This window comes from Streptomyces sp. NPDC027672 (assembly GCF_055566335.1).
On sequence record NZ_JBVHSO010000006.1, the window covers coordinates 1 to 226,560 of the forward strand.

At 72.5% G+C, this 226,560-nt stretch carries 194 protein-coding genes, 3 tRNA genes, 1 pseudogene and 1 riboswitch (1 of these 199 only partly in view); of the genes and pseudogenes, 103 read left to right on the plus strand and 95 right to left on the minus strand.

Annotation, left to right across the window (positions count from 1 at the left end; genetic code table 11):
* The first annotated feature begins 161 nt into the window (after nt 1-161).
* Nucleotides 162-1,661, plus strand: a complete 1,500-nt coding sequence (locus ACZ4SV_RS15845; RefSeq protein WP_468005336.1) for a YibE/F family protein — start codon at nt 162-164, stop codon at nt 1,659-1,661.
* A 151-nt stretch (nt 1,662-1,812) separates the two neighbouring features.
* On the opposite strand, the gene ACZ4SV_RS15850 is transcribed toward ACZ4SV_RS15845, so the two are convergent.
* The 4 genes from ACZ4SV_RS15850 to ACZ4SV_RS15865 all read right to left on the minus strand — a co-directional run bounded on the left by ACZ4SV_RS15850 (nt 1,813) and on the right by ACZ4SV_RS15865 (nt 4,168).
* Entirely contained in the window at nt 1,813-2,250 is a 438-nt protein-coding gene (locus ACZ4SV_RS15850) for an SsgA family sporulation/cell division regulator (protein ID WP_365872927.1), read from the minus strand.
* A gap of 99 nt (nt 2,251-2,349) precedes the next feature.
* Nucleotides 2,350-3,141 (minus strand): IclR family transcriptional regulator, encoded by a 792-nt coding sequence (locus ACZ4SV_RS15855; protein ID WP_468005338.1) that lies wholly within the window; start codon nt 3,139-3,141, stop codon nt 2,350-2,352.
* Between the two features lie 365 nt (nt 3,142-3,506).
* Nucleotides 3,507-3,719, minus strand: a complete 213-nt coding sequence (locus tag ACZ4SV_RS15860) for a DUF5326 family protein (RefSeq protein WP_365872929.1) — start codon at nt 3,717-3,719, stop codon at nt 3,507-3,509.
* A gap of 131 nt (nt 3,720-3,850) precedes the next feature.
* On the minus strand, nt 3,851-4,168 hold the full coding sequence (locus ACZ4SV_RS15865) for a cupin domain-containing protein (RefSeq protein ID WP_397936596.1): 318 nt from the start codon (nt 4,166-4,168) through the stop codon (nt 3,851-3,853).
* A gap of 104 nt (nt 4,169-4,272) precedes the next feature.
* Here ACZ4SV_RS15865 and ACZ4SV_RS15870 point away from each other — a divergent pair, with 104 nt between their 5' ends.
* The 5 genes from ACZ4SV_RS15870 (at nt 4,273) to ACZ4SV_RS15890 (ending at nt 8,029) form a co-directional block, all read left to right on the plus strand.
* Entirely contained in the window at nt 4,273-4,650 is a 378-nt protein-coding gene (locus ACZ4SV_RS15870) for a phage holin family protein (RefSeq protein WP_365872933.1), read from the plus strand.
* 6 nt (nt 4,651-4,656) lie between these two features.
* Nucleotides 4,657-5,148, plus strand: coding sequence for a low molecular weight protein-tyrosine-phosphatase (locus ACZ4SV_RS15875; protein WP_468004824.1), 492 nt, complete (start codon nt 4,657-4,659; stop codon nt 5,146-5,148).
* On the plus strand, nt 5,145-6,293 hold the full coding sequence (locus tag ACZ4SV_RS15880; RefSeq protein ID WP_365872937.1) for a cystathionine gamma-lyase: 1,149 nt from the start codon (nt 5,145-5,147) through the stop codon (nt 6,291-6,293). The genes ACZ4SV_RS15875 and ACZ4SV_RS15880 overlap by 4 nt, the downstream gene beginning before the upstream one ends.
* A 195-nt stretch (nt 6,294-6,488) precedes the next feature.
* A complete protein-coding gene (locus ACZ4SV_RS15885) occupies nt 6,489-6,971 on the plus strand; it encodes an NUDIX hydrolase (RefSeq protein WP_365872939.1) in 483 nt (160 codons plus the stop codon).
* Between the two features lie 191 nt (nt 6,972-7,162).
* Nucleotides 7,163-8,029 carry a GNAT family N-acetyltransferase gene (locus ACZ4SV_RS15890; RefSeq protein WP_468004827.1) on the plus strand — a complete coding sequence of 289 codons (867 nt, stop codon included), beginning with the start codon at nt 7,163-7,165 and terminating at the stop codon, nt 8,027-8,029.
* A 67-nt stretch (nt 8,030-8,096) separates the two neighbouring features.
* On the opposite strand, the gene ACZ4SV_RS15895 is transcribed toward ACZ4SV_RS15890, so the two are convergent.
* Nucleotides 8,097-8,516, minus strand: a complete 420-nt coding sequence (locus ACZ4SV_RS15895) for a GlcG/HbpS family heme-binding protein (protein ID WP_365872943.1) — start codon at nt 8,514-8,516, stop codon at nt 8,097-8,099.
* 105 nt (nt 8,517-8,621) lie between these two features.
* Nucleotides 8,622-9,830, minus strand: a complete 1,209-nt coding sequence (locus ACZ4SV_RS15900) for an MFS transporter (protein ID WP_468004830.1) — start codon at nt 9,828-9,830, stop codon at nt 8,622-8,624.
* A 139-nt stretch (nt 9,831-9,969) separates the two neighbouring features.
* On the opposite strand from ACZ4SV_RS15900, the gene ACZ4SV_RS15905 reads away from it, so the two are divergent.
* Together ACZ4SV_RS15905 and ACZ4SV_RS15910 are read left to right on the plus strand one after the other, a co-directional pair.
* On the plus strand, nt 9,970-10,428 hold the full coding sequence (locus ACZ4SV_RS15905; protein WP_365872947.1) for a MarR family winged helix-turn-helix transcriptional regulator: 459 nt from the start codon (nt 9,970-9,972) through the stop codon (nt 10,426-10,428).
* Nucleotides 10,429-10,493: 65 nt separating this feature from the next.
* The gene (locus ACZ4SV_RS15910; protein ID WP_365877389.1) at nt 10,494-10,946 is read left to right on the plus strand and encodes a GNAT family N-acetyltransferase; all 453 of its coding nucleotides are present in this window, start codon (nt 10,494-10,496) and stop codon (nt 10,944-10,946) included.
* A gap of 59 nt (nt 10,947-11,005) precedes the next feature.
* Here ACZ4SV_RS15910 and ACZ4SV_RS15915 read toward each other — a convergent pair whose 3' ends face one another.
* Nucleotides 11,006-12,391 carry a serine hydrolase domain-containing protein gene (locus ACZ4SV_RS15915; RefSeq protein WP_468004832.1) on the minus strand — a complete coding sequence of 462 codons (1,386 nt, stop codon included), beginning with the start codon at nt 12,389-12,391 and terminating at the stop codon, nt 11,006-11,008.
* Nucleotides 12,392-12,531: 140 nt separating this feature from the next.
* On the minus strand, nt 12,532-13,212 hold the full coding sequence (locus ACZ4SV_RS15920; RefSeq protein WP_468004834.1) for a TetR/AcrR family transcriptional regulator: 681 nt from the start codon (nt 13,210-13,212) through the stop codon (nt 12,532-12,534).
* A gap of 70 nt (nt 13,213-13,282) precedes the next feature.
* Between ACZ4SV_RS15920 and ACZ4SV_RS15925 the strand changes: the two genes are divergently transcribed.
* A complete protein-coding gene (locus ACZ4SV_RS15925) occupies nt 13,283-14,392 on the plus strand; it encodes an FAD-dependent oxidoreductase (RefSeq protein ID WP_468004836.1) in 1,110 nt (369 codons plus the stop codon).
* Nucleotides 14,393-14,441: 49 nt separating this feature from the next.
* On the opposite strand, the gene dnaB is transcribed toward ACZ4SV_RS15925, so the two are convergent.
* On the minus strand, nt 14,442-15,920 hold the full coding sequence (dnaB, locus tag ACZ4SV_RS15930; RefSeq protein WP_365877397.1) for a replicative DNA helicase: 1,479 nt from the start codon (nt 15,918-15,920) through the stop codon (nt 14,442-14,444).
* 481 nt (nt 15,921-16,401) lie between these two features.
* Between dnaB and ACZ4SV_RS15935 the strand changes: the two genes are divergently transcribed.
* Nucleotides 16,402-17,739 (plus strand): MATE family efflux transporter, encoded by a 1,338-nt coding sequence (locus ACZ4SV_RS15935; RefSeq protein WP_468004839.1) that lies wholly within the window; start codon nt 16,402-16,404, stop codon nt 17,737-17,739.
* A gap of 138 nt (nt 17,740-17,877) precedes the next feature.
* Here ACZ4SV_RS15935 and rplI read toward each other — a convergent pair whose 3' ends face one another.
* The 4 genes from rplI to rpsF form a co-directional block, all read right to left on the minus strand.
* Nucleotides 17,878-18,324, minus strand: a complete 447-nt coding sequence (gene rplI / locus ACZ4SV_RS15940; RefSeq protein WP_365877401.1) for a 50S ribosomal protein L9 — start codon at nt 18,322-18,324, stop codon at nt 17,878-17,880.
* Between the two features lie 18 nt (nt 18,325-18,342).
* Complete coding sequence (gene rpsR, locus ACZ4SV_RS15945; RefSeq protein WP_003949403.1) at nt 18,343-18,579, minus strand: 30S ribosomal protein S18; 237 nt, start codon at nt 18,577-18,579, stop codon at nt 18,343-18,345.
* An 81-nt stretch (nt 18,580-18,660) separates the two neighbouring features.
* Nucleotides 18,661-19,245 (minus strand): single-stranded DNA-binding protein, encoded by a 585-nt coding sequence (locus tag ACZ4SV_RS15950; protein WP_365877403.1) that lies wholly within the window; start codon nt 19,243-19,245, stop codon nt 18,661-18,663.
* A gap of 81 nt (nt 19,246-19,326) precedes the next feature.
* Nucleotides 19,327-19,617, minus strand: coding sequence for a 30S ribosomal protein S6 (gene rpsF / locus ACZ4SV_RS15955; RefSeq protein WP_365877405.1), 291 nt, complete (start codon nt 19,615-19,617; stop codon nt 19,327-19,329).
* A 275-nt stretch (nt 19,618-19,892) separates the two neighbouring features.
* On the opposite strand from rpsF, the gene ACZ4SV_RS15960 reads away from it, so the two are divergent.
* The 3 genes from ACZ4SV_RS15960 (at nt 19,893) to ACZ4SV_RS15970 (ending at nt 22,563) form a co-directional block, all read left to right on the plus strand.
* Nucleotides 19,893-20,207, plus strand: a complete 315-nt coding sequence (locus ACZ4SV_RS15960; RefSeq protein WP_365877407.1) for a hypothetical protein — start codon at nt 19,893-19,895, stop codon at nt 20,205-20,207.
* A gap of 120 nt (nt 20,208-20,327) precedes the next feature.
* Nucleotides 20,328-21,446: a lipid II:glycine glycyltransferase FemX gene (locus ACZ4SV_RS15965; protein ID WP_365877409.1), complete on the plus strand. Its 1,119-nt coding sequence runs from the start codon at nt 20,328-20,330 to the stop codon at nt 21,444-21,446.
* Between the two features lie 85 nt (nt 21,447-21,531).
* Nucleotides 21,532-22,563 (plus strand): alanine racemase, encoded by a 1,032-nt coding sequence (locus ACZ4SV_RS15970; RefSeq protein WP_365877411.1) that lies wholly within the window; start codon nt 21,532-21,534, stop codon nt 22,561-22,563.
* 100 nt (nt 22,564-22,663) lie between these two features.
* Here the strand turns inward: ACZ4SV_RS15970 and ACZ4SV_RS15975 are convergent, their stop codons facing one another.
* On the minus strand, nt 22,664-24,220 hold the full coding sequence (locus tag ACZ4SV_RS15975) for a glycosyltransferase family 87 protein (RefSeq protein ID WP_468004843.1): 1,557 nt from the start codon (nt 24,218-24,220) through the stop codon (nt 22,664-22,666).
* Between the two features lie 154 nt (nt 24,221-24,374).
* A complete protein-coding gene (locus tag ACZ4SV_RS15980) occupies nt 24,375-27,092 on the minus strand; it encodes a transglycosylase domain-containing protein (RefSeq protein ID WP_468004845.1) in 2,718 nt (905 codons plus the stop codon).
* 396 nt (nt 27,093-27,488) lie between these two features.
* On the opposite strand from ACZ4SV_RS15980, the gene ACZ4SV_RS15985 reads away from it, so the two are divergent.
* From ACZ4SV_RS15985 to ACZ4SV_RS15995, 3 genes are all read left to right on the plus strand, one after another.
* On the plus strand, nt 27,489-28,172 hold the full coding sequence (locus ACZ4SV_RS15985) for a PadR family transcriptional regulator (protein WP_365877417.1): 684 nt from the start codon (nt 27,489-27,491) through the stop codon (nt 28,170-28,172).
* Between the two features lie 44 nt (nt 28,173-28,216).
* Entirely contained in the window at nt 28,217-29,299 is a 1,083-nt protein-coding gene (locus ACZ4SV_RS15990; RefSeq protein WP_468004848.1) for an inositol-3-phosphate synthase, read from the plus strand.
* Nucleotides 29,300-29,398: 99 nt separating this feature from the next.
* Nucleotides 29,399-30,682, plus strand: coding sequence for an MFS transporter (locus tag ACZ4SV_RS15995; RefSeq protein WP_468004850.1), 1,284 nt, complete (start codon nt 29,399-29,401; stop codon nt 30,680-30,682).
* Nucleotides 30,683-30,750: 68 nt separating this feature from the next.
* Here ACZ4SV_RS15995 and ACZ4SV_RS16000 read toward each other — a convergent pair whose 3' ends face one another.
* Nucleotides 30,751-32,193 (minus strand): CCA tRNA nucleotidyltransferase, encoded by a 1,443-nt coding sequence (locus ACZ4SV_RS16000; protein ID WP_365941514.1) that lies wholly within the window; start codon nt 32,191-32,193, stop codon nt 30,751-30,753.
* 253 nt (nt 32,194-32,446) lie between these two features.
* Here ACZ4SV_RS16000 and ACZ4SV_RS16005 point away from each other — a divergent pair, with 253 nt between their 5' ends.
* From ACZ4SV_RS16005 to trxA, 7 genes are all read left to right on the plus strand, one after another.
* Nucleotides 32,447-34,819: a DUF6049 family protein gene (locus ACZ4SV_RS16005; protein ID WP_468004853.1), complete on the plus strand. Its 2,373-nt coding sequence runs from the start codon at nt 32,447-32,449 to the stop codon at nt 34,817-34,819.
* A gap of 45 nt (nt 34,820-34,864) precedes the next feature.
* Nucleotides 34,865-37,279, plus strand: a complete 2,415-nt coding sequence (gene murJ, locus ACZ4SV_RS16010; protein ID WP_468004855.1) for a murein biosynthesis integral membrane protein MurJ — start codon at nt 34,865-34,867, stop codon at nt 37,277-37,279.
* A 118-nt stretch (nt 37,280-37,397) separates the two neighbouring features.
* Entirely contained in the window at nt 37,398-39,113 is a 1,716-nt protein-coding gene (locus ACZ4SV_RS16015; protein ID WP_468004857.1) for a protein kinase family protein, read from the plus strand.
* A 25-nt stretch (nt 39,114-39,138) separates the two neighbouring features.
* Nucleotides 39,139-39,891: an RNA polymerase sigma factor SigM gene (sigM, locus tag ACZ4SV_RS16020; protein ID WP_468004859.1), complete on the plus strand. Its 753-nt coding sequence runs from the start codon at nt 39,139-39,141 to the stop codon at nt 39,889-39,891.
* Entirely contained in the window at nt 39,888-40,817 is a 930-nt protein-coding gene (locus tag ACZ4SV_RS16025) for an anti-sigma factor family protein (protein ID WP_468004861.1), read from the plus strand. The genes sigM and ACZ4SV_RS16025 overlap by 4 nt, the downstream gene beginning before the upstream one ends.
* Nucleotides 40,818-40,971: 154 nt before the next feature.
* Nucleotides 40,972-41,940, plus strand: a complete 969-nt coding sequence (gene trxB, locus ACZ4SV_RS16030; protein WP_365880079.1) for a thioredoxin-disulfide reductase — start codon at nt 40,972-40,974, stop codon at nt 41,938-41,940.
* Between the two features lie 46 nt (nt 41,941-41,986).
* Entirely contained in the window at nt 41,987-42,319 is a 333-nt protein-coding gene (trxA, locus tag ACZ4SV_RS16035) for a thioredoxin (RefSeq protein ID WP_365880081.1), read from the plus strand.
* 75 nt (nt 42,320-42,394) lie between these two features.
* On the opposite strand, the gene ACZ4SV_RS16040 is transcribed toward trxA, so the two are convergent.
* The 9 genes from ACZ4SV_RS16040 to rpmH all read right to left on the minus strand — a co-directional run bounded on the left by ACZ4SV_RS16040 (nt 42,395) and on the right by rpmH (nt 49,242).
* Nucleotides 42,395-43,012, minus strand: coding sequence for a GNAT family N-acetyltransferase (locus ACZ4SV_RS16040; protein ID WP_365880083.1), 618 nt, complete (start codon nt 43,010-43,012; stop codon nt 42,395-42,397).
* A 198-nt stretch (nt 43,013-43,210) separates the two neighbouring features.
* Entirely contained in the window at nt 43,211-44,311 is a 1,101-nt protein-coding gene (locus ACZ4SV_RS16045; protein ID WP_468004864.1) for a ParB/RepB/Spo0J family partition protein, read from the minus strand.
* Nucleotides 44,308-45,381, minus strand: coding sequence for a ParA family protein (locus ACZ4SV_RS16050; RefSeq protein WP_365941516.1), 1,074 nt, complete (start codon nt 45,379-45,381; stop codon nt 44,308-44,310). The genes ACZ4SV_RS16045 and ACZ4SV_RS16050 overlap by 4 nt, the downstream gene beginning before the upstream one ends.
* A gap of 327 nt (nt 45,382-45,708) precedes the next feature.
* Nucleotides 45,709-46,425 carry a 16S rRNA (guanine(527)-N(7))-methyltransferase RsmG gene (gene rsmG, locus ACZ4SV_RS16055; protein WP_365871600.1) on the minus strand — a complete coding sequence of 239 codons (717 nt, stop codon included), beginning with the start codon at nt 46,423-46,425 and terminating at the stop codon, nt 45,709-45,711.
* A 115-nt stretch (nt 46,426-46,540) separates the two neighbouring features.
* On the minus strand, nt 46,541-47,053 hold the full coding sequence (locus ACZ4SV_RS16060; protein ID WP_365871602.1) for a Jag family protein: 513 nt from the start codon (nt 47,051-47,053) through the stop codon (nt 46,541-46,543).
* 15 nt (nt 47,054-47,068) lie between these two features.
* Nucleotides 47,069-48,346, minus strand: a complete 1,278-nt coding sequence (yidC, locus tag ACZ4SV_RS16065) for a membrane protein insertase YidC (RefSeq protein ID WP_365871604.1) — start codon at nt 48,344-48,346, stop codon at nt 47,069-47,071.
* A gap of 3 nt (nt 48,347-48,349) precedes the next feature.
* On the minus strand, nt 48,350-48,715 hold the full coding sequence (gene yidD, locus ACZ4SV_RS16070) for a membrane protein insertion efficiency factor YidD (RefSeq protein ID WP_365871606.1): 366 nt from the start codon (nt 48,713-48,715) through the stop codon (nt 48,350-48,352).
* Nucleotides 48,712-49,083, minus strand: a complete 372-nt coding sequence (rnpA, locus tag ACZ4SV_RS16075; RefSeq protein ID WP_365871608.1) for a ribonuclease P protein component — start codon at nt 49,081-49,083, stop codon at nt 48,712-48,714. Before rnpA ends, yidD begins: the two co-directional genes overlap by 4 nt.
* Nucleotides 49,084-49,104: 21 nt before the next feature.
* The gene (rpmH, locus tag ACZ4SV_RS16080) at nt 49,105-49,242 is read right to left on the minus strand and encodes a 50S ribosomal protein L34 (RefSeq protein WP_003956500.1); all 138 of its coding nucleotides are present in this window, start codon (nt 49,240-49,242) and stop codon (nt 49,105-49,107) included.
* A 372-nt stretch (nt 49,243-49,614) separates the two neighbouring features.
* On the opposite strand from rpmH, the gene dnaA reads away from it, so the two are divergent.
* The 9 genes from dnaA (at nt 49,615) to ACZ4SV_RS16125 (ending at nt 62,754) form a co-directional block, all read left to right on the plus strand.
* Complete coding sequence (dnaA, locus tag ACZ4SV_RS16085; RefSeq protein WP_468004868.1) at nt 49,615-51,507, plus strand: chromosomal replication initiator protein DnaA; 1,893 nt, start codon at nt 49,615-49,617, stop codon at nt 51,505-51,507.
* A gap of 1,307 nt (nt 51,508-52,814) precedes the next feature.
* Entirely contained in the window at nt 52,815-53,945 is a 1,131-nt protein-coding gene (gene dnaN / locus ACZ4SV_RS16090; protein WP_365871612.1) for a DNA polymerase III subunit beta, read from the plus strand.
* A gap of 183 nt (nt 53,946-54,128) precedes the next feature.
* Nucleotides 54,129-55,004 carry a phosphogluconate dehydrogenase (NAD(+)-dependent, decarboxylating) gene (gene gnd, locus ACZ4SV_RS16095; protein ID WP_365871614.1) on the plus strand — a complete coding sequence of 292 codons (876 nt, stop codon included), beginning with the start codon at nt 54,129-54,131 and terminating at the stop codon, nt 55,002-55,004.
* Between the two features lie 35 nt (nt 55,005-55,039).
* On the plus strand, nt 55,040-56,161 hold the full coding sequence (recF, locus tag ACZ4SV_RS16100) for a DNA replication/repair protein RecF (RefSeq protein ID WP_365871616.1): 1,122 nt from the start codon (nt 55,040-55,042) through the stop codon (nt 56,159-56,161).
* Nucleotides 56,158-56,745, plus strand: a complete 588-nt coding sequence (locus ACZ4SV_RS16105) for a DciA family protein (protein ID WP_365871618.1) — start codon at nt 56,158-56,160, stop codon at nt 56,743-56,745. The genes recF and ACZ4SV_RS16105 overlap by 4 nt, the downstream gene beginning before the upstream one ends.
* Nucleotides 56,746-57,120: 375 nt before the next feature.
* On the plus strand, nt 57,121-59,202 hold the full coding sequence (gene gyrB / locus ACZ4SV_RS16110; protein WP_468004871.1) for a DNA topoisomerase (ATP-hydrolyzing) subunit B: 2,082 nt from the start codon (nt 57,121-57,123) through the stop codon (nt 59,200-59,202).
* A gap of 42 nt (nt 59,203-59,244) precedes the next feature.
* Nucleotides 59,245-61,839, plus strand: coding sequence for a DNA gyrase subunit A (gene gyrA / locus ACZ4SV_RS16115; RefSeq protein ID WP_468004873.1), 2,595 nt, complete (start codon nt 59,245-59,247; stop codon nt 61,837-61,839).
* Between the two features lie 18 nt (nt 61,840-61,857).
* Nucleotides 61,858-62,589 carry a DUF3566 domain-containing protein gene (locus ACZ4SV_RS16120; protein WP_365871624.1) on the plus strand — a complete coding sequence of 244 codons (732 nt, stop codon included), beginning with the start codon at nt 61,858-61,860 and terminating at the stop codon, nt 62,587-62,589.
* Between the two features lie 88 nt (nt 62,590-62,677).
* A tRNA-Ile gene (locus ACZ4SV_RS16125) sits at nt 62,678-62,754 on the plus strand.
* A 216-nt stretch (nt 62,755-62,970) separates the two neighbouring features.
* Here ACZ4SV_RS16125 and ACZ4SV_RS16130 read toward each other — a convergent pair.
* The 3 genes from ACZ4SV_RS16130 to ACZ4SV_RS16140 form a co-directional block, all read right to left on the minus strand.
* Nucleotides 62,971-67,383 carry an nSTAND1 domain-containing NTPase gene (locus tag ACZ4SV_RS16130; RefSeq protein WP_468004875.1) on the minus strand — a complete coding sequence of 1,471 codons (4,413 nt, stop codon included), beginning with the start codon at nt 67,381-67,383 and terminating at the stop codon, nt 62,971-62,973.
* 555 nt (nt 67,384-67,938) lie between these two features.
* Complete coding sequence (locus ACZ4SV_RS16135; protein WP_468004877.1) at nt 67,939-68,724, minus strand: glycosyltransferase family 2 protein; 786 nt, start codon at nt 68,722-68,724, stop codon at nt 67,939-67,941.
* Between the two features lie 165 nt (nt 68,725-68,889).
* The gene (locus tag ACZ4SV_RS16140) at nt 68,890-69,276 is read right to left on the minus strand and encodes a DUF6344 domain-containing protein (RefSeq protein ID WP_365871664.1); all 387 of its coding nucleotides are present in this window, start codon (nt 69,274-69,276) and stop codon (nt 68,890-68,892) included.
* 350 nt (nt 69,277-69,626) lie between these two features.
* Here ACZ4SV_RS16140 and ACZ4SV_RS16145 point away from each other — a divergent pair, with 350 nt between their 5' ends.
* Nucleotides 69,627-69,755, plus strand: coding sequence for a DLW-39 family protein (locus tag ACZ4SV_RS16145; RefSeq protein ID WP_003999697.1), 129 nt, complete (start codon nt 69,627-69,629; stop codon nt 69,753-69,755).
* Between the two features lie 529 nt (nt 69,756-70,284).
* Entirely contained in the window at nt 70,285-71,550 is a 1,266-nt protein-coding gene (locus ACZ4SV_RS16150) for a hypothetical protein (protein WP_468004879.1), read from the plus strand.
* A gap of 123 nt (nt 71,551-71,673) precedes the next feature.
* Here the strand turns inward: ACZ4SV_RS16150 and ACZ4SV_RS16155 are convergent, their stop codons facing one another.
* Together ACZ4SV_RS16155 and ACZ4SV_RS16160 are read right to left on the minus strand one after the other, a co-directional pair.
* The gene (locus ACZ4SV_RS16155) at nt 71,674-73,302 is read right to left on the minus strand and encodes a serine/threonine-protein kinase (protein WP_468004881.1); all 1,629 of its coding nucleotides are present in this window, start codon (nt 73,300-73,302) and stop codon (nt 71,674-71,676) included.
* Between the two features lie 118 nt (nt 73,303-73,420).
* Entirely contained in the window at nt 73,421-73,969 is a 549-nt protein-coding gene (locus ACZ4SV_RS16160) for a helix-turn-helix domain-containing protein (protein ID WP_397936525.1), read from the minus strand.
* Nucleotides 73,970-74,152: 183 nt separating this feature from the next.
* Here ACZ4SV_RS16160 and ACZ4SV_RS16165 point away from each other — a divergent pair.
* Nucleotides 74,153-74,225, plus strand: a tRNA-Ala gene (locus ACZ4SV_RS16165).
* Between the two features lie 223 nt (nt 74,226-74,448).
* Nucleotides 74,449-74,589: pseudogene (locus ACZ4SV_RS16170) on the plus strand (helix-turn-helix domain-containing protein); the annotation flags it as partial.
* 169 nt (nt 74,590-74,758) lie between these two features.
* Here the strand turns inward: ACZ4SV_RS16170 and ACZ4SV_RS16175 are convergent.
* The 9 genes from ACZ4SV_RS16175 to ACZ4SV_RS16215 all read right to left on the minus strand — a co-directional run bounded on the left by ACZ4SV_RS16175 (nt 74,759) and on the right by ACZ4SV_RS16215 (nt 80,009).
* Nucleotides 74,759-74,884 (minus strand): hypothetical protein, encoded by a 126-nt coding sequence (locus ACZ4SV_RS16175; RefSeq protein ID WP_468004884.1) that lies wholly within the window; start codon nt 74,882-74,884, stop codon nt 74,759-74,761.
* 23 nt (nt 74,885-74,907) lie between these two features.
* Nucleotides 74,908-75,441 carry a glycine-rich domain-containing protein gene (locus ACZ4SV_RS16180; RefSeq protein WP_468004886.1) on the minus strand — a complete coding sequence of 178 codons (534 nt, stop codon included), beginning with the start codon at nt 75,439-75,441 and terminating at the stop codon, nt 74,908-74,910.
* A 207-nt stretch (nt 75,442-75,648) separates the two neighbouring features.
* Nucleotides 75,649-75,846, minus strand: a complete 198-nt coding sequence (locus ACZ4SV_RS16185) for a hypothetical protein (RefSeq protein ID WP_468004888.1) — start codon at nt 75,844-75,846, stop codon at nt 75,649-75,651.
* The gene (locus ACZ4SV_RS16190) at nt 75,843-76,319 is read right to left on the minus strand and encodes a hypothetical protein (RefSeq protein ID WP_468004890.1); all 477 of its coding nucleotides are present in this window, start codon (nt 76,317-76,319) and stop codon (nt 75,843-75,845) included. Before ACZ4SV_RS16190 ends, ACZ4SV_RS16185 begins: the two co-directional genes overlap by 4 nt.
* Nucleotides 76,316-76,657: a hypothetical protein gene (locus tag ACZ4SV_RS16195; RefSeq protein ID WP_468004892.1), complete on the minus strand. Its 342-nt coding sequence runs from the start codon at nt 76,655-76,657 to the stop codon at nt 76,316-76,318. Before ACZ4SV_RS16195 ends, ACZ4SV_RS16190 begins: the two co-directional genes overlap by 4 nt.
* Nucleotides 76,654-77,115, minus strand: a complete 462-nt coding sequence (locus ACZ4SV_RS16200; RefSeq protein ID WP_468004894.1) for a hypothetical protein — start codon at nt 77,113-77,115, stop codon at nt 76,654-76,656. The genes ACZ4SV_RS16195 and ACZ4SV_RS16200 overlap by 4 nt, the downstream gene beginning before the upstream one ends.
* Before the next feature lie 86 nt (nt 77,116-77,201).
* Nucleotides 77,202-78,050 (minus strand): helix-turn-helix domain-containing protein, encoded by an 849-nt coding sequence (locus ACZ4SV_RS16205; protein WP_468004896.1) that lies wholly within the window; start codon nt 78,048-78,050, stop codon nt 77,202-77,204.
* Nucleotides 78,047-78,784 (minus strand): DUF6879 family protein, encoded by a 738-nt coding sequence (locus ACZ4SV_RS16210; protein ID WP_468004898.1) that lies wholly within the window; start codon nt 78,782-78,784, stop codon nt 78,047-78,049. The genes ACZ4SV_RS16205 and ACZ4SV_RS16210 overlap by 4 nt, the downstream gene beginning before the upstream one ends.
* 319 nt (nt 78,785-79,103) lie before the next feature.
* Nucleotides 79,104-80,009, minus strand: coding sequence for a helix-turn-helix transcriptional regulator (locus ACZ4SV_RS16215; RefSeq protein ID WP_365871680.1), 906 nt, complete (start codon nt 80,007-80,009; stop codon nt 79,104-79,106).
* 251 nt (nt 80,010-80,260) lie between these two features.
* Here ACZ4SV_RS16215 and ACZ4SV_RS16220 point away from each other — a divergent pair, with 251 nt between their 5' ends.
* Complete coding sequence (locus ACZ4SV_RS16220; protein WP_468004901.1) at nt 80,261-81,709, plus strand: MFS transporter; 1,449 nt, start codon at nt 80,261-80,263, stop codon at nt 81,707-81,709.
* Nucleotides 81,710-82,408: 699 nt separating this feature from the next.
* On the opposite strand, the gene ACZ4SV_RS16225 is transcribed toward ACZ4SV_RS16220, so the two are convergent.
* The 4 genes from ACZ4SV_RS16225 to ACZ4SV_RS16240 all read right to left on the minus strand — a co-directional run bounded on the left by ACZ4SV_RS16225 (nt 82,409) and on the right by ACZ4SV_RS16240 (nt 89,515).
* Complete coding sequence (locus ACZ4SV_RS16225; RefSeq protein WP_468004903.1) at nt 82,409-83,899, minus strand: hypothetical protein; 1,491 nt, start codon at nt 83,897-83,899, stop codon at nt 82,409-82,411.
* Nucleotides 83,900-84,050: 151 nt separating this feature from the next.
* Complete coding sequence (locus tag ACZ4SV_RS16230; RefSeq protein WP_468004905.1) at nt 84,051-87,788, minus strand: ACP S-malonyltransferase; 3,738 nt, start codon at nt 87,786-87,788, stop codon at nt 84,051-84,053.
* 307 nt (nt 87,789-88,095) lie between these two features.
* The gene (locus tag ACZ4SV_RS16235) at nt 88,096-88,758 is read right to left on the minus strand and encodes a ScbR family autoregulator-binding transcription factor (protein ID WP_365872807.1); all 663 of its coding nucleotides are present in this window, start codon (nt 88,756-88,758) and stop codon (nt 88,096-88,098) included.
* Nucleotides 88,759-88,855: 97 nt separating this feature from the next.
* Nucleotides 88,856-89,515, minus strand: a complete 660-nt coding sequence (locus ACZ4SV_RS16240; protein WP_468004907.1) for a response regulator transcription factor — start codon at nt 89,513-89,515, stop codon at nt 88,856-88,858.
* Nucleotides 89,516-89,975: 460 nt separating this feature from the next.
* On the opposite strand from ACZ4SV_RS16240, the gene ACZ4SV_RS16245 reads away from it, so the two are divergent.
* Together ACZ4SV_RS16245 and ACZ4SV_RS16250 are read left to right on the plus strand one after the other, a co-directional pair.
* The gene (locus tag ACZ4SV_RS16245; protein ID WP_468004909.1) at nt 89,976-90,935 is read left to right on the plus strand and encodes a ScbA/BarX family gamma-butyrolactone biosynthesis protein; all 960 of its coding nucleotides are present in this window, start codon (nt 89,976-89,978) and stop codon (nt 90,933-90,935) included.
* 28 nt (nt 90,936-90,963) lie between these two features.
* Nucleotides 90,964-91,890 carry an NAD-dependent epimerase/dehydratase family protein gene (locus ACZ4SV_RS16250; protein ID WP_468004911.1) on the plus strand — a complete coding sequence of 309 codons (927 nt, stop codon included), beginning with the start codon at nt 90,964-90,966 and terminating at the stop codon, nt 91,888-91,890.
* A 131-nt stretch (nt 91,891-92,021) separates the two neighbouring features.
* Here ACZ4SV_RS16250 and ACZ4SV_RS16255 read toward each other — a convergent pair whose 3' ends face one another.
* Nucleotides 92,022-93,479 (minus strand): glycosyltransferase family 39 protein, encoded by a 1,458-nt coding sequence (locus ACZ4SV_RS16255; protein ID WP_468004913.1) that lies wholly within the window; start codon nt 93,477-93,479, stop codon nt 92,022-92,024.
* 138 nt (nt 93,480-93,617) lie between these two features.
* Nucleotides 93,618-94,871: an MFS transporter gene (locus ACZ4SV_RS16260; protein WP_468004915.1), complete on the minus strand. Its 1,254-nt coding sequence runs from the start codon at nt 94,869-94,871 to the stop codon at nt 93,618-93,620.
* A gap of 123 nt (nt 94,872-94,994) precedes the next feature.
* Here ACZ4SV_RS16260 and ACZ4SV_RS16265 point away from each other — a divergent pair, with 123 nt between their 5' ends.
* Nucleotides 94,995-95,378: an ArsR/SmtB family transcription factor gene (locus ACZ4SV_RS16265; protein ID WP_468004917.1), complete on the plus strand. Its 384-nt coding sequence runs from the start codon at nt 94,995-94,997 to the stop codon at nt 95,376-95,378.
* Between the two features lie 72 nt (nt 95,379-95,450).
* Nucleotides 95,451-96,086 carry a pyridoxamine 5'-phosphate oxidase family protein gene (locus ACZ4SV_RS16270; protein ID WP_365872819.1) on the plus strand — a complete coding sequence of 212 codons (636 nt, stop codon included), beginning with the start codon at nt 95,451-95,453 and terminating at the stop codon, nt 96,084-96,086.
* A 24-nt stretch (nt 96,087-96,110) separates the two neighbouring features.
* Here the strand turns inward: ACZ4SV_RS16270 and ACZ4SV_RS16275 are convergent, their stop codons facing one another.
* Nucleotides 96,111-99,536 carry a BTAD domain-containing putative transcriptional regulator gene (locus tag ACZ4SV_RS16275; RefSeq protein ID WP_468004920.1) on the minus strand — a complete coding sequence of 1,142 codons (3,426 nt, stop codon included), beginning with the start codon at nt 99,534-99,536 and terminating at the stop codon, nt 96,111-96,113.
* A 221-nt stretch (nt 99,537-99,757) separates the two neighbouring features.
* On the opposite strand from ACZ4SV_RS16275, the gene ACZ4SV_RS16280 reads away from it, so the two are divergent.
* From ACZ4SV_RS16280 to ACZ4SV_RS16295, 4 genes are all read left to right on the plus strand, one after another.
* Nucleotides 99,758-100,300, plus strand: coding sequence for an SDR family oxidoreductase (locus ACZ4SV_RS16280; protein ID WP_468004922.1), 543 nt, complete (start codon nt 99,758-99,760; stop codon nt 100,298-100,300).
* A gap of 206 nt (nt 100,301-100,506) precedes the next feature.
* On the plus strand, nt 100,507-101,751 hold the full coding sequence (locus tag ACZ4SV_RS16285) for an MFS transporter (protein ID WP_468004924.1): 1,245 nt from the start codon (nt 100,507-100,509) through the stop codon (nt 101,749-101,751).
* 202 nt (nt 101,752-101,953) lie between these two features.
* Nucleotides 101,954-103,360: an NtaA/DmoA family FMN-dependent monooxygenase gene (locus tag ACZ4SV_RS16290; protein WP_468004926.1), complete on the plus strand. Its 1,407-nt coding sequence runs from the start codon at nt 101,954-101,956 to the stop codon at nt 103,358-103,360.
* Nucleotides 103,357-104,583, plus strand: coding sequence for an LLM class flavin-dependent oxidoreductase (locus tag ACZ4SV_RS16295; RefSeq protein WP_468004928.1), 1,227 nt, complete (start codon nt 103,357-103,359; stop codon nt 104,581-104,583). Before ACZ4SV_RS16290 ends, ACZ4SV_RS16295 begins: the two co-directional genes overlap by 4 nt.
* Before the next feature lie 90 nt (nt 104,584-104,673).
* Here ACZ4SV_RS16295 and ACZ4SV_RS16300 read toward each other — a convergent pair whose 3' ends face one another.
* Nucleotides 104,674-105,363 carry a DUF5324 family protein gene (locus ACZ4SV_RS16300; protein ID WP_468004930.1) on the minus strand — a complete coding sequence of 230 codons (690 nt, stop codon included), beginning with the start codon at nt 105,361-105,363 and terminating at the stop codon, nt 104,674-104,676.
* Nucleotides 105,364-105,579: 216 nt separating this feature from the next.
* On the opposite strand from ACZ4SV_RS16300, the gene ACZ4SV_RS16305 reads away from it, so the two are divergent.
* Complete coding sequence (locus tag ACZ4SV_RS16305) at nt 105,580-106,110, plus strand: peptidylprolyl isomerase (protein WP_365872833.1); 531 nt, start codon at nt 105,580-105,582, stop codon at nt 106,108-106,110.
* A 122-nt stretch (nt 106,111-106,232) separates the two neighbouring features.
* Entirely contained in the window at nt 106,233-107,120 is an 888-nt protein-coding gene (locus ACZ4SV_RS16310; protein ID WP_365872835.1) for a rhomboid family intramembrane serine protease, read from the plus strand.
* A gap of 272 nt (nt 107,121-107,392) precedes the next feature.
* Here the strand turns inward: ACZ4SV_RS16310 and crgA are convergent, their stop codons facing one another.
* Nucleotides 107,393-107,647, minus strand: coding sequence for a cell division protein CrgA (crgA, locus tag ACZ4SV_RS16315; RefSeq protein ID WP_365872837.1), 255 nt, complete (start codon nt 107,645-107,647; stop codon nt 107,393-107,395).
* 152 nt (nt 107,648-107,799) lie between these two features.
* Here crgA and ACZ4SV_RS16320 point away from each other — a divergent pair, with 152 nt between their 5' ends.
* The 5 genes from ACZ4SV_RS16320 to ACZ4SV_RS16340 all read left to right on the plus strand — a co-directional run bounded on the left by ACZ4SV_RS16320 (nt 107,800) and on the right by ACZ4SV_RS16340 (nt 112,000).
* Nucleotides 107,800-108,588, plus strand: coding sequence for a DUF881 domain-containing protein (locus ACZ4SV_RS16320; RefSeq protein WP_365872839.1), 789 nt, complete (start codon nt 107,800-107,802; stop codon nt 108,586-108,588).
* A gap of 125 nt (nt 108,589-108,713) precedes the next feature.
* A complete protein-coding gene (locus ACZ4SV_RS16325) occupies nt 108,714-108,875 on the plus strand; it encodes a hypothetical protein (RefSeq protein ID WP_365872841.1) in 162 nt (53 codons plus the stop codon).
* Entirely contained in the window at nt 108,872-109,510 is a 639-nt protein-coding gene (locus tag ACZ4SV_RS16330; protein ID WP_468004934.1) for an aminodeoxychorismate/anthranilate synthase component II, read from the plus strand. Before ACZ4SV_RS16325 ends, ACZ4SV_RS16330 begins: the two co-directional genes overlap by 4 nt.
* A gap of 686 nt (nt 109,511-110,196) precedes the next feature.
* Nucleotides 110,197-111,213 carry a class E sortase gene (locus tag ACZ4SV_RS16335; RefSeq protein WP_468005340.1) on the plus strand — a complete coding sequence of 339 codons (1,017 nt, stop codon included), beginning with the start codon at nt 110,197-110,199 and terminating at the stop codon, nt 111,211-111,213.
* A gap of 37 nt (nt 111,214-111,250) precedes the next feature.
* Nucleotides 111,251-112,000: a class E sortase gene (locus tag ACZ4SV_RS16340; protein WP_365872845.1), complete on the plus strand. Its 750-nt coding sequence runs from the start codon at nt 111,251-111,253 to the stop codon at nt 111,998-112,000.
* A gap of 71 nt (nt 112,001-112,071) precedes the next feature.
* On the opposite strand, the gene pknB is transcribed toward ACZ4SV_RS16340, so the two are convergent.
* The 6 genes from pknB to ACZ4SV_RS16370 form a co-directional block, all read right to left on the minus strand.
* On the minus strand, nt 112,072-114,087 hold the full coding sequence (gene pknB, locus ACZ4SV_RS16345; RefSeq protein ID WP_468004936.1) for a Stk1 family PASTA domain-containing Ser/Thr kinase: 2,016 nt from the start codon (nt 114,085-114,087) through the stop codon (nt 112,072-112,074).
* Between the two features lie 196 nt (nt 114,088-114,283).
* On the minus strand, nt 114,284-115,768 hold the full coding sequence (locus ACZ4SV_RS16350) for a peptidoglycan D,D-transpeptidase FtsI family protein (RefSeq protein WP_365872850.1): 1,485 nt from the start codon (nt 115,766-115,768) through the stop codon (nt 114,284-114,286).
* Nucleotides 115,765-117,216, minus strand: coding sequence for an FtsW/RodA/SpoVE family cell cycle protein (locus ACZ4SV_RS16355; protein WP_397945949.1), 1,452 nt, complete (start codon nt 117,214-117,216; stop codon nt 115,765-115,767). Before ACZ4SV_RS16355 ends, ACZ4SV_RS16350 begins: the two co-directional genes overlap by 4 nt.
* Nucleotides 117,217-117,243: 27 nt before the next feature.
* Nucleotides 117,244-118,920: a Stp1/IreP family PP2C-type Ser/Thr phosphatase gene (locus ACZ4SV_RS16360; protein ID WP_468004939.1), complete on the minus strand. Its 1,677-nt coding sequence runs from the start codon at nt 118,918-118,920 to the stop codon at nt 117,244-117,246.
* 140 nt (nt 118,921-119,060) lie between these two features.
* A complete protein-coding gene (locus ACZ4SV_RS16365) occupies nt 119,061-119,591 on the minus strand; it encodes an FHA domain-containing protein FhaB/FipA (protein ID WP_365872856.1) in 531 nt (176 codons plus the stop codon).
* 10 nt (nt 119,592-119,601) lie between these two features.
* A complete protein-coding gene (locus ACZ4SV_RS16370; RefSeq protein WP_468004941.1) occupies nt 119,602-120,462 on the minus strand; it encodes an FhaA domain-containing protein in 861 nt (286 codons plus the stop codon).
* Between the two features lie 465 nt (nt 120,463-120,927).
* Between ACZ4SV_RS16370 and ACZ4SV_RS16375 the strand changes: the two genes are divergently transcribed.
* The 4 genes from ACZ4SV_RS16375 (at nt 120,928) to ACZ4SV_RS16390 (ending at nt 124,203) form a co-directional block, all read left to right on the plus strand.
* Nucleotides 120,928-121,011: transfer RNA gene (locus ACZ4SV_RS16375), tRNA-Leu, on the plus strand.
* 288 nt (nt 121,012-121,299) lie between these two features.
* Nucleotides 121,300-122,847, plus strand: coding sequence for a DUF2252 domain-containing protein (locus ACZ4SV_RS16380; protein WP_468004943.1), 1,548 nt, complete (start codon nt 121,300-121,302; stop codon nt 122,845-122,847).
* A gap of 165 nt (nt 122,848-123,012) precedes the next feature.
* The gene (locus ACZ4SV_RS16385) at nt 123,013-123,825 is read left to right on the plus strand and encodes a hypothetical protein (RefSeq protein WP_365872862.1); all 813 of its coding nucleotides are present in this window, start codon (nt 123,013-123,015) and stop codon (nt 123,823-123,825) included.
* A 48-nt stretch (nt 123,826-123,873) separates the two neighbouring features.
* Nucleotides 123,874-124,203, plus strand: a complete 330-nt coding sequence (locus ACZ4SV_RS16390) for a rhodanese-like domain-containing protein (RefSeq protein ID WP_365872880.1) — start codon at nt 123,874-123,876, stop codon at nt 124,201-124,203.
* A gap of 162 nt (nt 124,204-124,365) precedes the next feature.
* Here the strand turns inward: ACZ4SV_RS16390 and ACZ4SV_RS16395 are convergent, their stop codons facing one another.
* Genes ACZ4SV_RS16395 through paaA form a run of 5 tightly spaced genes read right to left on the minus strand, consistent with a single transcriptional unit; the run spans nt 124,366 to nt 128,015 of the window.
* Complete coding sequence (locus tag ACZ4SV_RS16395; protein WP_468004946.1) at nt 124,366-125,430, minus strand: 2Fe-2S iron-sulfur cluster-binding protein; 1,065 nt, start codon at nt 125,428-125,430, stop codon at nt 124,366-124,368.
* The gene (gene paaD, locus ACZ4SV_RS16400) at nt 125,430-125,993 is read right to left on the minus strand and encodes a 1,2-phenylacetyl-CoA epoxidase subunit PaaD (protein WP_397968134.1); all 564 of its coding nucleotides are present in this window, start codon (nt 125,991-125,993) and stop codon (nt 125,430-125,432) included. The genes ACZ4SV_RS16395 and paaD overlap by 1 nt, the downstream gene beginning before the upstream one ends.
* Nucleotides 125,987-126,718 (minus strand): 1,2-phenylacetyl-CoA epoxidase subunit PaaC, encoded by a 732-nt coding sequence (gene paaC, locus ACZ4SV_RS16405; protein ID WP_468004947.1) that lies wholly within the window; start codon nt 126,716-126,718, stop codon nt 125,987-125,989. Before paaC ends, paaD begins: the two co-directional genes overlap by 7 nt.
* Nucleotides 126,715-127,002 carry a 1,2-phenylacetyl-CoA epoxidase subunit PaaB gene (gene paaB / locus ACZ4SV_RS16410; protein WP_365872870.1) on the minus strand — a complete coding sequence of 96 codons (288 nt, stop codon included), beginning with the start codon at nt 127,000-127,002 and terminating at the stop codon, nt 126,715-126,717. The genes paaC and paaB overlap by 4 nt, the downstream gene beginning before the upstream one ends.
* The gene (paaA, locus tag ACZ4SV_RS16415) at nt 126,999-128,015 is read right to left on the minus strand and encodes a 1,2-phenylacetyl-CoA epoxidase subunit PaaA (RefSeq protein ID WP_468004949.1); all 1,017 of its coding nucleotides are present in this window, start codon (nt 128,013-128,015) and stop codon (nt 126,999-127,001) included. Before paaA ends, paaB begins: the two co-directional genes overlap by 4 nt.
* Nucleotides 128,016-128,394: 379 nt before the next feature.
* On the opposite strand from paaA, the gene ACZ4SV_RS16420 reads away from it, so the two are divergent.
* Genes ACZ4SV_RS16420 through ACZ4SV_RS16430 form a run of 3 tightly spaced genes read left to right on the plus strand, consistent with a single transcriptional unit; the run spans nt 128,395 to nt 131,356 of the window.
* Nucleotides 128,395-129,384, plus strand: coding sequence for a DUF5819 family protein (locus ACZ4SV_RS16420; protein ID WP_468004951.1), 990 nt, complete (start codon nt 128,395-128,397; stop codon nt 129,382-129,384).
* Nucleotides 129,381-130,595 carry an HTTM domain-containing protein gene (locus ACZ4SV_RS16425; protein ID WP_468004953.1) on the plus strand — a complete coding sequence of 405 codons (1,215 nt, stop codon included), beginning with the start codon at nt 129,381-129,383 and terminating at the stop codon, nt 130,593-130,595. Before ACZ4SV_RS16420 ends, ACZ4SV_RS16425 begins: the two co-directional genes overlap by 4 nt.
* Nucleotides 130,592-131,356 carry a TrmH family RNA methyltransferase gene (locus tag ACZ4SV_RS16430; RefSeq protein ID WP_365884069.1) on the plus strand — a complete coding sequence of 255 codons (765 nt, stop codon included), beginning with the start codon at nt 130,592-130,594 and terminating at the stop codon, nt 131,354-131,356. Before ACZ4SV_RS16425 ends, ACZ4SV_RS16430 begins: the two co-directional genes overlap by 4 nt.
* A 39-nt stretch (nt 131,357-131,395) precedes the next feature.
* Here ACZ4SV_RS16430 and paaN read toward each other — a convergent pair whose 3' ends face one another.
* Nucleotides 131,396-133,087: a phenylacetic acid degradation protein PaaN gene (gene paaN / locus ACZ4SV_RS16435; protein ID WP_468004955.1), complete on the minus strand. Its 1,692-nt coding sequence runs from the start codon at nt 133,085-133,087 to the stop codon at nt 131,396-131,398.
* Between the two features lie 148 nt (nt 133,088-133,235).
* Here paaN and ACZ4SV_RS16440 point away from each other — a divergent pair, with 148 nt between their 5' ends.
* Together ACZ4SV_RS16440 and ACZ4SV_RS16445 are read left to right on the plus strand one after the other, a co-directional pair.
* The gene (locus ACZ4SV_RS16440; protein WP_468004957.1) at nt 133,236-134,750 is read left to right on the plus strand and encodes a 3-hydroxyacyl-CoA dehydrogenase; all 1,515 of its coding nucleotides are present in this window, start codon (nt 133,236-133,238) and stop codon (nt 134,748-134,750) included.
* Nucleotides 134,747-135,334 (plus strand): TetR/AcrR family transcriptional regulator, encoded by a 588-nt coding sequence (locus ACZ4SV_RS16445; RefSeq protein WP_365883410.1) that lies wholly within the window; start codon nt 134,747-134,749, stop codon nt 135,332-135,334. Before ACZ4SV_RS16440 ends, ACZ4SV_RS16445 begins: the two co-directional genes overlap by 4 nt.
* A gap of 110 nt (nt 135,335-135,444) precedes the next feature.
* Here ACZ4SV_RS16445 and ACZ4SV_RS16450 read toward each other — a convergent pair whose 3' ends face one another.
* Complete coding sequence (locus ACZ4SV_RS16450) at nt 135,445-135,942, minus strand: Lrp/AsnC family transcriptional regulator (protein WP_468004960.1); 498 nt, start codon at nt 135,940-135,942, stop codon at nt 135,445-135,447.
* A gap of 174 nt (nt 135,943-136,116) precedes the next feature.
* Between ACZ4SV_RS16450 and pdhA (ACZ4SV_RS16455) the strand changes: the two genes are divergently transcribed.
* The 7 genes from pdhA (ACZ4SV_RS16455) (at nt 136,117) to ACZ4SV_RS16485 (ending at nt 144,222) form a co-directional block, all read left to right on the plus strand.
* Entirely contained in the window at nt 136,117-137,283 is a 1,167-nt protein-coding gene (gene pdhA / locus ACZ4SV_RS16455; RefSeq protein ID WP_365883412.1) for a pyruvate dehydrogenase (acetyl-transferring) E1 component subunit alpha, read from the plus strand.
* Nucleotides 137,280-138,284 (plus strand): alpha-ketoacid dehydrogenase subunit beta, encoded by a 1,005-nt coding sequence (locus tag ACZ4SV_RS16460; RefSeq protein WP_365883413.1) that lies wholly within the window; start codon nt 137,280-137,282, stop codon nt 138,282-138,284. Before pdhA (ACZ4SV_RS16455) ends, ACZ4SV_RS16460 begins: the two co-directional genes overlap by 4 nt.
* Nucleotides 138,284-139,729, plus strand: a complete 1,446-nt coding sequence (locus tag ACZ4SV_RS16465) for a dihydrolipoamide acetyltransferase family protein (RefSeq protein WP_468004963.1) — start codon at nt 138,284-138,286, stop codon at nt 139,727-139,729. Before ACZ4SV_RS16460 ends, ACZ4SV_RS16465 begins: the two co-directional genes overlap by 1 nt.
* Before the next feature lie 71 nt (nt 139,730-139,800).
* Entirely contained in the window at nt 139,801-140,715 is a 915-nt protein-coding gene (locus tag ACZ4SV_RS16470) for an NTP transferase domain-containing protein (protein WP_468004965.1), read from the plus strand.
* Nucleotides 140,712-142,118, plus strand: coding sequence for a molybdopterin molybdotransferase MoeA (locus ACZ4SV_RS16475; RefSeq protein WP_468004967.1), 1,407 nt, complete (start codon nt 140,712-140,714; stop codon nt 142,116-142,118). Before ACZ4SV_RS16470 ends, ACZ4SV_RS16475 begins: the two co-directional genes overlap by 4 nt.
* Nucleotides 142,115-143,212 carry a potassium channel family protein gene (locus ACZ4SV_RS16480; protein WP_397936444.1) on the plus strand — a complete coding sequence of 366 codons (1,098 nt, stop codon included), beginning with the start codon at nt 142,115-142,117 and terminating at the stop codon, nt 143,210-143,212. The genes ACZ4SV_RS16475 and ACZ4SV_RS16480 overlap by 4 nt, the downstream gene beginning before the upstream one ends.
* Before the next feature lie 29 nt (nt 143,213-143,241).
* Nucleotides 143,242-144,222: an NAD(P)H-quinone oxidoreductase gene (locus ACZ4SV_RS16485; protein WP_468004970.1), complete on the plus strand. Its 981-nt coding sequence runs from the start codon at nt 143,242-143,244 to the stop codon at nt 144,220-144,222.
* A 98-nt stretch (nt 144,223-144,320) separates the two neighbouring features.
* Here ACZ4SV_RS16485 and ACZ4SV_RS16490 read toward each other — a convergent pair whose 3' ends face one another.
* Nucleotides 144,321-145,160, minus strand: a complete 840-nt coding sequence (locus ACZ4SV_RS16490) for a hypothetical protein (protein WP_468004972.1) — start codon at nt 145,158-145,160, stop codon at nt 144,321-144,323.
* A gap of 174 nt (nt 145,161-145,334) precedes the next feature.
* Here ACZ4SV_RS16490 and ACZ4SV_RS16495 point away from each other — a divergent pair, with 174 nt between their 5' ends.
* Nucleotides 145,335-145,877, plus strand: coding sequence for a bacterial proteasome activator family protein (locus tag ACZ4SV_RS16495; protein ID WP_365871288.1), 543 nt, complete (start codon nt 145,335-145,337; stop codon nt 145,875-145,877).
* 304 nt (nt 145,878-146,181) lie between these two features.
* Here the strand turns inward: ACZ4SV_RS16495 and ACZ4SV_RS16500 are convergent, their stop codons facing one another.
* The gene (locus ACZ4SV_RS16500; protein ID WP_468004974.1) at nt 146,182-147,813 is read right to left on the minus strand and encodes a Stk1 family PASTA domain-containing Ser/Thr kinase; all 1,632 of its coding nucleotides are present in this window, start codon (nt 147,811-147,813) and stop codon (nt 146,182-146,184) included.
* A 343-nt stretch (nt 147,814-148,156) separates the two neighbouring features.
* Here ACZ4SV_RS16500 and ACZ4SV_RS16505 point away from each other — a divergent pair, with 343 nt between their 5' ends.
* Nucleotides 148,157-149,806, plus strand: a complete 1,650-nt coding sequence (locus tag ACZ4SV_RS16505; RefSeq protein ID WP_468004976.1) for a protein kinase domain-containing protein — start codon at nt 148,157-148,159, stop codon at nt 149,804-149,806.
* A gap of 96 nt (nt 149,807-149,902) precedes the next feature.
* On the opposite strand, the gene ACZ4SV_RS16510 is transcribed toward ACZ4SV_RS16505, so the two are convergent.
* On the minus strand, nt 149,903-150,919 hold the full coding sequence (locus tag ACZ4SV_RS16510) for a phosphotransferase (RefSeq protein WP_468004978.1): 1,017 nt from the start codon (nt 150,917-150,919) through the stop codon (nt 149,903-149,905).
* A 517-nt stretch (nt 150,920-151,436) separates the two neighbouring features.
* Between ACZ4SV_RS16510 and pdhA (ACZ4SV_RS16515) the strand changes: the two genes are divergently transcribed.
* Genes pdhA (ACZ4SV_RS16515) through ACZ4SV_RS16525 form a run of 3 tightly spaced genes read left to right on the plus strand, consistent with a single transcriptional unit; the run spans nt 151,437 to nt 155,053 of the window.
* Nucleotides 151,437-152,654: a pyruvate dehydrogenase (acetyl-transferring) E1 component subunit alpha gene (pdhA, locus tag ACZ4SV_RS16515; RefSeq protein WP_365871296.1), complete on the plus strand. Its 1,218-nt coding sequence runs from the start codon at nt 151,437-151,439 to the stop codon at nt 152,652-152,654.
* Nucleotide 152,655: 1 nt separating this feature from the next.
* On the plus strand, nt 152,656-153,633 hold the full coding sequence (locus ACZ4SV_RS16520; protein ID WP_365871298.1) for an alpha-ketoacid dehydrogenase subunit beta: 978 nt from the start codon (nt 152,656-152,658) through the stop codon (nt 153,631-153,633).
* A 10-nt stretch (nt 153,634-153,643) separates the two neighbouring features.
* Nucleotides 153,644-155,053: a dihydrolipoamide acetyltransferase family protein gene (locus tag ACZ4SV_RS16525; protein ID WP_468004981.1), complete on the plus strand. Its 1,410-nt coding sequence runs from the start codon at nt 153,644-153,646 to the stop codon at nt 155,051-155,053.
* A gap of 81 nt (nt 155,054-155,134) precedes the next feature.
* On the opposite strand, the gene ACZ4SV_RS16530 is transcribed toward ACZ4SV_RS16525, so the two are convergent.
* Entirely contained in the window at nt 155,135-156,070 is a 936-nt protein-coding gene (locus ACZ4SV_RS16530) for a BRO-N domain-containing protein (RefSeq protein ID WP_468004983.1), read from the minus strand.
* Between the two features lie 227 nt (nt 156,071-156,297).
* Nucleotides 156,298-157,200 carry a D-alanyl-D-alanine carboxypeptidase family protein gene (locus ACZ4SV_RS16535; protein WP_468004985.1) on the minus strand — a complete coding sequence of 301 codons (903 nt, stop codon included), beginning with the start codon at nt 157,198-157,200 and terminating at the stop codon, nt 156,298-156,300.
* 211 nt (nt 157,201-157,411) lie between these two features.
* Between ACZ4SV_RS16535 and ACZ4SV_RS16540 the strand changes: the two genes are divergently transcribed.
* Both ACZ4SV_RS16540 and ACZ4SV_RS16545 read left to right on the plus strand, forming a co-directional pair.
* Nucleotides 157,412-158,086, plus strand: coding sequence for a GntR family transcriptional regulator (locus ACZ4SV_RS16540; protein ID WP_468004987.1), 675 nt, complete (start codon nt 157,412-157,414; stop codon nt 158,084-158,086).
* Complete coding sequence (locus tag ACZ4SV_RS16545) at nt 158,083-159,390, plus strand: MFS transporter (protein WP_468004989.1); 1,308 nt, start codon at nt 158,083-158,085, stop codon at nt 159,388-159,390. Before ACZ4SV_RS16540 ends, ACZ4SV_RS16545 begins: the two co-directional genes overlap by 4 nt.
* 48 nt (nt 159,391-159,438) lie before the next feature.
* On the opposite strand, the gene ACZ4SV_RS16550 is transcribed toward ACZ4SV_RS16545, so the two are convergent.
* On the minus strand, nt 159,439-160,263 hold the full coding sequence (locus ACZ4SV_RS16550) for a maleylpyruvate isomerase family mycothiol-dependent enzyme (RefSeq protein ID WP_398214836.1): 825 nt from the start codon (nt 160,261-160,263) through the stop codon (nt 159,439-159,441).
* A gap of 189 nt (nt 160,264-160,452) precedes the next feature.
* On the opposite strand from ACZ4SV_RS16550, the gene ACZ4SV_RS16555 reads away from it, so the two are divergent.
* A complete protein-coding gene (locus tag ACZ4SV_RS16555) occupies nt 160,453-161,253 on the plus strand; it encodes a carbon-nitrogen family hydrolase (RefSeq protein WP_468004991.1) in 801 nt (266 codons plus the stop codon).
* A gap of 109 nt (nt 161,254-161,362) precedes the next feature.
* Here the strand turns inward: ACZ4SV_RS16555 and ACZ4SV_RS16560 are convergent, their stop codons facing one another.
* Nucleotides 161,363-161,857: an LURP-one-related/scramblase family protein gene (locus ACZ4SV_RS16560; protein ID WP_365941515.1), complete on the minus strand. Its 495-nt coding sequence runs from the start codon at nt 161,855-161,857 to the stop codon at nt 161,363-161,365.
* Between the two features lie 76 nt (nt 161,858-161,933).
* Complete coding sequence (locus ACZ4SV_RS16565; RefSeq protein ID WP_365880935.1) at nt 161,934-162,917, minus strand: GlxA family transcriptional regulator; 984 nt, start codon at nt 162,915-162,917, stop codon at nt 161,934-161,936.
* Nucleotides 162,918-162,969: 52 nt separating this feature from the next.
* On the opposite strand from ACZ4SV_RS16565, the gene ACZ4SV_RS16570 reads away from it, so the two are divergent.
* The 3 genes from ACZ4SV_RS16570 to ACZ4SV_RS16580 all read left to right on the plus strand — a co-directional run bounded on the left by ACZ4SV_RS16570 (nt 162,970) and on the right by ACZ4SV_RS16580 (nt 166,276).
* The gene (locus ACZ4SV_RS16570) at nt 162,970-163,374 is read left to right on the plus strand and encodes a cupin domain-containing protein (RefSeq protein WP_397936422.1); all 405 of its coding nucleotides are present in this window, start codon (nt 162,970-162,972) and stop codon (nt 163,372-163,374) included.
* 145 nt (nt 163,375-163,519) lie between these two features.
* The gene (locus tag ACZ4SV_RS16575; protein WP_468004994.1) at nt 163,520-164,380 is read left to right on the plus strand and encodes a calcium-binding protein; all 861 of its coding nucleotides are present in this window, start codon (nt 163,520-163,522) and stop codon (nt 164,378-164,380) included.
* A gap of 75 nt (nt 164,381-164,455) precedes the next feature.
* Nucleotides 164,456-166,276 carry a thioredoxin-like domain-containing protein gene (locus tag ACZ4SV_RS16580; RefSeq protein ID WP_468004996.1) on the plus strand — a complete coding sequence of 607 codons (1,821 nt, stop codon included), beginning with the start codon at nt 164,456-164,458 and terminating at the stop codon, nt 166,274-166,276.
* Between the two features lie 12 nt (nt 166,277-166,288).
* Here ACZ4SV_RS16580 and ACZ4SV_RS16585 read toward each other — a convergent pair whose 3' ends face one another.
* From ACZ4SV_RS16585 to ACZ4SV_RS16595, 3 genes are all read right to left on the minus strand, one after another.
* Nucleotides 166,289-166,546, minus strand: coding sequence for a hypothetical protein (locus tag ACZ4SV_RS16585; RefSeq protein ID WP_365880927.1), 258 nt, complete (start codon nt 166,544-166,546; stop codon nt 166,289-166,291).
* Between the two features lie 66 nt (nt 166,547-166,612).
* A complete protein-coding gene (locus ACZ4SV_RS16590; RefSeq protein WP_397936419.1) occupies nt 166,613-167,920 on the minus strand; it encodes a M18 family aminopeptidase in 1,308 nt (435 codons plus the stop codon).
* A gap of 111 nt (nt 167,921-168,031) precedes the next feature.
* Complete coding sequence (locus ACZ4SV_RS16595; protein WP_397936418.1) at nt 168,032-169,858, minus strand: acyl-CoA dehydrogenase; 1,827 nt, start codon at nt 169,856-169,858, stop codon at nt 168,032-168,034.
* Nucleotides 169,859-170,066: 208 nt separating this feature from the next.
* Between ACZ4SV_RS16595 and ACZ4SV_RS16600 the strand changes: the two genes are divergently transcribed.
* Together ACZ4SV_RS16600 and ACZ4SV_RS16605 are read left to right on the plus strand one after the other, a co-directional pair.
* A complete protein-coding gene (locus tag ACZ4SV_RS16600; RefSeq protein ID WP_468004999.1) occupies nt 170,067-170,546 on the plus strand; it encodes an SseB family protein in 480 nt (159 codons plus the stop codon).
* A gap of 113 nt (nt 170,547-170,659) precedes the next feature.
* Entirely contained in the window at nt 170,660-171,631 is a 972-nt protein-coding gene (locus tag ACZ4SV_RS16605) for a pirin family protein (protein ID WP_397936417.1), read from the plus strand.
* 73 nt (nt 171,632-171,704) lie between these two features.
* Here ACZ4SV_RS16605 and ACZ4SV_RS16610 read toward each other — a convergent pair whose 3' ends face one another.
* From ACZ4SV_RS16610 to ACZ4SV_RS16630, 5 genes are read right to left on the minus strand one after another with little or no spacing between them, the layout of a single operon-like run.
* Nucleotides 171,705-172,313 (minus strand): alkaline shock response membrane anchor protein AmaP, encoded by a 609-nt coding sequence (locus tag ACZ4SV_RS16610; RefSeq protein ID WP_468005002.1) that lies wholly within the window; start codon nt 172,311-172,313, stop codon nt 171,705-171,707.
* 22 nt (nt 172,314-172,335) lie between these two features.
* Entirely contained in the window at nt 172,336-173,154 is an 819-nt protein-coding gene (locus tag ACZ4SV_RS16615) for a DUF6286 domain-containing protein (protein ID WP_468005004.1), read from the minus strand.
* A gap of 52 nt (nt 173,155-173,206) precedes the next feature.
* A complete protein-coding gene (locus ACZ4SV_RS16620) occupies nt 173,207-173,605 on the minus strand; it encodes an Asp23/Gls24 family envelope stress response protein (RefSeq protein ID WP_468005006.1) in 399 nt (132 codons plus the stop codon).
* Complete coding sequence (locus ACZ4SV_RS16625; protein WP_397936411.1) at nt 173,602-173,769, minus strand: hypothetical protein; 168 nt, start codon at nt 173,767-173,769, stop codon at nt 173,602-173,604. The genes ACZ4SV_RS16620 and ACZ4SV_RS16625 overlap by 4 nt, the downstream gene beginning before the upstream one ends.
* Nucleotides 173,770-173,817: 48 nt before the next feature.
* Nucleotides 173,818-174,306: an Asp23/Gls24 family envelope stress response protein gene (locus tag ACZ4SV_RS16630; protein ID WP_365883651.1), complete on the minus strand. Its 489-nt coding sequence runs from the start codon at nt 174,304-174,306 to the stop codon at nt 173,818-173,820.
* Nucleotides 174,307-174,460: 154 nt separating this feature from the next.
* Between ACZ4SV_RS16630 and ACZ4SV_RS16635 the strand changes: the two genes are divergently transcribed.
* The 4 genes from ACZ4SV_RS16635 to ACZ4SV_RS16650 all read left to right on the plus strand — a co-directional run bounded on the left by ACZ4SV_RS16635 (nt 174,461) and on the right by ACZ4SV_RS16650 (nt 177,260).
* Complete coding sequence (locus tag ACZ4SV_RS16635) at nt 174,461-175,036, plus strand: RNA polymerase sigma factor (RefSeq protein ID WP_468005009.1); 576 nt, start codon at nt 174,461-174,463, stop codon at nt 175,034-175,036.
* Nucleotides 175,027-175,737 carry a hypothetical protein gene (locus tag ACZ4SV_RS16640; RefSeq protein WP_468005011.1) on the plus strand — a complete coding sequence of 237 codons (711 nt, stop codon included), beginning with the start codon at nt 175,027-175,029 and terminating at the stop codon, nt 175,735-175,737. The genes ACZ4SV_RS16635 and ACZ4SV_RS16640 overlap by 10 nt, the downstream gene beginning before the upstream one ends.
* A complete protein-coding gene (locus ACZ4SV_RS16645; RefSeq protein ID WP_365883648.1) occupies nt 175,734-176,120 on the plus strand; it encodes an Asp23/Gls24 family envelope stress response protein in 387 nt (128 codons plus the stop codon). Before ACZ4SV_RS16640 ends, ACZ4SV_RS16645 begins: the two co-directional genes overlap by 4 nt.
* 63 nt (nt 176,121-176,183) lie before the next feature.
* Nucleotides 176,184-177,260 carry an AI-2E family transporter gene (locus ACZ4SV_RS16650; RefSeq protein ID WP_365883647.1) on the plus strand — a complete coding sequence of 359 codons (1,077 nt, stop codon included), beginning with the start codon at nt 176,184-176,186 and terminating at the stop codon, nt 177,258-177,260.
* Nucleotides 177,261-177,290: 30 nt separating this feature from the next.
* Here the strand turns inward: ACZ4SV_RS16650 and ACZ4SV_RS16655 are convergent, their stop codons facing one another.
* On the minus strand, nt 177,291-179,423 hold the full coding sequence (locus ACZ4SV_RS16655) for a SpoIIE family protein phosphatase (RefSeq protein WP_468005013.1): 2,133 nt from the start codon (nt 179,421-179,423) through the stop codon (nt 177,291-177,293).
* A 154-nt stretch (nt 179,424-179,577) separates the two neighbouring features.
* On the opposite strand from ACZ4SV_RS16655, the gene aspS reads away from it, so the two are divergent.
* Nucleotides 179,578-181,341, plus strand: a complete 1,764-nt coding sequence (gene aspS, locus ACZ4SV_RS16660; protein ID WP_397968086.1) for an aspartate--tRNA ligase — start codon at nt 179,578-179,580, stop codon at nt 181,339-181,341.
* Nucleotides 181,342-181,366: 25 nt separating this feature from the next.
* Here the strand turns inward: aspS and ACZ4SV_RS16665 are convergent, their stop codons facing one another.
* Nucleotides 181,367-182,059 carry a hypothetical protein gene (locus ACZ4SV_RS16665; RefSeq protein WP_365882726.1) on the minus strand — a complete coding sequence of 231 codons (693 nt, stop codon included), beginning with the start codon at nt 182,057-182,059 and terminating at the stop codon, nt 181,367-181,369.
* A 97-nt stretch (nt 182,060-182,156) separates the two neighbouring features.
* Between ACZ4SV_RS16665 and ACZ4SV_RS16670 the strand changes: the two genes are divergently transcribed.
* Complete coding sequence (locus tag ACZ4SV_RS16670) at nt 182,157-183,500, plus strand: pectate lyase family protein (protein WP_468005016.1); 1,344 nt, start codon at nt 182,157-182,159, stop codon at nt 183,498-183,500.
* Nucleotides 183,501-183,540: 40 nt separating this feature from the next.
* Here ACZ4SV_RS16670 and metG read toward each other — a convergent pair whose 3' ends face one another.
* The 4 genes from metG to ACZ4SV_RS16690 all read right to left on the minus strand — a co-directional run bounded on the left by metG (nt 183,541) and on the right by ACZ4SV_RS16690 (nt 190,303).
* A complete protein-coding gene (metG, locus tag ACZ4SV_RS16675) occupies nt 183,541-185,256 on the minus strand; it encodes a methionine--tRNA ligase (protein WP_468005018.1) in 1,716 nt (571 codons plus the stop codon).
* Between the two features lie 148 nt (nt 185,257-185,404).
* Nucleotides 185,405-187,384 carry a VWA domain-containing protein gene (locus ACZ4SV_RS16680; protein ID WP_468005020.1) on the minus strand — a complete coding sequence of 660 codons (1,980 nt, stop codon included), beginning with the start codon at nt 187,382-187,384 and terminating at the stop codon, nt 185,405-185,407.
* 86 nt (nt 187,385-187,470) lie between these two features.
* Nucleotides 187,471-189,414 (minus strand): FUSC family protein, encoded by a 1,944-nt coding sequence (locus ACZ4SV_RS16685; RefSeq protein ID WP_468005022.1) that lies wholly within the window; start codon nt 189,412-189,414, stop codon nt 187,471-187,473.
* 100 nt (nt 189,415-189,514) lie between these two features.
* The gene (locus tag ACZ4SV_RS16690; protein ID WP_468005024.1) at nt 189,515-190,303 is read right to left on the minus strand and encodes an alpha/beta fold hydrolase; all 789 of its coding nucleotides are present in this window, start codon (nt 190,301-190,303) and stop codon (nt 189,515-189,517) included.
* Between the two features lie 88 nt (nt 190,304-190,391).
* On the opposite strand from ACZ4SV_RS16690, the gene ACZ4SV_RS16695 reads away from it, so the two are divergent.
* Nucleotides 190,392-191,741: an aminotransferase-like domain-containing protein gene (locus ACZ4SV_RS16695; protein ID WP_468005026.1), complete on the plus strand. Its 1,350-nt coding sequence runs from the start codon at nt 190,392-190,394 to the stop codon at nt 191,739-191,741.
* Here the strand turns inward: ACZ4SV_RS16695 and ACZ4SV_RS16700 are convergent.
* Nucleotides 191,641-192,567, minus strand: coding sequence for a hypothetical protein (locus ACZ4SV_RS16700; RefSeq protein ID WP_397936394.1), 927 nt, complete (start codon nt 192,565-192,567; stop codon nt 191,641-191,643). The two genes, ACZ4SV_RS16695 and ACZ4SV_RS16700, sit on opposite strands and share 101 nt — an antisense overlap.
* A gap of 265 nt (nt 192,568-192,832) precedes the next feature.
* Nucleotides 192,833-193,315, minus strand: coding sequence for a hypothetical protein (locus ACZ4SV_RS16705; protein ID WP_365883955.1), 483 nt, complete (start codon nt 193,313-193,315; stop codon nt 192,833-192,835).
* A 192-nt stretch (nt 193,316-193,507) separates the two neighbouring features.
* On the opposite strand from ACZ4SV_RS16705, the gene ACZ4SV_RS16710 reads away from it, so the two are divergent.
* Both ACZ4SV_RS16710 and ACZ4SV_RS16715 read left to right on the plus strand, forming a co-directional pair.
* The gene (locus ACZ4SV_RS16710; RefSeq protein WP_468005343.1) at nt 193,508-194,668 is read left to right on the plus strand and encodes a PP2C family protein-serine/threonine phosphatase; all 1,161 of its coding nucleotides are present in this window, start codon (nt 193,508-193,510) and stop codon (nt 194,666-194,668) included.
* 108 nt (nt 194,669-194,776) lie between these two features.
* The gene (locus tag ACZ4SV_RS16715; RefSeq protein WP_468005028.1) at nt 194,777-196,114 is read left to right on the plus strand and encodes a hypothetical protein; all 1,338 of its coding nucleotides are present in this window, start codon (nt 194,777-194,779) and stop codon (nt 196,112-196,114) included.
* Nucleotides 196,115-196,119: 5 nt separating this feature from the next.
* Here ACZ4SV_RS16715 and ACZ4SV_RS16720 read toward each other — a convergent pair whose 3' ends face one another.
* Nucleotides 196,120-198,075 carry a YncE family protein gene (locus ACZ4SV_RS16720; protein WP_468005030.1) on the minus strand — a complete coding sequence of 652 codons (1,956 nt, stop codon included), beginning with the start codon at nt 198,073-198,075 and terminating at the stop codon, nt 196,120-196,122.
* A 112-nt stretch (nt 198,076-198,187) separates the two neighbouring features.
* Nucleotides 198,188-198,436, minus strand: a complete 249-nt coding sequence (locus tag ACZ4SV_RS16725) for a hypothetical protein (protein WP_468005032.1) — start codon at nt 198,434-198,436, stop codon at nt 198,188-198,190.
* 65 nt (nt 198,437-198,501) lie between these two features.
* Between ACZ4SV_RS16725 and ACZ4SV_RS16730 the strand changes: the two genes are divergently transcribed.
* The gene (locus ACZ4SV_RS16730; protein WP_365881614.1) at nt 198,502-199,845 is read left to right on the plus strand and encodes a helix-turn-helix domain-containing protein; all 1,344 of its coding nucleotides are present in this window, start codon (nt 198,502-198,504) and stop codon (nt 199,843-199,845) included.
* A gap of 3 nt (nt 199,846-199,848) precedes the next feature.
* On the opposite strand, the gene ACZ4SV_RS16735 is transcribed toward ACZ4SV_RS16730, so the two are convergent.
* Entirely contained in the window at nt 199,849-200,640 is a 792-nt protein-coding gene (locus ACZ4SV_RS16735) for a hypothetical protein (protein WP_468005034.1), read from the minus strand.
* A gap of 242 nt (nt 200,641-200,882) precedes the next feature.
* Between ACZ4SV_RS16735 and ACZ4SV_RS16740 the strand changes: the two genes are divergently transcribed.
* Nucleotides 200,883-201,848 (plus strand): nucleoside hydrolase, encoded by a 966-nt coding sequence (locus ACZ4SV_RS16740; protein ID WP_365881610.1) that lies wholly within the window; start codon nt 200,883-200,885, stop codon nt 201,846-201,848.
* A gap of 15 nt (nt 201,849-201,863) precedes the next feature.
* Here ACZ4SV_RS16740 and nicT read toward each other — a convergent pair whose 3' ends face one another.
* On the minus strand, nt 201,864-202,946 hold the full coding sequence (nicT, locus tag ACZ4SV_RS16745; protein ID WP_468005036.1) for a Nickel transporter NicT: 1,083 nt from the start codon (nt 202,944-202,946) through the stop codon (nt 201,864-201,866).
* 27 nt (nt 202,947-202,973) lie between these two features.
* Nucleotides 202,974-203,157, minus strand: a riboswitch (cobalamin riboswitch).
* 78 nt (nt 203,158-203,235) lie between these two features.
* Between nicT and ACZ4SV_RS16750 the strand changes: the two genes are divergently transcribed.
* Entirely contained in the window at nt 203,236-203,586 is a 351-nt protein-coding gene (locus tag ACZ4SV_RS16750; RefSeq protein WP_365881606.1) for an ArsR/SmtB family transcription factor, read from the plus strand.
* Nucleotides 203,587-203,666: 80 nt separating this feature from the next.
* Nucleotides 203,667-205,325 carry a glycoside hydrolase family 13 protein gene (locus ACZ4SV_RS16755; RefSeq protein ID WP_468005038.1) on the plus strand — a complete coding sequence of 553 codons (1,659 nt, stop codon included), beginning with the start codon at nt 203,667-203,669 and terminating at the stop codon, nt 205,323-205,325.
* On the opposite strand, the gene ACZ4SV_RS16760 is transcribed toward ACZ4SV_RS16755, so the two are convergent.
* The gene (locus tag ACZ4SV_RS16760) at nt 205,322-206,059 is read right to left on the minus strand and encodes a DUF4142 domain-containing protein (protein ID WP_365941502.1); all 738 of its coding nucleotides are present in this window, start codon (nt 206,057-206,059) and stop codon (nt 205,322-205,324) included. The two genes, ACZ4SV_RS16755 and ACZ4SV_RS16760, sit on opposite strands and share 4 nt — an antisense overlap.
* Nucleotides 206,060-206,358: 299 nt before the next feature.
* Here ACZ4SV_RS16760 and ACZ4SV_RS16765 point away from each other — a divergent pair, with 299 nt between their 5' ends.
* Nucleotides 206,359-207,306 carry an MIP/aquaporin family protein gene (locus ACZ4SV_RS16765; protein ID WP_397968063.1) on the plus strand — a complete coding sequence of 316 codons (948 nt, stop codon included), beginning with the start codon at nt 206,359-206,361 and terminating at the stop codon, nt 207,304-207,306.
* 84 nt (nt 207,307-207,390) lie between these two features.
* Here ACZ4SV_RS16765 and ACZ4SV_RS16770 read toward each other — a convergent pair whose 3' ends face one another.
* The 3 genes from ACZ4SV_RS16770 to ACZ4SV_RS16780 all read right to left on the minus strand — a co-directional run bounded on the left by ACZ4SV_RS16770 (nt 207,391) and on the right by ACZ4SV_RS16780 (nt 210,744).
* The gene (locus tag ACZ4SV_RS16770) at nt 207,391-207,741 is read right to left on the minus strand and encodes a cytochrome C oxidase subunit I (RefSeq protein WP_365883874.1); all 351 of its coding nucleotides are present in this window, start codon (nt 207,739-207,741) and stop codon (nt 207,391-207,393) included.
* On the minus strand, nt 207,738-209,459 hold the full coding sequence (ctaD, locus tag ACZ4SV_RS16775; RefSeq protein WP_468005041.1) for an aa3-type cytochrome oxidase subunit I: 1,722 nt from the start codon (nt 209,457-209,459) through the stop codon (nt 207,738-207,740). Before ctaD ends, ACZ4SV_RS16770 begins: the two co-directional genes overlap by 4 nt.
* Nucleotides 209,460-209,805: 346 nt before the next feature.
* Nucleotides 209,806-210,744, minus strand: a complete 939-nt coding sequence (locus ACZ4SV_RS16780) for a LysR family transcriptional regulator (RefSeq protein ID WP_468005043.1) — start codon at nt 210,742-210,744, stop codon at nt 209,806-209,808.
* A 149-nt stretch (nt 210,745-210,893) separates the two neighbouring features.
* On the opposite strand from ACZ4SV_RS16780, the gene ACZ4SV_RS16785 reads away from it, so the two are divergent.
* The 3 genes from ACZ4SV_RS16785 to ACZ4SV_RS16795 all read left to right on the plus strand — a co-directional run bounded on the left by ACZ4SV_RS16785 (nt 210,894) and on the right by ACZ4SV_RS16795 (nt 214,429).
* The gene (locus ACZ4SV_RS16785) at nt 210,894-212,315 is read left to right on the plus strand and encodes an MFS transporter (protein ID WP_468005045.1); all 1,422 of its coding nucleotides are present in this window, start codon (nt 210,894-210,896) and stop codon (nt 212,313-212,315) included.
* A gap of 293 nt (nt 212,316-212,608) precedes the next feature.
* A complete protein-coding gene (locus ACZ4SV_RS16790; RefSeq protein ID WP_468005047.1) occupies nt 212,609-213,109 on the plus strand; it encodes a SigE family RNA polymerase sigma factor in 501 nt (166 codons plus the stop codon).
* 57 nt (nt 213,110-213,166) lie between these two features.
* Nucleotides 213,167-214,429, plus strand: coding sequence for a hypothetical protein (locus tag ACZ4SV_RS16795; RefSeq protein ID WP_468005049.1), 1,263 nt, complete (start codon nt 213,167-213,169; stop codon nt 214,427-214,429).
* A 224-nt stretch (nt 214,430-214,653) separates the two neighbouring features.
* Here ACZ4SV_RS16795 and ACZ4SV_RS16800 read toward each other — a convergent pair whose 3' ends face one another.
* Entirely contained in the window at nt 214,654-215,973 is a 1,320-nt protein-coding gene (locus tag ACZ4SV_RS16800) for a COG1470 family protein (protein WP_468005345.1), read from the minus strand.
* Between the two features lie 228 nt (nt 215,974-216,201).
* On the opposite strand from ACZ4SV_RS16800, the gene ACZ4SV_RS16805 reads away from it, so the two are divergent.
* The 4 genes from ACZ4SV_RS16805 to ACZ4SV_RS16820 all read left to right on the plus strand — a co-directional run bounded on the left by ACZ4SV_RS16805 (nt 216,202) and on the right by ACZ4SV_RS16820 (nt 223,210).
* Nucleotides 216,202-216,924, plus strand: a complete 723-nt coding sequence (locus ACZ4SV_RS16805) for a helix-turn-helix transcriptional regulator (protein WP_468005051.1) — start codon at nt 216,202-216,204, stop codon at nt 216,922-216,924.
* Between the two features lie 186 nt (nt 216,925-217,110).
* Nucleotides 217,111-220,308, plus strand: a complete 3,198-nt coding sequence (locus ACZ4SV_RS16810; RefSeq protein ID WP_468005053.1) for a hypothetical protein — start codon at nt 217,111-217,113, stop codon at nt 220,306-220,308.
* Nucleotides 220,305-221,012 (plus strand): Pvc16 family protein, encoded by a 708-nt coding sequence (locus tag ACZ4SV_RS16815; protein WP_397936368.1) that lies wholly within the window; start codon nt 220,305-220,307, stop codon nt 221,010-221,012. The genes ACZ4SV_RS16810 and ACZ4SV_RS16815 overlap by 4 nt, the downstream gene beginning before the upstream one ends.
* A 47-nt stretch (nt 221,013-221,059) precedes the next feature.
* Complete coding sequence (locus tag ACZ4SV_RS16820) at nt 221,060-223,210, plus strand: ATP-binding protein (protein WP_468005347.1); 2,151 nt, start codon at nt 221,060-221,062, stop codon at nt 223,208-223,210.
* A 36-nt stretch (nt 223,211-223,246) separates the two neighbouring features.
* Here the strand turns inward: ACZ4SV_RS16820 and ACZ4SV_RS16825 are convergent, their stop codons facing one another.
* Nucleotides 223,247-225,199: an actin cross-linking domain-containing toxin gene (locus ACZ4SV_RS16825; RefSeq protein WP_468005056.1), complete on the minus strand. Its 1,953-nt coding sequence runs from the start codon at nt 225,197-225,199 to the stop codon at nt 223,247-223,249.
* Between the two features lie 247 nt (nt 225,200-225,446).
* Here ACZ4SV_RS16825 and ACZ4SV_RS16830 point away from each other — a divergent pair, with 247 nt between their 5' ends.
* On the plus strand, nt 225,447-226,560 hold the 5' portion of the coding sequence (locus ACZ4SV_RS16830; protein ID WP_365879726.1) for a phage tail sheath family protein. Its footprint extends 446 nt past the window's final position; only the first 1,114 of its 1,560 coding nucleotides appear in the window; its start codon is at nt 225,447-225,449; its stop codon lies off the right edge, out of view.

The following is a 226,560-nucleotide window of genomic DNA, read 5'->3' on the forward strand; positions in this document are numbered from 1 at the left end:
GCTCGTTCCACGTGAAACATCGCGTCTACGGAGGTCAGCGCCCTCTCAGCCCGGTGCTCCGAGCTCCCGCGTGTGCAAAGGTGCCTCCACGCTAGTGTCATGTGTGGCGCGCTGAACAGTGGGCCCCCACTCGTTCTTGGGATGATCTGGCGGTGACCAGGATGGAGCAGTACCCGCACCAGCCGCCCGGGCCGCGCCGTCAAGACGGCTCGGAAGGGGGCGCCGGCCCCGGCCACGGAACCCCGGAGGGCGGCCGTGCAGCCGGGGAAGGCGGCGGTGAAGCCTTTGGCGAGGGCCGTGACGTCTTCGCCGGGGGCCATGGAGCCCCCAGCGACGGCCGTGAAGCCGGCCGTGCGCACGGTCACTCGCACGGGCACAGCCACGGTCCTGCGGCCCCGGTCTCCCATCACCTGCGCAAGGTGATCGCGGCGATCCTGGTTCCCTTCACCGCGGCGGTGCTGGTCGGACTCGTGGTGCTCTGGCCCGGAGACGCCCCGTCCCACAAGCGCACCGGCGTCGGCTTCGACCGGCAGACCCAGCAGGCCACGGTCACCCGGGTCACCGAACTGAGCTGCACGGCGGCGAACGCCTCCGGTGTCCCACCGACCGGCGACACGTCCACCGCCGAGGGCAGTTCGGCGCAGCAGCAGGCCGACGGGACCTGCAAGAAGGCGACCATCCGGGTGGACACCGGCAAGGACAAGGGCCGTACGTTCACCGAGATCGTGCAGCCGGACCAGCCGCGCCAGCTCCACCAGGGCGAGAAGGTCGTGGTCGCCTACGAGCCTTCGGCCCCGAAGAACCTGCAGTACGCGGTGACCGATGTGAACCGGACGTTCCCCATGGCCCTGCTCGCGGGTGTCTTCGCGGTGGCCGTGGTCGTGGTGGGCCGGCTGCGCGGTGTCATGGCCCTGGTCGCGCTGGCCGTCAGCTTCCTGGTGCTGACGCTGTTCATCCTGCCGGCGATCCTCCAGGGCGGGGACCCGCTGCTCGTGGCCGTGGTCGGGTCGAGCGCCATCATGCTGATCGCCCTGTACATGTGCCATGGCCTGTCGGCCCGTACGTCGGTGGCGGTGCTCGGCACGCTGATCTCGCTGTCGCTGATCGGCGGGCTCGGCTCGCTCTTCATCGGCTGGGCGGCGCTGACCGGCAACACGGACGACAGCACCGGTCTGATCCACGGGCTGTATCCGTCGATCGACATGAGCGGCCTGCTGCTGGCCGGTGTCATCATCGGTTCGCTCGGCGTCCTGGACGATGTGACGGTCACCCAGACCTCGGCCGTCTGGGAACTGCACGAGGCGAACCCGTCGATGGGCTGGCGCGGGCTGTACCGGGCGGGCATCCGGATCGGCCGTGACCACATCGCGTCCGTGGTCAACACCCTGGTGCTCGCCTACGCCGGTGCCGCGCTGCCGTTGCTGCTGCTGTTCTCGATCGCGCAGAGCAGCGTCGGGACCGTGGCCAACAGCGAGCTGGTGGCCGAGGAGATCGTGCGCACGCTGGTGGGCTCGATCGGCCTGGTGGCCTCGGTCCCGGTCACCACGGCACTGGCCGCCCTGGTCGTCTCGGCCGACCGGTCCCGCCCGGACGCCACGGCCCCTGCCGGGGCACGGCCCGCACCGGCACGCGGCGGCCGGGGCCGACGCCGGAAGCGGTGAACGCGGGCCGGCGCCCGAAGCCGTGAGCGCGCGTGAGCCCGTCCGCAACGGAAGCGACGCGGGTGCATGCGGGCCGCGGGCCTACCGCAGAAGCGTTCCTGCAGCACGTCCCACGGGACGGCGGAGCGCCCGCGCTCCGAGCCGTAAGGCTTCAGCCGGCGCTCTGCTCCTCGGCCAGGATGCGGTCCAGGGCCTCGTCGAGATGCGCGTCGAAATCGGCCAGCGCGGCCTCCTGACCCAGCGGCACCAGCTTGTCCGTGCGGTCGAGGAAGGCCACGAGCGGAGGCGCCGACGAGCGGAACAGGGCGTGGTCGCCGCCGACCTGAAGCCGGATCAGCACCTCGCCCAGCACCTCGGAATCGGCGGGAGCGATCCGCACGTCCCCCTCCCCGCACGGACGGCCGACGCCGTCGATCAGCAGTTCGCGCCCGAACGCCCAGGTCACCGGAGCGTCGCCGGGCAGATGGAAGGTGAGGCGGATGGCATAGGGATCACTGGTCTCGTAGCGCAACTCCACCGGGATGCGGAAGGAGAGCTCCTCCGACACGAGAAAGCTCATCATGACTTCTGCCTGTACGGACTCGCGCATCGCCTACCCCGTCGTAAGACGTCGACTGGCCGGGATTAACCCCTCTGACCGTGTTCAAATCTTGCTGAAAGTACACAGTGAATCACAAGGAGTAAGTTTTCAGATACTGATAGCGAGAGTGAGCGATTCCAGATGCCGCCCGATCTCCGTATGCAGCCGGTGGGCCGCGGGCAGCAGCCGGTCGGCCTGGTGGGCGGGGAGCGAGATGGCCACCATGGCCGCGGTGGCGCCGGCCGTGATGGGGACCGCCGCGCAGACCGTGCCGACCGCGTACTCCTGGCGCTCCACCACCGGTTCCATCCGGCGCATCCGGGCCAGCCGGCGCAGCAGCGTGTCGTTGTCCCGCACCGTGTACGGCGTGAGGGCGCGCACGGGGTACCGCGCGAGATGGTCGCGCCGGGCGTCCTCGTCCAGTTGGGAGAGCAGGCACTGCCCGACGGCGTGCGCGTGGCCGGTCTCGCGGAAGTCCGCCCACTCCTCGACCGCCGGTGCCTGGCGGGACTCGGAGACGCACAGGACCTCGATCTCGCCGTCCCGGTACATCGCGTAGTACACCGGCGCGCCAAGAAGGTCGCGCCAGTGCGCGAGGGTGTCCGCCATCATGCTGCGACGTTTCTGCTGCGCTCCGCCGCGGGCCAGCCGCTCGGCGGCGTCCCCGAGGAAGAACAGCCCCTTCTCCCGGCGCAGATAGCCCTCGTGCACCAGGGTGCGCAGCAGGTGGTACGCCGTGGGCAGCGCGAGACCGGTCTCGCGGGCGAGTTGTTTCGCGGGGGCGCCGTAGGGGTGCGTGGCGACGGTCTCCAGCAGGCGCATGGCGCGCTGGACGGATCCGATCAGCGTGACGGCGGGCGGAGCGGCGGACGGGGGTCCCGGCGGGCCGGCGGAGCGCACCGGTCCGGAGACCTCGACGGTGCCGGCGGAGCCGGAGATGTCCACCGTGTGCACGGAGAGCTGGGCGGGGACGGTGAGGGGGGCGGGTCGCGGGAAAGGCGGTGCGCAGGAGCGCGGTGCGACGGCACGGGCTTGGGGATCGGCGAGGGCGGTGTCAACCGTGGGCAAGGGGTCACTCCCGAAGCGCGAGGGGGGAGCCCGTGCGGCGGGAAGGGCACGGGGGGATCTGCGCCACCCACGGAGCCGGGGCCCCGCGGGGAGTTCCGGACTCTAACCGTCCACCGCCGTGCCCGGACGGCTCGCGGTCAAACTTCCCTCCCCCGAGGGACGGGGCTCACGTCACCGCTGACCGGTGCCCGGGCGCCTCACCAGTCGCTACGCGACGAGGAGCTCCCCATGAACTTGCGCACGACGTAAATCAGTCCAGCGACCAGGGCGACGAAGACCAGCGCCTTGAACAGCAGCCCGATCACGAATCCGACCACGGTCGCTATCAGGCCGCCGAACACGACCAGGGCGATGACCGGCACCGCGACCCACTTCACCCACCACGGCAGTCCCGCGAATATCTCTCGCATCGCCCTCGTCCTCTGTCTCGTGCGTTGTTGATGTTCCGCACTCGATGCTAGGGCCGCGAGGGCTCTCGACGGGGGTTCCGCACCCCTTGTCCTCCCCTGATCCGTCCCCTAGGGAACCCCGAGAAGCGGGCTCACGCCTCGGGCGGAGAGAACACGACGAGCACCCTGAGGTCCTCGCTGACGTGGTGGAACCTGTGGGTGACCCCGGCGGGCACGTAGACGACGCTGCCCCGCGCCACCTCGGTCGTCTCCGCACCGACGGTGAGGGAGGCCCGCCCGCTGACCACGAAGTACACCTCGTCCTGGCGGTGCGGCTGCTGCGGGTCCCGCTCGCCGGCGTCGAGGGCGTACAGGCCCACCGACATGTTCCGCTCCCGCAGGAACTGCAGGTAAGCACCCTCGTTGGCGACGCGTTCCGCCTCCAGTTCGTCCAGCCGGAATGCCTTCATCGCCCCTGCCGTCCTCGCCTCACCGCTCACGGTTCCCCTGCTCTCCATCGCCCCGCCGGTCGCACGTCCGGCCGGGACCGGCCCGGTCTGCCACGATCAGACACATGAGGAATTTCCTAGTCAAGACGATCGCCAACGCCGGCGCCCTGGCGGTCGCGGTCTGGCTGCTCGACAAGATCACTCTCACCGGTGACGGCACCGCCAAGAAGGCCGGCACGCTGATCGTCGTCGCGCTGATCTTCGGCTTGGTGAACTGGCTGGTCAAGCCGATCGTGAAGGTGCTCACCTTTCCGCTGTTCATCCTGACCCTGGGTCTGATCACCCTGGTGGTGAACGCGCTGATGCTGCTGCTGACCTCCTGGGTGTGCGGCAAGCTGGACCTGAGCTTCCATGTGCAGGGCTTCTGGACGGCCGTCCTCGGCGGTCTGATCATCTCCATCGTCTCCTGGGCGCTGCACATGGTCCTGCCCGACGAGGACTGAGCGCACATGACCTACCGCGTCTGTTTCGTGTGCACCGGCAACATCTGCCGCTCGCCGATGGCCGAATCCGTCTTCCGCGCGCGCGTGGCGGAGACCGGTCTGGAGGACCTGGTGGCGGCGGACAGCGCCGGCACCGGCGGCTGGCACGAGGGGGAGCCGGCCGACCCGCGCACCGTCTCCGTCCTGGAGGAGCACGGCTATGGCGCCGAGCACACGGCCCGCCAGTTCCTGCCGTCGTGGTTCGCCCGGCTCGACCTCGTGATCGCCCTCGACGCCGGCCATCTCCGGGCCCTGCGCCGTCTCGCGCCCACCGAGGAGGACGCGCGCAAGGTCCGCCTGCTGCGCTCCTACGACCCCGCCGCCGGTGACGACCTCGACGTACCGGACCCTTACTACGGAGGCCGGGAGGGCTTCGAGGAGTGCCTTGAGATGGTGGAGTCGGCGAGCGTCGGTCTGCTCGCCGCCGTACAGGAGGAACTGGAGGGACGGGCCGCATGAGCGATGGCACGAAGGACGAGGGCCGCACCGGTGACGGCACGCGCGCGGTACGGGCCGGGCTGCCCGAGCCGGTCAAGCACGAGCCGACGCTGCCCGGGCCGGTGTTCGCCGCCCACTTCCACCTGCCCGGCGAGGTGACGGGACCGTACTCGTACGGCCGTGACGACAACCCGACCTGGACGCTGCTGGAGCGGGCCATCGGCGAGCTGGAGGCGCCCGGGCGGGAGGACGTGGAGACGCTGGTGTTCGCCTCCGGCATGGCGGCGATCTCCTCCGTGCTGTTCTCCCAGCTGCGCGCCGGGGACGCGGTCGTGCTGCCCTCGGACGGCTATCAGGTGCTGCCGCTGGTCAGTGCCCAGCTGGAGGCCTACGGCATCGAGGTGCGCACCGCGCCGACCGGCGGTGACGCCCAGCTGGAGGTGCTCGACGGGGCGCGGCTGCTGTGGATCGAGTCCCCGTCCAACCCCGGGCTCGACGTGTGCGACATCCGGCGGCTGACGGAGGCGGCGCACGCGCGTGGCGCGTTGGTCGCCGTCGACAACACGCTGGCCACGCCGCTCGGGCAGCGGCCGCTGGAGCTGGGCGCCGACTTCTCCGTGGCCAGCGGCACCAAGCAGCTCACCGGACACGGTGACGTCCTGCTGGGCTACGTCGCCGGCCGCGACGCCGAGGCGATGGCCGCCGTGCGTCGCTGGCGCAAGATCGTCGGTGCGATCTCCGGGCCCATGGAGTCCTGGCTCGCGCACCGCTCCATCGCGACCCTCCAGATGCGGGTGGACCGGCAGAACGCCACCGCTCTGGTGGTCGCGGAGGCGCTGCGGCAGCGGTCTGAAGTCTCCGGTCTGCGCTACCCGGGTCTGCCCGAGGACCCCTCGCACAAGATCGCGGCGCAGCAGATGCACCGCTACGGCTGTGTCGTCTCGTTCACCCTGCCCACGCGGGCGCGTGCCGAGCGTTTCCTCGCGGCTCTGCGTCTGGTGGAGGACGCGACCAGCTTCGGCGGGGTGCGCTCCACGGCCGAGCGCCGCCGCCGCTGGGGCGGGGACGACGTTCCGGAGGGCTTCATCCGGATGTCCGTGGGCGCGGAGGACCCGGAGGACCTGGTCGCCGACATCCTGCGTGCCCTGGACGAGTCCGCCGAGTAGTTCCGCAGGTGCCGGCCGCCGTCGGCGTCAGGACGGTCCGGGCCTCCCTTGCCCGGCTCGGACCGCTTGCGGCTGACGGCTCCGCCCGGCCGCCGCGCCTGGCGGAGCCGTCACCGGAGCGGTGAGCAGGCAACACTGTCGGGTCGTGATGCTTTGCCATGTTTCACGTGGAACCAGCGGGGCCACATTTCTCCCATGACCGTCCGACCCGTGGTCAAGCGCACCGCCCGTGCCGTTCTCCTGGACGGTGACGACCTGATCCTGATCAAGCGCACCAAGCCCGGTGTCGACCCCTACTGGGTCACTCCCGGTGGTGGCGTCGAGCCCGGCGACTCGACCGTCGTGGACGCCCTGCACCGGGAGGTGCACGAGGAACTCGGCGCCAAGATCATCGATGTGGTGCCGTGCTTCGTGGACACGGTCGAGCACATCGGCGAGGACGGCGGCGCGACCGGCGTCAAGGTGCAGCACTTCTTCGTGTGCCGGCTGGAATCCATGGACCCGGCCCAGCGCCATGGCCCCGAAGTGGACGAGCCGGCCGGTGAGTACGAGATCGTCCGCATCCCGTTCACCCGCGTCGGCATCGCCTCCGTCCACCTCGTCCCGCTGTCCCTGCGTCACTACCTGGACGGCAACATCGAGGGAGTGCGCGCCATGCACGCCCCCGACCTCGGCTGACCGGCGGCTGACGGCCGGGTGCGGCCCTGTTTCGCCACGCCGCAGAAGGCCGGGAGCATGGCTCGATGTTTCACGTGAAACACCGGGCAGTTGTCCGTGGGTTGTGTACAGAGCCACGAGATGGCCAAAAGCGCGTGCGCCACATCGAAACGGGTGGACGGCGGGGGCGTCATTCGGACAGCCTGACCTGCGTGCCAACTCCTTCCCTCGCCGCTCTGCCCATCCGTCGTCTGACGCTCCGCGATCTCAGCGCCTGCGCCGACCTGTCCGAAGACCGGGGGTGGCCACGTGAGGAACACAAGTGGGGCTTCCTCCTCACCGCCGGCAAGGGATTCGGCATCGACGACCCCCAGGGCGGTCTCGTCGCCGCCTGTGTGGTCACCGAGTACGGCGCGTGGGGGCAGCCGGATCTCGGAGCCATCGGCATGGTTCTGGTGGCCGGACGCCACGCCCGTCAGGGTGTCGGACGCCGCTTGATGCGGCACGTCGTATCGAGCATGGGGACCACTCCGCTGACCCTGCACGCCACGCCGAACGGCCGGCCTCTCTACGAGGAGCTGGGCTTCAAGGTGACCGGCCGGGCCGAGATGCTGAGGGGCCGCTTCTCTCCCGGTGGACTGGAGCCGGCGGTCTTCACACGCGCTGCCACCGCGGAAGACCTGCCGGCGATCGTGCGCCTCGACGAGGAGGTGTTCGGCACCGATCGCACGCCCCTGATCACCCGGTTGCCCGCGTTCGCCGATCAGCTGCGGGTCGCCGAAGAGGACGGCCGGCTCATCGGTTACACGGCCGCCTGGCCCAACATGGACACCCATGTCGTCGGCCCGCTGATCGCGCGGGACACGGAGACCGCCAAGGCACTCATCACCTCGCTGGCGGCCCGTACGGAACGTCCTCTGCGTACCGACATCGACGTGCGCCACGAGGAACTGCTGGACTGGGTGAAGGAGCGGGGGCTGACCTCCGTGGCCTGTCACTCGGTGATGACCTACGGCATGCCGGACCTGCCGGGGGACTGGAGCCGGAGGTTCGCCCCGCTGACGGTCGCCGCGGGCTGACCGTCCACGCGCGTCGGCCCCGCCGCTCGGGGCGGCGGGGCCGAGGTCACGCGGTCCGGCTACGGGCTCAGGCGAGTGCCTGTACGGCCGCGGCGGCGAAGCCGTGGTCCTGCTCCGGCGTACCGCCGCCGACACCGATCGCACCGATCAGCCGGCCGTCCCGGTGGACGGGGACGCCGCCCGCGATGAACAGCAGGGGCCGGTCGAGGGCCGTGGGCAGGGTGTGGAAGAGACCGCCGGGCTGGACGGCGTCGACGAGACCGGCGGTGGGCGCGTCGAGCTGGAGGGCCGTGTAAGCCTTGCGGGTGCTGGTCTCACCGGAGATCAGCACGGCCCGGTCGTCCCGGCGGAAGGCGAGCAGGTGACCGCCGGCGTCCAGGACGGTGACGCTGACGGTGGCTCCGGCGTCCTCGGCCGCCCGGCGGGCCGTGGCGACGAGCAGCTCGGCGTCCTCGGTGGTGAGCGGGGTGACGGCGGTGGTGCTCATGGAACTGTCTCCTTGGGTGGTGCCGTGGTGGGTGCTTGCCGTGCCGGGTGAGCCCCGCACGGACGTCTGATGGGGAAGTGGCGAGTCGCGCAGGGTGCGGGCGGCTCAGTGGTGGACGGGCGTCCGCCGGTCCGCCGGGTCCCCGGAGGCCACCGCGCTGCCGTGCGCACCTTCCCGGCGCTCCAGGGCGGCGGAGAGGAGGGCGAGGAGCAGGGCGGCGGCGGCGAGGGCGGCGCCGACCCAGTTGGGGGCCGTGTAGCCGAGGCCGGCCGCGATCACCATGCCGCCGAGCCAGGCGGAGAGGGCGTTGCCCAGGTTGAAGGCGCCGATGTTCACGGCGGACGCGAGCGTCGGGGCGCCGTGCGCCTGGTCCAGGACGCGCTTCTGCAGCGGCGGTACGGTGGCGAAGCCCAGGGCGCCGATCAGGGCGATGGTCACCGCGGCCGCGACCTTGTTGTGGGCGGTGAGCGTGAAGAGCGCCAGGACGACGGCCAGGGCGCCCAGGGACACGTACAGCATCGGCATCAGGGCGCGGTCGGCGAACTTGCCCCCGAGCAGGTTGCCGCCGACCATGCCGAGACCGAACAGGACCAGCAGCCAGGTGACCGAGCCGTCGGCGAATCCGGCGACGTGGGTCATCATCGGCGCGATGTAGGTGATGGCCGCGAAGACTCCGCCGAAGCCGAGGACGGTCATCGCCATGGCCAGCAGGACCTGGGCGTTCTTGAAGGCGGCCAGTTCGTGCCGGAGGTGGACGCCCTCCGGGCGGGGCAGCTCGGGCACCAGCTTGGCGATGCCCGCGAGCCCGACGACGCCGAGGCCGGCGACGATGCCGAAGGTGACGCGCCAGCCGACGTGCTGGCCGATGAGCGTGCCCAGCGGGACGCCGACGACGTTGGCGACGGTCAGCCCGGTGAACATCATGGCGATGGCGCCGGCCTTCTTGTGCGGGGCGACCAGTTCGGCGGCGACGACCGAGCCGATGCCGAAGAAGGCACCGTGAGCGAGGGACGCGACCACTCGTCCGACGAGCATGACCGCGAAGGCCGGGGCCACGGCGGAGAGCAGGTTGCCGGCGATGAACAGGCCCATCAGCAGCATCAGCATGCGCTTGCGCGGGACCTTGGTGCCGAGCACGGTCATGAGCGGGGCACCGATGACCACGCCGAGCGCGTAGCCGGTCACGAGCAGGCCCGCGGTGGGGATGGAGACCCCGAAGTCGCCCGCCACCTCCGGCAGCAAGCCCATGATCACGAACTCGGTCGTTCCGATTCCGAAGGCCCCGATCGCGAGGGCCAGAAGCGCGAGAGGCATGAGGGGAGTACCTTCCCAAAAGATTGCAGGGGCGCTTTACCTTCGCCCACAATAGTTGCATACGCGGGCTAGTGGCAAACGCTGACTATTGCGCACGTGCTCTACGCTGGTGTGCAGCCCCGGGACGGAGGAAACGCCCATGACAGCGACGGACCCCGCGCTCACCGCCCTCGCCCAAGGCTGGTGCGCCCTTTCTGCACTGCACGGAAGGATCGAGGCGCACATCGAGCGCGCCTTGCAGGCCAAGCACGACCTGAGCGTGCGCGAGTACTCACTGCTGGACGTGCTCAGCAGGCAGCACGCCGGCGAGGGCGGACACCTGCAGATGAAGCAGGTCGCCGACGCGGTCGTACTGAGCCAGAGCGCCACCACACGGCTGGTGAGCCGGCTGGAGGCGCGCGGTCTGCTGGAGCGCTATCTGTGCCCCACCGACCGGCGCGGGATCTACACCGACGTCACCGCGGCCGGCCTGCGCCTGCTGGACGAGGCGCGGCCCACCAATGACGCCGCGCTGCGCGAGGCCCTGGACGACGCCGCGAAGAACCCCGAACTCGCGCCGCTGGTCCGGGTGGTGGAGTCGCTCAGCGCACCCGCCTAGGGGCTTTCGTTGGGATCACCCCGCGAGCCCGGCGTGATCCCAACGAGAGGCCCTAGGCTGCGCGCATGAACGATCTTGAGATACGCGCGGCAACCGCCGACGATCTGCCGGCGATCGTCGCGATGCTCGCCGACGATCCGCTCGGCGCCCAGCGTGAGTCACCCGGCGACCTGTCGCCGTACCGGACCGCGCTGGAGCGCCTCGACGCCGATCCGAACCAGCATCTCGTCGTCGCCGTACGCGAGGGCCGGGTGATCGGAACCCTGCAGCTCACGGTCATTCCCGGGCTCTCGCACCAGGGAGCCTCCCGGGCGCTCATCGAGGCGGTGCGCATCCATGCCGACGAGCGGGGCAGCGGACTCGGCAGCCGGATGATCGGGTGGGCGGTCGACACCGCCCGGGGACTGGGCTGCCGGATGGTGCAGCTCACGTCCGACAAGACGCGCACCGACGCCCACCGCTTCTACGAGAGGCTGGGTTTCACGGCCTCGCACGAGGGCTTCAAGCTGCGGCTCTGACTGCCCTCCGCAGCGCCTTGGGGGGTGTTTCACGTGAAACACCCCCGGGACGGCTCCGACTAGCCGATGCCGCGCCACCCCTCCGGGTGCACACCGCCGGGCACCGCGGCCTGAGGGTCGTACGGCTGACGGGTGAACACGAACGAGCCGAGATCGAGATGGCTCACAGAACCGTCCGGCCGCCGGACGGGCCGGAGCCGCTCACCGGCGTAATAGCCCTCCAGTCCGGTCCAGGTGCCGTCGCCGTTCGCCTGGAAGCGGGCCCTGCGGCCACCGCCGGCCAGCGGCGCGAGGGAGAGAAGGCCGTCCGCCGTCGCGCGCAGTCCGAAGGCCTGGGTGCCCCAGTACCACTGACCCACCAGTTCCAGCACCGCCGGGTCGACCTGGCGCAGCGGCCGCCAGGGTTCCGGGATGCGGGGCTCCGCCTCGGCGACGATCCGGACGAGGTCCGCTCCCACGGCACCCAGCAGCGGCCCGCTGGTGCAGTTGGCGAGCACCACCGCGGCGACATCGTCCTCCACGCTGAGGGTGAGGTTCGCCAGGAAACCCGGCAGGGAACCGGAGTGGCCGACGAGCAGCCGGCCGTCCCGGTGCTGGATCTGCAGACCCAGGCCGTACGTGACCCCGTCCACCACGTCCGCTGCCTCGGCGGGTGCCGCCGGCGTCCGCATCTCCCCCACCGACCGCGCGCTCAGCACCCGTTCGTCTCCCCGGGCGAGGAACACGGCGAACCGTGCCAGGTCCCCGGTGGTCGACCAGAGCTGGCCGGCCGGCGCCATCCGGCCCAGGTCCTCCACCGGCTCGGGCAGCATCGCGTCGGCCCACGGGTGCACGGCCCAGCCACCCGCGTGCGGCGGGTCGGGCCGGGTGCTCGTCCGGTGCAGTCCGAGCGGCTCCAGGATCTCGCGGCGCAGCACCTCCTCCCAGGGAGCACCACGCAACTCCTCCACCAGGGCGCCGAGCACCGTGTAGCCGGGGTTGGAGTAGTGGTGCCGCCGGCCGACGGGGTGCAGCAGCGGCTGCTCGCCCAGCACATCGCTCAGTTCGGGCCGCAGCGAGCCGGGCGTCCGCTCCCACCAGGGCGCGGGCGACTCCGCCGCGAGCCCCGCGGTGTGGGCGAGCAGTTCCGCGATCGTCGCCTCGCCCGCGCCGGTGCCCGGCAGATGCTTCTCCAGCGGGTCACCGAGGTCGAGCAGCCCTTCGTCGCGCAGCCGCAGCACCAGCACGGCGGTGAAGGTCTTGGTGATGGACCCGATCCGGTACTGCACGGTCTCATCGGGGGCGTGCCCGTCCACCGAGGTGCGTCCCCCGTGCCACACGGCCCGCCCGTCCCGTACGACGGCGGCGACCAGTGAAGGAGCCCGTCCCTCGCTCTGGGCGACGGCGATCCGGTGCAGCAGGGCACGCTCGGTGCCCGGGAGCAGCGTTTGCTGAGTTGTCGTCATGGGCCCAGTCCACCGGTTGTGCCGGCCGGCGTCGAATGCATTTGCCACGGCCGTGACCTCGGGGGTCTCCCGCCCGGCCGTCGCCTTCGCCACGCCGAGCCTCCCGCTGTCCAGCGGATCTCCGGGCCCTTCTCCGCGTGTCACCTGGAGAGGCGGGCCTCGATGCCGTCGAGCAGGAAGTCGAGGCCGGTCCGGAAGGTGTGGTCGGCGTCCAGGTGAGCGGCATCGCGCACCACCGTGGCCAGCACGGGGAATCGGCCGGTGGCGAAGGTGCGCTCCAGATAGGGCCCGAGCGCGGCCTGCCAGTGCTTCTCATCCATCCCGGTGGCCCGCTCGGCACGCCGTTCGGCGATCTCCCGGCGCACCGCGCCGATCACGTACGCGTTGACCGCGGCGACCACCGGCATGACGGCGTCCAGTTCCACGCCGCCCAGGGCGGCCACCACGGTCTCCCCACAGGCCAGCGCGTGCGGCCCGAGCTGGGGCCGGCCACCCAGGAGGTCGGCGAGCCATTCGTGCTCATGAGCGGCGTGCCGAGTGGCCTCGGCAAGAGACCGGAGCACCTCCCGCCAGCCGTCCCCGGCCGGCCGGATCTCCGCGTAGGCGGCGTCGACCATCAGGTCGAGCAACTCCTCCTTGCCAGCGATGTAGCCGTACAGCCGCATCGGACGGACGTCCAGCACGGTGGCGACCTTGCGCAGCGACACCGCCTCCAGGCCGTCCGCGTCGGCCAGCCGGATCGCCGCCCGTACGATCCGCTCCCGGCTCAACGGCGCCGGCACAGGGCGATTCGGCGGCTCCGGCCTCTCCCACACCAACATGCGGCCAACGCTACCTCGCATTGAGCGATACGGTGTATCGGTCCATACGGTGTATCGAGGAGAGGCAACCATGGCCATCGCCATCATCGGAGCCGGCCTCGGCGGTCTGGCCCTCGCCCGCGTGCTGCACGTGCACGGCATCGACGCCGTCGTGTACGAACGCGAACCGTCACGCGGTGCGCGCGCCCAGGGCGGCATGCTCGACATCCACTCCGGCCAACGGGCGCTGCGCGAGGCCGGTCTGCTCGACCGGTTCCACGCGATGGCCCGTGGCGCGGGCCAGGACATGCGTCTTCTCGAGCCCGACGGCACCCTGCTGCTCCAGGAGGACACGCCCGACGACGCCCCGCTGGACCGGCCCGAGGTGGACCGCGCCGATCTGCGCGACCTGCTGCTGGACTCCCTCCCCGACGGCGTGGTGCGCTGGGGGCGCGCGTTCGTATCCGCCGACGACGGCCTGCTGCACTTCGCCGACGGCGGCAGTGCGACATATGACCTGCTGGTCGGCGCGGACGGCGCGAACTCCCGGGTCCGCACCCTGCTCACCGACGCCCGCCCGGCGCATACCGGCCAGAACGTCATCGAAGTCAGCATTTCCGACATCGACCGCACACACCCCGAACTCGCCGCGATGGTCGGGCGCGGCAACTACTGGGTGCTCGGCAACGGGGTGTCCTTGGCGGCGCAGCGCAACGGCGACGGCCGCGTGCGCATCGGCCTCAGCTTCTACAACACCGCCGATGACTGGTTCGCGGCCAGCGGGATACCGTTCGACGACCCGGCCGCCGCCCGGGCGCGGCTGATCGACCTGCTCCCCGGCTGGGACCCGCGCTTCACCGCGCTGATCGCGGCCTGCGACGACACCATCGCGCCGCGGGCGATCAGCGCCCTCCCAGTCGGCCTGACCTGGCCGTCGACGCCAGGCGTCACGCTGCTCGGCGATGCCGCGCACCTGATGCCGCCGGTGGGGCAGGGCGCCAACATGGCGCTGCTGGACGGCGCCCTGCTCGGCCTCGCCCTGGCCGCGCACCCGGACGACTTCGCCGCCGCCGTCCACGACTACGAAGACGAGATGTTCGCACGCGCCGGCGCGGCCGCCCGGATGTCCGCGGACATGCAGCAATCGCTGGCGTCCCCGGACGCCGCCCGGAACATGCTCGCCTTCTTCCGGCCTGACTGAAGGTGACGCGCGGCCGAGGCGCCTGCCGCTGTACCGCTCAGGGGCCGGATCAGGTCTGGGCCATGTCCACGAAACGGGAGTAGTGGCCCTGGAAGGCGACGGTGATGGTGGCCGTGGGGCCGTTTCGGTGCTTGGCGACGATCAGGTCGGCCTCGCCCGCGCGCGGGGACTCCTTCTCGTAGGCGTCCTCGCGGTGCAGCAGGATGACCATGTCGGCGTCCTGCTCGATGGAGCCGGACTCACGCAGGTCGGAGACCATCGGCTTCTTGTCGGTGCGCTGCTCGGGGCCACGGTTGAGCTGGGAGAGCGCGATGACCGGAATCTCCAGCTCCTTCGCCAGCAGCTTGAGGTTTCGGGACATGTCCGAGACCTCCTGCTGACGGCTCTCGGCACGCTTGGAGCCGCCGGACTGCATCAGCTGGAGGTAGTCGATGACGACCAGCTTCAGGTCGTTGCGCTGCTTCAGGCGCCGGCACTTGGCCCGGATCTCCATCATGGACAGATTCGGGGAGTCGTCGATGTAGAGCGGCGCGGCGGACACGTCCGGCATGCGGCGGGCGAGCCGCGTCCAGTCCTCGTCGGTCATCGTGCCGGAGCGCATGTGGTGGAGGGCGACCCGGGCCTCGGCGGACAGCAGTCGCATCGCGATCTCGTTGCGGCCCATCTCGAGCGAGAAGATGACGCTCGGCAGGTTGTGCTTGATGGAGGCGGCCCGCGCGAAGTCCAGCGCGAGGGTCGACTTACCCATGGCGGGACGGGCCGCGATGACGATCATCTGCCCGGGGTGGAGGCCGTTCGTCAGCGAGTCGAAGTCGGTGAAACCGGTGGGCACGCCCGTCATCTCGCCGCTGCGCGAACCGATCGCCTCGATCTCGTCGAGAGCGCCCTCCATGATGTCGCCGAGCGGGAGGTAGTCCTCGCTGGTGCGCTGCTCGGTGACGGCGTAGATCTCCGCCTGGGCGCTGTTGACGATCTCGTCCACGTCGCCGTCGGCCGCGTATCCCATCTGCGTGATGCGCGTGCCGGCCTCGACCAGGCGGCGCAGGACGGCCCGCTCGTGGACGATCTCCGCGTAGTACTCGGCGTTGGCCGCCGTGGGGACGGTCTGGACCAGGCTGTGCAGATACGCGGCGCCGCCGACCTTGTTGATCTCACCGCGCTTGGTGAGTTCCGCGGCGATGGTGATCGGGTCGGCCGGCTCGCCCTTGGCGTAGACGTCCAGGATGGCCTGGTAGATCGTCTCGTGCGCCGGTTTGTAGAAGTCGTGGCCCTTGAGGATCTCCACGACGTCGGCGATGGCGTCCTTGGACAGCAGCATGCCGCCCAGCACGGACTGCTCGGCGTCCAGATCCTGCGGCGGCACCCGCTCGAAGGAGGAACCGCCGCCGTCCCAGGCGCCGGACTCCCGGCCCCGGTCGTGCTGCTCGTCGCGCCCCCGGCCGCCGTCACCGCGCCGCCGGGAGGACGGCAGGCGATCGCTGGGTCCGCTGTCGGCCCACGGATCGTCCAAGGGCTCGGAAATGCTCACCGAGCCACCTCCTCCCGTCCGCAGGGCGGACCTCGCCGTGGCCTCTTTTGTACGGCACGACACTGACAAATGAGAGGCCCAACTCCGGTTCAGACGCGTCGGGTTTATGACGGTTCCCGGCCCGGACGAAGGACGCGTGCCGGGCCGCGAAAAGGAGCGGGCGCCGGACCACGGTAGGCCCGTCGGCACCGTCAGCCAATCTGGTTATCCACAGGCCATGTGGACGACGGCCCGGATGCTGTGGAGAACTCGCCGAAACCTGTGCACGAGCCGGTGGACAGCCCTGTGAACAAGCCCTCGATCTTCTCGGCGCCAAGCCCCTGACCTGCTGCTTTGTGATCCACCGGCTGTGCAGAAGAAAAACTTCCCCGGTCGGGCCAAGATCGCTTCGAACGGTGCCCGAAAGGACACGGCCCGAGATCAAAAGTAAGGACCACTAGCCGATTGCATCTGTTACCTGTGGACGATTACATTGATGCTCATGACACAGGCTCCAGAGATCCCCCAGGCCACCCGTCGGCGGCACGACCGAGAAATCGTCGCGCTGGCCGTTCCGGCCTTCGGTGCCCTCGTCGCCGAGCCTCTCTTCGTCATGGCGGACAGTGCGATCGTCGGCCATCTCGGGACCGCGCAGCTCGCCGGTCTCGGCGTTGCCTCGGCGCTGCTCACCAGCGCCGTGAGCGTGTTCGTCTTCCTCGCCTACGCCACCACGGCCGCCGTCGCCCGCCGTGTCGGCGCCGGTGATCTCCCGGCGGCGATCCGGCAGGGCATGGACGGCATCTGGCTGGCCCTGCTGCTCGGTGCCGCCGTCATCGCCGCCGTCCTGCCCCTCGCCCCCGGGATCGTGGACCTCTTCGGTGCCTCGCCGACCGCTGCCCCGTACGCCACCACCTATCTGCGCGTCTCCGCGCTCGGCATCCCCGCGATGCTCATCGTGCTCGCCGCGACCGGAGTGCTCCGCGGCCTGCAGAACACCAGGACCCCGCTCTACGTCGCCGTCGCCGGCTTCATCGCCAACGCCGTCCTCAACGCCGTACTCGTCTACGGCGCCGGGCTCGGCATCGCCGGCTCGGCCTGGGGAACGGTCATCGCACAGTGCGGCATGGCGGCCGTCTATCTGACGGTGGTCGTCCGCGGAGCCCGCCGGCACGGCGCGCCCCTCCGGCCCGACGCCGCCGGTATCCGGGCCTCGGCCCAGGCCGGTGTGCCCCTGCTGGTGCGTACGCTCTCCCTGCGGGCGATGATCATGCTTGCGACGGCGGTCGCGGCGCGGCTCGGTGACGCCGACATCGCCGCACACCAGATCATCCTGTCCCTGTGGAACCTGCTGGCCTTCGCACTCGACGCGATCGCGATCGCGGGGCAGGCCATCATCGGCCGCTATCTCGGCGCGGACGACTCCCAGGGAGCGCGTCAGGCCTGCCGTCGCATGGTCCAGTGGGGCATCGCGACCGGCGTCGTCCTGGGCGTGCTCGTCGTGCTGGCACGCCCGCTCTTCCTGCCCCTGTTCACCAGTGATTCCGCGGTCAAGGACACCGCGCTGCCCGCCCTGCTGCTGGTGGCGCTGGCGCAGCCCGTCTGCGGGATCGTCTTCGTTCTGGACGGAGTCCTGATGGGTGCGGGCGACGGGCCGTATCTGGCGTGGGCCATGGTCATCACGCTGGCCGTGTGCTCGCCGGTGGCCCTGCTGGTCCCCACGCTCGGCGGCGGTCTCACGGCGGTCTGGGCGGTGATGGCCTTGATGATGACCGTCCGCATGCTCACCCTGTGGCTGCGGACCCGCTCGGGCCGCTGGATCGTGACGGGCGCGACCCGCTGACGGTTTCACGTGAAACATGCCCCGGCGGCCGCGCCCGTCACGGGGCGCCCGTCATACGCCCGGCCATACGAAAGGGGCCGCACCTTGCGGGTGCGGCCCCTCTCAGCAGCTCAGTCGAGCGCTGCGATCACGCGGCGGTCAGGCCGCGACGACCTCGACGTTGACCTTGGCGGCAACCTCGGGGTGCAGACGCACGGACGTCTCGTGGGCGCCCAGGGTCTTGATCGGAGCGGACAGCTCGATACGGCGCTTGTCGACCTCGGGGCCACCGGAAGCCTTGATCGCGGACGCGACGTCAGCCGGGGTGACGGAACCGAAGAGGCGGCCGGCGTCGCCGGAGCGGACGGCCAGGCGGACCTTGACGCCCTCGAGCTGGGCCTTGATCTGGTTGGCCTGCTCGATGGTCTGGATCTCGTGGATCTTGCGAGCGCGACGGATCTGCTCGACGTCCTTCTCGCCGCCCTTGGTCCAGCGGATAGCGAAGTTCCGCGGGATCAGGTAGTTGCGAGCGTAACCGTCCTTGACGTCGACGACGTCGCCCGCGGCACCGAGGCCGGAGACCTCGTGGGTGAGGATGATCTTCATGAGTCGGTCACCCTTCCCTTATCGCGCGGTGGACGTGTAGGGCAGCAGCGCCATCTCACGGCTGTTCTTGACGGCCGTGGCGACGTCACGCTGGTGCTGCGTGCAGTTGCCGGTCACGCGGCGGGCACGGATCTTGCCGCGGTCGGAAATGAACTTCCGCAGCATGTTCGTGTCCTTGTAGTCCACGTACGTGACCTTGTCCTTGCAGAAAGCGCAGACCTTCTTCTTAGGCTTGCGCACAGGCGGCTTCGCCATGGGGTTTCTCCTGTGTGATCAAGAAGTTGGGGTACGACCCACCCTCGCCACGGACCGGCCCGGAAGGGCTGGCCCGACGGTTTAGAAGGGGGGCTCGTCCGAGTAGCCGCCACCGCCGCCGGAGCTGCCGCCCCAGCCGCCGCCGCCCTGGTTGCCACCGGCGGGAGCACCGCCGGCCGCCCACGGGTCGTCGGCCGGAGCACTGCCCTGGCCGCCACCCTGGCCGCCGCCGGGGCCACCGCCCCAGCCGCCGCCCTGGCCGCCACCGCCGCTGTAACCACCCTGGCCACCGCGAGCGCCACCGGCGGTCTTGGTGACCTTGGCCGTGGCGTTGCGCAGGCTGGGGCCGACCTCGTCGACGTCCAGCTCGTAGACCGTGCGCTTGACGCCCTCGCGGTCCTCGTACGACCGCTGCTTCAGCCGGCCCTGCACGATGACGCGCATGCCTCGCTGGAGCGACTCGGCGACGTTCTCCGCCGCCTGGCGCCAGACCGAGCAGGTCAGGAAGAGGCTTTCGCCGTCCTTCCACTCGTTCGTCTGGCGGTCGAAGGTACGGGGAGTGGACGCGATGCGGAACTTCGCGACCGCCGCACCGGACGGGGTGAAGCGCAGCTCGGGGTCGTCGACAAGATTGCCGATGACCGTGATGACGGTCTCGCCTGCCATGGGGGAACCTCTCGGCGGGTTTGCTGCTCTGGCTGCTTGGTTGCTGCTACTCGGATCCCGGGATCAACCGAGCCGGACGGCTCAGCGGGTCTCGGGGCGGAGGACCTTGGTCCGGAGGATCGACTCGTTCAGGTTCATCTGGCGGTCGAGCTCCTTGACGACCGCAGGCTCGGCCTGCAGGTCGATGACCGAGTAGATGCCCTCGGGCTTCTTCTTGATCTCGTAGGCGAGACGACGACGGCCCCAGGTGTCGACCTTCTCGACCTTGCCACCGCCGTCACGGACGACGGACAGGAAGTTCTCGATCAGCGGGGAGACAGCGCGCTCCTCAAGATCGGGGTCGAGGATGACCATCACCTCGTAGTGACGCATGTGGAACCCACCTCCTCTGGACTCAGCGGCCACGGTCGTTCCGTGGCAGGAGGGTTGTTATGCGTACGCAACGGTATCGGCCGCCACTGACCATCAGGGTTCCCTCAGGGGAGCCGGGCAGTGTGACCTGAGCAGGTCTCGGGCAGACACCAGTGCAGACGGTACAGACTACCCGCACACCCGCTTCCGGTTGAAATCCGGCCGCAGGTACGGACAATCTGTACACATCGGGTGTGCGCGGCGCTACGATGCGCCGCCTTCCGCAGGAGGTGCCCATGGCACAGGCAATGCAGTCCAACACCGCCGGCTCGCTCTTCGCCACGGACGGCAAGGCCCATCCGCTGCAGGACGCCCTGATGGCGGTGACGCTCGCCCTGGGGCTGCTGTCCTTCATCACGGCCTTCTTCCACAGCCTCCACCTGCTCACGTCGTGGGCGGGCCTGGTGGCACTGTGCACCGGTGTGTACGGGCAGTGGGTCTCGGTGACCACGCGGGAGCGGTTCGGCCTGATCCTGGGTCTCGGTGCCGCGGGAGTCGGTTTCCTGATCGGCATGGCCCACGGCGGTCTGTTCGGCGGAGTCATCGGCTGACCTCGCCGGGGGCCGAGGCCCGTATGCCCAGTCGGGGCGCTCTCCGGGCGCAGTAGGCTTCGGCGCGAGAGCCGGAGCCCCTGAACCCATGGGGACACACCAGCCCGAGGAGCGCCCCGAATGACCCTGACCCTGAGGACCATCAGTCGCGAGCAGCATCTGGCCTTTATCCAGAGCCTGCCGTCGGCGAGCCACATGCAGGTCCCGGCCTGGGCCGATGTGAAGGCGGAATGGCGCTCGGAGAGTCTCGGCTGGTTCGACAGGAACGGCCATCTGGTCGGCGCGGGTCTGGTCCTCTACCGGCAGCTGCCCAAGATCAAGCGCTACCTCGCCTACCTGCCCGAGGGCCCGGTCATCAACTGGTACGCGCCGAACCTGGACGACTGGATCCAGCCGATGCTCGCGCACCTCAAGCAGCAGGGCGCGTTCTCCGTGAAGATGGGCCCGCCGGTGATCATCCGCCGCTGGAACGCGGACACGATCAAGAGGGGCATCCAGGACCCGGACGTCAAGCGCCTGCGCGACCTGGAGGCGGACTTCATCGAGCCGCGCGCCTTCGAGGTGGCCGACAAGCTGCGCCGCATGGGCTGGCAGCAGGGCGAGGACGGCGGCGCCGGCTTCGGCGACGTGCAGCCGCGCTACGTCTACCAGGTGCCGCTGGCCAACCGCTCCCTGGAAGAGGTCCACAGGAACTTCAACCAGCTGTGGCGCCGTAACATCAAGAAGGCCGAGAAGGCCGGCGTCGAGGTCGTCCAGGGCGGCTACCAGGACCTGCCCGAGTGGCAGCGGCTGTACGAGATCACGGCCGTCCGCGACCACTTCCGGCCGCGCCCGCTGTCGTACTTCCAGCGCATGTGGACCGCCCTCAACACCGAGGACCCCAACCGCATGCGGCTGTACTTCGCGCGGCACAACGGCGTGAACCTCTCCGCGGCGACGATGCTGATCGTCGGCGGGCACGTCTGGTACTCCTACGGCGCCTCCGACAACATCGGCCGCGAGGTCCGGCCGTCGAACGCGATGCAGTGGCGGATGCTGCGCGACGCCTACGCGCTCGGCGCGACCGTCTACGACCTGCGCGGCATCTCCGACTCGCTGGACGAGACCGACCACCTCTTCGGCCTGATCCAGTTCAAGGTCGGCACCGGTGGCCAGGCCGCCGAGTACCTCGGCGAATGGGACTTCCCGCTGAACAAGCTGCTCCACAAGGCGCTCGACATCTACATGTCGCGCCGCTGAGCCGCGCGGACGTTTGATTCCATAGCCTTCACAGCTCTCACCCTTCTGATTCACCGCAGCCCCGAGAAAGGTTCCAGGTCCGGCCATGGCGCTCACGCTCTACGTCGACACCGCGCGCTGGCGGGCGCACCACAAGCACGTGCAGGAGCAGTTCCCGGGGCTCGTCCCGGTCTGCAAGGGCAACGGCTACGGCTTCGGACACGAACGGCTCTCCGAGGAGGCCACCCGGCTCGGGTCCGACCTGCTCGCCGTGGGCACGACCTACGAGGCCGCGCGCATCAAGGACTTCTTCGGCGGTGACCTGCTGGTGCTGACGCCGTACCGGCGCGGCGAGGAGCCCGTACCGCTGCCCGACCGGGTCGTCCGCTCGGTGTCGTCCGTCGACGGCGTGTACGGCCTCGTGGGCGCCCGTGTCGTCATCGAGGTGATGTCCTCGATGAAGCGGCACGGCGTCAGCGAGCAGGACCTGCCGCAGCTGCACCAGGCCATAGAGAACGTCCGGCTGGAGGGCTTCGCCATCCACCTGCCGCTGGACCGCACCGACGGCTCCGACGCCGTCGAGGAGGTCATCGGCTGGATGGACCGGCTGCGCGCGGCACGGCTGCCGCTGCACACGATGTTCGTCAGCCACCTGAAGGCGGACGAACTGGCCCGGCTTCAGCAGCAGTTCCCGCAGACCCGGTTCCGTGCCCGCATCGGCACGCGGCTGTGGCTGGGGGACCACGAGGCCACCGAGTACCACGGAGCCGTCCTGGACGTCACGCGCGTGGCGAAGGGCGACCGGTTCGGCTACCGGCAGCAGAAGGCCGCCTCGGACGGCTATCTGGTGGTCGTGGCGGGCGGTACGTCGCACGGCGTGGGCCTGGAGGCCCCGAAGGCCCTGCACGGCGTCATGCCGCGCGCCAAGGGCGTCGCCCGGGCCGGCCTCGCCACGGTCAACCGGAACCTCTCCCCGTTCGTCTGGGGCGGCAAGCAGCGCTGGTTCGCCGAGCCGCCGCACATGCAGGTGTCGATCCTGTTCGTGCCCTCGGACGCCCCCGAGCCGAAGGTCGGCGACGAGCTGGTGGCCCACCTGCGGCACACCACGACCCAGTTCGACCGCCTCGTGGACCGCTGAGGCCCTTCACCGCGACGAGAAGGCCGTATCCGGAGGACCCGGATACGGCCTTCTGCGTGTCCGTCGGCGGGCGACGGCGACGAGGCGGAGGGGTGTTCGCTCAGAGCGAACGGCCGTCGTGGGAGAGCGTTTCTGGGCGCCCCCAGTCCACCGGCGGGGCCTCGGTCTCGACGATGTGCCGGTGTGGACCGGTTACGGTGGCGCCGAGCGTGAACGCGTCCGCCGCGCCGTCGAGCACGCCGCCGGAGGGGTCGTCGTCGCCGGACCGGCGCACCACGTCCCGCTCCGGCATGAGGATGTCCCGTACGACGACGGCGCACAGGTACAGCGTGCCCAGCAGATGCACCGCGATCGCCCAGTGGTAGCCCTGCGTCGGCAGGCCCTTGTGGGCATCTCCGCTGGTCGTATAGGCGAGGTACAGCCAGATGCCCAGGAAGTACGCCACCTCGCACGCCTGCCACACCAGGAAGTCCCGCCACTTGGGCCGGGCGAGCACCGCCAGCGGCACCAGCCACAGGACGTACTGCGGCGAGTAGACCTTGTTGGTGAGGATGAAGGCGGCGACCATCAGGAAGGCCAGCTGGGCGAAGCGCGGCCGGCGCGGCGCGGTGAAGGTCAGCGCCGCGATGCCGAGGAAGCACAGCACCACCAGGACGGTGGCCGCGTTGTTGACGAAGCCGGTGGTGGGCGGGCTGCTGGAGTTCTGCGCCCAGATCAGCCAGAAGGAGCCGAAGTCGACGCCGCGCTCCTTGCTGAAGGTGTAGAACTTCGCCCAGCCCTCGCGGATGTGGAAGCCCGACGCGTCGTGCGCGATCATCACGGGCAGGTTCACCACGAGCCAGGCGGCCACCGCGCCGGCCACGGCCTGGAAGAACGCGCGCCACTTGCCGGCCCGCCAGCACAGCACCAGCAACGGGCCGAGCAGCAGGACGGGATACAGCTTGGCGGCCGTGGCGAGCCCCAGGAGAACACCGAAGGCGAGGGCCCGGCCCCGCGACCACATCAGCATCGCGGCGGCCGTCAGCGCCACCGCCAGCAGGTCCCAGTTGATGGTCGCGGTCAGGGCGAAGGCGGGCGCCAGGGCCACCAGCAGGCCGTCCCAGGGCCGCCGGCGATGAGTGCGGGCCACGCACGCGGCGATGACCGCGGCACAGACCATCAGCATCCCGGCGTTGACGAACCAGTACCACCGCTCCTGGTGCTGGATGGAGCCGCTGTGCGGGGTCAGCCAGGATGCCACCTCCATGAACAGCCCGGTCAGCACCGGATATTCGAGGTAGTCCATGTCGCCGGGGAGCTTGTCGAAGTACGGCACGAGATGGTCGGCGAAACCACGGCCCTGGTACAGGTGCGGGATGTCCGAGTAGCAGGCGTGCGTGTACTGGCTGCTCGCGCCGAAGAACCAGGCGCTGTGGTAGCAGGGCGCCTTCTGGACCAGACCGAGGGCGAACATGCCGATCGCCACGAGCGCCACCACCCGCACGGGGGTCCACCAGGTGGTCCCGGTCAGGGCCCGCCGTCCCAGGGGCCCACCGATCAGCTCACTGCCGGCGGCGGCGACCTCGTCCTCCCGGGTCGGCCACACCGGTTCTGCCGCGGCGGGCCGCACGGGCTCGGGCTCGTGCTGGCTCGCGGGCGTCGTCTCTGCACTGGGCATGGGGCACATCCTGCCGTACCTGTCTGGGAAGCCGTACCTGTCCAGGAATACGCCGAGGGCCGCCGCACCCCGTGGGTGCGGCGGCCCATGTTTCACGTGAAACGCCCCTGGCGGGCTATATGCCGCCAATCGGTCGGCTCAGGGGGCCGTCCGGCTAGCCTTGCTGACCACCGAAGAAGGTGCCGCCGTTGCCGCTGCCGTTGCCGGTGCCGTTGCCATTGCCCCGGGTGTTCCCGGGATCGGTCGGCTCCGTGCCCGTGGGCGTCGGAGTGGTGCCTCCGTCGGTACCGCCTCCCGTGTCCGTGCCTCCGATGCCGTCTCCGTTGCCGGTGCTGTCACCGTCGCAGGTCTGGCCCCAGCCGAGGTCGCAGGACTCGCTCGGCGTGGGCGACGGCGAGGTCGTCGTCTTGGTGGGCGTCGGGCTCGGCGTGTCGCTCGGCGTGGGAGTCGGCGAGGTCGTCGTCGCGCTGGGCGTCGGAGTGGGGGCCCCCACCTCGTCCTGGACGGTGCCGATCTCGGTGGGCTTCGGGAAGCCGGGGTCGTTCTTGCCCTTGAGCGCGGCCTTCATGTACTCGGTCCACACCAGCGTCGGGATGTCACCACCGTGGATGGAGTCGGTGTTCGCCGTGCCGTTCATGGACAGCAGCTTGTGGTCCTTGGGGTTCTCGCGGAACATCGCCACCGAGGTCGACAGCTGCTGGGTGTAGCCGACGAACCAGGCCGACTTGTTCTCGTCGGTGGTGCCGGTCTTGCCCGCCGCCGTCCGGCCGAGGGCCAGGGCCTTGGTGCCCGTACCGTTCTGGATGACGTTCTCCAGGACGTCCGTGACGTTGTTGGCGATGTTCGGGTCCATCACCTCCCGGGGCGCCGGCTTCGGCTTGACGAAGCTGGGCGCGTCCGCGCCGTTGAACTTGACGCCGGTCACCGAGTACGGATCCGCCTGCTTGCCGGACGCGGCGAAGGTCGCGTAGGCATCGGCCATGCGGATCGCGCTGGGCGTGGACGTGCCGATGGCGAAGGACGGGTTGAGGTCCTGCGACATGCTCTGGGGGAGGATGCCGGCCTCCTTGGCGACCTCCCGGACCTTGGTCATCCCGACGTCGACGCCGAGCTGCACGAACGGTGTGTTGACGGACTGCTCCATCGCCTTGCGCAGGCTGATGTAGCCCCAGGGATGGTCGCTCTCGTTGTTCTGGTAGAAGTAGGAGTTGTCCTTGTTGAGGTAGTACGTCCCATCCGGCTTCTGGACCTTGAGATGGTCGTTGCCGTTGTACTTGCTCAGCGGGGACAGGCCCTGCCCCTCGGACTTGTACGTGCCGTGTTCCATGGCGGCGGCGAGCACGAACGGCTTCCAGGTCGAACCCACGGGGACGCCGGAGGTGTCCGCGTTGTTGGTGAAGTGCCCGTTCTCGTAGCCGTCACCGCCGTACAGGGCGACGATCGCCCCGTCCTCCGGCTTCACCGAGGCCGCACCGAACTGGACGTACTTGTCCAGATCTCGGTGCTTCGGGTCGAGACGGTCCTTCTCCACGTTCTTCACGGCCTTGGCCAGCGCGCCGACCTTGTCCTTCTCGAAGGTCGTGTAGATCTGGTAGCCGCCCTTGTCGAACTGCGCCTCCGTGATGTCGGAATGCGCGAGGACGTACTTCTTCGCGGTGTCGACCAGGTAGCTGATCTGGCCGGTCATGCCCTTGGTCGCCTTGCGGCCGTCGGGCTTGGGGTACTGCGCGATGGCCTCCCGGTACTGGGCGTCGGTGAGGTGCTTGTCCTTGTGCATCTCGCCGAGGATCCAGGCCCAGCGGTCCTTGGAACGCTTCTCGTTGGCCTGCGGGCTCGCCGACTTGTCGAGGTCCTGGTTGCCCGCGGGGTCGTAGTACGTCGGGCCCTTGAGCAGCGCGGCCAGGACGGCGCACTCGCTCGGCTTGAGGTCGACCGCGTTCTTGCCGTAGTAGGTCTGGGCCGCGGCCTGGATGCCGTACGCGCCCCGCCCGAAGTACGAGGTGTTCAGGTAGCCCTGAAGGATCTTGTCCTTCTTCAGCTTGGCGCCCACCTTGATGGAGATGAACATCTCCTTGAACTTGCGGGTGACCGTCTGCTCCTGGCTCAGGTACGTGTTCTTCACGTACTGCTGGGTGATCGTCGAGCCACCCTGCGTCTGGCCGCCGCGCGCCATGTTGACCACGGCGCGCGCGATGCCCATGGGGTCGACGCCCGAGTCCTGGTAGAACGACTTGTTCTCGGCGGAGATCACCGCGAACCGCATCGCCTCGGGGATCTGGTCGATGCTGACGTTCTGCCGGTTGACGCCGGTGCCCGTGGCCACCATCTGGGTGTTGTCGGCCCAGTAGTAGACGTTGTTCTGCGACTTGGCCGCGTCGTTCTCGTTCGGGATGGAGACCATCGCGTAGCCGATGCCGACCATCACCACCAGGCTGCCGACGAAGCCGATGAACAGCCCGCTGACCAGCTTCCAGGACGGCACCCACCGCCGCCAGCCGCCCATGCCGGCCCGGGGGTAGTCGATGAACCGCTTCTTGCCGGGTGCCGTCGTCGCACGGCCCCTGCCGCGCCCGGGGCCGGGCCCGCCCGGACCGCCGCGCCGGCCGCCGGGGCCGGCGGTGTCGGGCGTTCGGCGCCGGCCGCCTTTCTGCGCCGCGCGGCGGGCCTCGGCACGGCCGCCGTAGGGACGCTCCTCGGCTCCCGGTCCGGTGGACTCCGGCCCATGGGACGGGGACCCATAGGAGTCGGCAGGGGACCCGGTGGCGCCTCGCGGTGCCGCACGGCGGCCGGAGGACGAGCCGGACGGGCCGCGTCGGGCCGCGGCACGTCCGCCTCCCTGCGGCTGCGGCGGTTTGCGACGGTGCTCGCTCATCGAACGATTACTCCTCGGGCAGGCGCACCCGTGCGCGCCTGGAACGGCGGCTGGTTTCCGGTCCCCCCGAAGTACGGATGTGGTCGGTTCCGCATTCACCCGTACTGCACCGGGGACGTGGACGCTCCCCAGGCGTCACGCGGTTCCCGGTGGCGTCCACGCCGCACAGACTACGCACCACCAAAACCCGCCGAGCCCCGAAGTTCACCCCAAAACAGGCAACTTGCCTCGTACGAATCGGTGATGTGATCCCGTTCACCGCCGTTCCCCTTGTCGCGTACGACGGGCTGTTCTATCGTCACGATGTATCGAACCGATACATCAGCGCGAGATAAAGACGCTGACAGGCACTGCGAGACCTGCGGGATCGAACCGCGGGGCCGGGAGGAGGCGACGATGAGCCGGCGCTCCGGCATCCTCGAGTTCGCCGTCCTCGGCCTGCTGCGGGAATCCCCGATGCACGGCTATGAGCTGCGCAAACGGCTGAACACATCGCTGGGTGTGTTCCGTGCGTTCAGCTACGGGACGCTGTATCCCTGCCTCAAGACGCTGCTTGCCAACGGCTGGCTGGTCGAGGAGCCCGGGAACACCCACGAGGACGCGCTCGCCGCTCCGCTCGCCGGACGCCGCGCCAAGATCGTTTACCGGCTGACGGCGGAAGGCAAGGAACACTTCGAGGAACTGCTCTCGCAGACCGGCCCCGACGCTTACGAGGACGAGCACTTCGCCGCCCGGTTCGCCTTCTTCGGGCAGACCTCGCGCGATGTGCGCATGCGCGTCCTGGAGGGCCGGCGCAGTCGCCTGGAGGAGCGCCTGGAGAAGATGCGCGCCTCGCTGGCGCGCACCCGGGAGCGCCTCGACGACTACACGCTTGAGCTCCAGCGCCACGGGATGGAGTCCGTGGAGCGCGAAGTGCGCTGGCTGAACGAGCTCATCGAGAGCGAGCGGGCCGGGCGGGACGTGAAGGGTTCCGCGACCGGGGGGCCCGCTCAGCAGGACACCACCACTGGATCGACGGGCGGCCTGCCCCGTCGCGGGGACACTCCCGCCACGGATACGCCCGACGACACCGCCACGTGAGAGCCCAGTCAGGGCCTCACTCGTACACACAGGGAGCAACCGGAATGGGTTCGGTTCGCGTAGCCATCGTCGGCGTGGGCAACTGCGCCGCGTCGCTGGTGCAGGGCGTCGAGTACTACAAGGACGCCGACCCGGCGGCCAAGGTCCCCGGCCTGATGCACGTGCAGTTCGGTGACTACCACGTGCGCGACGTCGAGTTCGTCGCGGCGTTCGACGTCGACGCCAAGAAGGTCGGTCTGGACCTGGCGGACGCCATCGGCGCCTCCGAGAACAACACCATCAAGATCTGCGACGTGCCCAGCACCGGTGTCACCGTCCAGCGCGGCCACACCCTCGACGGCCTCGGCAAGTACTACCGCGCCACCATCGAGGAGTCCGAGGAGGAGCCGGTCGACATCGTCCGGATCCTCAAGGACAAGCAGGTCGACGTCCTGGTCTGCTACCTGCCCGTGGGTTCCGAGGACGCGGCGAAGTTCTACGCCCAGTGCGCCATCGACGCCAAGGTCGCCTTCGTCAACGCCCTCCCGGTCTTCATCGCCGGCACCAAGGAGTGGGCGGACAAGTTCACCGAGGCGGGCGTCCCGATCGTCGGTGACGACATCAAGTCCCAGGTCGGCGCCACCATCACGCACCGCGTCATGGCGAAGCTGTTCGAGGACCGCGGTGTCATCCTGGACCGCACGATGCAGCTGAACGTCGGCGGCAACATGGACTTCAAGAACATGCTCGAGCGTGAGCGCCTGGAGTCCAAGAAGATCTCCAAGACGCAGGCCGTCACCTCCCAGATCCCCGACCGGGACCTCGGCGAGAAGAACGTCCACATCGGCCCGTCCGACTACGTGGCCTGGCTGGACGACCGCAAGTGGGCCTACGTCCGCCTGGAAGGCCGCGCCTTCGGTGACGTCCCGCTGAACCTGGAGTACAAGCTGGAGGTCTGGGACTCCCCGAACTCCGCGGGTGTCATCATCGACGCCGTGCGCGCCGCGAAGATCGCCAAGGACCGCGGCATCGGCGGCCCGATCCTCTCGGCCTCCTCGTACTTCATGAAGTCCCCGCCGGTCCAGTACTTCGACGACGAGGCCCGCGAGAACGTCGAGAAGTTCATCAGCGGCGAGGTCGAGCGCTGAGGCGCTGAGAACCGCTCGCACGAGACGCTCCTGCCAGGGCGGTGAAGGTCCCCGGGTCGGCCGACCCGGGGACCTTCCGCATGTGTGAGGCTGTCACCCATGCCCGTCGTCCGTGACCTGCGTCTGCTGTTGCGCCTACGCCACTTCAGGCGCCTGCTGTGCGTCCGTCTGCTGTCCCAGGGTGCCGACGGCGTCTACCAGGTCGCGCTGGCCGCGTACGTCGTCTTCTCCCCGGAGAAGCAGACCTCGGCCACCGCCATCGCCTCGGCCATGGCGGTCCTGCTGCTGCCCTACTCCCTGGTCGGCCCCTTCGCCGGTGTCCTGCTGGACCGCTGGCGGCGCCGGCAGGTCTTCGTGTACGGCAACCTGCTGCGGGCCCTGCTGGCCGGTGTCACCGCCGTGCTGATGACCGGCGGCGCACCCGACTGGCTCTTCTACGCCTCCGCGCTGTGCGTCACGGCCGTCAACCGGTTCGTGCTCGCCGGGCTGTCCGCCGCGCTGCCCCGGGTCGTCGACGCCGAGCGTCTGGTGCTGGCCAACGCGCTCTCGCCGACGGCCGGCACACTCGCGGCGACCATCGGAGGCGGCCTGGCCTTCGGGGTGCGGGTGGTGTCGTCCGGTTCCGACGCGGCGGTGGTGCTCTGTGGCGCCTTCCTCTATCTGTGCGCGAGCCTCACCGCGCTGTCGCTGGCCCCCGGCCTCCTCGGGCCGGACCGGCATCCGGCGCGTCCCGGCCTCGGTACGGCGCTCGCCGCGACCGCGCGTGAGCTGCCGGCGGCCCTCCGGCACCTGACCGCGCCCCGGCGCGACGAGGCGGCCTGGGCCCTGGCCGCGATGACGCTGATGCGCTTCTGCTACGGAGCGCTTCTCGTGCTGGTGCTCATGCTCTGCCGCTACACCCTCGCCGACACCCCCGAAGAGGGACTGCGGCTGCTCGGGCCGGCGCTGGCGCTGTCCGGCGCGGGATTCTTCGCGGCGGCCGTGGTGACGCCCTGGGCGGCACGACGGCTCGGCCCGGGCCGCTGGATCGTGGTGTGCTCCGCCACGGCCATGGTGCTGGAGCCCACCCTGGGTCTTCCGTTCGCCACCGGACCCCTCATGGCCGCCGCCTTCGTCCTGGGCCTGATCACCCAGGGAGCCAAGATCGCCACTGACACGATCGTCCAGGCGTGCGTGGAGGACGGCTTCCGCGGCCGGATCTTCTCCCTGTACGACGTCCTCTTCAACGTCGCCTTCGTCGGTGCGGCGGGAGTGGCGGCCCTGATACTTCCGCCGGACGGACGCTCGACGGTCCTGGTGGTTCTCGTCGCCGTCGTCTACGGCGTGGCCGCCCTGACCATGGCCCGCTTCGGGCAACGCGCCGAGGGGCGGTGTTTCACGTGAAACACCGCCCCTCGGCGCCACTGTTCCGGGAGGGATGTTTCACGTGAAACATCGCGTCCGGGCCCGGCTCAGCCCTGCGTGGCCCACCACTCCTTGAGCGCCGCCACCGCTGCGTCGTGCCCCATCGGGCCGTTCTCCAGGCGCAGCTCCAGCATGTGCTTGTACGCCTTGCCGATGGCGGGACCTGGCCCGACTCCCAGGATCTCCATGATCTGGTTGCCGTCGAGGTCGGGACGGATGGCGTCCAGCTCCTCCTGCTCCTTCAGCTGAGCGATGCGCTCCTCCAGGCCGTCGTAGGCCCGGGACAGTGCCACCGCCTTGCGCTTGTTGCGCGTGGTGCAGTCGGAACGGGTCAGCTTGTGCAGGCGGTCCAGCAGCGGGCCCGCGTCCCGTACGTAGCGCCGGACCGCCGAGTCCGTCCACTCCCCGGTGCCGTAGCCGTGGAACCGCAGATGAAGCTCGACCAGCCGTGAGACGTCCTTCACCAGCTCGTTGGAGTACTTCAAGGCCGTCATGCGCTTCTTCGTCATCTTGGCGCCGACCACCTCGTGGTGGTGGAAGGAGACCCGTCCGTCCTTCTCGAAGCGGCGGGTGCGCGGCTTGCCGATGTCGTGCAGCAGCGCGGCCAGCCGGAGGGCGAGGTCCGGGCCGTCCTGCTCCAGTGCGATGGCCTGCTCCAGGACGATCAGCGTGTGCTCGTAGACGTCCTTGTGCCGGTGGTGCTCGTCGCTCTCCAGGCGCAGTGCCGGCAGCTCGGGCAGGACGTGGTCGGCGAGCCCGGTGTCCACGAGCAGCGTCAGGCCCTTGCGCGGGTGGGCGGAGAGGACCAGCTTGTTCAGCTCGTCCCGGACCCGCTCCGCCGAGACGATCTCGATGCGCCCGGCCATCTCCGTCATGGCGGTGACGACCTCGGGGGCCACCGTGAAGTCCAGCTGGGCGGCGAACCGGGCAGCCCGCATCATGCGCAGAGGATCGTCCGAGAAGGACTCCTCGGGCGTGCCCGGCGTCTTCAGCACCCGCGCGGCGAGGTCCTCCAGGCCACCGTGCGGATCGACGAACTCCTTCGCCGGCAGGGCCACGGCCATCGCGTTGACCGTGAAGTCGCGCCGGACCAAGTCCTCCTCGATCGAGTCGCCGTACGACACCTCCGGCTTGCGCGAGGTGCGGTCGTACGCCTCCGACCGGTAGGTGGTGATCTCGATCTGGTAGCCGTCCTTGTGCGCACCGACCGTGCCGAAGGCGATACCCACCTCCCAGACCGCGTCCGCCCAGGGCCGGACGATCTTCAGCACGTCCTCGGGGCGGGCGTCCGTCGTGAAGTCCAGGTCGTTGCCGAGCCGGCCGAGCAACGCGTCACGGACCGATCCGCCGACCAGGGCGAGCGAGAACCCGGCTTCCTGGAATCGGCGGGCGAGATCGTCGGCGACGGGGGCCACCCGCAGCAGCTCGGCGACCGCGCGCTGCTGCGCCTGGCTCAGGGCGGAGGGAGTGTCTTCGTTGGGGTTCGGCACAACAGAAGAGGGTACGTGCCCCGCGCGCCCGGGGCGCCCTCGGGAAGCGGGGGGACAGCTCCCGGCATACCCCACGCAAGCGCTGCTCTTGCGGCGTACGGCCGCTCTCCCCTCGATACTGGATATAGGGGACAGGCAGGCGGCTGTTCTTCGATCTTGTGAAGGAGACCGCGGCACTTCCCTTCGGCGCGCATCGTTACCATGCGTGGACGCACAATCCGACGACCACTGATGACGAGGGACGGGCGAGCGCGTGGCCGAGGCGGCTGACTTCCAGGGGACCAGTGCCTCACCTGCCCGCCGGTGGCTGCGGCGCGCCGGAGCACTGCTCACCGGAGCGCCACTGCTGGCCGGTCTGCTCCAGTTGCCCGCCGCCGCGCCCGCGCAGGCCGCCTCCTCCGACCCGGTGTCCGTCTCCCTGGACTCGCTGAGCCCGAGCGCGCCCACGGACGGCGACACCCTGACCGTGTCCGGCACGGTGACCAACACCGGCAAGCAGCCCGTCACCCACGCCCATGTGGGCCTCCGGGTGGGCCCCTCGCTCACCAGCCGCTCCGCGATCGACTCCGTGGCCAGGAATTCCGACGACGTACAGAGCGCCGCCGGCACCGATGCCGGCGACAAGTACGAGGAGAAGTTCGACAAGCTGGCCCCGGGCGTCGCCGAGCACTTCAGCATCTCGGTCCCCGTGGACAAGCTGGACCTCGGCGAGGACGGGGTCTACGAACTCGGGGTCGCGCTCTCCGGGCAGACACCGGCCCAGGGCTGGGACCAGGTTCTCGGCATCCGGCGGACGTTCCTGCCGTGGCAGCCGTCGGACGCCGGCACCAAGACGAAGACGACGTTCCTGTGGCCGCTGCTCTCCACGGTCCACATGACGGCCAAGACGGGCGCGGGCGACCTGCAGACGCCGGAGTTCCTCGACGACGAGCTGGCCGACGAGCTGGCCCCCGGCGGCCGGCTGGGCCAGATGGTCGAGCTGGGCAAGGATCTCGACGTCACCTGGGTGATCGACCCGGATCTGCTGGCCTCGGTGGACGCGATGGCCGGGGGCACCTACCGGATCCAGGGCGCCGACGGCACCAGCACCCCCGGTTCGCGGGAGCACCAGGCGGCCGCCAAACAGTGGTTGGCCGCCCTGCAGAAGGCGGTGGCCGGCAAGGAGGTCGTCGCACTGCCCTTCGCCGACCCGGACCTGGCCTCCCTGGCGCACAACGGCACCAGCGTCACCGGCTCGCTCAGCCACCTCAAGGACGCCACCGACGTCGCCGCGACCACCGTCAAGACCGTGCTCCACGTCACGCCGAGCACCGACTTCGCCTGGCCGGTGAACGGCGCGGTGGACCGGTCCATCATGAAGGTCGCGACCTCCGCCGGGGCCGACCGGGTGATAGCCCGCAGCGACAGCCTCCAGGAGACCGCCGGACTGCCGTACACGCCGTCCGCCGCCCGCCCGGTTGGCGGCGGCACCACGGTGGTGGTCGCCGACACCCGGCTGTCCACGGCCTTCCAGGGCGACCTGACGAAGGCGGGCTCGGCCACCCTCGCCGTACAGCGGTTCCTGGCCCAGAGCCTGGCGCTGAACGCGCAGACGGACACCCAGCGCAGCATCGTCGTCGCCCCGCAGCGCCTGCCCACGGCGAGCCAGGCGCAGGCCATGGCCGCAGCGGTGAAGGCGCTCGAGGGCGGCACCTGGTCCCAGGCCCAGGACCTCACCGCGACCTCCAAGGACAAGCCCGACCCGGGCGCCACCACCCGGGTCCCGTCCGCGTCGGCCTACCCCTCCTCGCTGCGCCGACAGGAACTGCCGAGGACGGCCTTCGAGCAGATCGCCCGCACCCAGGACAAGCTGGACAACTTCCAGGTGATCCTCACCGACCAGTCCCGCGTGGTCACCCCGTTCGGCCGGGCCATAGACCGGGAGATGTCCACGTCCTGGCGCGGCCATGCCCGTGCGGCGGAGAGCTACCGCGGCGGCGTGGAGGCGTGGCTCGACGAGCTGGCCGACCAGGTCAAGCTGATCGACAAGTCCGAGACCAAGCTCTCGGGCCGCAGCGCCACGATCCCGGTGACCGTGCAGAACAACCTCGTCCAGCCCGTGGGCCACCTGGTGCTGCGCCTGGAGTCGACCATGCCGACGCGTCTGGAGATCGGCGGCAAGGCCTACTCCGAGCAGCGCGTGGAGGTCTCCGGCGGACACAGCCAGTCGGTGAAGTTCACCACCTCGGCCAACGCCAACGGCCGGGTCACGGTCATCGCCCGGCTGTACACCGAGGACGGCCGGCCCTACGGTCAAGCCGTCACCTTCGACGTGAAGGTCACCGAGGTCACCCCCACCGTCATGCTGGTCATCGGCGGCGGCGTACTGCTCCTCGTCCTCGCCGGCTTCCGGATGTACACGCAGCGCAAGCGCGCCGCCGCCCGGCAGCCCGAGGACGACGGCCCCGGCACGGCGGCCGGGAGCCCGGACGAACCCGGGAACCCCGGGGCGCCCGGGGACCGTCTCCCCCAAGAATCCGACTCCGCCCCCGGGGCAGAGGACCCGGAGCAGCCGAGTGACCCTGCGCCGGACACCGCACCGGAAAGCACCGACCCGTCCGGGACGGGTGAGAGAGTGGACCGTTGAGCGATGTCGTGGCCGGTGGGCCCGGGACGATGAGGTGGGGTAAGCATGAACGCGCCGTACGACGGTGACCGCGGCCAGGGCGCGGCCGGCTCGGGCTACCCCGAGCCACCGCCCGAGCCGGGCCAGGTGCCGCCGCAGCACGCGGCGGACATGTACCTCCAGGACGCCTACGAACAGGACCCCTACCGGGCGCAGGACCTGGCCGCCCAGGACCCGGTCGTGGAGGCGCTGTACGACCGCGCCGCGCATCCGCCGCCTCCGGGCTCGTACGACCCGCAGCAGCCGCTGTACGCACCGCCCGCCCCGTCGCCCTACGCCCCCGATCCGCGCGTGTGGGCGCAGCCCCCGGCGCCGGAGCCGGACGGCGCCGCCCCGTACCTGCCGTACGGCGACGACCCGCGCACGACCCAGTTCGTGGGGGTGGACGACCTGGTCACGCACTCCGGTGAGGAGCACCACGAGCCGGACGCCTTCGCGCATCTCTTCAAGGACCAGCAGCACAGCGGCGGGCACACGCCCATGGACCCGCAGGCCGGCCCCGGGCCGGCCGCCGCGCCGGGCGGGACGTACGACTCCGCCACTCCGTACCAGCAGCAGCCGGGGCCGTATCCGCAGCAGCACGGGCAGCACCCGCAGGGCCACGCGTACGCCGGTGCCGGGTACCCGGCCGGTCCCGCCGCCGGCTACCCGGCGCAGTCCCCGGTGCCCGCCCCGGCCGCCGCTCCGGGTGCCGCCGGACCGTTCGGGGCGGGCGGGCCGGACGTCCTCGCGGCCGGTGACGCCCCCGCCGTCCCGGGCGCCGCCGCTCCCGCCGCTCCCGCCAAGAAGGGCGGACGGGCGACCGGGCTGCTGAAGTCCAGCGCCGTGATGGCGGCGGGCACCATGGTCTCCCGCCTGACCGGCTTCGTCCGCTCCGCGCTGATCGCCGCCGCACTCGGTCTCGGCTTCCTCGCCGACTCCTTCCAGGTGGCCTACCAGCTACCGACGATGATCTACATCCTCACCGTCGGCGGCGGCCTGAACTCCGTCTTCGTGCCCCAGCTCGTGCGCTCCATGAAGGAGGACGAGGACGGCGGCGAGGCCTTCGCCAACCGGCTGCTGACCCTGGTGATGGTGGCGCTGGCCGCGCTGACCGGGCTCGCGATGTTCGCGGCGCCGCTGCTGGTTCGGCTGCTGGCCAACCCCGTCGCCAGCGACCCCGCCGCCAACGAGGTCGCGGTCACCTTCACCCGCTACTTCCTGCCCTCGATCTTCTTCATGGGCATCCACGTGGTGATGGGACAGATCCTCAACGCGCGCGGCAGGTTCGGCGCGATGATGTGGACCCCGGTCCTGAACAACATCGTCATCATCGTGACCCTCGGCATGTTCATCTGGGTCTACGGCACCGCCGCCAACTCCCACATGGACGTCACCAGCATCCCGCCGGAGGGGCAGCGGCTGCTCGGCGTGGGTGTGCTGCTCGGCCTGGTCGTCCAGGCCCTGGCGATGATCCCGTACCTGCGCGAGACCGGCTTCCGGATCAGGCTGCGCTTCGACTGGAAGGGCCACGGCCTGGGCCGGGCGGCGATGCTCGCCAAGTGGACGGTGCTGTTCGTCCTCGCCAACCAGGCGGGCGCCATGGTCGTCACCCAGCTGTCGATCGCCGCCGGCGCGGACTCCCACGTCAAGGGGACCAGCTTCGCCGCCTACGCCAACGCCCAGCTGATCTGGGGCCTGCCGCAGGCCATCATCACCGTCTCCCTGATGGCCGCCCTGCTGCCGCGTCTGGCGCGCTCCGCCGCCGAGGGCGACGCGGGCGCCGTCCGCGACGACATCTCCCACGGCCTGCGCACCACCGCGGTCGCCATCGTGCCCATCGCCTTCGGGTTCGTCTCGCTCGGCGTCCCGATGTGCACGCTGATCTTCGGCTCCGCCGGCACCGGCGCCGCCACCAACATGGGGTACATGCTGATGGCCTTCGGCCTCGGCCTGATCCCCTACTCCGTGCAGTACGTCGTCCTGCGCGCCTTCTACGCCTACGAGGACACCCGCACCCCGTTCTACAACACGGTCATCGTGGCCGCGGTCAACGCCGGCGCCTCGGCGCTCTGCTACTTCCTGCTGCCGCCGCGCTGGGCCGTCGCGGGCATGGCCGCCGCCTACGGGCTCGCCTACGCCATCGGAGTGGGCGTCGCCTGGCGCCGGCTGCGCAAGCGGCTGGGCGGGGACCTGGACGGCACCCGGGTGCTGCGCACGTACGCGCGGCTGGCCATCGCCTCGCTGCCGGCCGTCCTGCTCAGCGGCGCGGCCTGCTACGGCGTCGGGCACACCCTGGGCCTGGGCGTCGTCGGCTCCTTCGCCGCGCTGATCGCCGGCGGTGCCGTCCTGTTCGGCGTCTTCTTCCTCGCCGCCCGCCGGATGCGCATCGAGGAACTCAACTCGCTCGTCGGCATGGTGCGCGGGCGTCTGGGGCGTTGAGGCGGGGGTAGGCGCACAACCATCGTTCGCTGCCGCGTGTCGTGCATAGCGGCGGACTGTGGGCACAATTGGTTTCGGCGTCGGACAGCGCGCAACGGATGGGGAGGCAGGGACGACGGTGGCGGAACGGAGCACGGCTGCCGTCGACGTGGCAGACAACAGCGGTGAGCAGCCGCTGACCGCCAAGGCGGACCAGGCCACGGCCGACGGGGTGGCCACGAACCCGGAGCGGGACACGGACAGCGACGAGGCACAGGCGAGCGACGACACCGAGGGTCCCGGACGGAAGGCCTCCCCTCCCGAACTGCACAGCGGTCACAAGCTGGCCAGACGTTACCGGCTGGAGGAGTGCGTCACCCGTCTGGACGGGTTCAGCAGTTGGCGTGCGGTAGACGAGAAACTCCGCCGGGCCGTCGGCGTCCACATCCTGCCCGCGGACCACGCCCGTTCCCGCGCCGTCCTCGCCGCGGCCCGTTCCTCCGCGCTGCTCGGCGATCCCCGCTTCGTCCAGGTCCTCGACGCCGTCGAGCAGAACGACCTCGTCTACGTCGTCCACGAGTGGCTGCCCGACGCCACCGAGCTGTCCACGCTTCTCGCCGGCGGCCCGCTGGAGCCGCACGACGCCTACCAGATGGTCAGTCAGGTCGCCGCGGCGATGGCCGCCGCGCACCGGGAGGGCCTCGCCCATCTGCGGCTGAACCCGAACGCTGTCCTGCGCACCTCCACCGGTCAGTGGCGTATCCGCGGTCTCGCCGTGAACGCGGCGCTGCGCGGCGTCGGCACCGACACTCCGCAGCGCACCGACACCGAGGCGATCGGCGCCCTGCTGTACGCGGCGCTGACCCAGCGCTGGCCGTACGAGAACGACGCCTACGGCCTGTCCGGTCTGCCCAAGGACATCGGCCTCATCGCGCCGGACCAGGTGCGGGCCGGGGTGCACCGCGGCCTGTCCGAGCTGGCCATGCGCGCCCTGGTCAACGACGGGGCCACCGCCTCCCGGCACGAGGCTCCGTGCACCACGCCGGAGGAACTGGTGCGGGCGGTCGGCGAGATGCCGCGCATCCGTCCGCCCGAGCCCGCCTTCACGGCTCCGCCCGAGTACCAGCGCACGACCTACCAGCAGGGCACCTACGGCCGTCAGACGCCGCACCCCGGTGCCACACAGCCGATCGCGCCCCCGCCGCCCCCGCTCCAGACCCGCACCGGCAAGGCCCTGAAGTGGGCGGTGTCGGCGCTGCTCATCGCCGCGCTGGGACTGGGCAGCTGGCAGCTGGCGGACGCCCTGATGGACCGGGACACGTCGGACGACACGCACAAGAGCCGGACGACGGACGGCGACAAGAACGCCACGAAGCCGAAGCCGGTGCCGATAGCGATCCAGGGCGGCCAGGAGTTCGTCGCCAAGGGCGACGCCCAGCACCCCGGTGACGTCCCCAAGACCTACGACAACGACACGTCGTCGTACTGGAGGACCAGGGCCTTCAACGAGGGCCCAACGATCGCCCCGTACAAACCGGGTGTCGGCATCGTGTACGACCTCGGCTCGGCCAGGAAGGTCGACACGGCCACCCTGGATCTGCGCTACGACGGCGACCACACGACCGTCGAGCTGTACGCGGCGGACTCGCTGACGCCGGCGTCGCTGGACTCCATGACCAGGATCGGCAGTGCCACGACGACGGGGAACACCGTGACGGCGAAGGTCTCCAAGCCGGACAAGACGCGGTACGTCCTGGTCTGGCTGACGGCCGTGCCGTATTCGGGCTACGACTCGACGCTGTTCAGCAGCGAGGGCTACAAGCAGGCCATCGGCGAAGTGAAGTTCACGGGCTGACGTCTCACCCGGACCGGAGGGGCAGATGGCGGAGGGCGCCGGATACGACGGAGTGGGCGACCGGGACCTGCTCGCCCGTCATGTGGACGGCGACCCCGAGGCGTTCGGCGAGATCGTACGGCGGCACCGCGACCGCCTCTGGGCGGTCGCCCTGCGCACCCTGGGGGACCGCGAGGAAGCCGCCGACGCGGTGCAGGACGCCCTGGTGTCGGCCTACCGGGCCGCCCACACCTTCCGGGGCCAGTCGGCGGTCACGACCTGGCTGCACCGGATCACGGTGAACGCCTGCCTGGACCGCGCGCGCAAGGCCGCCTCCCGCAAGACGGCCCCGGTGGACGACACCGAGCGGCTGGAGCAGTTGCTGGAGCCGCAGGAGTCCGCCGCCGCGCCGGCCGAGCGGAAGGACCTGCACCGCCAGCTCCTCGAAGCGCTCGGCACCCTCCCGCCGGAACAGCGGGCCGCGCTGGTGCTGGTGGACATGCAGGGCTACCCCGTGGCGGAGGCCGCGCGGATCCTGGAGGTGCCGACGGGGACGGTGAAGAGCCGGTGTGCCCGCGGCCGGGCCAGGCTGCTGCCTCTGCTCACCCATCTGCGGCCCGGGGACGCCGCACACCGCGGTACCGGCAACGGCAAGGAAGACGCCCCGGAAAACGGTCCGGTACGGAACCAGGGGCAGGGTCCATCCGTCCCACCGGCGACGGGGCCACCGAGCGGACACCGCGGGGCCGCGGAACCGAGTGATGCAGCCGTAGTGAAGGGCGGAGGTGGGCGAGCGTGACGACCACGGCGGACACGGCCGGACACCCGGACGTCGCGGAGATCTCCGACCTCACCGAGGGCCTGCTGCCGCCGGACCGGGACAGGCGGGTCCGGAGCCACCTGGCCACGTGTGCCGCGTGCGCGGACGTGTGTGCCTCGCTGGAGGAGATCCGGGACCTGCTCGGATCCGTTCCGGAGCCGGAGCGGATGCCGGACGATGTGGCCGCGCGCCTCGACGCCGCCCTGGCCGCCGAGGCCGCGCCGGCCGCCGGCGCGGAAGGCTCGGCGGTCACCCGCGCCGAGACCGCGGAGGCCGTCGGCACGGAGGATCCGGCGGCTCCTGTTTCACGTGAAACATCGTCTCTCCCTGACCGCCCGGCAGGGCGCTCCCGCGCGGCCACCGGACCAGGGCGCAAGGATTCCCGGCAGGGGCGGCGCCGCGGGCGGTTCGTGTTCGGTGCCGTCCTCACGGCCGCCGTACTGGGCGCCGGCGGCCTGGTCGTGAGCTCGCTCCACGACGACTCCGGCCATCCCTCGTCCCAGGGCACTCCGACCGCCTCCGCGGGCACCTTCTCCGGTGACAGCGTGCAGAACCAGGTCCGCTCCCTCCTCACCACCGGCAAGACGCTGCCGCAGGGCAGTGACCGGCCCGGGCAGCGTGCCGAGGGCGGGACGGACTCGCCGGGCTCCACCGAGGGCCCCAGCACCCTGGTGCAGACCGCTGTCCCGGTCCCCGACTGTGTCCGGCAGGCGCTCCACCAGAGCACCGACGTCCTCGGTGCCAAGACGGGCACCTACGCCGGCAAGGCCGCCTATCTCGTCGTCGTGGCCGACACCCAGGACAGCAGGCGGATCACGGCCTATGTGGTCGACGCGGCCTGCGTGCGGCGGCAGACTCCGCCAGCCGGAACGGTCCTGCTGAAGCAGTCCCTCGCACGCCCCTGAGTTTCCGCGCGAACACTCCTGCGGCCGTCCCCGGCCGCGTGTGCCCAGACACACCGGGAATGCGGGCCCCGTAGGATCCGTTGGGTGGGGTGAGAGTCCCGAAAGGGGCTCTCACCCGGTCGACTGACGCAGACCAGAGACGAGGAATTTAGCCGTGAGCGACGTCCGTAACGTGATCATCATCGGCTCCGGGCCCGCAGGCTACACGGCGGCGCTCTACACCGCCCGTGCGTCGCTGAAGCCCCTGGTGTTCGAAGGCGCCGTCACCGCGGGTGGCGCGCTGATGAACACCACCGAGGTGGAGAACTTCCCGGGCTTCCGCGACGGCATCATGGGTCCGGACCTCATGGACAACATGCGGGCCCAGGCCGAGCGCTTCGGTGCCGAGCTGGTGCCGGACGACATCGTCTCCGTCGACCTGACCGGTGAGATCAAGACCGTCACCGACACCGCGGGCACCGTCCACCGGGCGAAGGCCGTCATCGTCACCACCGGCTCCCAGCACCGCAAGCTGGGCCTGCCGAACGAGGACGCGCTCTCCGGCCGGGGCGTCTCCTGGTGTGCCACCTGTGACGGGTTCTTCTTCAAGGACCAGGACATCGCCGTGATCGGCGGCGGCGACACCGCGATGGAGGAGGCCACCTTCCTCTCGCGGTTCGCCAAGTCGGTGACCATCGTCCACCGCCGGGACACCCTGCGCGCCTCCAAGGCGATGCAGGAGCGCGCCTTCGGCGACCCGAAGATCAAGTTCGTTTGGGACAGCGAGGTCGCCGAGATCCAGGGCGACCCGAAGCTCTCCGGTCTGAAGCTGCGCAACCTCAAGACCGGCGAGCTGTCCGAGCTGCCCGTGACGGGTCTGTTCATCGCGATCGGTCACGACCCGCGCACGGAGCTGTTCAAGGGCCAGCTGGACCTGGACGAGGAGGGCTACCTGAAGGTCGCCGCCCCGTCCACCCGCACCAACCTGACCGGTGTCTTCGCCGCTGGTGACGTGGTCGACCACACCTACCGTCAGGCGATCACCGCGGCCGGCACCGGCTGCTCCGCCGCCCTGGACGCCGAGCGGTTCCTCGCCGCCCTCGCGGACGAGGACCAGGCGGAGCCCGAGAAGACCGCTGTCTGACCCTCCCCTTTCCCCACCCCACCGCACGCACGGTAAGGAGCCCTCCGTGGCCGGCAATCTGAAGACTGTGACCGACGACTCCTTCGACCAGGACGTCCTCAAGAGCGACAAGCCCGTTCTGGTGGACTTCTGGGCAGCCTGGTGCGGCCCGTGCCGCCAGATCGCCCCCTCCCTGGAGGCGATCGCCGCCGAGTACGGCGACAAGATCGAGATCGTCAAGCTGAACATCGACGAGAACCCGGGCACGGCCGCCAAGTACGGCGTCATGTCCATCCCGACTCTGAACGTCTACCAGGGCGGTGAGGTCGCCAAGACCATCGTCGGCGCCAAGCCCAAGGCGGCGCTCATCCGCGACCTCGAAGAGTTCATCACCAAGTGATGTTCCACGTGGAACACGAAGGGGCCAACCCGCTCGGGTTGGCCCCTTCGCTGTGGCGGCCTCCGCGTGGGCGTCTCACAACGGCCGTAGCGCGGGCTCCTTCTGGACCGCTCCCAGGAGCCGGTCGAGCGCCATCTCCACGTCTTCCTTCCACGAGAGCGTGGACCGCAGCTCCAGCCGGAGCCGGGGGTGCACGGGGTGCTGACGGACCGTCTTGAAGCCCACGGCCAGCAGATGATCGGCGGGCAGCAGACAGGCGGGCTGCTCCCAGCGGGCGTCGCCGAACGCCTCGATCGCCTTGAAGCCCCGGCGCAGCAGATCCTTGGCGACCGTCTGCACCAGCACCCGGCCCAGTCCCTGCCCCTGGTAGCCGGGCAGGACCAGCCCGGTCATCAGTTGGACGGCGTCCGGGGAGACCGGGCTCGTGGGAAAGGCCGTGGAGCGCGGCACATACGCCGGCGGGGCATAGAGCACGAAGCCCGCCGGCACGTCGTCGACGTACACCACCCGGCCGCACGATCCCCAGTCCAGCAGGACGGCGGAGATCCAGGCTTCCTTCTCCAGCGCGGTGGTGCCCGCCTTCAGCGCCGCTTCGCCGCTGACGGGATCCAGTTCCCAGAAGACACAGGAGCGACAGCGGTGGGGAAGATCCTCAAGGTTGTCCAGAGTGAGCGGCACGAGCCGACGCCCCATGAAGGCTGATCCTCGCTTCCTTCGCCCGCCGCATCACCTGCGGCTGCCGGCTGCTGTCCGATGGATGGGCCCTACTGATCGCATCGTATCCACGATCGGATTCACTCGATACCGTCTCAAAGCAAAGAGCGGGCCGTGTCCGGTACCCATCGGACACGGCCCGCTCCACTGGCTCACCAGGCGCGACGGCGTCGGGGATCAGTCCTGCGTCTCCTCGCCGTCACCGTCGTGAAGGCTGTGCTGGAGGGCCAGCTTCTCGCCGGGGGCGAAGGCGCCGAGGATCCTCTCCAGGTCGTCCGCGGAGGCGAACTCGACGGTGATCTTGCCCTTCTTCTGACCCAGCTCGACCTTCACCCGGGTCTCGAAACGGTCCGACAGCCGGGTGGCCAGCTCGTTCAGTGCCGGAGAGGGCACGGAGCCGGCCCGCGGCCCCCGGGCGCGCGAAGCCTTCTGCGGCCGCGAGCCCATCAGCGTCACGATCTCTTCCACGGACCGCACCGACAGGCCCTCGGCCACGATCCGGTGGGCCAGCCGGTCCTGCTCCTCCGAGTCGTCCACGGCCAGCAGCGCCCGGGCATGGCCGGCCGAGAGCACCCCGGCGGCCACCCGCTTCTGCACGGTCGGGGACAGCTTCAGCAGACGCAGCGTGTTGGACACCTGCGGGCGGGACCGCCCGATCCGGTCGGCCAGCTGGTCATGCGTGCAGTTGAAGTCCTTCAGCAACTGGTCGTACGCGGCCGCTTCCTCGATCGGGTTGAGCTGCGCCCGGTGCAGGTTCTCCAGCAGCGCGTCCAGGAGGAGCTTCTCGTCCTCCGTGGCCCGCACGATGGCCGGGATGGCCTCCAGACCGGCCTTGCGGCACGCACGCCAGCGCCGCTCGCCCATGATCAGCTCATAGCTGCCGGGACCCAGCTGCCGCACCACGACGGGCTGGAGCAGACCGACCTCCTTGATGGAGGTGACCAGTTCCTGTAGCGCGTCCTCGTCGAAGATCTCACGCGGCTGGCGCGGGTTCGGCGTGATGGCGTCCAGCGGGATCTCGGCGAAGTGGGCTCCCACCGGAGGCGCGGGCACCTCGGCGGCCGGGCTCGCCGGAACCGGCTCGGCCTCCTGGGCGACCGACGGCAGCGTGGCCACCTTCGCCGCGGCCACTCCGCGGTCGCTCGTCAGCACCGGGACGGCCGCGGGAGAGCGGGACGCTCCGCCTCCGATCGTCGCCGGGGCCGACGCCATCTCCGTCGGGGCCGGGGGAATCAGTGCGCCGAGACCACGACCCAGCCCCCTCCGTCGCTCACTCACTGGATCCCCTCCACCATGCTCGGGTCGTTCTGTGCGCCGATATGGGCCTGGCTCGCGTCATAGCTGATGCCGACACCCCTCAGCGCGATTTCTCGGGCCGCCTCGAGATACGAGAGGGCACCGCTAGATCCTGGATCGTAAGTCAGCACCGTCTGCCCATAACTCGGCGCCTCCGAGATACGGACCGAGCGGGGAATGCTCGTCCGCAGCACCTCGTCGCCGAAGTGGCTGCGCACCTCTTCCGCGACCTGGGACGCGAGGCGCGTCCGGCCGTCGTACATGGTGAGCAGGATGGTCGACACATGCAGGGTGGGATTCAGGTGCCCGCGCACCAGGTCCACATTGCGCAGTAGCTGACCGAGGCCCTCCAGCGCGTAGTACTCGCACTGGATTGGGATGAGCACTTCGGCGCCGGCGACGAGCGCGTTGACCGTCAGCAGGCCGAGCGAGGGCGGGCAGTCGATGAGGATGTAGTCCAACGGCTGCTCATACGCCTGGATGGCCCGCTGCAGCCGGCTCTCCCGGGCCACCAGCGACACCAGCTCGATCTCCGCACCGGCGAGATCGATGGTGGCCGGGGCACAGAAGAGGCCCTCCACATCCGCGACGGGCTGGACGACCCCGGCGAGAGGCTTGCTCTCCACCAGGACGTCATAGATGGAGGGGACCTCGGCGTGGTGATCGATCCCGAGGGCCGTGGACGCGTTGCCCTGCGGGTCGAGGTCGATCACCAGGACGCGGCCGCCGTGCAGAGCCAGCGAGGCGGCAAGGTTGACGGTCGTCGTCGTCTTGCCCACCCCGCCCTTCTGGTTGGCGACCACGATGATTCTGGTCTGTTCGGGTCGCGGCAGCCCTTCGCCGGCGCGGCCGATAGCCTCCACCGCCAGCTGGGCCGCACGACCGATGGGAGTGTCGTCCATCGGGGGCGGTGTTTCACGTGAAACATCCACCCCCATCGACTCGGTACGGGGACCGGGGACCGGATCGGTCATCGGTCCCGCGATGTTGGCGTCGGACCGCAAGGATTCACTCTCCTCGACTTCAGGCTCGCGATGAACAGAGCCTCCCATGTCTTCAGGGTCGTGAACCAGTGAGGCCTGGTGTTCTGTGGAGAAATCCACCTCTGTGGACAACTCCGTCCCCCCGGAGCGGGACGGAGCCGACGTAGGAACTGGATCATCCTCCCGGAGTCCACCGAGAGGCTTCCGGTCGCGAGGTTCGGCCGCGGCGCGGCCGCGACTGATGATGCCGTGCAGCAGTGAGCGACGTTTCACGTGAAACACGATGCACAGCGTCGGCAACGGGACCCCCGCGACACTCCGCCCGACATACGTGGCGCAGCTTGGGTGGAGTACGTCCCGTCGTCAGGATGGGTCAGTGCCGCCCGTCCCCCAGGGTCAGCGACGGCGACGGACGCGACCAGTACGAGCCGCCTTGGCGCGCTTCGCGGCGAAGCGCACTCCACCCGGGCTCTCTCCGACCTCGACCCGCACCACGGTCGACAGGGGATCCACCACGCCCTCACCCACGTGGAGGATGGACGTCTCGACCGCGCCCAGCTTGCTCAGCGCGGACGCAGCGGCCTTCAGCTCCTCCTCGGCGGTGTCGCCCTTGAGCGCGAGCATCTCGCCGTACGGACGCAGCAGCGGGATGCCCCAGGCAGCCAGGCGGTCCAGCGGGGCCACGGCCCGTGCCGTCACCACATGCACCGGCGGCAGCTTGCCCAGGACTTCCTCGGCACGGCCGCGGACCACGGTGACATGGTCCAGGCCGAGCAGTTCGACGACCTCGGTGAGGAAGTTGGTGCGCCGCAGCAGCGGCTCCAGCAGGGTGATGTTCAGATCGTCGCGGACCAGGGCCAGCGGGATGCCGGGCAGTCCGGCACCGGAGCCGACATCGCAGACCGTCACTCCCTCCGGAACGGCCTCGGAGAGCACCGCGCAGTTCAGCAGGTGCCGCTCCCACAGGCGGGGCACTTCCCGCGGGCCGATCAGGCCACGCTGCACGCCCGCCTCGGCGAGAAGTTCCGCATAGCGGACCGCATCGGCGAAGCGATCACCAAACACTTCCCGCGCCTGCTCGGGCGCGGGGGGAAGCTCCGCTGCCTCCGTCACGGGGACCGTCCTTCCGTACCGCGCCGGTGCTTCGCGCACCGGCCATCAGAACTACCAGGCTGACAAAGTTCGGCCCCGCCTGCTCAACAGACGGGGCCGGTGGAATCGAGGCCGATCAGGCGGGCAGCACGACGACGAAGCGCTCCGGCTCCTCGCCCTCGGACTCGCTGCGCAGTCCAGCGGCCTTGACCGCGTCGTGCACGACCTTGCGCTCGAACGGGGTCATCGGCTTGAGCTTCACGGGCTCACCGGTGCTCTTCACGTCGGCGGCGGCCTTGGCACCCAGCTCGGACAGCTCGGACCGCTTGTTGGCACGGTATTCCGCGATGTCGAGCATCAGCCGGCTGCGGTCACCGGTCTCCCGGTGCACGGCCAGACGCGTCAGCTCCTGCAGCGCCTCCAGCACCTCGCCGTCCCGGCCGACCAGCTTCTGCAGGTCACGGCTGCCGGTGTCGCTGACGATCGACACGGAGGCGCGGTCGGCTTCGACGTCCATGTCGATATCGCCGTCGAGATCGGCGATGTCCAGCAGACCTTCCAGGTAGTCCGCCGCGATCTCGCCCTCCTGCTCCAGGCGGGTGAGGGTGTCTGCGCCCTCGGCAGCGGCAGAGGTGGTGCCTTCCGTCACGGGATGGGCTCCTTCTTACTTCTTGGACGGGGACTTGGGCCGCTGCGGGCCACCCTTGCGCTGGCCGGACTGGGCCTTGCTGCGGGTGCCGGAGCCGGGCTTCTGGGGCTGCTTGGCAGCCGCGGGCTTGGCGTCCCGCGGCTCGTCGGTCTTCTCCAGCGACAGGGAGTCGTCCGTCCGGGTCACCCCGGACTGCCGCTGGGACTTGGACTGACGCTTGGGCTGCTGGCGCCGGGGAGCGGCGACGGCGGCCGTGTCGGTGCCGGTGACCTCACCGTCCTCGGTCTGCGCCGCGGCCTGGACCACGCTCTTGGTCACGGAGCCGTCGGGCTGGGCGGCGAGGCCGGCCTTGTTCAGCGCGTTGATGAACTTGCGCTCGAACTCGTTGCGGTCGCGGCCCTTGGCGACGATCGCCTTGACGATGGTCTTCTCGCTGCGCCGGCGGATCTTGCCGTGCTGCGTGACGTGCTTCGTCAGCCGGTCCAGGTAGGCGGCCTGGGCCTTGGAACCCGGGGTCGGGTTGTTGTGGATGACGTACATCTGCTGGCCCATGGTCCACACGTTGGTGGTCAGCCAGTAGACGAGGACACCGACCGGGAAGTTGATGCCGAAGAAGGCGAACATCAGCGGGAAGACGTACATCAGCATCTTCTGCTGCTGCATGAACGGCGTCTTCACCGTGGTGTCGACGTTCTTCGTCATCAGCTGGCGCTGCGTGTAGAACTGCGACGCCGACATCATGACGATCATGATCACGGTCACGACGCGGACGTCGGTGACCGAGGCGCCCAGCGCGTGGATCGTGCTGGAGCCGTCCTTGAACTTGGCGGCGAGCGGGGCCCCGAAGATGTGGGCGTTACGGGCACTGGACAGCAGCGACTCGTTGATGACACCGATGGTGTCGCCCGAGGCGATGCCGTTGAGCACGTGGTACAGGGCGAAGAAGAACGGGGACTGCGCCAGGATGGGAAGGCACGAGGAGAGCGGGTTGGTGCCCGACTCCTTGTACAGCTTCATCATCTCTTCGGACTGACGCTGCTTGTCGTTCTTGTAGCGCTCCTGGATCTTCTTCATCTCGGGCTGGAGCGTCTGCATGGCCCGGGTCGCCTTGATCTGCTTCACGAAGAGCGGGATCAGGCAGATGCGGATCAGGACCACCAGGGACACGATGGACAGGCCCCAGGCCCACCCGGTGTCAGGCCCGAAGATCGCTCCGTACACCCTGTGGAACTGGACGATGACCCAGGAGACGGGCCAGGTGATGAAACTGAAGAGGCTGGCAATCGTGTCCACTAATCATGCTCCTTGGGCATGGGACGAGGTCTCTGCGGCCGGGCTCGAAGGAGACTCGCGATGAAGCTCCGTCTCGGTGGCCGGTTCGGCGGCGGAGGGCCCCGCCTTGCGTGCGCGCCACGCGTTGCGCAGCATTTCGTGCCACCGCGGGCGCTTGCGCGGCGGAACATGGTCCACACCGCCCAGCGACCACGGATTACACCGGAGGATGCGCCAGGCGGTGAGTGCCGTTCCCTTGATCGCACCGTGCCGGTCGATGGCCGTGTAGCCGTAGTGAGAACACGACGGGTAGTACTTGCACACCGGCCCCAGCAGCGGACTGATCGTCCACTGGTACAGCTTGATCAGAGCCAGCAGCGGGTACTTCATCGCGTGCCCCCTCCCAGCAGCCGCTGGAGAGCGGCGTCCAGGTCTCGGGCCAGCTGTGCGTGGTCTGCGTCGCCCGCTCCGGGCAGCGCTCGTACGACTACCAGGCTACCGGGGGGGAACAGGGCGACTCGGTCACGCATCAGATGACGCAGTCTGCGCTTCACCGTGTTGCGCACGACCGCGCCACCCACGGCCTTGCTGACGACGAAACCCGCACGCGTCGGGGGAGCGCTCTCCCCTGGCGCGTGCGGGTCCGTGGCACCGCTACGAAGGTGGACGACGAGCGTCGGGCGACCGGCCCGGCGCCCTCGTCGTACCGCGGTCGCGAAGTCCTCGCGCCGCCTCAGCCGGTTCTCGGTGGGCAGCACGATGTCATGACCTGACCGGGATCAGGCGGACAGACGGGCGCGACCCTTGCTACGGCGGGACGCGAGGATCGCGCGGCCGGCACGGGTGCGCATACGCAGCCGGAAGCCGTGGGTCTTCGCGCGACGACGGTTGTTCGGCTGGAAGGTGCGCTTGCTCACTCGGGGGCTCCAGAAGAATCAGTAGTGGCGGGGTGCCGTCCTGGCTGTCACCGTGCGCCCACGAGTAGCTCGCTTCACGCCCGAGTGCACCGCTTCCCGATCACCTGACGTGATCTGTGCCCATCGGAGGCAGGCGGCAGCAGCCATCGACAACTCGACCTGGTTACGGTACGCGGGACTGCGCCATTCGGTCAAACCGGGGGTCGACGAGAGACACTATCCACAGGCTGGGGACAACGACTTGAACCCTACCCGCCGCGCTGACTACCGTGGCTGGACTCCGATTCGTTCCCTTATCCCCGCCCGATCCGATTTTGATCCCGACCCGTCCCTGAACCACACGTTCGTGGGACCTGTGAGAGAGCGTGCCCTGTGGCTGACGTACCTGCCGATCTTGCCGCAGTGTGGCCACGAGTGCTGGAACAGCTCCTCGGCGAGGGCCGCGGACAGGGCGTGGAGTCCAAGGACGAGCACTGGATCCGGCGCTGCCAGCCGCTCGCGCTGGTCGCGGACACCGCCCTCCTCGCGGTGCCGAACGAATTCGCGAAGGGCGTACTGGAGGGCCGGCTCGCGCCGGTCGTCAGCGAGACCCTGAGCCGTGAGTGCGGCCGTCCCATCCGGATCGCGATCACCGTGGACGACTCGGCGGGCGAACCGCCGGCGCCCCCCGCCCAGCAGCCGCAGCCGCGCTACGAGGAACCGGAGCTGCCCTCGGGGCCGTACGAGGGCTACGGCCGCCACCGCGGCGACCAGCACCCGGGGCCCGACCCGCGGTCCGAGCAGCATCCGTCCGGCCGCCCGGACCAGCTTCCCACCGTGCGCCCCGTCTACCCGTCCGAGTACCAGCGCCCCGAGCCCGGCGCCTGGCCGCGCCACGGGCACGAGGAGTACGGCTGGCAGCAGCCCCGGCTCGGCTTCCCCGAGCGGGACCCGTACGCCTCGCCGTCCTCCCAGGACGGCTACGGCTCCGGCGAGGACGCCTACGGCTCGCCCCGGGACTACCGCCCGAAGGGCGCGGACCGGCCGCCGTACGAGCAGCAGCGCGGGGACTACGAGCCGTCCCGCCAGGACTACGACTCCGGGCGCGGCGAGTACGACCAGCGCGAGCCGGTCCGCCGTGAGCTGCCCGACCCGGCGGCGCACCGCGGCACCGGCCGCCCGGACGTGTCCGCCGGCGGCGCCCCCGGTCCGCCGGCCGCACAGCCGGCGCAAGCGCCGGGCGCTGGGGAGCCGACCGCGCGGCTGAACCCCAAGTACCTGTTCGACACGTTCGTCATCGGCGCCTCCAACCGGTTCGCGCACGCGGCGGCGGTCGCGGTCGCCGAGGCGCCGGCCAAGGCGTACAACCCGCTGTTCATCTACGGGGAGTCCGGGCTCGGCAAGACCCACCTGCTGCACGCCATCGGGCACTACGCGCGCAGCCTCTACCCGGGCACGCGGGTGCGGTACGTCAGCTCGGAGGAGTTCACCAACGAGTTCATCAACTCCATCCGCGACGGCAAGGGCGACAGCTTCCGCAAGCGCTACCGGGAGATGGACATCCTGCTCGTCGACGACATCCAGTTCCTCGCGGACAAGGAGTCGACGCAGGAGGAGTTCTTCCACACCTTCAACACGCTGCACAACGCCAACAAGCAGATCGTGCTCTCCAGCGACCGGCCGCCCAAGCAGCTCGTCACCCTGGAGGACCGGCTGCGGAACCGGTTCGAGTGGGGGCTGATCACCGACGTCCAGCCGCCCGAGCTGGAGACGCGGATCGCGATCCTGCGCAAGAAGGCGGTCCAGGAGCAGCTGAACGCCCCGCCGGAGGTGCTGGAGTTCATCGCCTCGCGGATCTCGCGGAACATCCGTGAGCTGGAGGGCGCGCTGATCCGGGTGACGGCGTTCGCCTCGCTCAACCGGCAGCCGGTGGACCTGGGCCTGACCGAGATCGTCCTGAAGGACCTGATCCCCGGCGGCGAGGACAGCGCGCCGGAGATCACGGCCACGGCGATCATGGGCGCCACGGCGGACTACTTCGGGCTGACGGTGGAGGACCTGTGCGGCACCTCGCGCGGGCGCGCGCTGGTGACCGCGCGGCAGATCGCGATGTACCTGTGCCGCGAGCTGACGGATCTGTCGCTGCCGAAGATCGGCGCGCAGTTCGGCGGCCGTGACCACACCACCGTGATGCACGCCGACCGCAAGATCCGCGCGCTGATGGCCGAGCGGCGCTCGATCTACAACCAGGTCACCGAGCTGACCAACCGCATCAAGAACGGCTGAGACCGGCCGCAGGCCGGTACGGAGGGCGTCCTCGGGATCCACGCGGTCCCGCGGGCGCCTTCTCGTGTCAGGGAGGCCCCGCACGCACGCGCCACCGTCGCGGGCGGCCACTTACCCGCTCGGTGCCGCCGTCGCGGTCGTCCACTGCCCTGCCTCGGTACCCGGTGCCGCCGTCGCGGACGGCCGCTTACCCGCTCGGTACCCTGCCCCGCTTGGTGCCCCTGACCCGCCAGGTCCCCCTGGCCGGCGTTCCCGCCGTCGCACCCGCCGCCACGCACGCCGTCGCCGCCTGGGTGTCCTGCGCCGGACCGGCCGGGCCCCGCTCGACCGCCGCAGGCCCTGCCGCGCCCCCAGCCGACGCCCGCCCCGCCCTCGCCCGGCTGGACCGGCCCCGGCCCGCCCAGCCTCCCCCCGCCCGGCCGCGTCCCACCCCGCTCAAGCCCCATCCGGCCCCCCTCCACCCCCGCGCAAGCCCGTTCCGGGCCGTCCGGGCCGGCTTCCGGTGGCTTCGGGCGGGCCGGGGACCGTTCCTGGGTCGTCACCTGGTGTTCGATTACCTGCCGGGTTACGGCCTTCCTCCACAGATTCGGTGACTTTCTTCCGTCCACACCCTGGGGACTGCCGAGTTGTCCAGAACGCTGTCCACAGGAAGGCTGGGGCCAGGACGTCCGCCCAGCTCAGCACCCTGTGGAATCGTGGACAAACGATCTCCACAGGGTGTGGATAACCTACGGACCCGCGAACGAGGGCCGAGGTTGTCCACGGCTACCCCACAGGCTGGGGACGGTTGTCCCCAGCAGAACCGGGCTTCTCCACATCGCTGTCCACTGTTCGGCAACCCGACGCACCCGCTCACCGCGTCGAGTGAAAGGCGTCACAGGAAGCTGCCGGATTGGGCTGTGGGAAACCTGGGTATTCCTGGGGACACAGCTGGGGAGAACTGCCCTCAGCCTGTGGGCGCTGTGTGCAGAACTTTCTGTTCTCCACAGAAGGGCCTGGTTGTCCACCGCCTCCGTACACAGGGTCGGTGGATAAAATTCCTGCGCTGAGCTGGGCAAACGTGGTTATCCACGGTATCCACAGGCCCTACTACTACTCCCGACTAGAGAGAGTTCGGCGACCGTTTCGAAGCGGGGGCTGTGCACAACTCGCTGTCTCGGGCCCGGCTGCCCCTCGGCCCGACTTGACCCCGACGGGCGCCTACTGTCAGTGCCGTGCGTCAGACTGGTCCCCGGTGTCCTGCCCGTCGCAGTGGGCGGTGACACCGAGTCGGAGGACTCAGTAGCAACAGCAGGAGGCGGCTTACGGTGAAGATCCGGGTGGAACGCGACGTACTCGCGGAGGCAGTGGCCTGGGCGGCACGCAGCCTCCCGGCCCGTCCGCCGGCGCCTGTCCTCGCCGGCCTGCTGCTGAAGGCCGAGGACGGCCAGCTGAGCCTGTCCAGCTTCGACTACGAGGTCTCCGCCCGGGTGAGCGTCGAGGCGGAGGTCGAGGAGGAGGGCACCGTCCTGGTGTCCGGCCGGCTGCTCGCCGACATCTCCCGTGCCCTGCCCAACCGGCCGGTGGAGATTTCCACAGACGGTGTACGGGCGACCGTGGTCTGCGGCTCCTCGCGCTTCACCCTCCACACCCTGCCGGTGGAGGAGTACCCGGCGCTGCCGCAGATGCCGAACGCGACCGGCACCGTGCCCGGCGAGGTCTTCGCCGCGGCCGTCGCCCAGGTGGCCATCGCCGCCGGCCGGGACGACACCCTGCCGGTGCTCACCGGTGTGCGGATCGAGATCGAGGGCGACACCGTCACCCTGGCCTCCACCGACCGCTACCGCTTCGCGGTCCGCGAGTTCCTGTGGAAGCCGGAGAACCCGGACGCCTCCGCCGTCGCCCTGGTGCCGGCCAAGACGCTGCTGGACACCGCCAAGGCGCTGGGCGCCGGGGACACCGTCACGCTGGCGCTGGCCGGGGCCGGTGCCGGTGAGGGCCTGATCGGCTTCGAGGGCGCCGGGCGGCGGACGACCACCCGCCTGCTCGAAGGCGACCTGCCGAAGTACCGCACGCTGTTCCCGACCGAGTTCAACTCCGTCGCCGTGATCGAGACCGCGCCGTTCGTGGAGGCGGTCAAGCGTGTGGCCCTGGTCGCCGAGCGGAACACCCCGGTGCGGCTGAGCTTCGAGCAGGGCGTGCTGATCCTGGAGGCCGGCTCCAGCGACGACGCACAGGCTGTGGAAAGGGTCGACGCGCAGCTCGATGGCGACGACATCTCGATCGCCTTCAACCCGACGTTCCTGCTGGACGGCCTGAGCGCGATCGACTCGCCGGTGGCGCAGTTGTCGTTCACCACGTCCACGAAGCCGGCGCTGCTGAGCGGCAGGCCCGCGGTGGACGCGGAGGCCGACGACGCGTACAAGTACCTGATCATGCCGGTGCGGCTCAGCGGCTGACCGTCGTCCACAGGGTGTGCACGGGCCGGGCGTCCGGTGTGGATGCCCGGCGCCGGGCCGGGAGCACGTGGGTCTCCGCAGGTGAGCGGCTATGCCCACAGCTGTGCATGAGCGTCCGGGTTTAGGCTCGGCTCGGCACCTCGGTGCCTTCCACGCCACACAGCGACCTAAGGAACACAACTGATGGAGCTCGGTCTCGTCGGCCTCGGCAAGATGGGCGGCAACATGCGCGAGCGGATCCGCCGCGCGGGCCACACCGTCATCGGATACGACCGCAACGCGGACCTCGCGGACGTCGACAGCCTGGAAGAGCTGGTCGGCAAGCTCAGCGGCCCGCGGGTGGTCTGGGTGATGGTCCCGGCCGGCGAGGCCACCCAGTCGACCGTGGACCGGCTGGCCGAGCTGCTGGAGCCCGGCGACGTGGTCGTGGACGGCGGCAACTCCCGCTGGACCGACGACGAGCGGCACGCCGAGGAGCTGGCCGCCAAGGGCATAGGCTTCGTCGACTGCGGTGTCTCCGGTGGCGTCTGGGGCCTGGAGAACGGGTACGCGCTGATGTACGGCGGCGACGCCGAGCACGTCGCCAAGGTGCAGCCGGTGTTCGACGCGCTGAAGCCGGAGGGCGACTTCGGCGCGGTGCACGCGGGCAAGGTCGGTGCGGGCCACTTCGCCAAGATGGTCCACAACGGCATCGAGTACGCGATGATGCAGGCCTACGCCGAGGGCTGGGAGCTGCTGGAGAAGGTCGACTCCGTCACGGACGTCCGTGAGGTCTTCCGCTCCTGGCAGGAGGGCACGGTCATCCGCTCCTGGCTGCTGGACCTCGCGGTCAACGCGCTGGACGAGGACGAGCACCTGGACGGTCTGCGCGGTTACGCGCAGGACTCCGGTGAGGGACGCTGGACCGTGGAGGCCGCCATCGACAACGCGGTGCCGCTGCCGGCGATCACCGCGTCGCTGTTCGCGCGGTTCGCCTCCCGCCAGGAGGACTCGCCGCAGATGAAGATGATCGCCGCGCTGCGCAACCAGTTCGGCGGCCACGCCGTAGAGAAGAAGTAAGCCGCAGCAGGAGCAGGGAGGTCGGCGGGACGACCATGCACGTCACGCATCTTTCGCTGGCCGACTTCCGCTCGTACGCCCGGGCCGAGGTCCCGCTCGACCCGGGCGTCACCGCCTTCGTCGGCCCCAACGGGCAGGGCAAGACCAACCTCGTGGAGGCGGTCGGCTATCTGGCGACGCTCGGCAGCCACCGGGTCGCCACGGACGCGCCCCTGGTCCGCATGGGCGCCGAGCGGGCGATCGTCCGGGCGCAGGTCCGCCAGGGCGACCGGCAGCAGCTGATCGAGCTGGAGCTGAACCCGGGCAAGGCCAACCGGGCCCGGATCAACCGCTCCTCGCAGGCCAAACCACGCGATGTGCTGGGCATCGTACGGACCGTGCTGTTCGCGCCCGAGGACCTCGCCCTGGTGAAGGGGGATCCCGGGGAGCGGCGGCGGTTCCTGGACGAGCTGGTCACCGCGCGCTCGCCGCGCATGGCGGGCGTGCGCTCCGACTACGAGCGGGTGCTCAAGCAGCGCAACACCCTGCTGAAGACCGCCGCCCTCGCGCGCCGGCACGGCGGGCGGTCCATGGACCTGTCCACGCTCGACGTGTGGGACCAGCATCTGGCGCGCGCGGGCGCCGAACTGCTCGTCCAGCGGCTGGATCTCATCGCCGCGCTGGGTCCGCTGGCCGACAAGGCGTACGAGCAGCTCGCTCCCGGCGGCGGTCCGGTGGCGCTGGAGTACCGGTCGTCGGCGCCGGGCGAGGCCCACACGCGCGAGGAGCTGTACGAGCAGCTGAGGGCGGCGCTCGCCCAGGTGCGCAAGCAGGAGATCGAGCGGGGCGTCACGCTGGCCGGCCCGCACCGGGACGACCTGGTCCTCAAACTCGGTGAGCTGCCCGCGAAGGGCTACGCCTCGCACGGCGAGTCCTGGTCCTACGCCCTCGCCCTGCGGCTGGCCTCGTACGACCTGCTGCGCGCCGAGGGCAACGAGCCGGTGCTGATCCTGGACGACGTCTTCGCCGAGCTGGACGCCCGCCGCCGGGAGCGGCTGGCGGAGCTGGTCGCGCCCGGCGAGCAGGTGCTGGTCACCGCCGCCGTGGACGACGACGTGCCCCAGGTGCTGGCCGGCGCCCGGTACGCGGTGGCCGGCGGGACGGTGGAGCGCGTATGAGCACCGGCGAACCCGCACCCGACGCCCCGGACGTCCGCGGCACCCCGGCGGCGCCCAAGGCGCCGGCCGCCCGGGGCGCGAAGGAGCCCTCCGGTGTCGACCTCGCGCGCGTGGCGTTGCGCGCCGCGAAGGAGCAGGCACGCGCGCGCGGGGACGCGGCGCGCCAGCGCAAGCAGGTGCGGCGCGGTGCCGGGCTGCGGTCCGGGGCGCGCGCCGACGGCCGCGATCCGATGGCGCTGGGCTCGGCGATCAACCGGCTGATCACCGAGCGCGGCTGGGAGACGCCGGCCGCGGTGGGCGGTGTGATGGGCCGCTGGCCGCAGATCGTCGGCGAGGATCTGGCCAAGCACTGCGTGCCGCAGCGGTACGACGAGGACGAGCGCGTGCTGACCGTCGGCTGCGACTCGACGGCCTGGGCGACCCAGCTCCGGGTGCTCGCCCCGGCGCTGGTGGCCCGGCTCAACGAGGACCTCGGGCACGGCAGCGTACGGGTGATCAAGGTGCTCAACCCGGGCGGTCCGCCCCGGCGCTACGGCCCGCTGCGGGCCCCGGGGAGCACCGGCCCCGGCGATACGTACGGGTGACGTACCTCACGTCCTGCCAGGTGCGCCGGAGGGCCGTCGTAGCCGCGTGCCACCGGTGTGGACCAGGGCCGGACGGGCCCGGGACGGCCTTCTGACCCGCCGGTAGCCAGGGGTTGACGGCCCGAAGCGCTGAGTGCCGCTGTGAGCCCCTTGGGGGCCCCTTCCGTATATCGGGACCCGGCGGAGACCGGTTGAGGGCGGCACATGGGAGCCCAGGTGCCCGCAAACCCCCATCGATGTCAGTGCTACCGGTAGACTGGAAGACAATCCCGCCCCAATGTGGGGACCGCCCGGGAAAAGCTGAGCAACGCTGATCAAGGCTTACCAACGCAACATGCCGCAGCCGCTCCGGCAACCTGCCGACGAGCCCGGCTCGTGCTGTGCCAGAAAGGGCGCTTCGTGGCCGATTCCGGCAACCCCAACGAGAACATCCCGTCCACCGACGCCGGCGTGAGCGGCGAGGCCGCCGGGACCCCCGCGGCCTCCGCCTCCTACGACGCCAGCGCCATCACCGTGCTCGAAGGGCTGGACGCGGTCCGCAAGCGGCCCGGCATGTACATCGGCTCCACGGGCGAGCGCGGTCTGCACCACCTGGTGTACGAGGTCGTCGACAACTCGGTCGACGAGGCGCTGGCCGGTTACGCCGACACCATCGACGTGACGATCCTCGCCGACGGCGGCGTGCGCGTCGTCGACAACGGCCGTGGCATCCCGGTGGGCATCGTGCCCTCCGAGGGGAAGCCGGCCCTCGAGGTCGTGCTGACCGTGCTGCACGCGGGTGGCAAGTTCGGCGGCGGCGGGTACGCGGTCTCCGGTGGTCTGCACGGTGTCGGTGTGTCCGTGGTGAACGCGCTGTCCATGAAGGTCGCCGTCGAGGTGAAGACCGACGGGCACCGCTGGACGCAGGACTACAAGATGGGCGTGCCGACGGCGCCGCTGGTCCAGCACGAGGCGACCGAGGAGACCGGCACGTCGGTCACCTTCTGGGCCGACCCGGAGATCTTCGAGACCACCGAGTACTCCTTCGAGACGCTGTCCCGGCGTTTCCAGGAGATGGCGTTCCTCAACAAGGGCCTGACGATCCGGCTCACCGACGAGCGCGAGTCGGCGAAGGCCACCAGCGGCGCGGACGAGGCGGGCGCCGACGAGAAGGCCGAGGTCAAGGCCGTCACGTACCACTACGAGGGCGGCATCGTCGACTTCGTGAAGTACCTCAACTCCCGCAAGGGAGAGGCGGTGCACCCGACGGTCGTCTCGCTGGAGGCCGAGGACAGGGACAAGAGCCTGTCCCTCGAAGTCGCCATGCAGTGGAACAGCGGCTACAGCGAGGGCGTGTACTCCTTCGCGAACATCATCCACACCCACGAGGGCGGCACCCACGAAGAGGGCTTCCGCGCGGCTCTCACCAGCCTGATCAACAAGTACGCGCGCGACAAGAAGCTGCTGCGCGAGAAGGACGACAACCTCACCGGCGACGACATCCGTGAGGGTCTGACCGCGATCATCTCGGTGAAGCTCAGCGAGCCGCAGTTCGAGGGCCAGACGAAGACGAAGCTGGGCAACACGGAGGCCAAGACCTTCGTGCAGCGGGCGGTCTACGAACACCTCAACGACTGGCTGGACCGCAACCCGGTGGAGGCCGCGGACATCGTCCGCAAGGGCATCCAGGCGGCGACCGCGCGCGTGGCGGCCCGCAAGGCGCGCGACCTGACGCGCCGCAAGGGCCTGCTGGAGTCGGCCTCCCTGCCGGGCAAGCTGTCCGACTGCCAGTCGAACGACCCCACCAAGTGCGAGATCTTCATCGTCGAGGGCGACTCCGCCGGCGGCTCGGCCAAGTCCGGCCGCAACCCGCAGTACCAGGCGATCCTCCCGATCCGCGGCAAGATCCTGAACGTGGAGAAGGCGCGGATCGACAAGATCCTGCAGAACCAGGAGATCCAGGCGCTGATCTCGGCCTTCGGCACGGGTGTGCACGAGGACTTCGACATCGAGAAGCTCCGGTACCACAAGATCATCCTGATGGCGGACGCCGACGTCGACGGCCAGCACATCAGCACCCTGCTGCTGACCTTCCTGTTCCGCTTCATGCGGCCGCTGGTCGAGGCCGGGCACGTGTACCTGTCCCGCCCTCCGCTGTACAAGATCAAGTGGGGCCGGGACGATGTGGAGTACGCCTACTCGGACCGGGAGCGCGACGCGCTGATCGAGCTGGGCCGCCAGCGCGGCAAGCGGGTCCGCGAGGACTCCATCCAGCGCTTCAAGGGCCTCGGCGAGATGAACGCCGAGGAGCTGCGCGTGACCACCATGGACCAGGAGCACCGGGTCCTCGGCCAGGTCACCCTCGACGACGCCGCCCAGGCCGACGACCTGTTCTCGGTCCTCATGGGCGAGGACGTGGAGGCGCGCCGCCAGTTCATCCAGCGCAACGCCAAGGACGTCCGCTTCCTCGACATCTGAGTCGGTCTCAGCTGACCGCACCAGGAAGGATTCCCACCAGCAATGGCCGACGAGAACACCCCCGTCACCCCGGAAGAGGGCGGCGAAATCGTGATGCGTGTCGAGCCCGTCGGGCTCGAGACGGAGATGCAGCGCTCGTACCTCGACTACGCGATGTCCGTCATCGTCTCCCGCGCGCTGCCCGACGTCCGTGACGGTCTCAAGCCCGTCCACCGGCGGGTGCTGTACGCGATGTACGACGGCGGCTACCGCCCCGAGCGCGGCTTCTACAAGTGCGCCCGCGTGGTCGGCGACGTCATGGGCAACTACCACCCGCACGGCGACTCCTCCATCTACGACGCCCTGGTGCGCCTCGCCCAGTCGTGGTCGATGCGGATGCCGCTGGTGGACTCCAACGGCAACTTCGGCTCCCCGGGCAACGACCCGGCGGCGGCCATGCGCTACACCGAGTGCAAGATGGCGCCGCTGTCGATGGAGATGGTCCGCGACATCGACGAGGAGACCGTCGACTTCACGGACAACTACGACGGCCGCTCCCAGGAGCCGACCGTCCTGCCGGCCCGCTTCCCGAACCTGCTGATCAACGGCTCGGCCGGCATCGCGGTCGGCATGGCCACCAACATCCCGCCGCACAACCTGCGCGAGGTGGCGGCCGGCGCCCAGTGGTACCTGGAGAACCCCGAGGCCTCCCACGAGGAGCTGCTGGACGCGCTCCTGGAGCGCATCAAGGGCCCGGACTTCCCGACCGGCGCGCTGGTGGTCGGCCGCAAGGGCATCGAGGAGGCGTACCGCACCGGGCGCGGCTCCATCACGATGCGCGCGGTGGTCGAGGTCGAGGAGATCCAGAACCGCCAGTGCCTGGTGGTCACCGAGCTGCCGTACCAGGTGAACCCGGACAACCTCGCGCAGAAGATCGCCGACCTGGTGAAGGACGGCAAGATCGGCGGCATCGCGGACGTCCGGGACGAGACCTCGTCGCGTACCGGCCAGCGCCTGGTGATCGTCCTCAAGCGGGACGCGGTCGCCAAGGTCGTGCTGAACAACCTGTACAAGCACACCGACCTGCAGACGAACTTCGGCGCCAACATGCTGGCGCTGGTCGACGGCGTGCCGCGCACCCTCTCGCTGGACGCCTTCATCCGGCACTGGGTGACGCACCAGATCGAGGTCATCGTCCGCCGGACGAAGTTCCGGCTGCGCAAGGCCGAGGAGCGGGCGCACATCCTGCGCGGTCTGCTCAAGGCCCTGGACGCCATCGACGAGGTCATCGCGCTGATCCGGCGCAGCGAGACCGTCGACGTCGCGCGCGGCGGACTGATGGGCCTGCTGGAGATCGACGAGATCCAGGCCAACGCGATCCTGGAGATGCAGCTGCGGCGGCTGGCGGCCCTGGAGCGGCAGAAGATCGTCCAGGAGCACGACGAGCTCCAGGCGAAGATCAACGAGTACAACCAGATCCTCGCCTCGCCGGTCCGCCAGCGCGGGATCGTCAGCGCGGAGCTGACCGCGATCGTCGACAAGTACGGCGACGACCGGCAGACCAAGCTGATCCCGTACGAGGGCGACATGTCCATCGAGGACCTGATCGCCGAGGAGGACATCGTCGTCACCGTCACGCGCGGCGGCTACGTCAAGCGGACGAAGACGGACGACTACCGGGCGCAGAAGCGCGGCGGCAAGGGCGTGCGCGGGGCGAAGCTGAAGGAAGACGACATCGTCGACCACTTCTTCGTCTCCACCACCCACCACTGGCTGCTGTTCTTCACCAACAAGGGCCGGGTGTACCGGGCGAAGGCGTACGAGCTGCCCGACGCCGGCCGGGACGCGCGCGGACAGCACGTGGCGAACCTGCTGGCCTTCCAGCCGGACGAGGCGATCGCCGAGATCCTCGCGATCCGGGACTACGACGCGGCGCCGTACCTGGTCCTGGCCACGAAGGCCGGTCTGGTCAAGAAGACGCCGCTGAAGGACTACGATTCGCCGCGCTCCGGCGGTGTCATCGCGATCAACCTGCGCGAGCGCGAGGACGGCAGCGACGACGAGCTGATCGGCGCGGAACTGGTCTCGGCCGACGACGACCTCCTGCTGGTCAGCAAGAAGGCCCAGTCGATCCGGTTCACCGCCTCGGACGAGTCCCTGCGCCCGATGGGCCGTGCCACCTCCGGTGTCAAGGGGATGAGTTTCCGGGAGAGCGACGAGCTTCTCTCGATGAATGTCGTCCGACCCGGTACGTTCGTGTTCACTGCCACCGACGGTGGGTACGCGAAGCGGACCGCCGTCGACGAGTACCGCGTCCAGGGCCGCGGCGGCCTCGGCATCAAGGCCGCCAAGATCGTGGAGGACCGTGGGTCGCTCGTCGGCGCGCTGATTGTCGAGGAGAACGACGAGATCCTCGCCATCACCCTCTCCGGCGGTGTGATTCGTACGCGAGTCAGCGAGGTCAGGGAGACGGGCCGTGACACGATGGGCGTCCAACTGATCAACCTGGGCAAGCGCGATGCCGTGGTCGGTATCGCACGTAACGCCGAGGCCGGGCGCGAGGCGGAGGAAGTCGACGGCGACGTGGCCGTGGACGAGACCGCCGAGGGTGCCGCGACCGCCGGCACGGACGAGGGTGAGGCACCCTCGGCCGAGTAGCACGAGGAGTGAGTCATCGTGAGCGGAGCCACGGGCGCCGGATCGGCCGGTACCTCGACGGGTACGGAAACGGACGGCGGCGGCCGTGGCTCCGCCGCGCGTACGGCAAGTGCGAGCGACCCGCACACGACGAACCTGAAGCCGGTGAAGGCGTCCGAGAGGGACTCTTCCCGTACGTCTGGATCCCAGGGGGGAACGTTGACGGACACCCGAGGTCCGGCCGCGGCCGGCGAGGCACGGGCGGCGTCGCCGCTCCCCGGCGAGCGGCACCCGGAGCAGCCCGGCGGGCCGTACCACCCGCCGCAGGCCTATCCGGCGCAGGCCCCGGCCGGCGCGGTCCGCAAGCCGCGCACCGGCGTGCGCCAGCCGACGGCGCCGCGGACCCGCAAGGCGCGGCTGCGGGTGGCCAAGGCCGACCCGTGGTCGGTGATGAAGGTCAGCTTCCTGCTCTCCATCGCGTTCGGCATCTGCACGATCGTCGCCTCGGCGGTGCTGTGGATGGTCATGGACGCGATGGGCGTGTTCTCGACGGTCGGCGGCACGATCTCGGAGGCGACCGGCTCGAACGAGGCGAACGGCTTCGACCTCCAGGCGTTCCTGTCCCTGCCGCACGTCCTCACGTTCACGTCGGTCATCGCGGTCATCGACGTGGTCCTGGCCACGGCGCTCGCGACGCTCGGCGCGTTCATCTACAACCTCTCCGCGGGCTTCGTGGGCGGCATCGAGCTGACCCTCGCGGAGGACGAGTGACGACCCCCGACAACCGATTTTGGGACTGACGGGGTCGTGCGCTAACCTTCAGGAGTCAGCGCGCGGGACACACACCGCAGAGCGCGGCGGGGCTATAGCTCAGTTGGTTAGAGCGCATCCCTGATAAGGATGAGGCCACAGGTTCAAATCCTGTTAGCCCCACCAGCGAGAAGAACCCCCAGTCTTAACGGCTGGGGGTTCTTGACGTTTATGGGTGACCTCTCCTGCCCGTCGGTATCCCGGTGCCGAAGGGGGCCGGGAAGACGGGAATGCCCGACCGCTGGCGACGGGGGATGCACCAGCGATCGGGCTATGGCCAAGGGTAACAAGGTTGCCGGTGGCGTGGGGCCAAGTCCGGGGGGAATCAAGCAGGTTGGCCGATCATCGACCGCACGGAGGGTCGTAGGAGAGGCGGGGCAGGTACTCGTGCCAGCGCTGTTTCGTCAGGACGCCCCGGGTGACCGCGCAGATGTGGCGGATCGCCGTGCCGGTGTCCAGGTTCCACAGGCGGACCGTGTCCGTACCGCTGGAGACGCCGAGGACGCGGCTGCCGGGGCTGAAGGACAGGAACGTGCCCGTCTTGGCGTTGGGGCTCATCGACTGGCCGACCGGGGTGGCGTCGGCGGGGTCGGCGACGTTCCACAGGCGGACCGTGTTGTCGTTGCCGCCGCTGGCCAGCGTGTGGCCGGCCGCGGCGAACGTCAGGGACGTCACCGCCTCGGTGTGGCCGGTCAGCGGGGCGCCCAGGGCGCTCGCCGCGGCCGGGTCGGTGACGTTCCACAGCCGTACCGTGTCGTCGTCGCTGCCGCTGGCCAGCGTGTCCCCCCGCGGGCTGAACGCGAGCGTGTTGACCGGCCCGGTGTGCTCGGTGAGCGGCTTGCCGAGCGCCGCGGCGTGCGCCGGGCGGGTGACGTCCCACAGCCGGATCGTGCTGTCCGCGCTGCCGCTGGCCAGCGTGTGCCCGTCCGGGGCGAAGGCGAGGGCGTTGACATAGCCCCGGTGGCCGGTGAGCGGGGTGCCGAGCCGTACGGCGTGCGCGGGATCGGTGACATCCCACAACTGGATGGTGCGGTCGTCGTAGGCGGTGGCCAGGGTGTGCCCGTCGGGGCTGTAGGCCAGCGCGTCCGGGCCCATGAAACGGGTCCGCAGGATCAGCGGCGGGCCGGCCGCGACCGGGTGGGCGGGGTCGGTGACGTTCCACAGGTGCACCGTGCGGGCGCCGGTGAGGACGGCGAGGACGCGGCCGTCGGGGGAGAACAGCAGCGAGCGCTGGTCGCCGTCGGCCCGCATGAACGGCCTGCCGAGCGGCACGGGCCGGCCGGGCCGGGTCACGTTCCACAGCCGTAGCCTGCCGTCCCGGGCGGCCGTGGCCAGCACCCGGCCGTCCGGCCGGAACGCACCGGTCCGGCCGATCATGTCCGTGGCCGGCACCGACCACAGCCGCACCTTGCCGTCCCCGCTGCCGGTGGCGAGGGTACGGCCGTCCGGGCGGAACCCGAGCGCGTACATCTCCCCGCTGCTGCCCGCGAGCGGTTCGCCGACCTGGGACGGGGACGCCGGGTCGCTGACGTTCCACAGGCTCGCGGTGCTGTCCGCGCTCGCGGCGGCCAGCCGGTCCCCGTCGGGGCTGAACGCCACCGACCAGACCGGCCCGGTGTGCCCGGTCAGCGGCGAGCCGGCCGGCGCCGCGCGGCCGGGCACCCGTACGTCCCACAGCCGTATGGTGTCGTCCGCGCTGCCGCTGGCCAGGGTGTGCCCGTCGGGGCTGTAGGCCACCGAGTGCACCAGGTCCGTGTGCCCGCGCAGCGTCCTGACCTGGGCGGGCCGGCGCGGCGCGGACACGTCCCACAGCCGGATCGTCTCGTCGTCGCCGCCCGTCGCCAGCGTCCGCCCGTCCGGGCTGAACACCACACAGCGCACCGCGGCGCTGTGGCCGCGCAGCACGGACAGCGCGACGGGCCGGCGCGGGTCGGCCACGTTCCACAGCCGTACGGTGCTGTCCTCGCCGGCCGTGGCCAGGGTGCGGCCGTCCGGGCTGAACGCGACCAGGTAGATCGTGCCCCGGTGGCCGGTGAGCGGCGCCCCGAGCGGCAGCGGGCGCGCGGGGTCGCCGACGTCCCACATCCGGACCGTGCCGTCGTCGCCGGCGCTGGCCAGGGTGCGGCCGTCCGGGCTGAAGACGGCGCTGCTCACCCAACTGGTGTGCCCGGTCAGGGGCTTGCCGAGCGGGGCCGGGCGGTGCGGGTCGGCCACGTTCCACAGCCGGACCGTGTGGTCGTAGCTCGCCGTGGCCAGGGTCTTGCCGTCCGGGCTGAACGAGGTGAGGTAGACGGCACCGGTGTGGCCGGACAGCGGGGTGGCCAGCGGCGCGTTCACGATCGACAGCAGCCTGCTGTACGTGCCCTCGTCGTCGGGCCGCAGCCGGTGTGCGACCAGGTCGAGCTGGGCGGCCAGCGACGGATCGCTGTGCTGCACCCGGTCCGCCTCGGCGAGGACCTGCTCGAACACGGCGTCGTCGCGCTGCTTCCAGGCGATCACCGCGGAGCCGGCGGCCAGCACGGCCAGTGCCACCAGCGCCGCCACCGCGGCCCGGCTCAGCCACACCGTGCGCTTGCGCAGCCGCACCGAGGCGGCCAGGAACTCCACCGCGCTGCGGGTCAGATAGGTGTCCCCGGCCGACCGGGCCCAGCTACGGGCCTGCTCCAGCCGCGAGCCCCGGTACAGCAGCGAGCTGTCCCGGCCCGAGTCCTCCCAGGCCCGGCCGTCCTCCTCCAGCCGCTGGCGCAGCAGGTGGTCGCCCCGGCCCTCGTCGATCCAGTGCCGCAGCCGGGGCCAGGCGTGCAGCAGCGCCTCGTGGGTGATCTCCACGGTGTCCGCGTCCAGCGTCACCAGCCGGGCCCGGACCAGGGCCTCCAGCGACTCCTCGGTCTTGTCCGGGTCCGCCGACTCCTCGGCGAGCTGCCGCCGGGTGCCGCGCCGGCGCGTGGCCTGGGTGTCCTCGCCCAGCCGGACCAGCCGCAGCAGCAGCAGCCGGGCGGCGGCCCGGGCCGCGGGGTCCAGGCCGGACCAGGCCCGCTCGGCGGTCGCGGCGACCGCGCCCTGGATGCCGCCGGCCGCGCGGTAGCCGGCCAGCGTCAGCCGGCCGGCCTTGCGGCGCTGCCAGGTGGCCAGCAGGGCGTGCGACAGCAGCGGCAGCACGCCCGCGTCGTGCGCCCCGCGCGGGCCGTCGGCGCTCACCTCGCGCACGATCAGCTCCGCGAGCCCCGGCTCCAGCTCCAGCCCCACCGCCTTCGCCGGGCCGGTCACCGCCTCGCGCAGTTCGGTGCCGGTCAGCGGGCCGAGCACCATGTGGCGGTGCTGGAGGGCGTCGGCCAGCTCCGGGTAGCCGAGGCACTGCTCGTAGAAGTCGGCCCGTATGCCGAGGACGACCCGGACGGGCGCGGGTCCGGCGGAGCCGGGGGGCGGGGTGCAGGCGGCGTGCAGGAAGCGGATGAAGGTACGCCGGTCCGCCTCGTCGGCGCAGAGGGTGAACGCCTCCTCGAACTGGTCCACGATGACGACCGGCCGGGCGTCCGGCGCGGTCGCCCGGCCCGCCCAGACCGCGACCGCCTCGCGTACGGCCCGCGCGATGTGCGGGGCGTCGCAGCCCGGCAGCGCCGGGTTCCGCGCCGCCGCCCGCTCGGCCCGGCACGCCTTCGCGGCCACGGCGGCCAGCTCGGGGATACGGCGCACCAGCTCGCCCAGCGGATCGGGGCCGGGGACGAGCTGGAGGACGGGGCCGGGGGGATCGGCGGGGTGGGCGGGAGCGGGGCTTGTGGATGGGGAGGAGGGGGAGGGAGGTGCGGGGGATGCGGTGGGATTCCCGGTACCCGTGGGGCCGTTGGTGCTGCTGGGAGTGGTGCCCGGGGCACCCGTGGGCCTGCTGGTGCCGGTGGAACCGGGAGGCCGGCCCGTTCGCTGCGGGGCGGGGTGGAGCGGTGCCGCCTGGTCGTGCGGGGCGGGATGGCCGGGCGGGGCCGGGGACGGGCGGGCCGTGGCCTTCGGGTCGGCCGGTGACGGGCGGGCCGTGGAGTCCGGTTCGGCCGGGGCGGGCTGGGACGGGAGAGGAAGGGAGATCCGCCCGGCGGGACCGGCGGCCTGGGCAGGGTGGGCCGCCTTGTCCTGCCGGGCCGTGGGGGTGCTCAGGGCGCCGCCGCGGATGGCGGGGACCAGGCCGGCGTTGAGCAGGGACGACTTCCCGGCGCCGGACGCGCCGACCAGCATGACCAGTCCGCCCGACCGCTCGGCCGCGCGGAGCTGGGCGACGAGGGCCTTCGTACTGCGTTCCCGGCCGAAGAACCACCGGGCGTCCTCCCACCGGTAGGGGGCCAGCCCGCGGTACGGGCACACACCGCCGGCGACGGGCGGCGCCTGGGCCGGCGGCCGCCGGTTCTCCTCGGCGGGCGGCGCGTGGCGGTCGCCGGCCGGGCCGGTCAGGGCCAGCTCCCACAGCCGCTGCCAGTGGGCGAGGTCGTAGAGTCCGGTGGAGACCGGGGCGGGGCGCAGCCGCCGGGCCTCCGGGATCAGGATCTGGAGGACCGCCGCGAGGGCGGCGAACTGGGCCGGTACGTTCCTGGCCCGGCGCCAGTCACTGATCCGCTGTGCGGACACCCGCACGGGCCGGCCGCGCTCGTCGACCCGCTGCAGCCGTACGACCGCCTCGGCGACACTCTTCAGGGGAGGGTTTCCGGCCTCCTTGTACAGCAGCGCGAGCCGCTCGGCGAAGGCTGTGCGTGCCCCTGAGTCGGAACTCAAGGCCCCACCCCTTACTTTCCCCCGCGTGTGGACGTCCGGACCGGAAAACCCACCCTATACGTCTGACCTGCGGTTAAGGGGAGGACTTCAGTCCGGAACCTCCTCGTGGGGGACGACAGATGGCAGGATCCGAACCCGGTAGTGGACCGGTCACCCACTGTCCGGACAGGCCACCGGCTCAGTGCTCGGAGAGACAGCCCACGGCACCGAACGTTCTCGGTCAAATTCGGTCACCCCGCGTCGCGTGCGGCGGCTGAGCCACGCGCGACCCAGAGAGCCGGCACTCCGGCCCCGATCTTCGATCCGTGCCGCGCCGACATGGCACGGGTCGACGGCCCCGCACCGTTCGGCACCGGTCCCCACGAGGGGAGGGACCGGTGCCGGGCGGGCGGGAAGCTGAGACCGGCGGTCTTCCCCACGCCGTCCGTACCCGTCGTCCCTACACGCCGCACATGCCCTCCGTACGCGTCGCCGCCCACGCCGCCCGTGCGCCTCGGCGGTGCCCCGGCCGCCGTGGGAGTTCAGCCGTCGTGGGAGCTCAACCGCCGTGGGAGTTCAGCCGGCCGGCGGGACGTCAGCCGGCGGCCAGCTCCAGTCGTAGCCGGCGAGCGCGCGGGCCCGGGCCTCCGCGACCGCCGTACGGGCCGCCAGTTCGGCGGGGTCGACATGGGCGGCCTGGCCGGTGACCTGTCCGTCCCACTTGCGGTACAGCAGACCGGTCCGCGCGGTGAACCAGCCGCGGCTGACCGCGTCCAGCGCCAGCAGCAGCCCGGTGTCCTCGGAGGCCGGCAGCGCCATCCAGCCGCCCAGGGCGAGCAGCAGCTCACGCCGTACGCACAGGCTCGCCGGATGGACCGGGAGGCGGAAGCCGTTCCGCCGCCAGTGGGCGAGCACGGTCCCGCGCTCCACCGGGCCGTCGTCGGGGTCGCCGGGGAAGCCGGCCGTGGAGCCGTCGGGCAGCAGGTCCAGGACGCGGGAGGCCGTCCAGCCGACGGCCGGGTGCGCCTCCAGCACGGCCAGGTCGCGGGCGAGCGCGCCCGGCGTGAGCTGGTCGTCGGCGTCCAGCACCTTGACGTACCCGCCCTCGGCGCGCGCCAGCGCGAGCGTCCGGGCCACGCCGGGGCCGCCGGGCCGGCCCTGCCGGAAGGAGACGCGCGCGTCGTCCGGGACGTACGGCCGGACCTCGTCCGTCGTGCCGTCCTCCTGGACGAGCCACTCCCACTCCCAGCCGGCGGGCAGCCGCTGTGCGCACAGGGAGGCGTACGCGTCCGGCAGGAACCGGGCGGACGGGCCGTGGACAGCGGTGACTACGGTGACGCGCCGGCTCACGGCAGCGCTCACCACCTTTCCGTGGGGCGGGGCGAGTTGCGCTGCCAGCATGGCCTACGGCGGGCCCGGGAAAACGCGAGACCCCCGGCCGGTGCGGCCGGGGGTCTTTCCGTTTCGACTGGTGCGTACGCAAGTCGCCGTGGTGTCGAGACGTTGCGGTACTGCGCGCGGGCCGGCTCAGCACAGGAGCGGCGCCGGGGCGTGGCCCGGGGCCGGGACCTCCGCCTGCCGCGGCTGGGCTTCCGCGGATGCTTCCGTCTGGACTTCCGTCTGGGCCGGGGTCAGGGGCCGGTGGCGGCAGCTCGGGGACTTTCCGTGGGCCTCGGCCCTGATCCGCTGCTTCATCGTGGGGGGCAGGGCCCTGGCGTGGGACCAGGCCCAGTGGCGCGTCGCCGGGACCGCCGGGTTCGTGCGGTGCGCGGTGCCGGTGCGCGGGCTCTCGGTCCGGGGACCGGCCGCGGCGGCGGTGGCGGTGCCCGCGGTGACGAGACCGAGCGCCGTGCACAGCGCGAGGAAGGCGGTGACGATGGCGGTCCACAGCTTCATGACCTTGTTCTGGGCCATGACCCCTCACTTTCGGGTTGGGCGATTTGCGTACTTTGTTCATCATGTGTATGGGGGCGGGGAAGTGGTGGACCGACGCCCGTGGCGCGTCGATGTTCCGATGAACACCACCCGGATGGCCGCAAGGCGGTCGGAAAGCTCCCATAAGCCGATGAGCACGAGCGAAAGGGGAGCAAGGTAACTGTACGTGCGGGTGTGGTCACCCTGCGGCCAAGACGGCGTCCGACCTGGGCTATCGCGCTCGCGGGGGCGGGAGTTGGGGCCCGGCGCAGGTCACCGATCGATATCGGTCGGTGTGTATAGTCGGGCGCCAGAGGTCCCCCTACGTCAAGGAAAGACGAGGTCGCGCGGTGAAGAAGCTGCTCCTGGTCGCACTGGCCGCCATCGGCGGGCTCCTCGTGTACCGCCAGATCCAGGCGGATCGCGCCGAGCAGGACCTGTGGACGGAGGCGACTGACTCCGTGCCCACGGGTTCGTGAGTCCCGAAACCGAAGCACATACCGAATCTGTACGGACCCCGGCCGCCTGAGCGGCCGGGGTTCTGTGCTTCCCGCCGGGCCTCCGGGGCGTCTCGCGTTGCGGGGGCGTGCCGGGTGGGGTAGGCGGAGGGGCGGGGTGTGCCGGGGTGGCGCCGGTTTCGGACGGGTGTACCCGTTGCCCGGATGGCGCAGGGCCGGCCGGGGCAGGATGGGCCCGGTCCGGCGGGTGGGGCGACGACGGGGGTGGTGGCGCGTGCGGAGGCGAGCGGGCGGGGCTGCGGCGGGACGGTGGCGGCGGGCCGCCGCGAGGGCCCGGCGCGTCGCACTGGTGCTGCCGGCGGCCTGGGCCGTCGCGCTGTCCGGCCCGGCGACCGCCCTGGCCGGCGCCGCGTCGGCGGCCGCCGCTCCGGTTGTGGCCGCGCCGGCTGTCGCCGGTCCCGCAGCCGCCGCGCCGGCTGTCGCCGCTCCGATTGTCGCCGCTCCGGCCGTCGCCGGTGCGCGGTCGGAGTCGGGGCGCGCATCGGGAGCGGTGCCGGAGGCGGGGCTGGGCTCGGGAGCGGTGTCGGAGGCGGGGTCGTACGCCTTCGTGCCCGGCGCCCGGAGTGTCGCGGGCGCGGCGGACACCTCGGCCGCCGAGGCGCTGGAGGCCGGCCACCCCTACCGCAGCTCCCTCCCACGCGGCGGCAGGCTCTACTACCGGCTGCGGCTCACCGCCACGGACACGGCGTATGTCCCCGTCACCGCCGTACCGCCCGCGGACGCCACCGTCACCGCCACCGACGGCATCCGCGTCTCGCTCCGGGACGCGCACGGCACCTCCTGCTCCTACGCCTCCGCCCGCTTCGGCGCCGGGCTCAGCCCGCGCCCGGTCACGGCCCTGGGGCAGCGCGAGGCGGGCAAGGCGCTGTGCCAGGGGGCGGGCACGTACTACCTGCTCGTCGAGCGTCTCGACGCCCAGGGTGCCGGCGCGGCGGCCACGTCCGGGCGGTGGGACCTGGAGATCACGCCCGCCACGGAACCGGGCCTGGCCCAGGCCGGCGCCACGGACCCGCCGCGCGCCTGGGACTCCGCCACCCCCGCGCCCCTCCCCGGCCGGCCCCGCGACCGCACCGGCGGCACCGGGTTCGCCACCGCGCGCCCGCTCGGCCAGGGCGTCTGGCGAACGGCCCTCACCCCCGGCGAGACCCGGTTCTACGCGGTGCCGCTGGACTGGGGCCTGCGCCTGCACGCCTCGGCCGGGCTGGGCGGCGCCCCGGGCCACGGCTACGCCGGCGGCGCCCTGAACCTCTCCCTCTACAACCCCGTCCGCGGCTACGTCGACGGCGTCTCCCTCGGCTACACCGGCGCCGCGAAGTCCGCCGCGCTCGCTCCGCTGCCGCCGGTGGAGTACGCCAACCGGTACGCCGTCCCGGCCGGCGTGACCTCCGTCCGGTTCGCCGGCCACTACTACGTGGTCCTGCACCTCAGCACCCGCCTGGCCGACACGTTCGGGCAGGGGCCGTTCGAGGTGACCCTGCGGGTACGGGTGGCCGGGCGGACGCACGCGGGACCCGGATACGCCGGCAGCCCCGAGCCCGGGGGTGTCTTCACGGTCACCGAGCGGGACCGCGCGGCCGCGCTGGCCGGGGACACCGGAGGCACCGGGGGCCCGGGACCGGGACCGGGCGGGGCGGGCGGCGGGAACCGGGCGATGCGGCTGGTCGCCGTCGGCGGGATCGGCTCGGGGACCGCGCTGCTGCTGGTCCTCGGCGGCTGGACGGTGGCGGCCCGCCGCTCGCACGCGCGCTCCCGGTGAGGTGAGCGGGCCCGGCCCGGCCCTGGCGACGACCGGCTCGGGCGACGCAGAGCCGGTCGGTGGTCGGTCAGCAGCCGGCCAGTAGAGGGTTAGTGGCCGGTCGGTGGCGGGGGCAGTGGCCGGTCAGTAGCGGGTCAGCGCCCAGAAGCCGACCGCGTAGCAGGCGAGCGCCAGCAGCAGGATCACGAGTACGGCGCGGGCGGGCGGTCCGGGCCGCGGGGCCGCGCGCCGCGCCCGCCGGTGCCGGGGCTGCGAGGCGGGACGGGCGGGAGAGGCGGGAGGGGCCGCTGCGGTGGCTCGTGGGTCGCGGGCCGTGTACGCGGCGGTGTCGGTGGTGGTGTCGAGGGGCGGGAGCGGCAAGGGCCCAGGAGCCCGCGTCGGCATCGGCACGGGTGCGGGAGGGGGCGGGAAGGTGTGTGGGTGCGGGGCGGGGGCGGGTACGGGATCGGGGGCCGGGGGGTGCTGGGGTGGCGGCAGCCGGAAGCTGCCGGTGTCCGACAGGGAGCCGGTGTGGGTGGGTTCGCCGGAACCGTGGGCGGGCGTGCCGGAACCCGTGACCAGGCTCCCGCTCGTCCCCGCGCTCATGCCCGCGCTCGCGTCTGCCCGCGCGCCCGGTGTACCCGCGCTCACACCCGCGCCCAGGTCCGCCCGCGCGCCCGGCACCGCTCCCGTACTCGAGTGCCCGCCCGAGCCAGTGCCGGTGCCGGTGCCGTCGCCCGTGCCCGGTGCCGTACCCGGGCGCCTGGCCGAGTCCGTGCCCGTGCCGTCGCCCGTAGCCCCGCCTGCGCCCGTGCCGGCCCCCGTAATCCCGCCTGTGCCCGGCGTCGTATTCCTCCCCGGCACCAGGTCCAAGGCGACGCCGGAGGCCTGGCGGAGGGGGCCGGCGGGGCCGAAACCGGGGGGCAGGGGGCCGAGTTGGTCGAAGATCTCGACGAGTTCGTCGTCGGGGCCGGGCTCCGGCAGGAGTTCCGCGGCGTCGGCGAGCGCCTTGCGCGCCCCCGTGGCCGTACGGAAACGCCGTGCGGGATCGGGCTGGAGCAGCGAGGCGACGACGCCCCAGACCGGTTCCGGGACGCCCTTCGGCGCGCCGGGCGTGCCGTGCTCCTCGAAGTACCGCACGAGGGCGCCGGCGTCCGGCTTGGCGCCCTGGAGGAGGTAGAGGGCGACCAGGCCCACGGCGAACAGGTCGGCGGGGAAGTCGGGTTCGGCGCCCTGTAACTGCTCGGGGGCGAGGTAACCGGGCGTGCCCACCACGAGGTTGGTCTCCGTCAGCCGGGGTTCGCCGAGCCGCATGGCGATGCCGAAGTCGGAGAGCCTGAGGCGTGGCCGGCCGGTGCCGGTGGCTTCGAGGAGGACGTTGGCGGGCTTGATGTCCCGGTGGACGACGTCGTCCGCGTGGACGGCGGCGAGCCCGGACAGCAACTGGTCGAGGAGCGTGCACACGAAGGCCGACGGCAGGGGGCCGTAGTCGTTGACCAGGTGGACCAGGGAGCCGCCGGCGACCAGGTCCATGGTGAACAGCACCTTGTCGTCGTCGGCGGCCCAGCTGGCCGGGGCGAGGACGTGCGGGTGGTCGATGCGCAGCCCCTGCTCGCGGACGAAACGGAGCAGGGAGTGGGCGTCGCGCTGCCGCAGGACCTTCGCGGCCACGTAACGCCGTCGGCGATGGTCCCAGGCACGCCATACGGCGCCCACGCCACCGCGCCCGATCGGGTCGGCCAGCTCGTACCGGCCGGCGAAGACCTCACCCATGACAGCCGCCGCTCCTCTTCCCGGCCCTGTGCGGCCGACCGCTCGCGGACATCCCGTGCCCCGGCCGGTCCGGTTCCCCCGGCGGACCGGCCCGTGGATCAGTTCGGGCGGGAGTGGATCAGTTCTGGTGGGACTGGTAGTGCGCGACGGCGTCGGCGGTGCGGCCGGCGCCGTAGACGCGGAGGAACTCCGCGAGTTCGGGGTGGCTCGGCGCGAGGGCGTCCGCGGCGTCGATGATGTCGCCGGCGGCGGCCACCGAGCGGAGCAGCGACTGGATCTCGCGGACCACGCGCTTGACCGTGGGCGCGCCCGAACTGGTGGTGGTCTGGGTGGTGTTGTTGAGCACGGATCCCCCTTGCGACTTCTTGATCTCGTCCATGCGGTCGGTCGCCTCGGCGGCGCTGACGCTGCCGTCCGCGACCTGGGCCGCCAGGTCCTGGAGCAGCTGCACCCGCTGGACGACCGCGGGATTGCCGATCTTGGCACGCTGACCGCTCATCAACTGGGAGAGCATCGGAGCGGACAGGCCGAGGACCGCCGCGAGCCGCGCCTGGTTCAGCCCGAGATCGTCGATGAGCTTACGGAAGAGCGCCCCCAGCGGCTCCCCGTACCAGTTCCGCTGCAGCTCGCGCGCTCTGGCGGTGGCTTCCTGCTGTGCGGCGTCCATGGCGTCTCCCCATCGCTTCCCCTGAAGAACCGCGGTTCGCTGTAGCGAACCACGTCGAGCATCTTACGGAGAGTGGTCATCCGCGGGGACCCCCAATCTTTTTGCGGAACACGGGGGGTGACCCGGTACTCTGGTCTGCGGCACCCACCGGGAAGCAGACCGTCCGGCCGGGAGCCGCTGCGCGGGGCCTTAGCTCAGTTGGTAGAGCGCCGTCTTTGCATGGCGGATGTCAGGGGTTCGACTCCCCTAGGCTCCACAGGTAGGAACGAGCAGGTCAGGCCCTGTACCCGGTTGGGTGCGGGGCCTTCTTGCATCCGGATTCCACATAGAGTCCACATCCCCAGTGATCTTGTCGACCGTTCACTTGTTCGAGTGGCTGGACTGTGTGCGCCAGGCACGTAGAGTCCCGCCGCCGGGACGGGCATGCGCGTCTCCCCACGCGCGCCTGAGATGCGCGTCCCGTACATGCCGGCCTCACCCAGATACAGCTCGGCGACCGCGTCGGCCGAGAAAACCGGACGATCCACCGCTGGGAGCACGCGCAGCGCATCCCCGGCCTGCTAGACCTGCTGCTCATCGCCGAGGTCCTGGACGTGCCCCTCGCCGGCCTCGTCCGCTGAACGCGTGAGGGCCCGGCCGACGCGTCGGCACGCCGGCCGCGGAGTCATCGCGGCACCCGGACGATTTCCAGCTCCCGGTCGGCCAAGGCCTCGGCCGTCCTCGCGCTGGCAAGGTGGGCGCGGAGAGCCCCCGGCCGGGGGGTGTGGCCGGGGGTTCGGGGTACTACCGTCAGCCCTTCGGCGGGATGAGGAACATCCGCTGCGGCTGCGGCTCCGGGTCACGCGAGTCCGGCTGCTGCGCGCGCCTCCACGCCGCCACCAGATCCGCGTACTTCGGGTCGATCCACTCGGACATGCGGCCTCCTTTCGCGGGAGAGGCTACTTGTCGGGCTTGGGTTCGGGCTTGGGTTTGCGACGGGTCTCGATCGGTCCGCCGTCGTCCGAGTGCTGGCACTTGGCCGCGACCGGCACGAGCGTCTCGTCCGACGGCGCCACCCACAGTTCCTCATCCACGTCCCAGCCGAGCGCCGCGATGGCTTCGCGGGTGCGGTCCAGGACGGTGGGGTCGTAGCTCTCCGGACCGTAGCCCGGGGCGTGGTGCACGAACCGGCCGCCGAGACGCTCGCACAGGCCCGCGTACATCTCGGTGTGGACCAGCAGGGCGTGCCAGCCCTCGTCCACGATCCGCGACGGCACGAGCCCGGCGCCCGGGTTCGCCGAGCAGGCCGCCACGAACTTGAGGGCCTCCTCCACGATCCGGCCGGCCAGCTCCTCGCCCATGGCCGGGTTGGCGTCCAACACCGTGCTGCGGTAGCTGGTGAACTGCTCGTCGGTGATGAGCATGCGGGCCATCGGCGGCGGCTTGGGGCCGGGAGGACCACCGTCCGGGGTGGGTCCGGGAGGTATGGTCACGATGATCTCCTTCGCTGGAGCGGATGGGGTCGGCGCCCGGGCCGGGTTCTTCGCGGATCCGTCGGTCCGGGCGTTCCTGCCGTCGGCGTGGTGCCGCAGCAAGAGTCCTTGTGCGAGACCTCGTTGGATGACGGCCGCCCCCGATGGGGGCAGGGACGGACGTCCGGCCCGCCGCGGCCGATCGCCGTCAGGTGGCAGCGGTAGATCTCAGGTCACCTTGTGCCGGGCCTGCCGGGCGTGCCGGCGCATCAGCACGTGGCAGTCACTCACCCGGGAGAAGTCGCCAGCGGCGTGCGCTTCGACGCGCTGCTGGACCAGGGCGGCGCACTGAGCGCAGCCGCGCACCGGCCGCGGTGGATCGAGCGGGAGCTGTACGAGTGGCGGCGGGGACACCGGGATGCTCACCGGACGGTCACCCTCTCGGTCAGGCAGCGGACGTGGGCGTAGCCGAGGCGGGGTGCGAAGGTGCTCGGGCTGTGCCAGAGCAGCGGCGCGGTCAGCTCCGCCGGGAGCAGCGGGCCCCGGCAGGGGAAGCAGGTCGGCTGGGGTTTGGCGGCCGGGCCTGCCGTCTGTTCGTGCAGGATGCGGCGGCCGTGGCCGACGTAGCAGGTCCGACGCTGCCGACAGGCGACGCAGCTCTCGTAGTGGTCGTGCCAGTCGTACCAGGTGACATACCAGGCCAGCCGCGCCGCGTAGCAGGGCAGGCAGCCCCACCAGGGAAGAGCAGCCGACAACCTCACGGCGGTGGCGTCGGCCGGGCTGGTGCACCAGACGCACGCCTCACCGGCCAGGGCTGCCGGGGGCAGGGTCTGCGGGAACTCGTGTACGGCGATGAGCTGGTGCAGGCGTAACAGCTCACCGGCATCCTGCACGGTCACCGGCCCAGCTCCAGCAGCAGGTCGTGCAGGGCATGGCGGACCGGGCAGAGGTCGGTGACGCTCTTGCAGTCCGGGCAATCGGCGGGGTGCCGGCCGCGGGCGGTGTGTACGGCGCTGCGCAGGCAGCGCCGGCAGGCACGCGGGAACCAGTGCGCGCCGTTGTCGGTGACGCGTTCGTGTAGGTCGATGGCGGTATTGGTGGTCAGCACCTCCCCGCCCCATACGCACTGCGCGCCGCGGGTCCGGGCGTCGGACAGCAGCTCCAGGCGGGGCAGCGGAATGTGAGGTACGAAGTCGACGGGGATCTCCATCAGATGGCTGCGCTGAGCCGAGGTCATTCCGGGTCCCTCACTTCCTGACGGTAGCCTCCAGGGCCCAGGGCGGCAGCAAGCAGCGTGGGGTCGGTGAGTCGGCCAGACCCGTCCGGGAAGGCCAGCCACCATCGGCCGCCGAGCGAGTGTGTGACGGGCGGGCATTCCAGTGCCCAGCCGGCCGGGTGCACAGCGAGGCCCGCGATGTCGTCCAGCTGGTCCGCGAGTTCGGGCAACAGCAGCCACCAGACCATGCTGCTGTAGATGTCGGTGAGTATCGGGCCGACGGGGATCGAGCCGAGCCTGCCGAGCGCGTCCAGGGACCGGGACAGCTCTACCTGGGCCACGCGCCAGTACGGGCCAGACGGGATCGCGGCCAGCTGCCCGGCATCCCACGTCTGCTGGACTGCGGCCGGGTCCGGAGCGTGCGACAGCAGCCATGCCTGGCCTTCGCCGAGTGGGGCGATGGGGATGAAGGTCGCCATGGCGCGACCGTATGCAGGGCGGTTGCGGACCTGCGTGCCGATTGCGCGGGATTGCGCATGGCGGCGGGCGGGTTGCTGCTGATTGCTTACGAGAGGTCGAGAGAGGCCCGTGCACGGCCGATCAGGCGCCGCGCCGGGGCACCGTACTCGGCGGACTCAGCGAGCCACTCCCAGGCCCGTTCGTACAGCTGCACGTCCTCGTCGCCGGTCAGCCACAGTTCCTCGCTGATCGTCTCCACGATGACCAGGCGCCGGTCGTAGATCCAGAACGCGTGCGGGGCGGTGCGGCGCAGCTGCGCGCCGAAGGGGATGATGCCCAGCTCCACACGCTTCTGCCCGACGAGGTTGTAGAGCCGGTCGAGTTGCTCGGCCATCACGTCCACCGGGCACGGGCGGTGGTACAAGGCTGCCTCGCACAGCACGAACCGAAACGACTTGTCCGGGTCGTACAGGGCTTCCTGCCTGCGCATGCGCTTTTCCACGGCCGCCTCGGTCGTAGCCGGGATGCCGCGGAACTCTGCCAGGGCGTCGAAGACGACGCGCGCGTACTCCGGGGTCTGGAACAGCCCCGGGATCCGCGAGACTTCGAGGCCGCGGATCTGCTGGGTGTTCTCCGTCAGCCGTACCGCGATTTCCTGACGGCCGCGGTGCCCGCCGGCCAGCTGCTTCCGCCACGACCGGTTCCGCTGCTTCATATCGAGCCCGGCCAGCAGCCCGTGCAGCTCTGGTCCGACGCCCGGCCGGTTCAGTGCGCTCGCCCATGCGGTGAGGTCGTCGCGGGTGGGGGTCTGCTTGCCGTTCTGCAAGCGGCTCACCTTCGACGTCTGCCAGCCGAGCCGGGCGGCGAGGTCTTTCCCCTCCAGCCCGGCCTCGGTGCGCAGCTCGCGCAGCCGCGCGCCGAGGGCTTCACGGGCCGTCTGGAAGTCGGTGGTCACACAGTCGAAGCTACCTGCCGCGCGACCTCCTGCGTAGGCACAGCGTGGTGCCAGGCGGCATCGCGGGCCTGGCAGGCGGCAAGCACCTCGGCAGGGTCCTCGGTGACGTACACGCCGAGGGTGGTGTCGTCTTCGTCGAATGCGAACCGGGCCAGGATCTTGGAGTCGAACAGCCAGAAGTCGTAGTCGGGCAGGCGCAGATGCTCGGCCTGGGCGCGGGTGAGGTTGCGGATGTCCTCGCCGGCCCCGACGTTTCCGGGCGCGCTGGCGAGCAGGAACCGCTGGCCGTCGGTGGGCGGGTCGTCCACCAGGCGCACGCGCTCGAACCTCTTCCCGGCCGCCGTCTGCTGGGCCACGTTCTCCAGCCAGGTGCTCGGCTCGGCAGCGATGTCCTCGCCGGCCTGCCAGCGTGCCCACTTCGGGCTGCGCCGGTCGGAGGCGTACCCGCGGCGGGTCTCCAGCCGCCAGGCCGTGTGGCGGAACTCGCGGAACAGGTGGCTGATCGCCGAGAACGGCTGAAGTTCAGGGGCGGGGGTGCGCGGGGCGTATCGGGTAAGCAGGCTGCGCGGTACGCGGACGAACGTCTCGGTCGGCTTCACGTCGCGCAGCTGGACCAGGTGCTCGGGGTCGGTCTCGCGGTCGCCCTGGACGAGGATCTCGTCGGTGCCCTCGATCTCGTACAGGGTGGGGCAGTCGCCTTCGTCGCTGGTGGTGCCGATGAACCTGAGCGTCATCACGCCTCCGCTGCCGGGTTGGTGGGGTACCAGAATGCGCGGGATGGCTCGGTGGCGTGCTGTGATTGCGAGCGATTGCAGGTACTCCGGGCGTGCTGCGGATTGCGCGCAAACGCAGCGGAGGGCCCTCCCCCGCCCGGAGGCGAGAGAGGGCCCACGATCAGACTCGCCTCCGCCCGGCCGGCGCCGGCGGCTCGATGCCTCGCTGCCGTGTCCGCCCGGACAACTCGGGCACGTATCCGTCGAAGGCGCGCACGCGTGACGTCAGGCTGTCGACGGGGCGCGGGTGGGACGGGCCCGGGTCAGGGGGTGGGTGGGGTCATCGGGTCGCCGGGGTCGTGACGCGGCGGGCCGTCGTCGTGTCCTGTGCGACCGGGGCCGTCGCGCTGCCCAGGAGTCGCAGTGCCGCCTCGGACGGCGAGCCGGGCTCGGCGGTGTAGGCGATCATGCGCTGACCCGAGGTGCCCGGCAGGACGAGGTTCTCGAAGCTGAGTTCCATCGCGCCGACCAGCGGGTGCCGCAGGTGCTTCACCCCGGAGGTGCAGGTGCGCACCGGGTGCCGGGCCCAGCGGGAGGCGAACTCGTCGCAGTTCATGGTGAGCTGCCCGACCAGCTCGGCCAGCGAGCGGTCGTCGGGGTGGCGGCCGGCCTCCAGCCGCAGGGCGGCCACGGCGAGTTGCGCCTGGTCGTCCCAGTTCGCGTACAGCTCGCGGTACTGCTCGTCCAGGAACAGCATCCGGGTCAGGTTCGGGCGGGTGGCCGGTGTCTCCGGGCTCTCGGGCGCCAGGTGGCCGGCGAGCAGCGCGTGACCGAGGTGGTTCCAGGCCAGGACGTCGTTGCGCCGGTCCAGGATGAGGGCCGGCACGTCGGTCATGGCCGCCAGCAACTGCCGGGCGGAGGCGCTGGCGTGCGCCACCCGGGGCGGTGCGGGGCGGGACGAGGCGGTGGCGGGACGGGCGAGGTCCTTCAGGTGGGCCGTCTCGTCGTCGGTGAGGCGCAGCGTGCGCGCGAGCGCGTCCAGCAGGCCGTCGGAGACACTGGTGGCGCGGCCCTGCTCGAGGCGGGTGTAGTGGGTGATGCTGATGTTGGCCAGCATCGCCAGCTCCTCGCGGCGCAGACCGGTGACGCGGCGGCGGGTCGGGTGCGGGGTGATGCCGACTTCCTCCGGGCGCAGCGCGGCGCGGCGCGACTTGAGGAAGTCTCCCAGCTCGGACGAGGCGTCCATTCATGCCTCCAGGGCGGCGGAGTGCGACAGGCTGTGCCAGTGATCTCCCATGATGCCCGCCGGGCGTAAAGGCTGGAAGCCGTAAGGGTGGTCCTGTGATGACTACCCTCGTACTGGCTGTGCAACGCAGGGTTCTGGCTTGGAATCCGCACGCCGACGAGCCTTTTCCTCAACGGCGCGTGCCGCGAACGAGAGCGCCGCGTGTCAGGAACCAGAGAACCAGAGGATCCAGAGGAAAGGGACTCGACGTCATGTCTGTCACTGATACGGAGGCGGCCGGTACCGCGCCCGGCACTGCCGTCGACCCGGCACCAGCGGTGCTCACCCCCCGGCTCCGACTGGTGCTGGTACTGCTGCTCGCCACGCAGTTCATGCTCGCCGTGGACTTCGCCATCCTGAACGTGGCGCTGCCGGTGATCGGCAATGACCTGGGCTTCTCGCTGTCGCGCCTGCAGTGGATCGGTACCTCGTTCGCGCTGTGCGCGGCGGGCTTCACCCTGCTGTTCGGCCGGGTCGCCGACCTGTTCGGCCGCCGCCGGCTGTTCCTCGGCGGTCTCGTGGTCCTGGGCGCGGCCTCCCTCGTGGGCGGCCTGGCGCAGAACCCGGAGATGCTGATCGTGGCCCGCGTGTTCCAGGGTCTGGCCACCGCTGCCGTGACCCCGGCCGCGCTGTCGCTGATGACGACCTCGTTCCCGGAGGGCCCGCTGCGCCAGAAGGCGCTCGGCCTCAACGGCGCGCTGATGTCCAGCGGTTTCACCACCGGCGCCATCCTCGGCGGCGTGCTGACCGACCTGCTGTCGTGGCGCTGGTCCTTCTTCATCAACGTGCCCGTCGCCATCGCCGTACTGATCATCGCGCCGACGGTCATCAAGGAGTCCCGCCTCGAAGAGCGTCCCAAGCTGGACCTGCCCGGCGCCATCAGCGTCACGCTCGGCCTGCTGGCCATCATCTTCGGTCTCACCCAGGCGGGCGAGAAGGGCTGGGGTTCCGCGCAGGCCCTGCTGTCGCTGGCCGCGGGCGCGGTGCTGCTGGTGGTGTTCTACGCCGTCGAGCGCAAGGTGTCCGCTCCGCTGGTGCCGCTCAGCGTGCTCGGCAAGCGGTCGGTGGCCTGGGGCAACGTCGCCGGTCTGATCGCGTTCCTCACCGAGTGCTCCCTGGTCTTCCCGCTGACCCTCTACTTGCAGGACGTGCTCGGCTTCTCCGCGCTCGCCGCCGGTCTGTCCTTCGGCATCCTCGGCCTGGGCACCGTCACCGGTGGTGTCACGGCCCCGAAGTTCATCGGCAAGCTGGGCAGCAAGCAGACGCTGATCGTCGGCGGCATCCTGCAGACCGTGTTCACCGCGGCCCTGGTCGGCCTCGGCGACGACCGCTCGTGGCTGTGGCTGATGCTGGTCGCCAGCTTCCTCGGCGGTGTCGGCAACATGCTCGTCATCGTGGGCTTCATGGTGACCGCCACCACGGGTCTGCCCAACCACGAGCAGGGTCTGGCCACCGGCCTCGCCACCATGACCCAGCAGGTCGGCATCACGATGGGCACGCCGATCATGAGCGCCGTCGTCACCGCGGCCATGGCAGGGACGGGAGCCACCGCCATCCTCGGCGGTCTGAAGGTCGCGATCGCGGTGAACGCGGCCATCGTCCTCCTCGGTGTCCTCACCAGCGCCGTCTTCCTGCGCAGCGACCGGACCCCCGCGCACTGACCGCGCACGGCACCGGCCGGCTTCCCCTCCCGTGCACCGCCCTCCACCCGGAGGGCGGTGCACGCGTATGAGGAGCAGGGGAGACGAGGGGAGACGAGGGGAGACGGGCGGAGAGGGGCGGAGAGAGGGGGGAGAGACGGGCGGGCCGGCCGGGAGCACCGGGTCCTCGGCGGCCTGGCCCGGACCCGCCCGTACGACTCGACGACGAGCCCTCGCCGCCACTCCTCCACGCCCGCACCGGGCGTGTTTCTCGTGCCCCGGGACCTGCGGCAGGCGCGGCGGGACGGAGCGGGTGAGCGGGCGTATCGGACGCCTTCAGGCGGGCGGCCCCACAGGGGCTCGGCGGGCCGCCCTCACCACCGAGCCCGCCGAGCCCGCCGAGCCCGCCGAGCCCGCCGAGCCCGCCGAGCCCGCCGAGCCCACCGAGCGCCCCCGCCCATTCCGCCCACTCCGCACGTGCCGTGCGTGCCGTGCGTGCCGGACTCTCCCGGACCCCGAGAAGAAGACGGCGTGCCCCCGGACTCCGGGGACGAGAAGGCGTACCCCCGGCCCCCCGTCCCGTACACGCAAGGTGGGTGGGCACCCCGTGCGTAGGCACCGCAACGGACCCCGCACACGCCGAAGCCTCGCCTGGCCGGCTCCCGGGATTCGGGGGCCGGCCAGGCGAGGCCGAGGGGTGGGGGGTGGCGCGCTGCGGTCTTACGCCGTGAAGGGGAACGTGAAGTTCTTGAACAGGTCGGTCTCCCCCGCGTCGGCGCCGCGCAGGCGCAGGGCGTAGCTGAGCAGGGAGTGGTCGAGCATCGAGATGCGGTCGCCCTCTTCCCTGGCGCCCTCGGACAGGTCCTCGATGACCCAGGCGATGGCCGAGCGGCCCTCGTAGCGGTCCCGCGGGGCGAACATCAGCTCCGGGGCGCCGATCTCGCCGAGGATGTTGAGGACGTAGCTGACCGGGAACGCGCGGTTCGCCCGGTTGTCGTCGATGCGGTTCTCGTAGGGGCCGGTGCGGTCCAGGTCGGGGAACGAGTCGGCCATGCGCACCAGTGCCTCGTCCGGGATCAGGTCCATCCGGCCGGTCATCATCGACAGTTCGATGATGTACGGGTAGGCGTTGCCCCGGGGCGAGTAGTTCTCCCCGGGGTCGACGGTGTCGAGGACCGCGGCGACGTCCTTCATGAAGGTGTCCAGGTCGGGCAGTTCGTCCGCCAGGCGACCCAGGTTGTGCAGGGCGATGACGTAGTACTGCGACATGTGGACGCGGGTGTCCCAGGGGATCCGGCCCATCAGGTCCCTGGCCTCGGCCAGGGCGTCGATCGGCTGCGTCAGATACTCCGGCCTGCCGCACATGGCGATGGCGTTCAGCATCGTCAGCAGCGGATAGACCTTCTTCCACGGGGTCGGCATGGGGTTGGGGAAGGCCGGCCAGTTGCCCACCTCGTCGGCCCGCGTGAGGTATTCGAGGACCTCCCGCATGTAGTCGCGCTCGCCGTCGAAGATGTGCTCGGTGTAGTCGAGCAGTGCGAGCACGGACATCAGCATGCCGCCCACGCGCCCGCAGAAGTAGGGGATGGGGATGCGGTCCAGCAGGTTCAGCGCCTCGACGACGTGGTTGCGCTCGGCGGTGACCAGGCGGTCGCGCAGACCGAGCTGTCCGAGGGCGAGGAAGACGGTGCAGCAGGCGGAGACCCGCTCGTACTCGCCGTGCCGGCCCTGGTTGTCGTCTTCGATCCGGTCCGGAGCGATCTCGTCGAGCATGCCGAGGACCTCGGCCGGGAAGTCCACGTCCTCGTTGACCAGCAGGGACAGGTCGAGGTCCAGCTTGGCGAACGCGTCCATGAGGATGCTGCCGGCCGTGGCCCGGTAGTACGGGTTGGGCACGGCCCGGACGGCGTCCAGCAGCGGCCCCACGGCCGGCTCTATCCAGGCGCGGTCGCTGCCGGGTTCGAGGACCCGCAGCGTGAAGTCCGCCATGTCCCGGCTGAACAGGGTGTAGCCGTCGGACGGCGACACCTTCTTCGCGAGCTGGTCGAAGCTGTCGCGGATGTGGCCGGCGATCGCCGGGTCGTAGTCGATGGGGTACTGGCCGAGTCCGATGCCGCGGAGCATGCGGCTCCACGGGGTCGCGATCATCCGGGACTCGTTGGGCATCTCGTTCAGCCCGGAAAGGGGAAGGGAACGCGGGACAGCGTTCATGGGTGCGGTCCTCCAATAGGGACGGTCGCCGTACGAGGGCTTTTTTCAGGGAATTCGAGGGGCGGGTGAACGGGGGCCGTTCCCGAGGGGTGCCCTTAGGGTCTTTCGTTTGGAGCAGCCCGCGAGCCCGGCGTGATCCAAACGAGAGGCCCTAGCTCTCCGGATAGGGCAGCGGGGGCACCGCGAGGCCCAGGAACTCGGTCCTGCTGCCTTCCAGCATGTGCAGGGCCCAGTTCAGCCACTTGATGCCCTCGCAGTAGATCGCGACCGGGCGGCGCTGGGTCTGGTAGGTGTCGACGAGCGTGCCGTCCAGTTCCTTCTGGAAATGGAAGGGGGGCATCGCCGTGAAGTGCTGGCCCATCATGAACACGAACCGGATCAGCCAGTACGGGTCGTCCCTGAGATAGGGCGACTCGGGGTCGTCCAGGCCCAGCGCGGCCGTCATGACCGGGGCGAAGTAGTCCTCCATCCCCTGCGGGGCCTCGGGGTCGACGGTGCCCCCGGCCGCGATCACGTCCCGTACCCGGTACGCCTTCTGGTACGGGTTGCCGTGCCGGAACGCGATGTCGACGCTGGGCGTGCGGCCCTCGCCGACGTCGACGCTCATGGCGAACTGCTCGAAGTGGATCTCGTCGTAGTGGCCGATGGAGTTGTGCCACGGCTTGTTGTCGTACATCGCGTCGTCGCGGGTGTCCTTGCCCTCGCTCTTGAAGCCGATGGCCCGCGGGTCGAGGAACCTGATCCCCAGGGTGGCGGGGGTGATGGCCGCCAGGGCCGCGTCGACGTCCTCGCGCGGTGCCCCGGACTCGATCAGGCGCTGGGCGTGCCGCAGCGGCTCGGTGTGGGTGAGCTTGATGTTCTCCGTGTTGGTGTCCCCCATGACGAGGGAGTGGAAGGCGGGTTCGAGGATCTCCGCGTACTGCGGGGTGTCCCGGAACCGCTTCAGCAGGGCCGTGTGGTTCAGGTAGGAGACGCCGTTGACGACGATCCGTTCGGTGTCGAGGAGGTGCGCGCAGAAGGTGCGCGGTGCCGTGCGGCGGCACAGGTCCAGCCGGTCCTCGATCTTCCTGAAGTACGAGGTGTCGAGTGTCTCGCCCGGTGCCGGCACGCGGCCGATGCTGTGCACCTCGTCGTTCAGCACCCGGATGATCTGCTCGTAGAGCCGGGCGACCACGGCGGGCGGCGGGGTGTGCTTCTCGACGTACCGGCTCACCTCCTCGCCCGCGATGTAGCTCATCTCGTAGATGACTTCCCGGTCGACCGTGTGCTCGTCGGTCCGCAGGTGGGACGGGACGGGGGTCTCGCGCTCCAGGACGGAGAAGACCTCGGGGAAGTAGGCGCGCACCGGTTCGGGCAGGGACTGCAGGTACTCGGCCTGCTTCCTGGCCTTGGTGAACGGCGGGAGCATCACGCCGTCGCCGTCCGGGTCCCAGCGCGCGGTGGTCAGCGCCTCGCTGAGGACCTTGCGGACCGTGATGTGCTCCTCGCCCTCCTTCCGGACGAAGACGGTCATGGACTCGCTGCCGCCCTGGCCGAAGCCGACGATCGTCTCGTCGCTGTGGATGTAGGCGTGGACCGTGCTGGACAGCACCCGGCGGCTGCGCGCGTTGGCCAGGACGGCCGCGTTCTCCTCGGTGAGGTCGAGGACGCAGGCGTACTCGAAGGCGTCGAGGGCGGGGTTGACCCGCTTCTTCCAGACCTCGGCCGGCTCGGTGACGGCGACGATGTGCGTGGCGTACGGCCCGGTGTCGACGTCGGTCGCGGCCGGCTCCGAACCGAGGGCGACGAGCTGGCAGTTGCCGTTCAGGTGGATGCGCCGGACCGGGGTGTCGAGAGCGCCGTCCCGGAGCACGGCGCGGGTGGCGTCCGCCAGGTCCTTGCGGGACTGGACCGGTACGCCCTCGGGGGAGACGAGGGGTATCCCGGCCGGGGTGAGCCCGCTCCCGCTCAGGATGCGCTCCGTCACGTCCTCGGGGGCCGAGCCGGTGCTCAGGGTGACCGCGTCGGCCAGGGAGACGGCGCCGGAGACGGCCAGGGCGGCCAGCCAGCCGGGGACGTCGTCGCCTTCGAGGTAGTGGTCGCTCTGCGCGAACAGGGCGGGCCGGTGCTGGGCGAGCGTACTGAACAGCAGGTACTGGTAGACGACCCGCTGTCCCGCCGGGTGCAGGGCGCCGTCGGGGTGCGGGCCCCCGAGCATCCGGTCGTGCGTCTCGTACGCGGTCGGCTGGGTGTCCAGCAGCAGCCGGGTCTTGCGGGCCAGCGCCTCGCCGCCGGGGCCGGACGGGCCGCCGAAGTGGAAGACGACCACCTCCGGACGGGTGGTGTGCAGGGTCCGGGTGCGGACGTCGCCGGTCGCGTCCCGCACGGTGAGTTCCACGTAGGCCTTGCCCAGGAGCGTGGAGTCCCCCGCGGTGATCCGCTTCTTCGTCCGCGCCCGGGTGACGAGTTCGCCCCGGTCGACGGCGATGTGCTCGCGGTGCGCGCGGGTGTGCTGGAAGATCTCCAGGAACCGGTAGAAGGCGGGCGAGCCCTCCCGGTCGGGGCGCAGCATCTCCGCGGTGATGACGCGCCCGAGGGTGCGGGAGAAGTAGTCGTCGCAGAAGGCGTTGTCGGCGGCGAGGCGGAACATCTCGTGCAGGAGGTGGTGGTCCTCGCGCGTCAGCTCCTCCTCCGAGCCGTACAGCTCCTCCAGCCGGGACATCAGGGCGCTCACCGCGTTGACGGCGCGCAGGAACCTGGCCGTGTCCTCGTGGCTTCCCGTGTAGGCCGTGACGGGGGAGGCGACGTCGTTGTCCTGGAGCAGCCGGACGGACTTCGCGCCCAGTCCCAGCTCCAGCACCATGTCCACGTCGAGGCTGTTCAGGCTCTCGCAGGTGTCGCGGGAGGCCATGACCCGGTCCGTCATGGCCAGGACGCCCTCGCGGACGTCGAAGGCCGTGGTGAGCAGGGACATGTCATGGTTGGACACCACGGGCACGCGGGGGCCGGCGAAGTGGATCCGGTGGGTGACGAAGAACCGCTCCAGGGCCTCCCGGGCGGGCCGCATCCGCGCCGAGTGGGCGAGGAAGACGGTCGGCTCCTTCAGGTCCCAGCTGGTCGCTTCCGTGAAGGTGGTGAGGAACGCGTCGAATGCGGGCCTGGCCCCGGCCCGGACGTAGAGGTTCGCCTGCGTCGGCGCGTAGGTCTTGTGCAGCTCTACGTCCGTGAGCGCGAAGGCCGCGCGGATGCCGTCCAGGACCACCGCGAGGGCGTCCGGGCTCGGCGCCCGTACGGCGACCACGTGGTGCGGCTCGCCGACCAGGGGCGTCCGCCGGACGGACTCGTCCAGGTAGGAGGCGATGTCCCGGGCGAAGGGCTCGTCCGTGCTGTGCGCGCCGGCGGCCTGGAGCATCAGCGGCGTGAACGCCTGGGCGATCTTGGTGCCGTCGAAGACGGAGAGGGCGCCGCTCGCCACCGCGGCCGTCAGGACGCCGAAGCTCTCGCCGGTGTAGGCGACGAAGTCGACGGGGACCCCGTTCTTCGCCGTCCGGTCGCGGAGGTAGGCGTCCAGGGCGAGGCTGTGCACCAGCAAAGACGCGCCGATGAAGCCCTGGCGCTCCATCTTGCCGTCCGGGAGGTTCTCCGGGTCCAGCAGGAGCAGGTCGGGGCGGCCGGGGAAGCCGAGGGCGCGGGCGGCTTCCCGGTAGACGCCGGTGACCTCGGGGATGCCGGAGTCGAGGAGCTGCCGGCCGAGGCCGCGGTAGAAGCCCCGGCTGCCCAGGCCGGGGAAGAACCCGGCCACGCGGATGCGGTCCTTGGTGCTGAGGACGTCGTCGACGAGAGCGGGCCGTGCGGCCGGGGCCAGTGCGGGGTGGGCGGGGGAAGGAGCGGGGGACAGAGAGCGGGACACAAGCATCGCCTCTCGGGTTCTTCTGGGCGGTAACATCGCACGCTCGCCTTTGGGCGCGGGGAATCAAATCCTCATTCCCGGGTACGGTATTTATTCTTTCGGTTCGCCAGAACCCGTTTCAACACGTTCCGATACAGGTTTCTCCAAGCCTCTGTGAGGCTCTGTAAGCGTCTGCAAGGGAATGTCAGAGAACTTCAAAGATGCTGGTGGGAGAGGCGCTCGGCCGGGTCCCGGGCCGGGAGGAAAAGAATCGGGGCCGAGAGCCCGGAAGGCTCTCGACCCCGATTCTTTTCGGTGCTTGACGCTGTCAGTCGGACGGCGCGGACGGCGCGGAAGACGTGAATGGCTCGGGCTGCTCGGACGGCTCGGGCGGCAGGCTGGTGCGCAGCCGCGGCAGCATTCCCGGCGCGGCGAGCCCGGGCAGCAGGAGCCGCCAGAGCGCGGAGATGCGGGCGGGCAGGTCCCGCCGGCTGCTGTAGGCCTCCGACATCACCTGAAGGCCGGTGAACGCGCCGACGATGGTCGCGGCGACCTCCGACAGATCGGCTCCCGGCAGCAGTTCGCCCTGCTTCTCGGCCTGACACAGCAGGTCCTCGACCAGGGTGATCGACTGGTTGTAGGGCGCCTGCGCCGAGGCCGAGAAGGACGACCGTTCGACGGCGAGCCGCACACTGGCCCGCAGCACCATGTCCGTCTGGAGCCGGAGCGAGAACGCCAGCGTGAGGTCGATGACGGACTGGAGCTTCACGGGATGGTCCGGTACCACCAGGGCCTCGCCCTGTGCCTCCGCCAGCGCCGAGGCGATCGCCTCCTTGGAGGGGAAGTGGTGGTACAGCGCGCCGCGGGTGAGGCCGGCCCTGGCGAGGATCTCGTTCGTGCTCGCCGCGTCGTACCCGCGTTCGCCGAACACAGCCGCGGCGGCCTCCAGGATCGAGCGTTTCGACCTGATACCTCGCTCCTGTCGGGCCATCCGTCGGATCCTCACATCTCAGGTTCTAAAACATACAAACTTGCCTGCACTATATTCCACCGGTGCCCTGTCCTCGGGTACGAGCAGCCGTATTGAGTCACGCATGCCCGATCCGGAAACCGACGCCGCGCACCGTGACGATCCAGCGGCTCGAACCCAGCTTGCTGCGCAGGCTGCTGACGTGCGTGTCGATGGTGCGGCTGCGGTGCGACCACTCGTCGTCCCACACCTGGCTGAGCAGTTGACGCCGGGAGAGGGTGGTGCCGGGCTGCGAGGCGAGCTGGCACAGCAGGTCGAACTCCTTGGGTGTGAGGTCCACCCGCCGTCCGTCCAGGAGCAGTTCGCGCGCGCCGGTGTCGATCCGCAGCGGGCCGTGGGTGATGACCCGCGCCGCCGGTGACCGGGGGCGCACCCGGCGCAGCACCGCTTCCATGCGGGCCAGCAGTTCCCGCAGGCCGTAGGGCTTGACCAGGTAGTCGTCGGCGCCGGCCTGGAGCCCGAGCACACAGTCGAGTTCGGCACCGCGCGCGGTCATGGAGATGATCGGCACATTGCCGGCCACCCGTATCCGGCGGCAGACTTCCAGGCCGTCCAGATCGGGGAGATCGAGGTCCAGCAGGACGATGTCGACACCGCCGAGCGCCTGCAAGGCTTCCGCACCGGTGGACACACTGCTGGCCACATAACCGTTTCTGCGCAGCTCCTGCGTCAGCTCATCCGCGGCCGGGGTGTCGTTCTCGACGACGAGCACCTGCACGGCCTGTACCCCCGCCGGCGACTGCCCTGCCCCGCTGTGTGGTCTCGCCAGATCCATGACCTGCCGATTCACGTAACGCTCCTTCCCCCAAGGGCGCAACAGAACTTTTGACCGTCAGAGTACCAGGCAAGGTTGTCTGTTTGTCAACGCGATCAGGTCCGCACGGCGGCCTGGGCGCGGGTTGGTTGAGGGTTCACTGAACGGAGAACTTGCATGGAGAGGGCACGGACATGGCCGTTCAAATGCCCATCTATTGGCATCAATTGCTGCGTGACAGCTACGTATGGTGCGTGTGGCTATTGCGTTAACCGGTCGGGGAACCGCTTTTTATGCATCTTTTACTTTGGAATCAAGCCGACCTGTCTGTATGTTCAAGGGGTGCGCCTTCCGTGGGGGGACGGGGGGGAGGGGCGCACGTCTGGCTGGCCCCTGTCCATGAACAGAGCAGGAGTGCCGCATCGTGACCACGGCTCAGACGACCGTGATCGACCGTGCTTCGACCACGGGCCCGCTTCTCACCACCACGGTTCCGCGCGAGTACGTCCACCGCGCCTCCGTGGCGGAGGTGTTCCTCACCGGGTGGGTGCCCGACGAGTCCGTCCCGGACGCTTCGTCCGACTCCTTCGTGGTGCGGGCCCAGTGGCCGCGCAGCCACGCCCTCTTCGCACCGGTGGACGGCCACCAGGACCCGCTGCTGATGGTCGAGTCGATCCGGCAGACCGGAAGCCTGCTGGCCCACGCCGAGTACGCGGTCCCGTTCGGGCACCAGTTCCTGATGCGGGACATGTCCTTCACCGCCTCCGCGGCGGCGTTCCGGATCGGCTCCGCCCCGACCGAGGTCGAACTGCACACGGTCTGCCGGGACCTCGTCCGCAGGGGCAGGACCATCGCCGGCATGCGCTACGAGGTGCACGTCCGGCGTGACGGAGTGACCGTCGCCACCGGCAGCGCCGGCTTCAGCTGCACCAGCCCGGCCGCCTACCGGCGGCTGCGCGGCGAGCGGCCCACCGCCACCGGCCGGGCCCTGCCGGCACCGGCCGACCCGGCCGAGGTGGGCCGGACCGACCCGGAGCACGTGCTGCTCGCCGCCCGCGCCGAACCCGGCGAGAACCGGTGGGAGCTGCGGGTCGACACCGGGCACGCGGGCTTCTTCGACCACCCGGTGGACCACGTCCCCGGCATGGTGCTGATCGAGGCCGCCCGGCAGGCCGCCCGGGCCGCGACGGGACAGCCCCGGGCCCTGCTCCTCGGCCTGGAGACCGAGTTCACGCGGTACGCCGAACTCGACGCCCCGTGCTGGATCGAGGCCCGTGTCGACGAATCCGGCACGACCGGGGACCTCCGGGTCCGGGTGACCGCCACGCAGGAGGGGGCGCGGGTCTTCGCCGGGACCCTGTCCCTGCGCCGCCCGGCCGCCTGATGCCGACGCGTCCCACGGAGAGTCCCACGTGCGTACCGTTCTGATCACCGGGGCCGCGGGTTTCGTCGGCGGCCACGTGGTCCACGAGGCCGCGCGGCAGGGCGCGGCCCTCACCCTGCTGTCCCACAGCCGTCCGGTCACCGCCGGGTCCGGGCAGCGCCTCCTGCCGGCCGATCTCACCGACCCCGCGTCGCTGCGCGGCGTGTGCGAGGGCGTGGACGTCGTGCTGCACTGCGCGTCGTACATCGGCGCGGAGCCCGGCGGCAACGAGGCCGTCAACGCCCGCGGCACGAGGAACCTGGTCGCCGAGGCCCGCCGCTGCGGCGTGCCCCGCATCGTGTACGTGAGCACCGCGTCCGTCTACGGCCGGGGCACCTTCCGGGGTGCCGCGCCCGGACAACTGGTCAGGAACCCGAGTTCGCCGACGTCGGTGAGCCGGGCCAGGGCCGAGGACGCCGTGCTCGAAGCCGGCGGGATCGTGCTGCGGCCCCATCTGGTCCACGGTCCCGGGGACAGGTGGGTGGTCCCCGGCATCGTCCGGCTGCTGCGCGCGCTGCCCGGCACGGTGGAGGGCTGGACCGCCCGTGTCTCGCTGGTCTCCGCGCCGGACCTGGCCCGCCTCGTGGTCGGGACCGGTCTCGCGCCCGAGCCCGCTCTGACGGCCCGGACGTACCACGCGGCCCATCCGGTGCCGGTCGGCGCGGCGACGCTGCTGCGCGCGGTCGCCGCGTGCGCCGGGCTGCCCTGGCCGCGCGGGGAGCTGACCGTGGCCGAGGCCCGGGCGCGGCTGGCGGGGGACGCCCGGCTGGCGCACGCGCTCGACATGCTGCGGACCGACCACTGGTTCGACGGCGGGCCGCTCTGGCGTGACCTGCGGCTGTCCCCCGCCGCGGACTTCGAGACCGGGTTCGCGGAGTCGGCGCGGTGGTACCGCCGGACGCTGGTCGCCGCCTGAGGGGCTGCGGGGCCTGCGCCGGTCGTCGGCACGGGCGCGGTCCTCGGCACGGGCGCGGTCCTCGGCACGGGCCCGGTCCTCCGGACCGGCCTTGCCCAGGAGAGCGCCGGTCACGTGCGGCCGGGGTGCGCTCAGGGTGAGGGCGGTGCGGTCCGCTCGTACAGCGTCACCCGGCGGCCGCGGACCTGCCGGTCCGCCACCGGCGTGAAGTGGCCGCGCAGCACGGACATCTTCGTCCTGTCCTGTTCCGTGACCGCCGCTCTCGCCGCCCCGGCCGCGTCCGTCACCAGGACGATGCGGCGCTCGGCCAGCATCGCGGTGCGGAGGTCGGCCGCGCGCGCCTCCACGCCCCGGAAGTTCCCGTACTCCTCGGGGCCGCGGACCAGGGCGATGTCGCGCAGACCGGTGAAGGCGTCCGGGGTGACGACGGCGGTGTCCCGGCGGTCCGACGGGAGGAACAGCACGGCGCTGCCGTCCGGCTTCATCCGCCGTACGTCCGCAGCGACGGCCAGGACGTCGTCCACCCTGCTCGCCGGTGACCGCATGGCCAGCGACTCGGGCAGCAGGGCCAGCACCGCCGTGACGACGACGGCGGGCAGGAGCCACTTCGCGGCCCCGGGGAACCGGGGGACGGCCGCCCGGACCGCCGCGTCGACGGCGGTGCCGATCAGCAGCGCCAGCCCGAGCATGCCGAAGAGGACGTAGCGGTCCAGGAACAGGGGTTCGACCAGGGAGACGGCGATCAGACAGGTCTGAGGCACCGCCAGCAGCGGCAAGGCGACGGCCGCGACGGACAGCCGGGGGTCCCGGGGGCGCTCCAGCAGGGCGCAGGCGCCGCCGATCGCCAGCAGGACCGCGGGGCCGATCAGCAGGTGCCAGGACAGGGGCGGTATCCACGCCACCTGCCCGGACTGGTCCCGGCTGACGAGGATCAGCGGCAGCACACCGGCCGTGGCGGCGGCGGACGCCAGTGCCCAGCGCCACCCGGTCCCGCGTCCGGGCCGTACCCACAGCAAGGTCGTCAGGTGGGCCGCGAGGAGCAGCAGCGACAGCCAGTTGAGCCAACCCGTCAGCGCGACCGTGCCGCCGTACGCGACCCAGGTCCGGGTGCGGACGGGCCCCTGGAGCGCGGTGACGAGGAGCAGGGTGGAGAGGCCGGCGCCGGCCGCGACCAGCGCGTAGGGGCGGCCTTCCTGGAGGTGGAACTGCACGGCCGGGAGGAGTCCTAACGCCATTCCGGCCGCCAGGCCCGTCCGGGCGCCGCCCAGCCGGTGGCCGACGGTGGTGACACAGGCCGCTGCCACCGCCATGGCCAGCACCGAGGGCAGCCGCAGGGTCGTGGTGCCGGCGCCGAAGCAGGTGAACAGCCCGTGCATCAGCAGGTAGTAGCAGCCGTGGACGACGTCGACGTGCTCCAGCAGAAGGCGCAGGCCGGCCGGGGAGCGCTGGGCGGCCTGCCAGGTCGCGGCCTCGTCCCGCCACAGGCTGTCCTCCCGCGACAGCCCCCACAGACCGAGCGCGACGGTCCACAGCACCGGGAGCAGCCAGAGGGGGACGGGGCGGCGCGGGGGCGCGGAGCCGGGGGCCATGGGCGGCGTTCCGGTGGTGGACGTCGGGTCTGACGGACGGGCTGTGGGCATCAAGAAGGGCCTTCGTGGCGGCAGTTGAGGAGGGCGGACCGGCCGGGACCGGCTCGCCGAGCGCCCACCGTATGCCGTCCGGGCCTCTCAGGAGGTCTCGCGCCGAGCGGCCGGTGGCCGATCCGGCACGGGTGCCGCGCTCTTCCGGGGCTGTGGCGCGGGTCCGGTGCGCTCCGTGCGGGCGGTGACGGCGGTGACGGCCGCCGCGGCGAGGACGAAGGCGGCGCCCGCCCAGGCGATCCAGACGGCGCCCGCGGTGCCGAGGATGCCGGCGCCCAGGACGCTGGACAGGGAAATGGCCAGATACATGACGGCCGCGTTGAGGGAGACCGCCAGCGGCGCGCCGCCGGGTCCGGCCAGCGCCATGACGCGCTGCTGCTGGGGCGCGGTCACCGACCAGGAGGCGACGCCGCCCACCGCGGTCAGCGCGGCGGCCGCCGGGTAGGAGGAGCGGCCGAGGGCCATGAGCGCGTAGACGGCGGTGAGCAGCAGTGTCGCCCCGATGACGACCGTGGCCGGTCCCCTGCGGTCGGCCAGCCGGCCGGCGGTGAGGTTGCCGGCGGTGCCGGCCAGGCCGAACACCAGCAGCAGGACGGCCACTTTGCCGCCGTCCCCGCCGGTGGCGGGCGCGAAGAGGGCGCTGATGTAGGTGTAGGGCAGGTAGATGCCGGTGAACGCGATCAGGGTGCCGGCCAGCACGCCGGCCGTCCGGCGGTCGGTGAGCGGGGCGAGGCGCCGGCGCAGCGGGGCGGGTCCGGCGGCGGGGACGTCGGGCAGCCGTACGGCGATGACCGGGGCCACCAGCAGGGCCAGCGCGGTGACGAACCACAGGGCGGCCCGCCAGCCCAGCGCGTCGCCGAGGGCGGTGCCGAGCGGGGCGCCCAGGGCGAGCGACCCGGTCAGGCCCACGGTGACGATCGCGATGGCCCGGCCGCGCCGCTCGGGACCGGCCAGCGTGGCCGCGGTCGCGCCCGCGTTGGGGGTGAACAGCGCGGCGCCCGCCGCGGCGATCACCCGGGCCGCCAGCACCAGCGGGTAGGCCGGGGCGAGGGCGGTCACCACGTTGCCCGCCGCGAACACGGCGAGCGCCGTGATCAGCACCGTACGCCGTGACCAGCGGGAGGTGAGCGCGGCGAGCACCGGCGAGAGCAGCGCGTAGGCCAGGGAGAAGACGCTCACCAACTGGCCTGCCGCGCCGAGGGAGACGCCGAGGGAGCCGCTGATCTCGGGCAGCAGGCCGGCGATGACGAAGGCGTCGGTCCCGACGGCGAAGGTGCCGAGCGCGAGCACACCGGCGTGGGTCCGCCAGGTCCGCCCGTCCGGCGCGTGGGTGAGGGGCATGGAGGCACCTGCCATTCGATGGGCGTCGGCTATGTCGATGGGCATCGTAGTAGTTGTTCGATGTGTATCGTAGCTGTCGAGCCACATCGACATAGGTGCCCGCGGGCACGGCCTGGAGGCGGGATGCGCACGACGGAGGAGACCCGGCTGCCGCAGCCGGACCTCGGCACGGTGGAGATCGGCACCGTGCTGCAGGCCCTCGCGGACCCGGTGCGGCTGCGGATCGTACGGCTGCTCGGCGACCTCGGCGAGGCGCCCTGCGGCGGACTGGACCTGCCGGTCAAGCGCTCCACCGTCTCCCACCACCTGCGCACCCTGCGCGAGAGCGGCCTGGTCGAGACCCGGCTGCGGGGCAACACCCGGGTGAGCCGCATCCGCGCCGAGGAGCTGGACCGGCGTTTCCCCGGCCTGCTCACCGCGGTCCTGGGCGCCGCACCGGCCGTTCCCCGGGACCGGGGCGAGGGCGGGGGCGACGACGGCCGGGCCCGGAGCGAGGTCGGGGACTAGCCAGGGCAAGAAACCGGATCAGGGACCGCGGAGCCGCCCGGAACCGGCGGCCGCGGAGAAGGAGGAGACCGGATGGGACGGTACGCACACCTGGTCTACACGGACAGCGTGCGCCGGGTCCAGGAGGAGGAGGGCAGCGCCCAGCTCGGGTTACGGGCCCTCGCCCAGGACGACGCCCGGCCGGACGAACTCGGCCCCGACGAGGCCGCGTTCCTCACCACGCGCGACGGGTTCTACCTCGCCACCGCGAGCGAGACCGGCTGGCCCTACGTCCAGTACCGCGGCGGCCCGCCCGGCTTCGTGCACGTCCTGGACGAACGGCGGCTGGCCTGGGCGGAGGTGCGCGGCAACCGGCAGTACGTCACCACCGGCAACGTGCGGGCCTCGGAGCGGGTGGCACTGTTCTTCATGGACTACGCCCGGCAGGCCCGGCTGAAGATGTTCGGCCGGGCCCGCACCGTCCCGCTCGACGAGGACCCCGCGCTCACCGAGCGCCTCGGCCGCCGGCGCACCGACGGGCAGGTGGAGCGCCTGATGGTCGTCCAGGTCGAGGGCCTCAACTGGAACTGCCGCCAGCACATCACCCCGCGCTACACCGAGCGGGAACTGGAGTCGGCGCTCGCTCCGGTCCGCGCCCGCCTGGACGCCCTGGAGCGGGAGAACGAGCAGTTGCGGGCCCGGCTCGCCGAACTGGACATCCCGGGCTGATACGGCTTGAAGCGGGCGGTCCGTTCAGTCGCGGGCGGCGCGTGCGAGGCCGTCCAGCACCGGCGCGGCCTCGCGCAGCGCCTCCTCCGGTGCCAGCCGCGCCCCCTGCTCGAACGCCTCGCCGAAGGCCCGTTCGCCCAGGACGGCGCGGGCCGCGTGCGTGATCCGGTCCACGTCGGCGCGCTCGGCCGGCGGCAGCGGCGCGTCCACGCTGCGACGCGCCGCGTCGGCCGCGCCGAGCAGCAGGGCCGCGCAGCCGGCGGCGGGCCCGGTGCCGTACTGGGCCGCCGCGCCGGCCAGACCCTCCAGGGACAGCGCCAGGGCGCGCGGCTCGCCGATCGCGCGGGCCACGTCCAGGCCGCGCAGATGCAGATCCGCGGCCGCCCCGGCGTCGCCGCGCAGCTCCGCGACGAACCCCAGTTCCGCCAGCAGCAGATGGTCGCCGGCCTGCGAGGACACGTCCGCGTAGCCGTCGCGCAGCTCCGCCAGGTGCGCTTCGGCGGCGTCCAGGTCGCCGGAGCGGCGGGCACCGAGCGCGAGCCCCATCCCGGAGTGGATCTCGCCGTACTTGTAGCCCTGCTCGGCCGCGCTGCGCCGCGCCTGTTCGTGCAGGTCACGCGCCCGGTCCCAGTCGCCGGCCAGCAGCGCGAGCCGGCCCAGACCGGACAGCCGGGCCGACACCTCCGCCGCGAGACCCAGCTCACGGGCCATCCGCAGCCCTGCGTACTGGCGGTTCGCGGCCTCCTCGTACTCGCCCTTGATCTCCGCGAGGTTCGCGAGCGGCGAGACCGTCTGCAGCTCGCCCCAGCGGTCGCCCACCTCGCGGAAGAGCGCGGCGCTGCGCCGTCCGTCCCGTCCCAGCCCGGCGAGGTCGCCCCGGACCAGCGCGAGCGTGGCCCGCAGGCCCAGCGCGGCGGCGGTGCCCCAGTGGTCGCCGGCGGCGGTGAACAACGCCAGCGCCCGGTCGTTCAGTTCCTCGCTGCCGGCCGTCGAGCCCGTGCTGAACAGGCCGTACGCGCACAGCCACAGTGACCGCGCCCGGCACACCGGGTGGGGCACGGCGGGCGCGCCCGCTACGGCGGCCTGGCTCGGTACGGCGGTGTCGCTCGCTAGGGCGGTCTCGGTCGGCAGCGCGGTGTCGTCCGGCAGGGTGGCGGCCGGTTCCCGGTCGCCGGTGAGCAGGGCGAACGCCGTGTGCAGCAGCGTCAGTTCGGACGGCACGGAGTCCGGAGTGGCGGCCGGCAGGGTGTCCAGGACCGCGCGCAGGGCGCGACGGGCCTGGGTGAACCGGCCGCGCAGCAGCCACCACCAGGCCAGCGCGACGACCAGGCGCGCGGCCTGCCCGGGTGCGCCCGCGGCGGCCCGGCGCACGGCCTCGTCCAGGGCGGCGCGCAGATTGCCGGACTCGGCGTCGAGCCGGGCGAGCCAGGACCGCTGCCCGGGACCGCGCAGCTCGGGCTCGGCACGTTCGGCGAGCGCGAGGCAGTGGCGCAGGTGCCGGTCGCGTACGGCGGCGAGGTCCGCCATCTCGTGCAGCCGCTCGGTCGCGTAGGCGGCGACGGACTCCAGCAGCCGGTAGCGCGGGCCGGCCGGTCCGGGTACGACGACCACCAGCGACCGGTCGACCAGCCGGGTCACCAGGTCGGGCACCTCCGCCCCGGTGACACCGTCGCCCGCGCACACCGCCTCGGCCGCCCGCAGGTCGCAGCCGTCGCTGAACACGGCCAGCCGGCGCAGCACGATGCGCTCGGGCGCGCTCAGCAGCTCCCAGCTCCAGTCGATCACCGCGCGCAGGGTCTGCTGGCGCTCGGGCACGCCGCGCCGGCCCGAGGACAGGAGCCGGAAGCGGTCGCCGAGCCGGGCCGCCAGCTCGCGCACGCCCAGCGCGCGGACCCGGGTCGCCGCCAGCTCCAGGGCGAGCGGGATGCCGTCCAGGCGGCGGCAGATCTCCGTGACGGCGGCCCGGTCGGCGTCGTCGCAGGCGCCGGGGCCGGGGCCGAGGGCGAAGCCGGGCGCCGCGGCGGCGGCGCGCTGGGCGAACAGCCGCACCGCGTCGGCGGTCGGCAGCGGCTCGACCAGGAAGACCTCCTCGCCCGGCAGCCCGAGCGGCTCCTGGCTGGTGGCCAGCACACGCAGGCCGGGCGCGGTGCCGAGCAGCAGGGCGGTGAGTTCGGCGGCGGCGTCGACGACGTGTTCGCAGTTGTCCAGGACGAGCAGCGCGCGCCGGTCGCGGAGCACGGCCGCGAGGCGCCGCGCCGGCGACCGGTCTCCGGTGCCGGCGCCGGAGACCGGTACGGCGGCGGGCGCGTGGTCGCTGATGCCGAGCGACGCGGCGACGACCTGGGCCAGGTCGGCGACGGCTCCGTCGGCGACCCCGGCGAACTCCACGAACCAGATGCCGTCGGGCAGTCCGGCGGCGGTGGCGGTACCGCCCAGCGCGTCGGCCGCCGCCACGGCCAGCCGGGTCTTGCCCACTCCGCCGGGACCGGTGAGCGTCACCAGGCGGGAGGCGCGCAGCAGCCCGGAGAGCCGGCCGAGGGCTTCGCGGCGGCCGATGAGCGGGGTGAGGGAGGCGGGCAGGCCGGAGGGGCCGGGGAGGACGGGGGCGTCGGATACGGGTGCTTCCGTGGGCGTCTCCGTGACCGTGGTCGTAGGTGCCATGGGCGCGGGTGTCCCGGGGAGGGCGCCGAGGGCGGGCGCGGTCCGCGGGAGCGGTGTCAGACCGGGGTCCTGGCGCAGTACCGCCTGGTGCAGGGCGGCGAGTTCGGGGCCCGGTTCGACGCCCAGCTCGGTGACGAGCCGCGCGCGCAGCTCGTCGTAGGCCGCGAGCGCCTCGCTCTGCCGGCCCGCCGCGTACAGCGCCCGTATCTGGAGCGCGCGCAGCCGTTCCCGCAGCGGATGCCGGGCCACCAGGCCGGCCAGCTCCCCGGCGAGGAGGACGTGGTCGCCGGCCGCGAGGCGGGCCTCGGCCTGCTCCTCCAGCACGGACAGCCGCTGCTCGGCGAGGCGCTGTGCCACCCCGCGGACGAAGGCGTGGTCGGCGAAGTCGGCGTAGGCCGGTCCGCGCCACAGTCCCAGCGCCTCGGTGAGCAGGGCGGCCCGCCGGTCCGGGTCCGGGACGGCGCGGGCCCGCTCCACCAGCGCGCGGAACCGTACGGCGTCCACCTCGTCGGTGTCGTCCAGCCGCAGCCGGTAACCGGCCGGCTGGCGCGGTACGCGGTCCCGGCCCAGCACCCGGCGCAGTTGCGAGACCTTCGCCTGGAGCGCGCCCGTGGGCCGGCCGGGCGGGCGGTCGCCCCACAGGTCGTGGATGAGGCGGTCCGCGGAGACCGGTCCGCCGTCGTGCGCCAGCAGGTCGGCGAGCAGCGCCCGGACCTTCGCCTCCGGAACCCTGACGGCCGCCCCCTCGTCGTCCCACACCGCCAGTGGGCCGAGCACCCCAAACCGCATGCGCGTCACTGTACGTCAGGGCATCGTGCCGCCCGCCGCCGCTCGTGAGCCGTGCACAGGCCGCTCGCAGCGGCCCCTGAGCCGACGGCCGACCGCTCGTCAGCCGCTCGTCAGCCGCCCGTCAGCCGACCCTCAGCCGTTCCGAAGGTTTCCCGAAGTGCCACGGCGCAGGGTCGTGTGCACCGGCGGTCGAAGCAGGGTGCGGCGGAGGAGGCAGCGGGATGACCAGGTACGCGGGCCGGACGGCCGTAGTCGTCGAAGAGGCCACCGCCATCGGGCTGGCCGTGGCCAAGCGCCTGGTGGAGGGCGGCGCCCGGGTCGTGCTGACCGCCCGCACCGAGGCGGAGCGCCACCGCCTGGGCGGGGATCTGGGCTCCGCCGCCCGGGTCGTCGCGCCCGCCGACGTGACCACCTGCCTGGGCCCCGGCGGCCTGGCCGACCTGCTGTTCGCCGATGTCGTGGCCACCGCCCGGCCGCTGCTGCCGCACCTGCGAGACGGCGGCGCGGTCGTCCTGATGACCCCGGTCTGCTCGTCCGCCGCCGTGCAGGCGCTCGCCGCCGAGCTGGTCCGCCGCGGCATCCGCGTGAACGCCGTGGCGCCGGGCTGTATCGAGGCGCCGGGCGGCGCGGGCGGGCCCCTGCCGCCCCTGGGCCGCCTCGGCGCCGCCGAGGAGGTGGCCCGGGCCGCGCTCTTCCTGGCCACCGACGCCACGTTCACCACCGGGGTCCGGTTCCCGGTCGACGGAGGCCTCGGCCGGCCCTGACCACGCATCCGGGCAACGCCCGACCACGGCGGCACACCGGACACCGCCCACCGACACCTCGGCGGCGCACCGAACTCCACGGCGGCGCACCGGACACCGCCCGCCGAACACCACGGCGGCGCACCGAACTCCACGGCTGCCCCCGGCCCCGAACACCGGTGGCGCCCCGCCCCGATCCCCGACGTCCGAACTCCTGGAGCACAGCCATGAGCACCACACCCGACACCGAGGCCGGTGCGTCCGCGCGCACCGGCGCCGGGCCGAGTTCCCGGCGGGCCGGCGAACAGCCGCGGACGCTGCCCATGTCCGCCCTGCTGGCCCTCGCCACTGCCGTCTTCATCACCAGCCTCACCGAGACGCTGCCCGCGGGCCTGCTCCCGGCGATCAGCCACGACCTCGGCCGGAGCGAGTCCGCGACCGGGCAGACGGTCACGGTCTACGCGCTCGGCACCGCGCTGACCGCGATCCCGCTGACGGCGGCGACCGCCCGCTGGCGCCGCAAGCGGCTGCTGCTGACCGCCATGGCCGGCTTCGCCGTGGCCAACACCGTCACCGCCGTGTCCTCGCTCTACGGGCTGACCATGGCGGCGCGCTTCGTCGCCGGCGTCGCGGCGGGCCTGGCCTGGGCGCTGCTCGCCGGGTACGCGCGCCGGCTCGCCCCGCCGCACCTCCAGGGCCGGGCGATCGCCGTCGCGATGGCGGGCATCCCGGTCGCGCTCTCGCTCGGCGTGCCCGCCGGCACCTTCCTCGGCCAGGTGACCGACTGGCGCGTGGCGTTCCTCGCGATGACCGCACTGACGGTCGTGCTGCTGGCGTGGATCGCCGTGGCCGTACCGGACTTCCCGGGCCAGGAGGGCGGCGAGCGGCCGAGGATGCTGCGCGCCCTGCGGGTCCCGGGCGTGGTCCCGGTGCTGTTCGTGACGCTGGTCTTCGTCCTGGCCCACACCCTCGTCTACGCCTACATCGCCACGTTCCTCGACGACCTCGGCCTCGGCGGGCAGACCGACCTGGTGCTGCTGGTCTTCGGCGCCGCCTGCCTGGTGAGCATCTGGATCGTCGGCGCCCGGATCCACCAGCGGCTGCGCGCGCTCACCCTCGCCGGCTCCGTGCTGGTCGCGGTGGCCGCCGCGGTGCTGGCCGTGCTCGCGGACCACACCGCGCTGGTCTACGTCGCCGCCGTGCTGTGGGGCCTGGGCTGGGGCGGAGTGCCGACCCTGCTGCAGACCGCGGCCGGTGACGCGGGCGGCGAGGCGGCCGACGCGGCCCAGGCCATGCTGGTGACGCTGTGGAACGTCGCCATGGCGGGCGGCGGAGTCCTCGGCGGTGTGCTGCTCGGCCTGAGCGGCAGCGACTCGCTGCCGTGGAGCGTGCTGCTGCTCATGCTGCCGGTGATCGCCGTCGTCGCGCTCGCCCGGCGCCACGGCTTCCCCGCCGAACGGCCCCCGGCGTGACCCCGGCCGCCGCGACCCGGACGGAGCACGGAAACGCGCCCCACCCGGCCCCGCCCCCACCCACGGACCGCACCCGTCGCCCTGTCCCACCCCCTATTTCCACTATTCCCACCAAGACCCCGCCTGGAGGTCCCCCCGTGTCCGAGATCCCGCCGCCCGCGCCCGCCGCGTTCCCGCAGCGCCCCGTCTCCCCGGCCGCCTCATGAGCGGGCCCGGCACCACCCGCAGACAGGTGCACCTCGCGGCCCAGCTTCCCGGCATCCACAACGTGACCGTCTGGTCGGACCCGCGCTCGCGCAGCCAGATCGCCTTCGACTCCTTCCGGCACCTCGCGCGGACCGCCGAACGCGGCCGGTTCGACTTCTTCTTCCTGGCCGAGGGACTGCGGCTGCGCGAGCACAAAGGGGAGCTGTACGACCTGGACGTGGCGGGCCGGCCGGAGAACCTCACCCAGCTGAGCGCCCTGGCCGCGGTCACCACCCGGCTCGGCCTCGCCGCCACCGTCAACGCCACCTTCAACGAGCCCTACGAGGTGGCGCGCCGGCTGGCCACGCTCGACCACCTCAGCGGCGGACGCGCCGCCTGGAACGTGGTGACCAGCTTCGACGCCTTCACCGGGGAGAACTTCCGGCGGGGCGGCTTCCTCGCCGAGGCCGACCGGTACGGGCGCGCGGCGGAGTTCCTGGCCACCGCGCGCGAGCTGTGGGACAGCTGGGCCGAGGAGGACCTGCGCGCGGACCCGGCGGCCGGCGCGTTCGTCCGGCCCGGCGCCGGCCGCTTCGCGCACCACGGGACGCACTTCGGCATCTCCGGCCGGTTCACCACGCCGCGCCCGCCGCAGGGGCACCCGGTGATCATCCAGGCGGGCGAGTCCGGTCCGGGCCGCGAGTTCGCCGCCGCCGAGGCCGACGTGGTCTTCAGCAAGTACGACCGGTTCGACCAGGCCCGCGCCTTCTACCAGGACGTCAAGGGCCGCCTGGCCCGGTACGGCCGTACCCCGGACCAGTTGAAGATCCTGCCGACGGCCACCGTGGTGGTGGCCGACAGCGACGCGGAGGCCGCCGCGTACGCCGAGGAGATCACCCGCGCCCAGGTCGGCCCGCGGACCGCGCTCGCGCACCTGGAGGCGGTCTGGGGCCGCGACCTGTCCGGCTACGACCCCGACGGGCCGCTGCCCGACATCGATCCGGAGCCCGGCGCGCAACTGCTCCGGGGCCACTCGCTGTTCCGCCGGGACCGCGCCGAGACCGCCCGGCGCTGGCGGTCCCTCGCCGAGGAGCGCGGCCTGAGCATCCGCGAGCTGGTCATCGAGGTGTCCGGCGGGCAGACCTTCGTCGGCGCCCCGCACACCGTCGCCGACGCGGTCGACCACTTCGTGCAGAGCGGCGGCGCCGACGGCTTCGTCCTCGTCCCACAGCTCACGCCCGGCGGCCTGGACGACTTCGTGGACCGGGTGGTGCCGCTGCTCCAGGAGAAGGGTGTCTTCCGGCGGGACTACACGGGCCCGTCCCTGCGCGACCACCTGGGCCTCGGTCCCGCCCCGCGTCAGGCCCCCGAGGCCACCGCCGGACAGCCGGCGGCCTCCGCCGCCGGGCAGGAGGTCTCGTGACCGCGCGCCCGCTGCACCTCGCCGTCGCCCTGGACGCCGCCGGCTGGCACCCGGCGGCCTGGCGCGCCGCGGACGCCCGGCCCGCGGAGCTGTTCGGCGCCGGCTACTGGACGGACCTGGTCACCGAGGCCGAACGCGGCCTGCTCGACTTCGTCACCTTCGAGGACGCGCTCGGCATGCGGTCGGCCGCCTTCCACCGGCCCGACGACCGCACCGACCAGGTCCGCGGGAGCCTGGACGCGGTCCTGCTCGCGGCCCGGGTGGCGCCGCTGACCACGCACATCGGCCTGGTCCCGACCGCGAACGTCACCCACACCGAGCCGTTCCACGTCTCCGCCGGCATCGCCACCCTGGACCACGCGAGCACCGGCCGGGCCGGCTGGCGCCCGCAGGTCGCCGCGCGGGCCGCCGACGCGGCCCACTTCGGCCGCCGTACGACACCGCTGCTCAGCGACGACGACGCCCGCGACCCGGAGCGGATCGGCCGGCGGCTGAGCGCGCTGTTCGACGAGGCCGCCGACGCGGTGGAGGCGGCCCGGCGGCTGTGGGACAGCTGGGAGGACGACGCGGAGATCAGGGACGCCGCCACCGGCCGCTTCCTCGACCGGGACAAGGTGCACCCCGTCGACTTCCGGGGCGAGTACTTCGGCGTCCGGGGCCCGGCCGTCGTCCCGCGCCCGCCGCAGGGCCTGCCGCCGGTGATGAGCCTGGCGCACGCCACCGTGCCGTACGAGTTCGCGGCGCGCTCCGCCGACGTCGTGTGGGTGACGCCGCACGACCGCGCGGGGGCCGCGGCGATCCTCGCCGAGGTGGACGCGGCCGCCGGCCGCGTGGGCCGGGACACGCGGGCCCGGCCGCTGCTGCGCTTCGCGGACCTGCTCGTCTTCCTGGACGGCGAGCCGGGCGCCGCCGCGCGCCGCAAGGCCCGCCTGGACGAGCTGGACGGCGCGGAACTCGCCTCCGACGCCGAGGTGTTCACCGGCACCGCCGACGCACTCGCCGACCTGCTGCTGGACTGGCGGGAGGCCGGGCTCGACGGCTTCCGGCTGCGGCCCGGCGTCCTCCCGCACGACCTGGTGGGGATCACTCGCGCCCTGGTGCCCGCACTCCGGCGGCGCGGGGCGTTCCGTACGGCGTACGACGCGACGACGCTGCGCGGCCATCTGCGCCTGCCGCGCCCCGCGAGCCGCTACGCGCGGACGGGCGGCCACCCGAAGGGGTGATCCGGGGGCATGCGCGCGTACCCGCACACCGTGGGACCGGTGTGCGGGTACGCGCGAAAGTGCCTGCCCGGACGGGGACGGGAGCCGGGCTCACGGCTGGTCGTCGCCGGCCTCGTCCTCCTCCGACTGCTTGGCCTGCACCTCGGGGTCCAGACCGGTGCCGTCGACCGAGGTGAGCCGGGGCGAGTCCGGCACCTCCGTGGCCGCGGGCGGTTCGACCAGCCAGTCGGGGTTGGCCTGCTTGTCCCACCACTTCCAGGCCGCGAAGGCACCGCCCGCGAGGACGGCCAGCACCGCGGCCGTCTTCACGGTGCGGCCGGTGCGGGAGCGCCGCTCGGCCCGCCGGACCAGCTTCTGGATGTCCCGCGCCGAGACCTGGCCGCGCAGTGCGGCCAGGGCGGCGGCGCTGCGCGCGGCGGCCTCGTCACGGACCGGACCGGCCGCGGCCCGCGCCTGTTCGATCTTGGGACGGGAGTAGGCGGCGGCCTGGGCGGCCGCCTTGCGGGTACGGACGGCGGCTTCCTGCGCGGCCAGGTCCACCTTCGGCGGGACGTGCGCGAGTGCCTGCTCCAGACGCGGGGCGAGCCGGGCGTCGTACTGCACGCGGGCCTGCCCCGCGGCCTGCGACACCACGGGCGCCAGCCGTACGCGTGCCTCCTGCGCGTAGTACGCGGCACGCTCCTTGGCCGTGTCGGCGTAGGGCGCCACCACTTCCGCGGCGTGCAGCACGCTGTCCTTCGCCGAGCCGGTCGCGGCGCGCACGCTCTCGATGCGGGTCACGGGTTCCTCCTCCTCGGTGGCGTACGGTAATTCGACTTTCCACCCTTTTACGGATCATGCCTGCCGGTCGCCGGTGTAGCACGCGCGGACGGGCATACGGGTGCCGGACACCCGCCCGGCGTGGCGGCGGACCGGTGCGGCGACGGACCGGCGACGCGGGCCCGGGAGCGTGGAAGGATCTGGGGTACCGCGGCTGACGACGAAGGAAGGCGGACCGTGGCCGACCAGCTGTATGCCACCCTGAAGACCACCCTCGGCGACATCGAGGTGCGGCTCTTCCCGCTGCACGCGCCCGTCACGGTCCGGAACTTCGTCGAACTGGCCCGCGGCGAACGCGAGTGGACCCATCCGCGCACCGGGGTGCGCAGCAGGGACCGGCTCTACGACGGCACGGTCTTCCACTCCGTCATCGGCGGGTTCATGATCCAGGGCGGTGATCCGCTGGGCAACGGCCTGGGCGGCCCCGGCTACGGCTTCGAGGACGAGTGCCACCCCGACCTGGCCTTCGACACCCCGTACCTGATGGCGATGGCCAGCGCCGGCCCGGGCACCAACGGCTCCCAGTTCTTCATCACCGTCACCCCGAGCACCTGGCTGAACGGCAAGCGCACCATCTTCGGCGAGGTCACCGGCCCGGCCGGGCGGAAGGTCGTCGACGCCATCGCGAGCGTGCCGACGGGACGCGACGACCGGCCGCTCGTCGACGTCGTGATCGAGACGGTGCTCGTCGAGTCGCGCGCGGGCTGAGCCGCCCGCACCGAGGGCCCCGGAGGGAACCAAACACACCGCTCGTCCGTAAGGATGAGCGGAGCAGGACGGTGCCGCCGGGCACCGGGACGACGACCGGACGAGACGACCAAGGGGATCTGATGGAGCAGGCCGCAGGGAGCGCGCGGGACGCCCGCAGCGTGCCCGGGTGCTACCGGCATCCGGACCGTGAGACCGGCGTGCGCTGCACCCGCTGCGAACGGCCCATCTGCCCCGAGTGCATGGTCAGCGCCTCCGTCGGCTTCCAGTGCCCGGACTGCGCCCGCGGCGGCACCGGCGAGACACCCCCGCCCCAGGCGTCCCGGCCGCGCACACTCGCCGGCGGCACGGTCACGGCCGATCCCCGGCTGCTCACCAAGCTGCTGATCGCGGTCAACCTCGCGGTGTTCGTCGCGATCAAGGCCCGCCCCTCGCTCGGGTACGACTTCGTGCTCTACGGCGCCCTGCCGTCGAAGCCGTTCGCGCCCACCTCGGGAGTCGCCGCGGGCGAGTGGTACCGCTTCGTGTCCTCGATGTTCTCCCACGAGGAGTACTGGCACCTGGGCTTCAACATGCTCAGCCTGTGGTGGGTGGGCGGCCCGCTGGAGGCCGCCCTCGGCCGGGCCCGCTATCTGGCGGTGTACTTCGTCTCCGGGCTGGCCGGCGGCGCGCTGACCTATCTGCTCACGGCCCCGGACACCGCCTCGCTCGGCGCCTCGGGCGCGATCTACGGCCTGTTCGGCGCCACCGCCGTGCTGATGCGCCGGCTCAACTACGACCTGCGGCCGGTCCTCGCGCTGCTGGTGGTCAACCTGATCTTCACGTTCAACCCGTCCATGCACATCGCCTGGCAGGCGCACATCGGCGGACTGGTCGCGGGTGTCGTCACGGGGTACGCGATGGTGCACGCGCCCCGGGAGAACCGGTCGCTGGTGCAGTACGGCACCTGCGCGGTCGTCCTCATCCTGGCGCTGGCCCTCGCGCTGGTCAGAACCGCTCAGCTCACCTGACCGAGTGGGGGAACACACAGTTCCCGAACCGTTGTCCACAGCGTGTGGCGAATCTTGTGCATACGGTGCGGACACAGCTGTGCCCCCTGCCGCTCGAATGAGTTTCCGCAGCTCAGGCAGGGGGCGAACGGGTGTCTGAGGTGTGGTGGGCCAGTCACACCGGCGTCAACACCCGATGAGTTATCCACAGATCGTCGTTCTTTTTCCCCACTGTGGAAAACCGCTGTGGATAACTCGGCGGAGGGTCTTGGGCAGAGCTGTGGGCCGCCCTGCTACTTCCACTGCGTGGAGACACCGAACCCGGCGGCGATGAAGCCGAAGCCGACCACGATGTTCCAGTTGTCCAGGCTGTCGACGGGCAGCGAACCGTCCGTCACGTAGAAGACGACGATCCAGGCCAGGCCGATCAGGAACATGGCCAGCATGACCGGCGCGACCCAGGCCCGGTTGGTCAGCTTGATGGCCTGCGCCTGCCTCGCCGGGGGCGGCGTGAAGTCGGCCTTCTTGCGGATACGTGACTTCGGCACGAGGGTCTCTCCTGTCGATGCGCTGCGTGGCCGCGCAGGTAGCTGGGTCGGGCTCGGGGCAGCGTACAAAGGGCCGGCATGACGACTTCGTGTGCTCCCCCGGGCGTCCGTTAGCGTAGTGCTTCCGTGGCGCCGAAGGAGATAAGGGTACGTTGAGCAATTCTGCCGACTCCCCCGGGACGGGAGCAACGGGCCCCGCTCCCGCCCGCAGACCGCGCATGCGGCCGGTGCGGGTGCTCACGGCGGCCGTCTTCGCGCTCGCCGGGCTCATCTTCTTCACCAGCTTCAACACGGCCCGGGGCACCGACATCCGTCAGGACAGCTCCCTGCTGAAGCTGTCCGACCTGATCCAGCAGCGCAGCCGCAAGAACAAGGAGCTGGACGAGTCCAACGCCACCCTGCGCGACAGCGTGGAGTCGCTGGCCGAGAGCGACGACGGCAGCACCGAGGCCGAGGACCGCGCGCGCAGCGGGCTGGAGAAGAGCGCGGGCACCGACCGGCTGACCGGCCGGGCCGTCACCGTCACGCTGAACGACGCGCCGCCGGGCGCCACCGCCAAGCTGCCCGGCTACCCCGAGCCGCAGCCCGACTACCTGGTCATCCACCAGCAGGACCTCCAGGCCGTGGTGAACGCGCTGTGGCAGGGCGGGGCCAAGGGCATCAAGGTCATGGACCAGCGGCTGATCTCCACCAGCGCCGTGCGCTGCGTCGGCAACACCCTGATCCTCCAGGGCCGCGTCTACTCACCGCCGTACAAGATCACGGCGGTCGGCGACCCGGACCGGCTCAAGCAGTCCCTCGCGGACAGCAAGGCGATCCAGACCTACATGGTGTACGTCAACGTCTACGGCCTGGGCTGGAAGGTCACCGACGACGGGACGGTCACCCTGCCCGGCTACTCGGGCACCGTCGACCTGCACTACGCCAGGCCCGTGGAGTAGAACACGTCTGCGCCGGGGGCTGCCCCGCCGATGCACGCCTGCGGCAGGCCCCGCGCCGTTAGTCTGGTGAGGTACGGCGTGGGTCGGGTGCCGTAGGGGACACGGAAGGGACGGCAAGGGACGGCATGTACGGCTGGATCTGGCGGCATCTGCCGGGCAACGCGTGGATGAAGGCGCTCGTCTCGCTGGCACTGGTCCTGGCCGTGGTCTACGTCCTGTTCCAGTACGTCTTCCCGTGGGCCGAGCCGCTGCTGCCCTTCAACGATGTGACGGTGGACAACCAGTGAGTGCGCGGATTCTCGTCGTCGACAACTACGACAGCTTCGTCTTCAACCTCGTCCAGTACCTGTACCAGCTCGGCGCCGAGTGCGAGGTGCTGCGCAACGACGAGGTGGCGACCGGACACGCCCAGGACGGCTTCGACGGCGTGCTGCTCTCGCCCGGCCCCGGCACACCGGAGCAGGCGGGCGTGTGCGTGGACATGGTCCGGCACTGCGCGGCCACCGGCGTCCCGGTCTTCGGCGTGTGCCTCGGCATGCAGTCGATGCAGGTGGCGTACGGCGGTGTGGTCGACCGGGCGCCCGAGCTGCTGCACGGCAAGACCTCCCCGGTCGAGCACGGGGGCAAGGGCGTCTTCGCCGGCCTGCCCTCCCCCTTCACGGCGACCCGCTACCACTCCCTGGCCGCCGAACCGGCCACGGTCCCGGCCGAGCTGGAGGTGACCGCCCGCACCCACGACGGCATCATCATGGGCCTGCGGCACCGGGAACTCCCGGTCGAGGGCGTGCAGTTCCACCCGGAGTCGGTGCTGACCGAGCACGGCCACCGGATGCTGGCCAACTGGCTGGCGGAGTGCGGCGACCACGACGCCGTGGCGAGGTCGGCGGGGCTCGCCCCGGTGGTGGGCAGGGCCACGGCGTGACCGCGCTGCGCCCCGAGCGCGAGGACTTGTACGACGGCGACAGACCGTACGAGTCCCCCGGCGGCGCGCGACCGACCTCGGCCCCCCACCCGGCGGACGACCCACCGACAGCCCCGATGCCCCGCCTGCCCGCCCCGATCCGACCGGCACCGGGGCACGGCACGCCCGGCGCGGCGGGACGGGACGCGCCGGCCCCCCGGATGACGGACGATCCGCCGACTGCGCCCATGCCCCGGGTGGCCGGGGCGAACCGCTCGGCGCCGAGGCACGGTGTGTCGGGCGAGCCTGGGGGTGCGCCGCTGCCCGGCGTGGCTGGGCAGGCCGGGGGTGCGCCGAGACCGGGTGCGGCCGGTCAAGGCCCGTCTGTGCCGGTGGCCCGGGTGACGGATGATCCGCCGACCGCGCCCATGCCCCGGGTGGCCGGGGCGAACCGGTCCGGGCCGAGGCATGGTGTGTCCGGTGGGGCCGGGGGTGCGCCGCTGCCCGGCGTGGCTGGGCAGGCCGGGGGTGCGCCGAGGCCGGGTGCGGCCGGGCAAGGCCCGTCCGTGCCGGTGGCCCGGGTGACGGATGATCCGCCGACTGCCCCCATGCCCCGGGTGGCCGGGGCGAACCGGTCGACGCCGAGGCACGGTGAGGCCGGGAGCGCCCCGGTGGCCCGCGTGGCCGATGATCCGCCGACCGCGCCCATGCCTCGGATGACGTCGTCGGGGCGGTCGGCGGGGGACGGTCGGAGCGTGCCGCTGCCCCGCGGGAGCGGTGCTGTGCCGGTGGGCGCCCGCGATGACGAGACGATGGCGTTGCGGGCCGTAGGACCCGCGGGGGCCGCTGGGCGTCCCGCTGCGGCCTCTTCCGCCGCCTCGGACGCTCCGGTCGCCCCGGGCGGCCGTGCGGCCCGCAGAAAGGCCGCCAAGCACCGCGGCGGCGGCCGGCACGGCGGTGGCGCGCACCGGACGGCCCCGGCCCCGGCGGAGCCGGACCCGCACCGGCCCCTGACCCGGGTGGAGGCCCGGCGGCAGGCGCGGCTGCGCAAGCCGAGCCCGGCCACCCTCGCGAGCCGCGCCGTCGGCGAGGTGTTCATCACCACCGGCGTGCTGATGCTGCTCTTCGTCACCTACCAGCTGTGGTGGACCAACGTCCGCGCCCACGCGCAGGCCGGCGACGAGACGCACCAGCTCCAGGACGACTGGGCCAGCGGCAAGCGCAACCCGGGCGTCTTCGAGCCGGGCCAGGGCTTCGCCATCCTGCACATCCCGAAACTGGACGTGGTGGCGCCGATCGCGGAGGGCGTCAGCAACAAGCGGGTGCTCGACAAAGGCATGGTCGGCCACTACGGCCAGGCCCCGCTGAAGACGGCCATGCCCCAGGACCGCACCGGCAACTTCGGCCTCGCGGCGCACCGCAACACGCACGGCGAGCCCTTCCGGTACATCAACCGGCTGGTGCCCGGCGACCCCGTGGTGGTCGAGACGCAGGACACCTACTTCGTGTACAAGGTGACCTCGACGCTCCCGGTGACCCCGCCGTCCAACGTCAGCGTCCTGGACCCCGTGCCGCCGGGCTCCGGCTTCACCGGGCCCGGCCGCTACATCACCCTCACCACCTGCACCCCCGAGTTCACCAGCAAGTACCGGCTGATCGTCTGGGGCAAGATGGTCCAGGAACGCCCCCGCAGCGAGGGCAAACCGGACGCGCTCATCGAGTAGGGCATCGAATACGGCTCAGCGAGTAAGGGCAGAAACTGTGGCAGCGACCGCCGACGAGACCGAAGACACCACGGACGCGTCCGGACCCGGCCCGGCCCCGCGCCGCCGCCCCGGCCGGATCGCGCTGGCGGTCAGCGTCTTCGGGGAACTCCTCATCACGGCGGGCCTGGTGCTCGGTCTGTTCGTCGTCTACTCGCTGTGGTGGACGAACGTGATAGCGGACCGCAAGGCGGACCGGCAGGCCGACAAGGTGCGGGAGCACTGGGCACGGCAGAAGGACTCCGGTCCCGGCGCGCTCGACACCAGGGACGGCATCGGGTTCCTGCACGTGCCGGCGATGCGCAACGGCGAGGTGCTGGTCGAGAAGGGCACGGGCACGGACGTCCTCGACGACGGCGTCGCCGGTTACTACACCGATCCGGTCAAGGCCACGCTGCCCACGACCGGCAAGGACGGCAACTTCGCCCTCGCCGCCCACCGCGACGGCCACGGCGCGAAGTTCCACAACATCGACAAGCTGGACGAGGGCGACCCGATCGTCTTCGAGACCCGCGACGACTGGTACGTCTACAAGGTCTTCTCGATCCTGCCCGAGACCTCGAAGTACAACGTCAAGGTCCTCTCCGCGGTCCCGAAGGAGTCGGGCAGGACCAAGCCCGGCCACTACATCACCCTGACGACCTGCACCCCCGTCTACACCTCCCGCGACCGGTACGTGGTCTGGGGCGAGCTGGTCCGCGTGGAGAAGGTCGACAGCCACCGCACCCCGCCGGCGGAACTGCGCTGACCCCGGGCCGGTACGACGCGTGGGCCCTGCCGGGACGTCCCGGCAGGGCCCACGCGTGAGTGGCGGACGCGTCAGCCGTCGAGGCCGCCGAAGATGTTGCCGCCGTTGTCGTTGTTGCCGTTGCCGTTGTCGTGGCCCTGGCCGCCGCCGAAGGAGATCGTGGTCAGCGTGACCGTGGTGGCGTTCGGGTCGGCGTTGCCGCCGCCCTGCGGGTCCTGCTGGCTGACGAACGCGTTGTCGTCGCCGGAACTGCCGGGCGCGAACTGGATGTTGTTGAAGCCGGCCTGCTGGAGGATCTTCTTGGCCTCCTTCACCTGCTTGCCGACGACACTCGGCACCGGGGTCTGCTGCTGCTGCAGCTTGCCGACGTTGACCGTCACGCTGGTGTTCTTGACGACCGGCTGGCCGGCGGGCGGGTTGGTGTTCTGCACCTTGCCGTCCTGGGCCGGGTCGGTGACCGGGGTGTCGACGCAGTTCGGCACCAGACCCTGCGCCTGGAGCGCGGCCTTCGCCTCGTCACAGGACTTGCCGGTGAGGTCCGGGACGGCGACCTTCTCCTCGGGCTTGGCGACCGTGAGCGTGATCGTGCTGCCCTTCTCCTTGCTGGTGCCGCCCGACGGGTCCTGGGCGGTGACCACGCCGGGCGTGCGGTCGGACACCTCGGTCTTCTTCTCGACCTCGAAGCCCTTGTCCTTCAGCTGGGCCTCCGCCTGCTCGTACTGGGCGCCGAGCACGTCCGGCACGGTGATCTTCGGGGCGCCCGTGGAGATCACCAGGCTGACCGTCGCGCCCTTGTCGACGTCCTCGCCGGCCTTGGGGTCCTGCGAGCAGACGTTGCCCTTCGGCTGGTCCTCGCAGGCCTTGCGGACGGGTTCGGCCAGCTTCAGGTCGGAGTTCTCCGCCATCTTCTGGGCCTTGGCGTAGGTGGAGCCCACGAAGTTCGGCGCCGGGAAGGTGGTGTCGTCGTTCCCGCCGCCGGCGGTCACCCACTTGCCGATCAGGATCGCGCCGACCAGCACCAGCAGACCCGCGATCACCAGGAGGACCGTGGAGGTGCTGGACTTCTTCTTCTGCTGGCGGCGGCGGTCCGGGCGGTCGTCGTAGCCGTAGCCGCCGTCGTCCGGGCCCATCGGCGGGAGCATGGTGGTGGCTCCCGGGCCCGCGTCCGAGCGCAGGGCGGTCGTCGCCTGCTCGTCGGGGTAGCCGCCGTAGCCCACCGCACCGAGCGCGGCCGTGGCCGCGACCGGCTGGCCGTCCAGGCACGCCTCGATGTCGGCGCGCATCTCGTCGGCCGACTGGTAGCGGTAGTCGGGGTCCTTGACCAGCGCCTTCAGGACGATCGCGTCCATCTCGGGCGTGATCTCCGGGTCGAAGACCGACGGCGCCTGCGGTTCCTCGCGGACGTGCTGGTAGGCCACGGCCACCGGGGAGTCGCCCACGAAGGGCGGCCGTACCGTCAGCAGTTCGTACAGCAGACAGCCGGTCGAGTACAGGTCCGACCGGGCGTCGACCTGCTCGCCCTTCGCCTGTTCCGGCGAGAGGTACTGGGCGGTGCCGATGACCGCGGCCGTCTGGGTCATGGTCATGCCGGCGTCGCCCATGGCGCGGGCGATGCCGAAGTCCATCACCTTGACCTGGCCGTTGCGGGTCAGCATGACGTTGGCCGGCTTGATGTCGCGGTGCACGATGCCGCTGCGGTGCGCGTACTCCAGGCCCTGGAGGATGCCGATGGTCATCTCCATCGCCCGCTCGGGCAGCAGCTTGCGCCCGGAGTGCAGCAGCTCGCGGAGCGTGGACCCGTCGACGTACTCCATCACGATGTAGGGGATGGAGACCCCGTCGATGTAGTCCTCGCCCGTGTCGTAGACCGCGACGATCGCGGGATGGTTGAGCGAGGCGGCCGACTGGGCCTCCCGGCGGAACCGGGCCTGGAAGGACGGATCGCGTGCGAGGTCCGCGCGCAGCGTCTTCACCGCCACGGTGCGGCCGAGCCGGGTGTCATGCGCGAGGTAGACCTCGGCCATGCCACCGCGGCCGAGCACCTGGCCCAGCTCGTACCGGCCGCCGAGGCGACGCGGCTCTTCCATAGCTACCTACCAGCCCTCTCCGTCGGTCTCGGCCGCGCACCCCTGTGCGCGGCCGGAGGCTGCCGTCCGGGCCTACCGTACCCGGCTCGCTCTGTGTGACCTGGCCAAGCCCGTAACCCGATACAGGACCGGTACCGCAACGTGCGGCGATGCGCAGGAGGTGTGAGGGTCGTCACTTCCAGGGGCTGGGGAGCGGTCACTTCTTGGAGTCGATGACCGCCTCCATGACGTTCTTCGCGATCGGCGCGGCCAGGCCGCCACCGGAGATGTCGTCGCGGTTGGCGCTCTCGTCCTCGACCACCACGGCCACGGCGACCGGCGAGCTGCCGTCGGGCAGCTTGGCGTAGGAGATGAACCAGGCGTACGGGTTCTCGCTGTTCTCCACACCGTGCTGGGCGGTACCGGTCTTGCCGCCGACCGTGACGCCGTCGATCTTCGCGTTCGTGCCGGTGCCCTTCTCGACCACCGTCTGCATCATGTCCTGGAGGACCTGCGCGTTCTTCGGCGACAGCGGCCGGCTCAGCTCCTCCGGCTCGGTCTTGGTGACCGGGTCCAGGTTCGAGGACTGCAGCGAGTCGACCATGTACGGCTTCATCAGCTTGCCGTCGTTGGCGACCGCCGAGGCGACCATGGCCATCTGGAGCGGCGTGGCGGCGGTGTTGTACTGGCCGATGGAGGACAGCGCGGTCTGCGACTGGTTCATGTCGTCGGAGAACACCGAGGCGCTGGAGCGGACCGGGGTGAACTGCTCGGCGTCGAAGCCGAACTTCTTCGCCTCCGCGAGCATCTTGTCGTTGCCGAGGTCCGCGCCGATCTTGCCGAAGACGGTGTTGCAGGACCAGCGCAGCGCCTCACGCATGGTCGCGTTCTCGCACGGGATGTTGCCCTCGTTCTTCAGCTGGGTGGTGGTGCCCGGCATGGTCCACGGCAGCGGCGACTGGGTCTTCTCGTCGGCCGAGGTGTACTTGCCGTTCTCCAGCGCCGCCGCGGCCGTGACCACCTTGAAGGTGGAGCCCGGCGGATAGGTCTCGCGCAGCGCCCGGTTCAGCATCGGGTCGCTGGGGTTGTACTTCTTCTGGAGCTTCTTCCAGGCCGCCGCGTCGTCGTCGCTGTTTCCCGCGAACGACGAGGGGTCGTACGACGGGTAGGAGGCCAGCGCCAGGATCTTGCCGGTGGAGGGGTCCAGGGCGACGACCGCGCCCTTGCCGCCCTGCTTCTTCAGACCGTCGTACGCCGCCTTCTGGGCCGCACCGTTGAGCGTGGTGACGACGTTGCCGCCCTGCTGCTCCTTGCCGGTGACCATGTCCAGCGTCTTGCGGAAGAACAGCCGGTCGTCGTCGCCGGTGAGGATGCCGTCCTCGATGGACTCGAGCTGGGTGGCGCCGAAGGCCTGCGAGGCGTAGCCGGTGACCGGCGCCCACATGGGCCCGTTCTTGTACGTCCGCTTGTACTTCAGGTCGTTCAGACCGGTCTTGCTGCTCTCCGCGGACCCGGTGATCGGATCGCCGTCCACGACGATGTCACCGCGCGGGGTGGCGTACCGGGCGATGGTGACGCGGCGGTTCTTCGGGTCGTCCTTGAGGCCGTCCGCCTTGACGTACTGGAGCCAGTTGTCCCGGATCAGCAGGGTCAGCATGAGGAGGCCGCAGAAGAGCGCGATCCGGCGCAGGGGCTTGTTCATGACGGGCGGACCACCTGGGTCATCTCGGCGTCGGGGTTGGCGGCGGGAGCGGGCGCCGGGCGGCGGGCGGTGTCGCTGATGCGGATCAGGATGGCGATCAGCGCCCAGTTGGCCAGCACGGAGGAACCGCCGGAGGCCAGGAACGGCATGGTCATACCGGTCAGCGGGATGAGGCCCATGACACCGCCGGCCACCACGAAGACCTGGAGCGCGAAGGCACCGGACAGGCCGACGGCGAGCAGCTTGCCGAACGGGTCGCGGGCGGCGAGGGCGGTGCGCACGCCGCGCTCCACGATCAGGCCGTAGACCAGCAGGATCGCCATGACGCCGGCCAGGCCCAGCTCCTCGCCGAAGGTGGCGAGGACGAAGTCGGAGTTGGCGGCGAACTTGATCAGGTCCGAGTGGCCCTGGCCCCAGCCGGAGCCGAGGGTGCCGCCGGAGCCGAACGCCCACAGGGACTGCTGCAACTGGTCGGAGTGCAGGATGCCGTCGTGGGTGATCTGGCGGCTCAGCTCGTACTCGCGCATCGGGTCGAGCCAGGCGCGCACCCGGGTCTGGATGTGCGGCTCGAAGCTGGCCACGCCGACGGCGCCGGCCGCGGACATCAGCAGACCGAAGACGATCCAGCTGGTCCGCTCGGTGGCGACGTACAGCATGATGACGAACATTCCGAAGAACAGCAGCGAGGTGCCGAGGTCCGTCTCGAAGACCAGGATGAGGATCGAGATCGCCCAGACGACCAGGATCGGACCGAGGTCGCGCCCGCGCGGCAGGTACAGGCCCATGAAGCGGCGGCTGGCCAGGGCCAGGGCGTCCCGCTTCACCATCAGGTAGCCGGCGAAGAACACCGCGAGGACGATCTTCGCGAACTCGCCGGGCTGGAGGGAGCCCAGGCCGGGGATGCGGATCCAGATCTTCGCGCCGTAGATGTTGGCGCCGAGACCGGGCACCAGCGGCAGGATGAGCAGCACCAGGGCGCCGAACATCGAGATGTAGGTGTAGCGCTGGAGGACACGGTGGTCCTTCAGGAAGATCAGCACGACGGCGAACACGGCGATGGCCAGCGCGGTGTACAGCAGCTGTCGCGGTGCGGACGGCGAGAAGCCCGGCAGCGACTGCAACAGCTTGGACTGGTCCAGCCGCCAGATCACGACCAGCCCCAGCCCGTTGAGCAGGGTGGCCAGCGGCAGCAGCAGCGGGTCGGCGTACGGCGCGAACCTGCGCACGGCGAGATGGGCGACGCCGGCCAGCAGACCGAGTCCCAGGCCGTAGCTCAGCAGGCCGGACGGGACCTCGTCGCTGATGGCCAGGCCCACGTTGGCGTAGGCGAACACCGGGATGGCCACGGCGAAGACGAGCAGGGCCAGCTCGGTGTTGCGACGGCTCGGCGCGCCGATGGCGCCGATCGTGGACGTGTGATGCGTCGGCGAATTCGTAGTACTGCTCATCGTGTGACGGGGCCTCTCACGGCTTGCCTACTGCTTACCGCACAGCGAGACGACCTTCTGCTCATCCTCCGAGAGAGTGGGGCCGGGGCTGGGGGTCGCGGACGGGGTCGTGGACGGAGGCTTCGAAGGGGACGCCGGGGACGTCTTCGAGGCCGACGGGTTCGGGGCCGGGGTGGCCTTCGTGACGAGGGAGGCCGTGACGGCGGAGGTCAGCGAGGTGCCGGTGCCGGTGAACGCGGTGTGCGTGGCCGTGCCCGCGACGCCCGTCCCGGTGGCGGTACCGGCACCGGTGGTGCCGCCTGTGCCGGTGGTGCCGCCCGTGCTGCCGGTTCCGGTGGTGCCGCCCGGCTTGGGCTTGCCGGCGCCGGCGTTCGCGCGCGCGGCCTCCTCGGCGGCCTCGCGGTCGGCCTGCTTGCGGCAGGCGGAGGCCTGCACGGACAGCTCCTGGACCTTCGTCCGGGCCGACTCCAGACCGCCTTCCGCGATCGTGGCCTTCACCTGCTTCTGCTGGTACGGCGGCAGGTACTTGAGTTCGATCTCGGGGTGGTCCTGCTCCACCTTCGACAGCGACACCCAGGCCAGGTCCTGGCTGATCCCGCGGTACAGCGCGACGTGCTCGCCCTTGGTGCCGACGTAGTACTGCGTCTGCGTCCAGCGGTAGCCGCCGTACAGGCCGCCGCCGACGACGGCGAGGGCGAGGACGCCGTAGAGCGAGGTCTTCAGCCATCTGCGCCGGCCGCGGGGCTTGCCGAAGTCGCCGTCGTAGTCGCCGAAGCCGCCCTCCGGGGCGTAGCCGGCCTCTCCGGAGCCGGGCGGGCCGAACTCGCCGCCGCCGTGCCCCTGGCCCTGGCGGCCCAGGTGGGAGGCGCGGCCGGCCGGCGTCTGCATGATGCCGTTGTCGTTCAGGTGGTGCTGGTTCTCGGCGACCGCGCCGACCACGACCGGCTGGTCGGACAGCTGGCCGGCGAGCGTGTCGCCCTGGTCCAGGTCCAGCACGTCGGCGACGATCACGGTGATGTTGTCGGGGCCGCCGCCGCGCAGCGCGAGCTGGATCAGCTCCTGCACGGTCTCCTGCGGGCCCTGGTAGCTGGCGAGGGTCTCCTCCATCGTCTGGTGGGAGACCACGCCGGACAGGCCGTCGGAACAGATCAGATAGCGGTCGCCGGCGCGGACCTCGCGGATCGACAGGTCGGGCTCGACGTGCTCGCCGCTGCCGAGGGCGCGCATCAGCAGGGAGCGCTGCGGGTGGGTGGTGGCCTCTTCCTCGGTGATCCGGCCCTCGTCGACCAGCCGCTGCACCCAGGTGTGGTCCTGGGTGATCTGGGTGAGGACGCCGTCCCGCAGCAGATAGGCGCGCGAGTCGCCGACGTGCACGAGACCGAGCCGCTGGCCGGTCCACAGCAGGGCGGTGAGGGTGGTGCCCATGCCCTCCAGCTGCGGGTCCTCCTGGACCATGGCGCGCAACTGGTCGTTGGCGCGCTGCACGGCGACACCGAGGGAGGTGAGGATGTCGGAGCCGGGCACGTCGTCGTCGAGCGCCACGATGGTGGAGATCACCTCGGAGGAGGCGACCTCGCCGGCCGCCTGGCCGCCCATGCCGTCGGCGATCGCCAGCAGGCGCGGGCCGGCGTAGCCCGAGTCCTCGTTGTGCCCGCGGATCATGCCCTCGTGCGATCCGGCGGCAAAGCGCAGTGACAGACTCATGCGCACCTCGCCCGTCGGCTCCGAATGCAGCCGGTCGTGTCGAGCCACACTGCCCACCCTCCGGTCGGGAGCGCGCCGGAGACCGGGTGGCGGCCTGCCGCTGCGTGCTCGCTCCGCTCGCGCTTACTCATGATGTAGCACTACTTCCGCAGCTCGATTGCGGTCTTGCCGATGCGGATCGGCGCGCCCAGCGGGATCGGTGTGGGGGTCGTCAGCCGGGACCGGTCCAGGTACGTGCCGTTGGTGGATCCGAGGTCCTCGATGATCCACTGGCCGTCGCGGTCCGGGTAGATCCTGGCATGACGGCTGGAGGCGTAGTCGTCGTCCAGCACGATCGTGGAGTCGTGCGCCCGGCCCAGGGTGATGGTCTGGCCCTGGAGCGCGACGGTGGTGCCCGTCAGCGTGCCCTCGGTCACGACCAGCTTGCTGGGGGCGTTGCGGCCGCGCCGGCCGCCGCCGCCCTGCTGGCCGCGCTGCTGCGGCGGCGCGGCCTGCTGCCGGGCCGCCTGCCGGCCGGACGGCTGCGGCCGGGCCGCTTCCCTACGCGATCCGCGCTGGGTGACGCGCGTACCGAACAGGTCGCTCCGGATGACCTGCACGGCCACGATCACGAACAGCCACAGTACGGCCAGGAAACCCAGCCGCATGACCGTGAGGGTCAGCTCTGACATTGCCCCCGCTTCACCCTTCGGCTTGCCTATAGATAACGGTGGTGCTGCCCACGACGATCCGCGAGCCGTCGCGGAGCGTAGCGCGGGTGGTGTGCTGCCCGTCCACCACGATGCCGTTGGTGGAGCCGAGATCCTGGATCGTCGAGGGCGTTCCGGTCCGGATCTCGCAGTGCCGGCGGGAGACGCCGGGGTCGTCGATCCGCACGTCGGCGTCGGTGCTGCGGCCCAGCACCAGCGTCGGGCGGGAGATCTGGTGGCGGGTGCCGTTGATCTCGATCCAGTAGCGGGTGCGCGCGCCGCTCATCGGCGGCGCGGCGGGCCGCTGGGTGGCCGGCTGCGGATAGCCGTACCCGCCGGGGCGGGCGCCGGGCGGCGGCGCGGCCGGCATTGGCGGGGCACCCGCGGGAGCGGCCGGCGGATAGCCGTAACCGCTCGGGTCACCCGGTGCCGGACGGCCGCCGGCCGCCGGCGGCTGCGCTGCCGGCTGCTGGCTGCTGGAGGAGGCGAGGGTGCGCGAGCGCACCCGGTACAGGCCGGTGTCCAGGTCCTCGGCCTTCTCCAGGTGGACCTTGATCGGGCCCATGAAGGTGTAGCGCTGCTGCTTGGCGTAGTCGCGCACCATGCCGGCCAGCTCGTCGCCGAGCTGCCCGGAGTAGGGGCTGAGGCGCTCGTAGTCCGGCGCGCTCAGCTCCACGATGAAGTCGTTGGGCACGACGGTGCGGTCGCGGTTCCAGATGGTGGCGTTGTTGTCGCACTCCCGCTGGAGCGCACCGGCGATCTCCACGGGCTGGACCTCGGACTTGAAGACCTTGGCGAAGGTGCCGTTCACCAGACCTTCGAGACGCTGCTCGAACTTCTTCAGGACTCCCATGGGGCACCTCCTCCGTCCCTGCCGTCGTCTTGCCTGCTGTGTGCCGCTGCCTTGCCGGGTACTGCTGGTACTGCTCACTGATCGTATCTACGCGCCCGCCAATCAGCCGGTTCCCCCAGCGGCTCCCCTTCGAACTCCTGGCGCGCGTCCCGCTGCCATGGATCGTAGAGGCGGGAGAAGACCAGTGTCCCGCACCCGGCTGTGCGGCCGGCCCGCTCCTGGGGAGATGGCCGGGACCGGTACGAGGTTGATACGTGAACCGTGTCTCCTTGATACGCGGTCGGCCGGACGGAGCGCCGGGCGCGGGCGGGGGCGCGGCGGGGGAAAGACGGGTGCGGGCGGGGGCGCGGCGGGTGTGAGCGGGCGCTCGGCAAGCGAGGTGAATCCACCCCCTGCGACGTGCTAATGTTCTCGATGTCGGAAGGGGCCAGCCCGAAAGGGAAGGACCCGGAAGACACACCCAATGCGCGGGTGGCGGAATAGGCAGACGCGCTGGATTCAGGTTCCAGTGCCCGAAAGGGCGTGGGGGTTCAACTCCCCCCTCGCGCACAGTGAGACACGGGTCTCCGCAGTGACGAAAGTCACGGCGGGGGCCCGTTTCTCGTTTCTTTCCCTGGTATCCCCACGGGGCTTCCGCGGGCCGTGATGCAGCTCCACGGAATACCTCGGAATTCGTCGGGGTACGACGCGGGCGCGACTGCGCGTGGCCCGGGACGCCGACGGGATCGGCCCGGACCCCGTGACCTATCTCACGGCACCCCGCTGTACCGTCTCCCGCGAGTTGTTCGTGCCGACACCTGTTCGAAGGTGGGCGGTGAGCGCGGGGGAGGCGGTCACATGACCGGAACCGGTGGGGAAGCGGCGGCGGCAGGACAGACGGCGGTCCGGAGTGCGCGCCGACTGCCCCGGGTGCGCGGATTCGCGCCCTGGCCGCCGGAGGGCTCGGCGGGGCCGGACGGTTCTGCGGGCTCCGAGGGCTCCGAGGGCGCGGTGGGTTCTGCGGGCTCGGTGGGTTTGGAGGGTTCTGCGGGTTCGGTGGGCTCGGTGGCTTCGCCGAAGCGGGAGGGCAAGGCGCTGCGAGCCGTTGTGCCCCGCTCCGCCCACGGCGTGTTCGACCCGGACGCCGGCCGTCCCGACGCGGTCGGCGCGGTGCGGGAGTCCAGCGCCGGCCGCATACCCGAGCTGGTCCCGCTGCGCGTGGGCCGGATGGCGGCCGGCCCGTTCGCGTTCCTGCGCGGCTCGGCCGGACTCATGGCGTACGACCTCGCCCGCACCCCGGTCACCGGGATCGGCACCCAGATATGCGGCGACGCGCACGCGGCCAACTTCGGCCTGTACGGCGACGCCCGCGGCGGCCTCGTCATCGACCTCAACGACTTCGACGAGACCGTCCACGGGCCCTGGGAGTGGGACCTGAAGCGGCTCGCGGCCTCGCTGGTGCTGGCCGGCCGGGAGGCGGGCGCCGACGAGGACACCTGCCGCGCGGCGGCCCACGACGCGGCCGGCGCCTACCGCCGCACCATGCGGCTGCTCGCCCGGCTGCCCGTCTTCGACGCCTGGAACGCCATCGCCGACGAGGAACTCGTCTCCCACACCGACGCCCACGATCTGCTCGGCACGCTCCAGCGGGTGTCGGAGAAGGCCCGGGCCAACACCAGCGGCCGGTTCGCGGCCAGGTCGACCGAGACCCTCGCGGACGGCGGACGCCGGTTCGTCCCCGCGCCGCCGGTGCTGCGCGCCATCCCGGACGGCGAGGCCGCCGCGGTCGCCGCGTCCCTGGAGGAGTACCTCGGCACGCTCGGTGAGGACCGTCATCCGCTGCTCGCCCGGCACGCCGTGCACGACGTGGCCTTCCGCGTGGTCGGCACCGGCAGCGTCGGCACCCGCTCCTACGTCGTCCTGCTGCTCGACCACCGCGGCGAGCCCCTGGTCCTCCAGGTGAAGGAGGCGCGCCCGTCCGCGCTCCTCCCGCACCTGGCCACGGCCGGCTTCCCGGCCGGCCCGGTCGCGCACGAGGGCCGCCGGGTGGTCCTCGGCCAGCGGCGGATGCAGGTCGTCAGCGACATCCTGCTCGGCTGGACCACGGTCGACGGGCGCCCCTACCAGGTGCGCCAGTTCCGCAACCGCAAGGGCAGCGTCGACCCGGCCGCCCTCGCCGCCGACCAGCTCGACGACTACGGCCGGATGACCGGCGCCCTGCTGGCCCGCGCCCATTCCCACAGCGCCGACCCGCGGCTGATCGCCGGGTACTGCGGAAAGAACGAGGAGCTGGACGAGGCGGTCGCCGCGTTCGCCGTCGCCTACGCCGACCGCACCGAGGCCGACCACACCGACCTCCTCACGGGCATCCGCACGGGCCGGATCGCGGCGGAGACGGGCGTGTGAGGGCGCGGGAGGGCGTGTGAGGGCGCGCGCGGCTGTACGCCACGGCTGTGCGCGGCTCCCGGCGGGGCCGGGGAGCGGGTGGTCCGGCCGCGGCGGGAAGCGGTCCGGGCCGCCCCGGCGTGGCACCGTCCGGTCCCGCCCCGGGTACAGCGCTACGCTGAGCGGGTGACCACCCCCGAAGCCGGCCAGTCCCAGGCGCCGCGTCCCGAGGAACGGCTGGAACGGGCCGTCCGGGCCGCCGAACAGGCGCTCATCGAGTACGAGATCGCCGTGGAGACCTTCCGCGTCGAGGTCGAGAACTTCTCCCGCCTGCACGAACAGCGGCTCGGCCCGCTCTACCTGCGGATCGAGGAGCTGGACGCGGAGATCGCCGAGGCGCGGGCCGCCCGCACCGGCGACCCCGAGGACGCCCGCCGCGCCGCCGAGGCCCGCGCCCGGGTGCTGCCGCTGCCGGGCGTGGAGGAGCTGCTGCACGGCTGGATGGACGGTGACGGCCTGTTCCCGGAGGCCACCGCCATGCTCACGGACCAGCCGGTGCGGCCGCCGCAGCGGGTGCGGCCCAGCGAGGAGGCCCGCAAGCTCTACCGGGACCTCGCCCGCAAGGCCCACCCCGACCTGGCCCAGGAGGAAGAGGAGCGCAAGCGGCGCGAGGAGTTCCTCAGCCGGGTCAACACCGCCTACGCGCGCGGCGACGAGTCCCTGCTGCGGGAGCTGGCCGCGGAGTGGGCCGCGGGACCCGTACCGCCCGAGCGCCGCCCGAGCCCCGCCGAGGAGCTGTACGCCCGCCTCGAATGGCTCGCCCAGCGCAAGGAACTGATCGCGCTGGTCGCCCGCGAACTGGAGGAGGGCGCCATCGCCGGTCTGCTCCGGCTCTCCCCGGACGACCCCGACAGGCTGCTCGACGAGATCGCCGACCGGCTGCGCGCCGACATCGCCCAGCGGGAGGCCGAGCTGGCCGGTCTGCTGGGACAGGGCTGACCGGCCGGGGTTTCGGGTAGCGTCGGAGCCATGAACTTCGGAGCCGGTGTGCCCACGGTCCAGGTCACTGACCTCAAGGACGATGCCTTCCTGCTGGACGTCCGCGAGGACGACGAGTGGCGGGCGGGTCACGCCCGGGGAGCGCTGCACATTCCCCTCAGCGATTTCGTGGCCCGCTACGGCGAGCTGACCGAGGCCGCCCCGCAGGACGGCCGCGTCCACGTCATCTGCCGCTCGGGCGGCCGCTCGGCCCAGGTCACCATGTACCTGGTCCAGCAGGGCATCGACGCGGTGAACGTCGACGGCGGCATGCAGTACTGGCAGCAGACCGGCCGCCCGGTCGTCACCGACGAGGACCAGCCCGGCTTCGTCCTCTAAACACCCGGGTCAGGCACCCGGTCGACTCGGACACACGGCTCGGACAGCCGGTCAGGCGCTCGGGTCAGGCATCCAGGTCGGGCGCCCGGGTCCAGCACCCGGGCGGGGCCGGCCGCGCCAGGTGGTCGTGGTCCCCGGTGTCCCGGAGGAGGGGCCGGTGCGTCAGCGGTCGAAGTCCAGCTCCACCTGTTCCGTCAGCGGATGCGACTGGCAGGCCAGCACATATCCGGCCTCCGTCTCCTCCGTCTCCAGCGCGAAGTTACGGTCCATGCGCACCTCGCCGCCGACCAGGAAGGCCCGGCACGTCCCGCACACCCCGCCCTTGCAGGCGTAGGGCGCGTCGGGCCGGTTGCGCAGCACCGTCTCCAGCAGCGACTCGCCCTCCCGCACCGGCCAGGTGCCGCCGCGGCCGTCGAGGCGCGCGGTGACGGTGCTGTGCGCGGGAGCCGCCGCCGTGACCGCCGGGGCCGATCCCGCGTCCACATGGAAGATCTCCTGATGGATCCGGTCCCGTGCCACGCCCAGACCGCGCAGTGCCCGCTCGGCGCCCTCCACCAGCCCGTACGGCCCGCACAGGAACCAGCCCGCCACCCGCTCCACCGGCAGCAGCGCGGGCAGCAGCCCGGCCAGCCACTCCCGGTCGAGCCGGCCCGAGGGCAGTCCCGCCTGCTGCTCCTCCCGGGAGAGCACGGTCACCAGCTGGAACCGCTGCGGATAGCGGTCCTTCAGATCGGCGACCTCCTCCAGGAACATCGTCGAGGCAGCCGTACGGTCGCTGCGTATCAGGCAGAACCGGGCCGCCGGCTCGCGGGCCAGCAGGGTGGTGACGATGGACAGCACCGGGGTGATGCCGCTGCCGCCGACCACCGCCGCGTACAGCCCCGGCGCCGGCTCCAGCGTGAACCGGCCCGCCGGGGTCATCACCTCCAGCTCGTCCCCGATGCCGATCTCCTTCAGCGCGTACGCCGAGAAGGCTCCGCCCTCCACCAGGCGCACCCCCACCCGCAGCGTGGCCGGGCCCTCGCCGGCCGGGTCGGGCGCGGGCGAGCAGATGGAGTAGGTGCGCCGGATCTCCGTGCCGTCGATCCGGCGGCGCAGCGCGAGGTGCTGGCCGGGCGCGTGCCGGTACTCCGCGCGCAGCCCGGGCGGGACGGTGAGGGTGAGGGCGACGGAGTCGTCCGTGAGCCGGTCGACCGCGGCCACCGGGAGCGGGTGGAAGCGCGCCATCACAACTCCTTGAAGTGGTCGAACGGTTCACGGCAGGCCAGGCACCGGCGCAGCGCCTTGCAGGCGGTGGAGGAGAACCGGCTCAGCAGTTCGGTGTCGGACGAACCGCAGTGCGGACAGCTGATCGGGTCCCACCCGGGGTCCGTGCCGCCGCCCGTGCCGTCCTCCGTGCCGGTGGCATGGGTGCGGGTGGGGCCCAGGGCCAGCGGCACCGGACCGCCGGCGCGGTGCACCCGGGGCGGGGCGATGCCGAACTCCCGGAGCTTCTCGCGGCCTTCGGGCGTGATGTCGTCGGTCGACCAGGCCGGTGCGAGCACCGTGCGGACGGTGACCTCGCGCATGCCGTGGGCGCGCAGCACCCGCTCTATGTCGGCACTCATCGCCTCGATGGCGGGGCATCCGGTGTAGGTCGGGGTCAGCTCGACCTCCGCCGCGTCCGTGCCGTGGACGCGGACCGCGCGGAGCACGCCCAGCTCCCGCAGGCTGAGCACGGGCAGCTCCGGATCGGGCACCGCGCCGGCCAGCTCCAGCAGCTCCGCCTCCAGGGCGGTGGCGGTCACCATGACGCCCCCGGATGGCTGCGGTGCAGGTGCTGCATCTCGGCGAGCATCCGGCCGAACGACTCGGTGTGCACGCCCTGGCGGCCGGCCCCGGCGGACCAGGCACCGGTGCGCGGGCCCTCCGGGAGGGCGAGGGTGGCACGGGTGAGGACGTCCCCGACGGCCTCCAGCCAGCGCCGCTCCAGGCCCGCCCAGTCGACGCCCAGGTCCTCCACCGGCTGGAACATCTCTCCGGTGAACCGCCACAGCGCGGCGCACGCCCGGCTCATCCGCTCATGGCTGGTCTGCGTGCCGTCGCCGAGCCGCAGCGTCCACTGCTCGGCGTGGTCGCGGTGGTAGGCGACCTCCTTGACCGCCTTCGCGGCCAGCGGCGCGAAGGGGCCGTCCCCGTCGGCCAGTTCGCCGTACAGCAGGTGCTGGTACACGGAGAAGTACAGCTGGCGGGCGATGGTGTGCGCGAAGTCGCCGTTCGGCTGCTCGACCAGTTGGAGGTTGCGGAAGGCGCGTTCCTCGCGCAGGTAGGCCAGTTCGTCCTCGTCGCCGGCCAGCGACAGCAGCGTCCGGGCCTGGCCGAGCAGGTCCAGGGCGATGTTGGCGAGGGCGACCTCCTCCTCCAGGACGGGCGCGTGCCCGGCCCACTCCCCGAGGCGGTGGGAGAGCACCAGGGCGTCGTCGCCGAGGGCGAGCGCGGCGGTCACCGGGACGGTGGCGGGGCCGGTGGCGGTCACAGGTGCTGCACCCCTTCCGGGATCTCGTAGAAGGTCGGGTGGCGGTAGGGCTTGTCGGCGGCCGGCTCGAAGAAGGGATCCTTCTCGTCCGGCGAGGAAGCGGTGATCGCGGCGGCCGGCACCACCCACAGGGAGACGCCCTCGCCGCGCCGGGTGTACAGGTCGCGGGCGTTGCGCAGGGCCAGCTCGGCGTCGGGCGCGTGCAGGCTGCCGGCGTGGGTGTGGGACAGGCCGCGCCGGGAGCGCACGAAGACCTCCCACAGGGGCCAGTCGGTGGTGCTCATGCGCGCGTCCCTCCCGTCTCACCGGTGCCGCCGGTGTGCTTGGCCGCGTAGGCCGCGGCCGCTTCCCTTACCCACGCGCCCTCGTCGTGGGCCCGCCTGCGCTGGGTGATCCGCTGTTCGTTGCACGGGCCGTTGCCCTTGAGGACCTCCCAGAACTCCGTCCAGTCGATCGGACCGAAGTCGTAGTGCCCCCGCTCCTCGTTCCACCGCAGCCGCGGGTCGGGGAGGGTGAGGCCCAGGGACTCGGCCTGCGGGACGCAGATGTCCACGAAGCGCTGGCGCAGCTCGTCGTTGGAGTGGCGCTTGATCTTCCACTCCATCGACTGCGCCGAGTGCTGGGACTCGTCGTCGGGCGGGCCGAACATCATCAGCGACGGCCACCACCAGCGGTCCACCGCGTCCTGCGCCATGGCGTGCTGCTCCGGGGTGCCCTTGCTGAGGGCCAGCAGCAGTTCGTACCCCTGGCGCTGGTGGAAGGACTCCTCTTTGCAGATCCGGACCATTGCGCGGGCGTACGGGCCGTAGGAGCAGCGGCACAGCGGGACCTGGTTGGTGATGGCGGCGCCGTCCACCAGCCAGCCGATCGCGCCGACGTCGGCCCAGGTCAGCGTCGGGTAGTTGAAGATCGAGGAGTACTTCTGGCGGCCGGTGTGCAGTTTGTCGAGCAGCTCGTCGCGGCCGGTGCCGAGGGTCTCGGCCGCGCTGTACAGATACAGACCGTGGCCGGCCTCGTCCTGCACCTTGGCCATCAGGATGGCCTTGCGGCGCAGGGAGGGCGCGCGGGTGATCCAGTTGGCCTCCGGCTGCATGCCGATGATCTCGGAGTGCGCGTGCTGGGCGATCTGCCGGACCAGGGTCGCGCGATAGGCGTCGGGCATCCAGTCGCGGGGTTCGATGCGGTCCTCGGCGGCCACGGCCGCGTCGAAGGCGTGCTGGTAGGCCGTCGTGTCGACGGTGTCCGGCGCGCCGGCCGCCGCTGTGCGGGCCGTGCGGTGCGCGGCTGCTGTGGCCATGCGGTCCCCCTGTCCTGTCCTCGGCTCTGCGGTGAACGCCGTCCGCCGGGCGGTACCACTCCACCCGACCGATCGTTCGGTCCGTGCGCATCCATGGTGTGCCGGGCCGCCACGGGGTGTCAACCGCTGTGGAAAACTCCCCGGGCCGCCTGTGGAAAACCTGCGGGAGGCGGCCGGTCCGCAACCCGGGGCTGCGCCCGGTGCCCCCGGCTGAGTACCGTTCCGTGCGGGCGTCCGCACGTGACGCTCGTGCAGCCTGCGGCGCCTGTGCCGAACCGCGCCGCGGGCTGCCCCGCCCGGCGCCTCATGCCGGGCGGACGACACCGGGCGGGAACGACCGGGCCGAACGAGCGCGAGCCGAGACGGGGGACGGGACACGATGGACGCGTACGACGAGGACGCGCGGGAACCACGGGCTCCCGGCGGGCCGTCCGGGTCGCGTCGCCCGGGCTGGGCCCCGGGCCAGTCCCCGGATCCGCTCCCGGCCCAGGGCCCGTCACCGGATCCGCTCCCGGCCCAGGGCCCGTCTCCCGCTGATCCGCTCCCGGCCCGGGACCAGTTCCCTGCTCCGTCCCCGGCTCAGACCCAGGGCCAGTCCTCCGCTCCGTTCCGGGTCCAGGCCCGGGACCGCCAGTCCCCTGATCCGTCCCACGCCCACGCTCAGGACCCGTCCCCGGAGTCCCCGGAGTCCTCTCCGGCGTCCGCCGCCGCGCCGTCGCCGCCTACCGGTGTCGCCGCGCTCTCCCTCGGCTACCAGGTCGGCGCCGCGCTGGTGGTCGCGGTGATCGCCGTCGCCACCGGCGTGCACCTGCTGATGGTGTTCCTCAGCCTCGCGCCCTCCAACACGGTGACCAAGCAGCACGGCAAGGCGGTGGAGCGCTGGGTGTACCCGGAGTTCGAGCAGAACTGGAAGCTGTTCGCCCCGAACCCCCTCCAGCAGAACATCGCCGTACAGGTGCGCGCCGTGGTGCGCGCGCGGGACGGCGGCCTGCGCACCACCGGGTGGACCGACCTGTCCGCCCAGGACGGCGCCGCCATCGACGGCAACCCGGTGCCCAGCCACACCCAGCAGAACGAGCTGCGCCGGGCCTGGGACTTCTTCGCCGCCACGCACGGCACCGACAACCGCGCAGTGGGCCTGCGCGGTTCCCTGTCCGAGCAGTACCTGCGGCGGATCGTCATGATGCGCCTGTACCGGGACGACCCGACCAGCCGGGAAGGCGTGATCCAGCGCGTGCAGATCCGTTCCAGCACCACCAATGTGCAGCCGCCGCCGTGGAGCCGGGAGCGGGTGCCGGACAAGCCGGTCTACCGCCTGCTGCCCTGGTGGTCCCCGTCCTCCGACGAGGCCGCGCGAGGTGTGCGGTGAACCGTCTCTCCCCGATGCTGTCGCACGCTCTGGCCCGGGTCACCGGAGCCGCCCTCGGGCCGTACCAGAGCGCCGTCGTCCGGATCGGCTTCGCCGGGACCTGGCTGCTGTTCCTGCTGCGCGAGTTCCCCCACCGCCGGGAGCTGTACGGTCCCTCCGGGCCGTGGGGCTGGAACCTCGCCAAGCAGCTGACCGCCGACAACCACGCCTTCACCGCGCTGCTGTGGTCCGACGGGCCGCTGTGGTTCGAGTGCTGTTACGCGCTGGCCATCCTGGCCGCCGCGGCCCTGGCGCTCGGCTGGCGCACCCGGACCGCCTCCCTGCTGTTCATGGTGGGCGTGCTCTCGCTGCAGAACCGCAGCGTCTTCGTCGGCGACGGCGGCGACAACGTCCTGCATCTGATGTCCCTCTACCTGGTGTTCACGCGCTGCGGACAGGTCTGGTCGCTCGACGCCCGCCGCGCGGCGCGCGCGGCGGCGGCGCGCGCGCATGGGGAGCGGGTGCCCGCCGACCGGGTGGGACCCGTGCTGTGGACGGTATCCGGACTGGCGCTCGGCACGGCGTCGCTGACCGGGCGGTTGTTCGACAACGGCTGGCTGGTCCCGGTGCTGCTGTGGACGGCCTGGGCCGCCCTCGGCCTGTCGTGGGCCGCGGCACGCCGGGCGGCCTGGCGGGAGCCCCGGATGCTGCTGGACGTCGTCGCCAACGTCCTGCACAACTGCGGTCTCGTGGTGATCATGGCCGAGGCGTGCCTGATCTACGCCACGGCCGGCTGGTACAAGGTCCAGGGCTCGCGCTGGCAGGACGGCACCGCCGTCTACTACCCGCTCCACCTGGACTACTTCTCGCCCTGGCCCGCGCTCGCCGACCTGATGTCCTCCAGCGGCACGATCATGATGATCGTCGCCTACGGGACGGTCATGATGCAGGTCGCCTTCCCCTTCACCCTGTTCAACCGGCGGGTCAAGAACGTCCTGCTGGTGCTGATGATGACCGAGCACGCGGTGATCGCGGTCGTCCTTGGGCTGCCGTTCTTCTCGCTGGCGATGATCGCCGCCGACGCGGTGTTCCTGCCGACGTCGTTCCTGCGCCGGCTCGGCGGTCTCGTGGCCCGTGTGCGCGACCGGCTCGTCGGGCGGGCCGGCGGTGCGGTACCGGCGCCGCGCGCGCCGGAGGAGAGTCCGGCCGGCCACGTAGGGTTCACCGCATGACCGATCCGCTGAGCCGCTGGCACGCGTGCGCGGAGGGCGCCGTCCTGCTCGACGGCTTCCACGCCCTCAAGCACGCGCTGCGCTTCGGTGCCGAGGTGCCGGTGGCGGTCACCACCGACCGGGAGGCGGCACTCGCCCTCGCCGGGGAACTGGCCGCCGACGTGCGCGACAGGCTGGACGCCCTGCTGACGGCAGTGTCCGCGCAGACGTACGCCTCCCTCGTCCCGCGGCCCCATCCGACCGGGGTGGCCGCCCTGGCGGTACGGCCGTCCCGCGAGGCCCGGGTGCGTGCGCTCGTCCGCACGCCCCGCACCGCGCCCGTCGTGCTCCTGGACAACCCGCGCAACCTGGGCAACGCCGGTGCCGTGATCCGGCTGGCCGCCGGCTTCGGGGTGACGGGAGTGGCCACCACGGGCACGCTCGACCCCTGGCACCCCACCGTGGTGCGCGGCGGCGCGGGGCTGCACTTCGCGACCGCCGTGGAGCGTCTGGACAGCGGCGAGCTGCCCGCCGGGCCGGTGTTCGCGCTGGACCCGGAGGGCGAGGACATCCGCGGCACCCGGCTGCCGGACGACGCCGTCCTGGCCTTCGGCTCGGAACGCACCGGCCTGTCACCGGAACTGCGCGCGCGGGCCGACCACCTCCTGCGCCTCCCGATGCGCCCCCAGGTCTCCAGCTACAACCTGGCCACCAGCGTGGCGATGACGCTGTACCACTGGAGCGCGACCGGGGGCGCACCCGATCCGGACGAGAGGCTGTAGGGCCTCTCGTTTGGATCCGGCCTGATCCAGGCGAAGGACCTAGCCCTCCCGCCGCACCTCCACCACCCGGAAGCGGCTGGCCACGAACGCGCCGTCGGTGAGGGCCGCGTTGGCCGCCGGGTTGCCGCCCGAGCCGTGGAAGTCGGAGAAGGCGGCCGTCTGGTTGACGTAGACCCCGCCGGTCAGGTTGAGGGAGAGCTGGGCCGCCTCCTCCAGGCAGACCTCCTCGACGGCCCGCTCGGTGGCGGCGTCCGTGGTGTACGCGCCGACCGTCATCGCGCCCTTCTCGCGGATCGTGCGGCGCAGCAGTTCCACCGCGTCCGGCACCGAGTCGACGGCGACCGCGAAGGAGACCGGGCCGAAGCACTCGCTCATGTACGCGGCCTCGGCGTCGGGCTTGGCGCCGTCCAGCTTGACGATGACCGGGGTGCGCACCACCGCGTCCGGGAACTCCGGGTTGGTCAGCTCGCGGGAGGCGAGGACGACCTCGCCGAGACCGGCCGCGGCCTCCAGCCGGGCCTTGACGTCCGGGTTGACGATGGCGCCCAGCAGCGCGTTCGCACGCGCGTCGTCACCGAGCAGGCCGTCGACCGCGCGGGCGAGGTCGGCGGTGACCTCGTCGAAGGTCTTGGGGCCCTGGTCGGTGGCGATGCCGTCGCGGGGGATGAGCAGGTTCTGCGGGGTGGTGCACATCTGGCCGCTGTACAGGGAGAGCGAGAACGCCAGGTTGGACAGCATGCCCTTGTAGTCGTCCGTGGAGTGCACGACCACGGTGTTCACGCCGGCCTTCTCCGTGTAGACCTGCGCCTGGCGGGCGTTGGTCTCCAGCCAGTCGCCGAAGGACGTCGATCCGGTGTAGTCGATGATCCTGATCTCGGGGCGGGTGGCGAGGGTCTTGGCGATGCCCTCACCGGGGTTCTCGGCGGCCAGGGCCACCAGGTTCGGGTCGAAACCGGCCCCGGCCAGCACCTCCCGGGCGACCTGGACGGTCAGCGCGAGCGGCAGCACCGCGCGCGGGTGCGGCTTGACCAGGACCGCGTTGCCGGTGGCCAGGGAGGCGAACAGGCCCGGGTAGCCGTTCCAGGTCGGGAAGGTGTTGCAGCCGATCACCAGGCCGATGCCGCGCGGCACCGCGGTGAACCGCTTGGTGAGGGCGAGCGGGTCGCGCTTGCCCTGCGGCTTGGACCACGATGCCGTGCCGGGCGTGCGGACCTGCTCCGCGTACGCGTACGCCACCGCTTCCAGGCCGCGGTCCTGGGCGTGCGGGCCGCCCGCCTGGAACGCCATCATGAACGCCTGTCCGCTGGTGTGCATGACCGCGTGCGCGAACTCGTGGGTCCGGTCGCTGATGCGCTTGAGGATCTCCAGGCAGACCACGGCGCGGACCTCCGGGCCCGCGTCCCGCCAGGCCGCCTGCCCGGCCCGCATGGCGGGCAGCAGCACGTCGGTGTCCGCGTGCGGGTACGTCACGCCCAGCTCGACGCCGTACGGCGAGACCTCGCCGCCCACCCAGCCGTCCGTGCCGGGCTGGCCGAGGTCGAGCCGGGTGCCCAGCAGGGCGTCGAAGGCGGCCTTGCCCGCCGCCGCGTCCAGGCTGCCGTGCTCGCCGTAGGCCTTGGGGTGCTCGGGGTGCGGCGACCAGTACGCGCGCGTGCGGATCGCTTCCAGGGCCTGGTCGAGCGTGGGCCGGTGCTTCTCGATCAGCTCGTGGGCGGTCAGTTCGGCGGCCATGCGGGACCAACTCCTCGTCTGGGAAGCTCTTCGTCGAGTCCGTGACCTGGGCAGGGGCTGCCAGTCAGAGCTAGAGTAACCGAACGATCGGTCGGGACAAGGGGGTCCGCCGCATCTGTGGAAAACGTCGTGCGGGAGGATCGCGCCCATGACAGCACTCGACCTCAGCAGCCCCGTGGCCGTCGTCGGAACCGGCACCATGGGCCAGGGAATCGCCCAGGTCGCGCTGGTCGCCGGCCATCCGGTGCGACTGTACGACGCCGTGCCCGGGCGGGCCCGGGAAGCGGCCGAAGCGATCGGCGCCCGGCTCGACCGGCTCGTGCAGAAGGGCCGGCTCGCCGGTGCCGAGCGCGACGCGGCCCGCGCCCGCCTCACGCCCGCGGACGACCTCGCCGAGCTGGCCGACTGCGCCCTGGTCGCGGAGGCGGTCCTGGAACGGCTGGACGTCAAGCAGCGGCTCTTCGGCGAACTGGAGGAGATCGTCGCCGAGGACTGCCTGCTGGCCACCAACACCTCCTCGCTGTCGGTGACGGCCATCGGCGGCGCCCTGCGCCACCCGGGCCGCCTCGTCGGCCTGCACTTCTTCAACCCGGCGCCGCTGCTGCCGCTGGTCGAGGTCGTCTCCGGCTTCGCCACCGACTTCACGTCGGCCACGCGCGCGTACGAGACGGCCCGTGCCTGGGGCAAGACCCCGGTGGCCTGCGCCGACACGCCGGGTTTCATCGTCAACCGGATCGCCCGGCCCTTCTACGCCGAGGCGTTCGCCGTCTACGAGGCGCAGGCCGCCGATCCCGCCACCATCGACGCCGTCCTGCGCGAGTCGGGCGGCTTCCGGATGGGCGCCTTCGAACTCACCGACCTGATCGGCCAGGACGTCAACGAGTCCGTCACCCACTCGGTGTGGCAGTCCTTCTTCCAGGATGTGCGCTTCACCCCTTCGCTGGCCCAGCGCCGGCTGGTGGAGTCCGGCCGGCTCGGCCGCAAGAGCGGACGCGGCTGGTACGACCACGCCGAGGGCGCCGAGCGGCCCGAGCCGCACACCGCCGACAAGGAGCAGCCGCCCGCCTACGTAGTCGCCGAGGGCGGCCTGGGCCCGGCCGCCGAGCTGCTGACGCTGATCCGCGAGGCGGGCATCGAGGTCCGCACCGAGGAGGAGGACCACGGCACCCGCCTGGTGCTGCCCAGCGGCGGCGACCTGGTCCTCGCCGACGGTCAGACCTCCTCGGAGTTCGGGGACGTCGTCTACTTCGACCTCGCCCTGGACTACCGCGCGGCCACCCGGATCGCCCTGTCCGCCTCCCAGGACACCGCACCGCGGACCCTGGCCGAGGCCATCGGGCTGTTCCAGGCGCTCGGCAAGCAGGTCAGCGTCATCGGCGACGTGCCCGGCATGATCGTCGCCCGCACCGTCGCCCGGATCATCGACCTCGCCCACGACGCCGTGGCCAAGGGCGTGGCCACCGAGGAGGACGTCGACACCGCGATGCGCCTGGGCGTCAACTACCCGCTCGGCCCCTTCGAGTGGGACCGCAGGCTCGGCCGCGACTTCGCCTTCGACATCCTGGACGAGATGCACGAGCGCGACCCCTCCGGACGCTACGCGCCCTCCCTCGCGCTCTACCGTCACGCCTATGCCAACGACCGGCGGGAGAGCACCTCATGACCACGGCCCGACGCGACACCTACACCCCCGAGACGCTGCTCTCCGTCGCCGTGCGGGTCTTCAACGAGCGCGGCTACGACGGCACCTCCATGGAGCACCTGTCCAAGGCGGCCGGCATCTCCAAGTCGTCGATCTACCACCACGTCAGCGGCAAGGAGGAGCTGCTGCGCCGGGCCGTCAGCCGCGCCCTGGACGGCCTGTTCGCCATCCTGGACGAGGAGCAGGCGCGCACGGGGCGGCCCGCCGGCCGGCTGGAGCACGTCGTACGCCGCATGGTCGAGGTGCTCATAACCGAGCTGCCCTACGTGACGCTGCTGCTGCGGGTGCGCGGCAACACCGAGACCGAGCGGTGGGCGCTGGAGCGGCGCCGCGACTTCGACCACCGGGTCGCCGGGCTGATGAAGGCGGCGGCGGACGACGGCGACGTGCGCGGTGACATGGACGCGCGGCTGGCCACCCGGCTGCTCTTCGGAATGATCAATTCCATCGTGGAGTGGTACCGGCCGGATGCGCGGGGCGCGACCGACCGGGAGGTGGCCGACGCCGTCGTACGGCTGGTCTTCTCGGGCCTGCGGCAGGGCTGACGGGGGATCCCTCGGGAGCGGCGGGGCCCGGTGACGGGGGTTCCGGGGGTTCCTTCGGGGTGGCGAGGGGCGGCGACGGGGGTTCCGCCGGGGCGGTGCCGGGGGCGGTCTCAGCCGTCCGGCTCCAGGTGTTCTTCCTCGAACACCAGCAGCGTGCGGGTGCTGAGCACCTCGGGAATCGCCTGGAGCCGCGTGAGCACCAGTTCGCGCAGGGCCCGGTTGTCCGGGGTGTGCACCAGCAGCAGGACGTCGAAGTCACCGCCCACCAGGGCGATGTGCGAGGCGCCGGGCAGCTCCCTGAGCTGCTCGCGGACCGTGCGCCAGGTGTTCTGGACGATCTTCAGGGTGATGTAGGCGGACGTGCTGTGCCCCGCCCGCTCGTGGTCCACGCGGGCGCTGAAACCCCGGATCACCCCGTCCTCGACGAGCCGGTCGATGCGCGCGTAGGCGTTGGCGCGCGAGACGTGGACGCGCTCGGCGACGGACCGTATCGAGGCCCGGCCGTCCGCCTGGAGGATCCTCAGGATGTCCTGGTCGACGGCGTCCAGCGGACGCGGCGGCAGCGCACCGGTCTGCGGCGGCCCCCCGGCCATTTGTTCATGCGCCATGTCCCCCCGCTTCACCGCCGTGGACGTCCTGCCTTCATTCCAGGCTGTGGAGAACCGTTTGTCCACAGCATGAAGGTGCCTGTAGCCAAAATGTGCCGTCGACCGAACAATCGGTAGGTGGGACGGGTCACAGCCGACACGTCTCCGTAGCCGCTCCCACGAGGAGGTGCCGTCATGACGGTTCTGGAGCAGCGGGGCGCGTACCGGCCTTCGCCGCCGCCCGCCTGGCAGCCCCGTACGGACCCCGCGCCGCTGCTGCCCGACGCCGAGCCCTACCGCGTCCTCGGCACCGGATCGGCCGCCGAGACCGACCCCGGCCTGCTCCGCCGGCTGTACGCCCAGCTGGTGCGCGGTCGCCGCTACAACGTTCAGGCGACCGCCCTGACCAAGCAGGGCAGGCTCGCCGTCTACCCGTCCAGCACCGGCCAGGAGGCCTGCGAGATCGGCGCGGCGCTGGCCCTGGAGGAGCGCGACTGGCTCTTCCCGAGCTACCGCGACACGCTCGCCGTCGTCGCCCGGGGCGTGGACCCGGTCGACGCGCTCACCCTGCTGCGCGGCGACTGGCACAGCGGCTACGACCCCTACGCGCACCGGGTGGCCCCGCTCAGCACCCCGCTCGCCACCCAGTTGCCGCACGCCGTCGGCCTCGCCCACGCCGCCCGCCTGAAGGGCGACGACGTGGTCGCGCTCGCCATGGTCGGCGACGGCGGCACCAGCGAGGGCGACTTCCACGAGGCGCTGAACTTCGCCGCCGTCTGGCAGGCACCGGTCGTCTTCCTGGTGCAGAACAACGGCTTCGCGATCTCCGTGCCGCTCGCCAAGCAGACCGCCGCGCCCTCCCTGGCCCACAAGGCCGTCGGGTACGGCATGCCGGGCCGGCTGGTCGACGGCAACGACGCGGTGGCCGTGCACGAGGTCGTCGGCGAGGCCGTGCGGCGCGCACGCACCGGGGGCGGCCCGACCCTGGTGGAGGCGGTGACGTACCGCGTCGACGCCCACACCAACGCCGACGACGCCACCCGCTACCGGGAGGACGCCGAGGTCACCGCCTGGCGCGCGCACGACCCGGTCGAGCTGCTGGAACGCGAACTGACCGGGCGGGGCCTGCTGGACGAGGCCGCTGCGGAGGCCGTCCGGCAGGACGCCGAGGCGATGGCCGCCGCGTTGCGGGAACGCATGAACCAGGACGCCGTGCTCGACCCCATGGACCTCTTCGACCACGTCTACGCCGAGCCCACGCCCCAGCTGCGCGAGCAGCGCGCCCTGCTGCGGGCCGAGCTGGAGGCCGAGCGGGAGCAGCACGGCGCGGCGCCCGGCGCCCCGGAAGGCGGCGCCCGATGACCACCGTCGCCGCCAAGCCCGCCACCCTGGCCCAGGCCCTCACGCGCGCGATGCGCGACGCCATGGCCGCCGACCCCGCCGTGCACGTCCTGGGCGAGGACGTCGGCACCCTCGGCGGTGTCTTCCGCGTCACCGACGGGCTCGCCAAGGAGTTCGGCGAGGACCGCTGCACCGACACCCCGCTCGCCGAGGCCGGCATCCTCGGTACCGCCGTGGGCATGGCCATGTACGGCCTGCGCCCGGTGGTGGAGATGCAGTTCGACGCCTTCGCCTACCCGGCGTTCGAGCAGCTCGTCAGCCATGTCTCCCGGATGCGCAACCGCACCCGCGGCCGGATGCCGCTGCCGATCACCGTCCGTGTCCCCTACGGCGGCGGCATCGGCGGTGTCGAGCACCACAGCGACTCCTCCGAGGTCTACTACACGGCGACCCCGGGCCTGCACGTCGTCACCCCGGCCACCGTCGCCGACGCCTACGGACTGCTGCGCCAGGCCATCGCCTCCGACGACCCGGTGGTCTTCCTGGAGCCCAAGCGGCTGTACTGGTCGAAGGACGCCTGGAACCCCGAGCAGCCGACGGACGTGGAGCCCATCGGGCGCGCGGTGGTCCGCCGCCCCGGCCGCAGTGCCACCCTCATCACCTACGGCCCCTCGCTGCCGGTCTGCCTGGAGGCCGCCGAGGCCGCCCGGGCCGAGGGCTGGGACCTGGAGGTCGTCGACCTGCGCTCCCTGGTGCCGTTCGACGACGAGACGGTCTGCGCGGCCGTCCGGCGCACCGGACGCGCGGTCGTCGTCCACGAGTCCACCGGGTTCGGCGGTCCGGGCGGCGAGATCGCGGCCCGGATCACCGAACGCTGCTTCCACCACCTGGAGGCACCGGTGCTGCGGGTGGCCGGCTTCGACATCCCCTATCCGCCGCCCATGCTGGAGCGGCACCACCTGCCCGGCGTCGACCGCATCCTCGACACCGTGGCCCGGTTGCAGTGGGAGGCCGAGGGCTGATGGCTCAGGTGCTGGAGTTCAAGCTGCCCGACCTCGGTGAGGGGCTCACCGAGGCGGAGATCGTCCGCTGGCTGGTCCAGGTCGGGGACGTGGTCGCCGTCGACCAGCCGGTGGTCGAGGTGGAGACGGCCAAGGCGATGGTCGAGGTGCCCTGTCCGTACGGCGGGGTGGTCACCGCCCGCTTCGGCGAGGAGGGCACCGAACTGCCCGTGGGCGCCCCGCTGCTGACGGTCGCCGTGGGCGGACCCGAGGAACGGCCGGAAGGCTCGGGCAACGTCCTGGTGGGCTACGGCACCCAGGCCCCGGCGGCCCGCCGGCGCCGGGTCCGGACGGGCCCGGCGGCCGTCGACGGGCAGACCCGGCGGCCCGGCACCGCCGAAGCCGCTCCCCGCGCGCGGGTGGCCGCACCGACACCGCCGTCCGCCTCCGTCGGCGGAGGGCCCGGGCCCGCGGAAGCCGCGCCGCACGCACACGTGGCCGCACCGGCCCCCGCGTCCTCCGGCGGACGGCCCGGGACTACCGGAGCCGCACCGCGGCCGGCGTCCGCCGCCGGGCCGGTGCCCGTGATCTCCCCGCTCGTGCGCAAGCTGGCCCGTGACAACGGCGTCGACCTGCGGCGGCTGACCGGATCCGGCCCGGACGGGCTCATCCTGCGCACGGACGTCGAGAACGCGCTGCGGGCCGGGACCGCACCCGTGGACGCGGCGGCCGGGGAACAGGCCGTGCGGACGCCCGCGGCGGCGCCCCGCACCGAGGGCGCGGTCCGGATCCCGCTGAAGGGCGTCCGGGGCGCCGTCGCCGACAAGCTGTCCCGCAGCCGCCGGGAGATCCCCGACGCGACCTGCTGGGTCGACGCCGACGCCACGGAACTCCTGCGCGCCAGGACCGCGATGAACGCCTCCGGCGGCCCGAAGATCTCCCTTCTCGCGCTGCTCGCCCGCGTCTGCACGGCCGCGCTGGCCCGGTTCCCCGAGCTGAATTCCTTCGTCGACACCGAGGCCCGCGAGGTGGTCCGGCTCGACCACGTCCACCTGGGGTTCGCCGCGCAGACCGACCGGGGGCTGGTCGTGCCGGTCGTCCGGGACGCCCACGCGCGCGGCGCCGAGTCCCTGACCGCCGAGTTCGCCCGGCTCACCGAGGCCGCCCGCACGGGCACGCTGACGCCCGGGGAACTCACCGGCGGCACCTTCACGCTGAACAACTACGGGGTCTTCGGCGTCGACGGCTCCACCCCGATCGTGAACCACCCCGAGGCGGCCATGCTCGGCGTCGGACGCATCGTGCCCAAGCCGTGGGTGCACGAGGGCGAACTGGCCGTCCGGCAGGTCGTGCAGCTCTCGCTCACCTTCGACCACCGGGTGTGCGACGGCGGCACGGCGGGCGGCTTCCTGCGGTACGTGGCCGACTGCGTGGAACAGCCGGCGGTGCTGCTGCGCACCCTGTGAGGTACGGGAGCTGAGCATCCTGTGACAAACGCCGGGTCCGCAAGCGGGAGCGGACGGGACATACTCGTGGGGTGACCGACGCCGCACCCGCCGCTCCCGGCCCGCCCGCGCCGTACGATGCCGTCGTGCTGGCCGGCGGGGCCGCCCGGCGGCTCGGCGGGGCCGACAAGCCCGGGGTCCGCGTCGGCGGCCGCGCGCTGCTCGACCGGGTGCTCGCGGCCTGCGCGGACGCCCGGACGACCGTCGTCGTGGCCACGCCCCGGCCCACCGCCCGGCCGGTGCGCTGGGCCCGTGAGGAGCCGCCCGGCGGCGGGCCGGTCGCCGCGCTCGCGGCCGGGCTGCGGCAGACCACCGCCGGGCACGCCGTCGTCCTCTCCGCCGACCTGCCCTTCCTCGGACGCGGCGCGCTGCACCGGCTGCTGACCGCCCTGCGGGACACCGGCGCCGACGGCGCCCTGCTCACCGACGCCGACGGCCGCGACCAGCCGCTCGTGGCCGCCTACCGCACCGCCGCCCTGCGCCGCGAGCTGGCCGCCCTCGCCGCCGCGCACGACGGCCTCACCGGACTGCCGCTGCGTCGGCTGACCGGTGCCCTCCGCCTCACCCGCGTCCCGGACCCGCTCGCGTCCTTCGACTGCGACACCTGGGACGACATCGCCGACGCCAGGGCACGGATCAGGGAGCATGGCTCTGTGTTGGATGAATGGATCACCGCAGTCAAGGACGAGCTGGGCCTCGACCTGGACGTCGACACCGGCGCCCTGCTCGACCTGGCCCGGGACGCCGCGCACGGCGTGGCCCGTCCCGCCGCACCGCTGACCACCTTCCTCGTCGGCTACGCCGCGGCGCGGGCCGGGGGAGGGCCCGAGGCCGTCGCCGAGGCCGCCCGCAGGGCCGCCGCGCTGGCCCTGCGGTGGCAAGAGGAGAACGACGGCGGCGCGCAGGACCGGAGCGGCGGGGGCCCGAGCGCCCCGGACGCCGGATGACCGCCCCCGGCACCCCGGCCGACGCGCCCGCCGCCGACACCGACGACCTCGATGTCGAGGAGGCCCTGGCACTGGTGAGGGAAGCCCCCAGGGAACCCGGGGACGACGGCACCGGGCTGCCGCCCGGCCCGGCCGCCGGGCCGTCCGGCGAGCGGCCCGCCGAGCGGCACCGGGCCATCCCCTGGCCCCACGCCCGCGCGATCGCCGCCCGCGCCGCGCGCGGCCAGGCCCCGAAGAAGGCGGAGGGCACCCCCGCCGGCCCCCGGCGCGCGCCCGTCTCCGTCTCCCTCGGCGACGCCCTCGGACTGGTCCTGGCCGCCCCGCTGGACGCGCTCACCGACCTGCCCTCCTTCGACACCTCCGCGATGGACGGCTGGGCGGTCGCCGGACCCGGCCCCTGGCAGGTGCGGGAGGAAGGGGTGCTCGCCGGGCACGCCCCGCCCGGGCCGCTCACGGACGGCGAGGCGGTCCGGATCGCCACCGGCGCCCGCGTCCCCGCCGACACCACCGCCGTCCTGCGCAGCGAGCACGGCCGGATGGACGCCCAGGGCCGGCTGCACGCCACCCGGGAGATGCTCCACGGCCAGGACATCCGCCCGCGCGGCCAGGAGTGCCGCACCGGCGACCGGTTGCTGCCCGTCGGCACCCTGGTCACCCCCGCCGTCCTGGGCCTCGCCGCGGCGGCCGGCTACGACACGGTCACCGCCGTCCCCCGGCCCAGCGCCGAAGTGCTCGTCCTCGGAGACGAGCTGCTGACCGCGGGCCTGCCGCACGACGGGCTGATCAGGGACGCGCTCGGTCCCATGCTGCCGCCCTGGCTGCGCGCCCTCGGTGCCGAGGTCCTCGCCGTCCGCCGGATCGGTGACGACGCCCGGGCGCTCCGCAAGGCGGTCACCGCCTCTCCGGCCGACCTGATCATCACCACCGGCGGTACCGCGGCCGGGCCCGTCGACCACGTCCACCCGGTCCTGGAACGCGTCGGCGCCGAACTCCTCGTCGACGGCGTGCAGGTGCGCCCCGGCCATCCCATGCTGCTGGCCCGCACCACGGACCACCAGCACCTCGTCGGGCTGCCCGGCAATCCGCTCGCGGCCGTCTCCGCTCTGCTCACGCTCGCCGAACCGCTGCTGCGGACCCTCGCCGCGCGTCCCGCGCCCGAGCCGTACACACTGCCCCTGAAGGAGGCGGTGCAGGGCCACCCGTACGACACGCGGCTCGTCCCCGTGGTGCTGCGCGGGGACCATGCCATGCCGCTGCACTACAACGGCCCGGCGATGCTCCGCGGTATCGCCGCCGCCGACGCGCTGGCCGTCGTACCGCCCGGCGGGGTCCGGCAGGACGAGGAGACGGAACTCCTCGACCTGCCCTGGGCCAGCGCCGGGATCGGGGTGTGTTTCACGTGAAACAACCGGGTCATGACGCCATCGGCCGCCAAGCGGGTGATCATCTGGCGTCCCAGCGGGTGCAACTGCCGAAACCGCTGGTGGACCGGCCCATCCGCCAGGTGCTCAAGCGCCTGGTCATGGCTCTGACGGTGCTGGTCGCCACCGCGCTGATCGTCTACGCCGACCACGACGGCTACCACGACAACGCCGACGGCTCGGTCAGCCTCCTGGACGCCTTCTACTACGCGACGGTGACCCTCTCCACCACGGGCTACGGCGACATCACCCCGGTCGGTGACGGCGCCCGGCTCACCAACATCTTCCTCATCACGCCCCTGCGTGTGCTGTTCCTGATCATCCTGGTCGGCACCACGCTGGAGGTCCTCACCGAGCGCACCCGTGAGGAATGGCGCCTGAACCGCTGGAGGTCCGCCTTGCGCGACCACACCGTCGTCATCGGCTTCGGCACGAAGGGCCGTTCGGCCATCCAGACCGTCTGCGCGACCGGACTGAAGAAGGAGCAGGTCGTCGTGGTCGACCCCAGCTCCAAGGCGATCGACGCGGCGACCGCGGAGGGCTACGCCGGGGTCATAGGCGACGCCACCCGCAGCGAGGTGCTCAAGCGGGCCGAGGTGCACAAGGCCCGGCAGATCATCGTCGCCCCGCAGCGCGACGACACCTCGGTCCTGGTCACCCTCACCGCTCGCCAGCTCAACCGCGGCGCCAAGATCGTGGCCGCCGTCCGCGAGGAGGAGAACGCCCCGCTGCTCAAGCAGTCCGGCGCCGACGCCGTCATCACCAGTTCCGGCGCGGCCGGCCGGCTGCTCGGCCTCTCCGTGCTGAGTCCCGCCGCCGGCATGGTGATGGAGGACCTGATCCAGCAGGGCAGCGGGCTCGACATCGTGGAACGGGCCGTGGTCCGCGGCGAGGTCGGCAAGAAGCCGCGCGAGACGGACGACCTCGTGGTGAGCGTCCTGCGCGGGCACCGGGTGCTCGGTTACGACGACCCGTCCGTCGGCACCCTCCAGCTCACGGACCGGCTCATCACCATCGTCCGGGTCAGTCCGGGCGTCCAGGTCACCGCGGACACCCGCCCCCTCCCACACGGCTGACGGCGGTGGTGGGGGGTAGCGTCACGGGCATGCATGCGATCACGATTCCCCAACCCGGTGGTCCCGAGGCGCTGGTGTGGGACGAGGTTCCCGATCCGGTGCCCGGTGAGGGCGAAGTGCTGGTCGAGGTGGTGGCCAGCGCCGTCAACCGCGCCGACATCCTTCAGCGCCAGGGCTTCTACAACCCGCCGCCCGGCGCCTCCGCCTACCCCGGCCTGGAGTGCTCCGGCCGGATCGCCGCGCTCGGCCCCGGCGTCTCCGGCTGGGCCGTCGGCGACGAGGTGTGCGCGCTGCTCGCGGGCGGCGGCTACGCCGAGAAGGTCGCCGTACCGGCCGGGCAACTGCTCCCCGTGCCCGAGGGCCTGGACCTGAAGCAGGCGGCGGCGCTGCCCGAGGTGGTCTGCACGGTCTGGTCCAACGTGTTCATGGTCGCCCACCTGCGTCCGGGCGAGACGCTGCTGGTGCACGGCGGCTCCAGCGGCATCGGCACCATGGCCGTCCAGCTCGCCAAGGCCCTCGGCGCCAGGGTCGCGGTGACCGCCGGCACGAAGGAGAAGCTGGACTACTGCGCCGAGCTGGGCGCGGACGTGCTCATCAACTACCGCGAGCAGGACTTCGTCGCCGAGATCAAGCAGGCCACCGACGGCGCGGGCGCCGATGTCATCCTCGACAACATGGGCGCCAAGTACCTGGACCGCAACGTCCAGGCCCTCGCCGTCAACGGGCGCCTCGCCATCATCGGCATGCAGGGCGGCTCGAAGGGCGAGCTGAACATCGGCGCGCTGCTCGCCAAGCGGGGCGCGGTCAGCGCGACCTCGCTGCGGTCCCGTCCGCTGGACGAGAAGGCGGCCATCGTCGCCGCCGTACGCGAGCACGTGTGGCCGCTCCTCGCCGACGGGCACGTCCGTCCGGTCGTGGACCGCGAGGTGCCGATGCCGGAGGCGGCCGAGGCGCACGGCCTGGTGGAGGCGAGCGGTCACATCGGCAAGGTGCTGCTGGTGGCGCCGTAGCACGCAGCATCGGCAGCCAGGTGGTGCCGTAGCGCGCAGGCACCGGCAAGCCTGACCCGCCGGCGGGCCGGTGCCGTCCTGGCGGTGAGGCCGGGTGGTCAGGTTCTGCGGAGCCGCAGGCCCAGCAGGCCCAGGCCGAGCCCCAGGCCGATGAGGACCAGACCGCTGCCCAGCGGGAGGATCCGCAGGACCGGCTCCGTCGCGGCCTCGCTCCGCCCGGTCGCCTGCCGGGACCGCGGCGGGGCCGTGGCGGAGCCGAGTCCGGCCCCGTCGGGTGGCTGGGAGGCGGCGGGCACGTCCGTGATCTCCGGTTCCGCCGGCTGGGCGGCGGGCGTGACGGAAGCGGTGTCGTCGTCGTCCTCCGCCTCCGAATCCGCCTCGGACCGGTCCGGCCGGCCCGGCCGCATCCGTCCCTCACCGGCCCGGCTGCCCGCCCGGGTCGGCTCGCTCCAGGCGAGGGAGTGGTACGGACGGACCGACGCCGAGGCGGAGTCCGACGGCAGGGGAATGAGGGCGGGCGCGTCGGGGCGCGGGAGGCCGGCGGGGGCGGACGGTCCCCGGTCCGGGCGGTCGTGGCCGGGGCGGCCGTGATCCGGATGCCCTTCCTCACGCGGCCCGTGCCCCGGCGCCGGATGGTCCGCGGCGGGGTGACCCTGCACCGGATGGTCCGCGGCCGGGCGGCCCTGCGCCGGGTGGTCCGGTGACGGATGGTCCGCGGCGGGGTGGCCGTGGGGCGAGTGGGCCGGGGACGCGTTCCCCGGGGTGTCCCGCCGCTGCTCGCCGCGTCCGGTGGCGGACGCGTGGGCGGGGCCCGGCTCGGCGGCGCGCGCGGGCGTGCCGCCGTACACGACGGTGACGCCGTACAGCGGCAGTGCCGCCGCCGCGAGGACGGCGGGCAGCCGCAGACAGCGGAGCGTGAGTCGCAGGCGTGGCGGCACGTCGCTGACCTCCCGGAACCCAGGTGTCGTGACCGGTGGATGACCGACGGGAACAAGCCTCACATTCAATCCGACCGAGGGCATTCCGGATTGGTCCGTCGGGTCGAAACGCCGGATCGGCCACACCGGGGGGCGCCACGGTGATGAGGTGGGGGCGTGCGAGAGAATGGCGGCATGGAGATGCCGAGGAACGAACGGTCGCCGGAGAATCCGCAGATCCTTGTCGTGGGTCAGGACGGGATGGCGCTCGGCGGTGGCGGAGACGATGACTCCCGTGAGACCCCGGTGACGGAGCAGGTGGAACAGCCCGCCAAGGTCATGCGGATCGGCAGCATGATCAAGCAACTGCTGGAGGAGGTGCGGGCGGCTCCCCTCGACGAGGCCAGCCGCGTGCGGCTGAAGGAGATCCACGCCAGCTCCGTTAAGGAGCTGGAGGACGGTCTGGCCCCCGAGCTGGTCGAGGAGCTGGAGCGGCTGTCCCTGCCGTTCACCCACGAGGCCACCCCGAGCGACGCGGAACTGCGGATCGCGCAGGCGCAACTGGTGGGCTGGCTGGAGGGTCTCTTCCACGGGATCCAGACGACGCTGTTCGCCCAGCAGATGGCCGCGCGGGCCCAGCTGGAGCAGATGCGCCGCGCGCTGCCGCCGGGGGTGTCCGGTCCCGAGGGCGGTGACGACCCGCACGTGGCCGGCCGTTCGGGCGGGCCGTACCTGTAACCCCCGCGAGCCCGGTACGCGGCTCTCATCCGGTCACGACACACGAAGGGCCCGGCGGACGACCGCCGGGCCCGACTCATGCGCCGCGCGGACCGGTGAAGCGCCGCCGGGCGCCGCGCACGGGCCGGGTCACACCGGCCCCGGGCGGCTCACACGCCGTGCGCACCAGCCCGGAGCGCGCCGCCGGGTGCGGCGCACAGACCGGGTCGCACCGGCCGAGGCGTGCCGCCGGGCCCGGCTCACACGCCGTACGGACGGGCCGGAGCGTGCCGCCGGATCCAGGTCCCCGGCGTCCTGCCGCCCGTCACTGCGGAGGGTTGCCCGTCGACACGCTCAGCTCGATGGCGTCCATGTGGTCCGGGTCGACGTCGGTGCCCTGGGCGGGGAACTGGTTCAGCACGGTGCCGTCGCCCCAGGTGTTCTCGTCCTGGTCGTCGATCCTCCACTTCCAGCCCGCGGCCTGGAGGCACTGCTTCACGGAGCCGATGTCCTTGTACCGGAAGTCGGGCAGCTGGATCTTGTCCGGGTCCCGCCACGACTCCTGCGGGTCGGTGCACTTCTCCTTGTCGATGCGCCGGGAGATGTCCGCCGTGCGGTAGCCCGCCGGGTGGGAGGCGGACGCCGAGGCGCTGGTGCCGCCAGCACCGCCGTTGGTGTCGTCGCCGCCGTCGCGCAGCGTCAGCGCGACGGTCAGCCCGACGGCCACGATGACCGCCACCGCGGCCGAGGCGAGCAGGACCGGCCGCCGGTTCCGGCCCGCGCCGGCGGGCTGCCCCGGCCGCTGCGCGACCGTGTACGGCGGCGGGGTCTGCGCCGCGGGCTGCGGGCCGTAGCCCGCGGCGGGCGTCTGGTAGCCGCCCTGCTGCGGATAGCCGTAGGCCGGTGCGGGCGTCTGGTGGCCGTACGGATGCGGGGCCGGGCCCGGCTGGTACGGCGTCTGCACCTGGCCCTGCGGGACCGGTGCCGCCTGGTCGACCGGCGGGAACACCGCGGATCCGACGCCCGAGCCGCTCTGCCGGGGCCCGGCGCCGGGCACGATGTTCGGCGCGGTCCCCTGGAGGGAGGCCGCGACCCGCAGGCACTCCTGCCGCATGGCCTCGGCGCTCGGGAAGCGTTCGTTGGGGTTCTTCCGCAGCGCGCGGGCGACCAGCGCGTCCACGGCGGGCGGCAGCGCGCGGTTGACCGAGGAGGGCGCCACCGGCTCCTCCTGGACATGCGCGTACGCGATCGCCAGCGGGGAGTCCGCGTCGAACGGCAGCCGGCCGGTGACCAGCTGGAACAGCATGATGCCGACCGAGTACAGGTCGGAGCGGGCGTCCACGCCCCGGCCGAGGGCCTGCTCGGGCGAGAGGTACTGCGGGGTGCCCACGACCATGCCGGTCTGCGTCATGGAGGTGACGCCGGACTGCATGGCGCGGGCGATGCCGAAGTCCATGACCTTGACCACGCCGCGCCGGGTCGTCATCACGTTGCCCGGCTTGATGTCCCGGTGGACCAGCCCCTTCTCGTGGCTGATCTCCAGAGCGGCGAGCACGTCGGCGGTGATCTCCAGCGCCTTGCCGGCGGGCATCGCGCCGTACTGCCGGATGTCGTCGGCCAGGACCGAGCCCAGCGGCCGGCCCTCGACGTACTCCATGACGATGTACGGCGTCGCCATGCCGTCCACGTCGTCCTCGCCGGTGTCGAAGACGGAGACGATGTTGGTGTGCGTGAGCTTGGCCACGGCCTGCGCCTCGCGGCGGAAGCGCTCGCGGAAGGCCTGTTCCCGGCCGAGTTCGGTGTGCAGGGTCTTGATGGCGACCTGGCGGTCCAGCACCGTGTCGTACGCCAGGTGCACCGAGGCCATGCCGCCCTCGCCCAGCAGGTCGCGAAGCTGGTAGCGGCCCTGGGCCAGCGCCCGCCCCGCGTACCGGCCGTGTGCGCCGTCCTGGCTCATCTCTGCGCGTCCCCCACTGACCGTCCGGCGCCGTGCTCCAGCGGACAGGCCTTGATCGAATGTCTCATTCCCGGCCAAGTCTGCCCGAGGGCACCGGCACGTCAAGCTCGGTGCCCGTTCCGTGACCGTACGCGCAAGAAGCGTCGTGGAAGCGTTACCGGGGGCGTACGGCCGGCACACATAATTTGCACGACAGCGCGTGCTGGAGGTTTCATGGCCGGTCCGTCCCGGGCCCGTCCCGGGTGCCGTTCCGGACCGGCGGCCCCCACGGAGGCTGTAGCGTGGCCGACGGAGACCGTGACAACACCGCGCGCACCGCGGGCAGAAACGACGGCGAGGACTGATGGCACAGACGCAGCGCTCTCAGGGCCCGTCCGACCCCGAGGCGACTGGCGGCGGCATGTCGGACGCGCCGGAACTGTGGGGCAACGGCGGGCTCGTCGGCGACGGCCGGTACCGGCTGACGCACCGGCTGGGCCGGGGCGGCATGGCCGAGGTGTTCGCGGCCGAGGACGTCCGGCTGGGCCGCACGGTCGCGGTCAAGCTGCTCCGCGCGGACCTGGCCGAGGACCCGGTCTCCAAGGCGCGCTTCACCCGCGAGGCGCAGTCCGTCGCGGGCCTGAACCACCATGCGATCGTCGCCGTGTACGACTCCGGCGAGGACGTGGTGGGCGGCCAGTCCGTGCCGTACATCGTCATGGAGCTGGTCGAGGGCCGCACCATCCGCGACCTGCTGATGAACGCCGAGGCGCCGGGCCCGGAGCAGGCCCTGATCATCGTCTCCGGTGTGCTGGAGGCGCTCGCCTACTCGCACCAGCACGGCATCGTGCACCGTGACATCAAGCCGGCGAACGTCATCATCACCCACAGCGGCGCCGTCAAGGTGATGGACTTCGGCATCGCCCGCGCCCTGCACGGCGCGTCCACGACGATGACGCAGACCGGCATGGTCATGGGCACCCCGCAGTACCTCTCCCCGGAGCAGGCGCTCGGCAAGGCCGTCGACCACCGCTCCGACCTGTACGCCACCGGCTGCCTGCTGTACGAACTGCTCGCGCTGCGGCCCCCGTTCACCGGCGAGACCCCGCTGTCGGTGGTGTACCAGCACGTCCAGGACATGCCGGTGCCGCCGTCGCAGGTCGTCGACGGCACCTGCCCGCCGGAGCTGGACGGCCTGGTGATGCGCTCCCTCGCCAAGGAGCCCGACGACCGGTTCCAGACCGCCGAGGAGATGCGCGGCCTGGTCCAGTACGGCCTGCAGATGCTGTACGAGCAGGGCGCCCACACCGGCACCTGGAACACCGGTCCGGTGCAGGCGCAGGACGGCCGGCACACCCCGGCGGCCGGACTCGGCGGGACGACCGTCATGCCGGTGGACGCGGGCGGCACCGCGCAGATCCCGCAGCCGATCCTGCCCACGGGCTACGGCAGCGGCGACGACGGCGGCTTCGAGGGCCACGGCGCCCGGCGCGGCGGCCGCGGCAAGATGTGGATCCTCGCCGTCCTCGCGGTCGTCGCGATCGCGGCGGGCGTGGCGCTGGCGCTGAACGGCGCCGAGGGCGACGGCGGCAAGGGCACCGACACCAAGCCGACGACGACGCACTCCAAGAGCACGAAGAAGGAGTCGCCCAAGCCGACCCCGACCGACGAGGAAACCGACCCGCCCTCGGACCCGGCCACGCAGGACGGCAGCTCGGGCACGGGCACCGGTTCCGGCTGGCCGCCGGCGTCCACGCCCTCGTACACCCCGTCGCAGACCACTCCGACGACCCCGACCGACGAGCCGTCCGCCCCGCAGCCGACCCAGACGCAGCCCACGGCGACCACCGACGGCGGCACCACGGACGGCGGCACGGTCGGCGGCACCACGGACGCCGGTACGACGGACGGCGGGACCACCGACGGCGGCGGGACCACGACCGACGGCGGCGGCGACACCACCGACGGCGGGACCACCACCACCGACGGCGGCACCGGCGAGACCACCGGTTGAAGCGAACCTCCGGCGACCGGCCCGGCGTCACCCTGAGCCGGCGCCGGCCGCCCACCGCGGCACACGCCGCCCGGTGACCCTCCTCCCGCCGGGCGCTCACCGCACGAACGCGTCGCACACCGCGTCGTACTCGCGCGTCCACCACACCGCGAGCGCGGACGCGGCCGGGAACTGGCAGTCCGCGCGGGTGTCGCCGCGCTCGTAGTGCCAGCGCAGCATCCAGAAGTCGTTCAGCCGCTCCCACCACACGCGGTGCACGGCCGCCGCCAGCTCCGCGGGCGCGGCGCCGGCCGCGCGCCGGTACGCGCGCGCGTAGGCCCGCACTTTCGGCAGGTCCAGCCGTCCGGCGGGGCGTACGAAGAAGATGGCGGCGGCGCGTACGGCCTCCTCCGCGCGCGGCTGTACGCCGAGCCGGTCCCAGTCCACGATGGCGGCCGGGGCGTCGTCCCGGTAGAGCACGTTGAACGGGTGGAAGTCGCCGTGCACCCAGCCCACCGGGCCGCCGCGCGGCGGACGCCGGTGCGCGTGCTGCTCCAGCAGGGCCCGGCGTTCCAGCAGCCGGTGCCGGGCGAGTTCGTCGAAGGCGTCGGCGGGCCGGTGCCGGCGGACGTGCGCGAGCAGGTCGTCGATGAGGGCGTGGGTGTCGGCCGGGTCGGCGCTCTCCACGGGGTGCGGGCTCGTCGCCGGGCGCGTGCGCCCCTTGGGCGGCATCACGCGCTCCAGACAGGCGTGTACGGCCCCGAGGACGGCGCCTAAGCGGGCGCTCTCGCCCCGGGTGAGCTGGCCGCCGTGGCGGTGCCCGCCGTCGATCCAGGGGTGCAGGGCGTAGGCGTGGCCGCCGACGACCGCGACCGTGCGGCCCTCGCGGTCCGCGAGCGGCGGGGCGACCGGGACGCCGAGGTCGGCGAGGCGCTGGGTGGCGCGGTTCCGGCGCTCGATGGCGGCCGGGTCGGCGGTGTCCGGGTCGAAGTGGTGCTTCAGGAAGTACCGGCCGCGGGTGGTGTTCAGCCGGTAGCCGCGGTTGAGCAGGCCCTGGTCGACCGGCTCGCAGGTGAGGACGGTGCCCGCCGCGTACAGACGGAGCAGGGTGCCCACGGGGGGCGCGTGGGGCACGACGGGGGGTACACATGAGCGCGGCACGCGCCAGATGTTAGGGCACGCGACGAGCCCGTGAGCTGGGCGTTGTCACAGGCAGTCGCCGACGGTCGCTTTCGGTCACGACACGGGCTTTTCCGGGGCCGTGCGGAGGTTGCCGGTGGCTTCCGGGGCGGCCGATCGGGCATGTCCCTACTTTTCCGCCTTCGTGTGCGAGGCCGGTGTCACAGTGGACTCTTCCCGTGACCTGGGTGCGCGAGATAACGTGCGCTTGCTCCGGACTGCGACAAGGCTGTGACCAGCACGCTTTCACGCCCCCTCGATTTACTTGGAAATCCAAGCAAAATCGCAGGTCAAACGGGGTTTCACAGAAATGTGAGGCACTGGGTAACGTGTTGGTTGCAGGGCGCTCGCCGGGGCACCTGTCACGCCTGTTCCCGGCCGAGTGGCACCCACCCCGTGCCCGGTGGTCGGAACAGGTGAGCCGCACTGGCCTACCGGCAACCCCGGGGGCCGGAACGACGGAGGAGCACACGTGACCGTGGAGAGCAGTGCCGCGCGCAAGCCGCGACGCAGCGCCGCAGGCAAGGCCGGCACCACCGGCAGCAAGACCGGAGCCACCGGCACCGAGCGCACCACCCGTACCACCCGCAGTACCGCGAAGAAGAGCACCGACCCCGAACTCGTGCAGCTGCTGACCCCGGAGGGCGAGCGGGTCGCGAACGCCGAGTACGACGCCTACGTCGCCGGCCTCACCCCCGACGATCTGCGCGGCCTCTACCGCGACATGGTGCTCACCCGTCGCTTCGACGCCGAGGCCACCGCCCTGCAGCGCCAGGGCGAGCTGGGCCTGTGGGCGTCCCTGCTGGGCCAGGAAGCCGCCCAGATCGGCTCCGGCCGCGCCACCCGCGAGGACGACTACGTCTTCCCGACCTACCGGGAGCACGGCGTCGCCTGGTGCCGCGGCGTCGACCCGGCCAACCTGCTCGGCATGTTCCGCGGCGTGAACCACGGCGGCTGGGACCCGAACAGCAACAACTTCCACCTGTACACGATCGTCATCGGCTCCCAGACGCTGCACGCCACCGGCTACGCGATGGGCGTGGCCAAGGACGGTGCGGACTCGGCGGTCATCGCCTACTTCGGCGACGGCGCCTCCAGCCAGGGCGACGTGGCGGAATCGTTCACCTTCTCCGCGGTCTACAACGCCCCGGTGGTGTTCTTCTGCCAGAACAACCAGTGGGCGATCTCCGAGCCGACCGAGCGCCAGACCCGCGTCCCGCTGTACCAGCGCGCCCAGGGCTACGGCTTCCCGGGCGTCCGGGTCGACGGCAACGACGTGCTGGCCTGCCTGGCGGTCACCAAGTGGGCGCTGGAGCGCGCCCGCCGCGGCGAGGGCCCCACCCTGGTGGAGGCGTACACCTACCGCATGGGCGCCCACACCACCTCCGACGACCCCACCCGCTACCGGGGCGACGAGGAGCGGCTGGCCTGGGAGGCGAAGGACCCGATCCTGCGCCTGCGCCGCCACCTGGAGGCCGCACACCACGCGGACGAGGGATTCTTCGCGGAACTCGAGGCCGAGTCCGAGACGTTGGGCAAGCGGGTGCGCGAAGCGGTCCGCGCCATGCCCGACCCGGACCGCTTCGCCCTCTTCGAGAACGTGTACGCGGACGGACACGCGCTCGTGGACGAGGAACGCGCCCAGTTCGCCGCCTACCAGGCGTCGTTCGCCGATGAAGGGGGTCACTGAGATGGCCGAGAAGATGGCGATGGCCAAGGCCATCAACGAGTCGCTGCGCCGCGCCCTGGACGCCGACCCCAAGGTCCTCGTCATGGGCGAGGACGTCGGCAAGCTGGGCGGCGTCTTCCGGGTGACGGACGGTCTGCAGAAGGACTTCGGCGAGAGCCGGGTCATCGACACCCCGCTCGCCGAGTCCGGCATCGTCGGCACCGCGATCGGCCTGGCCCTGCGCGGCTACCGCCCGGTGGTGGAGATCCAGTTCGACGGCTTCGTCTTCCCGGCCTACGACCAGATCGTCACCCAGCTCGCCAAGATGCACGCCCGCTCGCTGGGCACGGTCAAGATGCCGGTCGTCGTCCGCATCCCCTACGGCGGCGGCATCGGCGCGGTCGAGCACCACTCGGAGTCGCCGGAGGCGCTGTTCGCCCATGTGGCGGGCCTGAAGGTGGTGACGCCCTCGAACGCCTCGGACGCGTACTGGATGATGCAGCAGGCCATCCAGAGCGACGACCCGGTGATCTACTTCGAGCCCAAGCGGCGCTACTGGGACAAGGGCGAGGTCGACCCCGAGGCGATCCCGGCCCCGCTGCACAAGGCACGCGTGGTCCGCGAGGGCACGGACCTCACCCTGGCCGCGTACGGCCCGATGGTGAAGCTCTGCCAGGAGGCCGCGGACGCGGCGGCCGAGGAGGGCAAGTCCCTGGAGGTCCTGGACCTGCGCTCGGTCAGTCCGCTCGACTTCGACGCGGTCCAGGCGTCGGTGGAGAAGACCCGCCGCCTGGTCGTGGTGCACGAGGCGCCGGTGTTCCTCGGTTCCGGCGCGGAGATCGCCGCGCGGATCACCGAGCGCTGCTTCTACCACCTGGAGGCACCGGTCCTCCGTGTCGGCGGCTACCACGCCCCGTACCCGCCGGCCCGCCTCGAGGAGGAGTACCTGCCCGACCTGGACCGCGTGCTCGACGCCGTCGACCGCTCGCTGGCGTACTGAGGAGAGGGTCGTGACGACGATGACGGAAGCGTCCGTACGCGAGTTCAAGATGCCGGACGTGGGCGAGGGACTCACCGAGGCCGAGATCCTCAAGTGGTACGTCCAGCCGGGTGACACGGTCACCGACGGCCAGGTGGTCTGCGAGGTGGAGACGGCGAAGGCGGCCGTCGAACTGCCCATCCCGTACGACGGCGTGGTCCGCGAACTGCACTTCCCCGAGGGCACCACGGTGGACGTGGGCACGTCCATCATCTCGGTGGCCGTGGCCGGCGCGGCCCCCGCGGACGCGCCCGCCGCACCCCCGGCGGCGGAGCCCGCCCCGAAGGAGGAGCCGAAGCCGGCGGGCCGTCAGCCGGTCCTCGTCGGATACGGCGTGGCGGCCAGCTCCACCAAGCGCCGCCCGCGCAAGGGCCCGCAGGTCGCCGTCCCGGCGCCGGCCCAGGCGGTCCAGGCGGTCCAGCCCGGACTGAACGGGCACGGCTCCACGGTCCCCGGCGCGTCCCGCCCGCTGGCCAAGCCCCCGGTCCGCAAGCTGGCCAGGGACCTGGGCGTCGACCTGGCCGTGATCACCCCGTCCGGCCCGGACGGCGTCATCACCCGCGAGGACGTCCACGCGGCCGCCGCACCCCCGGCCGCCGCACCGGCTGCCCAGGCCCCGGCCGTCCCGGCGCCGGCCGCCGCGCCCGTGGCCCCGGCGCCCGCGGCGTCGTACGACACCGGGCGCGAGACCCGGATCCCGGTCAAGGGCGTGCGCAAGGCCACCGCGCAGGCGATGGTCGGCTCCGCCTTCACGGCGCCGCACGTCACCGAGTTCGTGACGGTGGACGTGACCCGCACGATGCGGCTGGTCGAGGAGCTGAAGCAGGACAAGGACATGCAGGGCCTGCGGATCAACCCGCTCCTGCTGATCGCCAAGGCCCTGCTGGTCGCCATCAAGCGCAACCCGGACATCAACGCCTCCTGGGACGAGGCCGCCCAGGAGATCGTGCTCAAGCACTACGTGAACCTGGGCATCGCGGCGGCCACCCCGCGCGGACTGATCGTCCCGAACATCAAGGACGCGCACACCAAGACGCTCCCGCAGCTCGCCGGGGCGCTGGCCGAACTGGTGGCGACGGCCCGCGAGGGCAAGACCTCGCCGGCGGCGATGCAGGGCGGCACGGTGACCATCACCAACGTCGGCGTCTTCGGCGTCGACACGGGCACCCCGATCCTCAACCCGGGCGAGTCCGCGATCCTCGCGGTGGGCGCGATCAAGCCCCAGCCGTGGGTCCACAACGGCAAGGTGAAGCCGCGTCAGGTCACCACGCTGGCGCTCAGCTTCGACCACCGCCTGGTCGACGGCGAGCTGGGTTCCAGGGTGCTGGCGGATGTCGCGGCGATCCTGGAACAGCCCAAGAGACTGATCACCTGGGCGTAGGCGCGCCAAGCCGGGTACGCTCGGCAGGTGGAGGGGACGGCCGCAACTTCGTTTTGCGACCGCCCCCTCCGCTTCGTTTTCTCAGGCCCGGTGCAGCACGTACACCGGCGCTCCGTCCTCCGTCCCGCCCTGTGACCGGATGCAGGCGTGCTTGCGCAGCAGACGCAGGCACTCGTTGACCCGGTGCACCGTGAGGCCGGTGCGCGCGGCGATGGACTCCAGCGGCTCGCGCAGCTCGCCCTTCTCGACCAGGACCGGCGCGATCACCACGGCCACCGCCCACACGTCCTGGGTCACGGACAGCCGCTGCCGCCAGTCGGCCAGGACGGCCTCCGTGGTGGACGGCGCCGCGAGGGGACCGTCGGAGCCGGGGCGGGCGGCGGCGAAGGTGTCGAGCCGGTCCGCGATGCGCTCCATCGCCCGCACCAGGGCCTGCTGCACGGCGAGGTTGGCCTTCCCCAGTTCGATCAGCTCGCGCTGCCCGCTGGCCAGTTCCTCGTCCAGCCGGAGGTTGTGCGCCTCCAGCCGGACGATGGCCTCCGCGACCTGTTCCGGCATGGCGTAGGCGACGGGCGCGCCCGGTTCGGCGGGCTGCACCTCGGCCTCTTCGAGAGTGTAGGAACCCTCTCGCTGTACGGTCTCGATGACTTCGGCGACCCAGAGTTTGAAGGGTGTGCAGGCCGCCTTGGTGCAGGCGTTGACGAGCAGGATGAGACCCTGCAGAGAGATGACGTTCAGGTCTCGACGCCACTCCCTACCTGCGGGAACGCTGAGACCGTAACCTCCAGTTAGGGTCTCGAGGGTCTTTCGGTGCCCTTCCGGGACGTGGTCGGAGAGAGCCTTCTGAGGGTTGGTGTGTCCGAGTTCCTTGCAGACGTCCACCGCCGGGAACCAATGGGTTCCGTCCGGCATCGTCAGCCGGCGGACCCGGGCTCCGGTCGCCGCGTAGACGAAGTCGCTGACGTCGAGTGCCTGCCGCCGGTCCGCGGGGCCGGGCTGCTTCCTGGGTTCGTTCATGTGAACCACCTCCGCCGCGGAACGTAGAGCGACAGAAATCGAATATGCCAATTGCAGGAGCAATATTCATGATTGTCGGTGAATTACCCGGATGTGCCGGACACGGGACGGGACGGCGCGGTATGAGTGGGCGTTTTCCCCGTCGGTGCGGTGGCCGGCCCGGGGCAAACGGAAAGGGCCCGCCGCGGTGTGCGGCGGGCCCTTGCGGTGATCCGGTGTCGGCGATGTCAGCCGAGGCGGGCGAAGCCGTAGTTGAGGAGCTTCTTCGCGTCGGTCTCGCGCTGGGTGATGGAGGAGGAGGCGAGGACGGTGCCGATGACCGTCTTGCCGTTCCGGGTCGCGGCGAAGACCAGGCAGTACTTGGCCTCCGGGCCGGAACCGGTCTTCACGCCGATGGTGCCGCTGTAGCTGCTGAGCAGCCCGTTGGTGTTCTTCCACGGGGCCATCGTGCGCGTGCCGCCCGACTTGGTCTGCGTCTTGGCGGTGTACGACTTGGTCTTGACGACCGTACGGAACGTGGCGTACTTCATCGCGCTGCTGGCGATCTTCGTCAGGTCGCGCGGCGTCGAGTAGTTGGAGCCGTTGCCGATGCCGTCGAAGGAGTCGAAGTGGGTGTTGGTCAGCTTCAGGTTCTTCGCGGCGGTGTTCATCTTGCCGATGAAGTTGCTCACGCGCGCGGCGCGGGTGCTGCCGGAGCCGAACTTGTCGGCGAGCGCGTAGGCGGCGTCACAGCCGGACGGCAGCATCAGGCCGTACAGCAGCTGACGGACGGTCACCCGGTCGCCGACGATCAGGTGGGCCTGCGAGGCGTTGTTCTTGACGACGTAGTCGCTGTACGCCTTCTGGATGGTCACCTTGGCGTCGAGGTTGAGGTTCGACTGCGCGAGCACGACCTTGGCGGTCATGATCTTGGTGGTGGACCCGGTGGCGAGCCGGGTGTCCGCCTGCTTCAGGAACAGCGACGAGCTGTTCGCGTTGTTCATGAGGTACCCGCCCTTGGCCACGATCGAGGGCGCGGTGACGGCCTGTGCGGGCGCTGCGGTGAGGGCACCGGTGGCGACCAGTGCGCCGGAGGTGACGGCGACGGCCGCGGCCTTGCGAAGGCGGGTGCCCATAATGCCGGTAATCAAGTGATGTACCTCGAATGTGTTGAATGCCCCTGTTGTGCGGCCGAGTTGAGGTGGGAGCGGTAGGAGGGCCGCATGTGTGTGACACGTAAGTAGCACAGAAGGTTGTGCGGATGCCGGGAGAGGGGCGTTTTCGCGCCCGCGCGGGGCGCGGTCTCGTCCGCATCATGGACGGGGCTCCTGCTTGCGTACGTGTTGTATCTATCCTGTGGGCATGAAAACGGCCGCCGTGCAGCCCGCCCCGCAGTCCCTTAAGCCGCCACCCGCCGCCGACCGTGTGTACACCCACGTCAAGCAGGGTGTGCTCGACCGCCGCTACGAGGGCGGCACGCTGCTCACCGAGGGCGAGCTGGCCGAGGCCGTCGGCGTCTCGCGCACTCCCGTCCGGGAGGCGCTGCTGCGGCTGGAGGCCGAGGGCCTGATCCGGCTCTACCCGAAGAAGGGCGCCCTGGTCCTGCCCGTCTCCGCGCAGGAGATCGCCGACGTGGTGGAGACCCGGCTGCTGGTCGAGGAGCACGCGGCCCGCAAGGCCGTACCCGCGCCGCCGGACCTGCTGGAGCGGCTGACCGGGCTGCTGGAGCGGCAGAAGGCGCAGGCCGCCGCCGGCGACCTGGCCGCCGCCGCGGTCACCGACCGCTGCTTCCACGCCGAGATCGTGCGCAGCGGCGGCAACGAGATCCTGTCCCGGCTCTACGACCAGCTACGCGACCGGCAGCTGCGGATGGGCGTCGCCGTCATGCACTCCCACCCCGACCGGATCGCCAAGACGCTCGCCGAGCACGAGGAGATCCTGGACGCGCTGCGCGCCGGGGACGCGCAGGCCGCCGTCGCCGTCGTGTACCGGCACGTCAGCTGGTTCTCGCACCTCGCGCGGGGTGAGGTCCGATGAGCGCTTCTGAGCGCACCGCCGCCCTGCCGGGCGACCCGCCGGGCGGACGCCGGGCCGTCGCCGTGTGGTCCATAGGCGTGGCGGTCTATTTCGTGGCCGTCATCTTCCGTACGTCGCTGGGCGTGGCCGGTCTCGACGCGGCCGACCGCTTCCACGTCAACGCCTCCGCCCTGTCGGCGTTCTCCATCCTCCAGCTGCTGGTCTACGCCGGCATGCAGATACCCGTCGGCCTGCTGGTCGACCGGCTCGGCACCAAGAAGGTGCTGAGCATCGGCGCGCTGCTGTTCACCGCGGGACAGCTGGGCTTCGCCTTCTCCCCCTCCTACGGCACCGCGCTCGCCTCCCGGGCGCTGCTGGGCTGCGGCGACGCGATGACCTTCATCAGCGTGCTGCGGCTGGGCACCCGCTGGTTCCCGGCCCGGCGCGGCCCGCTGGTCGCCCAGCTCGCGGGACTGGTCGGCATGGCGGGCAACCTGGTCTCGACCCTGGTCCTGGCCCGGCTGCTGCACGGCGTCGGCTGGACCCCGGCGTTCGCGGGCAGCGCGCTGGCGGGCGCGGTCGTGCTGGTGCTGACCCTGCTGTTCCTCAAGGACCACCCGGAGGGACAGGAGCCGGAGCCGTCCGCGCACCGGGGCGGGGTCTACGTCCGCCGGCAGATCGCCGCGTCCTGGCGGGAGCCGGGCACCCGGCTGGGCCTGTGGGTGCACTTCACCACCCAGTTCCCGGCGATGGTGTTCCTGCTGCTGTGGGGCCTGCCGTTCCTCGTCGAGGCGCAGGGTCTCAGCCGCGCCACGGCCGGCGAGCTGCTCACTCTGGTCGTGCTGTCCAACATGGTGATCGGCCTGGTCTACGGCCAGATCATCGCCCGGCACCACGCGGCGCGGCTGCCGCTGGCGCTGGGCACGGTGGGCGCCACCACGCTGCTGTGGGCGGCGACCCTGGCCTATCCCGGACGGCACGCGCCGATGTGGCTGCTGCTGGTGCTGTGCGCGGTGCTCGGCGCGTGCGGGCCCGCGTCGATGATCGGCTTCGACTTCGCCCGGCCGGCCAACCCGCCCGAGCGGCAGGGCACGGCGTCCGGCATCACCAACATGGGCGGCTTCGTCGCCTCCATGACGACCCTGTTCGCCATCGGCGTGCTGCTGGACGCGACCGGGGACGACTACACCGTGGCCTTCTCGGCGGTGTTCGTCCTCCAGGCGCTCGGCGTCAGCCAGATCCTGCGGCTGCGCGGGCGGGCGGCGCGGCGGGAGCGGGAGCGGTTGATCGCGAGCCGGGTGGAGACGGTTCACGTGCCCGCGTAGGCACCCCGGGGCGCGGCGGGGCGGAGGCGGGCCTGCCGGGTCACTGGGTCACTGGGTCACGGCGAAGTGGCGCAGGATCGCCGCCGCCAGGTCCTGGTCGCCGTCGGTCTTCACCCGGTCCGCCACGGCCTCGGGGCCGACCCGGCCGCAGGCCAGGCGGACGTAGGTCTCCCAGTCCAGCGTGAGCGTGGCGGCGGGGCCGAGGGCGGGGACGGTCTCCACCGTGCCGCGGCCCTGGATGTCGACGCGGACGGTGCGCAGGAACTCCACCGGGCCGTGCACGTCGAACACGATCGCCGAGCTGCGCGGGGCGTCGGCGTCGTGGGCGACGACCTTGGGCAGCTCCTCCAGCAGGACGTCCCGCACGACGTACGCGCCCGGCGAATCGAGGTTCCCGGGGCGGCCGAGCGCCGTGCGCAGGTCCTGCTCGTGCACCCACACGTCGAAGGCCCGGGCGCGGTAGGCCTGTTCCACGGTGATCTCCTTGCCGAGCGGGCCGCGCACGAGGGTGCCGGGGTCCCGGGACTCGTTGCGCAGCTGGCGGTTGCGGCGGATCACCGTGTACTCCAGCTCGGCCGTCATCTCCGGCGCCGTGTGGTGGCGGCGGACGTCGACCTGCATCTCCATGTAGCGCTGGTGCTCGGTGGTGACGTGGAAGAGGTCGCGCGGCAGGGCGTGGATGGGGCGTGGGTCGCCGAGCATCTCGCAGTCCATGCCGATCACATGGGACACGATGTCCCGCACCGACCAGCCGGGGCACGGGGTCCGCCGGTTCCACTCGCCCTCGACGAGCGACTGCGCCATCTCGGATATCGCTTCGATGGAGTGCGTCCAGGCGTCGGCGTAGGGCTGGAGAGTGGGATGCAGACTCACGGAAACGGGACCCCTCGGCGGTCGGTACACGGGCAGGTTGCGGCGGCGTTGCCGTTCGGCGGACGGCGCGAAGCACGTCGGCGGGTGTCTTGAGACGCTAAGTTACGCTGCTTACCGGCACCCCGGCAGTGCTTTCGTGTGACGATCGTAGGCCCGTGTGGACAACTCGAATGCCAGGACGGTGGTAGTGTGCGCGCCTCGCTGATCCAGATCTCGGTGCACGAGGAGGAACCGGTCGACTCCCGGCGGCAGCGCGTGGCCGCGCTGGTGCGGGAGCAGAGCGGTGCCGACCTCGTCGTACTGCCCGAACTGTGGACGACCGGTGCCTTCGCCTACGAGGAGTTCGGCCGGGAGGCCGAGCCGCTCGAAGGGCCGACGTACGAGACGATGGCCAAGGCGGCGAGCGACGCGGGCGTGTGGCTGCACGCCGGGTCCATCCCCGAACGCGATCCCGAAGGCCCCCTCTACAACACCTCGCTGGTCTTCTCCCCCTCCGGTGAACTGGCCGCGGCCTACCGCAAGATCCACCGCTTCGGCTTCGACAAGGGCGAGGCGGTGCTGATGGGCGCGGGCCGGGAGCCGGTGACGGTCCGGCTGCCCGGGACCACGCTCGGCGTGGCCACCTGCTACGACCTCCGGTTCCCCGAACTCTTCCGCGCACTGGTCGACGCCGGCGCCGAGACGCTGGTGATCCCGGCGGGCTGGCCCGAGCGGCGGCGCGCGCACTGGACGCTGCTGGCCCAGGCGCGGGCGGTGGAGAACCAGGCGTTCGTGCTCGCCTGCGGAACGGCCGGGACGCACGCCGGGGTCCCGCAGGCCGGCCACTCGATCGTGGTCGACCCGTGGGGCGAGGTGCTGGCGGAGGCCGGTCCCGGCGAGGAGGTCCTCACCGTCGACATCGACCCGGCGAAGGTGGCCGCCACCCGCGAGCAGTTCCCGGCGCTGAAGGACCGCGTGCTGGGCCTGGAGCGGCCCCGGCAGCGGGTCTGAGACCGGCGCACGGAGGCGGCGCCGGATCGCCGCCCTGGGTGCGCCCCGGCCGCCCCCGGCCGTCCTCTCCCCGGCTGTCCCCGGATGCCCCCGGACGCCCCGGCCGGGCTCAGTCCTCCTCGCCCTCCTTCTCGGCGAGGTGGATCACGCACACGGCCACCGCGATCAGCAGCGCCGGATCGGCGTCCTCCCGGACGACGTCCACGCCGTAGGTGTCGCGGAGGGTCAGCCAGCGGCGGGAGATCACCGCGAGGAGTTCGCCGTCGTACTCGACGGCGAACTCCCGGTCCAGGATCTTGCCGCTGACGTCCAGTTCGGTGCCGTCCGCCAGGGCGACCCGGTAGTGGTGGCGCAGCAGGGACAGCCGCTTGCGGCGGATCCTGGCCAGCGGCTCGCCGTCCCGTTCGATCACCATGGTGTCGCGCAGGGCGAACATCTTCTGGTGGATGTCGGCCAGCACCCGCCCCTGGGCGTCCTTCAGCTCGAAGGTGTCCCGCAGGCGCATGGCCTTGCCGTCGACGAGGTAGACCTTCCGGCCGTGCTCGTCCTCGATCCACCAGTCGTCGCCGATGCCGAGGATGCGGTCGCGTACGAGGAATCTCATACGGGTCATGCTTCCCCGTGACCGGGCGATCGTCACGGAGCCGTCCTACGGGAAGCGGCAGGAGGAACCCGGCCGGTCACCCCGGCGTCCCCGCGAACCGTCTGCGGTAGGCGGACGGGCTCAGGCCCGTCTCGCGCCGCAGCCGGACCCGCAGGTTGGCCGCCGTCCCCAGACCGCTGCGCGCCGCCACGACGTCCAGCCGCTCCTCGCCCCGCTCGATCAGCCGGCACGCCAGGGCCACGCGCTCCGCGGTGAGCCAGGCCAGCGGGGTGGTGCCGAGCTGGTCGCGGAAGCGGCGGTGCAGGGTGGCGGGGGAGACGGCCGCGCGGGCGGCGAGCGCGGCGACCGACAGCGGTTCGCCGAGCCGCTCCTGCGCCCAGGCCAGCAGCGGGCCGAGCGAGGCGTCGGGCACCGCGGGCACCGGGCGCTCCACGAACTGCCGCTGGCCGCCGTCCCGGTGCGCGGCGAAGACGAGCCGGCGGGAGACGGCGCCCGCGAGTTCGGCGCCGTGGTCGCGGCGCCAGAGGTGCAGCCCGAGATCGAGCGCGGCGGCGCTGCCCGCGGCGGTGAGGATGTCCCCCTCGTCGACGAACAGCACGTCCGGCTCCAGCAGGACCCCGGGATGCAGTTCCCGGAAGGCGTCCGCCCACATCCAGTGGGTGGTGGCCCGGCGGCCGTCCAGCAGCCCGGCCTCGGCGAGCGCGAAGCTGCCGGTGCAGAAGCCGACGATCCGGGCGCCCCGCGCGTGCGCGCGGCGGATCGCGGCCAGGACGTCGGGCCCGCGCGGGACGACGTTGTCCGGCCGGCCGGGCACGATCAGCGTGTCCGCCGCGTCCGCCGCCGCCAGGCCGGACAGGCCGCTCATGGTGAAGAAGCCGTGGTTCATCCGGATCTCCGGAGCGGGCCCGCACAGCGTGACGTCGTAGAGCGGTCCGGTCCGACCCAGCTCCGGCCGGGGCAGCCCGAACAGTTCGGTGGCGACCCCGACTTCGAACGGGTTGGTGCCCGCGTCGACGATCACCGCCACCCGGTGCGGAGCCTGAGAGGATCGTTGCGGCATGCGCGATTTCTAGCACTCGTGCGCGCCGCCCGGCCACCCGCACGATGAGCGCATGGAACACACGGAACGCACCATGCCCGTCTCTCTCGGGCAGGCTCTCGCCTCCTTCACCGAGCAGTGGAGCCCCCGCATCGTCACCACGGTCAACGACTACGACGTACGGGTGACCAAGGTCGAGGGCGAGCACCTGTGGCACACGCACGCGCACACCGACGAGTTCTTCCTGGTCCTCTCCGGTGAGCTGCGCATCGGTCTGCGGGAGCCGGCCGGCGAGCGCACGGTGGTGCTGTCCCAGGGGTCGGTGTTCACCGTGCCGCGCGGCATCGAGCACAAGCCGTACGCGCCCGTGCCCACCGAGATCCTGCTCTTCGAGCCCTCCGGCACCAGCACGGTGGGCGACCGGCATGACGAGGTGCCCGCGCACGTGGACGTGACGACGGGCCACGCGCTCGGCTGACCGGGCCGCGGAATCCGCCCGGACGGCGGGTGTCCCGCAGGTGAACTTCCGTTCCCGGCAGGGAAGTCGCGCAACCGGACCGGTGGTCCGCCGAGTCGGACGTGGGGTAAGGCGCACGACCGCGCACGTCCTTCCGGAGGTTCCCATGCCCGTTCGTCCCGCCCGCCGCCGGGTGCTCCACGCCGTCTCGGCGGCGACCCTGGTCCTCGGCACGGCCCTGGCCGTGCCGCTCGCCCTGGCCGGCAGCGCCGGCGCCGCCCCGGCGCCGACCACCGCCGAGGTCAACGAGTACGACTGGCAGCTCACCTACCAGGCCGCGGCCGGCCAGGCCAACAAGGCCGCCGTCACCGCGACGCCCACCGCCGACCGCACGGGCATCACCTATGTGATCGACGACGTCGTGCCGGTCCAGGCGGGCCACGGCTGCGTCCATCCCGTCGCCGCGGACCCCACCAAGGTGTCCTGCACGGTCACCTTCGTGGACAGCCAGGACCCGTACGCCGCCCTGGTCGTGGACCTGGGCGACCGCGACGACACGATCACCTACAAGAACGCCACCGACCAGATCTACTCCTACGCCCAGATCTCGCTGGGCGCCGGCCAGGACAAGGCGACCGACTCGGGCCGGCTCGACGGCGCCTACGTCTCGGGCGACGCGGGCGACGACACGATCACGGTCGGCAAGGAGGGACTGGCCTGGGGCGGCGACGGCAACGACACGATCACCGCGAACGGCGGCGGCAACATCGCCAAGGGCGGCAAGGGCAACGACACGCTGCACGGCGGTGCCGGGGCCCAGGACCTGGCCGGTGACGACGGCAAGGACACGATCACCGGCGGCGCCGGCGCCGACACCCTGTACGGCGGCAAGGGCGACGACGTGCTGTACGGCAACAGCGGCGACGACAGGCTGTACGGCAACAGCGGCAACGACAAGCTGTACGGCGGCGCGGGCCGCGACACCCTCTCCGGCGGCCCCGGCCGGAACGTGGTCCACCAGGACTGACGGCCGGCCCGCCGCGGCCCGGGGTTTTCCACAGGCGCCGGACCGGCTTCCGGCGACAGGTGGCACCCTGGAGCCATGACCGATTCCGCACCCCGACGCGCCCGAGTACGCGCCCCCGAGCTGATCGGCAAGGGCGGCTGGCTGAACACGGGAGACCAGCAGTACACCCTCGCCGACCTGCGCGGACGCATCGTCGTCCTGGACTTCTGGACCTTCTGCTGCATCAACTGCCTGCACGTCCTGGACGAGCTGCGCGAGCTGGAGGAGAAGCACCGGGACACGCTCGTGGTGATCGGGGTGCACTCGCCGAAGTTCGTGCACGAGGCCGAGCACCGGGCGGTCGTGGACGCGGTGGAGCGCTACGGCGTGGCGCACCCGGTCCTGGACGACCCGGAGCTGGCCACCTGGAAGCAGTACGCGGTGCGCGCCTGGCCCACCCTCGTGGTGATCGACCCCGAGGGCTATGTCGTCGCCCAGCACGCGGGCGAGGGCCACGCGCACGCCATCGAGCGGCTGGTGGCGGAGCTGGAGGCCGAGCACGAGGCGAAGGGCACCCTGCGCCGCGGCGACGGCCCCTACGTGCCGCCGGAGCCCGAGCCGACGACGCTGCGCTTCCCCGGCAAGGCGCTGCTGCTGCCGTCGGGGAACTTCCTGGTCAGCGACACCACCCGGCACCAGCTGGTGGAGCTGGCCGAGGACGCCGAGACGGTCGTGCGGCGGCTCGGCTCCGGCCGGCGCGGCTTCGCGGACGGCGGCCCGGAGCAGGCGTCCTTCAACGAGCCGCAGGGCCTGGCCCTGCTGGACGACGGCTCGGTGGTGGTCGCCGACACCGTCAACCACGCCCTGCGCCGCCTGGACCCGGCCACCGGCGAGGTGACCACCCTGGCCGGCACCGGCAGGCAGTGGTGGCAGGGCTCGGCCACGTCCGGCCCGGCCCGCGAGGTGGACCTCTCCTCCCCGTGGGACGTGGCGGTCTTCGGCGGCAAGGTGTGGATCGCGATGGCGGGCGTCCATCAACTGTGGACGTACGAACCGGCCGCCCGCACGGTCGCGGTGGCGGCCGGCACCACCAACGAGGGCCTGGTGGACGGGCCCGGAGCGGAGGCCTGGTTCGCCCAGCCTTCCGGTCTCGCGGCCACCGCCGACCGGCTGTGGCTCGCCGACTCCGAGACGAGCGCCCTGCGCTGGGTGGACACCGACGGTCGGGTGCACACCGCCGTCGGCACCGGCCTGTTCGACTTCGGCCACCGGGACGGCGCCGCGGACCAGGCGCTCTTCCAGCACCCGCTGGGCGTCACCGCCCTGCCGGACGGCTCGGTCGCCGTGGCGGACACCTACAACCACGCCCTGCGCCGCTACGACCCCGCCACCGGCGAGGTCACCACGCTCGCCACGGATCTGCGCGAGCCCAGCGACGCCGTGCTGGCCGGCGCCGACATCGTGGTGGTGGAGTCGGCCCGGCACCGGCTGACCCGGCTGCGGCTGCCCGAGGAGGCGGTGCGGGTGGAGTCGGTGGCCCACCGCACCCGGCGGGCGGCCACCGAGGTCGCTCCGGGCCGGCTCCGCCTGGACGTGATCTTCCAGGCGCCCGCGGGCCAGAAGCTGGACACCAGGTACGGCCCGTCGACCCGGCTGCTGGTCTCCTCCACCCCGCCCGAGCTGCTGCTCAAGGGCGAGGGAGCGGACACGGACCTGTCCCGTGAACTGGAGCTGGACCCGGCCGTGACCGAGGGTGTCCTGCACGTCTCGGCGATGGCCGCCTCCTGTGACGACGACCCCGCCAACGCGTACCCGGCCTGCCACGTCCACCAGCAGGACTGGGGCGTCCCGGTCCGCCTCACCGAGGGCGGGACGGACCGCCTGCCCCTCGTCCTGGCGGGCATGGACGAGCAGTAGGCAGGCGGTGCGTCAGACGCCGTAGCCGTCGCTGTAGCCGTCGACGCGGTGGTGGTGGTGATGCGGCTCCTCCTCCACCACCGGCGCCGCCGTCGGCATCACGACGCGCCGGCGCCGTGCGATGCCGCTGAACGTCGCCACCCCGATCAGGCCCACGGCCATCAGGATCAGGCCGACGACGGTGACGTTGACGCCGTGCATGTGCCAGTCGGTCGCGAACGTGAGAATGGCCCCCACGGCTATGAGGATGATGCATCCGCCGAGCCCCATGAGGCTTCGCCTCCCCTGTCGGTGCCGGAACTTCCGGTATGGACCGGGTACCCGGCACCGGCCCGGCTAGCCCTCCAGGAAGGCCGTCAGCGCGTTCGCGAGGAGGAACGGGTCGTCGGCGCCGCACAGTTCGCGGACGCTGTGCATGGAGAGGATCGCCACGCCGATGTCGACCGTGCGGATGCCGTGCCGGGCCGCGGTGATCGGTCCGATGGTGGTGCCGCACGGCATGGAGTTGTTGGAGACGAAGCTCTGGAAGGGCACGCCCGCCTTCTCACAGGCCGCGGCGAACACCGCGCGGCCCGAACCGTCCGTGGCGTAGCGGTTGTTGACGTTCACCTTGAGGATCGGGCCGCCGTTGACCCGCGGGTGGTGCGTCGGGTCGTGCCGCTCGGCGTAGTTGGGGTGCACGGCGTGGCCGGTGTCGGAGGACAGGCAGACCGTGCCGGCGAAGGCGCGGGCCCGGTCCTCGAAGGAGCCGCCGCGGGCGAACACCGAGCGCTCCAGGACGGATCCGAGCAGCGGACCGTCGGCGCCGGTGTCCGACTGGGAGCCGTTCTCCTCGTGGTCGAAGGCGGCCAGCACCGGGATGCGGCCGAGCGGGGCGCCGGAGGCCGCGACGGCGGTGAGGGCGGCGGCACCGGCGTGCACGGACAGCAGGTTGTCCATGCGCGGGCCGGCGACCAGGTCCCGGTCCCGGCCGAGGTAGGCGGGCGGCTCGACCGGATGCGTCATCAGGTCCCAGCCGGTCACCGAGCCGGCCGTCAGCCCGGCCTCCTGCTCCAGGAAGGCGATCAGATCGCCGTCGCGCACCTCGTCGCCCAGGCCCCACACCGGCTGGAGGTGGCGCTGCTTGTCCAGCTTGAGCCCCTCGGTGCCGACCGAGCGGTCCAGGTGGATGGCGAGCTGCGGCACCCGCAGCAGCGGCCGGTCCACGTTGACCAGGACCGTGGAGCCGTCGCGCAGGGTGAGCCGGCCGGCCAGGCCCAGGTCCCGGTCCAGCCAGGAGTTGAGCAGCGGACCGCCGTAGATCTCCACGGCCACCTGGCGCCAGCCGTGCGCCCCGGTGTCCGGGCGCGGCTTGACCCGCAGGCTCGGGGAGTCGGTGTGGGCCCCGATGATGTGGAAGGGCGTGTGCGGCTCGGCGCCCTCGGGCACGTACCAGGCCACGATCGCGCCGCCGCGCAGCACGTACCGGCCGCCGTGGCCGTTCGCCACGGCGTCCCAGGCGTCCGTCTCCGCGACCTGCCGGAAGCCCGCCTTCTCCAGCCGCTCGGCGGTGTTCGCCACGGCGTGGTACGGCGACGGGCTCGCCGCCAGGAAGGACATCAGGTCGTCGGTGTGGCCGCGGTCGAAGCGGGCTGGTGCGCTCATGGGATTCACCTTAACGACGTGCACGGGCCCGCTCCCGGAAAGAGAGCGGGCCCGTGCGAGGTATCGACGGGGACGTCCAGGACATCTGGAACGTCCGGAAGGTCCGGGAGGTCAGAACGCGGTCTCGTCCAGCTCCATCAGGTCCAGCTCGACGGTGCCGGCGACCTTGCGGGCGAGGGTGACGCCCGGCAGGACGTTGGCCGCGAAGAACTTGGCCGCGGCGATCTTGCCGGTGTAGAACGCCTTGTCCTTCGCCGAGGCCGTGGCCAGCTTCTCGGCGGCGATGGCGGCGCCCTTCAGGAGCAGGTAGCCGACGACCACGTCACCGGAGGCCATGAGCAGCCGGGTGGTGTTCAGGCCGACCTTGTAGATGTTCTTGGTGTCCTGCTCGGTGGCGGCCAGGTCGGTCAGCATCAGGCCGACGATCGCCTCCAGCTCCACGGCCGCCTTGGCCAGGTGCTCGCGGGCGCCGGCCAGCTCCTCGCCGCCGGTGCCGAGCGCCAGGAACTTCTTGATGTCCTCGGCGAGGGAGTTCAGCGCGGCGCCCTGGTTGCGGACGATCTTCCGGAAGAAGAAGTCCTGGCCCTGGATGGCCGTGGTGCCCTCGTACAGGGTGTCGATCTTGGAGTCCCGGATGTACTGCTCGATCGGGTACTCCTGGAGGAAGCCGGAGCCGCCGAAGGTCTGCAGCGACTGGGCGAGCTGCTCGTAGCCCTTCTCGGAGCCGTAGCCCTTGACGATGGGCAGCAGCAGGTCGTTCAGCGCGTGCTCGGCGGAGGCGTCCTCGCCGTCCGCCTCCTTGATCTGGATGGCGTCCTGGATCGAGGCGGTGTACAGGACCAGGGCGCGCATGCCCTCCGCGTACGCCTTCTGCGTGATCAGCGAGCGGCGCACGTCGGGGTGGTGGGTGATGGTGACCTTGGGCGCGGTCTTGTCCATGAAGTTGGCCAGGTCCGGGCCCTGGACGCGCTCCTTGGCGTACTCCAGCGCGTTCAGGTAGCCGGTGGAGAGCGTGGAGATCGCCTTCGTGCCGACCATCATCCGGGCGAACTCGATGATGCGGAACATCTGGCGGATGCCGTCGTGCTTGTCGCCGATCAGCCAGCCCTTGGCCGGGTGCCGGTCGCCGAAGGTCATCTCGCAGGTGTTGGAGGCCTTCAGGCCCATCTTGTGCTCGACGTTGGTGGCGTAGACGCCGTTGCGCTCGCCCAGCTCGCCGGTCTCGAAGTCGAAGAGGTACTTCGGGACGAGGAAGAGGGACAGGCCCTTGGTGCCGGGGCCGGCGCCCTCGGGACGCGCGAGCACGTAGTGGAGGATGTTCTCCGACATGTCGTGCTCACCGGAGGTGATGAAGCGCTTCACGCCCTCGATGTGCCAGGAGCCGTCCTCCTGCTGGACCGCCTTGGTGCGGCCGGCGCCCACGTCCGAGCCCGCGTCGGGCTCGGTGAGGACCATGGTGGAGCCCCACTGCTTCTCGACCGCGATGCCGGCGATGTGCTTCTGGACGTCGTTGCCCTCTTCGAAGAGGATGCCGGCGAACGCCGGGCCGGAGGAGTACATCCACACGGCCGGGTTGGCGCCCAGGATCAGTTCGGCGTAGGCCCAGATGAGGGAGCGCGGCGCGGTGGTGCCGCCGATCTCCTCGGGCAGCCCGAGCCGCCAGTACTCGGAGTCCATGAAGGCCTGGTAGCTCTTCTTGAAGGACGCCGGGACGGGCGCGGTGTTGGTCTCCGGGTCGAAGACGGGCGGGTTGCGGTCGGCGTCCGCGAAGGACTCGGCCAGCTCGTTCTCGGAGAGGCGGGTCAGCTCCTCCAGGACGCTCTTGGCGGTGTCGACGTCCATCTCCTCGAACGGGCCGGTGCCGTACACCTTGTCGCGCCCGAGTACTTCGAAGAGGTTGAACTCGATGTCGCGGAGATTCGACTTGTAGTGCCCCATGGCGACGGCTCCGTTGAGAGAGATCGGCGAGGCACTGGCTCCTCGCACCTAAGTTCACGTACCAGCAACTGTCTACGATGATGCTACCCGTCGGTAATAAGACGCAACCCCAGTCCGGGCATCTGTGACCCGTCTCAAGTCCCTGCTCCGCGGGGTTCCGGCGCCGTAACCCGTCCGGGCGGCGGGGCGGCTCGGTACGCTTCTCCGCATGTACGGCTACGACCAGAACGCGGGCGCCCAGCAGCAGTACGCCTCGCCGCAGCAGCAGATGCCGGGCGGTGTCGGCGGGTACGGCCAGCAGCCGCCGCTGTATCCGGAGCCGTCCCCGCCCTCGCTGGCCGACGCGGTGCGCGCCTTCACCACCGGTCAGATGTCCGCCGAGGACTTCCAGCAGATCTTCGCGACCTCCAAGGTGTACTGCCCGCGCGGCGACACCCCCGGCTTCCTCGCCCTGCACAACACCCAGCAGCCGGTGATCCCGATGTTCACCTCGCTGAAGGAGCTGCGCCGGTACGCGGGCAAGGAGTCCAAGTACTTCGTGATCACCGGCGCCGAGGTCATCGACCTGCTGCCGACCGGCTACGGCTTCGTCCTGGACATGGAGGGCGAGCACCGGATGGTCTTCGACGCCAAGGCGGTCGAGCAGATGGTCGACTTCGCGATGCGCCGGATGTACGGCGGCGTGTGAGTGTGCCGCGACCGCAGCGGGGCCCGGAGGGAATTCCCTCCGGGCCTTTTCCGTTGGGGGTGGCAAGAAGTTCAACGCTCAACTAAAGTGGGCGTACCAAGGAGGTACCGACCATGCCCGCAGTGACCGTCGAGAACCCGTTGACGCTGCCCCGTGTGACCGCTCCCGCCGACGCCGTGGCACGTCCCGTGCTCACCGTCACGACCGCTCCCAGCGGTTTCGAGGGCGAGGGCTTCCCGGTGCGCCGGGCGTTCGCGGGGATCAACTACCGCCATCTCGACCCGTTCATCATGATGGACCAGATGGGTGAGGTGGACTATCAGCCCGGCGAGCCGAAGGGCACGCCCTGGCACCCGCACCGCGGCTTCGAGACCGTCACCTACATCATCGACGGCGTCTTCGACCACCAGGACTCGCACGGTGGCGGCGGCACCATCACCAACGGCGACACCCAGTGGATGACGGCGGGTTCGGGCCTGCTGCACATCGAGGCGCCGCCGGAGCACCTCGTGGTGTCCGGCGGTCTCTTCCACGGCCTCCAGCTGTGGGTGAACCTGCCCGCCAAGGACAAGCTGATGGCCCCGCGCTACCAGGACATCCGCGGCGGCAGCGTCCAGCTGCTCACCTCCCCCGACGGCGGCGCGCTGCTGCGCGTCATCGCCGGCGAGCTGGACGGCCACCAGGGCCCCGGTGCCACGCACACGCCGATCACGATGATCCACGCGACCCTCGCGCCGGGCGCGGAGATCACCCTGCCGTGGCGGGAGGACTTCAACGGTCTCGCGTACGTCCTCGCGGGCCGGGGCACGGTCGGCGCCGAGCGCCGCCCGGTCCACCTGGGCCAGACCGCCGTCTTCGGGTCCGGCTCCTCGCTGACCGTCCGCGCGGACGAGCGGCAGGACGGGCACACCCCGGACCTGGAGGTCGTGCTGCTCGGCGGTCGGCCCATCCGGGAGCCGATGGCCCACTACGGCCCGTTCGTCATGAACACCCAGGACGAGCTGGTGCAGGCGTTCGAGGACTTCAAGAAGGGCCGCTTCGGCACCGTCCCGGCGGTGCACGGGATGACCGAGGGCGGCCTGTAGGCCCCGGCCGCCCGACGGCGAGGCTCCGCCCCCACCTCGGGGCGGAGCCTCGCCGTGTCCGGAGCGCGGCGGTTCACTGCGCGCGGTGCGGCGGGTGGCGGGCGACCTTCAGGCGGACCTCGGTGGGCATGTCGGGCAGGCCGGTGGACCGGTGAGCGGTCCGCAGCGGGCCTTCGCACAGGGCACCGAGAGCGGCGCCGGGAGCGCCGTGCGGGGTGAGGGTGAGCCCGACGCGGGTGCGCGGCCGGGCGGGCCGGCCGGTGATGCGTACGGCCGCGTCCCGGACCTCCGGCAGGGCGCCGGCCTCGGTGGCGATGGCGTCGCCGAGCGCGCGGTCGCTCAGTTCGACGCCCTCCGGCGGGGGCGTGCCGCCGACCGGCAGCGCTCCGGGACGGCGCCGGCTCAGCTGGGTGAGCAGCCACCACAGGGCGAGCAGGGCGGCGACGGCGAGCGCGGCGATGACCACGGGCCACCACCACCAGCCCTGGCCGCTCCAGCGGATCCGGTCGGCGGTGCCGAGCAGGACGTCGTCCGGGGCGGTCAGGGGCCAGCCGGCGGGCGGGCCCAGGCCGTGCCGCCGGTAGACGTCGAAGCCGGCGAAGAGGATCAGCAGTCCGCCGCCGAGCAGGACCAGTCCGGCGAGGGCCAGCAGAGTGCGGTTGAGTGCGGATCGCGGGGTCATGGCGCGTGCTCCGGGTTCTGCGTCAGCCGGTGCGTCGCCGCACCCGTACGACGATGCGGGCAGGGGCCGCGAGGGCGAGCCGGTCGCGTTCCTCGCCGAGGACGGCGGTGAGGTCGTCCTTCACCTGGCGGGGATCGCGGAACCGGACGTCCGCGCGGGCTTTGACGCGGTGCCGGCGGACCCGGACGTGCGCCGCGCCGACGCCGGGGACCCGCAGCGCGGCGTCCCGCAGCAGACCGGCGGCGCCGTCGCGGTCCAGCGAGGCCCGCAGCCGGGGACAGCCGGCGGGGGAGCGCAGCGGCAGCCAGTGCCGCAGCCCGGGGGTGAGGGCCAGGGCGATCAGCCAGAGGCCGGCGGCGGCGGCCACGGCGGCTCCGGTGAGCATCCACACGTCGTCCACCGGCCGGGTGGCCAGCGCGTCGGTCAGGTGCCGCCGCCAGGCCGCCGACGGGCGTCCGGCCCGTACGGCGACGACGTCGGCCAGCGCCGCGACGGACGCCACCAGGATCACCGCGGCGGTCAGCGCCGCCGGTACGCGGCGCGCGGACCACGGACGGTGGGTCCGGCGCCCCCCGCCCCCTGCCGCGGCCGTGGAGTCCTCCGGCTCGGGCACGGCACGCCCGGGCGGACCGGGCTCCTTCGTCAGCGGCACGGTGGGACGCGCGGACGGGGTGAGACCGCGGCCGGGCGAGGTGGGGTCGGGTGCGGTGTCGTGGCCGGGCCGGCCTGGGTCGGATGCGGTGTCGTGGTCGGGCCGGTCCGGGTCGGATGCGGTGTCGTGGCGGGGCCGGTCCGGGTCGGATGCGCTGTCGTGGTCGGGCCGGCCTGGGTCGGGTGTCATCGTGGGCTGCCTTCCCGTGCGGCGGGCCGGGTGGTCCGGGGCGCGCGGCCGTTCACCGGACCCGCCCCCGGCCCGGGTCGGCGGCGGTCACCAGCCGCCGGACGGTGAGGGTGACCTCGCCCACCTGGAAACCGGTCAGCCGGGCCACCCGTTCGGCGACGTCCCGCTGGATGCGCTCGCAGACGTAGGGGAGGTCGGCGGGGTAGGGCAGGTCCAGGGCCAGGTGCACGCGCACCGAACCGGCGCGGACCGCGGCGGTGGCGCTCGGCGCCGCCGCCGTACCCGGGCCGGGCGGTACGGCCGCGCGCCGCGCCTGCGCCGTGCGGGCGGCCCGGGCGGCGATGCGCGCGACCACCCGGTCCGGGATGACGGTGGCGCCCCGCTCGGCCGGGGGCGGCAGCCCGGTGGCGGGCGCCGGACCCGGGCCGGCGGAACCGGTCCGGCTCCTCACCGCTGCCTCCGCGTTCCGAGGCCGAGGTCGCCCTGCACGGCGAGGCCGGCGATCAGCCCCGCCGCACCGAGGACCAGGACCAGCAGGAAGGCCCAGAAGCCGCCGAAGAAGCCGGCGAAACCCAGGGCCATGCCGGCCACGAGGCCCGTCGTCGCTGCGTTCATCTCGCACTCACCCGTCTCGCCCGCGCCCGCCCGGGACGCGGAGGTGGATCACCGCACGCGGCTCTCGTCCGGTTCGGCCGGTTCTTCCTCGTCGGGCAGGTGGACGTCGTCGACGGCGATGTTCACCTCGACGACCTCCAGGCCCGTCATCCGCTCCAGGGCGCCGATCACGTTGGTCCGCACGTCGCCGGCCACGTCGACGATGGAGACGCCGTACTCGACGACGACGTCCAGGTCCACGGCGGCCTGCCGCTCGCCGACCTCGACCTTCACCCCCCGGGTGACGCCCGTGCCGCCGCCCCCGCCGGGCACGCGGTCGCGCACGGCGCCGAAGGCGCGGGCCATGCCCGCCCCGAGGCTGTGGATGCCCGGTACCTCGCGGGCGGCCATGCCCGCGATCTTGGCCACCACGCCGTCCGCGATGGTGGTCCTCCCCCGGGTCTCGGCCGGGGCCCCGGCCCCGGTACGACCCTTCAGTGCGCTCACGCCCGCGTCGGGCCGGCTGCCCCCGCCGACGCTGGTGATGTTCTCCGTCATGGCGGTCGCCTCGATCGGTCGGTCGGACGCCGGTGTGACGCCCTCGCAAGGTTGGACACAGCGGGCGGGGCAGGTCTCACACGTATCTGATGTGACCTGCATCACAGAACGATGCTCGGGTACCCGGGCGGTCCGAGTCCCGTGCGGGAGCGCCATGACCGAACGCACTGCTTTCCCAGCCCCGGCATACGACCTGCCGGACGGCTTCCTGGCCGTACGGGCGGCCGAGGGGGACGAGGACGCCTTCGCCGTCCTCGTCCAGCGGCACGGCCGGTCCCTCCTCGCCCTGGCCCGCGGCATGCTCGGCAACCCGCAGGACGCCGAGGAGGCCGTTCAGGACGCCTTCGTCAGCGCCTGGCGGCGGCTGCCGGAATTCCGCCGCGCCGCGGAGTTCCGCACCTGGATGTACCGGATCACCGTCAACCGCTGCCTGGCCATGCGCCGGCGCCGGCCGCCGGCCCTCCCGCTGGACACGGCCGCCGAACCCGCGGCGCGGGACGCCCGGAGCCAGCCCGCCCGCTGCGCCGAGCAGGACGCGGCCGTCGCCGCCCTGTCCCGCGCGCTGGGCGATCTGCAGAGCGGGCAGCGGCTCTGCTGGATCCTGCGCGAGGTGCAGGGCCTGTCCTACCGGGAGATCGCCCGGATGACGCGGACCAGCGAACAGACCGTGCGCGGCAGACTCTTCCGGGCACGCCGATCCCTCCAGGAGGCGATGGGCCCATGGCGCTAGACGATGCGCGGGCGCGACCCGCCGGACCTGCTGAGCCCAGCGGACCCTCCGCCGGACCGCCCGAACTCTCCGGGACCGCCGGACCTCCCGCCGGCCCGGCCGTCGGCGTGCCGTCGTTCGCGGGTGACGAGGTGCTGCCCTGCGGCCGCCTGCTCAGCCGGGTCTGGGAGCAGGCGCGGGACGCGGCGCCCGCCGCCGACCCGCACACCGTCTCCTGTCCGCACTGCCGCGAGGCCGTGGAGGGACTGGCCACGGTGGACGCGGCCACCCGGGCGCTGCGCGCCGAGGACGCCGCCGCGCAGCACGCGCTCACCGGCCGCGTCATGGAGATCGTCAGGGCGGAGGTGCGGCTGGGCCGGCTGCTGCCCCTGGCCGACCCGGACCGGGACCTCCGGATCACCGAGCACGCCGCCGCCAGGGTGCTGCGGCAGGCGGCGGACGCGGTGCCCGGCGCGCACACCGCGTCCTGCCGGCTCGCGCCCGCGGACGAGGGCGCCGGTGTGCGGGTGACCATGACCCTGGCCGCCGCCGCGGACCGCCCGCTGCCCGACCGGGCCGGCGAGGTGCGCCGGTCGGTCCTCCGCTCGGCCGGACAGGACCTCGGACTCGCGCTGACGGCCGTCGACATCACCGTCGTCGACCTCCTGGCGCCCGAGCCGCCCCCGCGCCCCGGTCCGGCGAGCGGCGGCGGTGTGCGATGAGCGCCGTCCGGCCGGCCGCGCTCCTCGGCGTCGCGGCGGAGGCGGCCCTCGCGGTGCCCGGCGTGGCGGCCCTGCACCCCCGCTTCTCCCACCGCCTGGCCGTGGCCGCCGCGCCCGCCCGGACGGGCGCCGTACCGCACCGCGCGGCACCCGAGGCGGGCGTCCGCGCCGGCCGCGCGCCGGACGGCGGCGGGTGGCGCGTCGAGGTGCGCTGCGTGCTGGCCGAGGGCCGGCGGGTGCTGGACACCGCCCGGGACGTCCACGACCGGGTGGCGGCCGCCGTCCTCGCCCACCTCACGGCGCACGACGCGGTGGAACGGGTCACCGTCGAGGTCACCGTGACCCGTACCGTCCCCGGACCGGAGACGGCGGCAGGCGGGTGAGGGGTACGGCCGTTCGGCGCCGGCCGGCGGGACAGGCCGCGGCCGGTGTGGTCGGCTGGGCTCGTGCCTCCGCTGCCCGATCCCGTCCGCCGGCTCGCCGCCTGGTGCGTCGTCCTGCTGCTCGTCGCCGCCGTGGGCTGGGTCGGGGTGCTGCTGTGCGGGGAACTGCGCACGGCCGTCATCCCGGTGCTGCTCGCCCTGCTCGGCACCGCGCTGCTCGGGCCGCTGTACCGGCGGCTGGTACGGGCGGGCGTGCAGGCCTCCGTCGCGGCCGGGCTCACCTGTGTCGTCGTCGTGGCCGTCGTCGGCGGTGCCGTGTACATCGTCGTCGCCGCGCTCGTCGACACCGGCGGGCAGATCCTCGCCTCGCTTCGGGACGCCGCCAAGGCCGTCTCGCGGCACTTCGGCTCCCCCGGGACCGGACTGGACGACCTCGCCGGGAACGCCCGGCAACTGCTCGGGAAGTTCGGCGGGACGGCCGCGTCCAACGTCGTCGGCGGGGTCAGCATGGTCGCCGAGTACATCGCCATGGCCGTACTCGCGCTGCTGCTCGTCTTCTTCTTCCTGCGCGACTCCCAGCGGGCCATGGCGGGCCTGCGCTCCCTCGCGCCCGGCGGCACCGCCGACACCCTGGAGGCCATCGCCCGGCGGGCCTTCGCCGCGGTGGAGGGGTTCATGCGGGGGACGACCCTCATCGCCCTCATCGACGCCCTGTGCATCACCGTCGGCCTGCTGGTCCTGCGGGTGCCCGGCGCGGTGGGGCTCGGCGCGCTGGTCTTCGTCGGCGCCTACATCCCCTATCTGGGCGCCTTCATCTCCGGCGCGGTGGCGGTGCTGGTCGCCCTCGCCGACCGGGGTGTGGTGATCGCGTTGTGGGCGCTCGGGGTGGTGCTCGCGGTGCAGGTGCTGGAGGGACACGTGCTCCAGCCGGTGATCCAGAGCCGGACCGTGCAGATGCACCCGGCCGTGGTGCTGCTGGCGATCACCGCGGGCGCCTCCGTCGCGGGCATCCTCGGCATGCTCCTCGCCGTCCCGCTGACCGCGGCGGCCTTCGGGGTCGTGGCGGAGCTGCGGAGCCGCGCGGGCGAGCCGGCCGAGCCACCGGCCGGCGAGCCTCCGGGCGCACCGCGCGATCGGTAGCGCTCCCCGGCGTTACCCGCCTCCCGGTCCTCAGCCCACCGGCGCCCCCGCCGGCTCGTGCAGCGCGAACCAGATGCTCTTGCCTTCGCCCCGCGGCTCCACTCCCCAGGTGTCCGCGAGGAGTTCGATCAGCATCAGGCCGCGCCCGGAGGAGGCCAGCTCGCCGGGGCGGCGCTTGTGCGGCAGGTCGTCACCGGTGTCGAAGACCTCCACGCGCAGCCGCCGGCCGTCCCCCTCGCAGGTCACCTCGGCGAGCAGCAGCGCGTCGGCGTCGGTGTGCACCAGCACGTTGGTGACCATCTCGGAGACCAGCAGCACCGCCGCGTCCACCTGCTCGGCCGAGGCCCAGTCGTGCAGCAGCTCGCGCAGGTGGCGGCGGGCCTCGGCGATCCGCTCCGGCTCGTCCTGCCCCACCGACAGCAGGGTGCGCCGCACCGGCCGCCGTACCGCGACGGTGTCGCCGCAGCCGCAGCCTCCTCCGGGCCGGCACAGCAGCAGCAGCGCGATGTCGTCCTCGCGGCGGTCGGTCAGCGGGCCGGTGCTGTGGTGCGAGGACGGCCCGTGCACCGCCTGCACCAGGGTGTCGGCCAGCGACTCCAGGTCGTCCTGGTGGTCCTCCAGGATCGCGCGCAGCCGGCGCCAGCCGCTCTCCAGGTCGTGTCCGCCGGTCTCGATCAGGCCGTCGGTGCACAGCATCAGCGTCTCGTCGGGTTCGAGCGTGAACCGGGTCCTCGGGTAGTCGGCGTCCGGGTCGATGCCCAGCGGCAGCCCGCCCGTCGTGGGCCGCAGCATCACCGTGCCGTCCGCCATCCGGATCACCGGGTCCGGGTGTCCGGCGCGGGCGATCTCCAGCATCCCGGTCGCCGGATCGGCCTCCACGTACAGACAGGTGGCGAAGCGCAGGTCGGTCAGGGCGTCGTAGCCGCGGGCGTGGGTGATGCCGTGCAGGAAGCGGGAGGCGCGGGAGAGGACGGCGTCGGGGCGGTGGCCCTCGGCGGCGTAGGCCCGCAGCGCGATGCGGAGCTGGCCCATGAGCCCGGCGGCCCGTACGTCGTGGCCCTGGACGTCCCCGATGACCAGCGCGATACGGCCGGAGGGCAGCGGGATCATGTCGTACCAGTCGCCGCCGACCTGGAGTCCGCCGCCGGTCGGGATGTACCGGGCGGCCACCCGCATCCCCGGGATCTCCGGGACCAGCGAGGGCAGCATGGAGCGCTGGAGGCCCTCCGTCAGCTCCCGTTCGGACTCGGCGGCGCCGGCCCGGGACAGCGCCTGGGCGAGCATCCGGGCGACCGTGGTCAGCACGGCGCGCTCGTCCGGGGTGAACGCCACCGGATAGGTGAACGCGGCCATCCAGGCGCCCCGGGTGCGCCCGGCGGCCGTCAGCGGCAGGAACGCCCAGGAGCTGCGGCCGAAGTGCCGGGCGAGCGGCCAGGTGGCCGGGTAGCGGTCCCGGTACTCCTCCGGGGAGGACAGATAGACGGCCTGGCCGGTGCGGACCACCTCGGCGGCCGGGTAGTCGGTGTCCAGCGGCATGTGGGAGAACGGGTTCATGTCGCCGGGATGGTGTCCGTGCTGGCCGGTGATGGTCAGCCGGTCGCCCTCCACGCCGTAGACCACGAGCCCGTCCGGGGAGAAGCCCGGCATCGACAGCCCGCCGGCCACCCGCAGCACCTCGGCGGTGGACCGCGCCTCGGCCAGCGCCCGGCCGGCGTCCAGCAGGAACGCCTCCCGGGAGCGCCGCCAGTCGCCGGTGACCGCGCTGCGGGCCGCCGCGGTGCCCGGGGTCGGCTCGGTCACCTCCTGGAGGGTGCCGATCAGCTCGTACGTGCGCCGCTCGGGGTCGAAGGACGGCTTGGACCGGCTGCGGACCACCCGCAGGATGCTGCCGTCCGCGTCCATGACCCGGATGCGGACCTCGGCGAGGGTGCCCTCGGCGACCGCCAGCCGCACCACGCCGGTGATCTCGTTCCAGTCGACCGGGTGCAGCCGGGCGCGGGTCTGGGCCTCGGTGAGGGTGACGGGCTCGGCGGGCAGCCCGAGCAGCCGCGCCGCCTCCGCGTCCACGGTGACCAGCCCGGCGGCGGTGTCCCAGTGCCACAGCCCGGTCGCGAGGGCGGCGAGGACGTCCCCGACGGACGGCAGGGGCTCGCCTGTGCGCATTGCCCCACTTTAAGAACAGGTGACCGATGCCTGCCACCGTAGGCCGCCGGGCGGTAATGGTGGGGAGCCGATCTTGGGGTCCCCGGTACCCTGGGGATGGCCTGGGCCGTACCCGCCAGGCGACACCCGATCCGCACAGACTGGATGAACGACGATGCATCGGTACAGGTCCCACACCTGCGGCCAGCTCCGCGCCTCTGACGTCGGCACCGACGTCCGGCTGAGTGGCTGGCTGCACAATCGGCGCGACCTGGGCGGCATCCTCTTCATCGACCTGCGCGACCACTACGGCATCACCCAGCTGGTCGCCCGCCCCGGCACCCCCGCGTACGAGGCCCTGGACACGATCTCCAAGGAGTCCACGGTCCGCGTCGACGGCCGCGTGGTTTCACGTGGAACCGAGAACGTGAACCCCGACCTGCCCACCGGTGAGATCGAGGTCGAGGTCGCCGAGGTCGAACTGCTCGGCGCGGCCCAGCCGCTGCCCTTCACCATCAACACCGAGGACGGGGTCAACGAGGAGCGGCGCCTGGAGTACCGCTTCCTGGACCTGCGCCGCGAGCGCATGCACCGCAACATCATGCTGCGCACGGCGGTCATCGGCGCCATCCGCCAGAAGATGACCGCGCTCGGCTTCAACGAGATGGCCACGCCGATCCTGACGGCGACCTCGCCCGAGGGCGCCCGTGACTTCGTCGTCCCCTCCCGGCTGCACCCGGGCCGGTTCTACGCCCTGCCGCAGGCCCCGCAGCAGTTCAAGCAGCTGCTGATGATCTCCGGCTTCGACCGCTACTTCCAGATCGCGCCCTGTTTCCGTGACGAGGACGCCCGCGCCGACCGGTCGCCGGGCGAGTTCTACCAGCTCGACGTCGAGATGAGCTTCGTCGAGCAGGAGGACGTCTTCCAGCCGATCGAGCGGCTGATGACCGAGCTGTTCGAGGAGTTCGGCGGCGGCCGCCACGTCACCTCCCCGTTCCCGCGCATCCCGTTCCGCGAGGCGATGCTCAAGTACGGCTCCGACAAGCCGGACCTGCGCGCCAAGCTGGAGCTGGTGGACCTCACCGACGTCTTCGAGGGCTCGCAGTTCAAGGCGTTCGCCGGCAAGCACGTGCGCGCCCTGCCCGTGCCGGCCGTCCAGGACCAGCCGCGCAAGTTCTTCGACCAGCTCGGCGACTTCGCCGTCTCGCTGGGCGCCAAGGGCCTGGCCTGGGTCCGGGTCGGCGAGGACGGCGCGCTGTCCGGTCCGATCGCGAAGTTCCTCACCGAGGAGAACGTCGCCGAGCTGACCAAGCGGCTCTCCCTGGCGCCCGGCCACGCGGTGTTCTTCGGCGCGGGCGAGTTCGACGAGGTCTCCAAGATCATGGGCGCGGTGCGGGTCGAGGCCGCCAAGCGCGCCGGTCACTTCGAGGACGACGTCTTCCGCTTCTGCTGGATCGTCGACTTCCCGATGTTCGAGAAGGACGAGGAGACGGGCAGGATCGACTTCTCGCACAACCCGTTCTCGATGCCGCAGGGCGGCATGGAGGCGCTGGAGACGCAGGACCCGCTGGACATCCTCGCCTGGCAGTACGACATCGTCTGCAACGGTGTGGAGCTGTCCTCGGGCGCGATCCGGAACCACGAGCCGGAGATCATGCTCAAGGCGTTCGAGATCGCGGGCTACGACCGTGAGACCACCGAGCGCGAGTTCGCGGGCATGCTCCGCGCGTTCCGCTTCGGCGCCCCGCCGCACGGCGGTATCGCCCCGGGCGTGGACCGCATCGTCATGCTCCTCGCCGACGAGCCCAACATCCGCGAGACGATCGCCTTCCCGCTCAACGGCAACGCCCAGGACCTGATGATGGGCGCCCCGACCGAGCTGGAGGAGTCCCGCCTGCGCGAGCTGCACCTCGACATCCGCAAGCCGCAGCCGAAGTAGGCGGCGGACCGTGCCGTAGGACCGTTCAGCCGTCCTGTCCGCCGCCGTCGGTGTCCGGACAGGCGCCGTCCTCCAGCAGCCGTTCGGCGATGTCGTCGGACCAGTGCTGGGCCCAGGCGCGCAGGGCGGCGATGCGGTCCTCGGCCAGGCCGTAGCGCAGGAAGTCCCGGTCGGCGTAGAAGTCCGTGCCCGTCAGCCGGGACTGGAGGGTGGGCAGGTCGAACGGGTCGTGGGCGTGCCGGCGGCCCAGTTCCTCCAGGGCGGGCAGGGTGAACCGGGCCGCGCACGCCCGTGCGTCGACGAGGTCGACGGCCGCGCCCCGGTCGTACAGGGCGCGGATCTTGGTGCCGACGGCGTCCGCGAGGGACAGTGCCGGGCCGTACCCGGTGAGCTCCGGCGGCTGCCAGAACGCCTCCTTGTGCAGCGCGAGCACCTCCGGTTCGCCGGTCGGCGGGTCGGTGACCGTCAGCTCCGCGGTGCGCGCGGTCACCGCTCCGGTGCGCACCCGCCGTCCCCGCGCCTCCAGGGCCGCGCCGACGGCGGCGGCGATCCGCTCCATGGCGTCGGCGCTCTCGGTGGCCAGATCCAGGTCGGCGTGCGGCCGGCACAGCAGCCCGTGCGCCTGGAGGGCGTAGCCGCCGGCCAGCACCAGGCCGAAGGGTCCGCCCGCAAAGGCGGCGTCCGCGAGGAGCCGGCGATGGGGTTCGGGGATGTCCACGGGACGATTATTCTCGCGGCGCGCGGCAACCTCAGGCGGCGCGGCGGCCACTGAGGGAACGTAAGGCACGTTCGACAGACCCGTAAGGACTTCCTCCGTGGCAGCTCCCTCCCACCGCCGGTCCCTCCGCAGGCGGCGCCTCCTCGCCGTGTCCGCCGCCGTCGTGGCCGCGGGTGCCGGCGCCGGGGTGTTCGTGATGCACGCGAACGCCGACGCCGTCGACCTGTACCACCAGACGCTTCCCGCCAAGGACGGCTGGGCCGCCTCCGGCACGGGGACCACCGGCGGCGCGAAGGCCGACTCCGCGCACACCTTCACCGTCTCCACCCGCGCCCAGCTCGTCCACGCCCTCGGCTCGGCCGCCGACACCACGCCCCGCGTCATCAAGGTCAAGGGCACCGTCGACGCCAACACCGACGACAGCGGCAAGAAGCTGACCTGCGCCGACTACGCGGCCGGCACCGGCTACTCGCTGCCGGCCTACCTCAAGGCCTACGACCCCGCCGTCTACGGCCGCTCCAAGCTGCCCGCCGGCACCCAGGAGAAGGCCCGCGCCGCCGCCCAGGCCCGGCAGGCGAAGAACATCGTGTTCAAGGTGCCGGCGAACACCACGATCGTGGGCGTGCCCGGCACCGGCGCCGGGATCACCGGCGGCATGCTCCAGATCCAGAACGTGGACAACGTCATCGTCCGCAACCTGGCCTTCTCCGCCACCGAGGACTGCTTCCCGCAGTGGGACCCGACCGACGGCGACGACGGCAACTGGAACTCGGCCTACGACGCGGTCAGCCTGCGCGGGGCGACCCACGTCTGGGCGGACCACAACACGTTCACCGACGCGCCGCACCTCGACAAGGCGAACCCGGAGTACTACGGCCGCGAGTACCAGATCCACGACGGCGCCCTCGACATCACCAAGGGCTCCGACCTGGTGACCGTGGAGCGCAACCGCTTCACCGACCACGACAAGACGATGCTGATCGGCTCCAGCGACAAGGACAGCACCGGCAGGCTGCGGGTGACGATTCACCACAACGTGTGGAAGGGCATCGTGCAGCGCGCCCCGCTCGCCCGCCTCGGCCAGGTGCACCTCTACAACAACTGGTACGACACGACGGCCGTCGACGGCTACGCGCCCTCCTACAGCATCAACTCCCGCGCGAACGCGCAGGTCGTCGCGGAGTCCAACTACTGGACGGTGCCGTCCGGCGGCAAGGTCGCCAAGCTGCTCAGCGGCGACGGCACCGGCGCGGTCGCGGGCGGCGGCAACCTGGTCAACGGCACGGCCACCGACCTGGTCGCCGCGTACAACGCCGCGAGCTCCAAAAAGATCAAAACGACGGTGAACTGGACCCCGGCGCTCACCGCGGGCCTGGAGACCAGCGCGAAGGACCTGCCGGTGGAGCTGTCGGGCACCACGGGCGCCGGCGTGCTGAAGTAGGCCCGCCGGCGCCCTCACCGCGCGGGAGGAAGGGGCCCGGTCAGCCTTCCTCGCCGCCGAAGCGCTCCTTGTACGTCTCCAGGTCCTCGTCCGTCAGCTTGGCGAACAGGACCGGCGGGACCGTGAACGGGGTGCCGGCCGGGACGGCGGTCAGGGCCCTGGCCTCGTCGGCGGTGATCCAGCGGGCGGTGTCGTCCGGCAGGGCGAAGGCGCCGCGCATCGCCGCCGAGGTGGCCGGGATGAGCGGCTCGGAGACCACCGCGTACAGCCGGATGAGGTTCATCGCCGTGCGCAGGGTGAGGGCGGCGGCGTCCTTGTCGGTCTTGATCTCCAGCCAGGGGGCCTTCTCCTCCAGGTAGGAGTTGCCGGCCGACCACAGGGCGCGCAGCGCGGCGGTGGCCTTGCGGAACTGGAGGGCCTCCATCTGCCCCTCGTACTCCGCGAGCAGGCGGGCGATCTCCTCGCCGAGCCGGGTCTCCGCCTCGCCGGGCGTCCCGCCGGCCGGGACCTCGTCGCCGAAGCGCTTCCTGCTGAAGGACAGCACGCGGTTGACGAAGTTGCCGAGGGTGTCGGCGAGGTCCTTGTTGACCGTGGCGGTGAAGTGCTCCCAGGTGAAGGACGAGTCGTCCGACTCCGGGGCGTTGGCGATCAGGAAGTAGCGCCAGTAGTCGGCGGGCAGGACGTCCAGGGCCTGGTCGGTGAAGACGCCGCGCTTCTGCGAGGTGGAGAACTTGCCGCCGTAGTACGTCAGCCAGTTGAACGCCTTGACGAAGTCGACCTTCTTCCACGGCTCGCGCACGCCCAGCTCGGTGGCCGGGAACATGACCGTGTGGAAGGGGACGTTGTCCTTGGCCATGAACTCGGTGTAGCGGACGGTCTCGTCGGCGTCGTACCACCAGGCCTTCCAGTCGCGGTTCTCCGGGTCCTGGTCGGCCCACTCCTTCGTCGCGCCGATGTACTCGATCGGGGCGTCGAACCAGACGTAGAAGACCTTGCCCTCGGCCGCCAGCTCCGGCCAGGTGTCCGCCGGGACCGGGATGCCCCAGTCCAGGTCACGGGTGATCGCCCGGTCGTGCAGGCCCTCGGTGAGCCACTTGCGGGCGATGGAGGAGGCGAGCTGCGGCCAGGCGTCCTCGTGCCGGGCGACCCACTGCTCGACCTCGTGCTGCAGCTTGGACTGGAGCAGGAAGAGGTGCTTGGTCTCGCGGACCTCCAGGTCCGTGGAGCCGGAGATCGCCGAGCGCGGGTCGATCAGGTCGGTCGGGTCCAGCACGCGGGTGCAGTTCTCGCACTGGTCGCCGCGGGCCTTGTCGTAGCCGCAGTGCGGGCAGGTGCCCTCGACGTAGCGGTCGGGCAGGAAGCGGCCGTCGGCCGGGCTGTAGACCTGGCGGATCGCCCGCTCCTCGATGAAGCCGTTCTCGTTCAGCTTCCGGGCGAAGTGCTGGGTGATCTCCACGTTCTGCGCGCTGGAGCTGCGGCCGAAGTAGTCGAACGCGAGCGCGAAGCCGTCGTAGACCGCCTTCTGGGCGTCGTGCGCCTGCGCGCAGAACTCGGCCACCGGCAGGCCCTGCTCCTTGGCGGCCAGCTCCGCGGGCGTGCCGTGCTCGTCCGTCGCGCAGATGTACAGGACGTCGTGGCCGCGCTGGCGCAGGTAGCGGGAGTAGACGTCCGCCGGGAGCATGGACCCCACCATGTTGCCCAGGTGCTTGATCCCGTTGATGTAGGGAAGGGCGCTGGTGATGAGGTGTCGAGCCATCGTGGCTGCTCCCAGGTCGCTGCTTTTTCGCGGTTTCGAACCTTGAAATCGTAGCCGACACGGGTGGGCCGCCCGCTTCCCGTTTCGCGGGCTGGGAAGGGGCGGCCGGGTGACTACCGTCGGTGACGGGTGGTGTGCCAGGGGCGTGCTAGGGGCGCCAGGGGGCGAGTACGCCCTCGTACAGCTCGGTGTCCGTCAGCTCGCGGGGGGCCGGGCCCGCGTGGAAGAACGACGTGTTGCCGGTCTTCAGTTTGCGGAGGTAGTCGAACGCCTTGTTGTCGTGCTCCCCGAAGGCGACGAAGGAGAAGAACAGCGCGGGGTGGCTCTTGGCGGCCTCGGTGAGGGCCTGGGTGGCGGGGGTCTTGGCGTCCGGGGCGCCGTCGGTCTGGAAGACGACGAGGGCGGGGGTGCCGGGGGTGTGGTGCCGGTCGTAGTGCTCGCGTACGGCGGCCACGGCGGCGTGGTAGCTGGTACGGCCCATCCGGCCGAGGCCGGCGTGCGCGTCGTCGATGCCGGACTCGTGGCCGGGGGCGAGGGTGAGGTCGGTGGTGCCGTCGACCTCCGTCGAGAAGAAGACGACGTGGACCGTGGCCTCGGGGTCGAGGTGGGCGGCGAGGGCGAGGGTCTGGTCGGCGAGGGCCTGGGCGGAGCCGTCCTTGTAGTACGGGCGCATGCTCGCGGAGCGGTCCAGTACGAGGTACAGCTTGGCGCGGGTGCCGGTGAGGCCGGTCTTCGCCAGGGTGGTGGTGGCGGCCTTGTAGGCGGCGGTGAGGGCGGGAGTGCGGGACTTGACCTTGGCGAGGGTGGTGGCGGGCTTCGCCTCGGCTTCGCCTTCGGCGCCGGCCGGCTCCGCCGTCTCCGAGTCCGCGTCGGCCTTCGGCTCGGTCTCAGCCGCCGTGTCCGCCTCGGCTTCGCCTTCGGCGCCGGTGTTCCCACCCGCACCACCCGTGCGGGTTTCGTCGTCGGGTGCGGGTGGCCCCTGCGGGGTGTCCTCGCCGTCGGCGGCCTGCGGGTCGGGTGCCGCGCCACCGTCCGCGACGGCCTCGGCCGGCTCCGCCGTCTCCGGCTCCGCGTCGGGCACGGCGTCGGCCGGCTCCGGCTCCGCGTCGGCCTCGGCCTTCGGCTCGGTCTCAGCCGCCGTGTCCGCCTCGGCTTCGCCTTCGGCGTCGGTGTTCCCACCCGCACCACCCGTGCGGGTTTCGTCGTCGGGTGAGGGTGGCCCCTGCGGGGTGTCCTCGCCGTCGGCGGCCTGCGGGTCGGCTGCCGCATCACCGTCCGCGACGGCCTCGGCCACGGCCTCGGCCGGCTCCGCCGTCTCCGGCTCCGCGTCAGGCACGGCGGCGGCCGCTTCCGGCTCGGCGTCGGCCTCGGTCTTGGGCTCCGCCTCAGTTGCCGCGTCCGACTTCGCCTCTGCCGTTTCCGGCTCCACGTCGGCCACGGCCTCGACCGGCTTCGGCTCGGCCTCGGCCTTCGGCTCCGCCTCAGCCTCCGTGTCCGCCTCGGCCACGGCGTCGGACAGCTCCGACGTGGCGTCGGCCACGGCGGCGGCGGGCTCCACCGTCTCCGGCTTCGCGTCGGGCACGGCGGCGTCGGCCGGCTCCGGCTCCGTGTCGGCTTCGGCCTTGGGCTCGGCCGTCTTCGGCTCGGCCTCGGCTGCCGTGTCCGGCTTCGCTTCCGCCGTTTCCGGCTCCGCGTCGGGCTGCGCCGTTTCCGAGGTCGTTTCCGCCTCGGCTTCGGTCGTCCTCGCCGTCTCGGGCTCGGGTTCTGCTTCCGCAGGGGCCGTTTCCGGCTCCGGGGTCGCCTTCGCCGTCTCGGGTTCGGGTTCCGCTGTCGCCGCCGGCGGTTCCGGTTCCGGTTCCGCCTCTGGCTTCGGGGCCTCGGCGTCCGGGGTCGGGTCTGTCCTCGGGGCGAGGGTGATCACCGGGGTGGCTGTGTCCCCGGGGGCCTTGACCTTGTCGAAGGCTGCTGCCACCAACTCGTGTTCCGTTTCGGGCTCCGCAGGAGAGCGGCGGGGCTCCGGGACGGGGGCGGGGGACTGTGCGGGGGTCTCGTTCGCACCCTCCGGGTCGGTGGCTCGGGACTTGCGTGAGCGGCCGAACGCGTTCCGCAGGAGAGTGAGAATGCCCATGTGCGCAACCCTTCAGGTGAGTTGTAGCCCGTCGATCGCTGGCCAGGACGGACACGTAAGGTTAACGGCCCCGCGGTGCCGGACGGTCAATGCGGGGACGCGATGGAGCGGGCCGCCGCCACCTCCTGCCGCAGCGGCTCCAGGACGCTGCCCGCCGGCCCGGTGAGGTCGGTGCGGACGGCGGTCAGGGTCCGCGCCCGCCGTACGCCGTCGGACAGCTCCCGCAGTTGCAGGGTCACCTGCGCGATCTCGGCGGCGGACGGGGGCGGGGCCCCGTGGCGGACGCGGACGCGGGCCGCCGTCGTGGCGTCCACGATGCGTTCCACGGCGACGACGAGCGGCCACCACGCGGCGGCGCGCCGCCCGGTCGGCGGCGGTTCGGTCAGCGCCCGCTGGAACTCCGTGCGGATGACGGACAGGTCGCGGTAGAGCCGGCGGCGCATCCGGGCCCGGGCGGAGGGGTCCGCGGCGGCGCCGAACGCCGCCTCGACGTAGGCCGCCGTGTCGGCCACCGCGTCGGCCAGCCGGTCGCCCACGCGGGTGTGCCAGCTCTCGGGCCAGAACAGGTACCCGGCGGTCAGGGTGATCGCGCACCCCAGCAGGGAGTCGTTCAGCCGGGGCAGCAGCAGGGCCGTGCCCTGGTGGTTGAGGACGTCGGAGAGCAGGAGGATCACCGGGGTGATGGCGGCGGTCTGGTAGCCGTAGCCCCGGGGGGTGAGCGCCGGGATGAGCGGGGCCAGCAGGAACAGCACGGGCACGTCCCACCAGCCCAGCGGCACCTCGGCCAGGACCACCGCCGCGATCACCAGCCCGGCCACCGTGCCCAGGGCGCGCAGCAGGGCCCGGGAGAAGACGGAGCCGAAGTCCGGCTTGAGGACGAAGGTGACGGTCAGCGCGACCCAGTAGGAGCGGGGCACGGGGACCAGGGAGACCAGGGCCTGGGCGGTGCCGATGCAGACGGCCAGGCGTACGCCGTAGCGCCAGGAGTTGGCGGAGAGGACGACGCCGCGCGCGGCGCGCGCCGTGCGGACGCCGAGCGCGGCCGGCCGGCCCAGGCGGTCGTCGATGCCCCGCGGGTCCACGTCGGGCGCGGTGACGACCTCGGCGGTGTGCCGCAGGGCGTGGTCCACGGCGCGGGCGGTCTCGGTGAGGGCCAGGGGCAGGCGCGGGGGCGGGAGGGTCCTGTCGTCCGCCTCCACGGCGCGGGCCAGCCGGCGGAGCGCGTCGGGGAACTGCGGCGGCAGCGGGCGGGCCGCGAGGTGGGCGGCGGGCGCGGCCTCGATCACCGGGGTGATGGCGTTCAACTGGGCGAGCAGCCGCGTGAGTTCCGGGCTGCGGCCGTGGTGGCGGGCACGCCGGGCCAGGATCAGGTCGTAGGACTCGTTCAGGGCGTGGGTGGCGGCGCGGCGGGCCTCCTCGTACGCCTCGGCGCGGTCGGTGCCGGCGGTGGCGAGCAGGTCGGCGACGGCGCGGTAGGCGGCGGCGACGGCGGTCCGCTCCGGGACGCCGGCGCGCAGCGGCCAGGACAGCAGGGCCAGCAGCAGGACGAGGAGGCCACCGCCGGTCATCAGGGCCGGGGCGAGCCACCAGGGGGCGGGCAGCGGGAGGCCGGCGCCGATCACGCAGTTCAGGAGCAGCAGCAGGCCCGAGACCGAGGCCACCGCGCCGATCGTGGAGATCATGCCGGAGACCAGCGCGACGCCGGTGACGCCGGCCACCGCGTACCAGCCGTGGCCGTACACCAGGGTGCCCAGGGTGACGCCGAGCGCGCCGAAGAGCTGCGGGACGGCGATGTTGAGGATGCGCATGCGGTAGGCGTCGGCGGTGTCGCCGATGACGCCGGACAGGGCGCCCATGGCGGCGAGGGCGCCGTAGGCCGGGCGGCCGGCGGCCAGACCGGCGGCCAGGGGCAGGGCCATGGCGACGGCGGCGCGGACCACGGCGGCCCGGTTGACGGGCGCCTGCTGGGGGGTGAGGTTCCGGACCAGCCAGTCGGGAGGGGTGAGGCCGATGGGGAACTCTCGGGGCATGCGCCCATTATGGGTGGTCGGGGTGGTTCCGGCCGGGTTCGGGGGGCGTCGCCGGTGGTCGGCGGGGCCGTGGGGCGGTGCCTCGCCCGGCCGCCGGGGGCTACGGCCGGCCGTCCAGCCGGGTCAGGAAGTCCCCCAGGGCCCGGTTGAACTCCGCGGGGCGCTCCAGGTTGGGCAGGTGGGCGGCGCCCTCGACGACGTGCAGGACGGAGTCGGGCAGGGCGGCGTGCATCGCCTCGGCGTCGGCGACGGGCGTGTAGGTGTCGTCGGCGCCGACGAGGACCAGGGCGGGCACGGTGACCCGGGTCAGCAGCGCGCGGTAGTCGGGGCGTTCGGCCCGGCCGCGCAGGGCCGCCGCGGCGCCCGCCGGGGAGGTGGCGGTCATCATGCGGTGCACATGGGCCTTGACCCCGGGGTCGGCGTACGGCGCGACCATCTTCTCCAGCACCTCGTCGGCGTAGCCCCGCATGCCCTCGGCGAGCAGCCGGTCGGCCATGGCGTGGCGCAGCCGGCGGCCCTCGGGTGTCTCGGCGGCGGGGAAGGTGTCGGCGAGGACCAGGCCGCGGATCCGGTCGCCGAGGCGGTCGTGGCACTCCATGACGATCTGGCCGCCCATGGACAGGCCGGCGAGGACGAAGGTGTCCACGCCCAGGTGGTCCAGGAGGCCGGCGAGGTCCTCGGCGTGGCGGGAGAGCGGGACGGAGCCGGGGGTCACGGGCGAGGCGCCGTAGCCGCGCAGGTCGGGGGCGATCACCCGGCGGCCGGCGGAGAACTCCGTCAGCTGCGGGTGCCACATCGTGTGGTCGAAGGGGTGGCCGTGGACCAGGACGAGCGGAACGCGCGCGGAGTTTTCGGGACCTTTGTCCGCGTATGCGAGGAAGGGGGGCATGGTCCCGACCCTAGGCCGCCCCGGCAGTCGGTGCAATAAAATCTTTGCTCTCGGTGCAATCCCAACGCGCCGGGAGAACGGGGGACTTGTGGACGACTACCGGCGTATCGCCGACCGGATCGCCGCCGCCATCGCCGACGGCCGGCTCCGCCCGGGCCAACGGCTGCCGCCGCAGCGCGCGTTCGCCCGCCGGCACGGCATCGCGCCGTCGACGGCGGGCCGTGTCTACGCCGAACTGGTGCGCCGGGGGCTGGTGGTGGGCGAGGTCGGGCGGGGCACGTTCGTGCGGGCCGCCGCGCCGGACGGACAGCCGGGGCACGCCCTCACCGAGGCGGCGGCCGCGGCCCCGCTGGTGAACCTGGAGCTGAACTACCCGTCCGCGCCCGGCCAGGCCGAATTGCTGGCCCCGGCCCTGGCGTCGCTGCTGCGGCCGGACGCGCTCGGCCAGGCGCTGCGGCCGGCCGCCGCCACCGGCACCCCGGCGGCCCGGGAGGCGGTCGCGGCCCTGCTGGCCCAGGGCGGGCTGCGCACCGGCCCGGAGCGGATCGTGTTCACCGGCAACGCCCGCCAGGCGATCGCCGCCTCCCTCGCCTCGCTGGTCCGGCCGGGCGGCCGGGTCGGCGTGGAGCCGCTGACGTATCCGCTGGTCAAGGAGATCGCGGCGCGCCTCGGCCTGACCCTGGTCCCGCTCGTCACGGACGCGGAGGGACTCGTGCCCGAGTCGGTGGCCGACGCCCACCGGGGCACGCCGCTGTCCGCGCTCTACCTCCAGCCGGCCCTGCACAACCCGACCTCGCTGACCCTGGGCGCCGGGCGGCTGCGGCGGCTGGCCGACTGTGTCCACAGGCTGGGGATACCGGTGGTGGAGGACCGGATCTGGGCCTTCCTCGACCAGGGCGGCGCGCCGCCGCTCGCCGCGCTCGCGCCCGGCCTCACCTATCTGGTCGACAGCCTGTCCAAGCGGGTCGCGCCCGGACTCACCGCCGGTTTCGCCGTCGTCCCCGGGGACCGCGTCGAGGCGGTGGCGCGGGCGGTCAGGTCCGGCGGCTGGAGCGCGGGCGGGTTCGCGCTGGAGGCGGTGGTGCGCTGGCTCGGCGACGGCACCGTGGACCGGCTGGTCGCCGCCAAGCGGCAGGACGCCCGGCGGCGGCAGCGGCTGGTCGCCGAGAAGCTGTCCGACTTCACCGTACGGTCCGACCCGGCCGCCTGTTTCGCCTGGTGGGAGCTGCCGGCGCCGTGGCGTGCCGACACCTTCACGGCCGCCGCGCGGGCGCGCGGGATCGCCGTCACACCGGGTACGGCCTTCAGCGTCGGCGCCGGCCACACCCCGGACGCGGTCAGGCTCGGGCTCGGGTCGGTGCCGGAGCGGGAGCTGGCGCGGGCGCTGACGGTCCTCGCCGGTGTCGCGCGGGACGCGGCAGCCGCAGCCGGCGGGTGAGCCAGGCGGTCAGCGCCACGGCGAGGCCGAGGCCGAGCAGCAGCCAGGCGGTGGTGCGCAGGGAGCCGGTCAGGGCGTCGTAGACCGCGCCCGCCGCCGCGTGAGAGACCCCGGCGGGCAGGTCCGCCAGGGTCAGGCCCCGGCCGAGGGCGAGGGCGAGGACGAGCAGGGCGCCGCCGAGGGCCGTGCCCAGGGCGGTGGCGGCGACAGCCCGGCGCCGGCGGACGGCGAGCGCGATCCCGCCGGCGGCGAACGCGACGGACGCGACCGGCAGCCAGAAGCCGGCGATCTCGAGCACGTGGAATCCCCTCCGGAGCGTGGCCAGCCGGCTCGCCGGGAGCACGGCGAGGGCCGTGTGCTCCACCGGGATGCGCGCGGCGAGCGGCACGTGGTCCCGGGCGAGCTGGCGTTTGACCTGGGCGGTGACGGGGGCCAGGTCGACGGTGACGGGGTGCGCGTCCCGCGCGCGCAGGGCGCGCAGCACGGTGTCGTGGGTGACCTGGTTGCCGGTGTCCCAGGCCAGCCGGAACGCCCGGGTCTGGGTGAAGGAGCGCACCGCGTCGTGCACGAACGGGCGGACCGGGCCCCCCGCCGGGCGGACGTCCAGGTGCGCGTCCACGGCGCGCAGGATGCCGTCGCCGACCGTGTCCGCGACGGCCTCCCGCACGGCCGGGTCGGTGGCGAGCGGCGCCATGGCGGTGACGTACCGGCCCGTGTCGGCCAGCCCGTACGCCGCCCAGGCCGCCAGCGCGCCGAACGGGACGAGGAGGCAGGACAGGGTGATCAGTACGGCCGACAGGTCGCTCCGGAGGCGTCGTGGGGGCACGTCTCCAGGCAACGGCCCCGGACCCGGCCGCGCGAGCGGGCCGCCCGCGTTCGGGCGGCGGAAGAACCCTTTCAGCGCAACCGGCCTCCGTACCCCGGTGCTCCGGGGTGGGCGGTGTTCCGGTGGAGGGTTCGCCCGGACGGGTGTTTCCTGGTGCTGGTGGGATTGATGGGGACAGGGGAGCGCGTGGGCCCCGGCCGGACCGGCCGGGGCCCACGCGTGTCCCGCCCGGCTCAGCGGACGCGCCGCCCGGCCACGCGCCTGCTCAGCGGACGCGCCGCCCCGCCGCGTCCTCGTGGGTGTAGTAGCGGTAGAAGAGCGCGACGAAGGTGCCCGCGGCCAGCACGAGCGCGATCAGCACCGCCAGCCACACCGGAGGCGTGGACTGGATGTAGAGGAACCCGAAGGCCGCGCCGGTGAACGCCGACCACGCCAGCGCGTGCACCTCCCGCCGCAGCCGCGGGGCCAGGGTCAGCAGCGCCGCCAGCAGCACGCCGAACACCAGCGCGGTGACGAACCCGAACAGCAGGTTCCAGCCGGTGACGGGACCGCCGAAGCGCCGGTTGGCCGCGGCCCAGTAGCCGTAGAGCAGGCCGAGCACGACCGGGGCGGCGCGCCGGGCCATCCGGTGGGCGCGCTCGTCGAAGACATCGGGCGGGCGGGCGCGTGCGCCGGTCTTCCGGCCCTCCGCCCCGGGCGTGCGATCGGGCCGGAACATCCCGCCGGACGTGGGTGCCGCGTGCGTCATGAGGGCACTCCTCTCTCCTCGTCGTTCCTCGTCCCCGATCCGCCCCCGGCTTCCAGGGCACACCGGGGCACCCGGCCCGGCAACTCGGCCGGGCGCGGCCCGGGAGGCGCCGGTGCCCGGATGCGCGCGGCGGGCCGCCGTGCTTCGCTGAGGGAATGGAGGGCTGATGGAGGGCTGCCGGCCGTGACGCAGATGGAGTTCGGGCGGCGGCGCCCATTGCTGCGCATCTGCGGGCGGGGCGTCGCGTGGCTGCCGCCCATGCTGCTGCTCGTCGGCATCATCCTGCTGGACTTCAACACCGGCGAGCGGTTCCGGATCGTCTCCTGGATCGTCCTCGTCCCGGGCATCGCCGCCGCGATCTGCGGGCCCTGGATGACGGCCGTCTACGGAGCGGTGTCGGTGCTGACGTACGTCCTCGTGGACAGTGCCTGGCCCGATCAGTACCAGGCCGGGCTCGCGGACTTCATCCTGGTCGCCCTCGGCGGTTTCCTGGCCACGCTCGGCGCCCTCGTGCGCGGCCGCCAGGAACGGCAGGTCCTGCACATGCAGGACATCGCCGACACCACCGGGCGCACCGTGCTGCGCCCGCTGCCGCCGGACTGGGCCGGCCTGTCGCACGCGGGCGTGTACCTGGCCGCCGACGTCGACGCCCGGGTCGGCGGCGACTTCTACGACATCCAGCCCGGCCCGCACGGCGCCCGGGTGCTCGTCGGCGACGTACAGGGCAAGGGACTCGGCGCGGTGGAGGCCGCCGCGGCGCTGCTCGGCACCTTCCGCGAGGCCGGCTACCACGAGAAGGACCTCGCGACCGTCGCCGAGCGCCTGGAGATCCGGATGCTGCGGCACCGCTGCCACACCGCCGCGCTCGGCCACAACGACGGCGACCGGTTCGCCACCGCCGTCCTGCTCGGCTTCCCGGCGGACTCGCCGGACACGGTGGAGATCGCGAACTTCGGCCACGAGCCGCCGCTCGCCGTGGGCCCGGCCGGGGTCCGCGAGCTGCCCAGCGGCGACGGGGCGCCGCTCGGCCTCGGCGACCTGGCCGGCCTGCCGCCCGTGCACCGGGTGCCGCTGGCCGGGGACGAGACGCTGCTGCTGGTCACCGACGGGGTGACCGAGGCCCGGGACCGGTCCGGCGCCTTCTACGAGCTGGCCCGCGAGGTGGACCGCGCGGTCCGCGCCGACCCGGAGCGCACCGAGCCGCACCGCCTGGTCCGCCTGGTCCGCGACGGCGTGCTGCGGCACAGCCGGAACCGGCTGCACGACGACACGACGATCTTCGCGCTGCGCCCGCTGAGGAGCGCCGCGGACACCCCGGACGAAGACCCCGAAGAGGGACGTTCGCGGTCCTGAGGCTCCGGTTCGCGGTGCCAGCGGCTACGGTGCTGGCTGGAGAGCGGATCTACGGGATCCCCGGGCCCGGCGGGTCCATGGGTCCACAGGGTGACAGGGGGACGCGCGATGCCCGGAACCGTGCTGCTGCTCGCGGCCGCGCCGCTGGGCCGGAACCGCCTGGTGGACGCGGGCGGTGTGCTGCCGGTGCTGGCCGCCGTCGCACCCGCCGTGCTGTCCGGCACCGACACCGCGAACATCGTGGAACTCGCCGACCCCGTGCAGCCGCAGGCCGTGCTCACCCGGCTCCGGGCCGCCGCGGCCGCGCCCGGACCGCTCACCGTGTACCTCACCGGGCAGCTCCACCTGGACCGGCGCCAGCACCAGCCGCATCTGGCGCTGGCCCGCACCACCCCGGCCACCCTGCGCTACACCGCGCTGCCCTGGCAGTGGATCCGCGAGGAGCTGCGCCTGCGCTCGGCCGCGGACACCGCCCTGGTCGTCGACCTGCACGCGGACGCCGAGGCCTGGCGGTACATCGGCGAACGCGGCCTGGACTGCGGCCCGCACACCGCCGTGTACGGCCGGGTCGCCCCGCCCGCCGGCCGGCGCGGCCTGGCCGAGCCGGCGTACATGAAGACGGTGGCGACCCTGCTGCGCAGCGGCCACCGGCCCCGGCTGGACATCCTGCACGGGCAGGCGCTGGCCCGGATCACCGAGGAGACCCACGGCAACCTGCTCCTGGCCCACACGGGAGGCCCGATGACGGGGGCACCGGTGGTGGGAGGTCTGGTGGCGGGGGCGCCCGTGACGGGGGCGCCCGTGGCGGGAGGTCCCATGGCCGGGGTGCCCACCGCGGACAGCTCCGTGGCGGGGGTCCCCGCGCAGGGCGGCGCGGGAGCGGCCCGCAGCGGACCGCCCCTCGGCGGACCGCACGTACCCGCCCCCGCCCCCGCCCCCGCGGGCCCGGCTCCGGTGCCCACGGGCACCCCGGCGGACGCCCCGGCCCCCGGCCCCCGTGCCCCCGGACCCCGCGTCGCCGTAGAGGATCCGCACGCGCTCGTCAGTGCTGCCGTGCGGGGTGGGCGGCATGGGGAGGCCGACGGGATCGCGGCGCGGCATGAGGAGGAGGCCGTGCGGGCGCACGGCGCCGCCTCCGAGCAGGCGCTGCACTGGCGGGAGGTCCGGGCGGACCTGGCGATGTTCGCGGGCGACCCGGTGGCGAGCTGCCGGGCCTGGCTGGCGGTGGCCGAGGACCGGCTCGCGGCGGGGCAGGCGGCCGACGCGCCCGCCGTGGAGTCGGCCGTGGACCGGGCCCACCACCAGTGGGCCCGGATCGAGGACACGGCGCGGGCCCGGGAACTCGGGCCCGCGCTCGCGGAGCTGCGGCACCGGGTGCCGGGCCGCCGGCACGGCGCGCTGGAGGACATCCGGCGGCAGCTGGTCCGGCTGGAGACGGCCCGGTAGCGCGCCTACTTGGTGAAGGTGAAGTACTTCCAGGCGCCGTGCGTCGTGGAGTTCACGCTGTCACCGGAGGAGCCGTTGATGTACGACGAGCGGACCCGGAACCGCCAGCCGACGTCCTGGCCGTGGTCGCCGGTGATGCTGACCCGGGACACGCCGTCGGAGCCCAGCTTGAAGTACGCGGGGTCGCCCGGGTACCAGCGGCCCTGGTAGTACACCTGGTACTCGAACTTCTGCGCCCGCCCCCAGTAGTACGACATCTTCGTCGTGATCAGCGGGTTCTTCGTCTTGTGGAAGAAGTAGTAGGTGTGATTCCACACCGACTTCGTCTTGTAGTGGTTGCCGACCGACGTGGACACGCTGACCTTGGCGCCGACCGTGCTGGCGGCGGAGGCCGAGGTGTACCGGGAGTCGCCCGAGAACTTCGCGGTGACCTTGGCGTCCCGCTTCAGGTCCAGGGTGACCGACAGGTTGCCGTGCGAGTCGACCTTGCCGGTCTTGACCCGCTTGTTCGGCTTGTCGGAGCCGAACGGGTCGGCCCAGATCTCCACCGTGCGGTTCTTGTACGTCGTACCGAGGTGCGCGGTGAACTTGACGTCCTTGCCGTACGCGTACACCTTGCCGTTGTTGTTGATCGTCAGCGACGGCTTGGCGCGGGAGACCGCGACGGAGTCGGCGGCCTTGGCGCCGGTGTGGGCGGCGTCGCCCTCGTAGGTCACCGTGTACGTGACCCGGCCGCCGGACGGAGGCGAGTCGGTGAAGGCGAACTTCCCGCCGGTGCCGAGCGGCTTGGTGCCGAGCGACTTGCCGTCGGGCGACTCCATGTCGGTCCGGGTCACCTTCAGCGGCGTGCCGGCGGGCAGCGCCAGGCCCGAGGTGAGCTTGCCGGTGACCTTCAGGGACTTGGCGCGCGGGGCGGACGCCGGGGCGTCGACGGTCAGCTTCGTCTCGTAGGCGCGGGGCCGGTCGATCCGGTGCAGCTTGGCGGACGAGCCCGGATCCTTCTGCACGAACAGCTTCGCGCCGTCCGCCGACCAGCTGATCGCGTGCGCGCCCCACGGCATCCAGTCGTGCGAGACGTTGCGGACGCTGGGCCTGGCCGGGCCGTTGGTGAAGACGTAGGTGTCGCCGATGTCGTCGGTGTCCAGCACGGTGGCCGCGACGGTGCCGTCCGGGGCGATGCTCACCGTCTCCGGCTGGTCCTTGACCGGGTAGGTGCGCACCTCGGCCAGGTCGGAGAGCCGGTACTCGGTGAGCGCGCGGGTGCCGGGGCCGGCGACCACGATGTCCTGGCCGTCGGGGGTGAGCGCCGCGTCCTTGTAGAAGCCGCCCTTGTCCGCGCTGACCCGGATCGCCGGGGTGGCGGTGGACACGTCGTACACGACGACCGGGCCGGAGCTGATGCTCGCGTCCAGGGCGACCAGCGTGCCGGGGTTGTCCGGGTCGGCGTACAGCTTGGGCGGGTCGGCGAAGTCGTGCCCGCCGGCCAGGTCCAGGGTGACCGTCGGCGTCCCGGTGGTCAGGTCGACCACGCCGAGCCCGGACTCCCACTGGTCGCCGTAGCCGAACCAGAGCCTGCCGTCGGCATAGGCGACGCTGGAGGGCGCGGTGCCGGCGCCGGTCGGGTACTCGGCGGTCACCGTGAGCTGCGTGGTGTCGATCGCCACGATCTTGTCGGCGCCGTACAGCGCCGCGTACAGGGTGCTGCCGTCCGGGCTCAGCTCCAGGTCCCTGACCTGGGGCAGCCCCGGGATCCGGCCGGTCACCTTGCCCGTGGTGTCGGTGACCACGATCTGGTGCTGGTACCGGTCGGCCAGGTACAGGTGGTGGCCGTCCGCCACGGTGTCGCCGGCGTCCGAGAGCGGAATGGGCCGGTCGGTGTCGGCGTACGACGGCACCGCGAGGGCCGTCGGGCCGATGAGGGCTGCCAGGATGGCGGCAGCCGTGAGAGAGCGCTTGCGCACGCTGATGTCGAACCCCCCGGAACGAATGGAAAGTGCGGCACAGATTAGGTCATGCCCCCGACAACAAGGGCGGCGCTCAGGGTTTTTCCGGAATTCCGGTACGGCCTCGTGATCAACGCGGCGGCTGATCCGGGAGGAAAGGCGCGCGCGCTCCCTCGCCGGGGGCGTCCGCCACGTGCGCGCGGTGCACCGCCGGGGCGCTGGACGCCGCGCGGGCCGGGCCGGCGTTCGCCGCGAGGAGCAGGGTCGTGGTGGCGATCACCGCGGCCGTTACGGCCCTGCGCGCGGTGGGGCGTGCGTAGGGTGCGGATGTACGTCCGGACACGGCGACCTCGCAACACGACAGCGGCCTGTCAAGCATGCTTAATACGCCGTTTAACCTAGGCGCTGCCGGACGGTGACGGCAAGAGCGGCCAGGGGGCGCGGATGCGGGAACGGGACGAACCGGAGGTCATCGGCCGGCGGGTGCAGCGGCTGCGCGGCCAGCGGGGCCTGACGCAGCGGCAGGTGGCGGAACCGGCGTACACGCCGGCCTACATCTCCACGCTGGAGGCGGGCCGGGTGCGGGCCTCGGACGAGGCGCTGCGCCATATCGCCGGCCGGCTCGGCGTGGCCTTCGAGGAGCTGGCCGTGGGCCGGCCCGCCCACCTCGCCACCGAGCTGCGGCTGCGGCTCACCGAGGCGCAGCGCGTCCTGGCCGACGGGCGGGCCGAGGAGGCCGCCGCCCAGTACGGCGTGCTGCGCGCCGAGGCCGCGGCGCACGAGCTGGCGGGCGAGCAGGCCGCCGCACTGCTCGGACTGGGCGAGTGCGCGCTGGAGACCGGCGAGCTGACCCGGGCGCGCGAGTACTTCGAGCAGGCCGAGGAACGGCTGTCGGGCCAGCCGCTGCCGGCCCGGGTGCCCGCCCTCCGCGGCCGGGCCGTGGCCCACTACCTGGCGGGCGAACTCCGGTACGCGGTCTACCTTTTGGAGACCGCGCTGGACGAGCTGAACCGCGGCGGGCTGCACGACCCGGACGCGCTGCTGCTGCTCTACGCCAGTGTCATCGGCCCGTACATGGACATGGGCGCCCACGCGCGCGCCGCACAGGCCGCCGAGTTCGCGCTCGCGCTCGCGCCGCGGGCCGGTGATCCCGCGCTGATCGCCCGGATGCACCGGTCGGTGGCCCGGACGCTGCTCGCCGAGGGCCGGATCGCACAGGCCGACGCCGCGCTGGCCAAGGCGGCCGAGCTGTACCGGCAGCTGCGGCTGCGCACCGAGCTGGCCAACTGCCACTGGATGCGCGGTTACGTCTGCGCGCAGAACGGCGAACTGGAGCGCGCCGAGGAGGAGTTGCGGCAGGCGTACGCCATGCTGTCGGAGAGCCGCGCCGCGCTGTACCGCAGCCAGGCGGCCGTGGAGCTGGCCGACGTCCTGCACCGCCGGGGCAAGTCCGGGGAGGCGGCCGGGCTGCTGGAAGGCGTCCTCGGGGACTTCTCCTCCGAGCGCGGCGCCGTCCACGCCGCCGCCGCGCACCGTCTGCTCGGCATCATCGCCGAGGACGCCCGGGACACCGAGGCCGCCGAGGAGCACTACGTCCGCGCCCTGAGCCTGCTGGAACGCGCGGGCGCCGCCGGCGACCTGGCCGACCTGTGCCGTCTGCTGGGCGACCTGCTGCGCCGCACGGGCCGTACCGAGGCCGCCCTGGACGCCTACCGCACCGGTCTGCGCCACCGTGCCGCGCCCGGCACCACCACCCTGGGCCCGGCCCCGGCCCAGCCGCCGCTGTGAGCCTCACACCTGGGCCAGGCCCTGCCGGCGGATGTCGGCCAGGCGCAGGGCGCCGATCTGGACGGCGGCCTGGGTGGCGTCGTTGGGCACGTCGCCGAGACCGCCGTTGGTGAGGGCGAAGGCGTCCTCGCCGACCCGGACGGCGGCCACGTCCAGGGTGAGCAGGAAGCGCTGGTCGTCCGGTGCCGTCCCGGCTACGGTGACGCGCAGGCCCTGCCGCACGTCCCCGACCTCCGGCAGCGGCGCGTCCACGACCTGCACGTCCTCCACGAGGCCCTGCTCGGTGACGGCCGTGAACCGGGCGCAGCGCACCGGCAGCGTGCCCAGCCAGGCCAGCGCCGCGTCCACGTCCGCCGGCCGGCGCCCGGCGATCTGGAAGCGGAGCTGGGCCTCGGTGTCGGCGTCGTCCAGGCCCACGGCGACGCGGGCCGGGGCGCCGAGGAGTTCGTCGCCGTAGAGGGCGTCCAGCAGCGGCTGGCACTCGCCGGCCGAGGTGCGGCTCTTGAGCAGCCCGTCCCGCCAGGTGGCCGCGCCGCGCGTGGCGGTCCAGGGGGCGCCCAGGTCGGTCTGGGTGAGCAGCGCCGCCTGCGCCTGCTCGTCGCTGAGCGTGGAACCGTCGGCCCGCGCCGACGCCCTGGGGGTCCGGCTCGGCGGATCGACCGTGGGCAGCGGATGCGGCGCGCTCGCCGGGTGGTCGAGGCTCAGGGCCGCGCAGCCGCCGCCGAGCAGCAGGGCCGTGGCGAGGAGGGGGCGCTGCACGGCACGGGGTATGCGGGGGCGTATCGCGGGGGACATCGAGGCCTCCTGGCTGCGCGCGGCCGGCGAAAACTCCTGCTCTCACGGCACCACCGCCGCCCCGGCCCCACCAGCGCTCCGGTCCGTACGGGTGAGCGGGCCGTGGCCGCACGGCCGCCGAGGGAGAAGCCGGGGAGCGCGGCGCGGGCCGGCTGCGGGCGTCCCGGAACCGTGGATGCCGGGGACGGCCGGTCCCGGCGCGCCGGGGTGATCTATCGTCGGCTCGACGGAAGGAGTCCGCCGTGACCGGTCAGCCCATTCCCGTGATCATCGACTGCGACACCGGGGTCGACGACGCCCTGGCCCTGCTCTTCGCCGTACGCCACCCCGGGCTCGACCTCAGGGCGGTGACCTGCGTGGCCGGCAACACCGACGTGGACGGCGTGGTCCGCAACACCCTGACCGTGCTGGAACAGGCCGGCGCCCCCCGGGTCCCGGTGGCCCGGGGCGCCGAGCGGCCGCTGATCGAGCCGGCCCGTACGGCGCCGGTGCACGGCGTCGACGGCATGGGCGACCTGGGGCTGCCCGCGCCCGCCCGGACCGCCGCCGACGTGGACGCGGTGACCTTGCTGCACCGGGAGATCCTCGCCTCCCCGCGCCCCGTCACCCTGATCCCGACCGCCCCGCTGACCAACATCGCGCTGCTGCTGCGCACCCACCCCGAGGTGACCCGGAACATCGAGCGGATCGTGTTCATGGGCGGCGCCGTGACCACCGGCAACGCGACCCCGGTCGCGGAGTTCAACGTCTGGCACGACCCGGAGGCGGCGGCCATCCTGCTCACGGCCGGTGTGCCGGTCACGATGTACGGCCTGGACGTGTTCACCCGGGTCGTGGTCCCCGCCGAGGAGGTGCACCGGCTGCGCGCGAGCGCCGAGCCCGGCACCCGGCTGGCCGGCGAACTCCTCGCCCACCGGCCCACCGCCCAGGGCGAGGCGCCGGAGGCCGAGGAGGCGGGCGGTCTCGGCGACGCGGGCGCGGTGTGCGCGGTCGCCGACCCGGCCGGCCTCACCACCCGGCGCCTGCCGGTCGAGGTCTCCCTCGCCCCCGGCCCCACCCGGGGCCAGACCGTCGTCGACCGCCGCCTGCGCCCCGGCGAGTCCGAACTCCACGAGGGCGGCCGCGAACGGGCCCTCGTGGACGTGGCGCTGGACGTGGACGTCGACCGGTACGTGCGGCTGTACCTGGAGACGGTGGCCCGGCCGTAGCGTCCGGGGCGGCGGTCAGCCCGAGTCGGCGGGGCGGGGGGTCCAGCGCTGTTCGACCTTGGCCACCTTCCAGTACGCCAGCGCCGCCGCCCACACCACCACGAACAGGCCGACGATGAGATAGCCGACGTTGTCCAGGTCCAGGCCGGCGATCCAGCCGGTGACCTCGTCGTGCAGGCCGAACTTCTCGTGCAGGACGCCGACCAGCTCGATGGTGCCGATGAAGAAGGCGACGGCGATGGACAGGCCGGTGATGGCGAGGTTGTAGAACACCTTGCGGACGGGGTTGGAGAAGGCCCACTGGTAGGCGAAGTTCATGAACGTGCCGTCGAGGGTGTCGAACAGGCTCATCCCGGCGGCGAACAGCAGCGGCAGGCACAGGATCGCGTACCAGGGCAGGCCGGCCGCCGCGCCCGAGCCCGCCATCACCATCAGCGTGACCTCCGTGGCCGTGTCGAAGCCCAGGCCGAAGAGGAAGCCCAGCGGGTACATCTGGCCGGGCCGGGAGACCGACTTCGTCAGCCGGCCGAGGACTCGGTTCATGAAACCGCGCGAGTCCAGGTGCGCCTCCAGCTCCCTCTCGTCGTAGGTGCCCGCGCGCATCGACCGGAACACCTTGAGGATGCCCGCCAGCGCGACCAGGTTCAGCGCGGCGATCAGGTACAGGAACGTGCCGGAGACCGTCGTGCCGAGGAAGCCGAGCACCTGGTGGGTGGCCGAGCCCTCGTTCATCACCTTGCCGGCCAGCGAGGTGCCGCCCGCGATCAGCAGGGCCAGCAGCACCACGACGCTGGAGTGGCCGAGCGCGAACCAGAAGCCCACCGACACCGGCCGCTTGCCGTCGGCCATCAGCTTGCGGGTGGTGTTGTCGATCGCCGCGATGTGGTCGGCGTCGAAGGCGTGCCGCATGCCGAGCGTGTAGGCGGTGATGCCGAGCCCGACCCCGAAGACGTCACCGCCGACCGTGTAGTGCTCGGGGGTGACGAGCAGGAAGAGGATGCCGAAGGCGACGGCGTGCAAGGCGACGATCACCGCCAGCAGTCCCGCCGTCTTGACGGTGTCCTCGCGTCGCCAGCGGAAGACAGCAGCATTGGCCATAGGTTCACGCTCCAGCACCTCGTGGATCACTTCGTGAGTGCCGTGGCCGGTCTCCTGGCTTACGGGTCGTGCGTCCGCCGTTCCTGCCTTCCCGGTCGTAGGACCAGTGGCCCGGCGCGTGCCGGACGGAACGGGAACTCCCCGATCACAGTGGCGAGGGCCGCGTCGACCTTGCATCGACTTCCCGAACACCACGGCCCGCCCACCGTAGAGGGGCACGTGGTTTCCTGCATAGCTGCGTACCTGCGCAGGTATTCAAGATCACACCGCTGCCTGGGAGGATGGGGGCATGCATCTCGTGCCTGCCGACCGTGCCGGCCGCCGGACCATCGACGGTCACCGGGTGTGCGAGGCGATCGCCGCCATCGGTGACGCCGGCCGTCTGCGCGGCTGGGCCGACCGCTTCTCGCTCCTGGCCGACGCCAACCGGCTCGCGCTGCTGCTCGCCCTGCACCGCACCGGCCCGCTGGCCGTCTCCGACCTCGCGATCGCCACGGGCATGAACGACCCGGCCGTCTCCCAGGCCCTGCGGCTGCTGCGGGCGGCCGGCGTGGTGGCGGGCGAGAAAGAGGGGCGCGTGGTGCGCTACCGGGTGGTGGACGCGGAGGTACAGGGCTTGTTGGAGCACTGCACCGCCTGACCGCGCGCGCGAAGGTTCCCTTTCCGGGCAAGGTGGACAGATACAGGTTCTGTACCGTCGTCCGTCCCTTGGGAGCCCGTATGGCCGACCTCTCGCCGGACCTCTCGTCCAGGAACCCCGACTGGTGGCGGCAGGCCGTCGTCTACCAGGTCTATCCGCGCAGCTTCGCCGACGCCGACGGAGACGGCCTCGGCGACCTGCGGGGCGTCACCGAGCGGCTGCACCACCTCGCCGCGCTCGGCGTGGACGCCCTGTGGCTGAGCCCGTTCTACCCGTCCGAGCTCGCCGACGGCGGCTACGACGTCATCGACCCGCGCGGGGTCGACGAACGCCTCGGCACCCTGGACGACTTCGACGCCCTGGTCGCCGAGGCGCACCGGCTCGGCCTGAAGGTCGTCGTGGACGTCGTCCCCAACCACACCTCCCACCTGCACCGCTGGTTCCAGGAGGCGCTGCGGGCCGGCCCCGGCTCGCCCGCCCGGGACCGGTACGTCTTCCGGCCCGGCCGGGGCGCGCACGGCGAACACCCGCCCACCGACTGGCAGTCCGTCTTCGGCGGCAGCGCCTGGCGCCGGGTGCCCGACGGCGAGTGGTACCTCCACCTCTTCGCCCCCGAACAGCCCGACCTCGCCTGGGACCACGAGGAGGTCCGCGCCGACTTCCGCGCCACCTTGCGCTTCTGGTCCGACCGGGGCGTCGACGGCTTCCGGGTGGACGTCGCCCACGGCATGGCCAAGGACCTCACCGAGCCGCTGCGCGACCTCGGCGACATCGGCGCGACCGGCGAGGCCGCCCTGCCCCGGATGGCACCGGGCAGCCACCCCTACTGGGACCGCGACGAGGTGCACGAGATCTACCGCGACTGGCGCAAGGTCTTCGACGCCTACAGCCCGCCGCGCACGGCCGTCGCCGAGGCCTGGGTGCCGGGCCCGCGCCGCGCGCTGTACGCCCGCCCGGACGAACTCGGCCAGGCGTTCAACTTCGAGTACCTGGAGGCGGGCTGGGACGCGGCGGAGCTGCGCGAGGTCATCACCGGCTCCCTGGCCACCGCCCGCTCCGCCGGGGCCTCCGCGACCTGGGTGCTGTCCAACCACGACGTCGTACGGCACGCCTCCCGGCTGATGCTGCCGCCCGGCACCGACCCGGCCGCCTGGCTGCTCTCCGGCGGCACGGCGCCCGCGGTCGACCCGGCGGCGGGGCTGCGCCGGGCCCGCGCGGCGACCCTGCTGATGCTGGCGCTGCCCGGCTCGGCCTATCTCTACCAGGGCGAGGAACTCGGGCTGCCCGAGGTCGCCGATCTGCCCACGGAGGTGCTCCAGGACCCGATCTGGGAGCAGACCGGCCATGTCCGCAAGGGCCGCGACGGCTGCCGGGTGCCGCTGCCGTGGACGACGACCGGACCGTCGTACGGCTTCGGGCCCGGGGCCGGCTGGCTGCCGCAGCCGGCGTCCTTCGCCGGCTACGCGGTGGAGGCGCAGGCCGGCACCGAGGGCTCCACGCTGGAGCTGTACCGCACGGCCCTGCGGCTGCGCCGCAAACTGCTGGCCGGCGAGACGCTGGACTGGGCGCCGGACGCGCCCGCCGACGTGCTGGACTTCCGCCGCACCGACGCCTGGCGCTGCGTCACCAACCTGGGTGCCGGACCGGTGCCGCTGCCGGCCGGTGAGGTCCTGCTGTCCAGCGCGCCGCTGCCGGCCGCCGGCACGCTGCCCCCGGACACCACCGTCTGGCTGGCCTAGGGCGTCCGGCCCGGGGCCGGCGCCGCCCCGGGGGTGCCGCCCGCGATGCCGTCGATGTCCACCGGTGTGGCGGTGGCCGTCGGCGGCGGGGTGAGCACCACCTGGGGCCGGCCGGCGGACGGGGGCGGCGGGGTCAGGTCGGAGTCGGGCAGCTTGGGCGGGGTGGTCTGCTGGAAGAGGGTCTGGTCGAAGTCGACCAGACCCGTCTTCTCCATCACCGTGATGTGGTCCAGGACGGTGTCGTTGGCCTGGTCGGCGAGGGCCCGCACCAGCGCGTTCTTGGTGGTGGAGCGGATCTTGGCGATCGTGTTGAAGATCGAGCCGTGCGTCATCCGCAGGATGTTCGCGAAGTCGGTGTCGAACCGCCGGCCGCTCTCCGCCTCCAACTGGCGCACGAAGCCCTGCTGCTGGGGACTGGCCACGTCGGGCAGCGTGATGTCCAGCATCGGCGCGATCTTCCGGCAGGTGGTGTCCAGCGCGGCGTGCCCGTCGATGAGATGCCGGCTGGCCGTGCGCACGCCCTCGGAGGCGCCCTTGCGCAGCCCGATCCGCCCGACCGGGTACTCCCACAGCCCGGCCGCCCGGACCTTCACCACGAAGTCCCGGTCCTGCTCGGTGAGCGGCCCCCACTGGGTGTCGGCGATGACGCGGTCCTGCGCGGTGGAGACCGTGCTCAGGCCGAGCATGCCCGGGTAGGCGAGCGCCGCGAGGGTGAGGGCCATCGCACCGCCCACGAACGCAGTTCCCGTCGCGTTCCGCGAAAAGCGCACCGTTCCTCCTGCTGGGGTCGCGTCCGGCGTTCGGACGCACAGCAGTACGGACGCGGGGGCCGTCCGTATCAGCGTCGCGGGCAAAGAATCCTCCCGGTCCGCTGACCGGAGGCCGAACGCTCCCGCGGGACCGCGGCGGTCCTCTTCCGGACGGCCGGAGCGGGTTCCTGTACGGGTGATGCGGGACGTTCACCCTGCACGGCGTGGCTTTATGCCTCAATATAGGGACATTGGCCGCACTGCTCTCTTCAAAGGGGGCCTCCATGGCTGTCGACATCCCCGCGCTCGTCAAGCCGTCCCGTCTCAGAAGCCGGGGCGGCCTGCTGGGCGAGTGCCTGGCGGAGTTCCTCGGGACCTTCGTCCTCATCTGCTTCGGCTGCGGTGTGGTCGCGATGGCGGTCGCCGCACTCCCCGGTTCCGGCCGGGCCGCCACCCCCACCACGATCTTCCTGGCCGCCGGCGACTGGCTGCTCGTCACCTGGGGCTGGGCCCTGGCCGTCATGTTCGGCGTCTACGTCGCCGGCGGCGTCAGCGGCGCCCACCTCAACCCGGCGGTGACCCTCGCCATGGCCCTGCGCCGGGGCTTCGCCTGGGCCAAGGTCCTGCCCTACTGGTTCGCCCAGGTCGTCGGCGCGCTCACCGGGGCGGCGCTGGTCTACCTCGTCTACCACGACGCGATCAACACCTTCGACCGCACGGTGACGGCACCGAAGGTCGACGGGCACACGAACACCACGTTCTCGATCTTCGCGACCTTCCCGGCCCCGTACTTCCACGGCGGCATCTGGGGCCCGCTGATCGACCAGATCGTCGGCACGGCCCTGCTGCTCATGCTGATCGCCGCCGTCATCGACCTGCGCAACCAGGCCGTGCGGGCCAACCTCGGGCCGCTGGTCATCGGCTTCGCCGTGGCCGCCATCGGCATGTCCTACGGCGCCAACGCGGGCTACGCGATCAACCCGGCCCGTGACTTCGGCCCGCGCCTGTTCACCTACGCGGCCGGCTGGGGCAGTCTGGCGTTCCCCGGCAGCGTGTCCGGTTCCTTCAGCGCCTACTGGTGGATCCCCATCGTCGGCCCGCTGATCGGCGGGGCGATCGGCATCCTGGTCTACGACCTGTTCATCGGCGACGTCCTGGTCGTCCGCTCCCAGCTCGCCGAGCTGCCCCCGCCGGGACGCTCGACCCCGGTCCGCACGAGCGACGAGGACTGACATCGGGGGGCGGCCGGACCGGTGGCGCCGGTCCCGGAGGTCAGAGCCCCGGGCGGCGGACGGGCGGCGAGCCGGTCCCGGGGGTCAGAGCGCGAGCAGGAGCGTGGCCAGGGCCGTGCAGCCGGCGCACACCGCGAGCGTCACGGCCACACAGCGCCGCCGCAGGGCCGCGTAGCGCTGCTCGTACTCGGCCCGCAGCGACACGCACCGGGCGGCGATCCGCTCCAGGTCCGCCCGGGCCCGGCGCAGGCTGTCGGTGACGTAGCACCGCTCGATCTCCTCGCGCTGGGCCGTCGTCAGCCAGTCCAGCGGGCCGGTGAACTCCCGCGCCCGCTGCTCCGCCTCCGCGATCCTGGCCTGCCACAGCAGGTAGCCCTCCACCTCGTTGCCGAGGTCGCCGCCCGCGCCGGTGTCCCGCTGGGGCAGACCGCTCATCCGCGGCTCCGGTCGCTGGTGGGGATCTCGTAGCCCTCCTGCTCCCGCATCGCGATGTCCGGGTGGTGCAGGTCGAAGGCCGGGGACTCGCTGCGGATCCGCGGCAGGGTCACGAAGTTGTGCCGGGGCGGCGGGCAGGACGTCGCCCACTCCAGCGAACGGCCGTAGCCCCATGGGTCGTCCAGGGTGACCGGTGTGCCGTAGCGGGCGGTCTTCCACACGTTGTAGAGGAACGGCAGCATCGACAGGCCGAGCAGGAAGGAGCTGACGGTCGACAGCGTGTTCAGCGCGGTGAAGCCGTCCGAGGCCAGATAGTCCGCGTACCGGCGGGGCATGCCCTCGGCGCCCAGCCAGTGCTGGACCAGGAAGGTGCCGTGGAAGCCGACGAACAGCGTCCAGAAGGTGATCTTGCCCAGGCGTTCGTCGAGCAGTTTGCCGGTGAACTTGGGCCACCAGAAGTGGAATCCGGCGAACATCGCGAAGACGACCGTGCCGAACACCACGTAGTGGAAGTGGGCCACCACGAAGTAGGTGTCGGAGACGTGGAAGTCCATGGGCGGCGAGGCCAGGATGATGCCGGTCAGCCCGCCGAAGAGGAACGTCACGAGGAAGCCGGTCGCCCACAGCATCGGCGTCTCGAAGGAGACGCTGCCCTTCCACATGGTGCCGATCCAGTTGAAGAACTTCACCCCGGTCGGCACGGCGATCAGGAAGGTCATGAAGGAGAAGAACGGCAGCAGCACGGCGCCGGTGACGAACATGTGGTGCGCCCACACCGTGACCGACAGGCCGGCGATGGCGATGGTCGCGGCCACCAGGCCCATGTAGCCGAAGATCGGCTTGCGGGAGAACACCGGCAGGATCTCGGTGACGATGCCGAAGAACGGCAGCGCGATGATGTACACCTCGGGATGGCCGAAGAACCAGAAGAGGTGCTGCCACAGGATCGGCCCGCCGTTGGCCGCGTCGTACACATGGGCGCCGAAGATGCGGTCGGCGGCGAGCGCGAACAGCGCGGCGGCCAGCACCGGGAAGGCGAACAGGACCAGCACACCGGTCAGCAGCACGTTCCAGGTGAAGATCGGCATGCGGAACATGGTCATGCCGGGCGCGCGCATGCAGATGATCGTGGTGATGAAGTTGACGGCGCCGAGGATGGTGCCGAAACCGGAGAACGCCAGGCCCAGGATCCACATGTTCGCGCCGAACCCGGGCGTGCGGATCGCGTCGGACAGCGGGGTGTAGGCGAACCAGCCGAAGTCGGCCGCGCCCTGCGGGGTGAGGAAGCCGCCGACCGCGATGAGCGAGCCGAACAGGTACAGCCAGTAGGCGAGCATGTTCAGCCGCGGGAACGCCACGTCCGGCGCGCCGATCTGGAGCGGCATGATCCAGTTGGTGAAGCCGGCGAACAGCGGGGTGGCGAACATCAGCAGCATCACGGTGCCGTGCATCGTGAACAACTGGTTGTACTGCTCGTTCGAGATCATCTGCAGACCGGGGCGGGCCAGCTCGGCCCGGATGATGAGTGCCATCACCCCGCCGAACAGGAAGAACGCGAACGACGTCGACAGGTACAGCGTGCCGATCGTCTTGTGGTCGGTGGTGGTCAGCCACTTCACCACCACATTGCCGGGCTGCTTGCGCCGGACCGGCAGCTCGTTCTCGTACGAGTCCTCGGCTGGCGTGGCACCGCCCTCAGGTTCGTTCAGGATGCTCACAAGTGGTCCGTCTCCCGATGTTCGCGTCCGCCCACGACATGACGTCAGTCACCGGCCATCCTCACCGCACGAGGGCGGCCCAGGGCCTCTGAGCGGCCGAGGTGCGGCCGTACGGGTGAGGGATACACCCGGATGCAGCAGCGGGGCGGCGACACGGAGGGTGGCGACGCGGGCGGCGCGGGGTGACGGGCGGCGGCCGGGCGCGGCGGGGAGGCCGGAACGGACCGGTCCGCGCCGGGCGCTCACGCCGTATCCGCCGGGCGTCTAAGTTGTATCCGGCGCGCTTGCGCCGTTTCCGCCGGGCGTCTGAGCCGTACTCGGCGCGCTTGCGCCGCTTCGGCCGTGCTTACGCCGCTTCCGCCGCCCGGGGGGCGGAGGCCGGCCGGACGCCGGGGGCCGTCTCCCGTACGACCTCGCGGGTGAGGGCCGCGAAGTGCCGCAGCGCCTCGTTCGCGTCGCCGGAGCGCCACATCAGGGCGTAGCGCAGCGGCTCGTCCTCCTCGACCGGGACGTACGACACGCCGGGCCTGCCGTGGTAGAGCGCGCTGTGAGCGGCCGTCAGCATGGCGCCCAGGCCGCCGGCCACGAGCGTCAGCGCCTCCTCGAAGCCGCTGACGGACGGCCCCCGCGGGATCGGTCTGCCGCCGGGGGTGCGGGCGGGCAGCCGGTGCCGCCGCCACTCCTCCGGGAGGTCGCCCTCGACGGCCAGCAGCGGCACGCCCGCCAGGTCCTCCGGTGTCACCGCGGCCCGCCCGGCCAGCGGGTGCCCGGCGGCCACGGCGAGCACCCGGCCCTCGGTGAACAGCGTGGGCCCGTGCCGCAACTCGCCGTCCCGGAGCGGGAAGTCGGTCAACTGGAGGTCGTGGCCGCCGCGGCGGAGCATGCCGTACGGATCGCTCAGCGGCGCCTCGCACACCTCGACGGCGAGCCCGGGGCGGGTGCCGCGCAGCCGCTCGGTCACCTTCACCACGATCTCGCCGGCCAGCGGGGTGGAGAAGCCGACGTGCAGCACGCCCGCCGCCGCGCGGGCCGCCGCCACGGCGTGCGCGAGCGCGTCCTCGATGCCGCGGTAGTGCGGCTCCAGCTCCTCGCGCAGCCGGGCGCCCAGTCCGGTCAGGGCCACCCGCCGGCTCGTCCGGGTGAACAGCGGTGCGCCGACGCGGCGTTCGAGCCGCTGGACGAGCTGGCTCACCCGGGCCCGGGACAGCCGCAGCCGGGCGGCGGTCCGGCCGAAGTGCAGTTCCTCGGCGAGGACGAGGAAACAGGCGAGTTCGTTCTGGTCCACGTGCGTCTCCGGAGCCTGCGGCCGGGGGTCCGGCACCGATCGGTAAGCCTGGCTGAACGAACGTTGCGATCATCGCTGTTGTTCCCGGACGGGCGTCGGCGAAGGGTGGAACGCGCCGACAACACCCTTTACTCCGGGAGGAGTTCATCGTGGTCAGTACCCCGCGCGCCGCCGACGGACCGGGCCCACGCGGCTGGGCCGTCCTGCTCGTGCTGTGCGGCGCGATCTTCCTCGAAGGCATCGACGTGGCCATGCTCAACGTGGCCCTGCCGTCGATCCGCGCCGACCTCGGGATGTCCACCGGCGAGCTGCAATGGGTCATGAGCGCCTACGTCCTCGGCTACGGCGGCTTCATGCTGCTCGGCGGCCGGGCGGCCGACCTGTTCGGGCGCCGGCGGATGTTCGTGCTGTGGCTCACCGTGTTCCTGCTGTTCTCCGGGCTCGGCGGGTTCGCCGCGGACGGCTGGACGCTGATCCTCGCCCGGTTCGTCACGGGCGTCGCCGCGGCCTTCCTGACCCCGGCCGGCCTGTCCCTGATCACGACGGGCTTCGCCGAGGGCCCCGAGCGCGACAAGGCGCTGCTGGTCTACTCGGGCACGGCCGCGGCCGGCTTCACCGTCGGCCTGGTCGCCGGCGGGCTGCTCACCGCCGTCCACTGGCGGTGGGTGTTCTTCGCGCCGGTCCTGCTCGCGTTCGTCATCCTGGCCGCGGCCGTCGTCCTCGTCCCCCGGCCGGAGCGCCCCGAGCGGACCGCCGGGCGGGTGGACGCGGCCGGCGCGTGCACCGTCACCGGCGCGCTGGTGCTGATCGTGTTCGGCGTGGAGCGCGCGGCGCACGCCGGGGCCGCCGTCACCGCCGGCACGCTGCTGGCCGGCCTGGCCCTCCTCGCGGTCTTCGTCCTGCTGGAGCGGCGGGCACCCGAACCGCTGGTCCGGCCCGGTCTGCTGCGCGACGGCTCCCTGGTCCGCGCCAATCTCGCGGCGCTGCTGTTCGCCGCCGGGTTCTTCGGCTTCCAGTTCCTCGTCGTGCTCTACCTCCGGGACCTGCGCGGCTGGACGACGCTCCAGACCAGCCTCGCCCTGCTGGTCGTCGGCATCGACGCGGTCCTGTCGCCGACGCTCACCCCGCGCCTGGCCGCCCGCTTCGGCAACGCCCGGGTGATCACCGGCGGCCTGCTCCTGGCGGCCCTGTCGTACGGCATGTTCCTGCCGGTGGGACCGGACTGGGGTTACGCGGCGATGTTCCCGAGCCTGCTCACGCTCGGGCTGGCCTTCTCGCTGGCGTACGGGCCGCTGACGATCGTGGCCACGGAAGGGGTCGCGCAGGAGGAGCAGGGACTCGCGGGCGGCCTGCTCTACACCTCCTTCCAGTTCGGCGCCGCGCTCGGCCTCGCCGCCGTCACCGCGGTCGCCGCCCACGCCGACGCGGACACCGGCCGGCTGGGCGGGTACCGGGCGGGTCTGCTGGTGCCGTTCGCTGCGGCCCTCGCGGCCACGGCGATCAGCCTCACCGCCCGCCGCGCGCCCCGCACCGCGACCGCCGGACCGGTGGAGGTGCGCGACCCGGGCTGACGGCCGGGCGGGGCGCACGCCCCGCGCGCGGACACGGCGCCGCGGGGCGGTCAGGGCATACGTCCGCGGGGCGGGCAGGGCGCGCGCCCCGCGCGGACGGCGGCGCCGCGCCGGTGCCGGAGGGGCGGCACCGAGGGCTCGTCCCGCTACGGGAGGGCGGCACCGAGGGTTCGTCCCGCTGCGGGAGGGCGGCGCCGGGCGCTCGCCCCGTTGCGGAATTGCGGCCGGCCGCCGTAACGCGCCCGCACCCCCACCGCGTGTAAGAGTCGACGCTCGGCACGAGAGGACACACGGTGAGGGAAGCACCCGCGGACTACCTGGAGTTCGCAGCCGCCCGCAGCGGGCCGCTGTTCCGGACGGCCTGCCTGCTCACGGGCGACTGGCACCTCGCGGAGGACCTGGTGCAGGAGACCCTCGCCAAGATGTACCGCTCCTGGCGGCGGATCAACCGCGCGCAGTCCCCGGTGGCCTACGCCGACACCGTGCTGGTGCGCACGTACATCTCCCAGCGCCGGCGCCGCAGTTCGACCGAGCGCCCCAGTGACCGGATGCCCGACACGGCCGCCGGGCCGGCACCGGACGCCGAGCTGCGGCTGGCCCTGCTGGACGGCCTGGCGCGGCTGGCGGCCCGGGACCGCGCCGTGCTGGTGCTGCGCTACTGGGAGGACCGCTCCGTGGAGGAGACCGCGCAGGCGCTGCGGCTGTCACCGGGCGCCGTGCGGGCCCGGAGCCTGCGCGCCCTGCAACGGCTGCGCGCCGTGCTCGGTACCGAGCTGGCCGACCTGACCCCATGACGAGCGCGGCCGGCGGCCACCCGCGCCGCGGGCCGACGCGAGAAACGGAGACCCAGCATGTCCGACGAGGAGTACGAGAAGCGGCTGGCCCGCGCCCTGGGCCGCGCCGCCGGCGGGTTCCCGCCGCACTCCGCCGACCTGGTAGGACGCTCCGTCGGCCGGGGCCGCCGCAAGCGGCTGCTGGCCGCCGCGCGGACCGCCGTGGCGGCCGTGGCGGTGGTCACGGCGGGCGGCGGCCTGCTCGCCGCAGGCGGGTTCGACGGCCACGGCGGCACGTCCGAGCGGCTGCTCCCGGGCAGCCGGGACAGCGCCGCGCCGCGGCCGTCCGCCACGGCGGCGCCGGTCGGCGGCGAGGAGCTGGTCCGCATCCTGAAGAGCCTGCTGCCGCCCGGCGGCACGGTCTCCGGGGCGTCGGGCCGGGGGACGCAGGGGGAGGACGGCGCCGTCTCGCCGACGGCCGCGCTCACCTACTCCACCGCCCGGGGCTCCACCCGCGTCGACGTCACCCTCGCCCGGCTCGACCCCGGCATCCCGAGGAACCAGCAGGGCGCGGGCGGCTGCCTGCCGGTGGAGGTCCGCCCCTACGACACGTGCACCAGCCGGAAACTCGCCGGCGGAGCGGTGCTCGACACCACCGAGTCGTTCACCTACCCCAACAGCGACAGCGGCCAGAAGCGCTGGTACGCCGTGCTGACCACCGCCGACGGCGCCCAGGTGGCGGTGGAGGAGTTCGGCGGCGGCGGTGAGAAGGAGACGTCGGACGGGTCCGATCCGCTGCTGTCCATGGACCGGCTGGCCGCGATCGCGCGCAGCCCCCGCTGGAACGGGGCGCTCGCGGCGCTGCCGGCCCCGCGGACCAGGCCCTCCACCGAGGGGCAGCGGGCACCCGGCGCCCGCCTGACCCGCGTCCTGAAGACCCACCTGCCCCCGGGCGGCACCCTCTCCGGCCTGAACGCCGCCGACGGCCTCGTCCAGCTCGTCTACGACGACGGCCACGGCAGGAACATGGTGGAGGTCGACGTGCAGTACGACATGACCGACGCGCTCGCCGGCCACATGGGCTGCGCCGGCGTACCCGGCGACTGCGAGGCCACGGCACTCGACGACGGAACCCGGGTCAAGCAGGTCCGGGGCCGGTCGGAGAAGGGCGGCTCCGCCCAGGTCTGGCAGGTCGACGCCCTCTACCCGGACGGCCGCCGGGTGGTGGCCCGCGAGATCAACTCCTACGCCGAGAGCGCCCCGGCGACCCGCCCCCGCCCCGCACTGACCATGGCCCGGCTGCACGACATCGCCCTGGACCCGCACTTCTTCACCGACTGACCGACACCCACGGCCCACCCCGGCCCGCCCCCGGCCGGTCCGGCGCGCCGGCCCCGAACTCGCTGATGTGTCACGCAGCGTGCTCGGTGGCCGGCCTTTTCGGCGTCAGTGGGGGGCGGTGTCGGTTTTCGGTCATCTGGTGGTAATTTTTTGGACGAAGACGTGGGTAACCCTTGGCAGGTACACCCAAGGTCACTCGACAATGCGTGGGTGTGAGCTTGTAGTTACTGGGTGGTACGGCTGAGTACGCCACTGACGTTCAGGACCTCGTGGCACCCCTGCGCCCGGCGGCCGGTCGCCGGTGTACCGGGCTTCTCGCAGGTCACTTCGACGGTCACGGTGTCGTTCTCGGGGATCTTGATGGGGGTCACCCAGTGGTAGTCCTGGTTGCGGAAGGTCTCCAGCGCGATGGTGGTGATCTTGCGGTCGCCGAACGTGATTGTCAACAGACCTTCATCGCCCTGGAAGTTGGCGACAACGATGTCCGTCACACCGAACACGTTGTCCTTGGGCACCTGATAGGTGCCGGTCTTCGTCTCCCCGGCGGACGTCTGCACGTCGATGGTCTGCGAGGTCTGCTGACCGCCGCCGGCCGCCGTACCGCCGTCGGCCGAGGCGCCGTCACCACCCGCACCCGGCGCGGCCGAACCGCCCGTCCCCTTGCCACCGGGCTTGCTGCCCGTGCCCGTGCCGGTGCCCGTGCCCGTACCGGTCTCGCCCCCGGCGCCCGGGACCTGGCCGGCCTCTTCCCCGGCGGGCGTGGGACGCGGCTGGACCGCTTCGGTGGCCGCTTCCTTGGCCGCGCTGCGCACCGCCGGGCGGACCAGCGCGAACCAGGCGATCAGCAGGGCCAGCAGCGCCGCGAGCAGGGCGATCAGCCACTTGGGGAAGATGGGAATCTGGACGAACTCCGCGTCCAGCGGCGCCTGGACGGCGAAGTCCTCCGGCCGGGTCTCCTGCTGCTCACCGGTCTCCGCGGTGGTCACGGTGAACGGCCACACCGCGGGCTTGCCGAACCACACCGGCTTGCCCGTGCGGACCCGCAGCCCGATCTCCGCCGACTCGCCCGGCTCCAGCTTCTGCTGCGCCGGAGTGAAGGCGAAGGACAGTTCCTCGCCCGGCTGGCCCGGGGTGAAGCCCACCTCCACCGGCGCGTTGCCCTGGTTGCGCACCGCAAGGCGGTAGCGGCCGCGCAGCCAGCCGCGCCGGCGGCGCGGGGCCAGTTCGGTGTGCAGCTCGCGGAACCGCGTGATGTGCACGGTGGTTTCCAGCACGCGCACCGACTCGGGGTGCTCGGCCGGCAGGACCCGTACGCCGAGCGGCATTTCACCGGCCCGGACCTCCGGGGAACGCGGTGGCTCCAGGCGGATCGTCACGGTCTCGGAGGTGCCGGGATACAGGGAGACCCGCGCGGGTTCCACCGTGGTCCAGGCGGCGCAGTCCCCGACGACCTCCAGGCTGTACGCCTCGACGATGTCGCTGTCGTTGCGCACGGTCAGGCTGGTCGTAGCGATGTCCCCGGGCGCCACCGTCACTTCCGGGATGTCGAGACCGGGCGCACCGGGACGGGAAGAGGCTGCAGAAGGCGTCACGCCAGCACGGTAGGACCGCGCCCGGAGCCACCGCGAGGAGCGCGAGGGCAACGCCCGGGCAGTCGCGGTGCCCTGGCGGTTACGCACCATCACGCTCGCGCCGGCTCGATGGCGAGACCGGCCGCCGTCCCTGGCGCGCCGCCTTCCGGCGCTCGCTCCACTCATGAGAGGTAAGCCCCTATGTCCAGCGCAGAGGAAAGCGGGCCGGCGACGCCGGCTGTCTCAGCACGGGTGCCCACCGCGGCGTGGGCCATGCACAGAACTTCTTCGTCCGACCGGCCCGCCCGGGTCACCGTCGCCGTCTACGCCGCCGATCCGGTCCTGCGCCTGGGCGTCGTGCAGCAGTTGCGCCAGCGCCCCGAGGTCGACCTGCTCGCCGACGCCGACGCGGAGCGGGCCGAGGTGTCGCTGGTGGTCGTGGACCACGTCGACGACGACGTGGCCACCCTGCTGCACCGGCTGCGGCACAACACCGGCACCCGCACGGGACTCGTGGTCGCCACCCTGGGCTCCGGCTCGCTGCAACGCGTCATCGAATGCGGTGTCGCGGCGGTGCTGCGGCGCGCCGAGGCCGACCAGGACCAGCTCCTGCGGCTGGTCCTGGCCATAGCCAACGGCGAGGGCGTGCTCCCCGGCGATCTGCTCGGCAAGCTGCTGTCCCATGTGGGCAGCCTCCAGCGCTCGGCGCTGGACCCGCGCAGCCTGTCCCTGTCCACGCTCTCCACGCGCGAGGCGGACATGCTGCGCATGGTGTCGGAGGGCCTGGACACCGCGGAGATCGCGCGCAAGACGTCGTACTCCGAACGGACCGTCAAGAACGTGCTGCACGAGATCATCACGCGGCTGCAACTGCGCAACCGGGCGCACGCGGTGGGCTACGCGCTGCGCAACGGGCTGATCTGACGGACCTGTTCCCGGCCCCGTCCGGGAACGGGCACTGCCCGAAAGCGCACCCCGCGCTTCCCCCGGGCATGGCCCCGCCGCCCTGCCCCGCCGCGCGCGGCCGTAGCAGGGTGGCGGGGGCACATCCGGATGCCGCACCAGAGCGCGGGGACACATCCGATGCCGCACCAGACTGCGAGGGAAACCGTGATCGGAACCGCTGGCCCCGGCGGACGGTACCGCCTGGGGCGGCTCGGCGCGTCCGCGCTGCTGCTGATCCCGCTGCTGGGGGCGACCGCGGCCGCCCGGCAGGACAGCACCGCCCCCGTGGCGCGGGTGGCCGACGCCACGGAGACCCGGGTCGCCTACGCCGGCACCCGGCACCGCAGTCTCGGCGCGGTCACCGGCACCACCACCAGCGCGCCGCTGTTCGGCGGGCGGCTGGCCCACTTCGACGTCCAGCCGGCCGCCCTCGACGACCAGATGGTCTTCGCGAGCCGCCGCGACGAGCCGAAGCCGCAGGTGTACCTGCGGTCCGCCGACGGTTCCGTGAGCCGCCTGACCTGGGGGATGGACGCGGCGAACCCCCGGCTGACCCCGGACGGCCTGTCCGTGGTCTTCGACGCCGCCGCGCCCGGCGGCCGGGACGGCGGCACGCAGCGCGACCTGTGGCTGGTCCACACCGACGGCACCGGTCTGTCCCAGTTGACCCACACCCCGGACGACGAGGAGCACCCGACCGTCTCACCGGACGGCACGCGCCTGGCGTACTCCTGCGACACCGGTTCGCCGGGCGGCGCGCAGGTCTACGTACGGCTCCTGGCCGGCGGCACCCCGACCCAGGTCACCCACCCCGTGAACGGCGCGGCCACCGAGCCGGTGTGGAACCCGGTCGGCGACACCGAGCACCGGGACCTCATCGCGTACACCGCGACCGGAACGGGCGGGCCCCGGCTGCGCGTGACGGACGGGACCACCGGGACCACCGACGGGCCGCTGCTCGGCGGCGACCGGGAGCAGTGGCGCGCCCACACGGCGTCCTGGCTGCCCGACGGGAACCAACTGCTGTTCCTGAGCCCGGAGATCACCTGCCAGTGCGAGGGCGACTGGGACCACGTGTTCCGGACGACCGCGCACGCCACCGGGACCCCGGGGCTGGTGCTCAACGAGAACCGCGAGGTCGGCTCGGCCACCTGGCTCGGCCCGCTCGACGGCGGCCGCGCGGTGGTGGAGCACATCTCGGCGGCCGGCCCGCACGAGGTGACGCTGCAGGACATCCGCACCGACGGCTCCGACCCCCGCGACCTGGGGCTGACGATCCTGGACGAGGACCCCGAGGCCGACACCAACACCGATGCCGCGAAGGACCCGCTGTTCAGGCCCCGGGCCGACTACGACCCGTGGACCGAGCGGCAGAGCTACACCCCGGACGGCCGCCGGATCGTCGTGACCCGTTTCGAGGGCACCAAGGGCAACCGGATCGAGCGGATCTGGATGGCGGACGCCGACGGCAGCCACGAGGTGGCCCTGCCGCTCGCCGGCCGCGGCCCGCGCGACTGGGACACCGACCCGGCGCTCTCCCCGGACGGCAGGTACCTCGCCTTCACCCGGACGTCGCCGGGCGGGACGGGGGAGAACGCGGGAGCCAGCCGCATCCTCATCGCCGACGCCGCCACCGGCGCGATCACCGGCGAGGTCGTCCCGCCGGCCGGGCAGCTCCAGGGCCAGGACGCCCAGCCCACCTGGTCCGCCGACGGCACCACCCTGGCCTTCACCCGCAACCAGGTGATCGGCGGGGGCGGCGGCAACAAGCACATCTGGACCGTGCCCGTGCGCGACCTGGCCCGGCAGCGCGACCTGAGCGCCGCGATCTGCCCGGGCGACTGCCAGGTCATCGACGACAGCCCGGCGTTCTCCCCGGACGGCCGGAGCATCGCCTTCAACCGCAAGAACGGCGGCGGCCGGATCGACGAGCACGCCGGCATCCTGCTGACGTCCCTGTCCGGCGCCGACTGCCGGGTGCTGATGCCCGCCACCGGCCGTGACGTGCCCAACGCCTGCCGCCGGGAGGTCCCGGAGGCCACCGGTCCGTTCCAGCCGCGGGACGCCGCCTGGACGGCCGACGGCAAGGCGCTGGTGATCAGCACGCGCCCGAACCGTCCGGTCAACTCCCCCGAGAAGCTGAAGCTGCTGGACATCGCCTCCGGCAAGCTGACCAAGCTCACGAACGACCTGCCGGGCCGGCAGAAGGAGCCCAGCGTCCAGCAGTCCGTGGACCTCGCCGTCCGGGCGCCGGGCACCCTGCCCGAGCTGACCGTCGGCGGCTCCGCCACGGTCCGCGTCGACGTCGTGAACAACGGCCCCGCGGCTTCGCCCGGCACCCGTCTGACCATCGCCCCGCCGCCCGGCGTGCGCGTCACCCACATCACCCGGCGCGGCGGCACCTGTGACGCCACCGCCCTCCAGTGCGACGTCGGGGTGGTGCCGCCCGGCACGTCCGTTCCCGTGAACGTCACCCTCACGGGCGACGTCGCGGGTGACGCGCCGGTGGACTGGTCGGTCACCGGTACGGTCCTCGACCCGCACCCCAACGACAACGCGGGCCGGACCGTGGTGCCGGTGCGCACGGCCCCGCCGGCCCCGACCCCGACACCGACCCCCACGCCGACGCCCACGCCTCCGCCGGTGCCGGCCCCGCCGGCCCCGACCCCGCCGCCCACCGTGCCCCCCACCGTGCCGCCGCAGCCGCCGGCCCCCGAGGCCGGACCCGGCGTGCGCGTCACGGCCCAGCCGAACCCCGGCTACGTCGGCGGGCGGGTCGTGGTGACGTACACCGTGCGCAACGGCCGCAACGCGCTGGCCACCGGACTGCGGCTGCGCATCGGACTGCCCGCGCAGATCCCGAACAACGGGCCGCCGCCGGGCTGCGACGCCTCCTGGGTGTGCGCGCTGCCGGACCTGGCGCCGGGCGCGAGCACCGTCGTACGGGTCGTCCTCAGCCCCGACAAGGCGCTGACCGGCCGGGTGACCGGCGTCCTCACCACCACCGGGACGGACGCCGACCGCGCCGACAACACCGCCCGGCAGCGGCTGCGCATCCTCCAGCCGCGCATCATCGCCGTGCCGGAGATCGGCCGGCCCGGGTTCGTCACCTCCGTGCGCGGCAAGGACTTCCCGCCGGGCGTGCCGGTGCGGTTCGTCTGGAAGCCGGGGATCACCGCGGCGGCGGCGCCGACCGTGCCCAAGCCGGACGGCACGTTCATCGGCCAGCTCCTCATCCTCGCCAAGGACCAGACCGGGCCGCGCACCATCACCGCAAGGGGCCCCGGCTTCTCCCCGGTGAAGACGGACTTCCTGGTGGTCAGCGGCAGCGTGCAGCCGCCCGACGAGGTGACCCGCCGGTGATCCACGAGGTCGACGAGGGGCTGCGCCGGCTGCTCGGCGAGTCCGGGCTGGAGGCGTCGGGCGTCGAGGTGGTCTTCGACGCGCCCACCCGGGACTGGGCCGCCCGCCGCAGCGGCCCGACGGTCTGCGTCTTCCTGTACGACATCCGGGAGGACGCGACCCGGCGCGGCAGCGGCGCCGGGGAGGTGTACGACGCGGAGGGGCAGCTCGTGGCGCGGCGCACCCCGCCCCGCTGGTTCGACCTGACGTACCTGGTCACGGCGTGGGCGAACCGCCCGCAGGACGAACACCGGCTGCTCTCCCAGGCGCTCGCCTGCCTGGTGGCCGCCGACACCCTGCCCGCGCGGCTGCTCACCGGCACGCTCGCCGAGCTGGGCCTGACCGTGGCGCTGGACATCGCCGGGACCGAGGGCGACCTGCCGGCGCCCGCCGACGTGTGGTCGGCGCTCGGCGGGGAGCTGAAGGCGTCGCTCGCGGTGCGGGTGCGGGCGCCGCTCGCCGGGGTGGTCACGGCCGTCGCGCCGCCGGTCACCGAAGGACTCGTCGTACGCTCCGCCGTCCGGCGTGAGGGCGCGGAAGCGGAACCGGGGCGCCGGCTGCGCTACACGGAGGTCGGGGACCCGGGCCCGGAGGGCTTCGCCGGTCCCCGCGACCGGCGCCCGGCCCCGGCCCGCCGCCGCCACCGGGGAGACCGCCAGCCGTGACCCGCACCACCGAACGGACCGAGCAGCACACCACCGGACGACGCACGATGACCGAGGCCGAACCCGCCCCCGAGGCCACCCTCTCCACCGGGGCCGAGCCCACAACCGAGGCCGAGCCCGGCACCGGCACCGATCCCTCCGCCGCTCCCGGCGGTGCCCATGCCGAGCACCTGTGGGCGCGGCTGCGGGCGGTCGAGGAGCGGGTGCGGCGGGCGGTGGCCGGACGGCAGGCCGTCGATCCCGACCCCGACGACCCGTACCGGGGCCAGTACCTCACCCCGGAGGCGGCGGCCCGCATCCTCGGGGCGCCGGGCGGACTCGACGTACCCGCCCACGACCCCTGGCAGCCGCCGCCCGGTTCCGTGCTCGGCGCGCTCGCCGCGCGGTTCGGGCTGTCGGCGCTGGACCTGGACCTGCTGCTGATCGCGGTCGCCCCCGACCTGGACGCGCGGTTCGAGCAGCTCTACGGCTACCTCAACGACGACCTGACGCGCCGCCGCCCCACGGTCGGCCTCGCCCTGGAGCTGTGCGGGCTCACCGGTGCGGCACCCGCCCGGTTCCGGCTCGCTCCCGGAGCGCCGCTGCTCGCGGGCGGCCTGCTGGAGGTCACCGAGCCGGATCGCCCGCCGCTGTCCCGGGTCCTGGTGGTCCCCGACCGGGTCACCGCGCACCTGCTGGGCGACACCCGGCCGGACGCCCGGCTCGCCGGTGTGCTCGACGAGGCCCGCGAGGACCCGACCGCCGAGGCGGCGGAGGTCCGCCGGGCGGCGGCCGCGGCCGGCACCGGCCTGGTCCATCTGCGCGGCCGGGGCGGCGATGCCGAGGGCCTGGCCACCGCGGCCCTGCGCGCGGCCGGACTGCGCCCGCTCGCCCTGGACGCGGCGGCCCTCGCCCGGCGCCCGGCCGAGGTCCCGGAGCTGGCGCGGGTGGCCGCGCTGGAGGCCCGGCTGACCGGTGCGGGCGTGGTGCTCGGCCCGCTGGAGGCGCTGCCCGGGGAACCCGCCGAACGGGCCCGCACCCTGCGGGCCGTGCACACGGCGCTGCGCGGCGTCCCGCTGCTGACCCACGGCGGCGTCGGCTGGGACCCGGCCTGGGCGGCCGACACGCCTGTCGTCCTGACCGTGCCCGCGCCCTCCGCCGAGCGGCAGGCCGCGCGCTGGCGGCACGCCCTGGAGCGGGCCGCCGGCGACGGCGCGACGACCGGTGACGCCGGGGCGCTGGCCCTGGCGGTGGCCGCGCACCGCCTGGACGCGGGCCAGTTGCGCCGCGCCGCCGACGTGGCGGTGCGCACGGCCGCCCTGGAGGACCGCCCGGTCCGGCCCGACGACCTGCGCACCGCCGTACGGGCGCAGAACGGCGCGGGGCTCGACCGGCTCGCCCGCCGGGTGGAGGCGGCGGTCGGCTGGGACGACCTGGTGCTCCCGCCGCTCACCCACCGGCGGCTGCGCGAACTGGCGCTGCGGGCCCGCCACCGCGACCAGGTGCTCGGGCAGTGGGGGATGCGGCCCGGCGGCGGGCGGGGGCGGGGCGTGATCGCGCTGTTCGCGGGCGAGTCGGGCACCGGCAAGACCATGTCCGCCGAGGTCGTCGCCGCGGATCTGGGCATGGACCTGTACGTGGTGGACCTGTCGACGGTGGTCGACAAGTACGTGGGGGAGACCGAGAAGAACCTGGAGCGGATCTTCACCGAGGCGTCGGCGGTCAACGCCGTGCTGCTCTTCGACGAGGCCGACGCCATCTTCGGCAAGCGCTCCGAGGTGAAGGACGCCCACGACCGGCACGCCAACATCGAGTCGGCGTACCTGCTCCAGCGCATGGAGTCGTTCGACGGCATCGCGGTGCTGACCACCAACCTGCGGGCCAACCTGGACGAGGCGTTCACCCGCCGGCTGGACGTGGTGGCGGACTTCCCCGTGCCCGACGCCACCCAGCGCCTCGCCCTGTGGGAACGCTGCCTGGGCGACCGGCTGCCGCGCGCCGGCGACCTCGACCTCGCCTTCTGCGCGGACCGCTTCGAACTGGCCGGCGGCTCGATCCGGGCCTGCGCGGTGACCGCGGCCTACCTCGCGGCGGAGTCCGGGGCGCCGCTCACCATGCGGCAGGTGGTCACGGCGGTGGCGCAGGAGTACCGCAAGCTGGGCCGGCTGGTCCTGGAGAGCGAGTTCGGGCCGTACCTGGCGGAGGCGGTCGGCGCGTGAGGGGCGGGCGGGGCGGCCGGGTGCCGCCCGCCTGCCTCAGCCCGTGGCGTTCCGCTTGATCTGCTGCCACTTGTCGGGGTGCTGCACCATGATCCACATGGCTTTCTGATTCGCCGCCGCGAGGGTGACGACCCGCGCCGGCGGCTTGTCGCGGTGCTTGTCGAAGGTCTCGCCGTACCACTCCTTGAAGGCGGCCTGGTGGCCCGCGTCCTGGAGGAAGGCGTTGATCTCCCGGACGCCGGCGGCGCGGCCGGTGCCGAGTTCCGCCAGCGGGTCGCTCACCGCGACCGCGTTCTCCGGCTCCTTCGGCGCGTACTTCTTCAGCTGGTCCGGGATCTCCCGGAACTCGAAGAGGGCGGCGCTCTCCCCGCCGACGGTCGCGTCGTTGATGCCGTGCCCCGCCACCTCGTTGCCGTAGAGGATGTAGTTCCTGGCGGCGGTCCAGGCGGCCGCGTCCCCGGCGGGGGCGGTCTCGCGGAGGAGTGCCTGGGCCGCGCTCTTGTCCTGCGGCTGCAGGGTGCCGAGCATGAGGCTGGGCTTGGTCCGCGGCAGGATCTTCCACTGGTTCTTGACCTGCGGATCGGTCAGTCCCTGGGCCTGCTGCGCGCCCTCGGGCTCGTAGCCGTCCATGGGCAGGGCGAACCGGACGATCAGGTTCGCCGTGAACGCGATGACGGAGGCGAGATACGCGTACACGTTGGCCACGCTGTCGGCGTCCTGCGCGGCCGGCTTGCCGCCCTGGAGCCGCTCCAGCGCGTAGTTCCTGCGCTCGGGCTGGTACCAGGGCGCGGATTCCAGCAGCCGCACCTCGTCCGTGGCGCCGGTGCCGAAGTCCTTCGCCTTGATGCCCATGGTGGCCTGCTGCCCGCCGGCCGGCATGGAGACCGAGGGCGGTGCGTCGGCCTGGGAGCCGTTCCCGCTCGCCAGGATGTGCACCGGGCTCGTCACCTCCAGCACGAACTGGCCGTCCGGGCTGGTCACGGCCTCCAGCGGCTGGTGATTGCGGGTGGCGAGGTGGGACCTGAAGTGATCGAGGAGGAACTGCACGGCGAGGTTCCGGCCGGCGGTCTGCGCGTCGTCGCTCATGAGCGAGGGGTAGGTGACCAGCTCCACCGTGTGCACCAGCCACCTGCCCCGCGCGGCCGTCGCGCCGGGCAGCGGATTGCGGTAGGGGCCCTGGGCCATGTCCTTGGTGACCATCACCAGCGGATCGCCCGTGGCGGCCGACTTCACATAGGCGAAGGTCCGGCTCGCCGACTCCGGGAGGGCGCAGACGAAGCCGCCCAGCTCGCTCTCCACACCGATGGAGGGGCCGGCGAAACTCTTGCCGAACTCCGGTGCGCCGCCGGCCCGCTGGACCGGTCCGCCCGCCGCCGTCCGCTGTGCGGCCCGGGGAGCCGCCTCCCGCGGTCCGGCCGGTGCGCGCATCACCCGGGAGGCGTTGGCCTCCGCCTCGCGTTCGAAACGGTCGCCGGGGTCGCTGATCCGCAGTCCGTCGCCGTGGTCGGTGCCCGAGACCGGGCCCTGGCGCTGCTGGACGACATGGGTGAGTTCGTGGGCCAGGGTGTGCTTGTCGCCGCCGCCGTCGCCGATGACGACATGGCTGCCCGAGGTGTAGGCGCGCGCTCCGATGGACCGGGCCGAGCGGGCGGCGGCCGCGCCGGTGTGCAGGCGCACGTCGGAGAAGTCCGTGCCGAAGCGGGACTCCATGTCGTGGCGCACCGGTGCCGCGAGGGGTTTGCCGGCCGAGCGCAGCACGTCGTGCACGCCGGTGTCCTGTTGCTCCGGGGCGGGTGCGGAGCGCGCGCGGCGGGCGATCATGCCGGTGACCGCCGCGTTGCCCGCGCTGCTCTGGGCCGCGCGCAGGGCCTCGGCGGTGAGCGGGGGAGGTGCGGCGGCGCCGCCGGCGGACGCCTTGCGGCCGGTCGCGGCGCGGTGGGCCGACGGCTCGTCACCGGCCTGCTCGGCGCGCGGCCTGGACGTCCGCATCTGCTGCCTCCTCGTCGCGCATCCCCGCTGCGGCCCCAGTGCATCTCGGGGCCGGACGGGGCGTCCAGGTCCATACGGGCAGGGCGGGGGCAAGTCACGGTGGCAACCGGGCGGTCCGCGCGGGCAGGGAAAGGCAGCGTTCCTGCCCCCGGTCGGGGCCGCGCGTCCCTTTCCGGGCGGGCGGACCGCCGGTGAGACTCGCCCTGGACACACGTGACCCACCAGCAAGAACCCCGAAGGAGCGAGCATGCCGACGTACCTCACCCCGGGCGTGTACGTGGAGGAGGTGCAGTCCGGTGCCCGGCCCATCGAGGGGGTAGGCACCGCCGTCGCCGCGTTCGTCGGGTTCGCCGCGACCGGGCCGTTCCACACGCCGACCCTGGTCACCAGTTGGGACCAGTACACCCAGCTGTTCGGCAACTTCACCGAGGGCACCTACCTCGCCCACGCGGTCTACGGCTACTTCGCCAACGGCGGCGGCGCCGCGTACGTGGTGCGCATCGGCGGCTCCGCCGAGGACGCCTCCGCCCCGGCGGCCGGCACCGACCGGCGGCGGGAGGCCAAGACGGCGCAGCCCCTGGAGCTGGGCGGCTTCCTGGTCACGGCCCGGCCGGGCGCGTCCGGAGTGTCGGTGGAGATCGCCGACGCGGACGGCGAGAACCCGCCGGAGGACCGCTTCAAGCTGCTGGTCCGCCAGGGCGACCAGGTCGCGGAGACGTACGAGGCCTCCACCCGCAAGAACGTCAAGGGCTACCTGGTCACCCAGGTCCGTGCCTCCCGGCTGATCGAGGTCGCCGAGCAGCAGGGCGCCGCGCAGAGCAGGCCCGCCAACCAGACCGTGGCGCTGGCCGACGCGCCGGCCGTGCCCGCCGCTCCCGCGTCCGGCGAGGTGTCCCGGCTGGACCCGGCCGAGTACGTCGGCGACGCCGGCGCCCGCACCGGGTTCGGCGGCCTGGAGACCATCGACGAGATCACCATGGTCGCGGTGCCGGACCTGATGAGCGCCTACCAGCGCGGCGACATCGACGCCGAGGGCGTGCGCACCGTACAGCTCGCCGTCATCTCGCACTGCGAGCAGATGGGCGACCGGGTCGCGGTCCTGGACACCCCGCCCGGGCTCACCGCCCAGCAGGCGCGCACCTGGCGCAACGACGAGGCGGGCTACGACTCGCGCTACGCGACCCTCTACTACCCGTGGGTGCGGGTCTTCGACCCGGCCGTCGGACGCAACGTCACCGTCCCGCCGAGCGGTCACATCGCCGGCGTGTGGGCGCGCAGCGACGCCGAGCGCGGTGTGCACAAGGCGCCCGCCAACGAGGTGATCCGCGGCGCGGTCGACCTGGAGCTGCGGCTCAGCAAGG

Coding starts and splice junctions, on each gene's coding strand:
- ACZ4SV_RS15965 (WP_365877409.1), top strand. CDS start 20,328: ATGACCCTGACCCTGAGGACCATCAGTCGCGAGCAGCATCTGGCCTTT.
- ACZ4SV_RS16595 (WP_397936418.1), bottom strand. CDS start 169,858: ATGGGGCACTACAAGTCGAATCTCCGCGACATCGAGTTCAACCTCTTC.
- yidD (WP_365871606.1), bottom strand. CDS start 48,715: ATGAAGTACCCGCTGCTGGCTCTGATCAAGCTGTACCAGTGGACGATC.
- ACZ4SV_RS16610 (WP_468005002.1), bottom strand. CDS start 172,313: ATGACCCCGCGATCCGCACTCAACCGCACTCTGCTGGCCCTCGCCGGA.
- nicT (WP_468005036.1), bottom strand. CDS start 202,946: ATGGCCAATGCTGCTGTCTTCCGCTGGCGACGCGAGGACACCGTCAAG.
- ACZ4SV_RS15960 (WP_365877407.1), top strand. CDS start 19,893: ATGGCACAGGCAATGCAGTCCAACACCGCCGGCTCGCTCTTCGCCACG.
- ACZ4SV_RS16160 (WP_397936525.1), bottom strand. CDS start 73,969: ATGGACGCCGCACAGCAGGAAGCCACCGCCAGAGCGCGCGAGCTGCAG.
- ACZ4SV_RS16275 (WP_468004920.1), bottom strand. CDS start 99,536: ATGCGGTTTGGGGTGCTCGGCCCACTGGCGGTGTGGGACGACGAGGGG.
- ACZ4SV_RS16570 (WP_397936422.1), top strand. CDS start 162,970: ATGGAACACACGGAACGCACCATGCCCGTCTCTCTCGGGCAGGCTCTC.
- ACZ4SV_RS16420 (WP_468004951.1), top strand. CDS start 128,395: ATGGACGCGTACGACGAGGACGCGCGGGAACCACGGGCTCCCGGCGGG.
- ACZ4SV_RS16380 (WP_468004943.1), top strand. CDS start 121,300: ATGACCGGAACCGGTGGGGAAGCGGCGGCGGCAGGACAGACGGCGGTC.
- ACZ4SV_RS15980 (WP_468004845.1), bottom strand. CDS start 27,092: ATGAGCGAGCACCGTCGCAAACCGCCGCAGCCGCAGGGAGGCGGACGT.
- ACZ4SV_RS16440 (WP_468004957.1), top strand. CDS start 133,236: ATGACAGCACTCGACCTCAGCAGCCCCGTGGCCGTCGTCGGAACCGGC.
- ACZ4SV_RS16325 (WP_365872841.1), top strand. CDS start 108,714: ATGTACGGCTGGATCTGGCGGCATCTGCCGGGCAACGCGTGGATGAAG.
- ACZ4SV_RS15885 (WP_365872939.1), top strand. CDS start 6,489: ATGACCGTCCGACCCGTGGTCAAGCGCACCGCCCGTGCCGTTCTCCTG.
- ACZ4SV_RS16580 (WP_468004996.1), top strand. CDS start 164,456: ATGACCGATTCCGCACCCCGACGCGCCCGAGTACGCGCCCCCGAGCTG.
- pknB (WP_468004936.1), bottom strand. CDS start 114,087: ATGGAAGAGCCGCGTCGCCTCGGCGGCCGGTACGAGCTGGGCCAGGTG.
- ACZ4SV_RS16625 (WP_397936411.1), bottom strand. CDS start 173,769: ATGAACGCAGCGACGACGGGCCTCGTGGCCGGCATGGCCCTGGGTTTC.
- ACZ4SV_RS15880 (WP_365872937.1), top strand. CDS start 5,145: ATGAGCGATGGCACGAAGGACGAGGGCCGCACCGGTGACGGCACGCGC.
- ACZ4SV_RS16500 (WP_468004974.1), bottom strand. CDS start 147,813: ATGAGCCAGGACGGCGCACACGGCCGGTACGCGGGGCGGGCGCTGGCC.
- ACZ4SV_RS16450 (WP_468004960.1), bottom strand. CDS start 135,942: ATGGCGCATGAACAAATGGCCGGGGGGCCGCCGCAGACCGGTGCGCTG.
- metG (WP_468005018.1), bottom strand. CDS start 185,256: ATGGCTCGACACCTCATCACCAGCGCCCTTCCCTACATCAACGGGATC.
- ACZ4SV_RS15935 (WP_468004839.1), top strand. CDS start 16,402: ATGACACAGGCTCCAGAGATCCCCCAGGCCACCCGTCGGCGGCACGAC.
- ACZ4SV_RS16365 (WP_365872856.1), bottom strand. CDS start 119,591: ATGTCAGAGCTGACCCTCACGGTCATGCGGCTGGGTTTCCTGGCCGTA.
- ACZ4SV_RS16750 (WP_365881606.1), top strand. CDS start 203,236: ATGCATCTCGTGCCTGCCGACCGTGCCGGCCGCCGGACCATCGACGGT.
- ACZ4SV_RS16040 (WP_365880083.1), bottom strand. CDS start 43,012: ATGGGGCGTCGGCTCGTGCCGCTCACTCTGGACAACCTTGAGGATCTT.
- rpsR (WP_003949403.1), bottom strand. CDS start 18,579: ATGGCGAAGCCGCCTGTGCGCAAGCCTAAGAAGAAGGTCTGCGCTTTC.
- ACZ4SV_RS15860 (WP_365872929.1), bottom strand. CDS start 3,719: ATGCGAGAGATATTCGCGGGACTGCCGTGGTGGGTGAAGTGGGTCGCG.
- ACZ4SV_RS15850 (WP_365872927.1), bottom strand. CDS start 2,250: ATGCGCGAGTCCGTACAGGCAGAAGTCATGATGAGCTTTCTCGTGTCG.
- ACZ4SV_RS16460 (WP_365883413.1), top strand. CDS start 137,280: ATGACCACCGTCGCCGCCAAGCCCGCCACCCTGGCCCAGGCCCTCACG.
- ACZ4SV_RS15985 (WP_365877417.1), top strand. CDS start 27,489: ATGAGCCGGCGCTCCGGCATCCTCGAGTTCGCCGTCCTCGGCCTGCTG.
- ACZ4SV_RS16645 (WP_365883648.1), top strand. CDS start 175,734: ATGAGCGCCGTCCGGCCGGCCGCGCTCCTCGGCGTCGCGGCGGAGGCG.
- ACZ4SV_RS16195 (WP_468004892.1), bottom strand. CDS start 76,657: ATGACCTCGGCTCAGCGCAGCCATCTGATGGAGATCCCCGTCGACTTC.
- ACZ4SV_RS16795 (WP_468005049.1), top strand. CDS start 213,167: ATGTCCGACGAGGAGTACGAGAAGCGGCTGGCCCGCGCCCTGGGCCGC.
- ACZ4SV_RS16560 (WP_365941515.1), bottom strand. CDS start 161,857: ATGAGATTCCTCGTACGCGACCGCATCCTCGGCATCGGCGACGACTGG.
- ACZ4SV_RS16705 (WP_365883955.1), bottom strand. CDS start 193,315: ATGACGCACGCGGCACCCACGTCCGGCGGGATGTTCCGGCCCGATCGC.
- ACZ4SV_RS16605 (WP_397936417.1), top strand. CDS start 170,660: ATGCCCGCAGTGACCGTCGAGAACCCGTTGACGCTGCCCCGTGTGACC.
- ACZ4SV_RS16590 (WP_397936419.1), bottom strand. CDS start 167,920: ATGAGCGCACCAGCCCGCTTCGACCGCGGCCACACCGACGACCTGATG.
- ACZ4SV_RS16260 (WP_468004915.1), bottom strand. CDS start 94,871: ATGCCCCTCACCCACGCGCCGGACGGGCGGACCTGGCGGACCCACGCC.
- ACZ4SV_RS16140 (WP_365871664.1), bottom strand. CDS start 69,276: ATGGCCCAGAACAAGGTCATGAAGCTGTGGACCGCCATCGTCACCGCC.
- ACZ4SV_RS16680 (WP_468005020.1), bottom strand. CDS start 187,384: ATGGGCATTCTCACTCTCCTGCGGAACGCGTTCGGCCGCTCACGCAAG.
- ACZ4SV_RS16640 (WP_468005011.1), top strand. CDS start 175,027: ATGGCGCTAGACGATGCGCGGGCGCGACCCGCCGGACCTGCTGAGCCC.
- paaN (WP_468004955.1), bottom strand. CDS start 133,087: ATGGCCGCCGAACTGACCGCCCACGAGCTGATCGAGAAGCACCGGCCC.
- ACZ4SV_RS15975 (WP_468004843.1), bottom strand. CDS start 24,220: ATGCCCAGTGCAGAGACGACGCCCGCGAGCCAGCACGAGCCCGAGCCC.
- ACZ4SV_RS16770 (WP_365883874.1), bottom strand. CDS start 207,741: ATGAGCGGTCTGCCCCAGCGGGACACCGGCGCGGGCGGCGACCTCGGC.
- rpsF (WP_365877405.1), bottom strand. CDS start 19,617: ATGCGTCACTACGAGGTGATGGTCATCCTCGACCCCGATCTTGAGGAG.
- ACZ4SV_RS15865 (WP_397936596.1), bottom strand. CDS start 4,168: ATGAAGGCATTCCGGCTGGACGAACTGGAGGCGGAACGCGTCGCCAAC.
- ACZ4SV_RS15920 (WP_468004834.1), bottom strand. CDS start 13,212: ATGTTGGTGTGGGAGAGGCCGGAGCCGCCGAATCGCCCTGTGCCGGCG.
- ACZ4SV_RS15895 (WP_365872943.1), bottom strand. CDS start 8,516: ATGAGCACCACCGCCGTCACCCCGCTCACCACCGAGGACGCCGAGCTG.
- recF (WP_365871616.1), top strand. CDS start 55,040: ATGCACGTCACGCATCTTTCGCTGGCCGACTTCCGCTCGTACGCCCGG.
- ACZ4SV_RS15970 (WP_365877411.1), top strand. CDS start 21,532: ATGGCGCTCACGCTCTACGTCGACACCGCGCGCTGGCGGGCGCACCAC.
- ACZ4SV_RS16715 (WP_468005028.1), top strand. CDS start 194,777: ATGCCCGGAACCGTGCTGCTGCTCGCGGCCGCGCCGCTGGGCCGGAAC.
- ACZ4SV_RS15925 (WP_468004836.1), top strand. CDS start 13,283: ATGGCCATCGCCATCATCGGAGCCGGCCTCGGCGGTCTGGCCCTCGCC.
- ACZ4SV_RS15950 (WP_365877403.1), bottom strand. CDS start 19,245: ATGGCAGGCGAGACCGTCATCACGGTCATCGGCAATCTTGTCGACGAC.
- ACZ4SV_RS16485 (WP_468004970.1), top strand. CDS start 143,242: ATGCATGCGATCACGATTCCCCAACCCGGTGGTCCCGAGGCGCTGGTG.
- pdhA (WP_365883412.1), top strand. CDS start 136,117: ATGACGGTTCTGGAGCAGCGGGGCGCGTACCGGCCTTCGCCGCCGCCC.
- ACZ4SV_RS16290 (WP_468004926.1), top strand. CDS start 101,954: ATGAGCGGGCCCGGCACCACCCGCAGACAGGTGCACCTCGCGGCCCAG.
- ACZ4SV_RS16615 (WP_468005004.1), bottom strand. CDS start 173,154: ATGACACCCGACCCAGGCCGGCCCGACCACGACAGCGCATCCGACCCG.
- ACZ4SV_RS16690 (WP_468005024.1), bottom strand. CDS start 190,303: ATGCCCCCCTTCCTCGCATACGCGGACAAAGGTCCCGAAAACTCCGCG.
- ACZ4SV_RS16725 (WP_468005032.1), bottom strand. CDS start 198,436: ATGCTTGACAGGCCGCTGTCGTGTTGCGAGGTCGCCGTGTCCGGACGT.
- ACZ4SV_RS15875 (WP_468004824.1), top strand. CDS start 4,657: ATGACCTACCGCGTCTGTTTCGTGTGCACCGGCAACATCTGCCGCTCG.
- ACZ4SV_RS16630 (WP_365883651.1), bottom strand. CDS start 174,306: ATGACGGAGAACATCACCAGCGTCGGCGGGGGCAGCCGGCCCGACGCG.
- ACZ4SV_RS16255 (WP_468004913.1), bottom strand. CDS start 93,479: ATGGCCCCCGGCTCCGCGCCCCCGCGCCGCCCCGTCCCCCTCTGGCTG.
- ACZ4SV_RS16530 (WP_468004983.1), bottom strand. CDS start 156,070: ATGAACGAACCCAGGAAGCAGCCCGGCCCCGCGGACCGGCGGCAGGCA.
- ACZ4SV_RS16765 (WP_397968063.1), top strand. CDS start 206,359: ATGGCTGTCGACATCCCCGCGCTCGTCAAGCCGTCCCGTCTCAGAAGC.
- ACZ4SV_RS16200 (WP_468004894.1), bottom strand. CDS start 77,115: ATGGCGACCTTCATCCCCATCGCCCCACTCGGCGAAGGCCAGGCATGG.
- ACZ4SV_RS16370 (WP_468004941.1), bottom strand. CDS start 120,462: ATGGGAGTCCTGAAGAAGTTCGAGCAGCGTCTCGAAGGTCTGGTGAAC.
- ACZ4SV_RS16685 (WP_468005022.1), bottom strand. CDS start 189,414: ATGCCCCGAGAGTTCCCCATCGGCCTCACCCCTCCCGACTGGCTGGTC.
- ACZ4SV_RS15845 (WP_468005336.1), top strand. CDS start 162: ATGGAGCAGTACCCGCACCAGCCGCCCGGGCCGCGCCGTCAAGACGGC.
- ACZ4SV_RS16575 (WP_468004994.1), top strand. CDS start 163,520: ATGCCCGTTCGTCCCGCCCGCCGCCGGGTGCTCCACGCCGTCTCGGCG.
- ACZ4SV_RS16755 (WP_468005038.1), top strand. CDS start 203,667: ATGGCCGACCTCTCGCCGGACCTCTCGTCCAGGAACCCCGACTGGTGG.
- sigM (WP_468004859.1), top strand. CDS start 39,139: ATGGCGGAGGGCGCCGGATACGACGGAGTGGGCGACCGGGACCTGCTC.
- ACZ4SV_RS16225 (WP_468004903.1), bottom strand. CDS start 83,899: ATGAACGCTGTCCCGCGTTCCCTTCCCCTTTCCGGGCTGAACGAGATG.
- ACZ4SV_RS16805 (WP_468005051.1), top strand. CDS start 216,202: ATGTCCAGCGCAGAGGAAAGCGGGCCGGCGACGCCGGCTGTCTCAGCA.
- ACZ4SV_RS16050 (WP_365941516.1), bottom strand. CDS start 45,381: ATGGGAGGCTCTGTTCATCGCGAGCCTGAAGTCGAGGAGAGTGAATCC.
- ACZ4SV_RS16350 (WP_365872850.1), bottom strand. CDS start 115,768: ATGAACAAGCCCCTGCGCCGGATCGCGCTCTTCTGCGGCCTCCTCATG.
- ACZ4SV_RS16235 (WP_365872807.1), bottom strand. CDS start 88,758: ATGGCCCGACAGGAGCGAGGTATCAGGTCGAAACGCTCGATCCTGGAG.
- ACZ4SV_RS16565 (WP_365880935.1), bottom strand. CDS start 162,917: ATGCCGCAACGATCCTCTCAGGCTCCGCACCGGGTGGCGGTGATCGTC.
- ACZ4SV_RS16395 (WP_468004946.1), bottom strand. CDS start 125,430: ATGGCGCGCTTCCACCCGCTCCCGGTGGCCGCGGTCGACCGGCTCACG.
- aspS (WP_397968086.1), top strand. CDS start 179,578: ATGCATCGGTACAGGTCCCACACCTGCGGCCAGCTCCGCGCCTCTGAC.
- ACZ4SV_RS16215 (WP_365871680.1), bottom strand. CDS start 80,009: ATGGACGCCTCGTCCGAGCTGGGAGACTTCCTCAAGTCGCGCCGCGCC.
- rplI (WP_365877401.1), bottom strand. CDS start 18,324: ATGAAGATCATCCTCACCCACGAGGTCTCCGGCCTCGGTGCCGCGGGC.
- ACZ4SV_RS16280 (WP_468004922.1), top strand. CDS start 99,758: ATGACCAGGTACGCGGGCCGGACGGCCGTAGTCGTCGAAGAGGCCACC.
- ACZ4SV_RS16495 (WP_365871288.1), top strand. CDS start 145,335: ATGGAGATGCCGAGGAACGAACGGTCGCCGGAGAATCCGCAGATCCTT.
- ACZ4SV_RS16360 (WP_468004939.1), bottom strand. CDS start 118,920: ATGAGTCTGTCACTGCGCTTTGCCGCCGGATCGCACGAGGGCATGATC.
- ACZ4SV_RS16520 (WP_365871298.1), top strand. CDS start 152,656: ATGGCCGAGAAGATGGCGATGGCCAAGGCCATCAACGAGTCGCTGCGC.
- ACZ4SV_RS16735 (WP_468005034.1), bottom strand. CDS start 200,640: ATGTCCCCCGCGATACGCCCCCGCATACCCCGTGCCGTGCAGCGCCCC.
- paaD (WP_397968134.1), bottom strand. CDS start 125,993: ATGGTGACCGCCACCGCCCTGGAGGCGGAGCTGCTGGAGCTGGCCGGC.
- ACZ4SV_RS16540 (WP_468004987.1), top strand. CDS start 157,412: ATGAAAACGGCCGCCGTGCAGCCCGCCCCGCAGTCCCTTAAGCCGCCA.
- ACZ4SV_RS16335 (WP_468005340.1), top strand. CDS start 110,197: ATGCCTCGGATGACGTCGTCGGGGCGGTCGGCGGGGGACGGTCGGAGC.
- ACZ4SV_RS16635 (WP_468005009.1), top strand. CDS start 174,461: ATGACCGAACGCACTGCTTTCCCAGCCCCGGCATACGACCTGCCGGAC.
- ACZ4SV_RS16175 (WP_468004884.1), bottom strand. CDS start 74,884: ATGTCCGAGTGGATCGACCCGAAGTACGCGGATCTGGTGGCGGCGTGG.
- ACZ4SV_RS16820 (WP_468005347.1), top strand. CDS start 221,060: ATGACCGAGGCCGAACCCGCCCCCGAGGCCACCCTCTCCACCGGGGCC.
- paaA (WP_468004949.1), bottom strand. CDS start 128,015: ATGGCCACAGCAGCCGCGCACCGCACGGCCCGCACAGCGGCGGCCGGC.
- ACZ4SV_RS16355 (WP_397945949.1), bottom strand. CDS start 117,216: ATGAGCAGTACTACGAATTCGCCGACGCATCACACGTCCACGATCGGC.
- ACZ4SV_RS16475 (WP_468004967.1), top strand. CDS start 140,712: ATGACCGCCCCCGGCACCCCGGCCGACGCGCCCGCCGCCGACACCGAC.
- ACZ4SV_RS15910 (WP_365877389.1), top strand. CDS start 10,494: ATGAACGATCTTGAGATACGCGCGGCAACCGCCGACGATCTGCCGGCG.
- ACZ4SV_RS16730 (WP_365881614.1), top strand. CDS start 198,502: ATGCGGGAACGGGACGAACCGGAGGTCATCGGCCGGCGGGTGCAGCGG.
- ACZ4SV_RS16585 (WP_365880927.1), bottom strand. CDS start 166,546: ATGGGGCTCGGCGGATGCATCATCCTCATAGCCGTGGGGGCCATTCTC.
- ACZ4SV_RS16445 (WP_365883410.1), top strand. CDS start 134,747: ATGACCACGGCCCGACGCGACACCTACACCCCCGAGACGCTGCTCTCC.
- ACZ4SV_RS16220 (WP_468004901.1), top strand. CDS start 80,261: ATGTCTGTCACTGATACGGAGGCGGCCGGTACCGCGCCCGGCACTGCC.
- gnd (WP_365871614.1), top strand. CDS start 54,129: ATGGAGCTCGGTCTCGTCGGCCTCGGCAAGATGGGCGGCAACATGCGC.
- murJ (WP_468004855.1), top strand. CDS start 34,865: ATGAACGCGCCGTACGACGGTGACCGCGGCCAGGGCGCGGCCGGCTCG.
- ACZ4SV_RS16655 (WP_468005013.1), bottom strand. CDS start 179,423: ATGCGCACAGGCGAGCCCCTGCCGTCCGTCGGGGACGTCCTCGCCGCC.
- ACZ4SV_RS16105 (WP_365871618.1), top strand. CDS start 56,158: ATGAGCACCGGCGAACCCGCACCCGACGCCCCGGACGTCCGCGGCACC.
- ACZ4SV_RS16155 (WP_468004881.1), bottom strand. CDS start 73,302: ATGGGTGAGGTCTTCGCCGGCCGGTACGAGCTGGCCGACCCGATCGGG.
- ACZ4SV_RS15915 (WP_468004832.1), bottom strand. CDS start 12,391: ATGACGACAACTCAGCAAACGCTGCTCCCGGGCACCGAGCGTGCCCTG.
- ACZ4SV_RS16600 (WP_468004999.1), top strand. CDS start 170,067: ATGTACGGCTACGACCAGAACGCGGGCGCCCAGCAGCAGTACGCCTCG.
- ACZ4SV_RS15900 (WP_468004830.1), bottom strand. CDS start 9,830: ATGCCTCTCGCGCTTCTGGCCCTCGCGATCGGGGCCTTCGGAATCGGA.
- ACZ4SV_RS16825 (WP_468005056.1), bottom strand. CDS start 225,199: ATGCGGACGTCCAGGCCGCGCGCCGAGCAGGCCGGTGACGAGCCGTCG.
- ACZ4SV_RS16285 (WP_468004924.1), top strand. CDS start 100,507: ATGAGCACCACACCCGACACCGAGGCCGGTGCGTCCGCGCGCACCGGC.
- ACZ4SV_RS16210 (WP_468004898.1), bottom strand. CDS start 78,784: ATGACGCTCAGGTTCATCGGCACCACCAGCGACGAAGGCGACTGCCCC.
- ACZ4SV_RS16270 (WP_365872819.1), top strand. CDS start 95,451: ATGGGACGGTACGCACACCTGGTCTACACGGACAGCGTGCGCCGGGTC.
- ACZ4SV_RS16265 (WP_468004917.1), top strand. CDS start 94,995: ATGCGCACGACGGAGGAGACCCGGCTGCCGCAGCCGGACCTCGGCACG.
- paaB (WP_365872870.1), bottom strand. CDS start 127,002: ATGAGCACCACCGACTGGCCCCTGTGGGAGGTCTTCGTGCGCTCCCGG.
- gyrA (WP_468004873.1), top strand. CDS start 59,245: ATGGCCGACGAGAACACCCCCGTCACCCCGGAAGAGGGCGGCGAAATC.
- ACZ4SV_RS16430 (WP_365884069.1), top strand. CDS start 130,592: ATGACCGATCCGCTGAGCCGCTGGCACGCGTGCGCGGAGGGCGCCGTC.
- ACZ4SV_RS15905 (WP_365872947.1), top strand. CDS start 9,970: ATGACAGCGACGGACCCCGCGCTCACCGCCCTCGCCCAAGGCTGGTGC.
- ACZ4SV_RS16710 (WP_468005343.1), top strand. CDS start 193,508: ATGGAGTTCGGGCGGCGGCGCCCATTGCTGCGCATCTGCGGGCGGGGC.
- ACZ4SV_RS16310 (WP_365872835.1), top strand. CDS start 106,233: ATGGAGCAGGCCGCAGGGAGCGCGCGGGACGCCCGCAGCGTGCCCGGG.
- ACZ4SV_RS16505 (WP_468004976.1), top strand. CDS start 148,157: ATGGCACAGACGCAGCGCTCTCAGGGCCCGTCCGACCCCGAGGCGACT.
- ACZ4SV_RS15995 (WP_468004850.1), top strand. CDS start 29,399: ATGCCCGTCGTCCGTGACCTGCGTCTGCTGTTGCGCCTACGCCACTTC.
- ACZ4SV_RS15870 (WP_365872933.1), top strand. CDS start 4,273: ATGAGGAATTTCCTAGTCAAGACGATCGCCAACGCCGGCGCCCTGGCG.
- ACZ4SV_RS16465 (WP_468004963.1), top strand. CDS start 138,284: ATGGCTCAGGTGCTGGAGTTCAAGCTGCCCGACCTCGGTGAGGGGCTC.
- ACZ4SV_RS15990 (WP_468004848.1), top strand. CDS start 28,217: ATGGGTTCGGTTCGCGTAGCCATCGTCGGCGTGGGCAACTGCGCCGCG.
- ACZ4SV_RS16545 (WP_468004989.1), top strand. CDS start 158,083: ATGAGCGCTTCTGAGCGCACCGCCGCCCTGCCGGGCGACCCGCCGGGC.